The 227,201-nt window shown below is 54.9% G+C and carries 217 protein-coding genes, 7 tRNA genes and 3 pseudogenes (2 of these 227 running past the window's edge); 97 read left to right on the forward strand and 130 right to left on the reverse strand.

Going from position 1 to position 227,201, the window contains the following annotated elements; all coding sequences use genetic code 11:
* On the reverse strand, window positions 1–16 hold the start of the coding sequence (gene emtA / locus ACQG22_RS13825) for a membrane-bound lytic murein transglycosylase EmtA (protein ID WP_023621731.1). Its footprint begins 596 nt before the window's first position; only the first 16 of its 612 coding nucleotides appear in the window; the start codon lies at window positions 14–16; its stop codon lies beyond the left edge, outside the window.
* Window positions 17–112: 96 nt separating this feature from the next.
* On the opposite strand from emtA, the gene ldcA reads away from it, so the two are divergent.
* Window positions 113–1,027, forward strand: coding sequence for a muramoyltetrapeptide carboxypeptidase (ldcA, locus tag ACQG22_RS13830; RefSeq protein WP_013096158.1), 915 nt, complete (start codon window positions 113–115; stop codon window positions 1,025–1,027).
* A 97-nt stretch (window positions 1,028–1,124) separates the two neighbouring features.
* On the forward strand, window positions 1,125–2,858 hold the full coding sequence (locus ACQG22_RS13835) for a potassium/proton antiporter (protein WP_013096157.1): 1,734 nt from the start codon (window positions 1,125–1,127) through the stop codon (window positions 2,856–2,858).
* Window positions 2,859–2,905: 47 nt separating this feature from the next.
* Here the strand turns inward: ACQG22_RS13835 and dadX are convergent, their stop codons facing one another.
* Together dadX and ACQG22_RS13845 are read right to left on the reverse strand one after the other, a co-directional pair.
* Window positions 2,906–3,976 carry a catabolic alanine racemase DadX gene (gene dadX, locus ACQG22_RS13840; RefSeq protein WP_013096156.1) on the reverse strand — a complete coding sequence of 357 codons (1,071 nt, stop codon included), beginning with the start codon at window positions 3,974–3,976 and terminating at the stop codon, window positions 2,906–2,908.
* Window positions 3,977–3,985: 9 nt separating this feature from the next.
* A complete protein-coding gene (locus ACQG22_RS13845) occupies window positions 3,986–5,284 on the reverse strand; it encodes a D-amino acid dehydrogenase (RefSeq protein WP_014832348.1) in 1,299 nt (432 codons plus the stop codon).
* 320 nt (window positions 5,285–5,604) lie between these two features.
* Here ACQG22_RS13845 and ACQG22_RS13850 point away from each other — a divergent pair, with 320 nt between their 5' ends.
* Window positions 5,605–7,137, forward strand: coding sequence for a SpoVR family protein (locus ACQG22_RS13850; protein WP_013096153.1), 1,533 nt, complete (start codon window positions 5,605–5,607; stop codon window positions 7,135–7,137).
* Window positions 7,138–7,218: 81 nt separating this feature from the next.
* Here the strand turns inward: ACQG22_RS13850 and fadR are convergent, their stop codons facing one another.
* Window positions 7,219–7,938, reverse strand: coding sequence for a fatty acid metabolism transcriptional regulator FadR (gene fadR, locus ACQG22_RS13855; protein WP_013096152.1), 720 nt, complete (start codon window positions 7,936–7,938; stop codon window positions 7,219–7,221).
* A 201-nt stretch (window positions 7,939–8,139) separates the two neighbouring features.
* Between fadR and nhaB the strand changes: the two genes are divergently transcribed.
* Together nhaB and dsbB are read left to right on the forward strand one after the other, a co-directional pair.
* Window positions 8,140–9,678: a Na(+)/H(+) antiporter NhaB gene (nhaB, locus tag ACQG22_RS13860; RefSeq protein WP_128310460.1), complete on the forward strand. Its 1,539-nt coding sequence runs from the start codon at window positions 8,140–8,142 to the stop codon at window positions 9,676–9,678.
* Between the two features lie 46 nt (window positions 9,679–9,724).
* On the forward strand, window positions 9,725–10,255 hold the full coding sequence (dsbB, locus tag ACQG22_RS13865; RefSeq protein ID WP_058678600.1) for a disulfide bond formation protein DsbB: 531 nt from the start codon (window positions 9,725–9,727) through the stop codon (window positions 10,253–10,255).
* Between the two features lie 121 nt (window positions 10,256–10,376).
* On the opposite strand, the gene ACQG22_RS13870 is transcribed toward dsbB, so the two are convergent.
* The 3 genes from ACQG22_RS13870 to ACQG22_RS13880 form a co-directional block, all read right to left on the reverse strand.
* Window positions 10,377–10,817, reverse strand: a complete 441-nt coding sequence (locus tag ACQG22_RS13870; protein WP_014832353.1) for a YcgN family cysteine cluster protein — start codon at window positions 10,815–10,817, stop codon at window positions 10,377–10,379.
* Between the two features lie 92 nt (window positions 10,818–10,909).
* Window positions 10,910–11,569 carry a fumarylacetoacetate hydrolase family protein gene (locus tag ACQG22_RS13875; protein WP_346720676.1) on the reverse strand — a complete coding sequence of 220 codons (660 nt, stop codon included), beginning with the start codon at window positions 11,567–11,569 and terminating at the stop codon, window positions 10,910–10,912.
* Between the two features lie 47 nt (window positions 11,570–11,616).
* On the reverse strand, window positions 11,617–11,892 hold the full coding sequence (locus tag ACQG22_RS13880; protein WP_013096146.1) for a YcgL domain-containing protein: 276 nt from the start codon (window positions 11,890–11,892) through the stop codon (window positions 11,617–11,619).
* A 123-nt stretch (window positions 11,893–12,015) separates the two neighbouring features.
* Between ACQG22_RS13880 and minC the strand changes: the two genes are divergently transcribed.
* Genes minC through minE form a run of 3 tightly spaced genes read left to right on the forward strand, consistent with a single transcriptional unit; the run spans window position 12,016 to window position 13,832 of the window.
* Window positions 12,016–12,723: a septum site-determining protein MinC gene (gene minC / locus ACQG22_RS13885; RefSeq protein ID WP_129252455.1), complete on the forward strand. Its 708-nt coding sequence runs from the start codon at window positions 12,016–12,018 to the stop codon at window positions 12,721–12,723.
* A 23-nt stretch (window positions 12,724–12,746) separates the two neighbouring features.
* Complete coding sequence (minD, locus tag ACQG22_RS13890) at window positions 12,747–13,559, forward strand: septum site-determining protein MinD (RefSeq protein ID WP_013096144.1); 813 nt, start codon at window positions 12,747–12,749, stop codon at window positions 13,557–13,559.
* Window positions 13,560–13,562: 3 nt separating this feature from the next.
* Entirely contained in the window at window positions 13,563–13,832 is a 270-nt protein-coding gene (gene minE / locus ACQG22_RS13895) for a cell division topological specificity factor MinE (RefSeq protein ID WP_008500504.1), read from the forward strand.
* A gap of 73 nt (window positions 13,833–13,905) precedes the next feature.
* Here minE and rnd read toward each other — a convergent pair whose 3' ends face one another.
* From rnd to ACQG22_RS13920, 5 genes are all read right to left on the reverse strand, one after another.
* The gene (gene rnd, locus ACQG22_RS13900; RefSeq protein ID WP_369706667.1) at window positions 13,906–15,033 is read right to left on the reverse strand and encodes a ribonuclease D; all 1,128 of its coding nucleotides are present in this window, start codon (window positions 15,031–15,033) and stop codon (window positions 13,906–13,908) included.
* A 71-nt stretch (window positions 15,034–15,104) separates the two neighbouring features.
* Complete coding sequence (fadD, locus tag ACQG22_RS13905) at window positions 15,105–16,790, reverse strand: long-chain-fatty-acid--CoA ligase FadD (protein WP_072193822.1); 1,686 nt, start codon at window positions 16,788–16,790, stop codon at window positions 15,105–15,107.
* Between the two features lie 203 nt (window positions 16,791–16,993).
* Window positions 16,994–17,575, reverse strand: coding sequence for a Slp family lipoprotein (locus ACQG22_RS13910; protein WP_013096141.1), 582 nt, complete (start codon window positions 17,573–17,575; stop codon window positions 16,994–16,996).
* 37 nt (window positions 17,576–17,612) lie between these two features.
* Entirely contained in the window at window positions 17,613–18,308 is a 696-nt protein-coding gene (tsaB, locus tag ACQG22_RS13915) for a tRNA (adenosine(37)-N6)-threonylcarbamoyltransferase complex dimerization subunit type 1 TsaB (RefSeq protein WP_369706662.1), read from the reverse strand.
* Between the two features lie 66 nt (window positions 18,309–18,374).
* On the reverse strand, window positions 18,375–20,285 hold the full coding sequence (locus tag ACQG22_RS13920) for an ATP-dependent DNA helicase (protein WP_218655924.1): 1,911 nt from the start codon (window positions 20,283–20,285) through the stop codon (window positions 18,375–18,377).
* A 132-nt stretch (window positions 20,286–20,417) separates the two neighbouring features.
* Here ACQG22_RS13920 and ACQG22_RS13925 point away from each other — a divergent pair, with 132 nt between their 5' ends.
* A complete protein-coding gene (locus tag ACQG22_RS13925; protein ID WP_045294454.1) occupies window positions 20,418–20,762 on the forward strand; it encodes a RidA family protein in 345 nt (114 codons plus the stop codon).
* Window positions 20,763–20,767: 5 nt separating this feature from the next.
* On the opposite strand, the gene ACQG22_RS13930 is transcribed toward ACQG22_RS13925, so the two are convergent.
* Window positions 20,768–20,950 carry a YoaH family protein gene (locus ACQG22_RS13930; protein WP_008500497.1) on the reverse strand — a complete coding sequence of 61 codons (183 nt, stop codon included), beginning with the start codon at window positions 20,948–20,950 and terminating at the stop codon, window positions 20,768–20,770.
* A 61-nt stretch (window positions 20,951–21,011) separates the two neighbouring features.
* On the opposite strand from ACQG22_RS13930, the gene pabB reads away from it, so the two are divergent.
* The 4 genes from pabB (at window position 21,012) to ACQG22_RS13950 (ending at window position 26,200) form a co-directional block, all read left to right on the forward strand.
* On the forward strand, window positions 21,012–22,340 hold the full coding sequence (gene pabB, locus ACQG22_RS13935; protein ID WP_369706666.1) for an aminodeoxychorismate synthase component 1: 1,329 nt from the start codon (window positions 21,012–21,014) through the stop codon (window positions 22,338–22,340).
* Between the two features lie 3 nt (window positions 22,341–22,343).
* Window positions 22,344–22,922 carry a CoA pyrophosphatase gene (locus ACQG22_RS13940; RefSeq protein ID WP_013096136.1) on the forward strand — a complete coding sequence of 193 codons (579 nt, stop codon included), beginning with the start codon at window positions 22,344–22,346 and terminating at the stop codon, window positions 22,920–22,922.
* Between the two features lie 184 nt (window positions 22,923–23,106).
* A complete protein-coding gene (gene sdaA / locus ACQG22_RS13945) occupies window positions 23,107–24,471 on the forward strand; it encodes an L-serine ammonia-lyase (protein WP_038419892.1) in 1,365 nt (454 codons plus the stop codon).
* Window positions 24,472–24,601: 130 nt separating this feature from the next.
* Window positions 24,602–26,200: an EAL domain-containing protein gene (locus tag ACQG22_RS13950; RefSeq protein WP_038419893.1), complete on the forward strand. Its 1,599-nt coding sequence runs from the start codon at window positions 24,602–24,604 to the stop codon at window positions 26,198–26,200.
* Between the two features lie 6 nt (window positions 26,201–26,206).
* Here ACQG22_RS13950 and yoaE read toward each other — a convergent pair whose 3' ends face one another.
* Together yoaE and ACQG22_RS13960 are read right to left on the reverse strand one after the other, a co-directional pair.
* Window positions 26,207–27,766 (reverse strand): CNNM family cation transport protein YoaE, encoded by a 1,560-nt coding sequence (yoaE, locus tag ACQG22_RS13955; protein WP_013096133.1) that lies wholly within the window; start codon window positions 27,764–27,766, stop codon window positions 26,207–26,209.
* Entirely contained in the window at window positions 27,754–27,963 is a 210-nt protein-coding gene (locus ACQG22_RS13960; protein ID WP_071843273.1) for a protein YoaL, read from the reverse strand. The genes yoaE and ACQG22_RS13960 overlap by 13 nt, the downstream gene beginning before the upstream one ends.
* A gap of 264 nt (window positions 27,964–28,227) precedes the next feature.
* Here ACQG22_RS13960 and manX point away from each other — a divergent pair, with 264 nt between their 5' ends.
* The 5 genes from manX (at window position 28,228) to mntP (ending at window position 32,380) form a co-directional block, all read left to right on the forward strand.
* Window positions 28,228–29,193 carry a PTS mannose transporter subunit IIAB gene (manX, locus tag ACQG22_RS13965; protein WP_369706661.1) on the forward strand — a complete coding sequence of 322 codons (966 nt, stop codon included), beginning with the start codon at window positions 28,228–28,230 and terminating at the stop codon, window positions 29,191–29,193.
* 47 nt (window positions 29,194–29,240) lie between these two features.
* Window positions 29,241–30,041, forward strand: a complete 801-nt coding sequence (manY, locus tag ACQG22_RS13970) for a PTS mannose transporter subunit IIC (protein ID WP_003859914.1) — start codon at window positions 29,241–29,243, stop codon at window positions 30,039–30,041.
* Window positions 30,042–30,053: 12 nt separating this feature from the next.
* Complete coding sequence (locus ACQG22_RS13975; RefSeq protein ID WP_006175979.1) at window positions 30,054–30,905, forward strand: PTS mannose transporter subunit IID; 852 nt, start codon at window positions 30,054–30,056, stop codon at window positions 30,903–30,905.
* Window positions 30,906–30,959: 54 nt separating this feature from the next.
* Window positions 30,960–31,418 (forward strand): DUF986 family protein, encoded by a 459-nt coding sequence (locus ACQG22_RS13980; RefSeq protein WP_013096131.1) that lies wholly within the window; start codon window positions 30,960–30,962, stop codon window positions 31,416–31,418.
* Between the two features lie 395 nt (window positions 31,419–31,813).
* Complete coding sequence (gene mntP, locus ACQG22_RS13985; protein WP_369706660.1) at window positions 31,814–32,380, forward strand: manganese efflux pump MntP; 567 nt, start codon at window positions 31,814–31,816, stop codon at window positions 32,378–32,380.
* Here the strand turns inward: mntP and rlmA are convergent.
* From rlmA to mgrB, 7 genes and pseudogenes are all read right to left on the reverse strand, one after another.
* On the reverse strand, window positions 32,377–33,192 hold the full coding sequence (gene rlmA, locus ACQG22_RS13990; RefSeq protein ID WP_038419898.1) for a 23S rRNA (guanine(745)-N(1))-methyltransferase: 816 nt from the start codon (window positions 33,190–33,192) through the stop codon (window positions 32,377–32,379). The genes mntP and rlmA overlap by 4 nt on opposite strands.
* A 67-nt stretch (window positions 33,193–33,259) precedes the next feature.
* Window positions 33,260–34,978 (reverse strand): peptidoglycan glycosyltransferase FtsI, encoded by a 1,719-nt coding sequence (gene ftsI, locus ACQG22_RS13995; protein ID WP_369706659.1) that lies wholly within the window; start codon window positions 34,976–34,978, stop codon window positions 33,260–33,262.
* A 218-nt stretch (window positions 34,979–35,196) separates the two neighbouring features.
* Window positions 35,197–35,406, reverse strand: a complete 210-nt coding sequence (gene cspE / locus ACQG22_RS14000) for a transcription antiterminator/RNA stability regulator CspE (protein ID WP_001062678.1) — start codon at window positions 35,404–35,406, stop codon at window positions 35,197–35,199.
* A 12-nt stretch (window positions 35,407–35,418) separates the two neighbouring features.
* Window positions 35,419–35,563 (reverse strand): annotated as a pseudogene (locus tag ACQG22_RS14005) (DUF2627 domain-containing protein).
* Window positions 35,564–36,088: 525 nt separating this feature from the next.
* Entirely contained in the window at window positions 36,089–37,078 is a 990-nt protein-coding gene (locus ACQG22_RS14010; RefSeq protein ID WP_013096126.1) for an MBL fold metallo-hydrolase, read from the reverse strand.
* 23 nt (window positions 37,079–37,101) lie between these two features.
* Window positions 37,102–37,392: a YebO family protein gene (locus tag ACQG22_RS14015; RefSeq protein ID WP_336340064.1), complete on the reverse strand. Its 291-nt coding sequence runs from the start codon at window positions 37,390–37,392 to the stop codon at window positions 37,102–37,104.
* 74 nt (window positions 37,393–37,466) lie between these two features.
* Complete coding sequence (mgrB, locus tag ACQG22_RS14020) at window positions 37,467–37,610, reverse strand: PhoP/PhoQ regulator MgrB (RefSeq protein WP_013096124.1); 144 nt, start codon at window positions 37,608–37,610, stop codon at window positions 37,467–37,469.
* Between the two features lie 159 nt (window positions 37,611–37,769).
* On the opposite strand from mgrB, the gene ACQG22_RS14025 reads away from it, so the two are divergent.
* The gene (locus ACQG22_RS14025) at window positions 37,770–38,009 is read left to right on the forward strand and encodes a YobH family protein (protein WP_013096123.1); all 240 of its coding nucleotides are present in this window, start codon (window positions 37,770–37,772) and stop codon (window positions 38,007–38,009) included.
* Window positions 38,010–38,075: 66 nt separating this feature from the next.
* On the opposite strand, the gene kdgR is transcribed toward ACQG22_RS14025, so the two are convergent.
* The gene (kdgR, locus tag ACQG22_RS14030) at window positions 38,076–38,867 is read right to left on the reverse strand and encodes a DNA-binding transcriptional regulator KdgR (RefSeq protein WP_013096122.1); all 792 of its coding nucleotides are present in this window, start codon (window positions 38,865–38,867) and stop codon (window positions 38,076–38,078) included.
* Between the two features lie 178 nt (window positions 38,868–39,045).
* Here kdgR and ACQG22_RS14035 point away from each other — a divergent pair, with 178 nt between their 5' ends.
* Entirely contained in the window at window positions 39,046–40,419 is a 1,374-nt protein-coding gene (locus ACQG22_RS14035) for an MFS transporter (protein ID WP_013096121.1), read from the forward strand.
* Between the two features lie 50 nt (window positions 40,420–40,469).
* Here ACQG22_RS14035 and htpX read toward each other — a convergent pair whose 3' ends face one another.
* From htpX to ACQG22_RS14055, 4 genes are all read right to left on the reverse strand, one after another.
* The gene (gene htpX, locus ACQG22_RS14040) at window positions 40,470–41,351 is read right to left on the reverse strand and encodes a protease HtpX (RefSeq protein ID WP_013096120.1); all 882 of its coding nucleotides are present in this window, start codon (window positions 41,349–41,351) and stop codon (window positions 40,470–40,472) included.
* 192 nt (window positions 41,352–41,543) lie between these two features.
* Window positions 41,544–43,592, reverse strand: coding sequence for a carboxy terminal-processing peptidase (gene prc, locus ACQG22_RS14045; protein WP_013096119.1), 2,049 nt, complete (start codon window positions 43,590–43,592; stop codon window positions 41,544–41,546).
* 19 nt (window positions 43,593–43,611) lie between these two features.
* Window positions 43,612–44,298 carry an RNA chaperone ProQ gene (gene proQ / locus ACQG22_RS14050; RefSeq protein ID WP_020690828.1) on the reverse strand — a complete coding sequence of 229 codons (687 nt, stop codon included), beginning with the start codon at window positions 44,296–44,298 and terminating at the stop codon, window positions 43,612–43,614.
* 96 nt (window positions 44,299–44,394) lie between these two features.
* A complete protein-coding gene (locus ACQG22_RS14055) occupies window positions 44,395–44,892 on the reverse strand; it encodes a GAF domain-containing protein (protein ID WP_040020000.1) in 498 nt (165 codons plus the stop codon).
* 132 nt (window positions 44,893–45,024) lie between these two features.
* Here ACQG22_RS14055 and yebS point away from each other — a divergent pair, with 132 nt between their 5' ends.
* The 4 genes from yebS (at window position 45,025) to ACQG22_RS14075 (ending at window position 50,774) form a co-directional block, all read left to right on the forward strand.
* A complete protein-coding gene (gene yebS, locus ACQG22_RS14060) occupies window positions 45,025–46,308 on the forward strand; it encodes a membrane integrity lipid transport subunit YebS (RefSeq protein ID WP_038984489.1) in 1,284 nt (427 codons plus the stop codon).
* Entirely contained in the window at window positions 46,277–48,910 is a 2,634-nt protein-coding gene (locus ACQG22_RS14065) for a PqiB family protein (protein WP_038419908.1), read from the forward strand. The genes yebS and ACQG22_RS14065 overlap by 32 nt, the downstream gene beginning before the upstream one ends.
* A gap of 76 nt (window positions 48,911–48,986) precedes the next feature.
* Window positions 48,987–50,429 (forward strand): 16S rRNA (cytosine(1407)-C(5))-methyltransferase RsmF, encoded by a 1,443-nt coding sequence (gene rsmF, locus ACQG22_RS14070; protein ID WP_347480011.1) that lies wholly within the window; start codon window positions 48,987–48,989, stop codon window positions 50,427–50,429.
* Between the two features lie 105 nt (window positions 50,430–50,534).
* Complete coding sequence (locus ACQG22_RS14075; protein ID WP_013096113.1) at window positions 50,535–50,774, forward strand: YebV family protein; 240 nt, start codon at window positions 50,535–50,537, stop codon at window positions 50,772–50,774.
* Window positions 50,775–50,807: 33 nt separating this feature from the next.
* On the opposite strand, the gene pphA is transcribed toward ACQG22_RS14075, so the two are convergent.
* Window positions 50,808–51,452, reverse strand: a complete 645-nt coding sequence (gene pphA / locus ACQG22_RS14080) for a protein-serine/threonine phosphatase (protein WP_023620457.1) — start codon at window positions 51,450–51,452, stop codon at window positions 50,808–50,810.
* Between the two features lie 166 nt (window positions 51,453–51,618).
* Here pphA and ACQG22_RS14085 point away from each other — a divergent pair, with 166 nt between their 5' ends.
* Entirely contained in the window at window positions 51,619–52,560 is a 942-nt protein-coding gene (locus ACQG22_RS14085; protein WP_038419912.1) for a VirK/YbjX family protein, read from the forward strand.
* A 406-nt stretch (window positions 52,561–52,966) separates the two neighbouring features.
* Here the strand turns inward: ACQG22_RS14085 and ACQG22_RS14090 are convergent, their stop codons facing one another.
* From ACQG22_RS14090 to yobA, 3 genes are read right to left on the reverse strand one after another with little or no spacing between them, the layout of a single operon-like run.
* Entirely contained in the window at window positions 52,967–53,305 is a 339-nt protein-coding gene (locus ACQG22_RS14090; protein WP_013096105.1) for a YebY family protein, read from the reverse strand.
* 16 nt (window positions 53,306–53,321) lie between these two features.
* Window positions 53,322–54,191: a copper homeostasis membrane protein CopD gene (copD, locus tag ACQG22_RS14095; RefSeq protein WP_347480054.1), complete on the reverse strand. Its 870-nt coding sequence runs from the start codon at window positions 54,189–54,191 to the stop codon at window positions 53,322–53,324.
* Window position 54,192: 1 nt separating this feature from the next.
* Window positions 54,193–54,564 carry a CopC domain-containing protein YobA gene (gene yobA, locus ACQG22_RS14100; RefSeq protein WP_347480055.1) on the reverse strand — a complete coding sequence of 124 codons (372 nt, stop codon included), beginning with the start codon at window positions 54,562–54,564 and terminating at the stop codon, window positions 54,193–54,195.
* 137 nt (window positions 54,565–54,701) lie between these two features.
* Here yobA and ACQG22_RS14105 point away from each other — a divergent pair, with 137 nt between their 5' ends.
* The 3 genes from ACQG22_RS14105 (at window position 54,702) to exoX (ending at window position 56,378) form a co-directional block, all read left to right on the forward strand.
* A complete protein-coding gene (locus tag ACQG22_RS14105) occupies window positions 54,702–54,932 on the forward strand; it encodes a DNA polymerase III subunit theta (protein ID WP_013096102.1) in 231 nt (76 codons plus the stop codon).
* Between the two features lie 109 nt (window positions 54,933–55,041).
* Window positions 55,042–55,692, forward strand: coding sequence for a carbon-nitrogen hydrolase family protein (locus ACQG22_RS14110; RefSeq protein ID WP_347480056.1), 651 nt, complete (start codon window positions 55,042–55,044; stop codon window positions 55,690–55,692).
* A gap of 23 nt (window positions 55,693–55,715) precedes the next feature.
* A complete protein-coding gene (gene exoX, locus ACQG22_RS14115; RefSeq protein ID WP_020690817.1) occupies window positions 55,716–56,378 on the forward strand; it encodes an exodeoxyribonuclease X in 663 nt (220 codons plus the stop codon).
* Here exoX and ptrB read toward each other — a convergent pair.
* Window positions 56,375–58,435, reverse strand: a complete 2,061-nt coding sequence (gene ptrB, locus ACQG22_RS14120) for an oligopeptidase B (RefSeq protein ID WP_369706658.1) — start codon at window positions 58,433–58,435, stop codon at window positions 56,375–56,377. The genes exoX and ptrB overlap by 4 nt on opposite strands.
* Window positions 58,436–58,520: 85 nt before the next feature.
* On the reverse strand, window positions 58,521–59,168 hold the full coding sequence (locus ACQG22_RS14125) for a tellurite resistance TerB family protein (protein ID WP_248725405.1): 648 nt from the start codon (window positions 59,166–59,168) through the stop codon (window positions 58,521–58,523).
* A gap of 170 nt (window positions 59,169–59,338) precedes the next feature.
* Between ACQG22_RS14125 and purT the strand changes: the two genes are divergently transcribed.
* Complete coding sequence (gene purT / locus ACQG22_RS14130) at window positions 59,339–60,517, forward strand: formate-dependent phosphoribosylglycinamide formyltransferase (RefSeq protein ID WP_347480057.1); 1,179 nt, start codon at window positions 59,339–59,341, stop codon at window positions 60,515–60,517.
* 42 nt (window positions 60,518–60,559) lie between these two features.
* Here the strand turns inward: purT and kdgA are convergent, their stop codons facing one another.
* From kdgA to zwf, 3 genes are all read right to left on the reverse strand, one after another.
* The gene (gene kdgA / locus ACQG22_RS14135; protein WP_029882310.1) at window positions 60,560–61,201 is read right to left on the reverse strand and encodes a bifunctional 4-hydroxy-2-oxoglutarate aldolase/2-dehydro-3-deoxy-phosphogluconate aldolase; all 642 of its coding nucleotides are present in this window, start codon (window positions 61,199–61,201) and stop codon (window positions 60,560–60,562) included.
* A 39-nt stretch (window positions 61,202–61,240) separates the two neighbouring features.
* On the reverse strand, window positions 61,241–63,052 hold the full coding sequence (gene edd / locus ACQG22_RS14140) for a phosphogluconate dehydratase (RefSeq protein WP_061772747.1): 1,812 nt from the start codon (window positions 63,050–63,052) through the stop codon (window positions 61,241–61,243).
* 234 nt (window positions 63,053–63,286) lie between these two features.
* Window positions 63,287–64,762, reverse strand: a complete 1,476-nt coding sequence (gene zwf, locus ACQG22_RS14145) for a glucose-6-phosphate dehydrogenase (protein ID WP_014832396.1) — start codon at window positions 64,760–64,762, stop codon at window positions 63,287–63,289.
* A 356-nt stretch (window positions 64,763–65,118) separates the two neighbouring features.
* On the opposite strand from zwf, the gene ACQG22_RS14150 reads away from it, so the two are divergent.
* Together ACQG22_RS14150 and pyk are read left to right on the forward strand one after the other, a co-directional pair.
* Window positions 65,119–65,988 (forward strand): MurR/RpiR family transcriptional regulator, encoded by an 870-nt coding sequence (locus ACQG22_RS14150; protein ID WP_029882312.1) that lies wholly within the window; start codon window positions 65,119–65,121, stop codon window positions 65,986–65,988.
* 140 nt (window positions 65,989–66,128) lie between these two features.
* Complete coding sequence (pyk, locus tag ACQG22_RS14155; protein ID WP_013096092.1) at window positions 66,129–67,571, forward strand: pyruvate kinase; 1,443 nt, start codon at window positions 66,129–66,131, stop codon at window positions 67,569–67,571.
* A 48-nt stretch (window positions 67,572–67,619) separates the two neighbouring features.
* On the opposite strand, the gene lpxM is transcribed toward pyk, so the two are convergent.
* The 3 genes from lpxM to znuA form a co-directional block, all read right to left on the reverse strand.
* A complete protein-coding gene (gene lpxM / locus ACQG22_RS14160) occupies window positions 67,620–68,591 on the reverse strand; it encodes a lauroyl-Kdo(2)-lipid IV(A) myristoyltransferase (RefSeq protein WP_040019981.1) in 972 nt (323 codons plus the stop codon).
* 119 nt (window positions 68,592–68,710) lie between these two features.
* Window positions 68,711–70,030 carry a murein DD-endopeptidase MepM gene (mepM, locus tag ACQG22_RS14165; RefSeq protein ID WP_013096090.1) on the reverse strand — a complete coding sequence of 440 codons (1,320 nt, stop codon included), beginning with the start codon at window positions 70,028–70,030 and terminating at the stop codon, window positions 68,711–68,713.
* A gap of 15 nt (window positions 70,031–70,045) precedes the next feature.
* Window positions 70,046–70,990 carry a zinc ABC transporter substrate-binding protein ZnuA gene (znuA, locus tag ACQG22_RS14170; RefSeq protein ID WP_013096089.1) on the reverse strand — a complete coding sequence of 315 codons (945 nt, stop codon included), beginning with the start codon at window positions 70,988–70,990 and terminating at the stop codon, window positions 70,046–70,048.
* 77 nt (window positions 70,991–71,067) lie between these two features.
* Here znuA and znuC point away from each other — a divergent pair, with 77 nt between their 5' ends.
* Together znuC and znuB are read left to right on the forward strand one after the other, a co-directional pair.
* Entirely contained in the window at window positions 71,068–71,823 is a 756-nt protein-coding gene (gene znuC, locus ACQG22_RS14175; RefSeq protein ID WP_148790593.1) for a zinc ABC transporter ATP-binding protein ZnuC, read from the forward strand.
* Window positions 71,820–72,605, forward strand: a complete 786-nt coding sequence (gene znuB / locus ACQG22_RS14180) for a zinc ABC transporter permease subunit ZnuB (RefSeq protein ID WP_013096087.1) — start codon at window positions 71,820–71,822, stop codon at window positions 72,603–72,605. Before znuC ends, znuB begins: the two co-directional genes overlap by 4 nt.
* Before the next feature lie 489 nt (window positions 72,606–73,094).
* On the opposite strand, the gene ruvB is transcribed toward znuB, so the two are convergent.
* The 6 genes from ruvB to aspS form a co-directional block, all read right to left on the reverse strand.
* Window positions 73,095–74,105: a Holliday junction branch migration DNA helicase RuvB gene (gene ruvB / locus ACQG22_RS14185; RefSeq protein ID WP_013096086.1), complete on the reverse strand. Its 1,011-nt coding sequence runs from the start codon at window positions 74,103–74,105 to the stop codon at window positions 73,095–73,097.
* An 8-nt stretch (window positions 74,106–74,113) separates the two neighbouring features.
* Entirely contained in the window at window positions 74,114–74,728 is a 615-nt protein-coding gene (gene ruvA / locus ACQG22_RS14190) for a Holliday junction branch migration protein RuvA (protein WP_013096085.1), read from the reverse strand.
* Window positions 74,729–74,809: 81 nt separating this feature from the next.
* A complete protein-coding gene (gene ruvC / locus ACQG22_RS14195) occupies window positions 74,810–75,331 on the reverse strand; it encodes a crossover junction endodeoxyribonuclease RuvC (RefSeq protein ID WP_013096083.1) in 522 nt (173 codons plus the stop codon).
* A gap of 34 nt (window positions 75,332–75,365) precedes the next feature.
* A complete protein-coding gene (locus ACQG22_RS14200) occupies window positions 75,366–76,106 on the reverse strand; it encodes a YebC/PmpR family DNA-binding transcriptional regulator (RefSeq protein WP_013096082.1) in 741 nt (246 codons plus the stop codon).
* A 27-nt stretch (window positions 76,107–76,133) separates the two neighbouring features.
* A complete protein-coding gene (gene nudB, locus ACQG22_RS14205; protein ID WP_023620451.1) occupies window positions 76,134–76,577 on the reverse strand; it encodes a dihydroneopterin triphosphate diphosphatase in 444 nt (147 codons plus the stop codon).
* Window position 76,578: 1 nt separating this feature from the next.
* A complete protein-coding gene (gene aspS, locus ACQG22_RS14210; protein WP_013096080.1) occupies window positions 76,579–78,351 on the reverse strand; it encodes an aspartate--tRNA ligase in 1,773 nt (590 codons plus the stop codon).
* 264 nt (window positions 78,352–78,615) lie between these two features.
* On the opposite strand from aspS, the gene ACQG22_RS14215 reads away from it, so the two are divergent.
* Genes ACQG22_RS14215 through cmoB form a run of 5 tightly spaced genes read left to right on the forward strand, consistent with a single transcriptional unit; the run spans window position 78,616 to window position 82,195 of the window.
* Window positions 78,616–79,182, forward strand: coding sequence for a hydrolase (locus ACQG22_RS14215; protein WP_029882314.1), 567 nt, complete (start codon window positions 78,616–78,618; stop codon window positions 79,180–79,182).
* Window positions 79,179–79,997: a DUF72 domain-containing protein gene (locus ACQG22_RS14220; protein ID WP_369706657.1), complete on the forward strand. Its 819-nt coding sequence runs from the start codon at window positions 79,179–79,181 to the stop codon at window positions 79,995–79,997. The genes ACQG22_RS14215 and ACQG22_RS14220 overlap by 4 nt, the downstream gene beginning before the upstream one ends.
* A gap of 50 nt (window positions 79,998–80,047) precedes the next feature.
* Window positions 80,048–80,443, forward strand: a complete 396-nt coding sequence (locus ACQG22_RS14225; RefSeq protein ID WP_013096077.1) for an MAPEG family protein — start codon at window positions 80,048–80,050, stop codon at window positions 80,441–80,443.
* 40 nt (window positions 80,444–80,483) lie between these two features.
* A complete protein-coding gene (cmoA, locus tag ACQG22_RS14230; RefSeq protein ID WP_013096076.1) occupies window positions 80,484–81,227 on the forward strand; it encodes a carboxy-S-adenosyl-L-methionine synthase CmoA in 744 nt (247 codons plus the stop codon).
* Window positions 81,224–82,195 (forward strand): tRNA 5-methoxyuridine(34)/uridine 5-oxyacetic acid(34) synthase CmoB, encoded by a 972-nt coding sequence (gene cmoB / locus ACQG22_RS14235; RefSeq protein WP_013096075.1) that lies wholly within the window; start codon window positions 81,224–81,226, stop codon window positions 82,193–82,195. Before cmoA ends, cmoB begins: the two co-directional genes overlap by 4 nt.
* A 262-nt stretch (window positions 82,196–82,457) precedes the next feature.
* On the opposite strand, the gene cutC is transcribed toward cmoB, so the two are convergent.
* Window positions 82,458–83,201 carry a copper homeostasis protein CutC gene (gene cutC / locus ACQG22_RS14240; protein WP_369706665.1) on the reverse strand — a complete coding sequence of 248 codons (744 nt, stop codon included), beginning with the start codon at window positions 83,199–83,201 and terminating at the stop codon, window positions 82,458–82,460.
* A 78-nt stretch (window positions 83,202–83,279) separates the two neighbouring features.
* Window positions 83,280–83,840, reverse strand: coding sequence for a VOC family protein (locus ACQG22_RS14245; RefSeq protein ID WP_369706656.1), 561 nt, complete (start codon window positions 83,838–83,840; stop codon window positions 83,280–83,282).
* 238 nt (window positions 83,841–84,078) lie between these two features.
* On the opposite strand from ACQG22_RS14245, the gene argS reads away from it, so the two are divergent.
* Window positions 84,079–85,812, forward strand: a complete 1,734-nt coding sequence (argS, locus tag ACQG22_RS14250) for an arginine--tRNA ligase (RefSeq protein ID WP_029882318.1) — start codon at window positions 84,079–84,081, stop codon at window positions 85,810–85,812.
* Between the two features lie 39 nt (window positions 85,813–85,851).
* Here argS and ACQG22_RS14255 read toward each other — a convergent pair whose 3' ends face one another.
* The 16 genes from ACQG22_RS14255 to ACQG22_RS14330 form a co-directional block, all read right to left on the reverse strand.
* On the reverse strand, window positions 85,852–86,991 hold the full coding sequence (locus tag ACQG22_RS14255) for a glycoside hydrolase family 88/105 protein (protein WP_013096071.1): 1,140 nt from the start codon (window positions 86,989–86,991) through the stop codon (window positions 85,852–85,854).
* Window positions 86,992–86,995: 4 nt separating this feature from the next.
* Window positions 86,996–88,579, reverse strand: coding sequence for an MFS transporter (locus ACQG22_RS14260; RefSeq protein ID WP_058660505.1), 1,584 nt, complete (start codon window positions 88,577–88,579; stop codon window positions 86,996–86,998).
* 260 nt (window positions 88,580–88,839) lie between these two features.
* Window positions 88,840–89,232 (reverse strand): flagellar protein FlhE, encoded by a 393-nt coding sequence (gene flhE / locus ACQG22_RS14265; protein ID WP_029882321.1) that lies wholly within the window; start codon window positions 89,230–89,232, stop codon window positions 88,840–88,842.
* Complete coding sequence (flhA, locus tag ACQG22_RS14270; protein WP_020687642.1) at window positions 89,232–91,310, reverse strand: flagellar biosynthesis protein FlhA; 2,079 nt, start codon at window positions 91,308–91,310, stop codon at window positions 89,232–89,234. Before flhA ends, flhE begins: the two co-directional genes overlap by 1 nt.
* Entirely contained in the window at window positions 91,303–92,451 is a 1,149-nt protein-coding gene (gene flhB / locus ACQG22_RS14275; protein ID WP_013096066.1) for a flagellar biosynthesis protein FlhB, read from the reverse strand. Before flhB ends, flhA begins: the two co-directional genes overlap by 8 nt.
* A gap of 145 nt (window positions 92,452–92,596) precedes the next feature.
* Window positions 92,597–93,241: a protein phosphatase CheZ gene (gene cheZ / locus ACQG22_RS14280; RefSeq protein ID WP_013096065.1), complete on the reverse strand. Its 645-nt coding sequence runs from the start codon at window positions 93,239–93,241 to the stop codon at window positions 92,597–92,599.
* A gap of 10 nt (window positions 93,242–93,251) precedes the next feature.
* Window positions 93,252–93,641 (reverse strand): chemotaxis response regulator CheY, encoded by a 390-nt coding sequence (gene cheY / locus ACQG22_RS14285; RefSeq protein ID WP_008500431.1) that lies wholly within the window; start codon window positions 93,639–93,641, stop codon window positions 93,252–93,254.
* Window positions 93,642–93,658: 17 nt separating this feature from the next.
* Window positions 93,659–94,708: a protein-glutamate methylesterase/protein-glutamine glutaminase gene (locus tag ACQG22_RS14290; RefSeq protein ID WP_003859716.1), complete on the reverse strand. Its 1,050-nt coding sequence runs from the start codon at window positions 94,706–94,708 to the stop codon at window positions 93,659–93,661.
* A complete protein-coding gene (cheR, locus tag ACQG22_RS14295) occupies window positions 94,705–95,571 on the reverse strand; it encodes a protein-glutamate O-methyltransferase CheR (protein WP_008500429.1) in 867 nt (288 codons plus the stop codon). Before cheR ends, ACQG22_RS14290 begins: the two co-directional genes overlap by 4 nt.
* 19 nt (window positions 95,572–95,590) lie before the next feature.
* Window positions 95,591–97,192 (reverse strand): methyl-accepting chemotaxis protein IV, encoded by a 1,602-nt coding sequence (gene tap, locus ACQG22_RS14300; RefSeq protein ID WP_102751966.1) that lies wholly within the window; start codon window positions 97,190–97,192, stop codon window positions 95,591–95,593.
* A 44-nt stretch (window positions 97,193–97,236) separates the two neighbouring features.
* Complete coding sequence (gene tar, locus ACQG22_RS14305; protein ID WP_013096061.1) at window positions 97,237–98,904, reverse strand: methyl-accepting chemotaxis protein II; 1,668 nt, start codon at window positions 98,902–98,904, stop codon at window positions 97,237–97,239.
* Window positions 98,905–98,989: 85 nt separating this feature from the next.
* On the reverse strand, window positions 98,990–99,952 hold the full coding sequence (locus tag ACQG22_RS14310; protein ID WP_102751973.1) for a Csu type fimbrial protein: 963 nt from the start codon (window positions 99,950–99,952) through the stop codon (window positions 98,990–98,992).
* Window positions 99,949–102,333, reverse strand: coding sequence for a fimbria/pilus outer membrane usher protein (locus ACQG22_RS14315; RefSeq protein WP_095439694.1), 2,385 nt, complete (start codon window positions 102,331–102,333; stop codon window positions 99,949–99,951). The genes ACQG22_RS14310 and ACQG22_RS14315 overlap by 4 nt, the downstream gene beginning before the upstream one ends.
* Window positions 102,309–103,070, reverse strand: a complete 762-nt coding sequence (locus ACQG22_RS14320; protein WP_028027939.1) for a fimbrial biogenesis chaperone — start codon at window positions 103,068–103,070, stop codon at window positions 102,309–102,311. The genes ACQG22_RS14315 and ACQG22_RS14320 overlap by 25 nt, the downstream gene beginning before the upstream one ends.
* Window positions 103,071–103,086: 16 nt before the next feature.
* Window positions 103,087–103,635 (reverse strand): Csu type fimbrial protein, encoded by a 549-nt coding sequence (locus tag ACQG22_RS14325; RefSeq protein WP_369706655.1) that lies wholly within the window; start codon window positions 103,633–103,635, stop codon window positions 103,087–103,089.
* A 12-nt stretch (window positions 103,636–103,647) separates the two neighbouring features.
* On the reverse strand, window positions 103,648–104,220 hold the full coding sequence (locus tag ACQG22_RS14330; protein ID WP_013096056.1) for a spore coat protein U domain-containing protein: 573 nt from the start codon (window positions 104,218–104,220) through the stop codon (window positions 103,648–103,650).
* A gap of 428 nt (window positions 104,221–104,648) precedes the next feature.
* On the opposite strand from ACQG22_RS14330, the gene ACQG22_RS14335 reads away from it, so the two are divergent.
* Window positions 104,649–105,908, forward strand: a complete 1,260-nt coding sequence (locus ACQG22_RS14335) for a dicarboxylate/amino acid:cation symporter (protein ID WP_023620134.1) — start codon at window positions 104,649–104,651, stop codon at window positions 105,906–105,908.
* Window positions 105,909–106,012: 104 nt separating this feature from the next.
* Here the strand turns inward: ACQG22_RS14335 and cheW are convergent, their stop codons facing one another.
* From cheW to flhD, 6 genes are all read right to left on the reverse strand, one after another.
* Window positions 106,013–106,516 (reverse strand): chemotaxis protein CheW, encoded by a 504-nt coding sequence (gene cheW / locus ACQG22_RS14340; RefSeq protein ID WP_013096054.1) that lies wholly within the window; start codon window positions 106,514–106,516, stop codon window positions 106,013–106,015.
* Window positions 106,517–106,535: 19 nt separating this feature from the next.
* Window positions 106,536–108,581, reverse strand: a complete 2,046-nt coding sequence (gene cheA / locus ACQG22_RS14345; RefSeq protein ID WP_102751970.1) for a chemotaxis protein CheA — start codon at window positions 108,579–108,581, stop codon at window positions 106,536–106,538.
* 4 nt (window positions 108,582–108,585) lie between these two features.
* Window positions 108,586–109,515: a flagellar motor protein MotB gene (gene motB / locus ACQG22_RS14350; RefSeq protein ID WP_013096052.1), complete on the reverse strand. Its 930-nt coding sequence runs from the start codon at window positions 109,513–109,515 to the stop codon at window positions 108,586–108,588.
* Window positions 109,512–110,399, reverse strand: coding sequence for a flagellar motor stator protein MotA (motA, locus tag ACQG22_RS14355; protein WP_008500417.1), 888 nt, complete (start codon window positions 110,397–110,399; stop codon window positions 109,512–109,514). Before motA ends, motB begins: the two co-directional genes overlap by 4 nt.
* 123 nt (window positions 110,400–110,522) lie before the next feature.
* Window positions 110,523–111,101, reverse strand: a complete 579-nt coding sequence (gene flhC / locus ACQG22_RS14360) for a flagellar transcriptional regulator FlhC (RefSeq protein ID WP_013096051.1) — start codon at window positions 111,099–111,101, stop codon at window positions 110,523–110,525.
* Between the two features lie 2 nt (window positions 111,102–111,103).
* On the reverse strand, window positions 111,104–111,454 hold the full coding sequence (gene flhD / locus ACQG22_RS14365; RefSeq protein WP_013096050.1) for a flagellar transcriptional regulator FlhD: 351 nt from the start codon (window positions 111,452–111,454) through the stop codon (window positions 111,104–111,106).
* A gap of 794 nt (window positions 111,455–112,248) precedes the next feature.
* Between flhD and uspC the strand changes: the two genes are divergently transcribed.
* Window positions 112,249–112,677, forward strand: coding sequence for a universal stress protein UspC (uspC, locus tag ACQG22_RS14370; RefSeq protein ID WP_029882593.1), 429 nt, complete (start codon window positions 112,249–112,251; stop codon window positions 112,675–112,677).
* A gap of 15 nt (window positions 112,678–112,692) precedes the next feature.
* Here the strand turns inward: uspC and otsA are convergent, their stop codons facing one another.
* The 5 genes from otsA to araF all read right to left on the reverse strand — a co-directional run bounded on the left by otsA (window position 112,693) and on the right by araF (window position 118,648).
* Complete coding sequence (otsA, locus tag ACQG22_RS14375) at window positions 112,693–114,117, reverse strand: alpha,alpha-trehalose-phosphate synthase (RefSeq protein WP_013096048.1); 1,425 nt, start codon at window positions 114,115–114,117, stop codon at window positions 112,693–112,695.
* Window positions 114,092–114,895 (reverse strand): trehalose-phosphatase, encoded by an 804-nt coding sequence (otsB, locus tag ACQG22_RS14380; protein WP_013096047.1) that lies wholly within the window; start codon window positions 114,893–114,895, stop codon window positions 114,092–114,094. The genes otsA and otsB overlap by 26 nt, the downstream gene beginning before the upstream one ends.
* A 176-nt stretch (window positions 114,896–115,071) precedes the next feature.
* Window positions 115,072–116,058 (reverse strand): L-arabinose ABC transporter permease AraH, encoded by a 987-nt coding sequence (gene araH / locus ACQG22_RS14385; protein ID WP_013096046.1) that lies wholly within the window; start codon window positions 116,056–116,058, stop codon window positions 115,072–115,074.
* Between the two features lie 14 nt (window positions 116,059–116,072).
* Window positions 116,073–117,587 (reverse strand): L-arabinose ABC transporter ATP-binding protein AraG, encoded by a 1,515-nt coding sequence (gene araG, locus ACQG22_RS14390; protein ID WP_058682892.1) that lies wholly within the window; start codon window positions 117,585–117,587, stop codon window positions 116,073–116,075.
* A gap of 71 nt (window positions 117,588–117,658) precedes the next feature.
* On the reverse strand, window positions 117,659–118,648 hold the full coding sequence (gene araF / locus ACQG22_RS14395) for an arabinose ABC transporter substrate-binding protein AraF (protein WP_028027935.1): 990 nt from the start codon (window positions 118,646–118,648) through the stop codon (window positions 117,659–117,661).
* A 799-nt stretch (window positions 118,649–119,447) separates the two neighbouring features.
* Here araF and ACQG22_RS14400 point away from each other — a divergent pair.
* Together ACQG22_RS14400 and ACQG22_RS14405 are read left to right on the forward strand one after the other, a co-directional pair.
* Window positions 119,448–119,951 carry a non-heme ferritin-like protein gene (locus ACQG22_RS14400; protein ID WP_038419948.1) on the forward strand — a complete coding sequence of 168 codons (504 nt, stop codon included), beginning with the start codon at window positions 119,448–119,450 and terminating at the stop codon, window positions 119,949–119,951.
* Window positions 119,952–120,105: 154 nt separating this feature from the next.
* The gene (locus tag ACQG22_RS14405; RefSeq protein WP_013096042.1) at window positions 120,106–121,449 is read left to right on the forward strand and encodes an anaerobic C4-dicarboxylate transporter; all 1,344 of its coding nucleotides are present in this window, start codon (window positions 120,106–120,108) and stop codon (window positions 121,447–121,449) included.
* A gap of 47 nt (window positions 121,450–121,496) precedes the next feature.
* Here the strand turns inward: ACQG22_RS14405 and ACQG22_RS14410 are convergent, their stop codons facing one another.
* The 3 genes from ACQG22_RS14410 to ACQG22_RS14420 all read right to left on the reverse strand — a co-directional run bounded on the left by ACQG22_RS14410 (window position 121,497) and on the right by ACQG22_RS14420 (window position 122,701).
* Entirely contained in the window at window positions 121,497–121,748 is a 252-nt protein-coding gene (locus ACQG22_RS14410) for a DUF2766 family protein (RefSeq protein WP_369706654.1), read from the reverse strand.
* 108 nt (window positions 121,749–121,856) lie between these two features.
* Window positions 121,857–121,940, reverse strand: coding sequence for a stress response protein AzuC (azuC, locus tag ACQG22_RS14415; protein ID WP_014832437.1), 84 nt, complete (start codon window positions 121,938–121,940; stop codon window positions 121,857–121,859).
* A gap of 122 nt (window positions 121,941–122,062) precedes the next feature.
* Entirely contained in the window at window positions 122,063–122,701 is a 639-nt protein-coding gene (locus ACQG22_RS14420; protein WP_013096040.1) for an RpiB/LacA/LacB family sugar-phosphate isomerase, read from the reverse strand.
* Between the two features lie 254 nt (window positions 122,702–122,955).
* Between ACQG22_RS14420 and yecR the strand changes: the two genes are divergently transcribed.
* Together yecR and ftnA are read left to right on the forward strand one after the other, a co-directional pair.
* Window positions 122,956–123,294 carry a YecR family lipoprotein gene (gene yecR / locus ACQG22_RS14425; RefSeq protein ID WP_013096039.1) on the forward strand — a complete coding sequence of 113 codons (339 nt, stop codon included), beginning with the start codon at window positions 122,956–122,958 and terminating at the stop codon, window positions 123,292–123,294.
* Window positions 123,295–123,489: 195 nt separating this feature from the next.
* Window positions 123,490–123,987, forward strand: coding sequence for a non-heme ferritin (gene ftnA / locus ACQG22_RS14430; RefSeq protein WP_013096038.1), 498 nt, complete (start codon window positions 123,490–123,492; stop codon window positions 123,985–123,987).
* A gap of 36 nt (window positions 123,988–124,023) precedes the next feature.
* On the opposite strand, the gene ACQG22_RS14435 is transcribed toward ftnA, so the two are convergent.
* On the reverse strand, window positions 124,024–124,365 hold the full coding sequence (locus tag ACQG22_RS14435) for a hypothetical protein (protein WP_013096037.1): 342 nt from the start codon (window positions 124,363–124,365) through the stop codon (window positions 124,024–124,026).
* A gap of 249 nt (window positions 124,366–124,614) precedes the next feature.
* Here ACQG22_RS14435 and tyrP point away from each other — a divergent pair, with 249 nt between their 5' ends.
* Window positions 124,615–125,826: a tyrosine transporter TyrP gene (gene tyrP, locus ACQG22_RS14440; RefSeq protein WP_029882588.1), complete on the forward strand. Its 1,212-nt coding sequence runs from the start codon at window positions 124,615–124,617 to the stop codon at window positions 125,824–125,826.
* Window positions 125,827–125,857: 31 nt separating this feature from the next.
* On the opposite strand, the gene ACQG22_RS14445 is transcribed toward tyrP, so the two are convergent.
* Complete coding sequence (locus ACQG22_RS14445; protein WP_013096035.1) at window positions 125,858–126,526, reverse strand: YecA family protein; 669 nt, start codon at window positions 126,524–126,526, stop codon at window positions 125,858–125,860.
* A 422-nt stretch (window positions 126,527–126,948) separates the two neighbouring features.
* On the opposite strand from ACQG22_RS14445, the gene ACQG22_RS14450 reads away from it, so the two are divergent.
* The 5 genes from ACQG22_RS14450 to ACQG22_RS14470 all read left to right on the forward strand — a co-directional run bounded on the left by ACQG22_RS14450 (window position 126,949) and on the right by ACQG22_RS14470 (window position 131,955).
* Window positions 126,949–128,070 (forward strand): branched-chain amino acid ABC transporter substrate-binding protein, encoded by a 1,122-nt coding sequence (locus ACQG22_RS14450; RefSeq protein ID WP_029882586.1) that lies wholly within the window; start codon window positions 126,949–126,951, stop codon window positions 128,068–128,070.
* A gap of 99 nt (window positions 128,071–128,169) precedes the next feature.
* Window positions 128,170–129,084, forward strand: a complete 915-nt coding sequence (locus ACQG22_RS14455; RefSeq protein ID WP_020687620.1) for an ABC transporter permease subunit — start codon at window positions 128,170–128,172, stop codon at window positions 129,082–129,084.
* Window positions 129,085–129,095: 11 nt separating this feature from the next.
* A complete protein-coding gene (gene livM, locus ACQG22_RS14460) occupies window positions 129,096–130,370 on the forward strand; it encodes a high-affinity branched-chain amino acid ABC transporter permease LivM (RefSeq protein ID WP_369706653.1) in 1,275 nt (424 codons plus the stop codon).
* Entirely contained in the window at window positions 130,367–131,242 is an 876-nt protein-coding gene (locus tag ACQG22_RS14465) for an ABC transporter ATP-binding protein (protein ID WP_369706652.1), read from the forward strand. The genes livM and ACQG22_RS14465 overlap by 4 nt, the downstream gene beginning before the upstream one ends.
* The gene (locus ACQG22_RS14470) at window positions 131,239–131,955 is read left to right on the forward strand and encodes an ABC transporter ATP-binding protein (protein WP_013096030.1); all 717 of its coding nucleotides are present in this window, start codon (window positions 131,239–131,241) and stop codon (window positions 131,953–131,955) included. The genes ACQG22_RS14465 and ACQG22_RS14470 overlap by 4 nt, the downstream gene beginning before the upstream one ends.
* A gap of 51 nt (window positions 131,956–132,006) precedes the next feature.
* On the opposite strand, the gene ACQG22_RS14475 is transcribed toward ACQG22_RS14470, so the two are convergent.
* The 5 genes from ACQG22_RS14475 to ACQG22_RS14495 form a co-directional block, all read right to left on the reverse strand.
* Complete coding sequence (locus ACQG22_RS14475; RefSeq protein WP_029882582.1) at window positions 132,007–132,471, reverse strand: hypothetical protein; 465 nt, start codon at window positions 132,469–132,471, stop codon at window positions 132,007–132,009.
* Complete coding sequence (locus tag ACQG22_RS14480; protein WP_229284396.1) at window positions 132,449–132,652, reverse strand: hypothetical protein; 204 nt, start codon at window positions 132,650–132,652, stop codon at window positions 132,449–132,451. Before ACQG22_RS14480 ends, ACQG22_RS14475 begins: the two co-directional genes overlap by 23 nt.
* A gap of 404 nt (window positions 132,653–133,056) precedes the next feature.
* On the reverse strand, window positions 133,057–133,479 hold the full coding sequence (locus tag ACQG22_RS14485) for a hypothetical protein (protein ID WP_426711561.1): 423 nt from the start codon (window positions 133,477–133,479) through the stop codon (window positions 133,057–133,059).
* Window positions 133,480–134,157: 678 nt separating this feature from the next.
* Window positions 134,158–136,956: a hypothetical protein gene (locus ACQG22_RS14490; RefSeq protein WP_426711562.1), complete on the reverse strand. Its 2,799-nt coding sequence runs from the start codon at window positions 136,954–136,956 to the stop codon at window positions 134,158–134,160.
* 339 nt (window positions 136,957–137,295) lie between these two features.
* On the reverse strand, window positions 137,296–137,559 hold the full coding sequence (locus ACQG22_RS14495; RefSeq protein ID WP_045903200.1) for a hypothetical protein: 264 nt from the start codon (window positions 137,557–137,559) through the stop codon (window positions 137,296–137,298).
* Window positions 137,560–137,719: 160 nt separating this feature from the next.
* Here ACQG22_RS14495 and ACQG22_RS14500 point away from each other — a divergent pair.
* Window positions 137,720–138,311 (forward strand): annotated as a pseudogene (locus ACQG22_RS14500) (tyrosine-type recombinase/integrase); the annotation flags it as partial.
* 119 nt (window positions 138,312–138,430) lie between these two features.
* On the opposite strand, the gene ACQG22_RS14505 reads toward ACQG22_RS14500, so the two are convergent.
* From ACQG22_RS14505 to uvrY, 6 genes are all read right to left on the reverse strand, one after another.
* Window positions 138,431–138,517: transfer RNA gene (locus ACQG22_RS14505), tRNA-Leu, on the reverse strand.
* Window positions 138,518–138,529: 12 nt separating this feature from the next.
* Window positions 138,530–138,603, reverse strand: a tRNA-Cys gene (locus ACQG22_RS14510).
* Window positions 138,604–138,650: 47 nt separating this feature from the next.
* Window positions 138,651–138,726, reverse strand: a tRNA-Gly gene (locus tag ACQG22_RS14515).
* Window positions 138,727–138,878: 152 nt separating this feature from the next.
* Window positions 138,879–139,427, reverse strand: coding sequence for a CDP-diacylglycerol--glycerol-3-phosphate 3-phosphatidyltransferase (gene pgsA, locus ACQG22_RS14520; protein WP_013096028.1), 549 nt, complete (start codon window positions 139,425–139,427; stop codon window positions 138,879–138,881).
* 56 nt (window positions 139,428–139,483) lie between these two features.
* Window positions 139,484–141,316 (reverse strand): excinuclease ABC subunit UvrC, encoded by a 1,833-nt coding sequence (gene uvrC / locus ACQG22_RS14525; RefSeq protein WP_013096027.1) that lies wholly within the window; start codon window positions 141,314–141,316, stop codon window positions 139,484–139,486.
* The gene (uvrY, locus tag ACQG22_RS14530) at window positions 141,313–141,969 is read right to left on the reverse strand and encodes a UvrY/SirA/GacA family response regulator transcription factor (RefSeq protein ID WP_013096026.1); all 657 of its coding nucleotides are present in this window, start codon (window positions 141,967–141,969) and stop codon (window positions 141,313–141,315) included. Before uvrY ends, uvrC begins: the two co-directional genes overlap by 4 nt.
* Window positions 141,970–142,368: 399 nt before the next feature.
* Between uvrY and ACQG22_RS14535 the strand changes: the two genes are divergently transcribed.
* Both ACQG22_RS14535 and ACQG22_RS14540 read left to right on the forward strand, forming a co-directional pair.
* Entirely contained in the window at window positions 142,369–142,449 is an 81-nt protein-coding gene (locus tag ACQG22_RS14535; RefSeq protein ID WP_418250438.1) for a hypothetical protein, read from the forward strand.
* Window positions 142,436–142,660, forward strand: coding sequence for a DUF2594 family protein (locus ACQG22_RS14540; protein WP_013096025.1), 225 nt, complete (start codon window positions 142,436–142,438; stop codon window positions 142,658–142,660). Before ACQG22_RS14535 ends, ACQG22_RS14540 begins: the two co-directional genes overlap by 14 nt.
* Before the next feature lie 65 nt (window positions 142,661–142,725).
* On the opposite strand, the gene sdiA is transcribed toward ACQG22_RS14540, so the two are convergent.
* The 16 genes from sdiA to ACQG22_RS14620 all read right to left on the reverse strand — a co-directional run bounded on the left by sdiA (window position 142,726) and on the right by ACQG22_RS14620 (window position 159,321).
* On the reverse strand, window positions 142,726–143,448 hold the full coding sequence (gene sdiA, locus ACQG22_RS14545) for a transcriptional regulator SdiA (protein WP_023622078.1): 723 nt from the start codon (window positions 143,446–143,448) through the stop codon (window positions 142,726–142,728).
* Between the two features lie 221 nt (window positions 143,449–143,669).
* Complete coding sequence (gene tcyN / locus ACQG22_RS14550; RefSeq protein ID WP_013096023.1) at window positions 143,670–144,422, reverse strand: L-cystine ABC transporter ATP-binding protein TcyN; 753 nt, start codon at window positions 144,420–144,422, stop codon at window positions 143,670–143,672.
* Window positions 144,419–145,087 carry a cystine ABC transporter permease gene (gene tcyL, locus ACQG22_RS14555; RefSeq protein ID WP_129252409.1) on the reverse strand — a complete coding sequence of 223 codons (669 nt, stop codon included), beginning with the start codon at window positions 145,085–145,087 and terminating at the stop codon, window positions 144,419–144,421. The genes tcyN and tcyL overlap by 4 nt, the downstream gene beginning before the upstream one ends.
* A gap of 21 nt (window positions 145,088–145,108) precedes the next feature.
* Complete coding sequence (gene dcyD, locus ACQG22_RS14560) at window positions 145,109–146,095, reverse strand: D-cysteine desulfhydrase (RefSeq protein WP_128310489.1); 987 nt, start codon at window positions 146,093–146,095, stop codon at window positions 145,109–145,111.
* A gap of 107 nt (window positions 146,096–146,202) precedes the next feature.
* The gene (gene tcyJ, locus ACQG22_RS14565; protein ID WP_013096020.1) at window positions 146,203–147,003 is read right to left on the reverse strand and encodes a cystine ABC transporter substrate-binding protein; all 801 of its coding nucleotides are present in this window, start codon (window positions 147,001–147,003) and stop codon (window positions 146,203–146,205) included.
* A gap of 86 nt (window positions 147,004–147,089) precedes the next feature.
* On the reverse strand, window positions 147,090–147,641 hold the full coding sequence (fliZ, locus tag ACQG22_RS14570) for a flagella biosynthesis regulatory protein FliZ (RefSeq protein ID WP_013096019.1): 552 nt from the start codon (window positions 147,639–147,641) through the stop codon (window positions 147,090–147,092).
* Between the two features lie 54 nt (window positions 147,642–147,695).
* On the reverse strand, window positions 147,696–148,415 hold the full coding sequence (locus ACQG22_RS14575) for an RNA polymerase sigma factor FliA (protein ID WP_013096018.1): 720 nt from the start codon (window positions 148,413–148,415) through the stop codon (window positions 147,696–147,698).
* A 148-nt stretch (window positions 148,416–148,563) separates the two neighbouring features.
* The gene (locus ACQG22_RS14580) at window positions 148,564–149,301 is read right to left on the reverse strand and encodes a class I SAM-dependent methyltransferase (protein ID WP_369706975.1); all 738 of its coding nucleotides are present in this window, start codon (window positions 149,299–149,301) and stop codon (window positions 148,564–148,566) included.
* Window positions 149,298–149,750, reverse strand: coding sequence for a GNAT family N-acetyltransferase (locus ACQG22_RS14585; protein WP_048972054.1), 453 nt, complete (start codon window positions 149,748–149,750; stop codon window positions 149,298–149,300). The genes ACQG22_RS14580 and ACQG22_RS14585 overlap by 4 nt, the downstream gene beginning before the upstream one ends.
* Window positions 149,747–150,712, reverse strand: coding sequence for a hypothetical protein (locus tag ACQG22_RS14590; RefSeq protein ID WP_013096015.1), 966 nt, complete (start codon window positions 150,710–150,712; stop codon window positions 149,747–149,749). Before ACQG22_RS14590 ends, ACQG22_RS14585 begins: the two co-directional genes overlap by 4 nt.
* Window positions 150,706–151,668, reverse strand: a complete 963-nt coding sequence (locus ACQG22_RS14595; RefSeq protein ID WP_028028148.1) for a glycosylase — start codon at window positions 151,666–151,668, stop codon at window positions 150,706–150,708. Before ACQG22_RS14595 ends, ACQG22_RS14590 begins: the two co-directional genes overlap by 7 nt.
* Window position 151,669: 1 nt before the next feature.
* Window positions 151,670–152,368: a WbqC family protein gene (locus tag ACQG22_RS14600; protein ID WP_062728741.1), complete on the reverse strand. Its 699-nt coding sequence runs from the start codon at window positions 152,366–152,368 to the stop codon at window positions 151,670–151,672.
* Window positions 152,369–152,380: 12 nt separating this feature from the next.
* Window positions 152,381–153,535, reverse strand: coding sequence for a DegT/DnrJ/EryC1/StrS family aminotransferase (locus ACQG22_RS14605; protein ID WP_013096012.1), 1,155 nt, complete (start codon window positions 153,533–153,535; stop codon window positions 152,381–152,383).
* Window positions 153,536–153,538: 3 nt separating this feature from the next.
* Window positions 153,539–156,874 (reverse strand): methyltransferase domain-containing protein, encoded by a 3,336-nt coding sequence (locus ACQG22_RS14610; protein WP_369706974.1) that lies wholly within the window; start codon window positions 156,872–156,874, stop codon window positions 153,539–153,541.
* A 27-nt stretch (window positions 156,875–156,901) separates the two neighbouring features.
* Window positions 156,902–158,320, reverse strand: a complete 1,419-nt coding sequence (locus ACQG22_RS14615; RefSeq protein WP_040019934.1) for a hypothetical protein — start codon at window positions 158,318–158,320, stop codon at window positions 156,902–156,904.
* Window positions 158,321–158,484: 164 nt separating this feature from the next.
* On the reverse strand, window positions 158,485–159,321 hold the full coding sequence (locus ACQG22_RS14620; protein WP_013096009.1) for a flagellin FliC: 837 nt from the start codon (window positions 159,319–159,321) through the stop codon (window positions 158,485–158,487).
* Between the two features lie 380 nt (window positions 159,322–159,701).
* On the opposite strand from ACQG22_RS14620, the gene fliD reads away from it, so the two are divergent.
* Genes fliD through amyA form a run of 4 tightly spaced genes read left to right on the forward strand, consistent with a single transcriptional unit; the run spans window position 159,702 to window position 163,493 of the window.
* Window positions 159,702–161,153 (forward strand): flagellar filament capping protein FliD, encoded by a 1,452-nt coding sequence (gene fliD, locus ACQG22_RS14625; RefSeq protein WP_013096008.1) that lies wholly within the window; start codon window positions 159,702–159,704, stop codon window positions 161,151–161,153.
* A gap of 15 nt (window positions 161,154–161,168) precedes the next feature.
* Window positions 161,169–161,579, forward strand: a complete 411-nt coding sequence (gene fliS / locus ACQG22_RS14630) for a flagellar export chaperone FliS (RefSeq protein WP_023622487.1) — start codon at window positions 161,169–161,171, stop codon at window positions 161,577–161,579.
* Window positions 161,579–161,953 (forward strand): flagella biosynthesis regulatory protein FliT, encoded by a 375-nt coding sequence (gene fliT / locus ACQG22_RS14635; protein WP_013096006.1) that lies wholly within the window; start codon window positions 161,579–161,581, stop codon window positions 161,951–161,953. The genes fliS and fliT overlap by 1 nt, the downstream gene beginning before the upstream one ends.
* Before the next feature lie 52 nt (window positions 161,954–162,005).
* Window positions 162,006–163,493, forward strand: a complete 1,488-nt coding sequence (gene amyA / locus ACQG22_RS14640; protein ID WP_020687606.1) for an alpha-amylase — start codon at window positions 162,006–162,008, stop codon at window positions 163,491–163,493.
* 93 nt (window positions 163,494–163,586) lie between these two features.
* On the opposite strand, the gene yedD is transcribed toward amyA, so the two are convergent.
* Both yedD and fliE read right to left on the reverse strand, forming a co-directional pair.
* The gene (yedD, locus tag ACQG22_RS14645; protein WP_013096004.1) at window positions 163,587–164,000 is read right to left on the reverse strand and encodes a lipoprotein YedD; all 414 of its coding nucleotides are present in this window, start codon (window positions 163,998–164,000) and stop codon (window positions 163,587–163,589) included.
* A gap of 75 nt (window positions 164,001–164,075) precedes the next feature.
* Entirely contained in the window at window positions 164,076–164,390 is a 315-nt protein-coding gene (gene fliE / locus ACQG22_RS14650; protein ID WP_013097729.1) for a flagellar hook-basal body complex protein FliE, read from the reverse strand.
* A 228-nt stretch (window positions 164,391–164,618) separates the two neighbouring features.
* Here fliE and fliF point away from each other — a divergent pair, with 228 nt between their 5' ends.
* The 14 genes and pseudogenes from fliF to rcsA all read left to right on the forward strand — a co-directional run bounded on the left by fliF (window position 164,619) and on the right by rcsA (window position 176,161).
* The gene (gene fliF / locus ACQG22_RS14655) at window positions 164,619–166,298 is read left to right on the forward strand and encodes a flagellar basal-body MS-ring/collar protein FliF (RefSeq protein WP_023619799.1); all 1,680 of its coding nucleotides are present in this window, start codon (window positions 164,619–164,621) and stop codon (window positions 166,296–166,298) included.
* Window positions 166,291–167,289 (forward strand): flagellar motor switch protein FliG, encoded by a 999-nt coding sequence (gene fliG / locus ACQG22_RS14660; RefSeq protein ID WP_008500327.1) that lies wholly within the window; start codon window positions 166,291–166,293, stop codon window positions 167,287–167,289. The genes fliF and fliG overlap by 8 nt, the downstream gene beginning before the upstream one ends.
* A complete protein-coding gene (gene fliH, locus ACQG22_RS14665) occupies window positions 167,282–167,992 on the forward strand; it encodes a flagellar assembly protein FliH (RefSeq protein ID WP_013097731.1) in 711 nt (236 codons plus the stop codon). Before fliG ends, fliH begins: the two co-directional genes overlap by 8 nt.
* A complete protein-coding gene (gene fliI / locus ACQG22_RS14670; protein ID WP_013097732.1) occupies window positions 167,992–169,362 on the forward strand; it encodes a flagellar protein export ATPase FliI in 1,371 nt (456 codons plus the stop codon). Before fliH ends, fliI begins: the two co-directional genes overlap by 1 nt.
* Window positions 169,363–169,383: 21 nt before the next feature.
* Window positions 169,384–169,827 carry a flagellar export protein FliJ gene (fliJ, locus tag ACQG22_RS14675; RefSeq protein WP_013097733.1) on the forward strand — a complete coding sequence of 148 codons (444 nt, stop codon included), beginning with the start codon at window positions 169,384–169,386 and terminating at the stop codon, window positions 169,825–169,827.
* Window positions 169,824–171,059, forward strand: coding sequence for a flagellar hook length control protein FliK (fliK, locus tag ACQG22_RS14680; RefSeq protein ID WP_045903213.1), 1,236 nt, complete (start codon window positions 169,824–169,826; stop codon window positions 171,057–171,059). The genes fliJ and fliK overlap by 4 nt, the downstream gene beginning before the upstream one ends.
* A 106-nt stretch (window positions 171,060–171,165) precedes the next feature.
* Window positions 171,166–171,636 (forward strand): flagellar basal body-associated protein FliL, encoded by a 471-nt coding sequence (gene fliL / locus ACQG22_RS14685; RefSeq protein WP_014832480.1) that lies wholly within the window; start codon window positions 171,166–171,168, stop codon window positions 171,634–171,636.
* Between the two features lie 4 nt (window positions 171,637–171,640).
* Window positions 171,641–172,645, forward strand: coding sequence for a flagellar motor switch protein FliM (fliM, locus tag ACQG22_RS14690; RefSeq protein ID WP_013097736.1), 1,005 nt, complete (start codon window positions 171,641–171,643; stop codon window positions 172,643–172,645).
* Window positions 172,642–173,055, forward strand: a complete 414-nt coding sequence (fliN, locus tag ACQG22_RS14695; protein ID WP_008500318.1) for a flagellar motor switch protein FliN — start codon at window positions 172,642–172,644, stop codon at window positions 173,053–173,055. Before fliM ends, fliN begins: the two co-directional genes overlap by 4 nt.
* Window positions 173,056–173,057: 2 nt before the next feature.
* The gene (gene fliO / locus ACQG22_RS14700) at window positions 173,058–173,432 is read left to right on the forward strand and encodes a flagellar biosynthetic protein FliO (protein ID WP_013097737.1); all 375 of its coding nucleotides are present in this window, start codon (window positions 173,058–173,060) and stop codon (window positions 173,430–173,432) included.
* Complete coding sequence (gene fliP, locus ACQG22_RS14705) at window positions 173,432–174,169, forward strand: flagellar type III secretion system pore protein FliP (protein WP_369706973.1); 738 nt, start codon at window positions 173,432–173,434, stop codon at window positions 174,167–174,169. The genes fliO and fliP overlap by 1 nt, the downstream gene beginning before the upstream one ends.
* A 10-nt stretch (window positions 174,170–174,179) precedes the next feature.
* Window positions 174,180–174,449: a flagellar biosynthesis protein FliQ gene (gene fliQ / locus ACQG22_RS14710; protein ID WP_008500315.1), complete on the forward strand. Its 270-nt coding sequence runs from the start codon at window positions 174,180–174,182 to the stop codon at window positions 174,447–174,449.
* Between the two features lie 7 nt (window positions 174,450–174,456).
* A pseudogene (fliR, locus tag ACQG22_RS14715) lies at window positions 174,457–175,258 on the forward strand (flagellar biosynthetic protein FliR).
* A gap of 279 nt (window positions 175,259–175,537) precedes the next feature.
* On the forward strand, window positions 175,538–176,161 hold the full coding sequence (rcsA, locus tag ACQG22_RS14720; RefSeq protein WP_013097740.1) for a transcriptional regulator RcsA: 624 nt from the start codon (window positions 175,538–175,540) through the stop codon (window positions 176,159–176,161).
* Between the two features lie 100 nt (window positions 176,162–176,261).
* Here the strand turns inward: rcsA and dsrB are convergent, their stop codons facing one another.
* Window positions 176,262–176,450, reverse strand: coding sequence for a protein DsrB (dsrB, locus tag ACQG22_RS14725; protein WP_013097741.1), 189 nt, complete (start codon window positions 176,448–176,450; stop codon window positions 176,262–176,264).
* Window positions 176,451–176,578: 128 nt separating this feature from the next.
* Here dsrB and yodD point away from each other — a divergent pair, with 128 nt between their 5' ends.
* On the forward strand, window positions 176,579–176,806 hold the full coding sequence (yodD, locus tag ACQG22_RS14730) for a YodD family peroxide/acid resistance protein (protein WP_013097742.1): 228 nt from the start codon (window positions 176,579–176,581) through the stop codon (window positions 176,804–176,806).
* Window positions 176,807–177,076: 270 nt separating this feature from the next.
* Window positions 177,077–177,907, forward strand: a complete 831-nt coding sequence (locus ACQG22_RS14735; RefSeq protein ID WP_336340025.1) for a mannosyl-3-phosphoglycerate phosphatase-related protein — start codon at window positions 177,077–177,079, stop codon at window positions 177,905–177,907.
* On the opposite strand, the gene dgcQ is transcribed toward ACQG22_RS14735, so the two are convergent.
* The 3 genes from dgcQ to ACQG22_RS14750 form a co-directional block, all read right to left on the reverse strand.
* Entirely contained in the window at window positions 177,892–179,592 is a 1,701-nt protein-coding gene (gene dgcQ / locus ACQG22_RS14740; protein ID WP_336340024.1) for a cellulose biosynthesis regulator diguanylate cyclase DgcQ, read from the reverse strand. The two genes, ACQG22_RS14735 and dgcQ, sit on opposite strands and share 16 nt — an antisense overlap.
* 73 nt (window positions 179,593–179,665) lie before the next feature.
* Window positions 179,666–179,848: a YodC family protein gene (locus tag ACQG22_RS14745; RefSeq protein WP_013097745.1), complete on the reverse strand. Its 183-nt coding sequence runs from the start codon at window positions 179,846–179,848 to the stop codon at window positions 179,666–179,668.
* 78 nt (window positions 179,849–179,926) lie between these two features.
* The gene (locus ACQG22_RS14750; protein ID WP_170955159.1) at window positions 179,927–180,847 is read right to left on the reverse strand and encodes a DUF808 domain-containing protein; all 921 of its coding nucleotides are present in this window, start codon (window positions 180,845–180,847) and stop codon (window positions 179,927–179,929) included.
* Between the two features lie 169 nt (window positions 180,848–181,016).
* On the opposite strand from ACQG22_RS14750, the gene yedA reads away from it, so the two are divergent.
* The gene (yedA, locus tag ACQG22_RS14755; protein WP_013097747.1) at window positions 181,017–181,931 is read left to right on the forward strand and encodes a drug/metabolite exporter YedA; all 915 of its coding nucleotides are present in this window, start codon (window positions 181,017–181,019) and stop codon (window positions 181,929–181,931) included.
* Here yedA and ACQG22_RS14760 read toward each other — a convergent pair.
* The 4 genes from ACQG22_RS14760 to drpB all read right to left on the reverse strand — a co-directional run bounded on the left by ACQG22_RS14760 (window position 181,891) and on the right by drpB (window position 184,874).
* Window positions 181,891–182,394: a very short patch repair endonuclease gene (locus ACQG22_RS14760; protein ID WP_095452742.1), complete on the reverse strand. Its 504-nt coding sequence runs from the start codon at window positions 182,392–182,394 to the stop codon at window positions 181,891–181,893. The genes yedA and ACQG22_RS14760 overlap by 41 nt on opposite strands.
* The gene (locus tag ACQG22_RS14765) at window positions 182,375–183,790 is read right to left on the reverse strand and encodes a DNA cytosine methyltransferase (RefSeq protein WP_062728806.1); all 1,416 of its coding nucleotides are present in this window, start codon (window positions 183,788–183,790) and stop codon (window positions 182,375–182,377) included. Before ACQG22_RS14765 ends, ACQG22_RS14760 begins: the two co-directional genes overlap by 20 nt.
* Window positions 183,791–183,851: 61 nt before the next feature.
* Window positions 183,852–184,553: a phosphohydrolase gene (locus ACQG22_RS14770; RefSeq protein ID WP_013097750.1), complete on the reverse strand. Its 702-nt coding sequence runs from the start codon at window positions 184,551–184,553 to the stop codon at window positions 183,852–183,854.
* 51 nt (window positions 184,554–184,604) lie between these two features.
* Window positions 184,605–184,874 carry a cell division protein DrpB gene (drpB, locus tag ACQG22_RS14775; protein WP_013097751.1) on the reverse strand — a complete coding sequence of 90 codons (270 nt, stop codon included), beginning with the start codon at window positions 184,872–184,874 and terminating at the stop codon, window positions 184,605–184,607.
* 432 nt (window positions 184,875–185,306) lie between these two features.
* Here drpB and ompC point away from each other — a divergent pair, with 432 nt between their 5' ends.
* A complete protein-coding gene (gene ompC / locus ACQG22_RS14780) occupies window positions 185,307–186,464 on the forward strand; it encodes a porin OmpC (protein ID WP_045292544.1) in 1,158 nt (385 codons plus the stop codon).
* A gap of 56 nt (window positions 186,465–186,520) precedes the next feature.
* On the opposite strand, the gene ACQG22_RS14785 is transcribed toward ompC, so the two are convergent.
* Window positions 186,521–187,384, reverse strand: coding sequence for an N-acetylmuramic acid 6-phosphate etherase (locus tag ACQG22_RS14785; RefSeq protein WP_336340023.1), 864 nt, complete (start codon window positions 187,382–187,384; stop codon window positions 186,521–186,523).
* A gap of 164 nt (window positions 187,385–187,548) precedes the next feature.
* Here ACQG22_RS14785 and ACQG22_RS14790 point away from each other — a divergent pair, with 164 nt between their 5' ends.
* Both ACQG22_RS14790 and dcuR read left to right on the forward strand, forming a co-directional pair.
* The gene (locus ACQG22_RS14790) at window positions 187,549–189,165 is read left to right on the forward strand and encodes a sensor histidine kinase (RefSeq protein WP_336340022.1); all 1,617 of its coding nucleotides are present in this window, start codon (window positions 187,549–187,551) and stop codon (window positions 189,163–189,165) included.
* On the forward strand, window positions 189,162–189,881 hold the full coding sequence (gene dcuR, locus ACQG22_RS14795; RefSeq protein ID WP_013097755.1) for a two-component system response regulator DcuR: 720 nt from the start codon (window positions 189,162–189,164) through the stop codon (window positions 189,879–189,881). The genes ACQG22_RS14790 and dcuR overlap by 4 nt, the downstream gene beginning before the upstream one ends.
* Here dcuR and ACQG22_RS14800 read toward each other — a convergent pair.
* Together ACQG22_RS14800 and ACQG22_RS14805 are read right to left on the reverse strand one after the other, a co-directional pair.
* Window positions 189,862–190,824 carry an FAD:protein FMN transferase gene (locus ACQG22_RS14800; protein WP_336340021.1) on the reverse strand — a complete coding sequence of 321 codons (963 nt, stop codon included), beginning with the start codon at window positions 190,822–190,824 and terminating at the stop codon, window positions 189,862–189,864. The genes dcuR and ACQG22_RS14800 overlap by 20 nt on opposite strands.
* Window positions 190,825–190,917: 93 nt before the next feature.
* Window positions 190,918–193,698: a flavocytochrome c gene (locus tag ACQG22_RS14805; protein WP_369706910.1), complete on the reverse strand. Its 2,781-nt coding sequence runs from the start codon at window positions 193,696–193,698 to the stop codon at window positions 190,918–190,920.
* A gap of 608 nt (window positions 193,699–194,306) precedes the next feature.
* On the opposite strand from ACQG22_RS14805, the gene ACQG22_RS14810 reads away from it, so the two are divergent.
* A complete protein-coding gene (locus ACQG22_RS14810) occupies window positions 194,307–195,815 on the forward strand; it encodes an anion permease (RefSeq protein ID WP_013097758.1) in 1,509 nt (502 codons plus the stop codon).
* A gap of 52 nt (window positions 195,816–195,867) precedes the next feature.
* Complete coding sequence (gene fumA / locus ACQG22_RS14815) at window positions 195,868–197,517, forward strand: class I fumarate hydratase FumA (protein WP_369706909.1); 1,650 nt, start codon at window positions 195,868–195,870, stop codon at window positions 197,515–197,517.
* Here fumA and ACQG22_RS14820 read toward each other — a convergent pair.
* The gene (locus ACQG22_RS14820; RefSeq protein WP_369706908.1) at window positions 197,506–198,408 is read right to left on the reverse strand and encodes a LysR family transcriptional regulator; all 903 of its coding nucleotides are present in this window, start codon (window positions 198,406–198,408) and stop codon (window positions 197,506–197,508) included. The two genes, fumA and ACQG22_RS14820, sit on opposite strands and share 12 nt — an antisense overlap.
* Window positions 198,409–198,503: 95 nt before the next feature.
* Between ACQG22_RS14820 and ACQG22_RS14825 the strand changes: the two genes are divergently transcribed.
* From ACQG22_RS14825 to ACQG22_RS14835, 3 genes are all read left to right on the forward strand, one after another.
* On the forward strand, window positions 198,504–199,802 hold the full coding sequence (locus tag ACQG22_RS14825; RefSeq protein WP_013097761.1) for a serine hydrolase domain-containing protein: 1,299 nt from the start codon (window positions 198,504–198,506) through the stop codon (window positions 199,800–199,802).
* Window positions 199,803–200,142: 340 nt separating this feature from the next.
* The gene (locus ACQG22_RS14830; RefSeq protein ID WP_040019901.1) at window positions 200,143–201,441 is read left to right on the forward strand and encodes an MFS transporter; all 1,299 of its coding nucleotides are present in this window, start codon (window positions 200,143–200,145) and stop codon (window positions 201,439–201,441) included.
* 1 nt (window position 201,442) lies between these two features.
* Window positions 201,443–202,234 (forward strand): substrate-binding domain-containing protein, encoded by a 792-nt coding sequence (locus ACQG22_RS14835; RefSeq protein WP_369706907.1) that lies wholly within the window; start codon window positions 201,443–201,445, stop codon window positions 202,232–202,234.
* On the opposite strand, the gene ACQG22_RS14840 is transcribed toward ACQG22_RS14835, so the two are convergent.
* The gene (locus tag ACQG22_RS14840) at window positions 202,206–203,108 is read right to left on the reverse strand and encodes a LysR family transcriptional regulator (protein ID WP_023620167.1); all 903 of its coding nucleotides are present in this window, start codon (window positions 203,106–203,108) and stop codon (window positions 202,206–202,208) included. The two genes, ACQG22_RS14835 and ACQG22_RS14840, sit on opposite strands and share 29 nt — an antisense overlap.
* A 384-nt stretch (window positions 203,109–203,492) precedes the next feature.
* Between ACQG22_RS14840 and mtfA the strand changes: the two genes are divergently transcribed.
* The gene (gene mtfA, locus ACQG22_RS14845; RefSeq protein ID WP_047352113.1) at window positions 203,493–204,290 is read left to right on the forward strand and encodes a DgsA anti-repressor MtfA; all 798 of its coding nucleotides are present in this window, start codon (window positions 203,493–203,495) and stop codon (window positions 204,288–204,290) included.
* On the opposite strand, the gene ACQG22_RS14850 is transcribed toward mtfA, so the two are convergent.
* On the reverse strand, window positions 204,287–205,498 hold the full coding sequence (locus ACQG22_RS14850) for an MFS transporter (protein WP_369706906.1): 1,212 nt from the start codon (window positions 205,496–205,498) through the stop codon (window positions 204,287–204,289). The genes mtfA and ACQG22_RS14850 overlap by 4 nt on opposite strands.
* 138 nt (window positions 205,499–205,636) lie before the next feature.
* Here ACQG22_RS14850 and ACQG22_RS14855 point away from each other — a divergent pair, with 138 nt between their 5' ends.
* The 6 genes from ACQG22_RS14855 to ACQG22_RS14880 all read left to right on the forward strand — a co-directional run bounded on the left by ACQG22_RS14855 (window position 205,637) and on the right by ACQG22_RS14880 (window position 213,847).
* Complete coding sequence (locus ACQG22_RS14855; RefSeq protein WP_369706905.1) at window positions 205,637–207,379, forward strand: IucA/IucC family protein; 1,743 nt, start codon at window positions 205,637–205,639, stop codon at window positions 207,377–207,379.
* Window positions 207,379–208,326 (forward strand): GNAT family N-acetyltransferase, encoded by a 948-nt coding sequence (locus ACQG22_RS14860; protein ID WP_029881841.1) that lies wholly within the window; start codon window positions 207,379–207,381, stop codon window positions 208,324–208,326. The genes ACQG22_RS14855 and ACQG22_RS14860 overlap by 1 nt, the downstream gene beginning before the upstream one ends.
* The gene (iucC, locus tag ACQG22_RS14865; RefSeq protein ID WP_369706904.1) at window positions 208,323–210,065 is read left to right on the forward strand and encodes an aerobactin synthase IucC; all 1,743 of its coding nucleotides are present in this window, start codon (window positions 208,323–208,325) and stop codon (window positions 210,063–210,065) included. The genes ACQG22_RS14860 and iucC overlap by 4 nt, the downstream gene beginning before the upstream one ends.
* Window positions 210,062–211,387 carry a lysine N(6)-hydroxylase/L-ornithine N(5)-oxygenase family protein gene (locus ACQG22_RS14870; protein ID WP_369706903.1) on the forward strand — a complete coding sequence of 442 codons (1,326 nt, stop codon included), beginning with the start codon at window positions 210,062–210,064 and terminating at the stop codon, window positions 211,385–211,387. Before iucC ends, ACQG22_RS14870 begins: the two co-directional genes overlap by 4 nt.
* A 26-nt stretch (window positions 211,388–211,413) precedes the next feature.
* Window positions 211,414–213,603, forward strand: a complete 2,190-nt coding sequence (locus ACQG22_RS14875) for a TonB-dependent siderophore receptor (RefSeq protein WP_013097826.1) — start codon at window positions 211,414–211,416, stop codon at window positions 213,601–213,603.
* A gap of 168 nt (window positions 213,604–213,771) precedes the next feature.
* Window positions 213,772–213,847 (forward strand) — tRNA-Asn (locus ACQG22_RS14880).
* Window positions 213,848–214,038: 191 nt separating this feature from the next.
* Here the strand turns inward: ACQG22_RS14880 and ACQG22_RS14885 are convergent.
* Window positions 214,039–214,428 carry a RidA family protein gene (locus ACQG22_RS14885; protein WP_013097827.1) on the reverse strand — a complete coding sequence of 130 codons (390 nt, stop codon included), beginning with the start codon at window positions 214,426–214,428 and terminating at the stop codon, window positions 214,039–214,041.
* A 141-nt stretch (window positions 214,429–214,569) separates the two neighbouring features.
* Here ACQG22_RS14885 and ACQG22_RS14890 point away from each other — a divergent pair, with 141 nt between their 5' ends.
* A complete protein-coding gene (locus ACQG22_RS14890; protein WP_369706902.1) occupies window positions 214,570–215,502 on the forward strand; it encodes a LysR substrate-binding domain-containing protein in 933 nt (310 codons plus the stop codon).
* A gap of 95 nt (window positions 215,503–215,597) precedes the next feature.
* On the opposite strand, the gene ACQG22_RS14895 is transcribed toward ACQG22_RS14890, so the two are convergent.
* The 4 genes from ACQG22_RS14895 to nac all read right to left on the reverse strand — a co-directional run bounded on the left by ACQG22_RS14895 (window position 215,598) and on the right by nac (window position 218,581).
* Window positions 215,598–215,900, reverse strand: coding sequence for an XRE family transcriptional regulator (locus tag ACQG22_RS14895; protein WP_014832568.1), 303 nt, complete (start codon window positions 215,898–215,900; stop codon window positions 215,598–215,600).
* A complete protein-coding gene (locus tag ACQG22_RS14900; RefSeq protein ID WP_020687566.1) occupies window positions 215,884–216,258 on the reverse strand; it encodes a type II toxin-antitoxin system RelE/ParE family toxin in 375 nt (124 codons plus the stop codon). The genes ACQG22_RS14895 and ACQG22_RS14900 overlap by 17 nt, the downstream gene beginning before the upstream one ends.
* Window positions 216,259–216,616: 358 nt before the next feature.
* The gene (gene cbl, locus ACQG22_RS14905; RefSeq protein ID WP_013097829.1) at window positions 216,617–217,567 is read right to left on the reverse strand and encodes an HTH-type transcriptional regulator Cbl; all 951 of its coding nucleotides are present in this window, start codon (window positions 217,565–217,567) and stop codon (window positions 216,617–216,619) included.
* Window positions 217,568–217,663: 96 nt separating this feature from the next.
* Window positions 217,664–218,581: a nitrogen assimilation transcriptional regulator NAC gene (gene nac / locus ACQG22_RS14910; RefSeq protein WP_010432103.1), complete on the reverse strand. Its 918-nt coding sequence runs from the start codon at window positions 218,579–218,581 to the stop codon at window positions 217,664–217,666.
* 321 nt (window positions 218,582–218,902) lie between these two features.
* On the opposite strand from nac, the gene ACQG22_RS14915 reads away from it, so the two are divergent.
* Window positions 218,903–218,978 (forward strand) — tRNA-Asn (locus ACQG22_RS14915).
* 85 nt (window positions 218,979–219,063) lie between these two features.
* Here the strand turns inward: ACQG22_RS14915 and ldtA are convergent.
* The gene (gene ldtA / locus ACQG22_RS14920) at window positions 219,064–219,999 is read right to left on the reverse strand and encodes a L,D-transpeptidase (protein ID WP_029881837.1); all 936 of its coding nucleotides are present in this window, start codon (window positions 219,997–219,999) and stop codon (window positions 219,064–219,066) included.
* Window positions 220,000–220,191: 192 nt separating this feature from the next.
* On the opposite strand from ldtA, the gene shiA reads away from it, so the two are divergent.
* From shiA to ACQG22_RS14935, 3 genes are all read left to right on the forward strand, one after another.
* Window positions 220,192–221,505 (forward strand): shikimate transporter, encoded by a 1,314-nt coding sequence (shiA, locus tag ACQG22_RS14925; protein WP_094084476.1) that lies wholly within the window; start codon window positions 220,192–220,194, stop codon window positions 221,503–221,505.
* Window positions 221,506–221,578: 73 nt separating this feature from the next.
* Window positions 221,579–223,033, forward strand: a complete 1,455-nt coding sequence (locus ACQG22_RS14930) for an AMP nucleosidase (protein WP_013097832.1) — start codon at window positions 221,579–221,581, stop codon at window positions 223,031–223,033.
* An 18-nt stretch (window positions 223,034–223,051) separates the two neighbouring features.
* Window positions 223,052–224,824 carry an aminopeptidase P family protein gene (locus tag ACQG22_RS14935; RefSeq protein ID WP_369706901.1) on the forward strand — a complete coding sequence of 591 codons (1,773 nt, stop codon included), beginning with the start codon at window positions 223,052–223,054 and terminating at the stop codon, window positions 224,822–224,824.
* Between the two features lie 136 nt (window positions 224,825–224,960).
* On the opposite strand, the gene ACQG22_RS14940 is transcribed toward ACQG22_RS14935, so the two are convergent.
* Together ACQG22_RS14940 and emmdR are read right to left on the reverse strand one after the other, a co-directional pair.
* Window positions 224,961–225,036 (reverse strand) — tRNA-Asn (locus tag ACQG22_RS14940).
* A gap of 103 nt (window positions 225,037–225,139) precedes the next feature.
* On the reverse strand, window positions 225,140–226,594 hold the full coding sequence (emmdR, locus tag ACQG22_RS14945; protein WP_120727113.1) for a multidrug efflux MATE transporter EmmdR: 1,455 nt from the start codon (window positions 226,592–226,594) through the stop codon (window positions 225,140–225,142).
* A 161-nt stretch (window positions 226,595–226,755) separates the two neighbouring features.
* Here emmdR and ACQG22_RS14950 point away from each other — a divergent pair.
* Window positions 226,756–226,831 (forward strand) — tRNA-Asn (locus tag ACQG22_RS14950).
* 54 nt (window positions 226,832–226,885) lie between these two features.
* Window positions 226,886–227,201 carry the 5' portion of a gamma-glutamylcyclotransferase family protein gene (locus ACQG22_RS14955; RefSeq protein ID WP_029881834.1) on the forward strand. The gene runs 17 nt beyond the window's last position, so the window shows 316 of its 333 coding nt (coding positions 1–316); it begins with the start codon at window positions 226,886–226,888; its stop codon lies beyond the right edge, outside the window.

Here is a 227,201-nt window from a genome sequence, read left to right on the forward strand (position 1 = left end):
ACCATCTCAATTTCACGTCATCTATCCTTATAGCCGGTCATCGCCCTTGAAGCAGGCAACGTATAAGCGGCATGATATAGACAATTAGATTCTCATTCAGCAAGGAATTGCCATGTCTCAGTTTCATCTTATCGCGCCGTCCGGGTACTGCATCAACCAGGAGGCGGCACAGCGGGGCGTTGAGCGCTTACTGGAACTCGGTTACCCGGTAGAAAATCAGACAATTATCCCCCGCCGCCAGCAGCGTTTTGCCGGTACGGAAGCGCAAAGGCTGAATGATATCAACAGCCTGGTGAACCTGCAGGGTGAGAACAATATCGTGCTGGCGGTGCGCGGCGGCTATGGTGCGAGCCGGTTGCTGGAGAGTATTGACTGGCAAGGGCTGGCAAAGCGTCAGCAGCAGGATCCGCTGCTTATCTGCGGCCACAGCGACTTTACCGTAATCCAGCTGGGGTTGCTCGCGCTGCATAACGTGGTGACCTTCAGCGGCCCGATGCTGGCCGGAAATTTCGGGGCACCCGAGCTTGATCCATTTACGGTGGAACACTTCTGGCGCGCCCTGAAAAACCCGACCTACAGCGTTGAGTGGCAGGGCAACGGGCCGCACTGGTCGTGTGAAGGACAACTCTGGGGCGGAAATCTGGCAATGCTGGTGTCGCTCATCGGGACGCCATGGCTGCCGCAAATTGACGGCGGCATTCTGGTGCTGGAAGATATCAATGAACATCCGTTCCGCGTCGAGCGCATGTTATTGCAGCTGTATTACGCCGGTATTCTGGAACGTCAATCCGCGGTTATTCTTGGCAGTTTTACCGGTGCCGCGCCGAATGACTATGACGCAGGATACTCGCTGGAAACGATGGTCGATTTCATCCGCTCACGCCTTGATATTCCTGTTATTACCGGGCTGGACTTCGGCCACGAGCAGCAAACCGTCACCCTGGCGTTAGGCGCGCAGGCCATCCTGAAGCATGATGAAACGGGCAGTCGGTTAACGATTGGGGGTCATCCGGTCTTAAAGGCATAAAAAAGCCGTTTATCCCCCTCAATAAACCGCTGTTTCCGTCGTTAATATGTTAGGGTTTTAGTAACAGCATTAACATTGAGGTGGGAGTAAGACAACATTGGATGCCACAGCGATAATCAGTCTTTTCATTCTGGGTTCTGTGCTCGTAACCTGTAGTATTTTATTAAGTTCATTTTCATCGCGTCTCGGCATACCTATTCTTGTTATTTTCCTTGCCATCGGCATGCTGGCGGGTGTCGATGGTATCGGCGGTATTCCTTTCGATAACTACCCTTTCGCTTACATGATCAGTAACCTTGCGCTGGCGGTGATCCTGCTCGACGGCGGGATGCGCACCCAGGCGAGCTCATTTCGCGTGGCGCTGGGGCCCGCCCTGTCGCTGGCGACGGTCGGGGTGTTAATTACCTCCGGTCTGACCGGCATGATGGCGGCGTGGCTGTTCCATCTCGATCTGATGGAAGGTTTACTGATTGGCGCGATTGTCGGCTCAACCGACGCGGCGGCGGTGTTTTCCCTGCTGGGGGGCAAAGGGTTGAACGAACGCGTCGGGTCCACGCTTGAGATTGAATCCGGCAGTAACGATCCGATGGCAGTATTTCTCACCATCACGCTGATAGAGATGATCCAGCAGCATGAAACGGGCTTAAGCTGGATGTTTGTCCTGCATATCCTGCAGCAGTTCGGCCTGGGGATTGCGCTCGGCCTGGCCGGGGGTTACCTGCTTCAGCAGACGATCAACCGGATATCGCTGCCTTCGGGGCTCTACCCGCTGCTTGCCCTGAGCGGCGGCATTCTGATTTTTGCCGTCACCACTGCGCTGAACGGCAGCGGGATCCTCGCGGTTTATCTTTGCGGCTTCCTGCTGGGCAATCGCCCTATTCGCAACCGTCACGCCATTTTGCAGAACTTCGACGGGCTGGCCTGGCTGGCGCAAATCGGGATGTTCCTCGTGCTGGGCCTGCTGGTGACGCCGTCAGACCTGCTGCCGATTGCCGTTCCGGCGCTGATTTTATCGGCGTGGATGATCTTCTTCGCACGCCCTCTGTCGGTGTTTGCCGGTCTGCTGCCGTTTCGCGGCTTCAACCTGCGCGAACGGGTCTTTATCAGCTGGGTGGGGCTGCGCGGCGCGGTGCCCATTATCCTGGCTGTCTTCCCGATGATGGCAGGACTGGATAACGCGCGGCTGTTCTTTAACGTCGCCTTCTTCGTGGTGCTGATCTCGCTGCTGTTCCAGGGAACCTCGCTCGGGTGGGCAGCGAAAAAAGCCAAAGTGGTGGTTCCTCCTGTGGGCTGGCCGGTTTCCCGCGTGGGGCTGGATATTCACCCGGAAAACCCGTGGGAACAGTTTGTTTACCAGCTCAGCGCCGATAAATGGTGCGTGGGGGCATCGCTGCGCGATTTGCACATGCCTGCGGAAACGCGAATTGCCGCCCTGTTCCGCGATAATGTCCTGCTGCACCCAACCGGCAGCACCCGGCTACGCGAAGGCGATATTCTGTGTGTGATTGGCCGCGAGCGGGACCTGCCCGCCCTGGGTAAACTGTTCAGCCAGTCGCCTCCGGTGGCGCTGGATCAGCGTTTCTTCGGCGATTTTATTCTGGAAGCCAGCGCCAGGTTTGCGGATGTGGCCCTGATTTATGGGCTGGATGAAGGTGCTGAAGGCGACGATAACCAGCAAACGCTGGGCGAAATTATCCAGCAGCGCCTTGGTGCGGCCCCGGTTGTGGGTGACCAGGTGGAGTTTGCCGGGATGATCTGGACCGTAGCAGAGAAAGAAGATAACGCAGTGCGGAAAGTCGGTTTGCGGCCGATGGAAGAGGACGTGGAGTAGTGGTTTTTTGCCGGGTGGCGCTGACGCTTACCCGGCACACAGACACGTTACACCGTCACAACCGGCACTCTTGGGGCTAGCGCGCACATCAGTTCATACCCTACCGTCCCCGCCGCGGCAGCCACGTCATCAATTTTGACTTCGTTACCCCACAGCTCGACCGGGGAACCAATGCCCGCCTGCGGACATGGCGTGAGATCAACGGCCAGCATATCCATGGAGACGGTGCCCACCGTTCCCGTACGCACCCCGTCTACCCAGACTGGCGTACCGCTCGGCGCGATACGCGGGTAGCCGTCAGCATAACCGCCCGCCACAATACCAATCCGTTGCTCGCCCGTCGCCCGGTAACGGCTGCCGTAGCCCACCGTATCGCCGGCCTTCAGCGTCTGTACACCGATGATTTCGCTGCGCAGGGTCATCACCGGCTTAAGGCCGCTGTTGGCGATATCCTGCCACTGGCCTGAGGGAGAGGCGCCATAAAGGACAATGCCCGGGCGTACCCAGTTATAATGCGCCTCAGGATGCCACAGTGTGGCCGCTGAGTTGGAGAGCGAACGTGGGCAATCCAGCCCTTCTGCTGCCTGCTCAATGCGCACCATCGCATCGGCAATACCGTCCGGTTTTTCCGCATCGGCAAAATGCGCCATCAGCGTCATTTCGCCCACGTTCTTCAGGGCGCGCAGCTGTTGCCATACCGTATGGACCCGCTCAGGCTGGAAGCCCAGGCGGTTCATACCGCTATTCACCTTGAGATAAATATCCAGCGGTGCATGCAGTTTTGCATCCTGAATCGCTTTAATTTGCCAGTTGCTGTGAACGCTGGTGGTCAGCCGGTACTTATCCAGCAGCGGCAGATCGTCGGCGTGGAAGAACCCCTCAAGCAACAGAATGGGCCCTTTCCAGCCGCGCTCGCGCAGCAGAATGGCCTCTTCCAGATTCAGTAACGCAAAACCATCGGTGGCGCTGAGCGCACTCCAGATACGATCGATACCGTGGCCGTAGGCATTGGCTTTCACCACCGACCAGACGCGTGAACCTGGCGCCGCCCGGCGAACAATTTGCAGGTTATCCTTCAGGGCCTGCAAATCGAGCTGAGCCAGAACAGGACGGGACATGACAACTCCTTAGTTATGCGCGCCGTGCAGGTGCTGTGGACGCGAAGGGGTAAACCCCGATTGATAGCGTGCGGCACTTAAATCGTCAAACGGAATTGCCGGCGTGCGCCCGGATATCAAATCGCTAAGCAGCTGGCCTGAGCCGCAGGCCATTGTCCAGCCAAGCGTACCGTGGCCGGTATTGGTCCACAGGTTTTTGAACGGCGTACGGCCAACAATTGGCGTGCCGTCTGGCGTCATTGGACGCAGCCCGGTCCAGAAGGTTGCCTGCTCGACAAAACCGCCACGCGGGAACAGGTCGCCCACCACCATCTCCAGCGTTTCACGGCGCGGCTTCAGCAGCTCGGTGTTAAAGCCGACAATCTCCGCCATCCCGCCAACGCGGATGCGGTTATCAAAGCGGGTAATGGCGATTTTGTAGGTTTCATCCAGAATGGTGGAAACTGGCGCCCCGCTGTCCTCTTTTACCGGAATGGTCAGGGAGTAGCCCTTCAGCGGGTAAACCGGAATGTCGAGAATGCCCTTCAGCATCGCGGTGGAATAGGAGCCAAACGCCATGACGTAGGCATCCGCTTTAATGACTTCATCGCCACACTTCACGCCGTAGATACTGCCGCCTTCAGACAGCAGTTTGTCGACCGCGGTATTAAAGCGGAATTTCACCCCCGCCTGCTCGCACATCTGCGCGAGACGCTGCGTAAACAGCTGGCAGTCGCCGGTTTCATCATTCGGCAAACGCAGGCCGCCCGTCAGCTTGTGCGACACTTCTGCCAGTGCCGGTTCAACCTGCCCAAGCTGGCTCGCTTCGAGCAGTTGATACGGTACGCCCGCATCTTCCAGCACGGCAATATCACGGGTGGCGTTTTCATACTGTTGCGCCGTGCGGAACAGCTGCAGCGTGCCGCCCTGGCGACCTTCGTACTCAATACCGGTGGAGGCGCGCAGTGCTTTCAGGCAGTCACGGCTGTATTCCGCCAGACGCACCATCCGACCTTTGTTTTCCATGTAGTGCCGGGTGTCGCAGTTGCGCAGCATCTGCCACATCCACTTCAGCTGGAACTGGGTGCCGTCGAGGCTGATGGCCAGCGGCGCATGGCGCTGGAACATCCACTTAATTGCCTTCAGCGGAACGCCGGGTGCCGCCCACGGCGCGGCATAGCCCGGAGAGATCTGTCCGGCGTTCGCCGCACTGGTTTCCAGCGCAGGCCCTGACTCACGATCGATAACGGTCACGTCATGTCCCGCCTGACTTAAATACCAGGCGCTGGTTACGCCAACGACACCACTTCCCAGTATGACAACACGCATAGCCACTCCATATGTGCAAAAGAACAATCTTCTAATTACAGATTGATAACCTAGTTGAAAATATTATTCAACATACGACTTTTTTATGGTGACTTACCTCACACACCCCCCAGCATCAGGGGATGAGGCGAATTTGGGATCTCCTGCTGCGCGTTATTTTTAACCAGTATAAAATTCTGTGAAGACCGCTTTTTTTGCCGCATCAAAAACGGGAAATCGCAAAGAAAAAATTTCTGCTCCAGCACGCTTTTTAACACGGTGATCTATGCTTATCAGGAGGCTCTCCAGACAGAGAGAGCTCCCACAACGAGGGCGCGCTAATGGCTACTATTGATTCCCTGAATAAGGACAGCACACGTCTGAGCGATGGACCCGACTGGACCTTCGAGTTGCTGGATGTCTATCTCGCCGAAATCGACCGGGTGGCAAAACTGTATCGTCTGGATACCTATCCCCATCAGATTGAAGTCATTACGTCCGAGCAGATGATGGACGCCTACTCCAGCGTCGGGATGCCGATCAATTATCCGCACTGGTCGTTTGGTAAAAAATTCATTGAAACGGAGCGCTTATATAAGCACGGCCAGCAGGGGCTGGCGTATGAGATCGTGATCAACTCCAATCCGTGTATCGCCTACCTGATGGAAGAGAACACCATTACCATGCAGGCGCTGGTGATGGCGCATGCCTGCTACGGGCATAACTCGTTCTTCAAGAATAACTACCTGTTCCGCAGCTGGACGGATGCCAGCTCGATTGTCGATTACCTGATCTTCGCGCGTAAGTACATTACCGACTGCGAAGAGCGCTACGGCGTGGACGAAGTGGAGAAACTGCTCGACTCCTGTCACGCGCTGATGAACTACGGCGTTGATCGCTACAAACGTCCACAGAAAATCTCCCTTCAGGAGGAGAAAGCGCGGCAGAAAAGCCGCGAAGAGTATCTGCAAAGCCAGGTGAATATGCTGTGGCGCACCCTGCCGAAACGTGAAGAAGAGAAAGCGGTTGCCGAAGCGCGTCGCTACCCGTCTGAGCCGCAGGAAAACCTGCTCTATTTTATGGAGAAAAACGCGCCGCTGCTGGAGCCGTGGCAGCGTGAGATCCTGCGCATTGTGCGTAAGGTCAGCCAGTATTTCTATCCGCAGAAACAGACCCAGGTGATGAACGAAGGCTGGGCCACCTTCTGGCATTACACCATCCTTAACCATCTGTACGATGAGGGGAAAGTCACCGAGCGGTTCATGATGGAGTTCCTGCACAGCCATACAAACGTGGTGTTCCAGCCGCCTTACAACAGCCCGTGGTATAGCGGCATTAACCCGTACGCGCTCGGCTTTGCGATGTTCCAGGACATTAAACGCATCTGCCAGTCGCCAACGGAAGAAGATAAATACTGGTTCCCGGATATCGCCGGCTCTGACTGGCTGGAAACGCTGCATTTCGCGATGCGTGACTTTAAGGATGAGAGCTTCATCAGCCAGTTTATGTCGCCGAAGATCATGCGTGATTTCCGCTTCTTCACCGTGCTGGATGACGACCGCAATAACTACCTGGAGATTTCGGCGATCCATAACGAGGAAGGTTACCGTGAGATCCGTTCTCGCCTCTCCTCCCAGTACAACCTGAGCAACCTTGAACCCAACATTCAGGTATGGAACGTGGATTTACGCGGCGATCGCTCCCTGACGCTGCGCTATATTCCGCACAACCGGGCCCCGCTGGATAAAGGACGCAAAGAGGTGCTGAAGCATGTGCATCGCCTGTGGGGCTTTGATGTACTGCTGGAGCAGCAGAATGAAGATGGCAGCGTGGAGCTGCTGGAACGTTGCCCGGCGCGGTTGAATACATTGTAATGGTTTTTGCCGGGTTTTGTAGGCCCGGTAAGCGAAGCGCCACCGGGCGAAAAAAACCTCTCACTTGAGAGGTTTTTTATTTCAGCGGCCCTGAATGGCTAAATCACCCGGCAGTGTTTTCTGCATCCGGTGCCAGATTTCACCGGAATCGTGGCCGTAGCGGCGCACCGTTTCATACACCTGATCGTGCAGGCCTTCAGTACAGAGCTTGCTGAGCTTATGGTAGAAGCCCAGCGCCAGGCTGCGCGCCTCGGGGTTAGCAAAGTAGTGGCGACCGATACGGGTATACAGCCCTTTCATGCCGTTCAGGATCAGACCGTACACCGGGTTACCGGAGGCAAACGCCAGTCCGCGGAAAACGTTGTAATCGAGCGTGGCAAAGGCATCCGCGTGATCTTCCACTTCGTTCGCGCTGGCAAGCACCTGCAGCGCGTCTTCCGGATGCTGACGAAAAGCGGTACGAATAAAGATTGTCGCAATGTTGGTACGCACCGAGAGCAGATTGTCGATCAGCTGTGGCACGCTTTCGTGATCGAGGCGCGCCAGCGTTTCAAGAATGTTCAGCCCGGAGGTTTCCCAGAAGTTGTTTACTTTCGTTGGCTTACCGTGCTGGATCGTCAACCAGCCATCGCGCGCCAGTCGCTGGAGCACTTCACGCAGCGTGGTGCGAGTGACGCCAATCAGTTCAGAGAGTTCGCGTTCAGCCGGAAGAATGGATCCCGCAGGGAAGCGATTATTCCAGATGCTTTCAATGATGTACTCTTCCGCGAAACCCGCCGGGCTCTGCGCCTTAATGACCATAGTGAGATTTCCATTACACAGCTTTTGCAAATTGCACTCATCATACCAGAGGCATGCAATGGCAGGTAGCGCGTGAAAGAGAGAAAAGAGGGATCGCTGTTTTATTTTCGTGAAATTTACAATACACGCTTATCCGCCTCTGCCCCGCGTTTTTTGCGTATACTGATGTTTTGTTTTACCTGACGGGGAAGGACGTCTGTTGTGGAAATTTCTTTTGGGCGCGCGCTGTGGCGCAATTTTTTAGGCCAGTCTCCTGACTGGTACAAACTGATACTTCTGGTTTTCCTGGTTGTTAATCCCATTATTTTTAGTATCACTCCGTTCGTCGCCGGGTGGCTGCTGGTGGCGGAGTTTATCTTCACCCTGGCCATGGCGCTGAAATGTTATCCCCTGCTGCCGGGTGGTTTGCTGGCTTTTGAAGCCGTGGTTATCGGTATGACGAGCGCAGAACATGTCAAAGCCGAGCTGGCATCCAACCTTGAAGTGCTTCTGCTGCTGATCTTCATGGTGGCCGGTATCTACTTTATGAAACAGCTGCTGCTGTTTATCTTCACCCGCCTGTTGCTTAGCATTCCGTCTAAAACGATGCTGTCGCTGGCGTTCTGCCTTGCTGCCGCATTCCTTTCGGCCTTCCTGGATGCACTAACCGTCGTGGCGGTGGTCATCAGCGTTGCCGTCGGGTTTTACGGCATTTATCACCGCGTGGCATCGTCCCGTCCGGGCGAGGATTTGCAGGACGACAGCCACGTCGAGGCGCATAACCGTGAGGTGCTGGAACAGTTCCGCGCGTTTCTGCGCAGCCTGATGATGCACGCAGGCGTCGGTACCGCATTAGGTGGCGTGATGACCATGGTAGGTGAGCCGCAAAACCTGATCATCGCCAAAGCGGCTGAGTGGCATTTTGGCGAGTTTTTCCTGCGCATGGCCCCGGTCAGCCTGCCCGTGTTCGTCTGCGGGTTAGCGACCTGTATCCTGGTCGAGAAATTCAACGTTTTCGGCTACGGTGCGCAGTTGCCTGAGCCAGTTCGCAAAGAGCTGCATAAATTCGACGAGCAGAACCGTACGCAGCGCACGCGCCAGGAGACGCTGCGTCTGATTGCGCAGGGGATCATCGGTCTCTGGCTTATCGTCGCGCTGGCTTTCCATCTTGCCGAAGTCGGGCTGATTGGTCTTTCAGTTATTATTCTTGCGACGACCTTTAGCGGGGTAACGGATGAACATGCTATCGGTAAAGCCTTTACCGAAGCCCTGCCGTTTACCGCGCTGCTGGCGGTCTTCTTTGCGGTGGTGGCGGTGATTATCGACCAACACCTGTTCGCCCCGATTATTACTTTTGTACTGCAGGCGGCGCCCGACGCGCAACTGTCGCTCTTCTATCTGTTCAACGGCCTGCTGTCATCCATCTCCGATAACGTTTTTGTCGGCACGGTCTACATCAATGAAGCCAAAGCGGCGATGGAAGAAGGCATTATCAACGCCGGGCAGTTCGAGCTGCTGGCGGTTGCCATTAATACCGGCACCAATCTGCCGTCGGTGGCGACGCCAAACGGACAGGCCGCGTTCCTGTTCCTGCTGACCTCGGCCCTCGCGCCACTCATACGTCTTTCTTATGGAAAGATGGTCTGGATGGCGCTGCCCTATACGCTGGTGCTCACCATTGTGGGATTGCTTTGCGTCAAAATTACCCTCATTCCCTGTACGCAATGGCTGATACAAGCGGGTATACTTGCGGCGCATTAAAATTCGTTTACACTGCGCTTTCTAAGCATGTTCCAGGGAAATGATTATGTTGAGATTTTTAAACCAGTGCTCCCGCGGTCGCGGAGCATGGTTGTTAATGGCCCTGACCGCCTTTGCGCTGGAAATGGTCGCGCTGTGGTTCCAGCATGTGATGGGACTCAAACCCTGCGTGCTCTGTATCTACGAGCGCTGCGCGCTGTTTGGCGTCATGGGCGCGGGTCTGTTGGGTGCGATTGCACCTAAAACACCGCTCCGCTACGTCGCTATCGCGGTCTGGCTGTACAGCGCCTGGAAAGGGATTGAGCTTTCCTGGCAGCACGCCATGATGCAACTGCACCCGTCGCCGTTTATGACCTGTGATTTCGCTGCCCGCTTCCCGAGCTGGTTGCCGCTGGATAAATGGCTGCCGCAGGTGTTTGTCGCTTCCGGTGACTGCTCAGTACGTCAGTGGGAATTCCTGTCGCTGGAGATGCCGCAGTGGCTGGTGGGCATTTTTGTGGCCTACTTCGTCGTGGCGCTGCTGGTGCTAATTGCTCAGCCGTTTAAGCCGAAGAAGCGCGATCTGTTCGGAAGGTAAAAGCAAAACGGCAACGATAGTTGCCGTTTTTAGTTTTTGCGCCCTCTCCCGTGGGAGAGGGTTGGGGTGAGGGCATCAGGCCGCACCCCAATAAAAACCCGCCGAGGCGGGTTTTTATTTATCACCGGGTCGGGTGATTCATAATGTGGTCTTCCCAGTCCCGCACCTCGGACTCTTTCACCGCGATGTGGCGCACCGAAATACGCTCGCCGTGCATGGCCGCTTTAGAGCCGGTCAGCAAGGGGTGCCATGTCGGCAGATCCTTCCCTTCCGCCAGCAGGCGATACGCGCAGGTATGCGGCAGCCATTCAAACGTCGGCAGGTTCTCACGGGTGAGCTTAATGCAGTCCGGCTCGAACTCAAAGCGGCGCTCGTAGTTGCGGCACTGGCAGGTTTTGATGTTTAACTGCTTACAGGCAACGTTGGTGAAATAGATTTCATCAGTGTCTTCATCCATGAGCTTATGCAGGCAGCACTGCCCGCAGCCGTCACATAACGACTCCCACTCCACGTCTGTCATTTCGTCGAGAGTTTTGCGTTGCCAGAAAGGGATGTCGTTCATCAGGATGTCCACACGTCAAAAGAAAGCGCACCTTATAACGAGTCTGGCACGTTGATGCAAGTTTTGCCGCCCTGAGGGGCGGCAAAATGCGTTTACAGCACGCGGGTTTTCAGTGACAGGCCGTTAAAGCTCACGTCCAGTTCGTCTCCACCGCTAAGAGGGCCGACACCTTCTGGCGTACCGGTCAGGATCACATCACCCGGCTTAAGGGTAAAGAAGCGGCTCATATAGGCAATCAGCGGCACGATCTTATGGATCATATCTGCCGTGGTACCCTGCTGGCGGATCTCACCGTTCACTTTCAGGCTGAGGGACGTGTTCTGTGGATCGCCGGTAAATTCGCCGACCGGAACAAAACCCGAGATCGGGCAGGCATTATCAAAGCCTTTGGCTTTTTCCCACGGCTGCCCTGCTTTCTTCAGCTTGCCCTGTACCTCACGCAGCGTCAGATCCAGCGCCACGCCGTAACCGGCGATAGCTTTTTGCACATGCTCTTCGGAGGCCTGGCGTAGCGTCGCGCCAATCAGCACCGCCAGCTCCACTTCATGATGCACTGAACCCAGTCCCTGCGGCAGTGCCAGCGGCTGGCGGATATCGCAAAGCGCGGTTTCCGGCTTAATGAACAGCACCGGCTCTTCTGGCGTCGCGCTGCCCATCTCCTGAATGTGTTTGGCATAATTGCTGCCCACGCAAACCACTTTGCTGACGGGATAATCCAGTAATGCACCTTGCCAGTTATGATGTTGATACATGGTCGACCCCTAAACGGTTGATGTGTTATGCCCGAAAACAGGTGAGGCTATTTTTTACCGGTCGCCTCAAGATGCTGTTTTAATAAATTCTCGGGAGGTGGCGGAAGCTGTAAATAATAGCCTTGCTCCGTTAAGGCCGTTTTAACTTTTTCCAGATCGGCGTTAACCAGTTTCTTACGACCGTCGAGCGGCAGCAGCATCGCCAGCTGAGGTCGGCCAAAGCTCTTCATTAATTCTTCTGGCACGCGGGAAAAATCGTCTTTCTTTTCGACATAAAGATAGGTCTGGTCGCGGCTTGTACTTCTGTAGATCACACAAAACATGTTTTTACTCTGAATTCATAGGTGGTTGCTTGCCTCAATATACTCCTGACTATAACATGCCTGATACTCTTCGGAATATCGCAGCGAGTGGTTGCGGTTAATAGCAAATTGAGTAAGGCCAGGATGTCAAACACGCCCATCGAGCTTAAAGGCAGTAGCTTCACCTTATCAGTGGTACATTTGCATGATGCAAAACCCGAGGTTATTCGTCAGGCGTTAGAAGACAAAATCGCTCAGGCTCCCGCCTTTCTGAAACACGCCCCTGTTGTTATCAATGTCAGTGGTCTGGAATCCCCGGTTAACTGGAAACAACTCCAGCAGGCCGTCTCCTCTACCGGTCTGCGCATTGTGGGCATCAGCGGCTGTAAAGATCCTGAGCTGAAAGCGGAAATCGACCGTGCGGGACTGCCTCTTCTGAACGAAGGCAAAGAAAAAGCCCCACGTGCGGCCCCCGTTGCCGTTGAAACGCCCCCACCTGCGGTACAAAACGTTACCGCCCTCACAAAAACGCGAATGATTGATGTGCCGGTTCGTTCCGGACAGCGCATTTATGCACCAAACTGTGATCTAATTGTTACAAGCCACGTCAGCGCTGGCGCTGAGCTGATTGCAGATGGCAATATTCACGTTTACGGTATGATGCGTGGGCGTGCACTCGCCGGGGCGAGTGGCGATCGGGACGCACAAATATTTTGTACTCACCTGACTGCGGAACTGGTGTCCATCGCAGGTGAATATTGGCTGAGCGACAAGATCCCAGCCGAATTTTATGGCAAAGCGGCTCGTCTGCGACTGGCAGACGACGCGTTGACCGTTCAACCGTTGAATTGATCCCTTTTTAACAAGGAATTTCTATGGCACGCATTATTGTTGTTACTTCGGGTAAAGGAGGCGTTGGCAAGACCACCTCCAGCGCGGCCATCGCTACTGGTTTGGCCCAGAAGGGAAAGAAAACCGTCGTTATCGATTTCGATATCGGTCTGCGTAACCTCGACCTGATTATGGGTTGTGAACGTCGCGTCGTGTATGACTTCGTAAACGTGATTCAGGGCGATGCCACCCTTAACCAGGCGCTGATTAAAGACAAGCGCACCGAGAACCTTTATATCCTCCCGGCCTCTCAGACGCGTGACAAAGACGCCCTGACCCGCGAAGGGGTTGAAAAGGTGCTCGATGAGCTGAAAAAAATGGAGTTCGACTTCATTGTCTGTGACTCCCCTGCCGGTATCGAAACCGGTGCCCTGATGGCGCTCTATTTCGCTGATGAAGCGATCATCACCACGAACCCTGAAGTGTCATCCGTCCGTGACTCTGACCGCATTCTCGGGATCCTCGCATCCAAATCCCGCCGTGCGGAAAATGGCGAAGACCCGATTAAAGAGCACCTGCTGCTGACCCGCTATAACCCGGGCCGCGTAAACAAAGGTGACATGCTGAGCATGGAAGACGTGCTGGAGATCCTGCGCATTAAACTGGTGGGCGTCATCCCGGAAGACCAGTCCGTGCTGCGCGCCTCTAACCAGGGCGAGCCAGTGATCCTTGATACAACAGCAGATGCCGGTAAAGCGTATGCGGATACGGTTGACCGTCTGCTGGGAGAAGAACGTCCTTTCCGCTTCATTGAAGAAGAGAAGAAAGGTTTCCTCAAACGCCTGTTCGGAGGATAAGTTATGGCATTACTGGACTTTTTTCTCTCGCGGAAAAAGAACACCGCCAACATCGCAAAAGAACGACTGCAAATCATCGTTGCGGAGCGTCGTCGTAGCGACGCCGAGCCTCACTACCTGCCGCAGCTGCGCAAGGACATCCTGGAAGTGATCTGCAAATATGTGCAGATTGACCCGGAGATGGTCACCGTGCAGCTGGAGCAAAAAGACGGGGATATTTCGATTCTGGAGCTGAACGTCACGCTCCCGGAAGCGGAAGAGTCGCGTCCGTAGTTTTTGATTTCGTAGCCCCGGTAAGCGCAGCGCCTCCGGGGGAATATGCCGGGTATATCGCCCGGCATATTGATTATCGTGGATACCCTTCCAGCAACGTATTCAGGCGATCGGCCATCAATTCCCCGCGCCAGCCCGCCATCATTTCCGGTAAGCCATTCTGCGGTTTCAGCTTCCAGTGCCAGTTCAGCAACTGGTTTATCTGACGACGTGATGCCAGCAATTCCGCACTCAGTTTGCTTTCTGCCGCCACAGCCTGCACCAGCGCTTTAATATCTTTAAACGCTTTGCGGTAACCCGGCATATCCATCAGATTCAGCAGCGGCTCTGGCAGTGCGTCATCCGGTATCTGCTGCGCTTTGGCCACCAGCGCGAGCAACGTTTTTCCGTGAAAGCGGATTTCGCTGCCTGAAAGCCCAATGCTGTCCAGCTCACCCATGCTGCCTGGCATATAGCGTGCGACCGCCCACAGGTGCTCTTCGCGTACCACAAAGTTAACGGCCAAATCGCGTTCGCGCGCTTTACGCAGGCGCCAGTCGGCTAATAATTGCAGACAGGCCAGCTGACGCGTACGCAGCTGCCACGCGTTGCTGATATCGCGCCAGGCCTCTTTCGGGTCAGCAATTTCCTGGCGACGCTGCTGCGTCATGCGGCACTCATCCAGAGCAGCAGGCAGCCAGCCGGAGGCTTCTGCCTCTTTCATCAGTTGTCCGGCAATCGGCAGCAGGTAAAACACATCTGCTGCAGCGTAATCCAGCTGACGCTCTGTGAGCGGGCGCGCCAGCCAGTCGGTACGGGATTCACTTTTATCCAGGGTCAGGCCGGTGTACTTCTCAACCATGGCGGCAAAGCCCCATGAAAGCGGACGATTGCTGAACGCGGCGAGGATCTGCGTGTCAATCAGCGGCTGCGGCATGATGCCAAACGTATTCAGAAAGACTTCCAGATCTTCACTGCCTGCGTGCAGGTATTTGGTGACCGCAGTATCAAGCAGCAGGTCACGCATCGGCGTCCAGTCGGTAATGCCGAGCGGGTCAATCAGCGACACGTGTTTGCCGTCGTACATCTGAATCAAACCCAACTGCGGATAATACGTCCGGGTACGGACAAACTCGGTATCCAGGGCGATGGCAGGAAAGTCGCGCGTCACTTCGCACAGCGAAGCCAGCTCGTCGTTGGTCGTGATCATCTGGTAATTCAAAACGGTTTCTCTTTTGTTTGCGCCCATAAAAAACGCCGGCTAAACCGGCGTCTGGGCGATTAGCGTGAAGCTCAGGCCTTATTGTCCACTTTGGCACGGGCTTCGTCACGTAATTCTCGTCGTAATATCTTCCCGACGTTCGATTTCGGCAGCTCATCGCGGAACTCCACCAGCTTCGGCACTTTATAGCCGGTGAGCTGACGGCGGCAGAACGTGATGAGCTCCTCCTCGGTAAGAGAGGCGTTTTTCTTCACCACAAAAATCTTCACTGCCTCGCCGCTGCTGCCGGAAGGTACGCCAACCGCGGCAACTTCAAGCACGCCGCTATGCTGCATCACCACATCTTCGATCTCATTCGGATAGACGTTAAATCCCGAGACGAGGATCATGTCTTTCTTACGATCGACAATGCGCAGGAAGCCCTCTTCGTCCATCACCGCGATATCACCGGTGTGCAGCCAGCCGTCTTTGATGATTTCGTCGGTGGCATCAGGACGCTGCCAGTAGCCCAGCATCACCTGTGGCCCTTTAACGCACAGCTCACCCGGCTCGCCCGGTGCAACTTCGTTGTCGTCATCATCCACCAGTTTGGCTTCCGTCGACGGTACGGGCAGGCCGATACTGCCGCTGTGATAGTCGATATCATGCGGATTGACGCTGACCAGCGGGGCGCATTCGGTCAGGCCATAGCCTTCGAGTAAATACTGGCCGGTGAGTTTCACCCAGCGCTCGGCCACCGCCTGCTGAACCGGCATTCCGCCGCCCGCAGAGAGGTGCAGCGTGGAGAAATCAAGCTGCTGGAACTCTTTGTTATTAAGCAGCGCGTTAAACAGGGTATTGACCCCGGTCATGGCGGTGAACGGGTATTTCGCCAGCTCTTTAACCAGCCCCGGAATGTCGCGTGGGTTGGTGATCAGCACGTTCTGACCGCCCAGCTCGATGAACAGCAGGCAGTTCATGGTCAGCGCAAAAATGTGATAAAGCGGAAGCGCGGTGATGACCACCTCTTTGCCCGGATGCAGCAGCGGCCCGTAGGTCGCATTCACCTGCTCAAGGTTCGCCAGCATATTGCGGTGAGTCAGCATGGCGCCTTTGGCCACGCCGGTAGTGCCACCGGTGTACTGCAGGAACGCAAGATCCTCTGACACCACTTCCGGTTTGACGTATTGCATACGATACCCGGCATGCAACGCGCGGCGGAAGGAGATGGCATCCGGCAGATGGTATTTCGGTACCAGACGTTTGATGTATTTGACGACAAAGTTAACCAGCGTGCCCTTGGCGGTGGAGAGCTGATCCCCCATGCGCGTCAGGATGACGTGTTTAACCTGGGTTCTGTCGACCACTTTCTCCAGCGTGTGGGCAAAGTTGGAAACGATCACAATTGCGGTCGCGCCGCTGTCGTTCAACTGATGCTCCAGTTCACGTGGGGTGTAGAGCGGGTTGACGTTGACGACAATCATCCCGGCCCGCAGGATACCAAATAACGCGACCGGGTATTGCAGCAGGTTCGGCATCATCAGCGCGACGCGATCCCCTTTTTGCAGCCCCAGCCCTTCCTGCAAATAGGCCGCGAACGCCCGACTCCGCTCCTCAAGCTTACGGAACGTCATCACCTCACCCATATTGATAAACGCGGGCTGATCGGCGTAACGCCTTACCGAGTGTTCAAATAATTCAACCAGGGATTGATAACGGTCAGGATTGATCTCCGCAGGCACATCTGCGGGATAACGGTTAAGCCAAACCTTGTTCAATGCATCACCTCTGAATTGAGTGTTCGTCGTCATCACAACCCCGATAATAAACAGTTTGTTAACATTATATTAACTCAGCGTACCAGTTTATTAATTGCCCAGATTTAAGGTTGCGAAGCGCGTCACTCTTTTTTTTCGTTTTAGCCGTAAAAAAACAGAGACAGCGGCTGAGCCGCTGTCTCTTTTCTAACAATAACAGTAAGTTACTCAGTAACGATCGTCTGTACCTGCGCCGGGCCTGGGTTATACCAGCCCCAGCCGGGGTAGCCGTAACGATACGGGTGTGGGCCCCACATCCACGGATCAACAGGCTGGGGCGGCATGATCACCTGCTGTGTCAGCCGCCAGCGTTTGTAGCCGTTAACCTGCATGGTCATAAATTTGTAAGGCGTTGTGCCGATTTTGCCCTGTGTCGTGCCGGTAATCGGCCCGACGACGGTCACCAGCTGTCCACGGAAATCAACCGGGTCGAGGAAGCCGCTGACATCGGCAAAAATGCGCCCGCGCGAGGTTTCGCCGAGGATCGGCCGCGCGCCGCTATCCAGTGGCACGGTGGCGATCTCCAGCCGGGTTTTCCCCTGCTGGTTTTGCACCTCAATCACCTTCCCGCCGAAGCGCGCTTCCTGACCGACGTAAAGCTCAGGGGCATTCATCACGCGAACCAGATCCTGCTGTGGCGTAGGGCTACTGCCCTTAATCGCATCAGGAACGGAAACGCATCCGCTCAGTGCTATGGCCACAGCGCCTGCCATAATTAGGCGTACTACTTTAGTCTGAACCGCCATGATGCGACTCCTTTTTCTCAGTTCCTGTTACTGAGATTCACTCGCGGCCTGGAAGTTTCTTCCACGCGACGGTGTTTCGCAAATAAACCGGCTCGGCATGTTCAACAGCCACGGTTTTTCCTGCTGCGAGCAGCTGGCAAGCCAGGGGAAGCATATCCTCTGCGGCAGGCAGAAGCATGTTGCCGTCCACCAGCGTTACGCCGGTACCGTTTGCCATGTCAGGCCATGCCGCCCAACCGGTCCCTACCGTCGCCCACTCACCGGAGAGGTTCTGCAACCGTTCGGTTACCGCTTCCGGCTTGAGCACCGCTTCCGTCTCTTCGCCGTGCCACACGCCCTGCTCGTCGCAGGTGTATTCAGCCCAGTAGACTTCGCCCATGCGGGCATCAATCGCTGCCAGCACACGGGTAGCACCGGTCATACGCCACGCGCCCTGCGCCATCGTCGCCAGGGTGGAAACACCGATCATCGGCAGGTCAGCGCCCAGCGCCAGCCCCTGCGCAATACCGATCCCAATGCGTACACCCGTAAAGCTGCCGGGGCCACGGCCAAAGGCCAGCGCATCGAGGTCGGTTAAGGTGGTGTTGCCCTGGGTCAAAATCGCTTTCACCAGGGGCAGAATACGTTGGGTGTGTTCTCGTGGGCACTCTTCGAAATGAGCAGAAATAGCACCGTCGTTCCACAGAGCAACGGAACACGCCTCTGTAGCGGTATCAATAGCCAGAATTCGCATCAGTCGTCGCGCTCTCGCAATGGTCAGTCACAAAATGGCGCGCATCTTAGCACACTCCCGGGCAAATTACTCCGCCGTTGGGTTGGCCAGGAAGCGAACCGCGCGTTTAATGTCCCGCGTACGCGGCGCGGGCGGCAGGCTGGCAAGGAAGGTCGCACCGTAGGGGCGCATCACCAGCCGGTTATCACAAATTACGAGCACGCCGCGGTCGTCCACGTCGCGGATCAGGCGTCCTACCCCCTGTTTGAGGGTGATCACCGCGTCCGGCAGCTGTACCTCGTCGAAAGGATCGCCTCCGCGCAGACGGCAGTCTTCCATCCGCGCTTTGAGCAGCGGATCGTCCGGCGAGGTAAAAGGCAGTTTATCGATAATCACCAGCGACAGGGTATCGCCCCGCACGTCCACACCTTCCCAGAAGCTGCTGGTTGCCACCAGAAGCGCATTCCCGGCACTGACAAACTGCTGTAACAGTTGCCCTTTGCTGGTTTCCCCCTGCAGCAGCACCGGCAAGGTCATGGTGGCGCGGAACTGTTCTGCCAGGTCGCGCATCATGGCGTGAGAGGTGCAGAGCATAAAGCAGCGGCCATTGTTGGCCTCAATCATCGGCTTCAGCATGGCTGCCAACAGGCGTGCGGCGCCGGGCTGGTTGGGTAACGGCAGATTACGCGGCACGCAGAGCAGCGCCTGTTTTTCATAATCAAACGGGCTCGGCAGCAGCAGTGACTCCGCCTGTTCAATCCCGAGACGCTCGGTGAAGTGGTGCAGATCGTCATTCACCGACAGGGTCGCGGAGGTAAATATCCAGCTCCCCGGTTTTTGCGCCATCACCTCTTTGAATTTGTCTGCCACCGTCAGCGGCGTAAGCGCCAGAGTGAAATGACGAGACGTGCATTCATACCAGTAGCTGTACCCCGGCTGGTTGATCTCCTTCAGCCGTTTCAGCCGCCCGCGATAGAGCGTGGCACGCTCGAAGGCAGCGTCCAGCAGCGCAGAACGGCCAAGCGACAGTTTCGCCACGTCGTAACAGAGTTCCAGCGCGTCATCCAGCAGCAGTAGCGCGCGCTGGATATTATTGTCCGCCAGCAGCTCGCGCAGATTGCCGCGGTAACCCGGCTCGCCAAGCTGCAGGCGAAAATCCTGCGCGCTTTGCGCGAGGCGATCGGCACATTTTTGCAGCTGCTGGGTATCTTTTAATTCAGTGCGATAAGCAATGGTAAAATCTTTCGCCAGATCCAGCAGCTGGCGGCTGGAGAGCGACTGGCCGAAATACTGGCTGGCGATATCCGGAAGCTGATGGGCTTCGTCGAAGATCATCACTTCCGCTTCAGGAATAAGTTCGCCAAAACCGCTGTCTTTCACCACCATATCCGCGAGAAACAGATGGTGGTTGACCACCACCACATCTGCATCCATCGCCGTTTTACGCGCTTTGACCACAAAACAGTCTTTATACAGCGGGCAGTCGCTGCCCAGGCAGTTGTCATTGGTGCTGGTCACCAGCGGCCAGGCGGGAGAGTCTTCCGCCACGCTCGCGCAGGTGCTGATATCCCCCTCTTCCGTCTGGTTAGCCCAGGCGCGAAGGATGATCACATCACTCAGGGTCTGCACCGGCAGGTCGCCGCCCGCCAGCGCCTGCTGTTCAAGACGCTCCAGGCAGAGATAGTTGGAGCGCCCTTTCAGCAACGCCAGCCGCCCTTTATATTTCAGCGCTTTTGCCACCGTCGGCAAATCACGGCTGTAGAGCTGATCCTGCAACGCCTTCGAGCCGGTAGAGATGATCACCTTCTTTTTCGCGCGCAGCGCCGGTGCAAGGTAAGCGTAGGTTTTTCCCGTGCCGGTTCCGGCCTCGACCACCAGCGGCTGTGCCTTATCGATGGCGCGAGCGACGGCATGCGCCATCTGACGCTGCGGTTCACGCGGTTTAAAACCGGGAATAGCCTGTGCTAACTTCCCTTCAGGGGAAAAATCGTCTGCCACGGTGTTCTCTCACTGTATTTTTGCACAGGGATTATGTCAGCCCATCCTCTCCTGTGCCACCCCAAATAGTGACGACGGCGAAACAATATGGCAGTCTTGCCGCCTGATGACGAAAGTAACGAGGAAACGTTTATGACAATTGTGCGCATTGATGCCGAAGCCCGCTGGTCTGATGTAGTCATTCATAACCAGACGCTCTATTACACTGGCGTGCCGTCCAATCTGGATGCGGGTGCCTTTGAACAAACAGCTGACACCCTGGCGCAGATCGATGCGGTGCTGGAAAAGCAAGGCAGCGACAAATCGCGTATTCTGGACGCCACCATTTTCCTGGCGAATAAAGACGATTTTGCGGCCATGAACAAAGCCTGGGATGCGTGGGTGGTGGCGGGTCACGCGCCTGTACGTTGTACCGTACAGGCCACGCTGATGAAGCCGGAATACAAGGTAGAGATTAAGATTATCGCGGCTGTGTAAGCCGGTTACTCTTCATCTTCATCCTCGAAACGCGCCACGATCCGCTCGCCGGTATGGGTGGCGCGAAGTTCTTCCGCCACCTGAGAAATGGCCTGCCCGCTGCTCATCCCCTGGGACATCAGCTCCTGGATCCGCTCAACCGCTTTCTGCTGTTGCTCGTGGCTCAGAGAAGGTAAACCTGCAAACATCGTCAACTCCTGCTAAATTATTCGCGCTAATTATTTCACGCTGCCCGGTAGTATGCCACACATGAACATGCGCTTCCCCACTGTTATTACCCTGCCGTGGCGTACTGACGCCGCTGAATTCTGGTTTGCTCGTCTGAGCCATCTTCCCTGGGCGATGCTGCTGCATTCCGGCAATGCGGACCATCCTTACAGCCGCTTCGACATTGTGGTTGCTGACCCGGTGCGCACGGTGACATCCGAAAACCAGCCCTCCACGCACGATCCGCTGATCCAGCTTCAGGAGGCTATCGACGAGCTGGGTTTGTCTGCCACGCCTGACCCGGATCTTCCCTTCCAGGGTGGTGCGCTGGGCGTGTTTGGCTATGACCTTGGTCGCCGCTTTGAAACGCTGCCTTTCGTTGCGAAGGCAGATATTCCGCTGCCGGATATGGCGGTGGGACTTTACGACTGGGCGCTGATTGTCGATCACCATAAACAGGTGGTCTCCCTGCTCAGCCATTCGGATGTGGAGGCACGCCTGGCCTGGCTGAACGCGCAGCAGCCCGCAGCCGCGCCGGATTTCCGTCTGACCTCTGCGTGGCGTTCAAACATGACCCCGCAGACCTATGCGGAAAAATTCGCACGCGTGCAGGCGTATCTGCAAAGCGGTGATTGTTATCAGGTTAACCTTGCCCAGCGCTTCCAGGCGACGTATCAGGGCGATGAATGGCAGGCCTTTACCCGCCTCAATGCCAGCAACCGGGCACCGTTTAGTGCGTTTATCCGTCTCGATCAGGGCGCGATCCTGAGTCTTTCGCCTGAGCGGTTTATTCATCTGGCGGAAGGCAAGATCCAGACACGCCCGATTAAAGGGACCTTGCCGCGCCTGAGCGATCCGGCTGCTGACCGCCAGCAGGCGGAAAAGCTCGCCGCGTCACCGAAGGACCGCGCCGAAAATTTAATGATTGTCGACCTGATGCGCAACGACATTGGCCGGGTGGCGGTACCGGGCAGCGTTCGCGTGCCGGAGCTGTTCGTCGTCGAGCCTTTCCCGGCGGTGCACCATCTGGTCAGCACCATTACCGCACAGCTGCCGGCTTCGCGTACCCCCTGCGATCTTCTGCGCGCCGCGTTCCCGGGTGGCTCCATCACCGGCGCGCCAAAAGTGCGGGCGATGGAGATTATCGATGAACTGGAACCGCACCGTCGCAACGCCTGGTGCGGCAGCATTGGCTACGTTAGCGTCTGCGGCACGCTGGATACCAGCATCACTATTCGCACCCTGACGGCCTGCGACGGCCAGCTTTACTGTTCCGCAGGCGGCGGGATTGTTGCTGACAGCCAGGTCGAGGCGGAATATCAGGAAACCTTTGATAAAGTTAACCGTATCCTGCAACAACTGGAGAACTGACGGGTGGAGAGAGAGAACCTGACGCTGGATGATTTTCTGTCGCGCTTTCAGCTTTTGCGGCCACAGGTGAGCCGCGAAGCGCTTAATCAACGTCAGGCGGCGGTGCTGATCCCCGTGGTGCGTCGTGAGCAGCCCGGTTTGCTGCTGACCCAGCGCTCCCCTCATTTACGCAAACATGCCGGTCAGGTCGCTTTCCCCGGCGGCGCGGTAGACAGCAGCGATGCCTCGCTGATTGCCGCGGCGCTGCGTGAAGCGCAGGAAGAGGTGGCTATCCCACCGGAGGCCGTCGAGATTGTCGGCGTCCTCCCGCCGGTGGACAGCGTGACCGGTTTCCAGGTGACGCCGGTGGTGGGCATTATCCCGCCCGGCCTTCAGTATCACGCCAGTGTTGATGAGGTGTCTGCGGTGTTTGAAATGCCACTAGAAGAAGCCCTTCGCCTCAGTCGCTATCACCCGCTGGATATTCAGCGCCGTGGGCACGATCATCGGGTCTGGTTGTCCTGGTATCAGCATTATTTTGTCTGGGGCATGACGGCGGGCATCATTCGTGAACTGGCTCTGCAAATCGGCCTGAAGCCTTGACTATACTTTACATTCCACCCTCTTTTGTCAGGTTTGCGATCGGCGTCGCGCTATTAGCAAAACCATCGTTAACCATTAGTTTAATTCATGTGAATAGTTAAGCCGAGGTCGATGTTCCCTCTTACACTATGCGCAGTTATAACATCGTTACTGGAACCCCGGTAACCCTGTCAGGAGTGTGAAAGTGATTAGTATATTCGACATGTTCAAAGTGGGAATTGGCCCTTCGTCTTCCCATACTGTTGGGCCGATGAAGGCCGGTAAACAGTTCGTCGATGATCTGGTCGAAAAAGGATTACTGGAAAGCGTTACCCGTGTCGCCGTGGATGTCTACGGCTCACTGTCATTAACGGGTAAAGGCCACCACACCGATATCGCCATTATTATGGGTCTGGCGGGCAATATGCCGGACACTGTAGATATTGATGCCATCCCGGCATTCATCCGTGACGTGGAAGCGCGCGGTCGTCTGCTGCTGGCTAACGGCCAGCACGAAGTGGATTTCCCGCAGGATGACGGGATGCGTTTTCGTAGCGACAACCTGCCGCTGCATGAAAACGGCATGACCATCCATGCATGGAATGGCGAAAAAGAGATTTACAGCAAAACGTACTACTCCATCGGCGGTGGATTCATCGTGGATGAAGAGCATTTCGGTAAAGAGAGCACCGGCGACGTCAACGTGCCGTATCCGTTCAAATCGGCCACCGAGATGTTGGGTTATTGCAAAGAGACCGGCCTGTCGCTGTCCGGCATGGTGATGCAGAACGAACTGGCACTGCACAGCAAAAAAGAGATCGAAGACTATTTTGCAAACGTATGGCAGACCATGCGCGCCTGTATCGATCGCGGGATGAACACCGAAGGCGTGCTGCCGGGTCCGCTGCGCGTACCGCGTCGTGCCTCTGCCCTGCGCCGCATGCTGGTGACCACCGATAAATTCTCCAACGACCCGATGAACGTGGTCGACTGGGTGAATATGTTCGCTCTGGCGGTTAACGAAGAAAACGCTGCCGGTGGCCGCGTGGTGACGGCGCCCACCAACGGTGCGTGCGGTATTGTTCCGGCGGTGCTGGCTTATTACGATCACTTTATTGAACCTGTTACGCCAGATATCTACATCCGTTACTTCCTGGCGGCAGGTGCCATCGGTGCGCTGTACAAAATGAACGCTTCTATCTCTGGCGCTGAAGTAGGATGCCAGGGTGAAGTGGGTGTGGCCTGTTCCATGGCGGCCGCTGGTCTGGCTGAACTGCTGGGCGCAAGCCCTGAGCAGGTTTGCGTGGCGGCGGAGATCGGTATGGAACATAACCTGGGCCTGACCTGTGACCCGGTTGCCGGGCAGGTGCAGGTACCGTGCATTGAGCGTAACGCCATTGCGTCGGTGAAAGCGATTAACGCCTCCCGTATGGCAATGCGCCGTACCAGCGAGCCTCGCGTGTCGCTGGATAAAGTTATTGAGACCATGTACGAAACCGGTAAAGACATGAACGCGAAGTACCGTGAGACTTCCCGTGGTGGTCTGGCCATTAAGGTACAGTGCGACTAATACCTCCCCTCGCCCATCTGCAACGGATGGGCGAAATTTCCTTCTGATTCTCGTCGCCTTTCACTTTCCCCACTACACTTTCACTGTTGCGTCTGGCTTTTGGGGCTGGAGGTGTATCAGGCGACCGTTCATGCAAACCGCACAAACGATCATTAAAAACTATCGCCGAAAACGCGTTATCGTCTGCGTGACGGTTGCGCTCCTTACGCTCATCCTGACGTTGGGCATTCGATTTATTTCACAGCGCAATGTTAATCAACAACGCATTGTCGATTTCGCCAGCCATACCGTTCGCTCACTTGAAAACGTCCTGCTTTCCCTGGATAACCGCCGACCGGAGTTGTTGGATCTTGTCGGCCAGCCGTGCCCACAGGCGCATCTGACTCTGCGTAAGCAGGCCGCCATTTTACAGACCGTCCGCTCGATTACCCTGATTAAAGAGGGGATCCTCTACTGCTCCAGTATTTTTGGCAGTCGCGCCGTCCCGGTTCATGAATTATTTCCCGAACTGCCGTCAGGTCTGCCAAAACTGATTTTATCGACCGATAAGTGGCTGCTTAAAGGCAGCCCTATTCTTATCCAGTGGCACCCGACGTCACAACGCGGTGAAGAGGGGGTGATGGAGGTGATCAATATCGATCTCATCACCAGAATGATCCTTGAGCCGCCCCGCCCGCTTATCACTGACGTGGCGTTAACCGTGGGAGATCGCTCTTTACGCTACGGTCAAGGTATTACCGACGCGCTGAAGTTTAATGAGGCTGACTCGCGAATAGAGGAAGTCTCTACACGCTTTCCATTTACCATCACGGTCAGTGGGCCGGGTCCTGGCGCGCTGGCACTTAAAAGCCTGCCGGCACAGCTGCCGCTGGGGTTAATGCTGAGCCTGGTTCTGGGGTATCTGGCCTGGCTGGCCACAGCAAACCGGATGAGCTTCACGTGGGAAATCGATATGGGGATTGCGGCGCGGGAATTTGAGCTGTTCTGTCAGCCGCTGGTGAATGCCCGTACGCAGGAGTGTATCGGCGTGGAAATTCTTCTGCGCTGGAACAACCCGCGTCAGGGTTGGATCTCCCCGGAAGTGTTCATCCCCCTGGCAGAAGAACATAACCTGATTGTTCCCCTGACGCGCTACGTGATTGCCGAGACGGTACGCCAGATAGGCTACTTCCCCTCCCACCCGGGCTTTCACATCGGTATTAACGTGGCGGCCAGCCACTTCCGTCACGCCGTGCTACTTCAGGATTTGAACCGTTACTGGTTCAGTGCAAACCCGAGCCAGCGGCTGGTTATCGAACTTACCGAGCGTGACGCGCTGGTCGATGCAGATTATCGCATCGTGCGCGAGCTGCATCGCAAAGGGGTCAAACTGGCTATCGACGATTTTGGTACCGGCAACAGTTCGCTCTCCTGGCTTGAAAAGCTTCATCCTGACGTACTGAAAATTGACCAGTCCTTTACCACCGCCATTGGAACCGATGCCGTGAACTCAACGGTGACAGATATCATTATTGCGCTGGGTCAGCGGCTGAATATTGAGCTGGTTGCGGAAGGGGTCGAAACGGAGGAGCAGGCGCGCTACTTACGCCGACACGGTGTTCATACTCTGCAGGGGTATTTCTATGCGCGGCCGATGCCGCTGCGGGATTTTCCACAATGGCTGGCGGAGAGTTCACCTCCGCCAGCGCATCATAACGGGCACATCGTGCCCTTAATGCCGTTGCGTTAAGAAGCGTTACTCATCTTCGTCGTGCACGGATTGCTCTTTAACAATACGCACCATATCAACGCGATAGTCGTTGGCTTCAACGATGGTAATGCTCAACGGGGGTAGTTCGATCACATCCCCCACGCGCGGGATCTGCCCGTTTACGGCGATGACCAGACCGGCCACAGTGGCAATGTCTTCTTCATCGTTGACCACGTTTTCCAGCCCCAGCGTATGCGAAAGCGCGTGCAGGTCAGTGGTACCTTTCACCAGCCAGCCTTCACCATCGGCCACGATTTCCGGTGTTTCGTCCTCATCCGGGAATTCACCGGCAATGGCTTCAAGCACGTCCAGCGGCGTGACCAGCCCCTGCACCACACCGAACTCGTTGGTGACAATCACGAAGCTGCCGCGGGCACGGCGCAGAACGCCAAGCAGGTTGATGGGGTCCAGCGTTTCCGGTACCACGATAGCCGGTGAGGCGGCGGCGATGGCTTCAACGTCAACGCCCTCTTCCAGCGCGACCAGCATCTCTTTGGCACGCACGACACCGATGATCTCATCCAGCTCACCACGACACACCGGGAACAGGCTGTGCGGTGAAGAGAGCAGCTGCTGACGAATTTCATCAACGCTCAACCGGGAATCTACCCAGCTGATCTCGCCGCGCGGGGTCATGATGCCGCGCAGTGAACGGGAGGCCAGGGAGAGAACGCCGTTAATCATATAACGCTCTTCTTCCACAAATGCCCCTTCCGGCACCGGAACCGGGTTACGGTTCTCGGTGTCACTCTGCACATTCACCTGACGGCGACCGCCCATCAGGCGCAGGATGGCATCCGCGGTGCGGGCACGCAGCGGCTGATTGGACTGCTGCTTAATAAAGTTACGGCGTGCAATCTGGTTAAACAGTTCGATCAGGATCGAGAAGCCAATCGCGGCATACAGATAACCTTTCGGAATATGGAAACCGAAACCTTCCGCTACGAGGCTCAGACCGATCATCAGCAGGAAGCTCAGACACAGCACCACGACCGTCGGATGTTGGTTCACAAAGCGGGTCAGCGGTTTAGACGCCAGCAGCATAACCGCCATGGCGATAACCACCGCCGCCATCATCACCGGGAGATGGTTCACCATACCCACCGCTGTGATCACCGCATCAAGCGAGAAGACAGCATCCAGCACCACGATTTGCAGCACCACAACCCAGAAGCTGGCATAGCCTTTGCCATGACCATCGTCGTGCTGACGGTTCTCCAGCCGCTCGTGCAGCTCCGTCGTTGCTTTAAAGAGCAGGAATATCCCCCCGAGCAGCATGATCAAATCGCGGCCAGAGAAGGTGAAATCCATGACGGTAAAGAGCGGTTTCGTCAGGGTGACCATCCACGAGATCACGGATAGCAGCGCCAGACGCATAACCAGCGCCAGCGAGAGGCCGATCAGACGCGCTTTATCACGCTGTTTTGGCGGCAGTTTGTCCGCGAGGATGGCAATAAACACCAGGTTATCAATGCCGAGAACGATCTCCAGCACCACCAGCGTGAGCAATCCCACCCAGATTGACGGGTCCATTAAGAATTCCATGACAAGCTCCTGCTAAAGGAATGACGAAACGGTGCCCCACTCAATGTGGGCAAAACAGCGGTAAACAGAGTCGATACGTGGCGAGGATCGCCGGTGAAAAAGGCGCGAAGTGGCCTGATAGATGACTGACGTCGGTGACGGTCCATATAGTGGGCTGTAGCCCTATACTCCTGATCAATTAAACGGAGGCTAAACATATCAGAGACATTACGTTTTTAGCAAAGATTTACGTTCCTTTGCAAAAACGTGAAAAGGCAGAATTTGTGTTGAGTAATTTCTGATTTTCGAAACCTAAATTACGGATCTTCATCACATAAATTATTTTTTCACTATCTAAAATAATTCGCGTAAGTCTGAGCTTTTTTAACTCTAACCCTTATCTGAATCGATTCGGTTCGCCAATACGATTCTCAGTACGTCTGCCTGGCAGAGGTATTAATGATAATAAAAGGAGGTAGCAAGTGACCATTGCTATTGTCATAGGCACACATGGTTGGGCTGCAGAGCAGCTACTCAAAACAGCAGAGATGCTGTTGGGCGAGCAGGAAAACGTCGGCTGGATCGATTTCGTTCCCGGTGAAAACGCCGAGACGCTGATTGAGAAATACACGGCTCAACTGTCGAAGCTGGATACCAGCAAAGGCGTGCTGTTTCTCGTTGATACATGGGGCGGCAGCCCGTTCAACGCTGCCAGCCGCATTGTCGTCGATAAAGAGCACTATGAAGTTGTCGCCGGGGTCAATATTCCGATGCTGGTGGAAACCTTCATGGCACGCGACGACAATCCGGCTTTTGATGAGCTGGTTGCCCTGGCGGTCGAAACCGGTCGCGAAGGCGTGAAAGCGCTGAAGGCACAGCCGGTTGAAAAACCCGCACCGGCGGCTGCCGCGGCACCGAAAGCCGCTGCCCCCGCAAAACCGATGGGCCCGAACGATTATATGGTGATTGGCCTTGCGCGCATCGATGACCGTTTAATTCACGGCCAGGTGGCAACGCGCTGGACCAAAGAGACCAACGTTCAACGTATTATCGTGGTCAGCGACGAAGTGGCCGCCGACACGGTGCGTAAAACCCTCCTCACCCAGGTTGCTCCTCCGGGCGTTACCGCGCACGTGGTGGATGTCGCCAAGATGATCCGCGTCTATAACAACCCGAAATATGCCGGTGAACGCGTGATGCTTCTGTTCACTAACCCGACAGACGTCGAGCGCATTGTTGAAGGCGGCGTGAAAATCACCTCCGTGAACATTGGTGGTATGGCTTTCCGTCAGGGCAAAACGCAGGTCAACAACGCGATTTCAGTCGATGCGAAGGATATCGAGGCATTTAACAAGTTGAATGCTCGCGGTATTGAACTGGAAGCCCGTAAGGTTTCCACGGACCCGAAACTGAAAATGATGGATTTGCTCGGCAAAGTTGGGAAATAAGCCCGCGCCGGTTTTTCACATAAAGATTATGCAATAGGAGAAGTACAATGGAGATTACCACTCTTCAGATTGTGCTGGTGTTCATCGTCGCGTGTATTGCGGGTATGGAATCCGTACTTGATGAATTTCAGTTCCACCGCCCTCTGGTGGCCTGTACGTTGATTGGCGCCGTTCTCGGTGATATGAAAACCGGTATCATCATCGGTGGTACCCTGGAAATGATCGCCCTTGGCTGGATGAACATCGGTGCGGCGGTTGCGCCCGATGCCGCGCTGGCGTCCATTATTTCAACCGTGTTGGTTATTGCCGGTCATCAAAGCATCGGTGCCGGTATCGCTCTGGCAATTCCGCTGGCCGCCGCAGGCCAGGTACTGACCATTATCGTTCGTACTATCACCGTGGCTTTCCAGCACGCGGCGGATAAGGCGGCCGAAAACGGCAACCTCACGGCGCTCTCCTGGATCCACGTCTCGTCCCTGTTCCTGCAGGCGATGCGTATCGCTATTCCTGCCGTTATCGTCGCTATCTCCGTAGGGACCAGCGAAGTTCAGGGCATGCTCAACGCCATCCCTGAAGTGGTCACCAGCGGTCTGAACATCGCCGGTGGTATGATCGTGGTGGTTGGTTATGCGATGGTCATCAACATGATGCGCGCAGGCTACCTGATGCCATTCTTCTACCTGGGCTTCGTAACCGCGGCGTTCACCAACTTCAACCTGGTTGCTCTGGGTGTGATTGGTGCGGTAATGGCAATTCTCTACATCCAGCTCAGCCCGAAATATAACCGCGTTGCGGGTGCCCCAGCGCAGGCTGCTGGTAATAACGATCTCGATAACGAACTGGACTAACAGGTGAGCGAAATGGTTGATATGACTAAAACTACCCCTGAGAAGAAACTCACTCCGGGTGATATTCGTGGCGTGTTCATCCGTTCTAACCTGTTTCAGGGTTCATGGAACTTCGAACGTATGCAGGCCCTGGGCTTCTGCTTCTCCATGGTACCGGCGATCAAACGCCTCTACCCGGAGAACAACGAAGCACGTCGCCAGGCGATTAAGCGTCACCTGGAATTCTTTAACACCCATCCTTACGTAGCGGCACCGGTACTGGGCGTTACCCTGGCGATGGAAGAGCAGCGTGCAAACGGCGCAGAGATCGACGATGGTGCCATCAACGGTATTAAAGTCGGTCTGATGGGTCCGCTGGCAGGCGTAGGTGACCCGATCTTCTGGGGTACCGTTCGTCCGGTCTTTGCAGCGCTGGGCGCGGGTATCGCGATGAGCGGCAGCCTGCTCGGTCCACTGCTGTTTTTCATCTTGTTCAATGCGGTGCGTCTGCTGACCCGTTACTACGGCGTGGCGTACGGTTACCGTAAAGGGGTGGATATCGTTAAAGATATGGGCGGCGGCTTCCTGCAAAAACTGACAGAGGGGGCGTCAATCCTCGGCCTGTTTGTGATGGGGGCGCTGGTTAACAAGTGGACGCACGTGAACATCCCGCTGGTGGTTTCAACCATCACCGGACAGGATGGGCAAACCCGTGTGACCACCGTGCAGACCATCCTTGACCAGCTGATGCCTGGCCTGGTGCCGCTGCTGTTGACCTTCGCCTGTATGTGGCTGCTGCGTAAGAAAGTGAACCCGCTGTGGATCATCGTTGGCTTCTTCGTCATCGGTATCGCGGGCTACGCTGTTGGTCTGTTGGGCCTGTAAAGCTTTATGTTATACGCCGGGGGCTTGCCCCCGTTTTTTTTATCTGGAGGATGAATGACTGTCACGGACACCGTACTGGTTTTGTTTATTGTTGCCCTTCTGGCTTACGCGATCTATGACGAGTTCATTATGCCTCGCCGCCACGGCGAGACGCTGCTGACCCTTCCCCTCTTACGCCGTGGACGCATTGATGCGTTTATCTTCGCCGGTCTGGTGGTCATCCTGATTTACAATAACGTGACCAGCCATGGTGCAATATTAACCACATGGTTATTATGTGCGCTGGCATTAATGGCGATTTACCTGTTCTGGATCCGTTCGCCAAAACTCATTTTTAAAAAACACGGATTCTTCTTTGCCAATGTCTGGATAGAATATAACCGCATTAAAGAGATGAATTTATCTGAAGACGGGGTGCTGGTAATGCAATTAGAACAGCGCCGCTTGCTCATTCGGGTCAAAAATATAGATGACCTGGAAAAGATATACAAATTACTCATTAAAACTCAATGAGTTATATTTATAGCATCGGCTATATTCCGTGTTAACGTTGCTCACGAAATATAGCCATAGCTATATTCCATTGTTTTTATCCTTCCTATTTTTTAACGCTATTTTTACGAATAAATCTAAATGAAAATCGTTATCAACAAGATAATAAAATAATACCCCACTGTTGTTGTTTTATATTCTCAAAATATGTTAAGGTTGCGCCCGTCGTTGGGGAGTAGCTAATTTCCTGTACTCAGGAAATGTACGTGTCAACATACTCGTTGAAAAACGTGGCGCGTACGGATCGTTTTCTGCACATCATTGTGCGACGGTCAGGCGAGACCATAGATACATCAACTGCTGTTTACTGGGGGCAGTGATGTGTCATATGGATATCTCCCGGTCTGGACGCTTGTATGAACATCTCCGCCACCATTCTTCTCGCTTTCGGCATGTCCATGGATGCTTTTGCTGCTTCCATCGGAAAAGGTGCCACACTCCATAAACCAAAATTTTCTGAAGCGCTGCGCACAGGTCTGATTTTCGGTGCTATCGAAACCCTGACGCCGCTTATCGGCTGGGGCCTGGGTATGCTGGCCAGCCAGTTTGTACTGGAGTGGAACCACTGGATTGCGTTTGTGCTGCTGGTGTTTCTCGGCGGACGAATGGTGATTGAAGGATTCCGTGGCAACAGCGATGAAGATGAAGAGCCTCAGCACCGCCACGGTTTCTGGCTGCTGGTCACCACCGCAATTGCCACCAGCCTTGACGCGATGGCCGTCGGTGTTAGTCTGGCCTTCCTGCAGGTGAATATCATTGCCACCGCGCTGGCCATTGGTTGCGCCACACTGATTATGTCCACCCTGGGCATGATGGTTGGCCGTTTTATCGGCCCGCTGCTGGGTAAGCGAGCCGAGATCCTGGGCGGGATCGTGTTAATCGGTATTGGTGCCCAGATACTCTGGGCACACTTCGCGGGTTAACCTTCGCGCTGCCAGCAGTGGATGCTGAAATCCGTCTGGCAGCGAAACGTGGCCTGTGCAGCCAGCGTCTCCCGGACAGCCGGTTTTGCCCGCCAGGCAAACGGCGTCATTTGCAGTAACGCCACGGCTTCATCCCCTGTCAGATCCATCTCATACGCTACGGTTTCTTCCTGCCTGAGCACAAAACCAGCCAGTTGTTCTGAATGGGGAGCATGCAGGCGAACCTCGTCATAAATCAGCCCTTTCAGCTCCATCAGATGACGTGGTCCAGGCGTGACGGTTATCAACCACCCGCCGGGTTTCACCACCCGGGCCAGCTCTTCTGCCTTACAGGGAGCATAAATACGCACAACGGCATCCATGCTGGCATCTTCAAACGGCAGCCGGTGGCTTGAGGCCACGCAGAACATCACCCCCGCGTAGCGTTTTGCCGCTGCGCGAATCGCCGCTTTCGACACGTCCAGACCCGTCGTCTGCGCGCCCTTCCCGGCGGCAATCTCGGCAAACCTTGCGGTGTAATACCCTTCACCACAGCCGATATCCAGCAGAGCGGAGGCACTCTGCGTCAGCGTGTGGTCCAGCAGCTGCGCGACACTCTCCCTTAGCGGCTTGTAATGTCCGGCATCCAGAAAGGCACGTCGCGCCTGCATCATCTCTGCGCTGTCGCCCGGATCGCGGGAGCGTTTATGCTGCACCGGCAGAAGATTCACATACCCCTCTTTCGCCATATCAAACTGATGTCCCTGCGGACACGCATAACTTTTCTCAGAACGCGTCAGGCGCGCGTGACAAAGGGGGCAACTGAAGGGCATGACAACTCCGGGACATAAATCAAAGGGCGAAGTGTACCGCTATTCGCCCCGTTATAAAACGCCAGGGTTAACGCATGACGATAAGGTGGCCGGAATCAGCCGGCAAGCCATCCGGTTTCACGTTCTCCAGGCGCAGCACATTCCCCATGATCTCACTGAAAACGGGCGCTGAAACGGCACCACCATAATAGGCACCGTTCTGCGGATCGTTTATGACTACCACCAGCGCAAAACGTGGGTCGCTGGCAGGCGCAACGCCTGCGGTATAGGCGACATACTTATCGACGTACTTGCCACTGTCATCAATCTTTTTCGCCGTACCGGTTTTGACCGCCACCCGGTAATCCCGTACGGCGGCCTTCACTCCTCCACCGCCCGGAAGCGCCACGCTTTCCATCATGTGTTCCACTTCATGGGCAATTTCTTCTGGCATGACTCTGTGGCCTATCACCGGCGGATCGATACGGGTGATCGAGAGCGGGCGCTCAAGCCCATACCCGCCAATGGTGGCGTAGACATGGGCCAGTTGAAGGGGCGTCACCATCAGGCCGTAGCCGAAGGCAAAGGTTGCCCTGTCGAGTTGACTCCAGAATTTACGCTGCGGCAGTAAACCTGAGCTTTCGCCCGTTAAACCCAGCCCGGTATTGGTGCCAAAGCCAAAGTTCCGGTAGGTATCGATAAGATGCTGGATGGGCATCGCCAGAGAGAGACGGGATACACCGGTGTCGCTCGATTTTTGCAGGATCCCGGTCATCGTCAGTTCCGGGTAGTAACCCACATCACGGATACGGTGACCGTCAAGGGTATACGGATGGGTATCAATGACGCTGTCCGGTTGCACCAGCCCCTGCTGCAATGCCGTCATCAGAACCAGCGGCTTAACGGTGGAGCCGGGTTCAAAGGTATCGCTAATGGCACGATTACGAAAATCGTTTAACGTTGCACCTTCACGGTTGTTTGGGTTGAAATCGGGATAGCTCGCCATGGCGAGTATTTCCCCTGTGGGGATATTGATCAGGACCGATGCACCCGACTCGGCTTTATTCCAGGCAACCGCATTATCAAGCGCGTCCTCGGTGATGGTTTGCAGACGCTCGTCAATGCTCAACTGGATATTATGCGCAGGAACGGGCGCCACTTCGGTCAGGTTTTCCACCACGCGTCCATAGCGGTCCTCCCTCACCTGCCGGACCCCGGCCTTCCCCATAAGCTGCGCGTTGAAGCTCTTCTCTACGCCTTCAATCCCCTGACCATCAATATTGGTAAAACCGATAAGGTTTGCAGCCACATGACCTGCCGGATAAAAACGCCGGGACTCATCGCGCAGGTTGATGCCCGGCAAATTGAGTTTATCGATCCACTGCGCCTGAGCAGGATCCACCTGACGGGCAAGGTAAATGAAGCGTCCCTGCGGATTACTGTTAATGCGCGATGCCAGCGTGCTGAGGGAGAGATGCAGCGCACTGGCCAGCGCCTGCCAGCGGTCATCAAACCCAACCCCACCTTTTGCCAGCACCGTTTTGGGGTCGGCCCACACGGCCCTGACGGGCACACTCACCGCCAGCGGACGACCTTCACGGTCCATGATCATGCCACGCGGTGCATCAATCGCCACCTCACGCAGCGATCGCATATCTTCCTGTTTTACCAGATTGTCAGGTTTAATAATCTGCAGCCAGGCAACGCGTCCCAGTAAAAATGCCAGGCTGCAAAAAATAGCAAAACAGAGCAGAGCAAAACGTGCCGGGGTGAAACTGCCGGCACTCGGTATTATTTTCTTCTTCACCTGAACCCCAGGGCTGTTGAACAACGCCCTGATTTAACGGGAAAAGCCGCTGTAGAGGGGGGAAAACAGTGCTAATAATCTCGTAGCTTTGCAACAAGGTACTAACAGAGACAGGGATGGTAATATTTTGAAAGATAAGGCATATAAAAAAGCCCCGCGTTTGCGAGGCTTTATGTCTGAGATTGAAGTGCTACGCGCTTCAGTCAGCAGCGGTTCGATCAGATAGCAGTTACGTTAACTGCAGCTGGGCCTTTCTGGCCGTCCTGAATTTCGAACTCAACGTTCTGGCCTTCAGCCAGAGTTTTGAAGCCGTTACCCTGGATTGCAGAGAAGTGTACGAACACGTCTTTGCTGCCGTCAGCAGGAGTAATGAAACCAAAACCTTTAGACTCGTTGAACCACTTAACTTGACCTTTAATCTTTGCCATTTGCAAAATTCCTTAGAGTGTTTTCTTAGCCCGCAGGCATTGACTGAGATAAAACTGAGACATTACTGCTTGAGGCACTAATATAAGGTTCGGCAGAGAAGCGGTATTCAACGACAACGTGTTTACTCAGGACTTCTTTACTGAAAATGCCACACATAAACAGAACTGTACCTCGTTTGACCCAAAACGTGTTATCACACACTATGTTTAATATGGCAAGCCATTTTTAAACATGTCTCGATCCGCCGCACAAATTCGAACACAGCCTGTAAGGATTTGCACATTCATGCTTACCGCGTACAAACCAGTCCTCGTCCTTATACAGACTCAACGTTGCTTTCACACCCGCTGTAATCAAAGACTTTTTTAACATAGCTCAATCATTACAATGCGTCCAGCAACCCACGAAAGAAAGCCGGAAACAGTGATTGATTTAGAACATTTTGTGAAAAGTTATGCTCAAATCATTGTAACGCAACTGTATTGTTACAAAGAAAATACACAGCTAATAAGCCCGGCCAAACTGTGTTAAAAATCACCAGATAATAAAAATGTTATGCACCAAAATAATGAAATTTTTATGACTCTGCCTCAAAAGAAGGCAAGCAAAACGTTTCGATAAAAATAAAACATTAGATAGTGGCTTTAATAGCAGAATATATGCAACAAATCATCGCTTCGCTTACAAGGATAAATATTCACCAATTTTCAGTATCCTGAAGGAATTATTAACCGGTGCTAAATTAACAAGCGCGTCAGTTAACTCTCTGACAGGTTCATCCAGTGATTCATCCGCCAGTTCAAACACCCCCCAGTGAATGGGAAAGGCTAAGGGACTTCCCAGTTGCTGCCACAACGCGACGGCAGATTGCGGATCCATATGGTGTACCGCCATGAACCATCTTGGTGCATAGGCACCAATTGGCAATGCGGCGGCGTCGATCTTGCCCAATCGTTCCGGGATCAAAAGCAGCTCCGGAGAGTAGCCCGTATCGCCGCTAAACCAGAAACGGCGGTGTCGTCCCTCAAAGACCCAGCCACACCACAGAGAGCGATTGCGGTTCCAGAATGTTCGCATGCTCCAGTGCTGTGCCGGAACGGCGGTCAGGGTTATCCCCTGCCAGGTGATACTCTGCCACCAGTCGAGCTCAACGATGCGCCTTGCTCCCCGGCGGCGAAACCACTGTGCAAGTCCTAACGGCACGAAGAAACTGACGTCGGGAAAGCGCTTCAGGATACGGCGAATGGTCGCGTCATCAAGGTGATCGTAATGATTGTGAGAGATAACCACTGCATCAAGCTGCGTGAGTTGTTCCACAGAGAGAGCGGGAGGCGTTCTGCGCAGGGGCCCCAGGAACGGTACGGGAGAGGCGCGTCGGGAAAACACCGGGTCGGTGAGAAGAGTATTGCCGTCCATTTGCAGCAGCATACTCGCATGCCCCAGCCACCATACCCCATCTTCATGAGGTTGATTAAGCGACACGGGCTGCCACCACTGGCGGATAAAGTCGTCATAACCGAGCGCAGGGGGTTTGGGCAAACCGGCTTCTTTACGCGCTTTACGCCAGCGCTCAAGGTCGCCGGGCTGATGCCCAACGGGACAGGTATTCTGAAAACCGTTCGGCGTGTGATGCTTCAGGGAGGCGTCATACCAGGGATTTTTCCAGACCACAACCACCTCCCAGGCCAGAAAGATTAACGCTCTGCCACCAGACGGATAAATTCGTCTTTGTCGTCGCTCTCTTCCGCAGCCGCCTCTTTCGCCGTCTCTTTCTCTTCCGGTTCGTTAGCCTCACACAGACGGCGTAACAGCGCATTCTGACGCTTTTGCTGATCGAGCAGCGCTTCCAGCAGTTCGATCTGCTCGTTCGTCCGGGAGCTCGCACGGTTCACGAAAAACCAGATCACAAGTCCCACCAGCAAAACAACGACAGAAACCATCAGGGATGCCATATTCAGCAGCCCTGAATTCAGTAACTCACCCATTTCACCACCTCAATAAAAACACGCATTTTACCACTGGCGCGAAGGAAGGAAATCACCTTAAGAAAAAATGCCTGTTACCACGGAATAAACTTATTGATTGCGCAAACGCCGCTAAAAAACTGTACATCCTGATCGCACATCACATTGATCGTCTGCGTCCACAACACCACGCATGCAATCAGCACGATAACCAGAATTACCCAGCGTATTTTTTTCACTCCACACTCCGTCTTAACACCTGTTGCATACAGGTTATCACGGTTATCTTAAACAAGGACTAACTGTAACGCCTGTAAGCCCTTTTCAGAATCATGCACTTGTTTCATAGAGTAAACCGTTTAGTCTTGAGGCATGACAACAAAGATAAAGAGGCAATGATGCATTTAATCATTCGAACAATTATTGCACTGGCCGTAGTATGGATTGGCCTTTTATTAACCGGATATGGCGTGCTTGTGGGGAGCACCGAAAACGCTGCTGGATTAGGTATCCAGTGTAAATACCTGACCGCCCAGGGAATGAGCACCGCCCAGTACCTGCATTCTGATAGCGGGATCATCGGTTTAACCAACTGCCCGGTTCTGCGTAAAACTTCTGTCGTCATTGATAACGGTTAATTACCCTTTTTTACGACCGATAAAAAACGCCGCAATGTCTGCGGCGTTTTTTTATGCTGAGAGGGGTTAAAACGGATACGCGTTATAGCCCATCTGCTCAGAAATCTTACGCGCGGCGGTATGAAGAATAGCAACATACTCATGCAGACGCTCTTCTGAGAAGCGCAGCGTCGGGAAGGAGATACTCAAGCCCGCAATCACCACACCAAAGCGGTCAAATACCGGCACACCAATGCAGCGCAGCCCTTCTTCCTGCTCTTCGTTATCTTCGCCATAGCCCTGCTCACGTACCTTATCAAGCACCGTCAGCAGTTCGTCCGTGCTGGTGATGGTACGCTGGGTGCTGCGTTTGTACTCCACCCCATCCAGAATCTGCTTCACTTCTTCACGGTCGCGCCAGGCCAGCAGAACTTTGCCGATAGCCGTGCTGTATAACGGATTGCGACGCCCGATGCGAGAGTACATGCGCAGGTTATACATAGAGTCAATTTTATGGATGTAAACAATGCTGTCTTCATCCAGAGCACCCAGGTGAATGGTTTCTTTGGTCAGACGAGAGAGCTCACGCATCTGGATATCTGCACTACGCACCAGGTCAACGTTTTGCAGCGCACGGGCACCTAATTCGAACAGTTTCAGCGTCAGAGAATATTTTTCAGACTCGCCTTCCTGCGCGACATACCCCAGTGACTTCATGGTTTGCAAAAAGCGATAAACGGTGCTTTTCGACATCATCACACGCTGCGACAATTCTGTAATACCAATTTCACGCTCTTCTCCGAGCGCCTGCAAGATGCCAAACACCTTCAGCACGGAAGAAACAGAATCGGGTTGTTTATCCAAATCTGCAATTGCCATTCATCACCTCATAGAGAGTGTTTTATAAAAATCAGAACCGGTTTTTATTATAAATTCCCGTCATGCCTGCTGCAATCAATCCGCGTTTACTTCGTTACAAATCTGCGACATAAAGCGGTTGTAACAGTGCTAAAATAGTTACCCTGAGAATAATTTCACACTGAGCTATTCATCCCACATGGAAAAAAAACTGTCCGATGGCCTGCCTTTACCCCAGCGGTATGGCGCTATCGCTACGATTATCATCGGTATTTCAATGGCCGTGCTCGACGGCGCGATTGCCAATGTTGCCCTGCCTACCATTGCCAGCGATCTGCATGCCTCACCCGCCAGCTCAATCTGGATTGTTAACGCTTATCAGATAGCGATCGTGATCTCACTGCTCTCGTTCTCGTTTCTGGGCGATATGTTCGGCTACCGACGGGTGTATCAGTGCGGTCTGGCTGTGTTTACCTTAACCTCACTGTTCTGCGCCCTCTCTGATTCGCTGCATATGCTGACGCTGGCCCGCATTGCGCAGGGTTTTGGCGGCGCGGCGTTGATGAGCGTTAATACCGCGTTGATTCGCTTAATTTATCCTCAGCGCCATTTGGGGCGCGGAATGGGAATAAACTCCTTTATTGTGGCGGTATCCTCGGCCGCCGGGCCCACCATTGCGGCGGCTATACTGTCTGTCGCCTCATGGCAATGGTTGTTCGCCATCAATGTGCCGCTGGGTATGGTGGCCATTTTCTTTGCCCTGCGCTATCTGCCGGGGAACGGCCCCAAAAGCACCATGCCTCGTTTTGATATCGCCAGTGCGGTGATGAATGCGCTGACCTTTGGCCTGCTGATTACGGCTCTGAGCGGCTTTGCGCAGGGTCAATCACTCCTGCTGACCGTTGCAGAGGTTGCTGCTCTGCTGATCATTGGCTACTTCTTTGTTCGCCGCCAGCTCGCTTTGCCTGTGCCGTTACTGCCGGTGGATCTGCTGCGTATTCCGCTTTTTTCGCTCTCAATATGCACCTCCATCTGTTCGTTCTGCGCCCAGATGCTCGCCCTCGTCTCTCTGCCCTTTTTCCTGCAGAGCGTAATAGGACGTTCGGAAGTAGAGACCGGACTGCTGCTGACCCCATGGCCGCTGGCAACGATGGTGATGGCACCGCTGGCAGGTTATCTCATAGAGCGCGTGCATGCCGGATTACTGGGCGCGCTGGGTCTGGCGGTCATGGCGGCGGGTCTGTTTGCGCTGGCGCTGCTTCCCTCGCAACCTACGGATCTGGATATTATCTGGCGCATGATCCTCTGCGGTGCCGGTTTTGGCCTGTTCCAGTCGCCGAACAACCACACCATTATCACCTCCGCACCGCGCCACCGCAGTGGAGGAGCCAGTGGCATGTTGGGTACCGCGCGCCTGCTGGGGCAAAGCACCGGTGCGGCACTGGTCGCCCTGATGTTCAACCTTGCCGGGCAGAATGGTAATCACCTTGCGCTCCTCACCGCAGGCGCACTTGCCACCCTTGCCGCGATCGTCAGCGGCCTGCGCGTCACACAGCCAAGCGTACAGGCATAAAAAAAGCCGGGCGGAGTTACCTCCGCCCGGCTCAGACTGCATCTTCAGCGTTACTTCAGGTATTCCCCACTGCGCAGCGCTTCAATACGTTTATCCAGCGGCGGGTGAGACATAAACAGCTCGCTCAACGATTTTGATTTACCGTTGATGCAGAATGCCATCATGCTGTTAGCTTCCTGCGGCTCGTAGCTGGTTTTCAGACGCTGCAGGGCAGCAATCATCTTCTCACGACCAACCAGTTTCGCAGAGCCGGCATCCGCATGGAATTCACGGTGACGGGAGAACCACATGGTGATGATGCTGGCCAGGATGCCGAACACCAGTTCCAGAACCATTGATACCGCGAAGTAGATCAGCGGGTTACCGTTGCTCTCTTCACCTTCATCGCGGTTTCCACCCATAAAGCCAGCGGCAATCTGCGCCAGAATACGGGAAATAAAGATCACAAAGGTGTTCACCACGCCCTGAATCAGCGTCATGGTTACCATGTCACCGTTCGCAATATGGCTGATTTCGTGCGCGATAACCGCTTCGGCTTCGTCACGGCTCATGTTCTGCAGCAGCCCGGTACTTACGGCAACCAGCGACGCATCGCGACGGGCACCCGTAGCAAAGGCATTGATGTCCGGCGCATGGTAAATGGCAACCTGCGGCATGGCGATCCCCGCCTGCTTAGCTTGCTGCGCCACCGTATTCATCAGCCACTGCTCCATATCGTTGCGCGGCTGTTCAATGACCTCACCACCTACCGATTTCAGCGCCATCCACTTCGACATCAGAAGTGAAATAAAAGAGCCACCAAAACCAAACAGCAGCGCCATAATCAACAGACCCTGAACGCTACTCGACTGAATTCCTGTCAGGCTTAGCACCAGCCCGAATACCACCATTACCGCCAGGTTGGTGAGCAGGAAGAGCGCGATTCGCATCATAATTTTCTTTTAACCTCAGTTTAACAAAACGCACTATGCGATTACCCACATCGTATGGGTATTGTGGCTATTTTCAAGCATACGAAGGGCGTAAGTCACCAGAAAGACACAACTTTACACAATTGGAAATCTGCCTGACGGAAGGATGCAGAACAAAAAGAAACAGGCACAATTTCTTGTGCCTGTTGGGGATTATTTTGCCGGAGCGGGTTGCTCGGCGGGCCTGGCTTTTTCGAGTTTCGCCAGGTCAAGAGCGATATGTACCGTCTCGTCCAGGTACGGATCCGGCTCCTGGTAATCTTTTGGCAGATCGTCCAGTTTCTTGAGCAACGGTTTACCTTCACGTTTGAAGCGATCGTTGATACGCGCCAGACGCGTTGCGTCATCCTCATTGTTCTCTTTCTCACGCTGAGCGTAGTTCAGAGAAACAATATTCCGTTTTTCTTTCAGGGCATTAAAGCGGGCAATGTCCTTCATGATGTACTGGAATTCAGGATCTTTCGCGATGCGTTCGTTGTGGTCTTTCAGTAGCTCCGGACCAAACTGGGTCATATCACCGGCTTTCACGTAAGTCGCGGCATTGATGCTATCCCACGGCAACGCGTTATCTTCAAACTTCTCACCGGTTTCCGTCTCTTCCGTGCCTGTCGGCATCATGATGTCTGGCGTCACGCCCTTACGCTGCGTACTGCCGCCGTTCACACGATAGAATTTCTGAATGGTGTACTGAACAGACCCCAGCGCAGGCCATTCCGGACGCAGCATCTGATCGTAAATACGATTCAGAGAACGATACTGCTGGACGGTACCTTTACCGAACGTCGGCTCACCCACGATCAGCGCGCGACCATAGTCCTGCATTGCAGCGGCAAAGATTTCTGACGCTGACGCACTGAAGCGATCGACCAGCACCACCAGCGGGCCTTTGTAGTAAACCACGCCATCATTGTCGGCATCTTCACGCACTTTACCGTTGTTATCGCGCACCTGCACGACCGGACCAGACGGGATAAACAGGCCAGACAGAGAGACAGCTTCTGTCAGTGCACCACCGCCGTTGCTGCGCAGATCGATGATCACGCTGCTGACGTTCTGCTTCTCAAGCTTCTGCAGCTGCACTTTTACATCATCGGTCAGCCCTACGTAGAAGCCAGGGATATCAAGTACACCCACCTTCTCTTTACCGACGGTTTTCACCGACATTTTCACCGCGCGGTCTTCAAGACGAATACGCTCACGGGTCAGGGTAACGATACGGGTTTTGGTGCCTTTCCCGGCAGGCAGAATTTCAAGACGAACTTTGCTGCCTTTCGGACCTTTGATCAGCGCAACCACATCGTCCAGACGCCAGCCGATGACATCAACCATGTTCTGCCCGGTTTGGCCTACACCGACAATGCGATCGCCTACGCTTATCGCTTTGCTTTTTGATGCCGGGCCACCCGCAACCATGGAGTTGATCACCGTGTAATCGTCGTCCATCTGCAGCACCGCGCCGATACCTTCCAGAGACAGGCTCATTTCGGTATTGAACTGTTCGGTGTTACGCGGGGAGAGATAGTTCGTATGCGGGTCGATTTCGTGGGCAAAGGCAGTCATTGCCAGCGAGAAAACATCTTCGCTGTTGGTTTGTGCCAGACGACGAATGGCAAACTTGTAACGGCGCGTCAGCGTGTCACGGATCTCTTTCTCATCTTTGCCAGTGAGCTTGAGACTCAGTTCGTCGTACTTCACTTTGCTGTCCCACAGTGCGTTCAACTCGGCTTCGTCTTTCGGCCAGGGCGCTTTGCTGCGGTCCAGATTAAAGGTGTCGTTGCCGGTGAAGTCCATCGGACGTTCCAGCACTTTCAGCGCATATTGATAACGTTCAAAGCGGCGCTTTTGTGCCAGGTTATACAGATCGTAGAACAGATCCAGCTTGCCGGAACGCAGCTCATCACCGACGTCGGATTTACGTTTGGCGAACTGCTCGACATCGCTGGCGAGCAGTACGTTATGGCTGTAATCCAGCAAGTTCAGATAGCGGTCGAAGATTTTGGCCGAAAAGGCCTGATCGAGATCGAACTGACGATAGTGCGAACGGGTGAAGCGTGACGTCACACGCTCGCTCACCGTCGCGTGCTGCGTCTCTTCCTTGAGAACCGGAATTTGATCAACACGCGTAATATCGTCCACTGCGAAAGCATGGCCTGTTATGGCAAACAGGCCCGCCAGCGCGGTGAGCTTAAAAAAAGTGTTCATGCCAGGCTTGGCCTCCGTTTCAGAACAACAAGTGTTCTGCGCGTACAATCATTGACATACCAGAAGTCAGCTGTACACGAACGCCATCTTTGGTGATTTCCATAACGGTGGCGTCCATTGCATTGTTACCCGCTTTTACCTTCAGTGCCTGACCGACGCTCAGGGCGTTGATGTCTGAAACCGGAGTGTGGCGCTGCTCTTCACGAGGCGCGCGCGGGGCTTTAGCTGCTGGTTTGTCAGCACGCGGTTTGCGATCGTTATTTTCGGTGCGACGCGGTGCAGGACGCGGTTTACGCTCACGACGAGGCGCTTCTTCCTGGCCGTTTGCCGCAGCGGCTTCACGTTTTTTCGCCTGCTGTTCTGCACGTTGTGCCTGAACGCGTGCTTTGGCTTCTTCAAGCTGCTTACGTGCATGCTCGACGTGCTGCTCGTCCAGCTCACCACATGGGTTGCCGTCAAGATCCACGCGAGTCGCGCCCGGTTTGATACCGTACAGGTAACGCCAGCTCGAAGTATAAAGACGTAAGGCGGAACGCAGCTGAGTTTTGCTGAGGTTCATTTCCCCCTCAACGCGTGCTACCAGATCCTGAAAAATACCGACTTTCAGGGGACGAGCTTCGCCTTCAGCGCTGAAGCACTGTGGGAAACGCTCGGCCAGAAATGCGATAACTTCTTTACTGCTATTCAACTTAGGTTGATTTTCCATGAAATTTCCTGATTACAACGGACGTTGCCAACAAGCGCAGGCATGAACAGGCGTCATTATAATGACGCTATCAGTAAATGCTACGTTATCCGTTGATTATCCTGCGACGCTCGCAAAGAATTTTTGATAATCGGTTGCTGCAAGAACGTTTTCCAGATTCGCCACCAGCTCGCGCAGCCCCTGTTCGTCCTCGATTGTAAAGCGACTGAAGACCGTACTGTCGATGTCCAGAACGCCAATAATCTGATTTTTTACCACCAGCGGCAGCACGATTTCAGAATTACTGGCGGCATCACAGGCAATGTGCCCGTCAAACGCATGCACATCTTCCACACGCTGTATCTGATTCTCGGCGACTGCCGTGCCGCAGACACCCCGGCCTACCGGAATGCGCACGCAGGCCAGTTTGCCCTGGAACGGCCCCAGCACCAGCGTTTCACCTTCCAGAAGATAAAAACCGGCCCAGTTCACGTCAGAGAGACGTTCAAACAGCAATGCGCTAGTATTTGCCAGAGTGGCTAAGAAGCTGGTCTCACCCGCCATCAATGCCTTAAAATCGCGGTTCAGGTCCGCGTAGAATTCTGTTTTGTTCATTCTTCAATCACTTAGTTGTCTTACAAAATTACCGCATAGCCTATTAAAATAAGCATTAAATACGCTCATGCTCAAGATGAATCCATTCATGAGTTATTATAACTTTCAACAATACCTATTTGTGCGCAACTGATGGCCTTAAAAACAACCAAAATCACGCCGACAAAAAAGATAACTGTCCATACGGTAAGCGCAGCTTTGCCTCGTGCACATTATCAGCGTTGCCCCCAGTGCGATACGCTTTTTATGTTGCCGAAGATGAAATCGCACCAAAGCGCCTTTTGTCCCCGCTGCGACGCCAAAATTCGTGACGGCCGCGACTGGTCATTAACCCGTCTCGCCGCCATGGCGGTCACCATGCTGCTGTTGATGCCCTTTGCCTGGAGCGAGCCGCTGCTGAAGCTCTATCTGCTCGGCGTGCGCATCGATGCCAACGTGCTGCAGGGGATCTGGCAGATGACGCGCCAGGGCGATCCGGTGACCGCAGCCATGGTGCTTTTCTGTACCGTTGGTGCACCGCTGGTGCTGGTCGCCGCCATTGCGTATCTCTGGTTCGGTAATATTCTCGGCATGAACCTGCGCCCGGTGTTGCTGATGCTCGATAAACTCAAAGAGTGGGTGATGCTGGATATCTATCTGGTGGGTGTTGGCGTGGCCTCCATAAAAGTGCAAGACTACGCGTTTCTGCAACCGGGTGTCGGCCTCTTTGCTTTTATCTGTCTGGTATTGCTCAGTATCCTGACGCTGATCCATCTCAACGTTGAGCAGCTCTGGGAGCGATTTTACCCGCAGCGCCCCGCCACGCGCCCGGACGAGAATCTCCGGGTCTGTCTGGGCTGCCACTACACCGGGCTGCCCGATGCGCGCGGCCGCTGCCCACGCTGCCATATTCCCTTGCGACTGCGGCGCAACAATAGCCTGCAAAAATGCTGGGCCGCCCTCATCGCCTCGTTGATATTCCTGCTTCCTGCCAACATGTTGCCGATATCCATTATTTACGTGAATGGCGGGCGGCAGGAGGATACCATCCTCTCGGGCATTATCTCCCTTGCGCACAGTAATATTGGCGTGGCGGCAATTGTGTTTATCGCCAGTATTCTGGTGCCGTTTACCAAAGTGGTGGTGATGTTTACCCTGCTCATCAGCATTCACTTTAAATGTGAGCAAGGCTTACGTACCCGTATCCTGCTCCTGCGCTTCGTTACCTGGATTGGCCGCTGGTCGATGTTGGATCTGTTCGTGATTTCGTTGATGATGTCGCTGATTAACCGCGACCAGCTACTTGCTTTTACAATGGGACCCGCAGCTTTTTATTTCGGCTCTGCGGTGATATTGACTATTCTTGCTGTGGAATGGCTGGATAGCCGCTTACTTTGGGATGCACATGAGTCAGGAAACCCCCGCTTCGCCGACTGAAGCGAGAATTAAAACAAAACGCCGCATTTCGCCATTCTGGTTGCTGCCTGTCATCGCCCTGATGATTGCAGGCTGGCTTATCTGGACGAGCTATGAAGATCGCGGAAGTACCATCACCATTGATTTCCAGTCTGCCGACGGCATTGTGGCCGGACGTACCCCGGTGCGTTTCCAGGGGGTGGAAGTCGGTACCGTCCAGGATATCTCCCTTGGAAAAGGGCTGAATAAGATTCAGGTGCGGGCCAGCATCAAATCCGATATGCAGGACGCGCTGCGCAGCGAAACACAGTTCTGGCTGGTCACGCCAAAGGCCTCTCTGGCCGGGGTGTCCGGTCTTGATGCGCTGGTTGGCGGGAACTATATCGGCATGATGCCGGGTAAAGGTGAGCCACAGGATCACTTTGTGGCGCTTGATACGCAGCCCAAATATCGTCTCAATAACGGGGATCTGATGATCCACCTTCAGGCGCCGGACTTAGGGTCACTCAACAGCGGCTCGCTGGTGTACTTCCGTAAAATCCCGGTGGGCCGGGTGTACGATTACGCCATCAACCCCAACAAGCAGGGGGTGACTATCGATGTGTTAATCGAGCGTCGCTTTACCAATCTGGTGAAAAAAGGCAGCCGTTTCTGGAACGTTTCCGGCGTGGATGCTGACCTAAGCCTCAGCGGTGCGAAAGTGAAGCTTGAAAGTCTGGCCGCGCTGGTCAATGGTGCCATTGCCTTTGACTCCCCGGAAAATTCCAGCCCTGCCGCCGCAGATGACACGTTTGGCCTGTATGCCGACCTGGCGCACAGCCAGCGTGGCGTGATCGTCAAACTTGCCCTGCCCGATGCCAAAGGGTTAAAAGCCGGTTCTACGCCGCTGATGTATCAGGGTCTGGAGGTCGGTCAGCTCACCAAAATGACGCTCAATCCGGGCGGTTCCGTAACCGGGGAGATGACGGTTGACCCAAGCGTGGTGGATCTTCTGCGCGAAAAAACGCGTATCGAAATGCGCAGCCCGAAACTGTCCCTGAGTGATGCCAGCATCAGCAGCCTCCTGACAGGCAGTACCTTCGAGTTGATCCCCGGCGAAGGCCAGCCCAGCAACACCTTTGTGGTTGCCCCGGCGGATAAAGCCCTGCTGCAAAAACCCGGCGTGGTGACCATTACGCTGAACGCGCCGGAAAGTTACGGTATCGAAGCCGGTCAGCCGCTGATCTTACACGGCGTGCAGGTAGGCCAGGTGCTGGAGCGGTCGTTGTCGGAAAACGGTGTGAGCTTCTCCGCCGCAATCGATCCGCAATACAGCAATCTGGTGCATGGCGATAGCAAATTTGTGGTTAACAGCCGCGTAGACGTGAAGGTCGGGCTGGACGGCGTTGAATTCCTCGGAGCCAGTGCGAGCGAGTGGGTGAACGGCGGGATCCGCATCCTGCCGGGCAGCAAAGGTCCCGTTCGCGACAGCTATCCGCTGTATGCCAATCTGGATAAAGCGATTGAAAACAGCATGAGCGATCTGCCGACCACCACGCTGACGTTAAGTGCGGAAACGCTGCCGGACGTTCAGGCAGGCTCGGTCGTGCTGTATCGCAAGTTTGAAGTTGGGGAAGTCATCACCGTTCGCCCTCGTGCAGACGCCTTTGATATTGAACTGCACATCAAGCCGGAGTATCGCAAACTGCTTACCCCGAACAGCGTCTTCTGGGCAGAAGGTGGCGCAAAAGTTCAGCTTAACGGTAGCGGGCTGACCGTGCAGGCCTCCCCGCTCTCGCGCGCGCTGCGCGGGGCGATCAGCTTCGATAACCTGCCCGGCGCGGGCGGAAATATGCGCAAGGGTGACAAGCGTATCCTCTTCCCGTCTGAAACCGCTGCACGTGCGGTTGGCGGGCAGATTACCCTGCACGCCTTCGATGCCGGAAAGCTGGCGGAAGGAATGCCTATCCGCTACCTGGGCATTGATATCGGACAGATCCAGAAGCTGACGCTGATCACCGCCCGCAATGAAGTGCAGGCCACCGCGGTGCTTTATCCGGAATATGTGCAGACGTTTGCCCGTTCAGGCACGCGTTTCTCCGTGGTGACGCCGCAGATCTCGGCCGCGGGCGTTGAGCATCTCGACACCATCCTGCAGCCGTATATTAACGTCGAGCCTGGCCGTGGCAACGCGCGTCGTGATTTTGAACTGCAGGAAGCCACCATCACCGACTCGCGCTATCTTGATGGTCTGAGCATTGTGGTGGAGGTACCGGAAGCCGGCTCGCTTAGCATCGGCACGCCAGTCCTGTTCCGCGGTATTGAAGTGGGAACGGTGACCGGCCTGACGCTCGGCACGCTCTCCGACCGCGTGATGGTGGCGTTACGCATCAGCGATCGTTACCAGCATCTGGTACGGAATAACTCGGTGTTCTGGCTGGCCTCTGGCTATTCGCTGGACTTCGGCCTGACGGGCGGCGTGGTGAAAACCGGTACGTTCAACCAGTTTATTCGCGGCGGTATTGCTTTCGCCACGCCGCCGGGTACACCGCTGGCGCCGAAAGCACAGCCGGGCAAACACTTCCTGCTGCTCGAAAGCGAACCTAAAGAGTGGCGTGAGTGGGGAACCGCCCTGCCGCGTTAATCTCAGGGCTCCGGTATCAACGCACCGGAGCCTTTATGTTACACTGCGCACCTGAACTTTTCCCTGTGGTGTGCCCGTGGCTCAAAACTCCGTATATCTTCCTGAACAATTCCTGGCGCAGATGCGCGAGGCGCTTCCTTCTCACCTCTCGTTAGACGATTTTATCGCCGCCTGTCAGCGACCGTTACGCCGGAGTATTCGCGTCAACACGCTGAAAATCAGCGTCGCGGATTTCCTTGCGCTGGTATCACCTTACCACTGGCAGCTCACGCCCGTGCCGTGGTGTGAAGAGGGTTTCTGGATCGAACGGGAGGACGAAGCGTCACTGCCGCTGGGCAGTACCGCCGAGCATTTGAGCGGTCTGTTTTATATTCAGGAAGCCAGCTCAATGCTGCCGGTTGCTGCGCTGTTTGCCGATGGCAACGCGCCTGAACGGGTCATGGATGTGGCTGCCGCCCCCGGTTCAAAAACCACGCAGATTGCCGCCCGCATGGCTAACCGCGGGGCCATTCTCGCCAATGAGTTTTCAGCCAGCCGCGTGAAGGTGCTGCATGCCAACATCAGCCGCTGCGGCATTCAGAATGTTGCCCTGACGCATTTCGACGGACGCGTGTTTGGCGCCGCCCTGCCGGAAGCGTTTGACGCCATCCTGCTGGACGCCCCCTGCTCCGGTGAAGGCGTGGTACGCAAAGATCCCGATGCGCTAAAAAACTGGTCAGTTGAAAGCAACCTCGACATTGCCGCAACGCAGCGCGAACTGATCGACAGCGCGTTTCATGCCCTTCGTCCAGGCGGTACGCTGGTTTATTCCACCTGCACGTTAAACCGTGATGAAAACGAAGACGTCTGCCTGTGGCTGAAAGCGCAATACCCCGATGCGGTTGAGTTTCTGCCACTGAATGACTTATTTGCCTCTGCTGAAGACGCCATCACCCCGGAAGGTTTCCTCCACGTATTCCCGCAGATTTATGACTGCGAAGGTTTTTTTGTCGCCCGTCTGCGTAAAACTGCCGCCATCACACCACTGCCCGCGCCAACATTTAAGGTCGGTAATTTCCCCTTCACACCGCTGAAGAGCCGTGAAGCAGAGCAGGTCACCACCGCAGCCCGCAAAGCCGGACTGAACTGGAATGACGATCTTCACCTCTGGCAGCGCGATAAAGAGATTTGGCTTTTCCCGGCGAACATCGAACCGCTTATCGGCAAAGTTCGTTTTTCCCGAATCGGGATCCGCCTGGCGGAGGTGCATAACAAGGGCTATCGCTGGCAGCACGAGGCGGTCATTGCCCTTGCCGGCACGTCTAACACCTTCGCATTGACGCATCAGGAAGCTGAAGAGTGGTACCGGGGGCGCGATGTGTATCCGGAAACGGCCCCTTCTCAGGATGACGTCGTGGTGACGTACCAGGGATACCCGCTGGGACTGGCAAAGAAAGTGGGTTCGCGTCTGAAAAACAGCTATCCACGCGAACTGGTGCGCGATGGTCGCCTGTTTACCGGTAACGATCGCGCCGACTAAAAAAAGCGCACTTTTTTACTGGCGATTTTGCTCTCCTTGTCTACGATCAAAAATGGATGGCTGTACTGGTCATACCAGATTTTGACAACACACCCGGAGAGCATTATGACGAAAACCAGCGTGCGAATTGGCGCTTTTGAAATCGACGACGCAGAGTTGCGCGGCGAAACACAGGGCGAACGAACGTTAAGTATTCCCTGCAAATCCGACCCGGATTTGTGTATGCAACTGGATGCCTGGGATGCCGACACCAGCGTTCCGGCAATCCTTGATGGCGAACATTCCGTCCTTTACCGCGAGCATTACGATAGTAAAACCGATGCCTGGGTCATGCGTCTTGCCTGACCAGAGAGAACCCGCCCGAAGGCGGGTTATTTATTACTGCAGCTGCGCCAGCGTGAAATAGCCGTCAAACACCGCGCCGGTATCAATGTAGTGCAGGTTGTCAAAATCATATCGCTTATCCAGCGGCGTATGACCAAACCAGAAGTGATCCGCCCCGCGAATTCCCTGCCCTTTTCCTGCCATAAACCCCATTAGCCGATCCCGATCCCACAGCACCCGCTCAGCGCTCACCGGCTGCTGCCAGCGATATTCCGCTGCCGGATAGTCAGCATGAGCAATGACATTCAGGCCGTTTGTGCAGGTTATCTCAATAATCAGCGGCAACTGTCGGCACGCTTCTAACAGGGTCAGCGCCTGCTGCTGTTGCGAATCACCAAGCTGCGAAAACCAGCTTCCACCATTCATCAACCAGAGCGCAAAGTCATTATTTTCCACGCTGTCGATTGCCATTTGCTCATGGTTCCCCCGGACTGCGCGAAACCATTTTTCATTGATCAGTTGCAGGCACTTAACGCTGTCAGGGCCACGATCAATCAAATCCCCAACGGAGATCAGCAAATCCTCATAAGGATTAAAACGGCGGCGTTTCAGTTCGTCCAACAGCCACTGATAGCAACCGTGTATATCGCTCACAACCCAGACGTGACGCCACTTTCCACCATCGATTCGCTGATACATAAGGCCTCCCTGAATAAGTATAGCCGCATCAGAAAATGCAAATATCAGCGCCGGGCATCACAAAGCCAAACAAACGCTAAACCAAACGGAAATAAACCTTCCCGCGCTATTAATCCCTTTTTATCGGGCCTTTAAAATAAGCGCTAAATAAAAGAGAGGTTTCAACGTGTCCAATACTCACCTGCATAACGATGTGCTCTATCCGCATCGTACACATATTATTTCCGACCTGGTCAACGGAAGATGCGTTCCGGGCCCCATCTGGAAAAAGCGTGAGTATCGGCTGAAATTCCTGTTACGCTCGCTTCTGTTCTGGTCTTCTACCCGACGCATGCTTGAGGCACTCTCTGGCCGGGATGACTTTGATCGACTGCTGGCCGCGCAAATCACGTTACCCAGTAAAACCCACCGCCAGTACTTGATGCGCGGCCTGAATGCCGGCGACCGTGCTGACGCGATCGTCAGCCACTACCACTGGATTGATGGTCTGAAAGACCCCCTACTCGCCCATGCGCTGACCAGCTCTCAGGAGCAACCTGTCGTGCAGTTCAGGGCTAAAAATGAAGTGCTCTATACCGTCAACGCCTCCTCCGCTCACAAAGCCGAGCGCGAAGGTGAAAGCACACTGTGGCTGCGCGATGACGAGAATACCTTACTCGCAAGCCTGACCTTCACTGTTGCGCACAGCGCGGGACAACGGGTACTGGTGATCGGCGGTCTTCAGGGGCCTCGCCGTGGCGTCACGCGCGATGTGATAAAACAGGCTACCCGCGCCTGCCACGGTCTGTTCCCAAAACGCGTATTGATGGAAGTGATTTTCCAGCTGGTCGCACAGTCAAACATCCGCGCCATTTATGCCGTCAGTGATGAGGGCCATGTTTTCCGCGCGTTGCGTTATCGCCTGAGCAAAGGCCGTCATTTCCACGCCAGCTACGATGAGTTTTGGGAAACCCTGGACGGTAAGAAACGCTCGACCTTCTGCTGGCAGTTGCCACTTGAGATGGCGCGTAAATCCCTGGACGAGATTGCCAGTAAGAAACGGGCAGAATATCGCCGCCGCTTTGAGCTGCTTGATGAAATTAAAACGGCCATTAACGCCCGCTTTTAACCCTGCGTCTTGCTTTTGCCAACCACATACAAAAATTTAACAAAACCGTCAAAAAGGGCTGGACTTCCGCCTGCCGTAGTGTGGTATGGTTGAAGGCGGTTCACTGGAAGTGTCCCTTCTGAGAAAGTCGATAAGTGGATTTTGTCGCTACTTTCAATCAGATAAAAAGAGACCGAATACGATTCCTGTATTCGGTCCAGGGAAATGGCTCTTGGGAGAGAGCCGTGCGCTAAAAGTTGGCATTAATGCAGGCTAAGTCGCCTTGCCTTTTAAGAATAGATGACGACGCCAGGTTTTCCAGTCCACAGCTAAAGCGGCCGGAAAAAAAGCGTCAAAACATCAATAAATATGAAAAACCGCAGTGCTTTCGCAAGCCACTGCGGTTTTTTTTACTGGAAACCGAAAGCTAGCAGAGCTTGTCAGCGCGCTCGATAAACGGCGCCAGACTCATTTTCTGCCCCGGGCTGGACGGATCGTCTATCTGGATAACGCTGATAGGCTGTCCGCTGCTCTTACCGCTGGCGACCTGCTGTTCGGCCGCGTCGTTTAACGGGTATTGCACCAGCGTGCTTGGGTTGATGGCATACAGCGCATGACCCGGACGGCAGGTCAGCATCACCTCTTCACGATTGAACGCCCACTTATCCTTACCCACTTCAAAACGGCTGACGGTGATAACCTGTGGTGCCGCCAGCGCGCTACCCGTGCAGGCCAACAATAAGAGAGAAAGTACTGTCTTTTTCATATGCTTTTTAACCTTGTCAAAAGGGTTCCCAGGTCGCGAACAGACTGACTGTTGCCAGCACCAACGCCCCCAGCACCACCTCTGCCTGTGTCATCCTGATAAAAATCTGTTGTTCGCGCCCGATGTGGGCACCAAACCGTGGCACCAGAAAATACCGATTCACCAGCGCAATTACCACCATCAATGCCACCAGCGCACATTTGAACAACAAAAGTTGCACGTAGCCCGTGTGCCAGGGCAACGTGATGCCCAGAATAAAGAGCCCATTGATCGCGCCGGTAAGCACTACCCCCGCTACGGCATAATGCCCCACGCGAGAGAAGCGCATCATGGTGTAAATTGCCGCAACCCGCCAGCGCCCTTTCGCCAGATGCATGCAATACAGCAGCGGCAGGAGGCCGCCAACCCAGGTGGCGGCACAGAGCAGATGCAGAGCGTGATTGATACGCTGCAACGCCCCCGCTGCACCGTCGTTCATTGCCGCATGCCCTACGCCTGCCAGCAGGACAAATTGCCCCATGGCGAGCAGCAAGAGTCGCGATCCTTTTTGAGGCGCAAGCCAGGCGACACAGGCCGCAATTGCACCCAGGATAATTTGCCACAGCCACACGCTACCAAACTGCGTTGCCAGCACGCTCTGCCAGACGTTCGGGTTAAACACGTCTCCCCAGCCGTTGCCCATGAGCCCCGCCTGGATCATGAACATCAGGAGCGCCGACAACAGACTGACCAGCGCCGCAATCTGCTGCTGCACCTGAAAACGACAGGACATCAGACGGTACAAAGAAGACGGCGCGAACCAGACGCTATACAGCGCATTACCAAAAATCAGCATCAGCGCGCCGAAATGGATAAAGCGCAACCCCACGTAGATGAAGGCCAGCATATTATTTCACGCTGAAGCGATAGCTGCCTTTGGTTTTGTGACCATCTACCGAGACCACATGCCAGTCAACCTGGTACGTGCCGGTCACCAGCGTCTGCTCCAGCGGAACATTAAACTGGGCCTTATTCTGCTCGTCACGCTGAATATCCCCGGTTTTAACCACGTTCCCCTGTGCATCCTTCACCACGACACCGCTGAATCCGGGTTCAATGCCTTCGGAAAAATTCAGGGTAAGCGCCTGAGGAGCTGCTACCTGGCTATCGGCTGCCGGGATTTGTTGCTGGAGGTGCGCATGCGCCAGCACCGGGGTCGCTGTAACGGAAGAGAAGAGAAAAGCCAGCGCGCATACCGCGCGGGAAACGGATAAACCCATCGCAATCATTCCTTTTTGTTATGCCTGTATGCTAAAGAATAACGCTGTATAATAATCGAGTCGAGGATCATCCCTCCTCCGCTTGTCATCATCGTGCAATCGCGGTAACGTTGCCGCCGCATAAAAAGGAGAAGGTAATGAAGATTAATCTGGCTGCCCTTCCTCAGGACGAGATGGATAAAGTGAATGTCGATCTCGCTGCCGCAGGTGTCGCGTTTAAAGAGCGTTACAACATGCCAATCGTGGCTGAGGTGGTGGAACGTGAGCAACCCGCCCATCTGCGTGACTGGTTCCGCGAACGTTTGATTGCGCACCGACTCGCGTCGGTCAATCTCTCTCGTTTGCCGTACGAACCTAAAGTTAAATAAGCTTAACGACTCGTTACACTTCCTTACGCGGAATATGCCAGGATAAGAAAACCCTGATTAGTTTAGGTGTATTCTTAAATCCTGCGACTCTGTGTATAAGGAAGTCACGATGTCACAATGGAATATTGCCGCCGCCCAGTATGCCGGGCAGCATCACAGTGTAGATGACCACGTAGCGCACCACCTCCGTTTCGTTGCGGAAGCGGCAAAACAGCGCTGCGATCTCCTGGTCTTTCCTGAACTCTCGTTAACAGGACCGGGAAGGACGGACCTACCTCCACCACCCGATGACGCACAGCTGACCCCCTTGCTGGCCGCCGCAAAGCGTTACCGGATCACCATCATTGCCGGTCTGCCCCTTGATCTGAATGGTCAGCGCGTAAAGGGCCTCGCCCTGTTTTCGCCATCCCGGCACAGCATCCTGCGCTACCCCCAGGGAAGTGGAGCCAGCCTGGTGCCGGGTGATAAACAGCTGACGATTGTTGATACGCATGCCGATTCCCCAAATCTGGATCCGCAGGCGACGCTATTCACCAGCTGTCAGTCCGTGGGCGATACCCGCTGGCGCCAGTCCATCAACACGTTGCAGCGCTTCGCGCACAGGTATGCCATTGCCGTGTTAATGGCGAACGCCCGTGGCGGTAGCGCGCTGTGGGATGAAAAAGGCCAGCTGATTGTCCGTGCGGATAAGGGCGAACTATTATTGACCGGATCTCTGGGCCGACAGGGTTGGCAAGGCGATATCATTCCTTTAGGCTAAGCGTTTTAGCTCAGGAGCGTTCAATGCTGCGCGTCATCGATACCGAAACTTGCGATCTTCAGGGCGGAATAGTGGAAGTGGCGTCTGTTGACGTCATTGACGGTAAAATCGTCAATCCCATGAGCCATCTGGTGCGTCCCGACCGCCCGATTAGCCCGCAGGCGATGGCCATTCATCGCATTACAGAATCGATGGTGGCGGATAAACCCTGGATTGAAGAGGTCATTCCGCACTATTACGGTAGCCCGTGGTATGTCGCGCACAACGCCAGCTTTGACCGCCGGGTACTGCCCGAGATGCCCGGCGAATGGATTTGCACCATGAAGCTGGCGCGTCGTCTGTGGCCGGGGATCAAATACAGCAATATGGCGCTGTATAAATCGCGTAAGCTCAGCGTCAGAACGCCCGAGGGGCTGCATCATCACCGCGCCCTGTACGACTGCTATATTACCGCGGCGCTACTCATAGATATTATGAATACCTCTGGCTGGACACCGGATGATATGGCAACGATCACCGGGCGACCGGCGCTTATGACCACCTTCACCTTTGGCAAATACCGCGGCAAAGCGGTGTCCGATATCGCCGATAAAGATCCGGGCTACCTGCGCTGGCTGTATAACAACCTCGACAAAATGAGCCCGGAGCTTCGCTTAACGCTCAAGCACTATCTGGGTGAAGCTTAACTTCCGGCACGGCCTGGCAGCGTTTCCTGCGCCAGGCCAATCAAAAAGGCATACTCCAGCGCGACCCCTTCATACGATTTGAATCGTCCCGATTTCCCGCCGTGTCCGGAGTCCATGTCGGTACAGAGTAGCAGCAGGTTATTATCAGTTTTCAGCTCACGCAGCTTCGCCACCCACTTTGCGGGCTCCCAGTATTGCACCTGTGAATCGTGCAGACCGGTGGTCACCAGCATGTGCGGATAGGCTTTAGCTTCCACGTTATCGTACGGGCTGTACTCTTTCATGTAGCGGTAATAGATCTCGTCCTGAGGATTCCCCCACTCTTCAAACTCACCGGTCGTCAGCGGAATAGACTCATCCAGCATCGTGGTCACCACGTCGACAAACGGAACCTGCGCGATGACCCCTTTGAAGCGGTCAGGACGCTGGTTAATGGCCGCCCCCATCAGCAGCCCTCCCGCACTGCCGCCCATGCCAAAGCAGAGCTGCGGATCGCCATAACCCTGTTCTATTAGCGCATCGCAGACGTCGAGGTAGTCGTTAAAGGTGTTTTTCTTCTTCAGGAATTTCCCGTCTTCGTACCAGTGCTGGCCCAGCTCGCCACCACCGCGCACGTGGGCGATGGCGAAAACAAAGCCACGATCGAGCAGGCTTAATCTGCTGCTGCTGAAATCGGCATCCATGCTTGAGCCGTAGGATCCATACCCGTAGACCAGGATCGGGTTTTTCCCTTTCTGGAAATGCGCCTTGTGATAGACGAGCGAGACGGGCACCTCAACGCCATCCCGGGCGGTGACCCACAGGTGTTCGCTTCGGTAGTTATCGGAATCAAACCCTTTTACCTCAGACTGCTTAAGCACCTGACGTTGGCCGGTCTCCATGTCCAGCTCAAACAGCGTATCCGGCGTGGTCATTGACGAGTAGCCATAGCGCAAGCGGGACGATTCCGGCTCGGGATTAAACCCAATCCACGTAACATAGGCCGGATCGTCAAACGCAATCCCGATGACCTCCCGCGTTTTGCGGTTAATTTGCCGCAGGCTGGTCAGCCCCCGCTGGCGCTCTTCCACCACCAGCCAGTCGGTAAAGAGGGTAAATCCTTCGAGCATCACCTGTTCCCGCGCAGGAATGAGCACTTCCCATTTCCGTTCATCGCGTACTTTGGTTTTATAGAGGCCAAAGTTTTTGCCCTCGCGGTTAGAGCGCAGGTAAAAGCTGTGCTGGAAGTGATCCAGGCTGTACTCATGATCTTTACGACGCGGCAGGAAGCAGAGCGGCTGCGCATCAGGCAGCTCGGCATCCAGGAGCAGAACTTCAGAGGTGGTCGCGCTGGCGAGGAAGATAATCACATAGTGGCGTGACGACGTTTTATGCAGACTGACATAGAACGTTTCATCTTTCTCTTCGTAGACCAGCTCGTCATCATCCGCACTGGTGCCAACGGTATGACGCCATACCTGATAAGGCAGCAGCGTGGAGGCATGTTTCTTCACGTAGTAGACGGTTTCAGAATCATTCGCCCAGACAAAATCCGGCGAAACGTTCGCAATCATCTCCGGGTACCAGTTACCGGTTTCCAGATTGCGAAAACGCAGGCCGTACTGACGCCGGGAGAGGTAATCTTCCGCCAGCGCCATAATGGCGTTATCGGGCGAGACCGACATGCCGCCCAGCGTATAAAACTCGCTGTGGGCAGCACGCTGGTTGGCATCCAGCAAAATATCCCATTCATCCCACTCGGCGCTTAACACCGACTGACGCTGGTAGATGGGATATTCGTTACCGGGCTCGTAGATATGGCGATAACGATAGTCGTTTTTGGTCCAGGGTGCGGAGACATCGCGCTGGGGAATACGCTGCACCATTTCATTCAGCAACTGATCCTGAAGCGCCTGCTGGCTGGCCATGACCTTGCGGCCATAGTCATTTTCCGCGTGCAAATAGTCGAGCACCTCTGGCCGGGAACGCGAATCGTCCCGGAGCCAGTAATAGTTGTCAATGCGCGTATCGCCATGCGTGGTGATCGCATAAGGAGTACGTCGGGCTTTTGGTGGCATGTCATGTTTCTTTTGAGTTTTACACCCTATAAGGTTGGCAAAACACGCGCATGATGCAAGCGAAACATGACCGCGACGGTGACAGTTAACCCGCTAACGCCTGTTTTTGCTCCCTGATATCCTTCTCAATGCTGTCGCGCACGTCCTGAGGGATCTTCAACGCGTCGCCGAGGGCATTGAGGTAGCTGCGCTCCATAAAGTGGTCAATATCAATGGCGGCACAGCTTAAAAAATAAAGTTCAAGCGCCTCCTCCTCATTCTTTACGCTTTGCGCAAGGCGCTGCGGATCCAGCGGCTGTTCGATGGCCTGAGCCACCAGCGTTCTGCCCTGCTCTTCCACACCGGCCTCCCGCAGCTGCTGCTCAATCGCCGACCGTTCTTTATCGTCGATATGCCCGTCACTTTTCGCGGCAAAAACCAGCGCAAGGATCAGCCGTTCAGTGCGCAGATCCAACGGTGATGTGTGCTGACCATAATCGGGTTCATCGCTATGTGCGGTTCGTACTCTGTCCTTGTATTTATTCCACAGAACCGTGCCCGCAATGGCTCCGCCACCGGCCAGTAACGCGCCGGTGCCATATTTTGCCAGCAACTTGCGCGAGGATTTATTCGCCACCAGCAGGCCCGCCAGCCCGCCGAGCGCCCCGGGGACCAGTTTGCTCAGCCCCTGCTCGCCGGATGGCGACGTTTTCTGCCCTAACAGTGATTGCAATTGATTTAACCAGCCAGACATGGTTTCCCTCACTTAACGGTGTACATATTCCACAGCGTAAGCGAGCAGGCGTCAGGAAATGTCTGGCGGGGCTAAAGAAGCGCAAATTTCTTCCCCGCGCACGGGCCCCGATCAAGACACACGCAAACGTTTTCGTTTATACTGCGCGCAACTTTTTCAGGGGGATTGTTATGACTCGTTTAGGAACCGCGCTGCGAACTGCGGCGACGCGTGTAATGCTGTTGGGATCGGGTGAACTGGGCAAAGAGGTCGCCATTGAGTGTCAGCGTTTAGGCGTGGAAGTCATTGCCGTAGACCGGTACGCCGATGCACCCGCCATGCACGTTGCCCACCGTTCTTATGTGATTAACATGCTGGATGGCGATGCCCTGCGCGAGCTAATTACGCGTGAGAAACCGGATTTTGTCGTACCGGAAATCGAAGCCATCGCCACCGATACGCTGCTTGCCCTTGAACAGGAAGGCCAGCGCGTGGTGCCCTGTGCAAAGGCCGCGAAGCTGACCATGAATCGCGAAGGCATTCGTCGCCTGGCGGCGGAAGAGCTGGGATTACCCACCTCTGGCTATCGTTTTGCCGGCGATAAAGCTGCTTTCCTGCAGGCCGTTGAGGAGATTGGCTATCCGTGCATCATTAAGCCGGTGATGAGCTCCTCCGGTAAAGGGCAGAGCTTCATCCGCGACAGCAGCACGCTGGACAAGGCATGGGATTATGCCCAACAGGGCGGTCGCGCCGGAGCCGGTCGCGTGATTGTTGAAGGCGTGGTGAAGTTTGATTTCGAAATTACCCTCCTGACCGTCAGTGCCGTTGATGGTGTCCATTTCTGCGATCCGATTGGACACCGTCAGGAGGATGGCGATTACCGTGAATCCTGGCAGCCGCAGCAGATGAGTGCCCTGGCGCTGGCGCGCGCGCAGGAGATCGCCCGTAAAACGGTGCTGGCGCTGGGCGGTTACGGCCTGTTCGGTGTGGAACTGTTTGTCTGCGGTGATGAGGTGATATTCAGCGAAGTGTCCCCTCGCCCGCACGATACCGGGATGGTGACCCTGATTTCCCAGGATCTCTCCGAGTTCGCCCTGCACGTGCGCGCGTTCCTCGGCCTGCCGGTTGGCGGTATTCGCCAGTATGGTCCGGCCGCCTCGGCGGTGATCCTCCCGCAACTGACCAGCCAGAACATCACCTTTGACAACGTTGAAGGCGCGGTTGGGGCAGGTCTGCAGGTTCGCCTGTTCGGGAAACCGGAGATCGACGGTACGCGTCGACTGGGCGTGGCATTAGCCACTGGCGATAGCGTGGATGATGCCGTGGCAAGGGCGAAAGCTGCCGCTGCCGCGGTTAGCGTTAACGGATAAAAAAAACGGGCCTGATGGCCCGTTTTTCATGATGCGAGGTGCTTACTGCTTCGCGCCTTCAACCGCTTCGCGAGCCAGTCTGGTGATGCGATCCCAGTCGCCTGCTTCCAGGGCATCCGCCGGTACCAGCCAGGAGCCGCCGATGCACAGCACGCTCTTCAGCGCCAGGTAATCACGGTAGTTGGCCGGAGAGATGCCGCCCGTCGGGCAGAAGCGCACCTGAGAGAAGGGACCCGCAATCGCCTGCAGTGCTTTGGTGCCGCCGTTGGCTTCTGCCGGGAAGAATTTGAACTCTTTCAGACCGTAGTCCATACCCAGCATCAGTTCAGAAACGGTGCTGATCCCCGGGATCAGCGGGATGGTGCCCTCGGTTGCCGCTTTTAACAGCGGCTCGGTCAGACCCGGGCTGATGGCAAACTGCGCGCCCGCTTCGGTCACTTCAGCCAGCTGTTTTGCGTTCGTAACGGTACCCGCACCAATGATGGCATCCGGCACTTCTTTAGCGATTGCACGAATCGCATCCATCGCGCAGGCGGTACGCAGGGTCACTTCCAGAACGCGAACGCCACCCGCAACCAGCGCTTTCGCCATCGGTACCGCGTGCTCCAGTTTGTTCACCACGATAACCGGCACAACGGGGCCAGTGGTCAGGATTGCTTCTGCACTTGTTTTCCAGTTTTTCATCAGAGTTTTCTCTCGCCAGATCGATAAAATCAAGTCGTCTTAAAACGTAATACAGGTTGCGCCCTGCTCCGCCCCGGAGAGTTTCTCACGCAGCGCGCCAAACATTTCGCGTCCGGTTCCCACGCGCGATGCGCTCAGGTCTGGAATATGCGGCTGACGGGCCGCCAGCTCGGCTTCGTCCACCAGCAGGGTTAACTCACCTGTCTGGCCATTGACGCGGATGATGTCGCCGTCACGCACCTTAGCCAGCAAACCACCATCATACGCTTCAGGCGTTACGTGGATGGCTGAAGGCACTTTACCTGAGGCACCCGAGAGGCGTCCATCGGTGACCAGTGCAATTTTGAAACGGCGGTCCAATAATACACCAAGTGGTGGCATAAGTTTATGTAATTCTGGCATCCCGTTCGCTTTAGGTCCCTGATGACGCACCACCACCACGCAATCCTTGTCGAGAAGGCCCGCATCAAAGGCAGGTAAAACATCATGCTGGCTCTCAAAGACCACTGCCGGGGCTTCAATCACCTGGTTCTCTTCCGGCACGGCAGAAGTTTTCATCACCGCGCGTCCCAGGTTGCCGCTCAGCACTTTCGTGCCGCCGTGGCGTGAGAAGGGCTGTTCGAAGGTAGCAATGACCTGCGGATCAAGAGAGGCGCTCGCCCCATCACGCCAGTCCAGCTCACCGTTGTTCAGCCATGGCTCAAGGGTATAGCGATGCAGACCAAAACCCGCCACCGTGTTCACGTCTTCGTGCAGCAGACCGCCCTTGAGCAGCTCACGCATCAACACCGGTACGCCACCGGCGGCCTGGAAGTGGTTAATGTCTGCCGGACCGTTCGGATACAGGCGCGCCATCAGCGGCACCACGGAAGAGATGTCGGAGAAATCATCCCAGTTGATCAGGATGCCAGCCGCACGTGCCATTGCCACAAGGTGCATGGTGTGGTTGGTTGAGCCCCCCGTTGCCAGCAGGGCCACGATGCCGTTGACGATCACTTTCTCGTCGACCATTTTACCCAGCGGCATCCACTCGTTGCCGTTCCCGGTCAGACGCGTCACCTGACGGGCGGCGGCTTCGGTCAGAGCCTTGCGCAGCGGCGCATCGGGTTGAATGAAGGAGGAGCCCGGAAGCTGCATCCCCATAAATTCCACCACCATCTGGTTGGTGTTGGCCGTACCGTAGAAGGTACAGGTACCCGGCGCATGGTAAGAGGCGGCTTCCGCTTCCAGCAGCGCCTGGCGGTCTGCTTTACCTTCGGCATACAGCTGGCGGATACGCACTTTTTCTTTGTTTGGCAAACCGCTGGCCATCGGACCTGACGGCACAAAAATGGCCGGAAGATGACCAAACGACAGCGCCGCCATGGCGAGCCCCGGGACAATCTTGTCGCACACACCGAGGTACAGCGCGCCATCAAACATATTGTGAGACAGACCGACCGCTGCAGACATGGCAATGACTTCGCGGCTCAGCAGCGACAGCTCCATCCCGTCCTGCCCCTGGGTCACACCGTCACACATGGCCGGCACGCCCCCCGCCACCTGGCCCACCGCATTCACGCTGTGCAGCGCTTTACGGATGATGTCCGGGTACACTTCGTACGGCTGATGCGCGGAGAGCATGTCGTTATAGGAGGTAATGATGGCGATATTGTTACGCAGCATGCTCTTTAATGAGGCTTTGTCTTCAGGCTGACAGGCGGCGAAACCGTGCGCCAGATTACCGCAGGCCAGCTGCGAGCGATGTACGGTATTGGTCTTAGCCTGTTCAATGCGGGCGAGGTAGGCCGAACGGGTCTCTTTCGAGCGCTCGATAATGCGTTGTGTTACGCGTAACAATGTCGGATTCATAAAAGCTCCTCTAATTTATCTGTCCGGGCTCGGGAGTTTACAAAGTCGCTGGCAGTTGTTAACAACGCTGAAACGCTTGCTGTCCGGAGCTCAGGGGCAAAATCGCTTCCGGCAGTGTAATAAAAAAAGCCCCGCGGGTGAATCCACGCGGAGCTTAAAAGTATAAAAATTGTGGCACTAGCTGTGTTAGATCATGTTACCGGTAAAATAACACCTTCGGGCTAGAGGATTATCTTACTCAAACTCGTTCCAGGAGCGGCCATCACGGGTGATCATCGCCACGGAGGCGACAGGTCCCCAGGTGCCCGCCTGATACGGTTTTGGCGGATCCTGATCGGCAGCCCAGGCTTCGGTGATGGAGTCGACCCATTTCCACGCCTCTTCCACTTCGTCGCGACGCACAAACAGCGCCTGGATACCGCGCATGGTTTCCAGCAGCAGGCGCTCGTAAGCATCCGCCAGGTGCGTTTGATTGAAGGTCTCGGAGTAGCTCAGATCCAGTTTGGTGGTCTGCAGGTTATGTTTGTGATCCAGTCCCGGCACTTTGTTCAGGATCTGGATATCCACACCTTCATCCGGCTGCAGACGGATAGTCAGTTTGTTCTGCGGCAGCTCCTGCCACGACTCTTTGAACAGGTTCAGCTCAGGGTTTTTGAAGTAAACGACAACTTCAGAGCATTTGGCTGGCAGACGTTTACCGGTACGCAGGTAGAACGGCACACCCGCCCAACGCCAGTCATCGATATCCACGCGGATCGCCACGAACGTCTCGGTGTTGCTGGACTTGTTCGCGCCCTCTTCTTCCAGATAGCCAGGGACTTTTTTGCCCTGCGCAAAGCCGGATGTGTACTGACCACGCACCGTCTTCTCGCGCACGTTAGAACGGTCGATACGACGCAGTGACTTCAGCACTTTCACCTTCGCGTCGCGGATGCTGTCAGCGGTCAGGTCTGATGGCGGAGACATGGCAATCATGCAGAGTACCTGCAGCAGGTGGTTCTGGATCATGTCACGCATCTGACCGGCCTGGTCAAAGTAACCCCAGCGGCCTTCGATACCCACCTCTTCGGCCACGGTGATTTCCACGTGGTCGATGGTGCGGTTGTCCCAGTTGTTCACAAACAGGGAGTTGGCAAAACGCAGCGCCAGCAGGTTCAGTACCGTCTCTTTTCCCAGATAGTGGTCGATGCGGTAGACCTGGCACTCTTCGAAGTATTCGCCCACCTGGTCGTTGATTTCGCGGGAGGTAGACAGTGAGGTACCCAGCGGTTTTTCCATTACCACACGCGCAGGTTTGGCGTTCAGATTCGCTTCGCCCAGACCTTTACAGATGGCGCCGAAGGTGCTTGGTGGCATGGCGAAATAGTTAATGGTGACCCGGTTTTTCTGATCCAGCATCTCACCCAGACGGGTAAACGCGCTCACGTCGTTCACATCCAGATTGCAGAAATCGAGACGTCCGCTCAGGGTATCCCACAAACTTTCATCAATTTTCTCTTTCATGAAAGTTTCGAGCGCTTCACGCACGACTTTGGTGTATGCGTCCTTGTCCCAGTCGGCGCGCCCTACACCCAGGATACGGGTATCCGGATGAAGTTGGCCCGCTTTCTCCAGTTGATACAGGGAAGGCAGCAATTTTCGGCGTGCAAGATCGCCTTTCGCGCCGAAAATGACCAGGTCACATGCCTGGGCTGTTTGCGTTACCGCCATGTCATTCTCCTCAGTTGGATCACCTGGTGCTTCTGCCAGGTATCGTTGTAATTTTATTACAATGCACTGTACTGCTTTTACGTCATTCCCGAAACCATTAGCGCTTAACGTCGCGTGCGATACGGCGATTTTTCACCCTTAAGAGGATTACGCTGGCCTGATGACGCAACAAGCGTCGATTCTTTGCGCAACACGGTCACAGTAAAACCCGACACCGATCAAGTAATGAAAAAAAACAACAACATTATCTTGTCGACTGTTACCCTTTATGGAAGCCACGAGGGTAATATCGGCTAAATCGAATCTCAATTTCATCTATGGATGAAATCGTTTACACCCATGAGCGTCCTGTTAACATGAACATGCTGGAAAAAATCCAGTTTCAACTGGAACACCTTAGCAAATCCGAGCGAAAAGTGGCTGAAGTTATTCTCGCCTCGCCTGCTCAGGCGATTCATTCAAGCATCGCCGCTCTGGCACAGGATGCAGGCGTCAGCGAGCCGACGGTGAATCGGTTCTGCCGGAGCCTGGAAACGCGTGGCTTTCCTGATTTTAAACTGCATCTGGCACAAAGTCTGGCAAATGGTACGCCCTATGTTAATCGCAATGTGGATGAAGACGACAGCGTAGATGCATACACGGCGAAAATATTTGAATCGGCCATGGCCACGCTTGACCACGTGCGTCAGTCGCTGGATATGAGTTCCGTTAACCGGGCGGTCGATTTACTGACCCAGGCCAAGCGAATTGCTTTCTTCGGACTCGGTTCGTCGGCTGCCGTGGCGCATGACGCCATGAATAAATTCTTCCGCTTTAACGTCCCGGTCATTTATTCCGATGACATCGTGTTGCAACGCATGAGCTGTATGAATTGTAGCGAGGATGACGTGGTGGTCCTGATTTCCCATACCGGGCGCACCAAAAGTCAGGTTGAGCTGGCGCAGCTGGCGCGTGAAAACGATGCCATGGTTATCGCCCTCACGACGGCAGGCACGCCGCTGGCAAGAGAAGCCACGCTCGCCATCACTCTGGACGTTCCGGAAGATACGGATATCTATATGCCAATGGTCTCCCGTCTGGCGCAGCTGACGGTGATTGACGTCCTGGCAACCGGTTTTACCTTACGCCGCGGCGCTAAATTCAGAGATAACTTGAAGCGTGTCAAGGAAGCGCTCAAGGAATCGCGTTTTGATAAAGAATTGCTTATAAAGAGCGATGTTCCCTGATAGTAGATAACTAAGACGTAACGAATAATTACGATGTAACGATTTACGGCATTCGGTCCCCTCGCGGTTGCTTTGCAGCAGATGAAGGCCGATTCAATCTTCACGCAACACCAAAGTTGTTTCAGTCAACGGAGTATTACATGTCCAGAAGGCTTCGCAGAACCAAGATCGTCACCACCTTAGGCCCGGCCACCGATCGCGATAATAACCTCGAAAAGATTATCGCCGCGGGTGCCAACGTGGTGCGTATGAACTTCTCTCACGGTACGCCAGAAGACCATAAATTACGTGCCGACAAAGTGCGTGAGATCGCGGCTAAACTGGGCCGCCATGTTGCTATCCTCGGTGACCTGCAGGGTCCAAAAATTCGTGTCTCGACCTTCAAAGAAGGCAAAGTTTTCCTCAATATCGGCGATAAATTCCTGCTTGATGCCAACCTGGGTAAAGGTGAAGGCGATAAAGAGAAAGTGGGTATCGACTATAAAGGTCTGCCGGCTGACGTTGTGCCTGGCGATATCCTGCTGCTCGACGACGGTCGTGTTCAGCTGAAAGTGCTGGAAGTTCAGGGGATGAAGGTGTTCACCGAAGTCACCGTCGGCGGCCCACTCTCTAACAACAAAGGCATTAACAAGCTCGGCGGTGGCCTGTCTGCCGAAGCGCTGACCGATAAAGACAAAGCGGATATCGTTACCGCGGCGCTGATCGGCGTGGACTATCTGGCCGTCTCCTTCCCGCGCTGCGGCGAAGACCTGAACTATGCCCGTCGTCTGGCGCGTGATGCAGGCTGCGACGCGAAAATCGTAGCAAAAGTTGAACGTGCGGAAGCCGTTTGCGATCAGGATGCCATGGACGACGTGATTCTGGCGTCTGACGTGGTGATGGTTGCCCGTGGCGATCTGGGTGTGGAAATTGGCGACCCGGAACTGGTCGGCATCCAGAAAGCGCTGATCCGTCGCGCGCGTCAGTTGAACCGCGCGGTGATCACCGCAACCCAGATGATGGAATCCATGATCACCAACCCAATGCCGACCCGTGCAGAGGTGATGGACGTGGCTAACGCCGTGCTGGACGGTACCGATGCGGTCATGCTTTCCGCTGAAACCGCAGCCGGTCAGTACCCGGCAGAAACCGTTGCCGCGATGGCGCGCGTCTGTCTGGGCGCGGAGAAGATCCCAAGCATCAACGTCTCTAAACACCGTCTGGACGTGCAGTTCGACAACGTGGAAGAAGCGATTGCGATGTCCGCCATGTATGCGGCTAACCATCTGAAGGGCGTCACGGCGATCATCACCATGACCGAATCAGGCCGTACCGCGCTAATGACGTCCCGTATCAGCTCCGGTCTGCCGATCTTCGCGATGTCCCGCCACGAGCGCACGCTGAACCTGACGGCGCTGTACCGCGGCGTAACCCCGGTTTACTTCGACAGCACCAATGACGGTGTGGCAGCGGCGCACGATGCCGTTAATCTGCTGCGCGACAAAGGCTACCTGGTATCCGGTGATATTGTCATCGTGACCCAGGGTGATGTCATGAGCACCATCGGCTCAACCAACACCACCCGCGTATTGACCGTCGAATAAACAGATGTTCCCCTCTCCCCCACGGGGAGAGGGTCAGCGTGAGGGGTTTTATTTCTTTGGGTAAAGTTCTTTGCGCTGATACGGCTCTTTCTCGCCAGGCTTACGCGTTTTGAGCAACTTCAGGATCCACGTGTATTGCTCAAGATGCGGCCCCACCAGCACCTCCACCTCTTCATTCATGCGACGCGCGATGGTGTTATCGTCTGCGGTCAGTAAGTCGTCCATCGGCGGGCGAACCTCAATGCTCAGACGGTGCGTATTGCCATCGTAGACCGGGAACAGCGGAATAACCCGGGCGCGGCAGACTTTCATCAGACGGCCAATCGCCGGAAGCGTCGCCTTGTAGGTAGCAAAGAAATCGACAAACTCGCTGTGCTCAGGACCGTGATCCTGATCCGGCAGATAGTAACCCCAGTACCCCTGTCGCACGGACTGAATAAACGGCTTGATACCATCGTTACGGGCGTGAAGGCGTCCACCAAAACGACGACGCACGGTGTTCCAGACGAAATCAAAGACTTTATTACCCTGGTTATGGAACATGGCCGCCATCTTCTGGCCCTGAGATGCCATCAGCATGGCCGGAATATCCACTCCCCAGCCGTGCGGAACGAGAAAAATCACTTTTTCATCGTTGCGGCGCATCTCGTCAATGATCTCCAGCCCTTTCCAGTCAACACGCTTAAGGACCTTTTCTGGCCCTTTTAGCGCCAGCTCTGCCATCATCGCCATGGCCTGTGGCGCGGTGGTATACATGTCATCAATAATCGCTTCGCGCTCGGCATCGCTCTTTTCCGGGAAGCAGTAGTAGAGATTGATTTGCGCGCGACGGCGGGCACTTTTGCCCATTCGTCCTGCAAGACGGCCAATTTTCCCCAGAACGGGATCGCGCACAGAGGCTGGTAACATTGCAATGCCAGCAAACGCGTAAACGCCAAGCCAGGCGCCCCAGTTACGCGGGTGGCGAAAGGATTTTTCAAACTCAGGAATGAACTCAATATTGTTTTTTTTGGTTTCCATGCTGGTTCCAGGGTCTGGTGATGCAAAATATAATGACGATAGTGTAGCGAGGCAGCGCCCCACGCACAAAAGAAAAAGCCGGCGCTTACTGACGCCGGCTTTAGACAAAACGGAAGGGTTTAGTCGAAACGCAGTTGCGGCACAACCTCTTTCACCTGCGCCAGGTAATCTTTACGATCTTTACCCGTCAGCCCTTCGGTGCGCGGCAGTTTCGCCGTAAGCGGGTTTACCGCCTGCTGGTTGATCCACACTTCATAATGCAGGTGCGGCCCCGTAGAACGCCCGGTATTGCCTGAGAGGGCGATACGGTCGCCACGTTTCACTTTCTGGCCTGGTTTCACCAGCAGCTTACGCAGGTGCATATAACGGGTGGTATAAGTGCGACCATGACGGACCGCAACATAGTACCCGGCAGCCCCGCTGCGTTTGGCGACAACCACTTCACCATCTCCCACTGCCAGCACCGGTGTGCCCTGCGGCATGGCGAAGTCCACGCCACGATGCGGCGCCACGCGCCCGGTGACCGGGTTCAGACGACGCGGGTTGAAGTTGGATGAGATGCGGAACTGTTTCGCCGTTGGGAAGCGCAGGAAGCCTTTCGCAAGCCCGGTACCGCTGCGGTCATAGAATTTGCCGTCTTCAGCGCGAATGGCGTAGTAATCTTTGCCATCAGAGCGCAAACGTACACCCACCAGTTGGCTCTGCTCACGCTTGCCGTCCAGCATTTCGCGGGACATCAGTACGGAGAACTCATCACCTTTTTTCAGCTTACGGAAATCCATCTGCCACTGCATGGCTTTGATAACCGAGCTGATTTCAGCGCTGGTCAGGCCCGCATCACGCGCGCTGGAGACAAAGCTTGCGCCTACGGTCCCTTTCATCACGCTGTTAACCCAGTCACCCTTCTGCAACTCGCTGGTCATCTTGAAACCGTTTGCAGTGCGGTCGTAGGTGCGCGTTTCGCGACGGGACATTTCCCAGGTCAGGCGCTGCAGATCACCCTCTGGCGTTAACGTCCAGGAGAGCTGCTGGCCAATTTTCAGATTACGCAGATCTTTATCTGCGGCAGCCAGCTGGCTGATATTCCCCATGTCAATGCCGTACTGGTTCAGCACGCTGCTCAGCGTATCGCCAGTGGAGACCACATATTCATGGATCCCGGCTTCATTCTCGGTTTTATCGTCCAGCTCATCCTGCGGAATGGCTTCATCTTCCTGAGCCGCCTGGTCGATAGGCTCACTGGCCTCCGGCAGCAGAGAACGGATTTCGTTCTTCTCAAGCTCGATGGTTTTGATGATAGGGGCAGAACTCGGGTGGTAAACATAGGGCCGCCAGACGGCGACCGCTAAGGTGAGAACTGTAAGCGACCCCAGCATAACGCGATGGGGTCGGGGCAGATTGTTAAATGCCAGGGCGACAGAGCGGGCTATCTGTTGCACGTATTCACTTCCTCGTTAATCTCCTTTCAGGCAGCTCGCATACTGGTTCGCCAGTTGAGTGAGGAACTGCGAATAGCTCGCTTTACTCAACTGGATGTTCGTTCCTAGCGGGTCAAGGGTTCCCATGCGCACGGATGTTCCCCTGGCCACGGCTTCTACGACCGCTGGCCTGAACTGTGGCTCAGCAAAAACGCAGGACGCTTTTTGCTCAACCAACTGTGTTCTGATCTCATGTAAACGCTGCGCACCAGGCTGAATTTCAGGGTTGACGGTAAAATGCCCACGCGGGGTCAGGCCGTAGTGTTTTTCGTAATAGCCATAGGCGTCATGAAAAACGAAATACCCTTTTCCTTTCAGCGGTGCCAGCTCGTTACCCACCTGCTTATCGGTTGCGGCTAATTGTGCCTCAAAATCTTTCAGGTTGGCGTCTAGTTTGGCTCGACTTTGCGGCATAAGTTCCACTAATTTGTCATGGATTGCAACCGCCGAAAGCCGCGCTATCTCTGGGGAGAGCCAAAGATGCATATTGTACTCACCGTGATGGTGATCCCCGTCACCTTTTTCATCATGAGCATGATGACCTTCGTGTTCGTCACCGTCGTCATCACTCCCCTTCATGAGCAACGGTTTCACGCCAGAAAGTTCGGCAATGGTGACCTTTTTCGTGTCCGCGATCTGGTTCGCAGACTTCTGCATGAAGGCTTCCATCTCCGGCCCAATCCAGACAACTAAGTCCGCGTTTTGTAAGCGTTTTACATCGGATGGACGCAGGGAATAATCATGCTCAGAGGCACCATCGGGCAGCAGAACCTGGGTTTCCGTCACCCCATCTGCAATGGCCGATGCAATGAATCCCAGCGGTTTGAGCGAAGCGACAACGGCAGCGTTAACATCTTGTGCTGTTGTGCCCCAAAGGGCAGCGGATAATGCTGCGAAAAGAAGCGTATTTTTATGTAACATAATGCGACTAATCATCGTAATGAATGCGTGGAATGTGATATTATAACATTCGTTGACTTCTGCAAGCTTAAATTGACATGACAACTTTGGTTTCTCTTGAAAATGTTTCGGTCTCTTTCGGTCAGCGCCGCGTCCTTTCTGACGTGTCGCTGGATCTGAAGCCCGGTAAAATTCTGACGCTGCTCGGTCCGAACGGCGCGGGTAAATCCACCCTTGTGCGCGTGGTGCTGGGGTTGGTAGCCCCTGATGAAGGTGTCATCAAGCGTGAAGAAAAATTGCGTATCGGCTACGTGCCGCAAAAATTACATCTCGATGCCACGCTGCCGCTGACCGTCAGCCGCTTCCTGCGCCTGCGCCCTGGTACGCGTAAAGCCGATATTCTTCCGGCGCTGAAACGTGTCCAGGCGGGCCACCTGGTGGACGCGCCACTGCAAAAACTGTCCGGCGGGGAAACCCAGCGCGTGTTACTTGCCCGGGCGCTGCTCAGCAGCCCCCAGCTGCTGGTACTGGATGAGCCAACGCAGGGTGTGGACGTCAATGGTCAAGTCGCGCTTTACGATTTAATTGACCAGCTGCGCCACGAACTGAACTGCGCAGTGCTGATGGTCTCCCACGACCTGCATCTGGTGATGGCGAAAACCGACGAAGTGCTCTGTCTGAACCATCATATCTGCTGTTCCGGCACGCCTGAAGTGGTGTCAATGCACCCCGAATTTATCTCTATGTTTGGCCCTCGCGGGGCTGAACAACTGGGTATTTATCGCCATCATCATAACCACCGCCATGATTTACAGGGACGAATTGTCCTGCGCCGGGGAAATGGACCCTCATGATTGAACTGTTACTGCCCGGCTGGCTGGCCGGGATTATGCTCGCCTGCGCCGCGGGTCCGCTTGGCTCGTTTGTGGTCTGGCGCAGAATGTCCTATTTCGGCGATACCCTGGCCCATGCTTCACTGCTGGGCGTGGCTTTTGGTTTGCTGCTGGACGTCAACCCGTTCTATGCGGTGATTGTCGTTACGCTGCTCCTCGCCGCCGGTCTGGTCTGGCTGGAAAAACGCCCTCACCTCGCCATTGATACCCTGCTCGGCATTATGGCGCACAGCGCGCTGTCGCTGGGCCTGGTGGTAGTGAGCCTGATGTCCAATATCCGCGTTGACCTGATGGCCTATCTGTTTGGCGACCTGCTCGCCGTGACGCCTGAAGATCTCATTGCTATTGCCATTGGCGTGGTGGTGGTGCTGGGTATTCTGCTGTGGCAGTGGCGTAATTTGCTGGCGATGACCGTCAGCCCGGATCTGGCGTTTGTAGACGGCGTGAAGCTGCAGCGGGTGAAACTGCTGCTGATGCTGGTGACGGCGTTAACCATCGGCGTGGCGATGAAGTTCGTCGGTGCGCTGATTATTACGTCGCTACTGATTATTCCTGCGGCCACCGCGCGTCGTTTTGCCCGTACGCCGGAGCAGATGGCAGGCGTGGCGGTGATTATCGGGATGATTGCGGTAACGGGCGGGTTAACCTTCTCGGCGTTCTATGACACGCCTGCGGGGCCGTCAGTGGTGCTGTGTGCGGCGGTGCTGTTTATTTTCAGTATGATGAAGAAGACCGCTAGTTGATATCGAGGGCGCTGATGCCCTCACCCTAACCCCTCTCCCTTTGGGCTGAGGAATCCCCAGTAATTTTTTACCGAAAGCGATGAATGTTGCTTCAGGAAAATGAATGACTTACAGCGACGCCCTGGTCCGGCTGTAAATCGCTGAGGCGTTTCCTGCAGGCGGGGCGAGGCGCAGGCATGCGCTGATAGGGTGGCTTTACAGGGACGTTACATCCGCCCGTCCCCGATAAGCCGGAAGGAATAAGCCGAAGGCACCGCGAAGCGGCGATTTACCGCCGGGAGCCCGGGTCGCCAGGGCGGTGGCGACTGAGCCGCCCTGGCACGTTCACGGATCATGTTGTTGCAGAGTAGCAAGGAACATAAAGTGAACGGAATGACCTCCACAGCCGTATGTTCCCCCTGCCCAGCCCTCTCCCAAAGGGAGAGGGGGCCGTCTGTGCAGGCATTATTTATGGGGATCCCTCAGCCCTTTGGGAGAGGGAATTAAGCATTACGGCATTGCCGGTGGCGTGATACCAAAATGATTCCACGCCCGCACCGTGGCCATACGCCCACGCGGGGTACGTTGCAGGAAGCCCTGCTGGATCAGATACGGTTCGAGTACATCTTCAATTGTCTCGCGCTCTTCCCCGATTGCCGCCGCCAGGTTATCCAGCCCGACCGGCCCGCCAAAGAATTTGTCCAGCACCGCCAGCAGCAGCTTGCGGTCCATGTAGTCAAAACCCTCAGCATCGACATTCAGCATATCCAGCGCCTGAGCAGCAATTTCGGCAGAAATAGAACCATCGTGCTTCACTTCTGCAAAGTCACGGACGCGGCGCAGCAGGCGGTTAGCGATACGCGGTGTTCCGCGCGAACGCTTCGCCACTTCAAATGCCCCCTCTTCGCTCATATCCAGCCCCATATAGCGGGCACTGCGGCCCACGATATGCTGGAGGTCGGCGACCTGATAGAACTCGAGGCGCTGCACAATACCAAAGCGGTCGCGCAGTGGAGAGGTTAACGACCCGGCGCGGGTGGTGGCGCCAATCAGGGTAAACGGCGGCAGATCGATTTTGATCGAACGCGCGGCAGGGCCTTCGCCGATCATGATATCCAGCTGGTAGTCTTCCATTGCCGGATAGAGAACCTCTTCCACCACCGGCGACAGGCGGTGGATCTCATCGATAAACAGCACGTCGTGCGGTTCAAGATTGGTCAGCATCGCCGCCAGATCGCCTGCTTTTTCCAGCACCGGGCCAGACGTGGTACGCAGGTTCACGCCCATTTCATTGGCAACGATATTCGCCAGGGTGGTTTTCCCCAAACCCGGAGGACCGAAAATCAGCAGGTGATCGAGCGCATCGCCGCGCAGCTTTGCCGCCTGGATGAAGATCTCCATCTGGGAACGCACCTGCGGCTGGCCAATATACTCATCAAGCAACTTCGGACGGATCGCACGATCCACCACGTCGTCTGCCTGAATAGTGCCTGCCGATACCAGGCGATCTGCTTCAATCATCCTTTACCTCACAATGCAGCGCGCAGCGCTTCACGAATCAGAGTTTCACTGCTGGCATCCGGTTTGGCAATTTTGCTCACCATTCGGCTGGCCTCCTGAGGTTTATAGCCCAGCGCCACCAGCGCGGCAACCGCTTCCTGCTCGGCATCATCATCCGACACAGGCGCACCCGGCGAAGTCAGCACCAGATCGGCAGCAGGGGTAAAGAGATCGCCATGCAGGCCTTTAAAGCGGTCTTTCATCTCAACAATCAGGCGCTCTGCCGTTTTCTTACCAATGCCCGGGAGCTTAACCAGCGCGGCAGGATCTTCGCGCTCAACGGCATTCACGAACTGCTGGGCGGACATACCGGAGAGAATGGCCAGCGCCAGCTTCGGCCCGACGCCGTTGGTTTTAATCAGCTCGCGGAACAGGGTGCGTTCCTGTTTGTTGTTGAAGCCATAGAGCAGTTGAGCATCTTCACGCACCACAAACTGGGTAAAGACAATCGCCTCTTTGCCCGCGTCCGGCAGCTCGTAGAAGCAGGTCATTGGCATATGGACTTCATAGCCCACGCCGCCAACTTCCAGCAGCACTAACGGGGGTTGTTTTTCAATGATGATGCCTCTGAGTCTGCCTATCACGTGACGCTCCTGCGTTCTGGAAAATTATTGATTTGCGACATAATAAAAAAAGGCTGGATAAACATCCAGCCTGTTTTCTCATTATCGTAACCTGCCTCGCGCCAGATTGAGCCGCGACTCACTCATTTGCATCGCGTTCTGGCTGACATGACAGTGGGTGATCGCAATTGCCAGCGCATCGGCGGCATCGGCCTGCGGGTTCGCGGGGAGCTTCAACAGGGTACGCACCATATGCTGCACCTGGCTTTTCTCCGCGCTACCAATCCCGACCACCGTCTGCTTGACCTGTCTTGCCGCGTATTCAAATACCGGAAGATCCTGGTTCACGGCAGCAACAATTGCCACGCCCCGCGCCTGACCGAGCTTTAACGCCGAATCGGCGTTTTTCGCCATGAAGACCTGCTCGATGGCGAAATAGTCAGGCTGAAACTGGGTGATAATCTCCGTCACGCCTGCATAAATGAGCTTCAGTCGCGACGGCAGATCTTCGACTTTGGTGCGAATACAGCCACTGCCAAGGTAGGTTAACTGGCGTCCAACCTGACGGATAACGCCGTAACCGGTGACGCGTGAGCCGGGGTCAATCCCAAGGATAATCGACATCACGCGTCTCCCGTAAACGGTTTAAACGCTCTCATCAGAGAGTCGCTGCAACCTCATCAGAGATCTCACCGTTGTGATACACTTCCTGCACGTCGTCGCAGTCTTCAAGCATGTCGATCAGACGCAGCAGTTTTGGTGCCGTTTCAGCATCCATATCCGCTTTGGTGGACGGGATCATGGAGACTTCAGCGTTGTCGGCTTTCAGGCCCGCCGCTTCCAGCGCATCACGTACTGCGCCCATCTCTTCCCACGCGGTGTAGACATCGATAGCGCCATCGTCGAAGGTGACTACGTCTTCCGCACCCGCTTCCAGTGCCGCTTCCATGATGACATCTTCGTCGCCTTTCTCGAAGGAGATGACGCCTTTTTTGCTGAACAGATACGCTACAGAACCGTCAGTCCCCAGGTTACCGCCGGTTTTGGTGAACGCATGGCGCACTTCTGCAACGGTACGGTTACGGTTGTCGGACAGACATTCAACCATTACCGCGGTGCCGCCAGGACCGTAACCTTCATAAATGATGGTTTCCATGTTCGTGTCTTCATCACCGCCCACGCCACGAGCGATAGCACGGTTCAGGGTGTCACGCGTCATGTTGTTGGACAGCGCTTTATCTACTGCCGCACGCAGACGTGGGTTAGACGCCGGATCGCCGCCGCCCAGACGCGCTGCTGTCACCAGCTCGCGAATGATTTTGGTAAAGATCTTACCGCGCTTGGCATCCTGTGCCGCTTTGCGGTGTTTGGTGTTGGCCCACTTACTATGACCTGCCATAAAAAGTTCTCCAAAAATCGCGCCTTTTCAGGCTGCGTTAATTACAAATTCTTCAATCGCCTGCCGGTTGCTCCACGATTTGGTCAGTGCGGCGGCATCCGCCGCATCCACCCAGCGGTAGGTCAGATGTTCAGTGAACACGATCTCCCGTTCGTGAGGGAGCGCGAGACAGAACCACGATTCCGTGTTGCGCTCGATACCCGGTGCATAGCGATGACGTAAATGGCTAAAAATTTCGAACTCCACCGTGCGCTGACAGTCCTTCAGGGTCAGTTGCTCGCAAGCAACGTCAATGGTGACCTCTTCCTTTACTTCACGCGCGGCGGCCTGCGGCGCGGTTTCGCCCTCTTCCAGACTGCCGGTAACCGACTGCCAGAATTCAGGGTCATCGCGCCGCTGCAACATCAGCACCCGCTTCGTGTCCTGAGCGTAAATTACAACTAAGACAGAAACGGGACGCTTATATGCCATATCAGTTTTTCTCTTCCTTTTTCACCACGTCGATACCCAGCTCAGCCAGCGCGGCCGGGTTAGCGAAGCTTGGCGCTTCGGTCATCAGACACGCCGCTGCGGTGGTTTTCGGGAAGGCAATAACGTCACGGATGTTGTCGGTGCCGGTCAGCAGCATAGTCAGACGGTCGAGACCGAATGCCAGGCCTGCGTGAGGCGGCGTACCGTACTTCAGCGCATCCAGCAGGAAGCCGAACTTCTCGCGCTGTTCCTGTTCGTTGATGCCCAAAATGCCGAACACCGTCTGCTGCATCTCACCGCTGTGAATACGCACGGAGCCGCCGCCCACTTCATAGCCGTTGATAACCATATCGTAGGCGTTCGCGACTGCCTCTTCCGGTGCCGCTTTCAGCTCTGCCGCCGTCATGTCTTTTGGCGAGGTGAACGGGTGGTGCATGGCAGTCAGGCCGCCTTCACCGTCGTCTTCAAACATCGGGAAGTCGATAACCCACAACGGCGCCCATTTGCTCTCGTCGGTGAGGTTCAGATCTTTGCCCAGTTTCAGACGCAGCGCGCCCATTGCATCGGCAACAATTTTCTTGTTGTCAGCGCCGAAGAAGATCATGTCGCCATCCTGTGCGCCGGTGCGCTCAAGGATCGCTTCTACAATCTCCGCGTTCAGGAACTTCGCCACCGGGCTGGTGATACCTTCCAGACCTTTCGCACGCTCGGTTACTTTAATATAGGCCAGACCTTTCGCGCCGTAGATCTTGATGAAGTTGCCGTAGTCGTCAATCTGCTTACGGCTAAGCGCTGCACCGCCCGGTACACGCAGGGCTGCTACGCGACCTTTCGGATCGTTAGCCGGGCCGGCAAACACCGCAAACTCAACGGATTTCACCAGGTCAGCAACGTCCACCAGCTCCATAGGGTTACGCAGGTCTGGTTTGTCGGAGCCGTAACGACGCTCGGCTTCGGCGAAGGTCATAATGGGGAAGTCGCCCAGCTCCACGCCCTTCACGTCATTCCACAGGCTGCGCACCAGCGCTTCCATCACTTCACGCACCTGCTCAGCGGTCATGAAGGAGGTTTCCACATCGATCTGGGTAAATTCTGGCTGACGGTCAGCGCGCAGGTCTTCGTCACGGAAGCATTTTACGATCTGATAGTAGCGATCGAAGCCGGACATCATCAGCAGCTGTTTAAACAGCTGTGGAGACTGCGGCAGCGCGTAGAATTTGCCTTTATGAACGCGGGATGGCACCAGGTAATCGCGCGCGCCTTCCGGCGTGGCTTTGGTCAGCATCGGGGTTTCGATATCGAGGAAACCGTGGTCATCCATAAAGCGACGCACCAGGCTGGTGATTTTCGCACGGGTTTTCAGGCGCTGTGCCATCTCCGGGCGACGCAGATCCAGGTAGCGGTATTTCAGACGCGCTTCTTCAGTGTTGACGTGGTTGGAGTCCAGCGGCAGCGCTTCAGCACGGTTGATGATCGTCAGATCGGAGGCCAGCACTTCAATGGCACCGGTCGCCATATCTGCGTTGACGTTTTTCTCGTCACGCGCACGTACGGTGCCGGTGACCTGAATGCAGAACTCATTACGCAGCTCAGAAGCCAGCTTCAACGCGTCCGCGCGATCCGGATCGAAGAACACCTGAACGATACCTTCGCGGTCGCGCATATCAATGAAGATAAGGCTACCAAGATCACGACGACGGTTGACCCAACCACACAGGGTCACCTGCTGTCCGACGTGGGACTGACGCAGCTGCCCGCAATATTCTGTACGCATGAGATATCCCTTAATTAGCCGCAGGCTAAATGTCGCCTGGTATGCAGGCTACTATGTCGCAGCTTTCTGTATGTCACAACTGGATGAAAAAAGGCGGCTATTATACTGGAAATTCCGCCGGACGATAAGAGCGAAGCACGGCCAGACGCACGTTTGCTGCGCTCTTATTGCGCATTCTCACAAAAATTAACAAAATTATCCGACCGATAACAGGCCATAACGTCGTAAGGTGTAACGGAAGCGATTCATTTAACTGGAGTTACCATGCTGACACTTGATGCCCGCAAAACCGCCCTGGTGGTGATTGATCTACAGGAAGGGATCCTTCCCTTTGCCGGTGGCCCGCACACCGCTGATGATGTCGTCAGCCGTGCCGCCCGTCTGGCGGAAAAATGCCGCGCCAGCGGCGCACCGGTTGTCATGGTGCGCGTTGGCTGGTCGGCCGATTTTGCCGAAGCGTTAAAACAGCCGGTTGATGCCCAGGCACCCGCGCACGCTCTGCCGGAAAACTGGTGGACGTATCCGGTCTCGCTCGGCAAACGCGACAGCGATATCGAAGTGACCAAACGCCAGTGGGGCGCCTTCTACGGCACCGACCTGGAGCTACAGTTGCGCCGCCGCGGTATCGACACCATTATCCTGTGCGGGATCTCCACCAACATTGGCGTGGAATCCACCGCCCGTAACGCCTGGGAGTTGGGCTTTAACCTGGTGATTGCCGAAGACGCATGTAGCGCGGCTTCTGCGGAACAACACCAGGGCAGCATGACCCATATTTTCCCGCGCATCGGTCGCGTGCGCAGCACGGATGAGATTTTAAGCGCGTTATGATGTATGTGGGCCTGCCCCAGTGGTCGCACCCGAAATGGGTGCGCCTTGGCATAACCAACCTTGAAGAGTACGCCCGGCACTTTAACTGCGTGGAGGGCAACACCACGCTGTATGCCCTTCCCCGGGCAGAGATTGTCGAGCGCTGGCGGGATCAAACCACGGATGATTTCCGCTTCTGCTTTAAATTTCCGGCAACCATCTCCCATAACGCCGCCCTGCGTAACTGCGGTGATTTAACCGAAGAGTTTTTTGGCCGAATGTCGCCACTGGCAAACCGTATCGGCCAGTACTGGCTGCAGCTTCCCGCCACCTTTGGTCCGCGCGATCTGCCCGCGCTCTGGCCATTCCTTGATGGCCTGCCCCGGGACTTTACCTACGGCGTGGAAGTGAGACATCCTGAATTTTTTGCCAAAGGCGAAGTGGAGAAAGCACTCAACCGGGGATTGCATGAGCGCTCAGTCAACCGCGTCATCCTTGACAGTCGTCCTGTTCACAGCGCAATTGCGCATAACGAAGCCATTATTGATGCCCAGCGCAAGAAGCCCAAAGTCCCGGTCCACGCCATCGTAACCGCGCACAATCCGATGGTCCGGTTTATCGGCAGCGACAATATGCAGCAAAATCAGGAGATGTTCGCCGTCTGGCTGCACACGTTAGCGAAATGGGAACAGACCACCACGCCGTATCTTTTTTTACATACGCCGGATATCGCCCAGGCCCCCGAACTGGTCGATACGCTCTGGCAGGCCCTGCAAACCGCGGTTCCGTCGCTCGGCAGCGCGCCCTCCATCCCACAACAATCTTCTCTTTTCTGAGATCACGCCATATCATAGAGACGCCATCTGCCAAAACACAGGGAGTTTGTATGGTCAGCGCGTTGTATGCGGTGCTAGGTGCATTACTGCTGATTAAATTTTCATTTGATGTTGTGCGACTCAGAATGCAGTACCGCGTCTCATACGGCGACGGGGGGTTTTCCGAACTGCAAAGCGCTATCCGTATCCACGGCAACGCGGTTGAGTACATTCCGGTGGCACTCATTTTGCTGCTGTTTATGGAGATGAATGGCGCCGAAACCTGGATGGTACACATTTGTGGCCTGCTGCTGATTGCGGGTCGGTTAATGCATTATTACGGCTTTCACCACCGCTTATTCCGCTGGCGTCGTTCCGGCATGAGCGCGACATGGTGTTCGCTTTTGCTGATGGTGCTGGCTAACCTTTGGTATATGCCGTGGGAGTTGGTTTTCTCCTTCCGTTAGCGCACAATACGCCACTTTATTTTTCCCGGATTTTTACGTTATGTCAGATCGCGACACGCTTTTTTCCGCGCCTATCGCCAGCCTGGGCGACTGGACCTTCGATGAACGGGTAGCCGAAGTCTTCCCGGATATGATCCAGCGCTCTGTTCCCGGTTATTCCAATATTATCTCCATGATCGGCATGCTGGCTGAGCGCTTCGTTCAACCCGGCACGCAGGTGTATGACCTGGGCTGCTCGCTCGGCGCGGCAACGTTGTCGGTACGTCGTAACGTTCATCACGAAGGCTGTAAAATCATTGCCGTCGATAACTCCCCGGCGATGGTTGAACGCTGCCGCCGTCATATTGATGCCTGGAAAGCGGCAACTCCGGTCGAGGTCGTTGAAGGCGACATTCGTGACATCGAAATCCACAACGCCTCGATGGTCGTGCTGAATTTTACCCTGCAGTTCCTGGTGCCCGATGACCGCCAGCGGCTGCTGGACAAAATTTATCAGGGCCTTAACCCCGGTGGCGCGCTGGTGCTGTCTGAGAAATTCAGCTTTGAAGACGCGACCGTCGGCGAACTGCTGTTCAACATGCACCACGATTTCAAACGTGCAAACGGCTACAGCGAGCTGGAAATTAGCCAGAAACGCAGCATGCTGGAAAACGTGATGCTGACGGACTCCGTGGAAACCCATAAAGCGCGTCTGCGCCAGGCAGGCTTTGAGCACAGCGAACTGTGGTTCCAGTGCTTTAACTTTGGCTCCCTGGTGGCGCTGAAAGCTGAGGACGCGGCATGATTGAGTTCGGTAACTTCTATCAGCTGATTGCAAAAAACCATCTCTCCCACTGGCTGGAGACGCTGCCTGCGCAGATTGCCACCTGGCAGCGCGATCAGCAGCATGGGCTGTTGAAGCAGTGGTCAAATGCGGTGGAGTTTCTGCCGGAGCTGACGCCTCACCGTCTGGATCTGCTGCACAGCGTCACGGCAGAAAGCGCAGAGCCGCTGCCCGCCGGGCAGATTAATCGTATCGAAACGCTGATGCGTAACCTGATGCCGTGGCGCAAAGGACCGTTTTCGCTCTACGGGGTGAATATCAATACTGAATGGCGCTCCGACTGGAAATGGGATCGCGTGCTGCCGCATCTCTCCGACCTGACCGGGCGTACCATTCTGGACGTCGGCTGCGGTAGCGGTTACCACATGTGGCGCATGATTGGCGCGGGCGCGCATTTAGCCGTTGGCATCGACCCGATGCAGTTATTCCTGTGCCAGTTCGAAGCCGTGCGTAAGCTGCTGGGTAACGACCAGCGCGCGCATTTGCTGCCGCTGGGCATTGAGCAACTGCCCGCGCTGAAAGCGTTTGATACCGTCTTCTCCATGGGCGTGCTTTACCACCGCCGTTCCCCGCTGGAGCATTTATGGCAGCTGAAAGATCAGCTGGTCAGCGGCGGCGAACTGGTGCTGGAAACGCTGGTGGTCGAAGGCGATGAAAATACCGTTCTGGTTCCCGGCGATCGTTACGCGCAAATGCGCAACGTCTACTTCATTCCTTCCGCGCTGGCGCTGAAAAACTGGCTGGAGAAGTGCGGATTTGTGGATGTGCGCATCGCCGACGTCTGCGTGACCTCCATCGAGGAGCAACGCCGCACGGAGTGGATGGTGACCGAATCGCTGGAGCAGTTCCTTGATCCAACCGACCACAGCAAAACCGTTGAAGGCTATCCGGCGCCAATGCGTGCGGTGTTGATTGCCACGAAGCCGTAGCCTTTTAGCCGGGTGGCGGCTGCGCCTTACCCGGCCTGGTCATCGCAGGTTTTCTCCAAAATATTTCAAGTTGCAGCAAGGCGGCAACGCAGCGAATCCCCAGGAGCTTACATCAGTAAGTGACTGGGGGGAGCGAGGCAGCCAACGCAGCTGCGGCTTGAAATATGAAGGAGAAAAAAAGGCCCCTGTGTAATTGGCAGGGGCCTGGTACAAGCAAGCATCATATTGGGCGACATGATGCGCGGTAAAAATCGGTACGTTGCTACACGTGATGACGTTCAATCAGCGATTTCATTTCCGCAACCGACTCTCCATCTACACCGTAGCGTGAGTACTCATCCGCTTCAGCATCCGTCGACATAGACAACCCTGTGTTGCGATAACGCATGGGCGACGGTATCCATTTCCCGGCAGAGCTGTGAAGCTCTTCCACCCCGGCGTTTAAAAACAGTTCCAGATTGCTGGCACGGACTCCCGCACCCGCCATTATTATTGGAACACCGGAATGTGCTTTTAGTTCCGTAATTAATTGCAGTCCTTTTTCAGCCGACGACTGCTGGCCCGATGTCAGCACACGCGCCACGCCAAGTTCCGCAAGGGTATCAAAGGCTTGCAATGGTTTTTTACACATATCGAACGCGCGATGAAATGTTACCGCCATCCCATTTGCGGCCGCCATTACCTGGCGCATCCGCGGTACATCGACGTTACCTTCTTCATTGAGCAGTCCCGTCACCAGCCCCGGAAAACCCAGATCGCGAACAAGGGCGATATCGTCAAGCATGGCATTGAACTCACCTGCCGTGTAACAAAAATCACCGCCCCGAGGACGAATGATAGGGTGTACCGGAACGGTGACAGCCTGACGGGCAGACTTCAACACACCGTACGAGGGCGTTAACCCCCCTTCTTTCGGTGCCGCGCACAGTTCAATGCGGTCAGCCCCCCGCTGTTGCGCCGTCACGGCACACTCCACGCTGTAACAGCAAATCTCCAGCAGCGCCATCCACTCCTCCTTAAATTTCGCGTAATGCACCATCATGACACGCCGCTCCCGGTCGGTCTTCGCGTGTCGTCACAACGCTTACTCTTCGCTGGCAACAATCTGTTCTATCGTCCAGGGATGGAACTTCACCGTCACCTGTCCGTTAGTCACGGCCAGCGTCGGGTTTGGTAAACGCTCGCGCTCGCCTTTTGGTGAACTCGTTTTCACAAAGATACCCGGCTTGCTCAACCCCTCATCAGACAGTAGCGCCAGCGCGCGCGCATTCAGCGTTTCGGGCTCGCCTGGCAGCACGATTTCGATGTGCTCCCAGCCTTCATGCGGGTAACGTTTTTCTCCCGGCCACGGCAGTTCAACAACGCTAAACTGCCAGTGCGCTACGCAGACCGGCTCATGCAGTTTAAACAGACAGATAGGACGGCCGTTGATGATGTTCTCAGAGAGCAGTTCCCCGCACTGTTCAAACCCGCGACGCCAGCGCTCGGCGGTGGCGTTCTGATGACAGCGCAAGGAGATGTGATCGGCCTCAAGCGGTGCGATGTCCAGACCAAGACGGGTGGCAAGTTCTGTGAACGCCTGGGTGAAGCGCGGTAAATCTGCGGAAATATCATGCAGTTCGTCAATGGATTGCCAGTTCGCCATAAATCAGTCTCTTATCGTGTCGCAAAGCCGCTAATTTACTCTGTTGCCCCCTTTTGACCAACCGCGGAATGACGCTTTTTATGACTGCATGATTATGCATGCTTTCTTAGCCTGGATTCTGCGCAATCTTCGCCCCCCGCAATGCTGACGCCAGAAGGCATTTGCAGTATACTCCCGCCCTCATTCTTTAACTGGCGCGGGTGGCAGTCAGCCCGCATCAAAAACGTAAGGTATCCAGGTGAATATTCAGGCTCTTCTCTCAGAAAAAGTCAGTCAGGCACTGATTGCCGCAGGTGCGCCTGCGGATTGCGAACCGCAGGTTCGTCAGTCAGCGAAAGTACAGTTTGGCGACTATCAGGCTAATGGCGTGATGGCAGTGGCTAAAAAACTGGGCATGCCGCCGCGACAACTGGCTGAGCAGGTGCTGACTCATCTGGATCTCACCGGCATTGCCAGCAAAACCGAAATCGCGGGCCCGGGCTTTATCAACATTTTCCTTGAGCCGGCCTTCCTGGCAAGCCACGTTGACGCAGCGCTGAAATCTGACCGTCTGGGCGTAACCCAGCCAGAGCCACAGACCGTGGTGATTGACTACTCCGCGCCAAACGTCGCGAAAGAGATGCACGTTGGCCACCTGCGCTCCACCATCATCGGTGACGCGGCAGTACGCACCCTTGAGTTCCTCGGTCACAAGGTGATCCGCGCGAACCACGTTGGCGACTGGGGTACCCAGTTCGGTATGCTGATTGCTTACCTGGAAAAACAGCAGCAGGAAAACGCGGGTGAAATGGCGCTGGCGGACCTGGAAGGGTTCTACCGTGAAGCCAAAAAACACTACGACGAAGATGAAGCCTTCGCCGAGCGCGCGCGTAGCTATGTGGTGAAACTGCAGGGCGGCGACCCGTACTTCCTGGAGATGTGGCGCAAGCTGGTGGACATCACCATGTCCCAGAACCAGCTCACCTATAACCGTCTGAACGTCACCCTGACCCGCGACGACGTGATGGGTGAAAGCCTCTATAACCCAATGCTGCCGGGCATTGTGGCCGACCTGAAGGCCAAACATCTGGCGGTTGAGAGCGAAGGCGCAACGGTCGTATTCCTTGATGAGTACAAAAACAAGGAAGGCGAACCGATGGGCGTGATCATCCAGAAAAAGGATGGCGGCTACCTCTACACCACCACCGATATCGCCTGTGCGAAGTACCGTTACGAAACGCTGCATGCTGACCGCGTGCTGTACTACATCGACTCCCGTCAGCACCAGCACCTGATGCAGGCGTGGACTATCGTGCGTAAAGCCGGTTATGTTCCCGATTGCGTGCCGCTGGAACACCACATGTTCGGCATGATGCTGGGTAAAGACGGCAAGCCGTTCAAAACCCGTGCGGGCGGTACGGTGAAGCTGTCCGACCTGCTGGATGAAGCGCTGGAACGCGCCCGTCGCCTGGTGGCAGAGAAGAACCCGGATATGCCGGCCGAGGAGCTGGAAAAACTGGCGAACGCCGTGGGTATCGGTGCGGTGAAATACGCGGATCTCTCCAAGAACCGTACCACCGACTATATCTTCGACTGGGACAACATGCTGGCGTTTGAAGGTAACACCGCGCCGTACATGCAGTATGCCTACACCCGCGTGCTCTCGGTGTTCCGTAAAGCGAATATCGATGAAAGCGTGCTGGCGAATGCGACCGTCACCATTACCGAAGATCGCGAAGCCCAGCTGGCGGCCCGTCTGCTGCAGTTTGAAGAGACGCTGTCCGTGGTTGCACGCGACGGTACGCCGCATGTGATGTGTGCTTACCTGTACGATCTGGCCGGTCTGTTCTCCGGCTTCTACGAGCACTGCCCTATTCTGTCTGCGGAAAATGAATCGGTCCGCAACAGCCGCCTGAAGCTGGCGCAGCTGACGGCGAAGACCCTGAAGCTGGGTCTGGATACCCTGGGTATCGAAACCGTAGAACGTATGTAATACAAAAAACCCGGCTATCATCGCCGGGTTTTTTTATGATCAGAAGTACTTCCGCAAATACTCCGTCAAACAGAGGATTGCCATTGCCTGACCGTACGGCATCGACGTCAGCGGGATCTGGCGGTAAAACTCCAGATCGCTCCCCATCCCGGTTCCGAACGACGTTTGCAGCAGCTCCCCTTCCGGCGAGATGTTTTTCACAATCCCTCTGATGGCTTTCTCCGCGACCTCAGCGTATTCCGCCGCCACATAGCGTTTACGCACGGCCTTAAGTATACCGTAGGCAAAGCCTGCCGTGGCCGACGCCTCCAGGTATGAGTCTGGATCGTCGAGCAGCGTATGCCACAGGCCACTGTCGTCCTGACATGTCGCCAGCGCGGCAATCTGCGCATTGAGCACCTGCGTCAGATAACGGCGCACGGCGTTGTTTTCCGGCAGATCAACCAGTTCGAGGAAGTCCGGGATCACAATGGTGAGCCAGCTGTTGCCACGCGCCCAGCGGGCATGGGCAAAGTTATGGTTGCCGTCATAGTTCCAGCCGTGGAACCACAACCCGGTCTCCCGGTCCATCAGGTTCTGCACGTGCAGCAGGAACTGGTACACGGCCTCCTCAACGTATTCCGGTTTGTTCAGCAGCTTGCCAATTTTGGCCAGCGGCAGGACCGTCATCATCAGCGTGTCATCCCACATCTGCTGCGCGTTCTCTTCCGCCAGGGTAATGTGCTGCATGCCGCCGTGTTCGGTACGCGGCATCTCATGCATCGCCCACTCCGCCCAGCTCTCCAGCCACGGCAGCCAGGCCGGATTTCGGGTCTCTTCATAGCGGTACGCCAGCGTCAGGAACGGCGACATGGTATTCACGTTTTTGGTGGTTGCCCCTTCCGCAAAACGGTCCGCAAACCAGCTGTCGATAATGTCGCGCATTCCGTCGTCGCCGGTCTGGCAGTAGTACTGCCAGATACCGTACAACCCGACGCCGTGCGTCCACTCCCACCCTGCCCAGCCTTTGGTATCTATGACGCGCCCGTCGTCCAGCCGCAGCAAAAATTCACCCGTTTTGTCGTGGATATTGACCAGGTTATGCGTCACCTTCTGAATCAGCGATTTCAGCTCGTCCCTGGCGATAAAACGCTCTGGCTGACGCAGCAAGGGGCTATGTTTGACAGGCCAAACTTTCATCATCTTAACCTCTGTTGTATGTCGAATTCAGTACCGCACGTCCCTTCAGCGAAGGAGCCGCTGGTTTATTGCGATTGAGATAACCAATGTTGTTATTCCCCCACAAGGATTCGAACGGCATACCGGCCAGCATTTCCACGGTGGCGCGGGCGTGCGGGCTGACCGCTTCAGGCATGGCGCGGCCCGATTCGCGCATTTTCGCGGTCTCTTCGCGCAGCGTGCTGTGGGTTTGTAGATTGAGCCTGAAGCGCAGGGAGACCAGGAAGCCACAGAACAGCACCAGAAGGGTTCCCACGCTCAAAATCAGCAGAATGGTGTGGCTGACTTCAGCAGGCTGGGTTTTCTGACCGCTGACAAAGCCGGACATCTGCATCACGATGCCCACCAGCATTACCGCACCGGCCTGAGACGCTTTTCGGGTCAGTGTCATGATACCGGCGAAGATGCCCTCACGACGCTGGCCGGTGATCACCTCGTCCACGTCAGCAATGTAGGTATAGGTGTTCCACGGCACATAGTTGATACCGCCGCGACCAAGACCGGCAACCGCGGAGATAAGCAGCAGCAAAGCGTAAACGTCGCTCAGCCCGGCATAATACAGCACGGCGTAGGAGAGAGAGGCCAGGCCAAACAGCACCACCACCATGCGGTAAGACGGCGCAGGCCCAAAGCGAATGCACAGCGGGATCATCCCAATCACGGCAAGGAACTGGAAGATGGCCATCGTGCCCAGCAGGTTCGATGCCATTGACGCCTCCTGCATTAGCACAAACACCACGTAATAGGTAAAGACGGCGTTGAAGACGTCCTGCGCAATGTAGCCGCCGAGGTACATGCCCAGGTGCTGACGGAAAATCTTGATGCGCAGCGTCGAGCTTAACTCCACAAACAGGCGATTCAGGCTCTGGCCCAGGGTCAGTTTTTTCTTCTCTTCTTCCGCGCGCAGGGCCGCTTCGGACCACTCCTCGCGCGGGCGCTCCCAGGTGAAGAACCAGACAAAGGTCAGCATCAGCGCGCACAGCACCGAGAAGACCAGGCTTGCGTAGAAGAAAGAGATCGCGTTGTCTTTACCAAAATGGGTCAGCAGGATCCCTGGCAGGAACGAAGCCAGGATAGCGGACATCTGCGCCATCGAAATACGCGCACCGGAGAATTTCGTTTTCTGTTTAAAGTCATCGGTCATCTCCGGGACCAGCGTTTCATACGGCACCAGAATCATGGTGTAGACGATATCGAAGACCAGATAGGTCAGCAGGTAGTACCAGAAATTCATCTCCCCAACCCACATCAGGGAGTAGCTGAAGACGCAGGGAATGCCGAGCAGAATAAAGAATTTGCGACGGCCAAAGCGTTTGCCCAGCCAGGTGGTGCCAAAGTTATCGGTTAAAAAGCCCATCAGCGGGCTGACCACCGCGTCCAGCACCCTTGCAGCAGCAAAAATAAAGGTCGCTTCAATCGGTGTGAGTCCACAGAAGGTCGTATAAAAATACAAAAGCCAGGCCGCCGTCAGCGCGGTCGTTCCCGCGCCGAGGAAATCCCCTGCCCCGTATGCAAGATAGTTTGCGAGTCCAATTTTTCGTGTTTTCATTGCCGTCAACCCTAATCAGTTTTAGGAGACCCCCTGTAAGCAAACCTCGTCCGGGAGTTTTTACACGGCTACAGTAGAATTAACGCACTGTGGAAACCTTTCTGTTTCTGCCATCACACCGCAAAGGCTGGCAAAAATGCAAAGAGTGTCATTACGTGCATCACTGATTTATAAAACAGTGTTTCTATTACTTCAAAAGGCGAGGTCATTTTTGCGAGCCCGCTATCATAATCACTGATAACGGGCGTTGAGGCAGGCAACTAGCGGTAGTTAACGATAACGGAATTACTCTGCACCTTGAGCGCCGGGATCAACCGCCCGCCGCCCGGCACTTCCCAGATAAAGCGTAAAGGTTCTACCGCAGGTACGCCGTTAAACGCCTGGGTAGTACCGCTCTCTCCGTCAATTTCCGTGCAACGGCTCTGGGAGCACAAACGCACCTGCAGCCCGGCAGGCGTCGGGCCAATCAGCGAATAGTTCCACACCACCAGGCTCATCTGACCGGACACCGGTTCAGAAGGCGCCAGCGGACGCGACGACATCGCCACGCCACGGTTGCTGAGGGTCACGCCGATGCTGCTGGCCTGCCAGCTCCCTTCGCCCGCGGCCTGCGCCACCAGCGGGAAGAGTAATAGCCCTAACCACTTACGCATTATTTACCTCCAATCGTCGCCGTCATACGAATATGGCGATTATCAGACAGCTCCAGATTCGACAGCACCACCAGCTGGTTCAGGCTACGGCGCAGGAAGCGTGACAGCAGCGGACGCAGCGCATGGTTCACCAGCAGCACCGGCGGTGCCCCCAGCATCTCCTGACGCGCCAGCGCCTCCTGTGTTTGCGCCAGCAGACGGTCCGCCAGACCCGGCTCCAGCCCGCCACCGCCCTGCAGGGCCTGCAGCAGCAGACGTTCCAGCGGCGTATCCAGGCCAATCACCTGCACTTCACCGGTGCCCGGGAACCACTGCTGGGTGATCGCGCGGCCCAGCGCCACGCGCACCACCGCCGTCAGCTCATGCGGATCGCTTTGCAGCGGCGCGTGCTCGGCGAGGGTTTCCAGAATGGTGCGCATATCGCGGATCGGCACTTTTTCATCAAGCAGGTTTTGCAGCACCTTATGCAGCGTGGTCAACGTCAGCACGCCCGGCACCAGATCCTCCGTCAGCTTCGGCATCTCCTGGCTCACGCGGTCGAGTAACTGCTGTGCTTCCTGACGGCCAAACAGCTCTGCTGAGAACTGTCCAATCAGGTGGTTAAGATGGGTAGCGACCACGGTACTGGCCTCCACCACGGTATACCCCTGAATTTGCGCCTGCTCTTTGAGCGCGCTTTCAATCCAGATAGCGGCCAGACCAAACGCGGGATCGATGGTCTGTTCACCCGGCAGCGTACCGGCGGCTGTGCCCGGGTTAATCGCCAGCCAGCGGCCTGGATACGCATCGCCGCTGCCAATCTCAACCCCTTTCATCAGAATACGGTAGCGGGCAGGCGGAAGATCCATGTTGTCGCGGATGTGCACAACCGGCGGCAGGAAGCCCATATCCTGGGCGAACTTTTTCCGGATACTGCGGATGCGGCCAAGCAGTTCGCCATCCTGCTGGAAATCGACCATCGGGATCAGACGGTAACCCACTTCCATCCCCAGCGAATCTTCCAGCTGAACGTCGTTCCAGGTGGCTTCCACGGCCTGCGTGTTCTCCGGCATTTTTACCGGTACAGGTTCTGCCGCGGGTTTCATTTCACGGCCACGCATCCACCAGGCAAGGCCCAGCAGTGCTGCCGTGAACAGCAGGAACACCAGGTTCGGCATGCCAGGTACCAGGCCGAGCAGCCCCAGCACCGCCGCCGCCAGCAGCATGACGCGCGGGTTGCTGAACAGCTGGCCAACCATCTGCTCGCCAACGTCCTGATCGGTACTGACGCGGGTAACAATAACGCCCGCGGCGGTAGAAATGACCAGTGCCGGGATCTGGGCAACCAGACCGTCACCAATGGTCAGCAGCGTATAGCTTTCAGCCGCCTGGCCCATGCCCATGCCATGCTGCAGCACCCCAACAAGCAGGCCACCCACCACGTTAATCACCATGATGAGAATGCCCGCGATGGCGTCACCGCGCACAAACTTACTTGCACCGTCCATTGAGCCGTAGAAGTCCGCTTCCTGGGTCACTTCCGCACGGCGTTTTTTCGCTTCATCTTCCGCGATAAGCCCGGCGTTAAGGTCGGCGTCGATCGCCATCTGCTTACCCGGCATCCCGTCCAGCACAAAGCGCGCACCCACTTCCGCAATACGCCCTGCACCTTTGGTGATAACCATAAAGTTGATGATAACGAGGATGACAAACACCACGATGCCGATGGCAAAGTTACCGCCCACGAGGAAGTGGCCAAAGGCCTCAACCACTTTACCCGCTGCTGCCGCGCCGGTGTGGCCTTCCATCAGGATGATACGCGTGGACGCCACGTTCAGCGCCAGTCGTAACAGGGTGGTAAACAGCAGGATGGTCGGGAACGCCGCAAACTCAAGGGTACGCTGGGTGAACATCGCCACCAGCAACACCATGATGGACAACGCAATGTTGAAAGTGAAAAGCAGGTCGAGGATGAATGCCGGCAGCGGCAATACCATCATCGACAGGATTAGCAGGATGAGGATCGGCCCGGCAAGGATCTGCCATTGGGTCGATTTCAGGTTGCCGGGCAGGCGCAACATTGCCACCAGATTAGCCATCAGTGTCCTTCTCGTTCATAAAATCCAGCGCAGCAGGCACCGGAAGGTTCTCAGGTTTGACAGGTCGTTGACCGCCAGCCAGACGCCAGCGTTTCAACTGCCATACCCAGGCCAGCACTTCCGCCACGGCGGCGTAGAGTTGTCCTGGGATCTGTTGTCCAATTTCCGCGTGGCGGTACAACGCACGCGCCAGCGGCGGCGCTTCCAGTATTGGCACCCGGTTTTCCGTGCCAATCTCGCGGATGCGCAGGGCGATTAAGCCCGCCCCCTTCGCCACCACTTTCGGCGCGCTCATTTTGTTTTCGTCGTACTGCAGCGCTACGGAATAGTGGGTTGGGTTGGTGACAATAACGTCGGCTTTCGGTACATCTTCCATCATCCGTCGACGGGCGGCGGCGCGCTGCATCTGGCGGATACGCCCTTTAACGTGCGGGTCACCTTCCATCTGCTTATATTCGTCACGGATATCCTGACGGGACATGCGCAGTTTTTTGAAGTGGCTGTACAGCTGGAAGATGACGTCGAACCCCACCATCGGAATAATGCTGAGGACCACCAGCAGCGCGCAGAGTCCGACCAGATTCAATGCATTGCTCATCGCGGTCAGAGGCGACTCGCTGATAAGCCGCATCATTTCCGGCCAGTTGTGCCACAGGTAAAACCCCGCGGCACTGCCCATCAGCGCCGCTTTGAGGATGGCTTTAAGCAGTTCTGCCCCGGTCTGCGCGGAGAACATTTTCGCGATGCCGGACAGCGGGTTCAGTTTGGAAAATTTTGGTTGCAGCGATTTGGTGCTAAAGACCAGACCGCCAAGCATCACCGGCGAGATCAGCGCGACCAGCACCACCCCGGTAATCAGGGGCAGCAGTGCGACCATGGCCCCTTTAATAAGCTGAATAATCTGGCTGAGGATAAGGTTTGGGTCGTTGACCATACTGTGGTCGAAACGCAATCCGGCAGAGAGCATCCCCGCCAGTTTTCGGGCGAGCGACTCCCCACCCCACCAGATGATGCACACACCCACAATAAGGATCAGCAGGGATGTCAGCTCTCGGGATCGGGGGATCTGCCCTTCCTCACGCGCTTTTTCAAGTCGGTGGGGTGTGGGGGCTTCTGTTTTGTCGTCGTTCTCTTCTGCCACAGTGCATGCTCAGCCCATTACGTCACGGGTATCATGCCAGCGCAGAGGAAATCCAATGGCGGGAAAAGCCCGTTTATTCGGGCTCTTTTCGGTGATTCTGCGTTAACCGCCTCAGGCGCATGCACACCTGAGGCGGAAAGGCGTATCAGAAGCCGAGGCTGTCCAGCAGGTCGTCTACCTGATCCTGGCTTGCCACAACGCCCGCTTTGGTGGCGTCGAGCTGTGGGCCATTGAGCAGGCTTTCGTTCTCGCGTTTCGGACGTGCAGCCGGTTCCGGGATGTTTTCCAGCAGCACCATCAGCAGCTGACGTTCAATCTCCTGAATCACATCCATCATGCGCTTGATAACCTGACCGGTCAGGTCCTGGAAATCCTGCGCCATCATGATGTCCAGCAGCTGAGCGTTGGTGAAGCTGGTGTGGCCCGGTACATCGCCCAGGAACTGACGGGTATCCGTCACCAGCTCGCGGGCATCCGCCAGCTCGATAGGATTCTCAAACCACTCATCCCAGCGTTTGGTCAGCGCTTTTGCGCCCTTTTCCATCGCATCCTGGTGCGGTTGTGACGCTTCAACGCTGTTCAGCGCACGTTCAGCCGCTTGCGCGGTCATCTGCACAACGTAGTCCAGACGGTCACGCGCATCAGGAATCGCTTCCGCCGCTTCTGCAATTGCCTGGTCCAGCCCCAGTTCACGCAGGCTGTCACGCAGCATGCGTGTCAGGCTGCCGATGCGGGCAATGATATCGCTGGGCGAATGTTCTTCAACGGGTTTCATAGCAGGTTGCATCATAACCAACACCTCACATGCCGAGTTTCTCGAAGATCTTACCGAGCTTCTCTTCCAGGGTCGCCGCGGTGAATGGCTTCACCACATAGCCGCTTGCGCCCGCCTGTGCAGCGGCAATGATGTTCTCTTTTTTCGCTTCTGCGGTCACCATCAGCACCGGCATAGAGGCCATGCCTGCATCCGCGCGGATGGTTTTCAGCAGTTCCAGACCATCCATGTTCGGCATGTTCCAGTCAGAGATAACAAAACCAAACCCGCCCGCCTGCAGTTTGTTCAGCGCATCCACGCCGTCTTCTGCTTCTTCAACGTTGTTGAAGCCCAGCTCTTTCAGCAGGTTGCGCACAATGCGACGCATGGTGGAAAAGTCATCCACAACCAAAAACTTAAGCTCTTTATCCGCCATAAAATAATACTCCTGAGTCAAATACGTATTGCCTGTCCGGCACTGATTTTCGCCAGCATCTGCTGGCTTACCTGGCTAAGATCGACCACTTCGCTCACGCCACCCATATTGATGGCCTCGCGCGGCATGCCGAACACCACACAACTTGCTTCATTCTGCGCAATCGTCCAGGCGCCAGCCTGGTGCATTGCAAGCATTCCGGCGGCACCATCGTTGCCCATCCCCGTCAGGATCACCCCAACGGCGTTGCGCCCCGCATGTTTCGCCACCGAATGAAACAGCACATCCACCGACGGACGGTGCCGGTTTACCGGCGGCCCGTCATGAATTTTGATTTGATAGTTAGCGCCGCTGCGCGCCAGCTCCATATGCTTATCGCCCGGCGCGATGTAAGCATGACCCGGGAGCACACGTTCGCCATCTTCCGCCTCTTTCACGCTGATCTGGCACAGCTTGTTCAGACGCTCCGCGAACGAGCGGGTAAAGCCTGGCGGCATATGTTGAGTAATCAGAATACCCGGACTGGAAAGCGGCAATGGCTGGAGTACATGGCGAATTGCCTCTGTTCCTCCGGTTGAAGCGCCAATCACCAGCAGTTTTTCCGAGCTGAGTAACGGACCCGCCTTCAGGGTTGCCGGGGCAGCCGTTGGCTTATGGGCCGCGAGCTTCGCGCGCGAGGCGGTGCGGATCTTCTCAGCGATCATTTCGCTGTAGGCCAGCATGCCTTCACGAATGCCAAGCTGGGGTTTGGTGACGAAATCCACCGCCCCCAGCTCCAGCGCGCGCAGCGTAATTTCCGAGCCTTTGCCGGTCAGCGATGAGACCATCACCACCGGCATTGGACGCAGACGCATCAACTTTTCCAGGAAATCAATGCCATCCATGCGCGGCATCTCGACATCCAGCGTCAGCACGTCGGGGTTATATTTTTTAATTAAATCCCGCGCTACCAGCGGATCCGGCGCGGTAGCGACCATCTCCATGTCGCTGTGGCTATTGATAATTTCAGTCATGATCTGGCGCATCAGCGCCGAATCATCGACAGACAATACCCTGATTTTACTCATGCTTTTTCCTTACTCAGCGCATATACCGTTTGCCCACGCAGGCTAAACTCACGCACGAGGTTGCTGAAGTTTTCCGAGTGCCCGGCAAACAGTAAACCGTCAGGCTTGAGCAACGGAACAAACCGACGCAGAATGTCCTGTTGCGTCGTTTTATCAAAATAGATCATGACGTTACGGCAAAAAATGGCGTCGAAAGGCCCCGGCACGTTGTACTGCTTATCCAGCAGGTTAACCGGTGCAAACTCCACGCAGTTCGCCAGCTCCTGGCGCACGCGCACCAGCCCTTCATGCGGGCCGGTACCGCGCATGAAGTAACGCTGAAGCTGCTGAGGCGACAACGTCTTCAGCTCGTCCTGGCGATAGACGCCGTTACGCGCCTTCTCCAGCACTTCGGTGTCGATATCGCTGGCGTACACTTTCCAGCGACCCGGCGCCATTCCCAGGGTATCGGCAAGGGTGATCGCCAGCGAGTAAGGCTCTTCCCCGGTCGAGGCCGCCGCACTCCAGACGCGATACTCCCCGGTGCGACGGCGGGCGTGCTCTGCCAGTACCGGGAAGTGGTGAGCTTCGCGGAAAAAGGCCGTCAGGTTAGTGGTTAAAGAGTTAATAAAAGCCTGCCACTCGGCGCTGTTCTGGTTCGCTTCGAGCATGCTCAGGTAGCGACCAAAGTCATCCAGCCCCAGCGTACGCAGGCGCCGCACCAGACGGTTGTAGACCATGTCTCGCTTATGGTCAGCAAGCACGATCCCCGCACGCTGGTAAATTAACTGACATATCCGACGAAAATGCGCGTCGGACAGCGCGAGGCGCTGTGTCATCTGCAACAATAATGACGTTTGCCCTGGAGGCATTGGTGATGTCATAGCGCCTTCTTAATTACATTCAGGATACAACTGGCACGGCCTGCGACCGCCCGACTTCTGTTACTGCTTCAACGTGCTCTTTGACATTAAATACCGCGACCAGCCCGGTGAGATGATCCGCCTGACTGGCCAGCTGATCGGTTGCCGCTGCCGCTTCCTCCACTAACGAGGCATTCTGCTGCGTGACCTGATCCATCTGGCTTACCGCCTGGGCCACCTGCTCAATCCCGCGACGCTGCTCATCAGACGCCGAGGCAATTTCGCCCATGATGTCGTTCACCCGCGTAACGGAGGTGACAATCTCGTGCATGGTTTTCGCCGCCGTATCCACCAGCGCGGAGCCTTGCTGGACGCGGGAGACAGACTCTTCAATCAGCCCTTTGATCTCTTTCGCCGCGTTGGCGCTGCGGCTCGCCAGGTTACGGACTTCACCCGCCACCACCGCAAACCCGCGCCCCTGCTCACCCGCACGCGCCGCTTCCACAGCCGCGTTCAGCGCCAGAATGTTGGTCTGGAACGCAATGCCATCAATCACGCTGATGATGTCGCCAATTTTCTGCGAACTGGCGGCAATATCCTGCATGGTGCTGGCCACATGAGACGCCTGGTCGCCCCCCTTCTTCGCCGTCATCGCCGCCTGTTTTGACAGGTCTGACGCCTGGCGCGCGTTGTCGGCGTTCTGGCTTACCGTCGCAGTCAGCTGTTCCATGCTGGCCGCCGTTTGCGCCAGCGAGGCCGCCTGTTGCTCGGTGCGGGAAGAGAGATCGTTATTGCCTGCCGCAATCTCTGAGATCCCGGTGTGCATGGCATAGCTGCCCTGGCGCACATCGGAGACCGTTTCCCGTAGCGATCCTTGCATCGCCTTCAGGCTGGCAAAGATCGCCGAAATTTCGTTTTTGCCATACACCGCCACCGGACGCGCCAGATCCCCCTTCGCAATGCTGTCGAAGTGGCTGCTGATAATCGCCAGCGGCTGAACAATCATCTTGCGCGACCAGAGCAGCGCGGCACCGGTCAGCAGTGCCGCCAGAATCACCACCACGGTAAAAATCACGCCGGACATGTGGTAGCTCATGCGGCTGCTCTCCCCTGCGCGCTGCACAAACTGGTTAATGTCCTGCTGCCAGGCGTTAAAGCTGTCATCAAACGCCGCCTGCGACGCCTGTACCGGCGCGGTCATAAAGTCCGAGAGCTGGTTGTTCTCAAGCCAGGTCGCCTGGTGATCCAGATCGCTGTGCCACTGCTCAAAGTTCTTCTTCATGGCAGCTTTCAGCGCTTTCCCTTTTTCGCTGACGTCCTCCTGCGCGGTGAACGTTTTGAACTGCGCGTCGGCCTGCTTAAGGCTGTTGCGCGCCGTCGCCATCAGCGCCTTGATATCATCCGGCGGATAACTCAGCGCGGTTAAGGTTCCCGCCTTGTTCAGCGCAGTGCTTGCCTGCAACAGCACGGCACGCGTTTGTGCCAGTGCGGAGCGCTGCTGATTACTCGCCTCAACTTCCTGCAAATTCTGATAGCCATCGCGAAACGCCCAAAAAGACAACCCGTTACTGCCAACCTGCAACACACCGCAAAGGATCAGAATCAAAAACAGTGTGGTCGAGATACGAATACGATTTAACATCCACGCTCCCATCAAGCGGCAAGCAGCCGCGGTTTAAATGTCAGTCAAAATGTTTCCCAGTTTTCATCATGTCCGGTCGTCGCGGCGCGGGTACGCGTGGCCGCCGGCTCAGCGGCTGGCGCACGATACGTTGCTTGCGGGGTGACCGTATTTCCAGCGAGTGAAGCGAGACGAAACGCCGAGACGGCCATCTTCAGACGGCTCGCCTGGTCTTCCAGCGCAGCGGCCGCCGCGGCGGACTCCTGCACCAGAGCGGCGTTTTGTTGTGTCACGCGATCCATTTCCGATACCGCCAGGGCAACCTGGTCGATACCACGACTCTGCTCATCAGAGGCAGAGGCGATTTCACCCATGATGTCCGTTACGCGGGTAACGGCATTCACGATGTCATTCATGGTCTCCCCTGCGCTTTCCACCAGCACGGAGCCGGTATCGACGCGGGAAACCGAGTCTTCAATCAGGGCTTTAATCTCTTTCGCCGCGTTAGCGCTGCGGCTGGCGAGATTACGCACTTCACCGGCCACCACCGCAAACCCGCGCCCCTGTTCACCCGCACGCGCGGCCTCAACGGCGGCGTTCAGCGCCAGGATATTGGTCTGGAAGGCAATGCCGTCGATCACGCTGATGATGTCAGCGATTTTCTTCGAGCTGTCGGCAATTTCATGCATGGTTTTCACCACCCCATCCACCACCCGACCGCCACGCTGCGCCGTTTCGGACGCGCTTTCTGCCAGCTGAGAAGCCTGACGCGCGTTATCCGCGTTCTGCTTCACGGTGGCGGTGAGCTGTTCCATGCTGGCCGCGGTCTCTTCCAGCGCGGAAGCCTGTTGTTCGGTACGGGAAGAGAGATCGTTATTGCCCATCGCAATTTCGCTGGTGCCGGTATAGATGGCATCCGTGCCGCTACGCACGTTGGCAACGGTATCGATAAGCGAACGCTGCATATGGTCTACGCTGTTGGCCAGTTCGGTGATTTCGTTACGCCCGGAGACGGTCAGCGTTTTGGTCAAATCGCCGCTCGCAATCTCGCGGATATGGGCAATGACGCGACCCAGTGGGTTCAGCAGGCTATGGCGAATGCCGTACCATACCGCGATCAGCACAATGGCCAGCGCCAGCGCCATTACCGCCATCTGCCATTTGGCAAAGCGGTAATCATTCTGGCTTTCCGTAAAGGCCGAGTGGTAGAGATCTGCGCTGGCTTTGGCGTATTCACTCAGCGCCGCGCCGAGCGCGTTTTGCATTCCTTGTGTCGGCTGGGCGAAATAGGCGTCCATGTTGCCGCTCTCCAGGAACTGGATAAGCTCCGTCAGACCGGCATAGTAGGCGTTATATTTTTCATCGATATTCTGGCTCACCTGCTCCATGGCAGGCTGCGGGGCGATCTTCTTAAAGGCGTCGTAATGCTTTGCGGCATCCGCAAGGGTTGCGCGGGCATTTTTCAGCAGATCGGTTTTCGCGCTGCTCTGCTGGTTATTGGGATCCATCATCATGCGGGCGGAGGAGCGGCTCAGGTTGATACGCGTTTGCAGCATCAAATCCCACGTTGACGTGAGTTCACTCTGCTGCAGGCGCAGATCGTTTGAGGCGGCGAAACTGTCCTGATTCTGTTTTAACGACGAGAAAAAAAGCCCACCGGAGATAAGCTGAAGTAGTGCGAAAATGACCAGCACCATCATGAGCATTGTGACAACGCGGATACGGTTCAACATACAACACCTTCTCATAGATTTATTAACGGTGTTATCGGCACAGGCCACAGGAACTTTACATTTGCGAAAGGGAAAAGCGCGGGGGTTAGAACGCCACGTCAACAATCAGCGTGTCGGTATAGGTTCCGGCGGGGGGCGTGGCCTGCCCGGTCAGGACTTTGGCGGTGTAATTGTAGGTACGCAGTAATCCGTCGGTACTGAGCTGGGACGAGGTCGCACTGGTCCAGCGTTCGGTGCCGCTGCTGCCCCAGCGGTTGGTGGTGGCTTCTTTATAGATGTCGTAACTCATGTAGTTACTGCCGCTCACCATGCGACGAACGTTGTTCAGCGCATTGGCACCATTGTTAATCCCTATGGTATAGGTACTGCCTTTGGTGCAGGTGACGGCGATGGCCTGCGAGACGGTGGGAAAACTTTGTACCAGCGGCGCGCTGTTGAAATTCACGTCCGGGGTGGTCATGGTGCTGCAGTCGTTAGTGACGGTCATGTTGAGAAGGATCGTGGTGGTGGCCGTGCCGGTTTGCGGCGTCAGGCAAAGTCCGGCAGCGCCAACGGCACAGACGTTGTAATTGATGCTGAATGTCAGCAGCACCTGATACGGGCCGGCCGAGACGTTCTGCCCCGGCACCGTACGGAAATAGAGCGGAATGTTGTAGCGCTTCGACCCCAGCAGCCCGAGCAGCGTGTTCCCGCTCCAGGTATAGGCATTACCGATCTGCACTTCGCTGCTACCGCCACAGCCGGAGGCAGCGCACAGGCGCGTGGGTATGACATCGGTAATAGCCGCATTGTCCGTGCGCTTCAGGGTGGCGCGACTGTTGGCGAATATCGATGCCGAGGTGTAAGTCAGCGCCACCGAGTCGTTGGTAAGCAGGTTGAGGACCGTATCGCAGGCCACCACCAGCGTGCCGGTGGTTTCCACTTCCCCGGTTCCGCTCAGCGCGAACGAGGTCACGCTGCCAAACGACGCATTCACCGTACTGACGGTGCAGGCCGCGCCGCTGGCACCGGAGAAGAGCAGCAGAATCACCAGCAGATAACGCGTCACCGTGCCTCCCGACATACCAGCGGCCCGTAGGTTTGCAGCCTGTGTTCCGGGTTCGCGCCAACGGTCAGCGTCACCAGGCACCGTTTGCCCGTCGGGGTGATCACCTCCAGCGAATTGACGTCGCTAAGATTTTCCAGCCAGGCGATCCCGTCATAACCCACCACCGCGTTGCTGCGTGAGGCACGTCTGACCTGGCTGCCCACCGGAATGGCCTGTCCCTCGGCATCATGCAGAATGACACTTGCCACCCGCTCCTGCTCCATCGGGAAGTCCACCAGATAACCGCTGTGGCGGCGGATCGCAATCCGGCGTTCGGTCTCTTTCAGACGCGTATCGGCAGGCAGATTGAGGGTGTCAATGCGGTAACTGGCCGGGTAATAGGCCGACACGCCGCTCACCAGCAGATAGCCGTTGCGATTCGTTTTGCCGACCGGCTGATTCTCGTAGCTGACGGGCACATCCGGTTGACCATCGGTGCTGATCACCACAAAGGCGTCGTTGATTTTATTCGCCGCAAACAGCTCGCCGTCCATCAGCACAATGGAGCCCAGCGCCTCGCTCCACCAGGTCATCATGTCCTTTTCACCGTAGGCCCCGCCCTGCACTTCGATATTATTGTTACGCCAGCCCAAGGTTCCCTGCTGATAATTGTTCGCCCGCGACTGATGCGCCCATGCCATGTTCCAGCTTAACCCGCCATCGGAAGGCATGGAGTGGTTGTAGTTGATGCGCTGCGTGCTGCCTGCCTCCGGCGTGTTTTCGAAGGTGACTGCGGCGCTGTCCCGTTCCCCAAGCGGGACCTGTAGCGAGAGTGCAACCGTCCAGTCGCCCCGCTGCTGATCACGGCTTGCGGCGAGGTAAAGACTGCTCGCGCCCCACAGGTTGCGGCTCCATGAGAGGTTAAGCAGTTCTGTTTTCTGGCTGTCAAAACTCTCCACACCGATCCAGGCAGCCCCGATATTGCCGTACTGCCCAAGGTTAAAGGTCAGGGAATATTGATCGGTATTGCGGCTGAAGCTGGCGACAGGCCGGTCGTTTTCGTCATAGATCGTCGGCTGGTCATAGAGGGCCAGGTTGCCAAAACCGCGATCGCGTCGCGTATGTTGAGTGGCAAGGCTAAAATCGCTGGTGCTGTACTGATAGCCCCAGGCGATCTGCCCGCCCTCATCGCCGCGCATCCGGCTTTGGGTATACGCGGTATTCACAACGCCAAAGTGACCGAGTTTAACCACCGTCCCGGCCCCGCCCAGCGCCAGCGACTCCGCCCCTTCCGCGTGAGCTTCAAGGGTCAGCCAGTCCGTTACCCCGTAGCGATACGAACCGCTACCCGCCGCCGGACCATAGTCAAAATTGTCGATCCCGTAGTTACGCCGCAAGCTTCCCAGCGTCACCGCCCCATCGCTCAAGCCGCGTTTAAGCAGTTCGCTGGTGACATAGAACGGCAGCGTGGTGCTCACCTGCCGTCCCAGCGCATCGGTGGTGATCAGCACCGCGTCCCCGGCCCCGTTAATATAGGGCAGATTCGTCAGGGTAAAGGGGCCCGGCTGAAGCTGCGTAGAGCCAGATCGATAGCCATTAATAAAGAGATCGACCGAGGTGGGAACCGCTGCTTCCCCGGAGAATTCCGGTAGCGGCCAGGTCACCAGATCCGGGCGCAGGGAGAAGTCACGCCCGTAGCTTATCCCGCCCATACGCACGCTGGAGCTCCAGCTCAGGGCATCGCTGATCACATCCCCGGCCGTCCATGTGGTGGCGTCCTCTTCGTTGGTGACCAGCAGGGTGGTGTCATAGCGCACATATCCGGCCTGCTGGCCGTCATCGCCAGCGAAATTTTTCCGCACATAACCGGTAGAAGAGAGCGAGCCGCGTTCATTGAAGTAGCGGAACTCATGCCACAGAGAAGCCTGGCCGCCCACGTGTTCCGTGTGGTTAGTATAAAGATCGTAATTCAGCAGCGCCCCGCGCCCAAAGTGAGGTTTGCTTTGCGCGGTTTGCCCGCCAAAGGAGGTCACCCGGGAGGCCACCCATTCGCGGGGCACGGTGAGCAGCAGACGCTGTCCGGCGCTGTCGTACTCCACGCGAACCTGAGCAAGCGATGAGAGATCCACCTCGCCGGTCGGCACATGCTCCGGCGGCAGCCCGGCACGCAGCAAATCGGCGCTCGAGACAAAGTAAGCGCCTTTACGCTGCGTCACGGGCACCACCAGACCGGTATCGTAGTGGTTCACTATGAGGCCAAGCTGAAAAACCGCCTCATCGTTCACCGCCCGGGCCTCGGGAGGCGGCGGTAAACTGTCATCGCCGGGTTCTGCCCAGGCGCTGGTCGTGACGCAAAGCAGGATCATCATCGCCGGTTTCAGTTGACGGGCGTCGACTGCCATTGTTCATCCCTGGCGTTAATCTGCGCGCGCATCTGGTCTGGCTGCCGAATTCCGGCCGGGATGGCCCAGCTGCGGGTACTGCCCGCCAGCACGTAGCCCAGCAATCCCTCAGCAACAGGACGTTTCTGCCCGCCCTGCACCAGCGAAACCTGACTGAGCCTGACGTGTACATCGCCCCGGTTGTTAACCTCCAGGTGAGGCTGTCCGCCCTCATTTTTTACCCGCCAGCTGAGGTTGTGCGTATCCACAAACGCATGGTGCGCCCCCTCTTTGCTTGTCGGGATCCCCTGCCCATAGACAAAAAGGGGAATGGAATAACGCATCTGCAGTTTGAGACCAATAGCCGGTTCGGCTTTGTTGTCCGGCTGAGGAATTTCATCGACAATAATGCGGTAGGCCTGCTCGACCCCCACCGGAACCGTCCCCTGTTTGATAAGACGAATAAGCTGCTTGCTACCCGCTGCGATGGTGACAATTGGCGGGCTGGCCACCACATCCTGCTGGGCACTGTAACGTTCGAACCCGCCCTCCTGCTTCCAGCGCACAATGCGTACCTGCATGGTGGTTGGGCTGTTTCCTTGATTCTGGATCCACAGCTCCGTGGCTTTGGCATCAGCCGCCAGCCACGGATCGATAGGCCATAACAGAATGGTGGCGGCGGCCTGCACCTGGCCTGCCGCCACGGCCATCACCCCCAGCAAACTTCCCAGACATATGTGCCTGAAATATGCCGTCATCGACTCTCTCCCTTTATCACCATGACAAGGTCACGGTAAGTTGATCAGAATAGGTTCCTGCCGGGCTGAACCCGGTCAATAGCGCCACGCCAAACAGCGGCAGCGCGATGTTATTGCTGTTGGTATAGGTCACCGGAATCGCCTGGTTGACCCCTATTTCGCTGTTCGCCGCAAGTGAACTGCTGCTGTAAAGCCGGTATCCCACCACGTCGTTCCCGCCGTTACGCGTCATTCGCCGCACGGAGGCGTAATTCTGCCCGCCGTTAATACTCATACTCAGCGCCACGCCTGGCGTACAGGCGATCGAGAGTGCCCCGTTTGGTACGAAGCTGGTGCTCACCGGAGCACTCTCCACGCCGGTATGGGTACCGAAGTTCAGCGTGCCTAACAGCCCCCCACTGCCGGTGCTCACCGCGCATCCCGGCACAATGGTCGCGCTGACCTTAAAGGACTGCGACGTGACGGCCATAGCGGCCGGCACCAGCGCCAGCCCGAGGATCAGCGTAAAAAAAAAATGCACGATCCCCTCTGCGCAGTGGCGCAGACCTGAAAAAGCGGTCTTCATGGGCTAAGTGGGCTAATAGGTTACGCTGACATTTATGGTGTCGGTGTAGGTCCCCGGTACCACCGTAACGCTGTTTCCGCCGCCGGTAATACGCCCGTAGAGGGTGTAACTGTCCACCCCACCGGCCGTGGACGCGATCGGCAATGCCGCGTTATTCGCCACAACGTTATTAAATCCGCTGTCGCTATACAGGCTGTATGCCACACCCTGCGCCGTGTTGGTGGTGTTGATCAGATAGCGGGCGGGTGTCCCCGTCGTGCCAACGACGGTGCCCGGCGCAGTGGAGTTGGTATTCCCGGTTATCGCCACCGTGTAGCTGGCGGTTGTACATTGAATCGTGAAGGTGTTTCCGCCGCTGGCACCGGTCAACTGCGTCGTCAGGGTGGAAAAGGTTGCAGGATGGGTCCCGAAATCCAGTGTCCCGAAGTTAATGCCGTTTTGGGTGGGCGATCCATTAATCAGACACCCGTTTGTCAATGTCAGCGTCGCGCCGATAGTGCCACTACTGGTGACCGCCAGCGCCTGATGGGCGGTTGTCGCGGTTAACAGAATGCCAGCGCAGGTCAAAAGGCGTTTTCTTTTCATTTACCACCCTCCAGAAGACGTCTCCGTTCACGTACAACAATTTAGTTTTAACGTTCAAGATGTTAGCCCCGCTTAATGTTCCTCCGAGGGGGTTATTGAGAATTTAGTTTATGGTTATCGCTTCGACCACTGGCGGCCATGTCAGTCACCCCCTTGTCCGATTGACAGAGAAATGATTTTAGAAACATTGGGTTATTGATTTATAAACGGAATTTACCGAATGTTGCCTGAGGATATATCCCATTAAAGTGTGATAAGCATCACAATATATCTTCGCAGCATTAGCAACAAAATTAATAAAATTTAAAAAGGAGTTGTATCTCCCCCCGCTTTACTTCAATTTATGTGCCGAATAATTTCCCGCGCAGTAATAAAAAATCCATATATATCTGCGCGGGCGACATCTACAGCGCATAGGGGTCTTTTTCGTGGCAAGTGCAAACAAACTTACGCTCTTCATCGTGATATTCATGCTGGCGGGTATTCTTTCAGGGGCGGCCATTCATGAATACGCATCTGCGGATGCCATCAAAACCTGGTCGGATAACATTACGCTTCTCACCGATATTTTTCTGCGACTGATCAAAATGGTGATTGCACCGTTGGTCTTCAGCACGCTGACGGTCGGCATTATGAAAATGGGCGAAACCTCGACTATTGGCCGCGTAGGCGGTAAAGCGATGGTATGGTTTATCAGCTCATCGGTACTTTCTATTCTGGTGGGGCTGTTTATTGTCACTCTGGAGCATCCAGGCAGCGGTCTGAACCTGACGATCCCCACTGAAGCAGTGGATACCGGGCTGGCCGTCGGCGGCATGACCCTGAAAGCGTTCCTCTCCCACACCATTCCGACCAGCATTGCCGGGGCGATGGCGAACAATGAAATTCTGCAAATTGTAGTGTTCTCCATGTTCTTTGGCATCGGCGGCGCGTCGCTGGGCCAGAAATTCAACGCCCCGCTGGTCGCGGCGCTGGATGTGGTATCCCATATCATGCTGAAGGTCACGGGCTACGTCATGTATGTTGCCCCGCTGGCGATTTTCGCTGCGATCTCGTCGGTGATTGCCACCCAGGGTCTCGGCATTCTACTGAACTATGCCTCCTTTATTGGCGGCTACTATGTGGCGATCCTGCTCACCTGCATGGTGTTGCTGGCAGTGGGTTACATGGTGCTGAAAAAAGAGGTGTTCCGCCTGCTCAGCATGCTGAAAGATCCGGTGCTGGTCGCCTTTACCACCAGCAGCTCCGAGGCAGCGTATCCGAAAACCCTTGAGCAACTGGAGCGATTTGGCTGTTCGCGCAGCATCGCCTCTTTCGTCCTGCCAATTGGGTATTCCTTTAACCTGGTCGGTTCGATGGTCTACTGCTCTTTTGCCTCAATGTTTATCGCTCAGGCGTACAATATTCATCTGAGTTTCTCTGAGGTCACCGTTCTGATGCTGACGCTGATGCTGGCATCAAAAGGCATTGCGGGGGTACCACGCTCTTCGCTGGTGGTACTGGCGGCGACCATCCCAAGCTTTAATATTCCGGTGGCGGGTATTCTGCTGCTGATGGGGATCGACCACTTCCTGGATATGGGGCGTTCCGCCATTAACGTGCTGGGTAACGGGATTGCAACCGCGATGCTGTCGCAGAATGAAGGGGCGCGGGAAGCTGAAGCGGAGCTGGTAGAGCAGGAAGTGTAAGAGTACAAAAGGGGTGTGGCCTGATGCCCTCACCCCACCCCTCTCCCACCGGGAGAGGGAGCAAACACAAAAAACGGCAACCTGGATTGCCGTTTTGCATTTACCTACGCTACATGGTTCGCCGCGATATCCAGCAACGCCATCTCTTCGCTGTTCAACAGCTTCTCGATGTTCACCAGAATCAACATACGCTCACCCAGCGCACCCAGCCCCGTCAGGTACTCGGTAGACAGCGTGACCGCAAACTCCGGCGCCGGACGGATTTGGTCAGACGTCAGTGAGAGCACGTCAGACACGCCATCCACCACGATACCGACCACGCGCTGCCCCAGATTGAGGACAATCACCACGGTGTTATCGTTATACTCCACATCGCCCTGGCTGAACTTCACGCGCAGGTCAACGATAGGCACAATCACGCCGCGCAGGTTGGTGACGCCTTTAATAAACGCTGGCGTGTTCGCGATGCGGGTAACCTGATCGTAACCACGAATTTCCTGCACTTTCAGGATATCGATGCCGTACTCCTCATCGCCTAAAGTGAATACCAGGAACTCCTGTCCTGATGGCTCGCCCGCCAGTTTCGTTACATTACTCATACCGGTCATGTTCTTACCCTTTACTTAATCAGGCGGCTGTGTACGCCACACGTTGTTCACGATTTAATCCCTGAAGCGCCGACACGTCGACGATCAGCGCCACGCTACCATCACCCAGAATGGTGGCGGCAGAAATACCCGGCACTTTGCGGTAGTTGCTTTCGAGGTTCTTCACCACCACCTGGTGCTGACCAATCAACTGGTCAACCAGCAGCGCGTAGCGGCGACCCGCACTTTGCAGGATCACGACGATACCCTGCGTGGCCTCTGTTTTCGCCCCGTCGACTTCGAAGACTTTCCACAGTTCCACCAGCGGCAGGTATTCCCCACGCACTTCGAGCACGCGCTCGCCACCTGCCAGTGGGTGCAGATCTTCTTCACGTGGCTGCAGTGATTCCATTACCGCGTTCAGCGGCAGAATGAAGACTTCGTCCGCCACTTTCACCGACATACCGTCGAGGATCGCCAGCGTCAGCGGCAGCAGAATACGAATGGTGGTACCAGAACCTTGCTTAGACTGGATTTCGACGTGGCCGCCCATTTCCTGAATGTTACGCTTCACCACGTCCATTCCCACGCCGCGTCCGGAGACATCCGTTACCTGCTCGGCGGTTGAGAAACCCGGGGCGAAGATCAGCATGCCCACTTCTTCATCGGTCATGTTTTCGCTGACCGCCATCCCCTGCGAAATCGCCTTCGCCAGGATACGCTCGCGGTTAAGGCCCGCGCCGTCATCGGTTACTTCAATACAGATGTTCCCGCCCTGGTGCTCCGCAGACAGGATCAGGTTACCGACCGGGGATTTTCCGGCGGCAATACGGTTTTCCGGCAGTTCGATACCGTGGTCCAGGCTGTTACGCACCAGGTGCGTTAACGGATCGATAATGCGTTCAATCAGGCTCTTATCCAGCTCGGTGGAGCTGCCCATCAGCGTCAGTTCAATCTGCTTATTGAGTTTACCGGCCAGGTCGCGCACCAGACGCGGGAAGCGGCTAAAGACGTACTCCATCGGCATCATACGGATGGACATCACCGATTCCTGCAGATCGCGGGCGTTACGCTGTAACTGCCCCATGCTGGTAATCAGATCGCCGTGCGTGACCGGGTCCAGTTCGTTAGAACGCTGGGCCAGCATTGACTGGGTGATCACCAGCTCACCGACCAGGTTGATCAGCTGGTCAACCTTCTCTACAGCAACGCGAATACTGGTCGATTCGCTGGAGCGCGCCGCCGGTTTTTCACCACGGCCCGGGGCAGCAGCCTCTTTAGGAACGGCTTTCAACGCCGGAGCAGCAGGGGCGACCGCGGGCGCAGCAGCCTGAGCCACAGCGGCAACCTCCTCCACTGCAGCAGGCGCGTCAACGGCAACCGCTTCCGTTTCAAAGGCGATTTGATCGGCTTCGATAACAAAGCACAGCACTGCCACGATGTCGTCCTGGCTGATACCGTCATCGAGCGTCGCAGCAAGGCTGTCTTTGCCTTTTACCACGTTGCTTAATGTCGCCAGGTTACCCAGCTCCTCTTCCAGCAGGTTGACTTCGTTCTCTTTCAGGCGCGACAGCACAACGCGCAGTTTCCCCGCTTTAGCGGCGGCAGGTGCGGCAGGTGCTGCATCTTCAGCGGCTGGCGCATCAACAACGCTCAGTTTGGCTGCAGGAACAACGGCTGCGGCGACCTCACCTTTTGCTTCCAGCGCAAGCTGGCGCAGCGCATTGCAGATGTATTCAAAGCTGGCGGCATCAGGCTCTGCCGAACTTTTATAGGCGTCGAGCTGTTCCTGCATAATATCTTTGGTTTCCAAAAACAGGTTGATAATGTCGGTATTGAGCTGCATCTCACCGCGTCGTGCTTCATCAAGCAGGTTTTCCATTAAATGGGTGGTTTCCTGCAGGATGGTAAATCCAAATGTTCCGGCTCCGCCTTTAATGGAGTGCGCAGCGCGGAAGATGGCATTGAGCTGCTCGGAGTCCGGCGCTTCTGGCACCAAATCCAGCAAATGTTGCTCCATATCCGCCAACAATTCGTCGGCTTCATCAAAGAATGTCTGGTAAAAATCGCTAATATCCATGCTCACGCTATCACCTCGGATTGGCTGGTGGCGATGTTGGAACGGCAGCCGAAGGAACGGCCCCAGGCTGTTTTAAATCGTCCAGTGACTCATTCTGACTTTCGGCGTTTTCATGCAGGATGGCCTGCTCCGCCTGCTGGTTCAGCACTAAAAGACTGATACGACGGTTGATGGCGTCATCCGGCCCGCGGTCAGAGACACGCATGGTTGCTGCCATGCCGACCACGCGCAGTACCTTGCCATCATCAAGCCCACCCGCCACCAGCTCGCGACGCGAGGCGTTGGCACGATCGGCAGAAAGCTCCCAGTTGCTGTATCCCTTCTCGCCCGTGGCGTACGGGAAGTCATCCGTGTGGCCTGACAGGCTAATGCGGTTTGGAATACCATTCAGCACCGGCGCAATGGCGCGCAAAATATCGCGCATATAGGGTTCAACCTCGGCGCTACCGGTTTTGAACATCGGGCGGTTCTGGCTATCAATAATCTGGATACGCAGCCCTTCCTGCACCAGATCGATCTTCAGATGCGGTCGCAGCGCGCGCAGTTTCGGGTCCGCTTCAATCAGCTGATCGAGATCGCCGCGCAGTTTTTTCAGACGCGCCTGCTCCATCTTTCTCTTCAGCTCGTCGATGTTCGGCTCTTTTTTCACCTCACCCTGCTTCTGGGTGTAATCATCGCCGCCGCCGGGGATCGGGCTGTCACTGTTAGAGATACGCGGCCCACCGGAGACCGCAGTCGCCAGTGGCGTACGGAAGTATTCCGCAATCTGAATCAGCTCTTTCGGGCTGGAGATCGAGATCAACCACATCACCAGAAAGAAGGCCATCATTGCGGTCATAAAATCGGCGTAGGCAATTTTCCAGGAGCCATGCGCACCGTGCCCATGCCCCTTATGCTTGCGCTTTTTTACGATGACGATCGGATGGGACTGGTTTTTCATGCGTCCTCAGTTGTCGTCTGTTGGTTTGGGTTTTTCACCGCACGCACGTGTTCTTCAAGCTCGATAAACGACGGACGCTCGCTGGAGTAAAGCGTTTTACGGCCAAACTCAACCGCGATCGGTGGCGCATAACCGTTGAGGTTAGAGAGCAGCGTAATCTTCACGCACTGCATCATTTTGGTGGTTTCCGCGCTCTTCTGACGCAGAACGCTGGCCAGCGGAGAGATAAAACCATACGCCAGCAAAATACCGAGGAAGGTCCCCACCATGGCGTGGGCAATCAGCGCCCCCAGCTCTGCAGCCGGGCGATCCGCCGAGGCCAGCGCGTGAACAACCCCCATGACCGCCGCCACGATACCGAAGGCCGGCAATGAGTCCCCCACCAGCGCCAGGCTGTTGGCCGGCACTTCGGATTCGCTCTCGTGGGTTTCGATCTCTTCGTCCATCAGCGCTTCAATTTCGAAGGTATTCATATTGCCGCTGATGATCAGGCGCAGGTAATCGACAATGAAATCCAGCATCATGGCATCGGCAAGGATGCGCGGGTAGCTGGCAAAAATCTCGCTCTCTTTCGGGTTTTCGATATCCCGTTCCAGCGAGAACATCCCCTGCTGGCGCGACTTCGCCATCAGGCGATAGAGCAGAGCCAGCAGATCCATATACATGCTTTTGGTGTATTTCGAGCGACGGAACAGCAATGGAATAGCTTTCAGCGTCCCCTTGATCGATTTCCCGTTGTTGCCAACGATAAAAGCCCCTACCCCTGCGCCGCCGATGATAATAAGTTCAGCCGGTTGATAGAGTGCTCCAAGGTGCCCGCCGGTCATCATGTAACCGCCGAAAACTGTACCGAGAACTACCAGGTAACCTAATAAGATAAGCACGACATCATCCTTCCGCTAGTGACTATGGCAAGGACGTTCAGCTCGCAGCGTTTACCGAATCAAGGATAAAAAAAAGCAGCGGTAATGGCTTACCGCTGCTGGAATCTTTCCCACACGTTCGGGTTAAACAGCTTGTTCGATCTGTTCATCCAGCAGTTGTGGAATAATATCGGCAGCATCCCGGGAAAGTTTACGTCTTTTTACTGCACGGGATGGAGGCTGACATAAACTACAGGCGAAGCTGCCTGCAGGCTGATGAGCATGGGTAATGAAATTGCCATCGCAGCAGTTGCAGCGCGACAATTCAAGCATTCCGCTCTCAACAAAACGCACCAGCGTCCATGCGCGGGTCAGCGCCAGCAGGGGACCCTCTTCCTGCTGTGGGCATTGTTCAAGGTAAAGTTTATACGCTTTGATCACGGCATCGACGCCGCTACACAAACCGGTTTTGAGAAGGTACTGCCAGGCATTACAGAACATGGAGGCGTGAATGTTCTGCTCCCAGGTCATAAACCAGTCCGTTGAAAACGGCAACATTCCTTTCGGTGGGGGACTACCACGTAACTCTTTGTACAGTTTGATGAGACGACCACGGCTCAACTGAGTTTCGCTTTCCAGCATTTGTAAACGAGCACCCAGTGTAATCAGCTCCATGGCCAACTGTATGTCACGCGCTTCCTGAACAATGCTTTTCTCGCTCATTTCTACGCTCTTTTTTTACGGGCTGCGTCATCAGGCTGGCTGATTTCGTTGAGCAAGCGGGTGGAGAGAAGAATACCGGTATGGATCTGTTGCAGATCGTCCACACGAGATTCCTGTGTCAGCCGCGTGATAGTCTGAGGATTATCGAAGCGGAACTGGCAAACCAGTTGATTCGTTTCAGCCAGTTTAACCATTTGCGGCAGGGTTAACCCGCCCAGCATGGTTGCCATCTCTTCGTTAATACCTAAACGAAACATCGCGGACGCTTTGTCCTGACTAATTAATCGCTGCGCGAGCAGTAAATATGACAGGTTGATGTCATAGATATGTTTTAGCAACTCGGATGTATGCATTTTTCCCATCCCGAATAACCAACTATTATTTTTATGCGGAAAGACCGCACCCCGTGATGTCGCCGGGAAAACACCCGGTATTTAAAAAAAAGGCTAAATGCATAGTTGAATTTAGGTTTGTATTCTGCAAAACGTGCACCAACGAAGCGCGGATGCGCTTCTTACATGTTTTATCATTTCTTACAAATAACTAAGATTTTTCCTAATTCGACGCAAACTCTACTCGTCAGTTTTGACACATACAATGCAGCCATCCTCAAATTTAAAAAAAATGTGATCAATGTCACATAATTTAAGTGAATATCATCCATAAATCCATCAGTGAGCCTTGTAATTTGTTCATTTTTTAACCGATCAAGACCATTTTATATTCTTTATGGACGAATACTCATGCAGAAGTGCGAACAGAAGGCCCATGGCGATTGCTTTTTTGAGCAATAGCGACTACCGCAACAATTCACACGCTATACATCTCAGGGCCACATTTTCATTACCTATGAAAAACATACAGTTATGCTTGAGGGGTGAAAAATTTGTTTCAAAGCGTGATCATTCACATTGCGTCTATAACGCTTTAAAACGATTTAACATCACGCGCATCAAAATGTGTGATTTACGTTAAGTTGTTAATTTTTTTCATTTGCACGCGGTTTGCCGTTATTCTTCTTATAAGAATAATTAATGAATAATTATGAGAAGCTTCACACTAATGTCGTATTCACCTCTTGCAGAAGTGCTGATTTCGCGGTAATGCTGACACAGACGCGGTTTTTCAGACAGCTAAGGAGTGCGTGATGAGTTACTCCCATCTTCTTGTTTCTGTTGCAGTTTCACCGGAAAGTCACCAACTCGTTGCCCGGGCGGTGTCCATTGCCCGCCCGCATAATGCGCGCATCAGCTTAATTACCCTTGCGGCCGAACCCGAGATGTACAATCAACTGGCAGCCCCCATGCTGGAAGATATTCGTGAGGTATTACAGGAAGAAACGCAGCAATTTCTGCAGGAGCTGGTGGAGAAAGCGCAATATCCCATTTATCAGACCGTCATTGCGACAGGTGAACTGAATGCGCATATTCTCGACGTATGTCGCAAAGAGAAAATTGATTTAGTGATATGCGGTAATCATAACCAAAGCTTTATTTCACGGGCGGCCTGCGCGGCGAAATCGATAGTCGCCTCAAGCCTGGTTGATGTGCTGTTGGTGCCTCTTGGGGGTCGTTAAACCCCCAGAGGAATATCACGCCAGTTTAGGGAAAGTCGCGATCTTTTTTTGCAGAACGCCTTCATGGCTTTGCGGCTCAATATTACGCAAATCGCGAATAAAACGTGCCTGCCAGTGATTAATATCGTTCTCGCGGATCGTATCCATCATTTCCGCATGACGGGAAATACGCTCCGTCAGCGGCATCGTCAGAGCACGGTTGAGCGCGTTCGCCACATCATCCCGGTCGTAAGGGTTAACGATGAGCGCTGAAGTGAGTTCGTTCGCGGCTCCCGCAAACTGAGAAAGCACCAGCACCCCCGGATCGGCTGGATCTTGCGCCGCCACATACTCCTTTGCCACCAGGTTCATCCCGTCGCGCAGCGGTGTTACGAGGCCGACGTCAGCATAGCGGAACACCTTCATCAGGATCTTACGGTCAAAGTGTTGGTTCAGATAAAACAGCGGCGTCCAGCCCAGCTGACCGTAGCGGCCGTTGATGCGCCCTGCTTCCGTCTCCAGTTGATGACGAATATCCTGATAGGCCTGCACTTCCCCACGTGACGTAGGTGCAATCTGCGTATAGCGGATTTTACCGTGGTGCTGCGGATATTTATCCAGCAGCGTTTCATACGCCAGGAAGCGCTCCGGCAGCCCTTTGGAGTAGTCGAGACGCTCCACCGAGAAGATATTCTTCACGTGTTTCAGCTCGTTTTTAAGCTGTGCCAGCTTCGGCGGCAACGGACCAGACGCCTGCTCAGCAATCTCATCCGGCTCTATCCCAATCGGATAGACTTCGGTATGGAACGTTTTACCCCAGGCCGTATGCGTTTTGCCCCCTTTCGTCATCAGGCGTGTTTTGCCCGATACCGAATCCAGGAACGCAATGCGGTCATTCTCAGTCTGGAAGCCCAGCAAATCGTAATCACACAGCGCTTCCAGCAGCTCTTCATGCGGCGGCAGCGCGGTAAAAATTTCCGGTGTCGGGAACGGAATATGGAGGAAGAAGCCGATGCGGTTGTTGACTCCGCGTTTTCGCAGCTCGCGGGCGAAGGGAAGCAGATGATAATCGTGGATCCATAAAATATCGTCTTCCTCGATTAAAGGCAGCAGTTTATCCGCCAGCAGCGCATTGACGCGGCTGTAGCCTTCAAACGATTCTCGCTGAAATTTGACCAGGTCCAGACGGTAGTGGAACGCGGGCCACAGCACGGCATTCGAGAACTGGGAGTAGTACTCGTCATAATCTTTCTCTTTCAGGGCGAATGACGCCCAGGTGATGTTGCCGCGCGTCACCTTTTTAAGTGGTTTTTCTTCCTCACTGATGTCACCACTCCAGCCAAACCACAGCCCGCCAGCAGCTTTTAAGGCACCTAATACCCCCACCGCCAGCCCACCTGCACTGGCTTTTTTATCGTCAGGCGGTGCGATACGGTTAGAGACGACGACTAAGCGACCCATAATGGTTTCCCCCTTTGTTTTGCGCTATTTGTTGTTGTTGCTGGTTAGCGATGTCAGATATCCACTGCCAGACGCTGGTCACATTTGCCAGACGCCATTCGGCTTCAGTGTCACCAGGCCCAACCTTCACGGAGATCCCTCCGGCCTGATTCACTACACGAAACCCGGCCTCATCGGTCAGGTCATCCCCAAGAAAAACGGGCGTCCGGCCCCGGAAAGGCGGCGTTGCCATAAACGCGGCGATCGCAGCCCCTTTATTGATCCCTTTCGGTTTAAGCTCCACGACGCATTTACCCGGCTGCAACGCCAGCTCAGGATGCGCCTGCGCGACCCTGGCGGCGAGCGCAAGCACGGCCTCTTCATGCTGCGGTGCCTGGCGATAGTGCAAGGCAAAGGCCATCCCTTTGGCTTCCAGCTCCGTGCCCGGCAGTTCAGCCAGTGCAGCAGCGAGCTGCGCCTGCAGCTTTTCGATTAATGCATCGGGGAGTGAAACGATGTGCGTGTGATCATGGATGTCGCGGCGCTCCGCTCCGTGTACACCGGCCAGCGGAAAGTGGTAAGGACTGGCGAGCAAATCCAGCTCGGCCATTGAGCGCCCTGATATCAATGCCAGTGCTCCCTCATTCATTTGCGAGAGCTGATGCAAATCCTGTAATACCGCCTCCGGGATAACCACTTGGTCGGGGTGCGGTTTTATCCCGGCGAGCGTGCCGTCGAGATCGAAAAAGAAAGCATAGTGTCCGGGCAGTACAGGCGGTGCGGTTAACAAGTCAGCCACCCTGGTCCTCCTTACGGTTTACGAGAGGTAAACGCCTTTACCTCTTTCATAGCCATGTAAGTATAGACAGTGTGACGTCGCTCGCCATTTGACAACCGCCCCGCCAGCGGAACTGGCGGGGCGGTTCAGGCGTCAACTAAGGTTATAAGTTGAGCAATTAAAAGGCAGGAAGAACGTTACACGGTACGCTTCGCTTTTTGCTTGTAACGGTCGAAAATCACGGCTGCGAGCAGGATCAGGCCACGAACCACATACTGGGAGAACGGCGAAATATTCAGCAGGTTCATGGCGTTCTCTACTGTCCCCAAAATGAGGATACCGGCCACCACATATGAGATTTTTCCGATGCCGCCCTTCAGCGAAACCCCGCCCAACACGCAGGCTGAAATGACGATCAGCTCGTACCCAATGGAGGTCATAGGCTGGCCGCTGGTCATGCGCGATGCCAGAATAATCCCCGCTGCCGCCGAGACCAGACCGGAGAGCACAAAGATAATGATCTTAGTGCGCACCACCGGTACACCCGCCAGCCGCGCCGCTTCCTCATTACCGCCGATCGCCAGGGTATTTCGGCCAAACGTGGTGCGGTTAAGCAGGAAGCCGAACAGGATCAGACAGGCCACCGTCAGCCAGATTGGCGCAGGCAACCCCAGCCAGTTCGCATAGCCAAGGGTGAAGAAGCGCTCGTCTTCAATCCCCACCGCTTTACCGTCGGAGATGATATAGGCCAGACCGCGCACAATCTGCATGGTCGCAAGGGTGGTGATCAGGGCGTTAATCTTCAGGCGGGCAATCACAAACCCGTTAACCAGACCGCTGATAACGCCCAGCAGCAGACCCGCCAGCACGCCAATCCACAGGCTTTCGGTCATATTGATCACCACCGCCGTGGTGACGCCAGCACAGGCAATGACGGAGGCCACTGACAGGTCGAAATCGCCCGAGGCCAGACAGAACAGCATCCCGCAGGCCACCATACCGGACATGGAAATGGCCAGCCCCAGCCCTTTCATATTAATGAAGGTGGCAAAGTTGGGCACAAAGATCGCGCAGGCGACAAAGAGTGCGGCAAAGACCACCAGCATGCCGTACTGATCCCAGATGCGGCCAAAACTGAAGGCCGATTTCGATTTCGGCGCTCCGGATGTAGTAACAGAGGACATCATTAACTCCTTACTCAGGCGACAGCCTGGCTAACTTTCGGCATGGCGAGACTCAACGCCTGTTGTTCATTCGCCTGTTCATGAAGCAATTCACCGGCGATTTCGCCCTCACGCATCACAACAATGCGGTCGGCCACGCCGAGTACCTCAGGCAGATCGCTGGAGGCGAACAACACCGCCACACCGCGTTTTGCCAGCTCATAGATCACGTTATAAATTTCGTGTTTCGCCCCCACATCGATGCCGCGCGTTGGCTCATCCAGCAAAATGACCTTCATATCCTCCGACAACCAGCGGCCTAAAATCGCCTTCTGCTGGTTACCGCCGGAGAGATTCATGATCAGCTGTTCCGGGCCCGGGGTTTTGATGTTCAGCGAACGGATATGGTGATCGGCGTTGCTCTCCTCCCAGCCGTCGTTGATCAGGCAACCGGCGCGAATAAACTTCCGCCGCGCGGAAATATTGATGTTGTCACGTACCGAGTGCACCGGAATAATGCCCTCCGCTTTGCGGTCTTCCGGGCAGAGCATCATTCCGGCCTGGATGGCATGTGCGGGCTTCTGGATATCGACCCGCTGCCCGTCAATGGATACCTGCCCTTCGGTGATGCGCGTACCGCCAAACAGGCCTTTCATTAACTCGCTACGCCCTGCGCCCACCAGACCAAACAGCCCGACAATCTCCCCGCTGCGCACCGAGAGCGAGATCGGCGTTCGCACGCCCGGCGCTTTAACGTTTTCCAGCTTCAGGCGCTCAGGGCCGTATTCGCGTGGCTGCCAGTGATAGATATCTCCCAGCTCGCGGCCAACCATCGCCTGAACGAGCTGGTCATGATTGACCTGCTCCATATCGGTAAAGGTGCGCACGTAGCGGCCATCTTTAAAGACGGTGATGGCATCGCTTAAGGCAAAAATCTCTTCCATACGGTGCGAAACATACAAAATAATGCGGCCTTCTTTACGCAGCTCGCGGATCACCCGGAACAGGTTTTCGATTTCACGCGCGGAAAGCGAGCTTGTCGGTTCGTCGAAGGCAATGATCCTGGCGTTACGCGCCAGCGCCTTGGCAATTTCAACCATCTGCCACTGGCCGATGGAGAGATACTTCAGTGGTGTCTGGGGATCGACATCCAGACCCAGATGTTTCAGCTGCAGCCCCGCTTCGTAATTAAGTAGCGACCGGTTTACCACGCCGCTTTTGTGCGGGAGCTGGCCTAAATAGATGTTTTCCGCCACCGTCATCTCAGGGATCAAATGCAGTTCCTGATAGATGATGGCCACCCCGGCGTTGAGCGCAGCGGTGGTATCAGCAAACGCCACCTCTTCGCCGCGAATGGCCAGCGTGCCGGTGGTTGGCGTGTAGTTGCCGCTGAGGATTTTCAACAGCGTGGATTTTCCGGCGCCATTTTCGCCCATCAGGGCGTGAACCTGACCGGCATAGCAGTCGAAGCTGATATCGGTCAGCGCGTTAACACCGGGAAAGGTTTTCCCGATACCGCGAAAAGAGAGATACGGATCAGACTGTCGCATAACGTCTCCGTGATTCCTGTAGTGTGTACGTCTGGCCCCTCGCGGTTCGCGAGGGGCACAATCACCGCGTATTACTTACCGCCCAGTCCTTTTTTCGCCAGCTCCTCTTTGAAGTTGTCGCGGGTGATCAGCACCACGTCGGTCACTTCAGTAAACTTCGGCGGTTCCACCCCTTTGGTGACCCAGTTGTAGAGCATTTCGCTGGATTTATAGCCGTGTACGTCCGGGCTTGGCAGCAGTGAGCCGTAGAAGCCCGTCGCCTGCGCTTTAGAGAGCTCACTCACCGCGTCAACGCCGTTGATGCCGATACCGATCACATCAGGCGCTTTGAAGCCCTGACCTTCCGTTGCGCGTACGCCGCCCAGGACGGTGTTATCGTTCATGCCGACCACCAGCCAGTGCTTCACCTCTGGATGTTGAACCAGCATGGAGTTGGCGGCGTCGAAGGCCCCCGGAATGTCGTTGGATTTTGTCGGCACTTTATAGATCTGTTTTTCCGGGAAGCCGGCCGCTTTCAGCGCATCCATTGACCCGGTGGTACGACGGCGGGCGGTGTCCAGCTCGTCGGCGGTGATAGCCATCACGGCGGTATCTTTCACATCCCAGCCGCGTTTCTGCATCTCTTTATAGAGTTCCTGGCCCTGACGTTCGCCAATTTTGGTGGCCGCCATCATCACCAGCGGCACGCTGTCCATCGGTTTGCCCTTGGCGTTGACGAACTGATCGTCAACCGCAATAACCTTCATGTCGTAACCGCGCGCTTTGGCTGCAATCGCAGAGCCCAGTTTGGGATCCGGCGTACAGATAACGAACCCTTTCGCCCCACTGGCCGCCAGGCTGTCGATAGCGTTCAGCGTTTTTTCACCGTCAGGCACGGCGATTTTAATGACCTCAAAACCTAAATCTTTCCCGGCCTTATCGGCGAATTTCCATTCGGTCTGGAACCAGGGTTCTTCCGGCTGTTTTACCAAAAAACCGAGTTTTAAATTCTCAGCGATAGCGGATTGTGACATAACGGCAGCCAGACCGATGGCCGCCAGCGCTTTAGTAAATTTGTGCATGGTAAACTCCAGCATTAGCGTTCTTTTCTGTAGGGAATATTTGCGTACTTCTTATTTAATCGGACTTAAAACAAGGCATTAGCGCTTACCTCGTCATAAGCGTTAGTGCTGGTGATAGTTTTAGCGGGAAATTAATCATCCATAAGAGAGCGCCATCACACCGCAGAATTACAGTAATTGCGTACATAAATTCAGCGAAAAATGACATAAAAACGGCAGTATTTGTCGGACAAATGAAACCGAGATAAGCAGAATTATCCATAAGATCAGCTAAGAAATCCCTGATACCCAAACCCCCGCGCTCCGGGCGCGATCGCGGTACGGCGTTACCATCATCGGGAACTGTGTAGGACTGGCGTTGCCGCAAAATATATTTTATGGCGTTATTCTGCGAAAATTGATTTAGCGCAATTTAGTCGGCGCATCATATATTTGAAATAGTTAATCCTGAATTAACTATTTCTCAGAGCATAATTCCGACTCACTATTCCCAGTGGGTAAATAGCGATATCAAAATAGGTAAAAACCATCAATTTCAAGTGGTTAGATAAATCTTATTTTATAACAACATGTTGTTATTTTTGTACTATATTAAATTTTGTAATGTATGGTAAAACGCACCAATTAAGAGTTTTCTTAAACACCGAGCAGGGGTATGCTTATTTATATCGAACATAGGAAGTGATTATTCGGTCGACTTTTGTCATTGCAGAAATGCTTTTCTGCCACTTACTCGTCTTAACCTGCCCGTTCAGGTTTTGTTACGGACATCACACTAACAGTCTATAAGGATATTGGTATGACTACCCAAACGATGATGCAAAAACTCAATGCGCAGATGAACCTGGAGTTCTATGCGTCGAATCTGCACCTCCATTTGAGCGAGTGGTGTTCTGAGAACCGTCTCAACGGTACCGCCACTTTTTTTCGTACCCAGGCACAAAGTAACGTCACCCATATGATGCGCGTCTTTAACTTTATGAAAGGCGCAGGGGCAAATCCTATCGTCAAAGCCCCGGATGCAATTAATGGGCACTACTCCTCGCTGGAGGAGTTATTCAGGAAAACACTTGAAGAGTATGAGCAACGCTGCGCCACGCTAAATAAACTGGCGGATGAAGCCAGAGCACAGCATGACAGCGCAACACTGCAGTTCCTGCGCGATATGGACAAAGAGCAGCAGCAGGACGGCATTTTGCTTAAAGCACTGGCGGATGAGCTCCGCAACGCGCAGCAGTCCGGGTTATGCCCGGAACAGACCGACCGTCACCTGCTCGATCTGGTGACAGTGCAGCACCACTAAGCTTTTCGCCTGCTCCCGTTCGGGAGTGGGCCTCTTTTTCACAGCCAACCTCCTGCTTTTTAAAAGATTTAACAAATCAGATCTCGCTCTCAATGATTATCCCTACAACATGTAATGATTTATTTAATTACATAATTAATGACGAGGGAGCATCATGATCACCATTGAGTTTATTGTCATCCTCCTGTGCCTGCTGACAGGCACGCGTTTTGGCGGGATGGGACTGGGGCTGATAAGCGGTATCGGTCTGTTTATTTTGACGTTTATCTTTGGTCTGCAGCCCGGTAAACCGCCGGTTGATGTGATGCTGACTATCCTCGCTGTGATCGGGTGTGCGGCCACCCTGCAGACGGCAGGCGGGCTGAATGTGATGATGCAATTTGCCGAGCGCCTGCTGCGCAAGCATCCTCAGCACATCACCCTCCTCGCCCCCTTTACCACCTGGATGCTGACCTTTCTCTGCGGTACCGGCCATGTGGTGTACACCATGTTCCCGATTATTGCCGATATCGCCCTGAAAAAAGGGATCCGCCCGGAACGTCCGATGGCCGTGGCGTCGGTGGCATCGCAAATGGCGATCACCGCCTCCCCGGTCTCCGTTGCCGTGGTGTCGCTGATTTCCATTCTGGCCGCCCAGCACGGCATTGGACACGCGTGGGGGATCCTTGAAATTCTCGCCGTGTCGGTTCCCGCCTCGCTGTTCGGTGTGACCATTGCCGCCCTGTGGAGTTTACGCCGCGGGAAAGATTTAGCCGATGACATGGAATTCCAGGAAAAGCTGAAAGATCCAAAACAGCGCGAGTTTATCTACGGCGGAACCGAGACGTTGATGAACCAACGTTTTCCGAAACAGGCCTACTGGTCAACGTGGATTTTCTTCGCCGGGATCGCGGTGGTGGTGCTGCTCGGGGCATTGCCTGAACTGCGTCCGGCGTTTGAGGTGAAAGGCAAAATGACGGCGCTGTCGATGAACCTTGTCATTCAGATGATGATGCTCATTGCGGGTGCGGTGATGCTGGTCACCTGCAAGGTCAATGCGGCGACCATTTCTAACGGCGCGGTCTTTAAAGCCGGAATGGTGGCGATTTTCTCGGTGTTCGGCGTCGCGTGGATGAGCGATACCTTTTTCCAGGCGCATCTCGACGAGCTAAAACTGGCGCTGGAAGGGGTCGTGAAAAGCCATCCGTGGACCTACGCCATCGTGCTTTTCCTGGTCTCTAAACTGGTGAACAGCCAGGCGGCAGCGCTGACGGCCGTGGCGCCGATGGGGTTAATGCTGGGTATCGATCCGAAAATGCTGATCGCTTTCTTCCCGGCGTCGTATGGCTATTTTGTTCTGCCCACCTACCCAAGCGATTTGGCCTGCATCGGGTTTGACCGCTCAGGGACAACCCGTATCGGCAAATTTATTATCAACCACAGCTTTATCCTGCCGGGGATAATTGGCGTGAGCTGTGCGTGCGCGGCGAGTTATCTGCTGGTACAGACCTTCTTTTAAACGCTTTCGGGCGACAGGCACTGTCGCCCTTCTCACGTTGCGCGCTATCAGTGAGATTCACCCTGCGGCGTGAATCTCAGCTCAATCAGCGCGATGGCTTTCTGGATCGCCCGAAGCGTAACCGGGTCAGCCGCAGCGGGATGGCTGGAAAAATCGATGTTTTTCAGCTGGGTAGACATCTTGTCACGCACTTCCACCGGCGCGATAACATCTAAGACATCAAGGATCTGTTTGATGACCAGCTGGCATGCGACAACATCAGATACCAGTTCCTGATCGGCGCTCAGGTTTTGAGACATGGGGGTTTCTCCTTATTCAAAGGCCGCCATAGTAACAAAACACGCCCCCTTTCATCTCCCTTCTGGTGGTTGCAGGCATAAAAAAACCTGCCGAAGCAGGTTTTTTTATCAGAACATCGCGCCAGGCGGCACGTCTTTGAAGGTGTTGCAGTAGTTAGCCCACATGCTTTTGAGGATTTTGCGCAGTTTCATTGTGATGCTCCATTAACTTGTTATACAACTTTATCGTCAATGTGCCTATAATATGACCACCATCACAAAAATCAATATTTTTGTGACTCACATCACAATTTTTTCTGCATTCAGCCACGCGGTTAGCCGACAATCTCGCGCACGAAAGCCTCGATCTCTTTGTCCTGACAGTTTTCAAAGAAGCACTGCTGGAAGCGCTGGCCGGAAACGGCGGTTTTTACCAGCTCAGGATCGATTGCCCGCAGCGTGTCCAGATAGTTCTCTTTGACCACAGCCGCTTTCACCTGATTCAGGATCCCCGCATTACGTACCTGAGGCTCTTTGCGCTCTGGCGGATAACCTTCTCCCTTGCGGCCGGTGAACGCCTTTTCGAAGATAAAGCGAACGTTCAGCTCTGCGCCCCAGCCGAAGCCTTTGGCAAACGGCAGGGCAAGCGCGTTACCGTTGTTAATCTGGGCGAAGAGAAACGCATCTGCAGGGTCGATACAGTAACCGCAGATCACGCCCGGGTGGATATTCAGCGACATCAACGCCCCCTGGCCCGTTCCACACCCAGTCACCACAAAATCAACGGCCTTCGCATTGAGTAAAATGCTCGCCATGATCCCCAGATGGATATAGGTCAGATGATGGTCGTTCTCATCGCTCATGCCAACGTTATACACCGGGAACCCTTTTTCGTCGGCGACCGTTTTTAACTCTTTCAGAATCACTGGATTTTTTGCGGCCTGGCTGTTTTCCATCATCAGTGCGATTTTCATTGTCTCTCTCCTGAATGCGTTGCGGGCGAGCCCATCATGGATACCTTTTCATCTTCACCCTACTATCACACAAACGCACTTTCAAATTAAATGAAAGATTGTTTTAAAAAACTAAAGAGGACTCACACTTTTGTTGATGACAGGTCTGAGCCCGGCCCGTTGCAAAGAGAAAGGGCAGATTGTCCGGCTATTCCGGGCATTGAGGCGGACAGCGAGGGGTACGATAACGTATTTCCCTCCACTCAGAGCGAACCATGAAAAGAGTCTTCGTTGTCGGCACGGTCCTGCTGCTCGCGGGATGTAGCATCAACCGCCAGGCACAGGTGAGCAGTCTGGATGCGCCAAATGGCATAGTCCGCCTTGACTATGGTCAGGCCGCCCTGCAAAACGCCTGGTCTGATGAATATGTGAATAACGGCACCGCAACCAAAGCGTGCCAGGGCATGGGATATGCCACCGCCTCCTCCTATGGGCAGCCCATTAAAACCTGCACCCTGATTAGCGGCTCACTGTGTCTGAACGAGAGCGTGACCATTCAGTACAAATGCATGGGTTATGCTGTTAAACCGGCCACCAGTAATCCGTGGTATTAATCTGCGCTGCCAGTTTTGGCTGGCAGCCCGTTAAAATAAATAATTCTCATTTAAAAATATAAATATCGCCAATGCGTTTTATTCCCATTCGTATTTTTAAATAAACAAATATTTATTTTACGTTTTGCATATAATTAAATAACAAATTATAGTGTCGCTCATTGTGAACCAGAAATAATAAACCGGAGCGTCACCATGCTGAAAACTGAAATGATCGACAAGCTCAATGCACAAATGAATCTTGAGCTTTTTTCCTCCCTGCTCTACCAGCAGATGAGTGCCTGGTGCAGCTATCACAGCTTTGAAGGTGCCGCCGCGTTCCTACGTCGTCACGCTCAGGAAGAGATGACCCATATGCAGCGTCTCTTTGATTATCTGACAGATACCGGCAGCCTGCCGCGCATTGATAACGTGGCATCACCGTTTGCGGAGTATGGCTCACTTGATGAACTCTTCCGCGCTACCTACGAGCACGAGCAGCTGATCACCCAGAAAATTAACGAACTGGTGCATGCGGCAATGACCAGCCAGGATTATCCAACCTTTAATTTCCTGCAGTGGTATGTGGCCGAACAACACGAAGAAGAGAAACTGTTTAAATCGGTTCTGGATAAATTATCGCTGGCCGGTAAAACCGGTGAAGGTCTTTACTTTATTGATAAAGAACTCTCTACGCTTGATACCCAGAATTAATATCGATACGGCGCTGACTTTCAGCGCCGTATTTTTTTACATGCAACCTGCGCAACTGGTGCAGCGCCAGTCATGCGGATTTACGGCCTGGAAAAAGTACCGGTAGTTTGCCGCCTCAAGCGGGATCCCGGCGTCGAAGAATAAATCCGTCAGCCAGTCCACGTTTTCGATTATCCACTCATCCTCTTTTAACCCCTGTGCAAAGGTCTCATCCTCAGGATCGATAATCGAATAAATCGCCCATGTGCCCATATCCTTTTCACGTCGGGATTCCGGCAACGTCAGCGCCGTATTCTGCCAGCTGATGATCCAGTGGCCGTGACATAGCAAATTGCCTCCCCGGCTCCAGGCCGCTGTGAATGGATTTTCCCCCGCCATCAGACCCTCATTTTATTTTATGTTTTGCAATTTTTGTTTAAATTACGCCTGATTTTCACGCGATCCTATTGTCCTTATGAAGTAGCCTTACACCTCCGAAGGATCAGAGAGTTACCTGAAGAGCCTCGCCCGGCTAAAATCGTAAAGTTAAAGTTACACTTCTTGTAACGGTGATTTGACGAAATACGGCTTTTCCCTTACTCTGCGCCGCAGATTTTGTCGCGATCGTGAAGCGTTGTAGAGGAAAGCGTGAAAAACAGAACCCTGGGAAGTATTTTTATCGTCGCCGGAACGACGATTGGCGCAGGAATGCTGGCGATGCCGCTGGCCGCCGCGGGCGTCGGATTTGGCATGACATTACTGCTGCTGGGTACGCTCTGGGCATTAATGTGTTACACCGCGCTGTTGCTGCTTGAGGTTTATCAGCACGTCCCCGCCGATACCGGGCTGGGTTCGCTTGCGGCACGCTATCTGGGCCGTTACGGACAGTGGGTGACAGGCTTTAGCATGATGTTTCTGATGTACGCCCTGACCGCTGCATATATCAGCGGTGCCGGGGAATTGATCGCTTCCAGCGTCAACGACGGGTTCGGTGCTGACATTACGCCAGCGACGGGGGCCATCTTCTTTACGCTCATCGGCGGCGGCGTGGTCTGTGTGGGCACCTCGCTGGTCGATCTGTTTAACCGTTTTTTATTCAGCGCCAAAATTCTTTTTCTGATTGTGATGCTGGTTCTGCTGGCACCGCATGTTCATAAGGTTAACCTGCTGACGCTGCCGCTGGAAAAAGGCCTGGCGCTTTCCGCGATCCCGGTCATTTTTACCTCATTTGGCTTCCACGGCAGTGTGCCAAGCATTGTCAGCTACATGAACGGTGATATTCGCAAGCTTCGCCGCGTGTTTGTTATCGGTAGCGCCATCCCGCTGATTGCCTACATTTTCTGGCAGCTGGTGACGCTGGGCAGTATCGACTCTTCCACCTTTATTGGCTTGATGGCGGAACACGCCGGTCTGAACGGTTTCTTGCTGGCGCTGCGTGAAGTGGTAACTTCTCCACACGTTGAGCTGGCGGTGCATCTGTTTGCCGATCTGGCGCTGGCCACCTCCTTCCTGGGCGTGGCGCTCGGTCTGTTTGATTATCTGGCAGATCTGTTCCAGCGTCGCAATTCCGTCACCGGCCGCTTACAGACAGGGGCGATCACCTTCCTGCCTCCGCTGGCCTTTGCCCTCTTCTACCCGCGCGGGTTTGTCATGGCGCTGGGGTATGCGGGGGTGGCTCTATCCATCCTTGCCCTGCTGCTCCCTTCTCTGCTGGCGTGGAAGAGCCGCCAACAGCATGCCCGGCAAGGGTACCGGGTGGCAGGTGGAAAGCCGCTGCTGTGCATTGTGTTTGCCTGCGGGGTCGTCATTATTCTGGTGCAATTTTTGATTGCGGCGGGAATGCTGCCGGAAGTGGGGTAAAAAAAAGGGGCTATCAACAGCCCCTTTTTTATCAGTGTAAGCAACAGCTCTTAAACTTCTTCCCGCTGCCGCACGGACACGGATCGTTACGCCCGACCTTTGTGCCGTTAACAATCGGTTTCTTCGCTTCCGGTTGCTGTGGGTTAGCAGACCAGTAGTCGTATAAACGCAGCGCCGCTGGCTGGATACGCTCAATGCTGGCGATGTACTCCTCTTCGCTCAGCGCGTCCAGCTTCTCGCTGTTCTCTTCTGAGCCGTGAAGCGCGATAACATCCAGATCCGCTTTCAGCTCTTCTGGCAGTGCAGACCAGTCGGTCAGCGACACGCCGCGCATATAGCCATAACACCACTCTTCCACAACGGTGTAGCTCTGGCCGTCCACGTCGTTATAACCAAACATCGGCTCAAACTGATCCGGGTATTCGCTCAGGCGCTCAGCAATGTCGTTCATATGCTTAAAGCAGAGATCGATAAAACGGTTCATTTCTCGATCGTTTTTCCAGCGCGGGATATATTTCTCGCCGCCCCATACCGCCACCAGCCAGGTGTCTGGCTCGACAACCACGGGGCCGGAAAGCACTGCCGTAAGCATGCCGTCCAGTTCGGACACGTCAATCACGGACGCATCGTCATGACCGTAAGACATTAACGTCTCTTCCAGCCACGCCATTTCGCTTTCATTTAATGGGCCTTCAGTCATTGCTGACACTCCTGATCAAAAAGGAAAGGATCCTAGCACATATCGTACGCCTTTCCCGGCGGAAGTTACGGGAATTATTGCTGCAAAAACGTGCAAATCGTGACCCTTGCACAACTTATGGGCTTTATTGTTAACGAGATGTGATCTCCGCTGTAATTTCAGTGCGTCCCGCAAGGCTGCGTACAACGGCGCTCTATACTCAACATGTCGCAACGCCGTCAACAGGTTAACCATTCTGGCAACGATTTTGCTTAATCTTCAGCACGCGACACTGCGCATGGAAACCTCGCCGTATTAAGCAGGATGCTGACCGTATCTTGTTCGTAACATCATTTTTCTCGCTCGTGTTTTTGATTGGCTGCGCCGCCGGGCGTTCGGGTTTACACCGTGGTGCAAAAACCTCATTGCTAAGGAACACAATAATGTCGCTGAAATTAATCAGAACTCCTCTTTCTCTTGTGTTGGCCGGTTGTCTGGTGACGGCATTTTCCGCCCGGGCAGATATTGTCATTGGCGTGGCCGGGCCATTTACAGGCCCCAATGCCACCTACGGCGATCAGTACTGGCATGGCGCAACACAGGCAGCAGAGGACATTAACGCCGCAGGCGGGATCAACGGTGAAAAAATTAAGCTGGTTCAGGGAGATGATGCCTGCGAGCCCAAGCAGGCCGTTGCCGTCGCCAACCGTTTAGTCGACCAGGATAAGGTCAACGCGGTGGTCGGTCATTTCTGCTCCTCGTCCACCATGCCCGCCTCTGAGGTGTACAGCGACGCGGGGATCATCGCCATCACGCCTGGCTCCACCAACCCGCAGATTACCGAGCGCGGCATGAGCGATATGTTCCGCATGTGCGGCCGCGATGACCAGCAGGGTCAGGTCGCCAGCGATTTCATTATCGACAAGCTGAAAGCCAAACGGGTGGTGATCATTCACGACAAAGACACCTACGGTCAGGGGCTGGCGGACGCCACCAAAGCCGCACTGGCAAAACGCGGCGTGCAGGACGTAATGTACGAAGGGTTATCCCGCGGTGAAAAAGACTTTAACGCCCTGGTCACCAAAATTGGGGCGCAAAAACCGGACGTCGTCTTCTTCGGGGGCTGTCACCCTGAAGCCGGCCCGCTGGTTCGCCAGATGCGTGAACAGGGCGTGCAGGCAAAATTCTTCTCCGGCGACTGTATTGTCAACGAAGAGATGGTGACCGCGGCGGGAGGACCGCAATATACCAACGGCATCTATATGACCTTCGGTAAAGATCCGCGCCTGATCCCGGACGGTAAAGCGGTAATTGAGAAATTCCGCGCCGGTAAATTCGAACCGGAAGGATACACCCTCTACTCCTATGCCTCCGTGCAGGCTATCGCCGCGGCATTCAAGGCGACGGGCGGCAAGGACTCAGCCAAAGCCAGCGAATGGCTGAAGGCTAATTCCGTCGATACGGTGATGGGCAAAAAAGCCTGGGACAGCAAAGGCGATCTGAAAGTCTCTGACTACGTGGTGTATCAGTGGGACGACAAAGGAAAGTATAAGGAAGTGCCGTAACGGGACGGAGTCACGCTCAACGTCGGCAGGGCCGCCTGCCGACGCAAACAACACATCAGGCTGCGCGGTTTATGCGGCCGTTATAAAGAGCGCGCTAAGATGAGTACATTCTTCCTGCAACAGTTAATTAATGGCTTAACGCTGGGCTCCGTCTACGGACTCATCGCCATCGGTTATACGATGGTGTACGGCATCATCGGCATGATTAACTTCGCCCACGGCGAAGTGTATATGATCTCTGCCTATCTCTGCGCGATTGGCCTGGCGCTGCTCTCCTTCTTCGGCCTGCAGTCGTTCCCTCTACTGATCCTCGGCACGCTGGTATTCACCATCGTGGTCACCGGAGTGTATGGCTGGACCATCGAGCGCATTGCCTATAAACCGCTACGCAACTCCACCCGTCTGGCACCGCTGATCTCCGCCATCGGCATGTCGCTTATCCTGCAAAATTACGCGCAACTGAGCCAGGGGCCGCGTCAGCAAGGGGTTCCCACCATGCTGGATGGCGTGATTCGTCTGCATCTGGGAGAGGGGTTCGTGCAGATTACCTATACCAAAGTATTCATTCTGGTCGCCTCCTTCGCCGGGATGTTATTGCTCACCTGGATTATCAGCCATACCCGGCTGGGACGCATGTGTCGTGCGGTACAACAGGATCGAAAAATGGCCTCCATTCTGGGGATAAATACCGACAGGATTATTTCTCTGGTATTTGTCATCGGCGCGGCAATGGCCGGTCTGGCCGGGGTGCTCATTACCATGAATTATGGCACCTTTGATTTCTACGTCGGGTTTGTGATTGGTATCAAAGCCTTTACCGCCGCGGTGCTCGGGGGGATCGGCTCTTTGCCCGGCGCGATGCTCGGCGGGCTGATTCTGGGGGTGGCCGAAGCTCAGTTTTCCGGCATGGTGAACTCGGACTACAAAGATGTGTTCTCGTTTGGGCTGCTGGTCATGATCCTGATTTTCCGCCCTCAGGGGCTGCTCGGCCGCCCTGTCGTGGCCAAAGTGTGAAGGAGAAAACGATGACATCACACGGTTTCTCCCTCAAGCGCTGCCTGCTGGACGCGATGTTTTCCGGGCTGATCGCATTGATTATTTTTGGCCCAATTGCGGGCGTGGTACTGGACGGGTATAGCTTTAACTTTGCCGGACAGCGCCTGGCCTGGATGGTTGGCACAGTGATGATTGGGCGTTTTCTGCTGAGCGCTTTTTTAAGTACCGCTGCCGGGGCCCGTTTTCAGGCGCGGTTCGAAGCCGACAGCGCGGGGGTATATGTTCGCCCGCCGGAATACAAAAGCCGTCTGCGCTGGGTTATTCCTCTGGCGATCGCCCTTGCGATCTGCTTCCCGTTTGTCGCCACCAAATATCTGCTGACGGTTGCTATCCTCGGGCTGATTTACGTCCTGCTCGGCCTCGGCCTGAATATCGTCGTGGGTCTGGCCGGACTGCTGGATCTGGGGTATGTCGCCTTCTACGCCATCGGCGCTTACGGGCTGGCGTTGGGGTATCAATATCTGGGACTCGGATTCTGGAGCATGCTGCCGCTGGCGGCAATTATGGCTGCGGCTGCCGGTGCCCTGCTCGGCTTCCCGGTGCTGCGCATGCACGGCGACTACCTGGCGATTGTGACGCTCGGGTTCGGGGAAATTATCCGTCTGGTACTGAACAACTGGCTAACCTTCACCGGCGGGCCTAATGGCGTGTCAGCGCCGCCGCCTACGTTTTTCGGACTGGAGTTTGGTCGACGCGCCAAAGAAGGTGGCGTGCCATTTCATGAATTTTTCCATCTGACGTACAACCCGAATATGAAGTTTATCTTTATTTACGCGGTGCTGTTTCTGGTGGTGCTGCTGGTGCTTTATATCAAGCATCGCCTGACACGAATGCCAATTGGCCGGGCATGGGAAGCCCTGCGGGAAGATGAAATCGCCTGCCGCTCCATGGGCCTCAACCATGTGCTGGTTAAGCTTTCGGCCTTTACGCTGGGCGCGTCAACGGCCGGGATTGCGGGCGTGTTCTTTGCCACCTATCAGGGTTTTGTGAATCCAACCTCATTCACCTTTTTTGAATCTGCGCTGATCCTCGCCATCGTGGTATTGGGCGGCATGGGCTCTACGCTCGGAGTCGTGCTGGCAGCCTTTGTGCTCACCGTGACACCCGAGCTGTTGCGCAGCTTTGCTGAGTATCGCGTCCTGCTGTTTGGCATGCTGATGGTAGTGATGATGATCTGGCGTCCGCGCGGGTTGATCCGCATTAACCGCAGCGGGTTTGCCGTGCGTAAGGGCGTGGCGCCATGAATGGAACGATTTTAAGCGTAGAGCACCTGATGATGCATTTTGGCGGGATCAAGGCGCTTAATGACGTCAATCTCGACGTGCAGCGCGGTTCAATTACCGCCCTTATCGGCCCAAACGGCGCTGGCAAAACCACCGTCTTTAACTGCCTGACCGGCTTCTATAAAGCGTCCGGCGGGAACATTCTGTTTAATGCACGCAACAGTACGACCAACGTCATTCAGGTTCTCGGGCAAAAATTCCAGCCGGACGACTGGATTCACCCTGCACAGTTGGGGCAGCGCCTTTTCTATAAGATGTTAGGCGGGACGCATCTGGTTAACCGCGCCGGGCTGGCACGCACCTTCCAGAACATTCGTCTGTTCCGCGAGATGTCGGTCGTGGAAAACCTGCTGGTCGCACAGCATATGCGCGTTAATCGTAATTTGCTCGCCGGGATCCTCAATACCCCCGCTTACCGACGGGCAGAGAGCGACGCCCTGGACAGGGCCTTCTACTGGCTTGAGGTGGTGGATCTTGTGGAGTGTGCCAATCGCCTGGCGGGCGAGATGTCCTACGGCCAGCAGCGGCGTCTGGAAATCGCGCGCGCCATGTGCACCGGACCAGAGATGATCTGTCTGGATGAACCCGCCGCCGGGCTCAACCCGGTTGAAACGCACAAGCTGAGCAACATCATCCGTTTTCTGCGCGACCATCACGGCATTACGGTACTGTTGATTGAACACGATATGGGAATGGTGATGGAGATTTCGGACGACATCATTGTGCTCGACCATGGAGACGTCATCGCCAGGGGAAAACCCGAGCAGATCCAGCATGATGAAAAAGTGATCGCCGCGTATCTGGGCACCGATGAAAGCGAGGTCAATCTATGAGCGAACCGATGCTGGCCTTTCGCGAGGTGGACGTGTTTTACGGCGTGATCCAGGCGCTGAAACAGGTAACCCTTGAAGTAAACAAAGGGGAGACCGTGGCGCTGATAGGCGCTAACGGCGCGGGTAAATCGACATTACTGATGTCTATCTTCGGCCAGCCGCGTATTCGCAGCGGGCAGATCGTGTTTTGCGGAGAGGACATTAGCCATAAATCGACCCACTATGTCGCCTCCGAAGGCATTGCCCAGGCGCCGGAAGGACGACGCATTTTTCCCGATATGACCGTGGAGGAGAACCTGCTGATGGGGACCATCCCCATTGGCAGCCAGTTTGCAACGGAAGATATGCACACCATGTTTGACCTCTTCCCTCGCCTCAAAGAGCGGCGTAAACAGCGCGCGATGACCATGTCCGGCGGGGAACAGCAGATGCTGGCTATCGCCCGGGCGCTGATGAGCCGCCCTAAACTCCTGTTACTGGATGAACCCAGCCTCGGCCTGGCGCCGATTGTGGTGAAACAGATCTTTCAGACGCTGCGCGAACTGGCCCGCAACGGGATGACCATTTTTCTGGTGGAGCAGAACGCGCACCACGCGCTGAAGCTTTCTGACCGCGGCTACGTGATGGTTAACGGGCAGATCCGCCTGAGCGGCAGCGGTGAGGAGTTACTGGGGAATCAGGAGGTGAGGAAGGCGTATTTGGGCGGGGTGTGATGTCAAAGGCTGGTCATTAACTTCTTGAACAGCAGAGCGCGCCAACATTATTTATTTGTTGAATTTCCCTTTATCCCAGCCTTCACCGCGAGCAGTTAAATCGACCGATGGCGCAACCGCTATCCCCTCAGCATCATAAAAAAATGCGGAGGTCGTAAAATCGTATACGGTGCCATGAACGGTGAAAGAGATGTTATTTCCGATTCCATCAACTTTTGCTCGTGGCGTGTTCGCTGTAAGCGTGGGGGCAATGTGCTGTTTTTCGAGTCCCTCCAGGGGATCGCCGTCAAACTTGCTCGCCAAGAAATAGCGGTATACGTCCCCTGTTGTCGTGTCCGGTTCTGCGTATTCAGTGATATATAGCCACGTCCGCGGAGTGAGCTGACGAACCTCGTAAAGCTTGTCTCGCACAGTTAAGCGCTGAATATGCTGTAAATAGCAGTACATCGCGATCATAACGACCATAATCACCGTGGCGGTCCAATGCAGCACTCTAAAAGTGGTGCTGTTTAGCATAGTCTATTCCCTGTTTTATCCAGAACTGATCAATCGGGTCATCGCCGAACGGTGGGCCTTGCATGAAATTTCCCCATTCTTTTCTTGATGTGCCCGCTTTCCACTGCGCCGCACCAGCCTTTTTGTTTGTAATCCCACAGCCCTCTGTTTCTGACTCGCTGATAAAACCAAATATAAGCAAGCGGAGTTTCCATGTCCTGCACTTCACACCGCGCCCTCGCGAGCCTAATGTGTTCCCGCAAAATTTCCAGCCCACGGGGCGGGTAAATAGGTATACATATCATCATTATCCCTTTAGTCAGGCAAAACCAGAAACATAAGAACAATTGAGGCACGTTGTACTGCTTAAGATCAATTTATTAATTTTATTATTAATTTCAATAAGTAACGTCATTAAATCATTCCCATCAATGACACAGTATGAATTGCATGAGGTCCTGTTTTAAACGTTAATTGTCGTTTACTCACAAATGGAGTTTTGAAAATGGCTATTCCTGCTTATCTATGGCTTAAGGACTGAATCTTAACCCTTTAACGGAGCTACCCTATTCACGGCATAATTGCTAAAACCCGAGAGGAAGATAATTAAACACCCTCCAGTAATGACAAATGCTTTATATGTTTTCCAAATCTGGAACCCGTAGTTAAGGGGCGATCAGGAATATCAGGTATATCGAATAAGAGAGCGCAAAATGTACCTACGACTATATATGACAGAATCAAGAAAACAAATGCAACTCTCGGGCGAGGTGTCGGATCACTGAAATAAACTATCACTCTATTAGTTCTTTTAAAGGACAGAACTAAAATCACTAGACAAAGTGCACCACATCCCAGGAATACAATAAAGGTATTAAGGTTAAAATTTCTTAGAGTTAGTTTACCCAACAAGCTAGCGTAAAGGATAACTCCTAAAATTGAACAAATGAAACTTATAAAAAAACCACGGATACCTTCATAGTACTGCTCATTCCCTTCAAAAGGTATTTCAAGTTTTTCTTTAGCCACAAGCCGCTCCTTAAAAAGCTAAAACACCAAGAAAACTCAAAAATATAATCGGTCCACTTAGGAAAAACTTTAGTTAATTTTTTAAATTTTCCGCGCCGTGCAGAGCGCATATTATACGGAGAAACTATCCATGACGAACAAGCAGAACGTCATCTAGTTACATCCATACATGACCTGAGAGAAGTTGATTCAGCAGCACATATCGCTGCTAAGTTCCTGCCAGTTGCATCAGCTCAGCTTATGAATGCACTTGCCAACCGTCTCGACATCACCATGTGTAGCACTTTGTGAGGCGATAGCGCAGTGCAAGAAACTGGCCGACCAAAACGATATCCTCCAAGAAGAGGAAGCGAGAAGAGCGCGTAGAAGGCAGGAAAAGCCGAAGCATGGCATTAAAAGGCATCCCCTCCCTTCCCCCTTTCGCGTGGGCTGTTCCCTCGTCACCTACGCGTGACATTTGCTTAGATTTTTGCGCATTTGCCGATTCTGCTCCCAACCGCGCCATCACTGGTCGGAAAGGACATAAACAGCATCAAAAAAATTGTGCAAATTTGTGCACTGTTGTGCAGCAGCTAAGGGATGCAGTTTCTGGTTTGACTTGAAAATATTCCCCTCCAAAAAATCTGTGCATATGCGCGAATTAAATCTAGGATAGCTAATTACTTCTCATATATATTTTTAAGACACATTACTGTTATCAGGATTCTCGGTTCTATTTCCTTTAACCAACTGTTCCATTTCTCTTTCTTGCCTTTCATTGATTAGTTTACATGCATCCTCTGATAAGAAATAAAGGTTACATATATTATTTGGTACCGCAATGATATTAAATGAGGCATTTAAAACTGAGTATAAATAAGGGTTGTCATTTTCAAAATCATATCGTGCCTTAATGACTTCAATATTGTTGTCGGAAACTTTTTCAATATTTACAGATAGTAATTCCTTTGATTTCCTCAAATCAAAATTACTTAATAAATCCAAATAGTACAATCCTGATCCATTTAAATTTAGATGACCTTCCTTATCAGTAATCTTTAAACCTCTTGAATGACTAAACGTATTAACCTTATCTTCAACCATATATTCTATCGTGATTACCTTGTCGGTTAATAAATCTTGAGGGTTATTAATGCAAATAATCTTCGCAACATTTGCATTGATACTATTCAGTACGCTTCGAATCCATTCATATATTAACCATTGACTATGGTTGTGAATATTCATTTCATAAGAAACCCCGTCTGTTGCGGTAATAATTTCCCTTTTATTTATTAAGAGACAAGTATCAATTCCATTCACTTCAGCTTCTAAAGAGATAGCATCTAATGGCATGATTAGCTCAAAGAGTTTCTCCACAGAAAATATTATTTCGTTTCTGTATTTATCAACCAGCGAGGGTTCTAATTCTGATTCAATTACGTTGCGCAATACTAAAGAATTTAATGACGAAATAATTGACTCCAGTTTTGACACAACTTGTTGTTTATTTTTGCTATCGGAGACGTTTGTATTAGTAATGAGTTTAAACAATTTTACAAAAGAGTCTCCATTCATATACGTCACAATAGAATTTAATTCATGCGTTAATATTGAAGTTGCATTTTTGAACTCAGGTACATCTCTGACAAATAAGAGATTGAATTGATTATTATTGAATGAACTTTGAGTAAGGATGAATGCAATCATCTTATATGTATCATTCGAAACCGATCTCCACGTTGCCTCTCCATCAGGAATTTCTCGAATTTTAGTTTCCGCATCAAACACCGAAAACTCCTGAGGAATTGAAAATAATACATCGTAAAGTTCTTTCTTATAATATAGTTCTTGCAAAAACTTAGCATTCACCCAAGATTTCAATAAAGAAATTAAGTCGTTAAGCTCTTCTTTGAACTCCCCTTCCTTTTTTTCAACATGTTCTATCCGCATAATTAACAAAGTTACTACTTCAAATAAGCAGCGTAACATTTTACGTTGCATGTCGTTCAGTGTGTCATGTTCTGTCTTATTAGTAAGATCTAAGTATTGCAATCTATTAGTAACAAAATCAGTATCAACTTTGAATGCTGCATAGTTATTATAAACTAAGTTTCGCAAAACTATTGATATATATAAATCTAAGAACACATAATTTGATTCTTCCGAACGATACCTCACTCTGTGTTCAAAAAATCTAAAAACTCTTTTGTAAAAGTCGGAAAAATTACTCTTGCTATAAATATATCTCGCAAGACCAATCAATGACCGCATTATATTCGCTGCTTTCTCTAGATCGTTTTGGTTAATAGCCTCGTAAATCATTTTTTCAAAAAACTTTGCGAGCATTGATGTCTTCACAAGATCTTTGGTATTCGATGATGTTATTGATAAATCGATGTTTTTTAATGTGTCTATATAGTTTTCATTTGAAGTTAATTCATTAAAAATACGCACTCCAAAATCTAACGACCACTCATCACCATTTAGTAAACGGTTTCTTATGTTTTCTACAAGTGCTTCTTCAAACTTTTTAAAATCGCTATAAACATAAGGGATAGCGCTAAAAGTTAATCCTTTCTTCAAAATAGATTCAATTAGTGAAATGTGTTCTTCAGTTAAATCAGAATCAACAGTAGTTATGATCTTTATTGAAGAAGTTGATATGGGCGATAAAAATGACAAAGAGAGAAATAAGGTAGGGGTGTGTTTAAGATTAAACCCCATAAGTTTATTTGAAAGTTCATTGAACACCTTCGGGTCGTAACCTGAAATAGCAATATCGGCTCCTTCAGGGAAAACATTTAATGTTATAGAATCATCACTCCAGTAGAAAGCACTCTGATCATTACTGTAGTAAGTGCAATTAGAAATCACATTGGAAAATTCTTTAGTAATTTCCTGACGTTGCTTGTTTACCTCGTTATATTTTTTTCCCGTAGAGCGTATAGAGTCCAACAAAACCCCATTAATAATGCCAGATTCTTCTGTTATATTATAAAGTCTATAATACATCATCCCGTATTTAATAATAAAAAACAATGAGAAGAAAGACGAAATAAAATACCCAATTAAACCGCTACCAATAAGAAGTAAAAAAACACCACATAAAAGGCTGCATACTGATTGGACACTAAACCCTAAAAAGTTATATTCTCTTAGTAAAAGCACTTTAGACAAAGACTCGAAACCATGCTCAGACGTTTTAGAAACTTGATCAACAAACATTCCCATGAAAGTTATAGATAAAGCAGCTATAGTACCATGTATTCCTAAAAAACTGCCCCAAACACCAGTAATCCAGCTGAGATAAGAATTATTATAAAAAGATGGGCTAATCAAAAGATATGTATATGGCTCATCGCAATAACGTGAAAAATACATTCCAGTAAGAATTAAAAAGGAAATCACTAAATAGAAAATTATTGTTTTCTTTACATTACCATAAATAACAGTCTGTTTGGGCTTACCATCTACTTCTATTTTTATAACATTCATAACCCATCCCACTTATAACAAGGCACCATTTTGCCTATCATTTAACATCCAAGGCTTTCTACAACCTTTCAAGTATTCTATCTCTATCTAAAATGTTCGCCATCTTTTGTTTAGTTGAAACTCCAAAGCCCGCATCCAATCGATTGTTAATCGTCAGCCCCCCATCTTTAACCGCGAAGATCAGATTACCATAGCCAATATGCACTCCCGTAATTAATCATTTTATCATCCCAACTCCGGCATCAATTCCATGCAGGCCGAGAAGTTCTTTAATAAAAACTCTTTTATGGTTAGTCTGGCTCCCTCATCCCGTTGCGGTAGCTGTTTTTTACGCTTACTCTACATATCATCACTAAGCTGTTGTGCCAGTTCTCTCTTTCCCTGCCGAGAGAGTGCATGCAAATTCACCGTCACGTCCTCAATTGGTAGCGTCACCACCAACTGCTCTGCTAACTCGCTGGCGAGATTTTCAACATTGTCGGCACCTAAAACAGATTCCTGCGTATAGTTATTGACAGAACTCCGGGGTGCGCCGCTGCCGCCTGAAAAACCAACGTCAACGGCCACACTGTTAGCATTCTGACGCTTCGGCACGATTTGCATTGAGTGGTGCGGGTGAAGATCAAAGAGTCATTGTCCGTAATCGGGCAGTAAATACCAGTGATTCGCAGGACGTTATCGCCGTTGGCGTTTCCGTTTTCGATGGTTTCATAGTTCAGCCGGATGTGCAGCTTATCGCGATCAACCAACGGGCCCCTCTGGCTACTCGGAGATGAAACGGCTGGGTGAGTGGGAGGGTGATAACCCGCTTTCAAGTATCAGGCAGTTTAAGGAATGACATCAGGAGCTGGCTTTTCTTTACGAGGAGGAAATTGATCGGCTTCTTGAAACTTGTGACCAGTCAGCAAACAAAGATTTGGTAATTATCGTGCGGATTTGCCTGACCACAGATACATACTGGAGTGAAGCACAGGACTCAAAACAATCTCAAATTCTTCCCGGACGTCTGACCTTTACACAGACCAAAAGTAAGAAGAACCGACAGTACCCATTTCATCGCAGTTACAAGAAATGCTTCCCAAAAAACGCGGTTCACTCTTTTCCTCTACATATGAGGCTTTCAAATCAGCACTTAGACGGACCGGGATAGAGCAGCCTAAAGGTCAGCGCCCCCATGTGCCCAAACATACCTTTGCCAGCCACTTTATGATGCGTGGGGGAAACAATCTTACATTGCAGCAAATTCTCGGCCACAATATGATCATGATGACGATGAGATACGCTCACTTCGCTCCAAATCACCTTGACGTAGCCGGCCACTAAACCGCTTTGATAATCGGGCTCAGAACATTTAAATCATCACTGCCATGCTGCTACCATTTTACTGCCATCGACCCAAGTTACAGACACAAAAAAACCACCTTTCGGTGGTTTCACGACACTGCTTATTGCTTTGATTATTCTTTGTTTCCCATGGTACCCGGAGTGGGACTTGAACCCACACAGCGCGAACGCCGAGGGATTTTAAATCCCTTGTGTCTACCGATTCCACCATCCGGGCTCGGGAAGAAAGTGGAGGCGCGTTCCGGAGTCGAACCGGACTAGACGGATTTGCAATCCGCTACATAACCGCTTTGCTAACGCGCCGTAAAACTTTTTCAAACTGACACCCGCTATCGCGCATGTCTTTAATCTGGAGCGGGAAACGAGACTCGAACTCGCGACCCCGACCTTGGCAAGGTCGTGCTCTACCAACTGAGCTATTCCCGCATGTCATCAAGTTAACTGCTAACCACTTGATTTCATTATCGTCCGGCTAACTGTGCCGCCGTTCGATGCGTTGCATTCTACTGATATGACGTGATGAGTCAACGTTATTTTTTGCATCCCCGGATCGTTTGCTGAAAATTACGGCGAAACGATCACTGTTCAAGCAAATCTCCGCGCGCCGCGTTCAAATATTGCAGCATTGACCACAGGGTCAGCACCGCGGCAACCCACAGCAGGCCGATTCCCGCCCACTCTACCCAGGCGTTCGGACGCCACAGCATCCAGACCAGCGCCGCCATTTGCGCGGTGGTTTTCACTTTACCGATCCAGGATACCGCCACGCTGCTGCGTTTACCCAGTTCAGCCATCCATTCACGCAGTGCAGAGATGATGATCTCGCGTCCAATCATGGTGGCGGCTGGCAGTGTCACCCACCAGGTATGGTAATGTTCAGCCACCAGCACCATGGCAATAGCCACCATCACTTTATCGGCCACCGGATCGAGGAAAGCACCAAAACGGGTGCTTTGGTTCCAGCGGCGCGCCAGATAACCATCAAACCAGTCGGTGACCGCGGCAACCAGGAAAATCAGCGCACAGGCAAAAGGGGCCCAGACAAACGGCAGATAAAACGCGAGTACAAAGAACGGGATAAGCACGACGCGAAAGAGAGTGAGCAACGTAGGGATGTTATATTGCATAATGACGGTAACTATTTGTTGTCAGTAAAATTTAGCTCTATGTTGCTACAGAGCCCTCAATGTTTCAACGAGTAGTAGATCTTTTCTGCCAGCCCTTGCGAAATACCCGGCACTTTTGCAATTTCCTCCATGCTGGCGTTGAGTAATCCTTGCAATCCGCCCATATACTTCAGCAGCATCTGGCGACGTTTTGGCCCAACGCCTTCAATGGTCTCCAGCGTGCTGGTGTTTTTCACCTTCGCCCGTTTTTTACGGTGACCGCTAATGGCGTGATCGTGTGACTCATCGCGAATATGCTGAATAACATGCAGCGCCGGGGAATCCGGCGGCAGGCTAAAGCCTTCACCTTCCGGCTCGAAGAACAACGTCTCCAGCCCGGCTTTACGATCGGCCCCTTTTGCCACCCCCAACAGCAGGGGATGGTTTTTATCCCAGCTGACATCCAGGGATTCAAAGACCGCCTTCGCCTGGCCGAGTTGCCCTTTCCCGCCGTCAATCAGGATCACATCCGGGATCTTGCTCTCTTCAATGGCTTTACCATAGCGACGACGCAGCACCTGATTCATTGCCGCATAGTCATCCCCCGGGGTGATGCCGGTGATGTTGTAGCGACGATACTCAGCACGCAGCGGACCGTTCGCATCGAACACCACGCAGGAAGCAACGGTCTGCTCCCCCATGGTATGGCTGATGTCGAAACACTCCATGCGTTTCACTTCCGGCAATTTCAGCAGCGTCGCCAGAGCCGTTAAACGCTGACTCACCGTCGACTGCTGGGAAAGTTTGGTGCTGAGCGCTGTCGCGGCATTGGTACGCGCCAGCTTCAGATAACGCGCACGGTCGCCGCGCGGTTTGGTCTGGACATTCACCCGACGTCCCGCCAGCTCGGATAAGGAATCGGCCAGCAGGGTTTTATCGGCAAGGTTAAAATCAAGCAGGATCTCCGACGGTAGCGTGCGCATCTGGCTCCCCTGCAGATAAAACTGGCCGACAAACGTTTCAACCACTTCACCCAGCTCCGTACCGCCTGGTACTTTCGGGAAATAGCTGCGGCTGCCGAGCACTTTGCCCTGACGAATAAACAGCACATGCACACAGGCCAGACCGGCATCAAAGGCAACGCCGATCACGTCGAGATCGTCACCGGTGTTCGAAACAAACTGTTTCTCCGTCACCCGGCGCACCGCCTGAATCTGGTCACGTATGCGCGCGGCCTCTTCAAACTCCAGCGCGGCGCTGGCTTTCTCCATACGGGCAATCAGTTGGGTCAGGACCTGATCGTCTTTACCGGCTAAAAACAGGCGCACGTACTCAACCTGCTGCGCGTACTCTTCTTCACTCACCAGCCCGGCGACGCAGGGCCCCAGACAGCGGCCAATCTGGTACTGCAGGCACGGACGCGAGCGGTTACGGTAGACACTGTTTTCGCACTGACGAACAGGAAAGATTTTTTGCAGCAGCGCCAGCGTCTCACGCACGGCATAGCCGTTAGGAAACGGCCCAAAGTATTCACCCTTCGCATGTTTCGCACCACGGTGCATCGCGAGCCGGGGATGGGTATCGCCGCTCAGAAAAATAAACGGGTAGGATTTATCATCCCGGAGCAGAACGTTATAGCGCGGCTGATAGAGCTTAATATAGTTGTGCTCAAGCAGGAGTGCTTCTGTCTCCGTATGGGTGACGGTGACATCAATATTCTGGATGAGCGCGACCAGCGCTTCAGTCTTACGGGAGGCAAGGTTGCTGCGAAAATAGCTGGAGAGGCGTTTCTTGAGATCTTTCGCCTTCCCCACGTAGATAACCGTACCGCCAGCGTCATACATGCGATAAACGCCAGGCTGGCTGGTCACGGTTTTCAGAAATGCTTTTGAATCAAATACATCACTCACTGACTTAATAACGTCTCCGCATTACACAGACCATGACGGATGGCAAGATGAGTCAGTTCAACATCACCGTGGATGTTCAGTTTACTGAACATCCGATAACGATAGCTGTTCACCGTTTTCGGGCTGAGATTCAGTTGCTCCGAGATCTCATTTACCTTCTGGCCTTTGGTGATCATCAGCATAATCTGCAATTCACGCTCAGACAAACTGGCAAACGGAGATTCGGTTTTCTCCGGCTCAATCTGGCTCAGCGCCATTTGTTGCGCAATGTCGGAAGCAATGTAACGCTGGCCGGCAAAGACGGAACGAATCGCGTTCACCACTTCCTGCGGCGCGGCGCCTTTACTGAGGTAACCTGCCGCCCCTGCCTGCATCACCTTCGCAGGAAGCGGGTTTTCGGTATGTACGGTCAGCATGATGACTTTTGTGTCAACAAAGGTACGCGCGATTTTGCGTGTTGCTTCAAGCCCACCGATACCGGGCATGTTCATATCCATCAGCACCACATCGGCTGAATTGGTGCGGCACCATTTAACGGCATCTTCGCCACAGCACGCCTCACCGGCAACTTTAATACCTTTTATATCTTCAAGAATGCGTCGTATCCCTGCGCGCACCAGTTCGTGGTCATCAACAAGAAGGACGTTGATCAAAGGGAATGTCTCCAGAATAGGGATAACGCTACTGAGTGATAATTGGCTTTATATTAACGTTTTTCCTCACAAGATTAAAACGTTAAAAAACCGGCTATTCGATTTCGCTCGCGTTTTTGGAAATTAGCCTGTACAGATGCTGGAAAGAAAGCCCGCGCGGTGAGCGCTTGTACGGCTTTTTTTAAGCATCTGTATTCAAAAGGTTACAAAAATCGCTGCCCCGTCACGGTCAAAAAAACAGTTCTCAAATTTTTGTAACAATAATTAACGGCAAGCGAACCGGCCATAAACAATTAATAATCTTCGACCCTGTACAGTTTACTGGCACGCGGTGTTTATGCAAATAAACACCCTGCGGAAAAGTATGAAAAACAACCGCTGCATTTTTTGGAACAGCTTGTGGTATACTCCGCCGCCTTGACTTGCATCATCGCGCGCGAGCGCTGTTTTATAACGAGGAAAATAAATGAGCACACCTGAATTTGCAACTGCGGAGAATAGCCAGGAACTGGCCCAGGAAGTCAACTGCCTGAAAGCCCTGCTGACGCTGATGTTACAGGCAATGGGTCAGGCTGACGCCGGACGTGTGATCATTAAAATGGAAAAGCAAATCGCGCAGATGGAAAACCAGGCTGAGTCAGCGGTATTTGCCAATACCGTTAAGCAAATTAAACAAGCCTACCGTCAGTAAAAAAAACGGCTGAATGTGTTGCATTCAGCCGTTATCTCGTCTGGCACGCAGAACGTTCTCTCTGCTCAGATTAACCCTGTCGCCGCCGCGTAACACGCAATCTGCGTCTTGTTTGGCGCGTTGAATTTCTTCTGCATATTCTTCTGATGGAAGTTAACGGTATTCTCCGAGATAGAGAGAATGATCGCTATTTCCGCTGATGTCTTCCCTTCCGCAGTCCATTTCAGAATTTCCCGCTCACGTTTGCTGAATTTCATTTCGGGTGGCATCACCATCTCATCTTCAAAACGCAGCAGGCTGGTTAACGCCATTTGCAGCAGCATCTGCAACCGCAGCTCTAATTCTTCGCTGGTGATCGCGCCCGCCTGAACGCTGGTACACGAAACGGACAGGAAACCGAGCGCGTGATTTGGCAGCATCAGGCACTGTGTTATTCCCTTACGCAAGCCATGGTCGCGTGCGCCATTCCATAATGCCTCAGCGTCCGCGAATAATTCATCCGTCCAGGGTAAATGGCCCTGAATGAAATTCTCCGGTTTGAGCACCGGATCAATGGCGAAATAATTCTCTGACTGATATTGCGCCATCCACCGTTGTGGATACGTGGCGTGTACAGATATCCTGGGGCGCGTAAATGGCACAGGATGGCGTACACAGAGTGCGTAATAATCAAATTCGAGCGCCTGAGTTTGTCGCTGTAGTTCCTGATATACCTCACTGGCACTGGTCAGTGCCTGAAACCGGAGGAAGCAATCCCGTCGCCAGGTGAAAAAGTCTGAATCCTTCATACTTACTAAATGAAGCCTCTGAAATGATATTCATTATTAAGGTGAATATAACCTAACACATAAAACTTATTTCTAACCACAAAATATCGGCAATAACACAATTAACTTTAGTTTTGATAAGGTTTATCTGTACTGAGCGGAATAAAAAAACATGGCAGACGAAACCGCGAGAGAATAATTTGCTCCAGAAGAAAAATCTGGAGCAAATGCGTGCAAAAATGCTACTGCATAAGGAATTTTTCAAGGAATTGACGGGTTCGCGGCTGTTGCGGGTTGGCAAATAAACTTTTTGCCGGCCCCTGCTCCACAATCCGTCCTTGATCCATGAAAATAGCCCGGTCGGCGACGTCACGGGCAAAGCTCATTTCGTGAGTCACAATGACCATGGTGCGTTTTTCCTGTGCCAGCTGTCGAATAGTGTTAAGCACCTCGCCCACCAGCTCAGGATCGAGCGCAGAAGTGGGTTCGTCAAAGAGGATCACATCCGGGCGCATTGCCAGCGCGCGGGCTATCGCCACACGCTGCTGTTGCCCGCCCGAAAGACGACGCGGGTAGCTGGTCTCTTTTCCTGCCAGCCCCACTTTGGCAAGCAGTTCACGCGCGCGTGCCGTGGCTTCCTCTTTTGGTTCACCTTTCACAATCACCGGACCTTCAATAATGTTCTCCAGCACCGTCCGGTGCGGGAACAGATTGAAGCTCTGGAAAACAAACCCCACGTGCTGGCGCAGCTGGCGGATCAGGCCTTTTTGCTGGCTGATGGATTTACCGGTATCAATGGTGATCTCCCCAACCCGAATGGTGCCTCCCTCCGGCTGTTCAAGCAGGTTAATGCTGCGCAGCAGCGTGGTTTTTCCTGAGCCGCTCGGGCCGATAATCGCCACCACTTCACCCTGCTCCACCTCCAGATCGATCCCGTGGAGCACCGTTTGCCCGTGGAATTTCTTCACCAGGTTTTTAACGTCGATAGCACTCATTTTGGATCACGCTCCTGGCGGTTAAGCTGGTTTTCAAAATAGTTTTGCAGGGCAGACAGCACCGTCGCCATCACCCAGTAGATCAGCGAGGCAGCAAGATACATGGTAAACACTTCAAGCGTGCGCGAGGTGATAAGCTGCGCCTGACGGAACAGCTCCGGCACCTGAATCGTCGCCGCGAGCGAGGTGTCTTTCACCAGGCTGATAAAGCTGTTGCTGAGCGGCGGCAACGCCACCCGCGCCGCCTGCGGCAGAATGGCCCGGCGCAAGGTTTGCCACGGTGTCATACCGATACTGGCCGCGGCTTCCCACTGCCCTTTATCAATCGACGAAATTGCCGCACGCAGGGTTTCCGAGGTATACGCCGCCGTATTAAGCGACAGGCCAATCATCGCTGCCGGGATCGGGTCCAGTTCAATCCCGAACTGTGGTAAACCGTAGTAGATCATAAAGAGCTGCGCGATAAGCGGCGTGCCGCGAAACACAGAGATATAAAAACGAGCCAGCCAGCGCACCGGCCAGACGGACGACATACGCATTAAGGCCAGCACAAACCCGAGGACCAGGCCGAAGAACATGCCACCAATACTGAGCTGTAAGGTGAACACCGCGCCTTTCAGCAGGAACGGCAGCGAATCGATAACCAGTTGAATACTTTCTTGCATTATTATTTTTCGACCTGATTTTTAGACATTAGGATGATAGGCAAACAGCGCGGGCGCGCCGCCGGTGTGCACAAATAAAATCGGCCCTTCATCCTTAAAGCGTTTCTGCGCAATGCCATCAATAAGCCCGGCCATCGCTTTGCCCGTATAGACCGGATCCAGCAGTATGCCCTCAAGGCGCGCCAGCAGTTTAACCGCTTCCATTCCCTCTTCGTTCGGCGTGCCGTAACCCGGCGCAAAATAGTCGTCCCACAGCAGAATATCGGCCTTTGCCTTCAGCTCCAGCTGCTCTGCCACCGCCTGCTGCAAGCTCAGCACTTTGGGTTTCTGATCCGCAACGCTGCGCGATACCGTCACACCAATCAGCTCAACGTCGGGCAGCAGGTGCTCCAGCCCGACGGCCAGCCCCGCGTGCGTGCCTGCACTGCCAGAGGCAACCACCACTGACGAGAGGCTCACCGCCCCTTCGCACTGCTGAGCAATCTCCAGCGCGCTTTCCACATATCCCAGCGCACCCAGCGCATTCGAGCCGCCCACCGGAATGACATACGGACGAAAGCCCTGTGCTTCAAGGCGTGTGGCCAGCTCATCGAGCTGTGCGGTCGGGTCGGTCAACGCATCGACCATTTCAACCTGCACGTTAAAGAGATCCAACAGCAGACGGTTACCGTTGGTCAGGTAGTTCTCTGCCCGTGTACCGATTGGGTTTTCCAGCAACGCCACGCAGTGCAGCCCAAGTTTTGCCGCCACCGCCGCCGTCTGGCGAACGTGGTTGGACTGAATCGCCCCTGCAGTGACGAGCGTATCCGCCCCTTCACGCAGCGCATCAGCCGCCAGAAACTCCAGTTTGCGCAGCTTATTGCCCCCCATCGCCATTGGCGTCACGTCATCACGCTTAATAAAAATATCGCGTCCTAAATAGTCAGAAAATCGCGGCAGATACTCCAGCGGCGTCGGCGCGCCGATAAACTCCAGGCGGGGAAAGCGCGTTAAATTCTGTAGTGACATGGGTTCTCCGGTAACTCAGACAAAATGTGATATTTTTCATTATGCACGCAGACGCGTAAGAAATAAAAAAGGCGCTTTTAAAAGCGCCTTTTTTTAACGTCAAAGACTTATTTGGTGACGTCTGCCCCAAACCACTTCTCAGAAAGCGCTTTCAGGCTGCCGTCTTTTTGCATATCCGCAATGGCGGAGTCGATCGCCTTGACCAGGTCTTCGTTACCTTTACGGACAGCAACCCCGGATTCCTGACGAGAGAACGCATCACCGGCGACCGCCAGGGTGTTGTTGGTTTTCTTCACCAGATCCAGTGCCGCCAGACGGTCAACCAGGATGGCATCGATACGGCCAACGCGGAGATCCTGGTATTTTGTCGGGTCATCATCATAGGTGCGGATATCCACACCCTGAACGTTCTGGCGCAGCCACTCTTCGTAGTTGGTTCCCAGACCGACACCGACTTTTTTACCTTTCAGATCCGCGGCCGTTTTGATTGAGCCTTCGTTGCCTTTCTTCACCAGCGCCTGGATACCGGACACGGTGTACGGCGTGGAGAAGTCATACTTCTTCTTACGCTCGTCAGAAATGGTCACCTGGTTAATCACCACATCAATACGTTTGGAATCCAGCGACGCCAGCATACCGTCCCATTTGGTCGGTTTCAGGGACGCTTTCACGCCAAGGTGTTTCGCCAGTTCTTCTGCAAATTCCACTTCGAAACCGGTCAGTTTACCGTCATCACCCTGGAAGCTGAACGGAGGATAGGTTCCTTCCAGCCCGACCAACAGCGTACCGCGCTCTTTCACTTTGTTAAGCAGGTTCTCTGCGGCGAAGGTTTTCACGCTCATTCCCGCGACCAGCGCAACGGCCATAACGCCCATCAGCGCCTGACGACCCAGAAGTGCTAATTTCATAAGTACCCCGATATAGTGGAATTTTTGTGTAGTGTAGAGAAATCGCCTGCAAGGTCAAAGGCGACTGCGCTACATCTTATTCTTTTTTAATATATATCAGAAGTTGTCCCGGCGTGGGCTTTCTGCTTTACCGCCGCCGGCATTTGGACCTTATATTGTGCGTACTTGCGCAGCGCAATACGGTAGTTATTGGTACTGGTCGCAGGCAGCCACGGCTCCAGGTTTTCATCCAGGTAGCCGGTCTTGAGCAGATCGCGGGAAATATTATTCACGGTCAGATGCTGTCCCAGGCGACGCAGGCGAACCACGTATTCGCGAACGGTCCCGTGGCTCATCTCGGTCTGTTCAAACAGGAACTGTTTGAAACCGATAATATCGAAGAAGTCGCTTTGCTCTTTGCAGTGGAGATCGCCACAGAAACGGCAAAGCGCCACCCACTCTTTCTGCTCTTCGAGCCACGCGGCTTCGTCCATCAACGTGTCGAGACGAGAAATCGCAATTTTGTTGACGATTTCGCCACGACGAACCAGCGTGATACGATCGAGTAACTTGTTACAGTGGGCGCAATGCGTCTGGCTGTGTTTAAAGTCTTTCAGGTAGCGGCTTAAAGGCCGTCTTTTAGATTGCTGCACCGTCATGATAACTCCTGGTTGTCAATACGTTGTGCGGCATTTTTCAGGTGAATCAATCACCTATAACTTACCCAGCTTGGTTCGTAAGCGTTTAATGGCCTGGCTGTGCAACTGGCTTACCCGCGACTCTCCCACTTCCAGAACAGCGCCAATCTCTTTGAGATTAAGCTCTTCCTGATAATAGAGGGTTAACACCAGCTGTTCGCGCTCTGGCAAAGCTTCAATGGCTTCCATCACGCGCTGGCGTAAATTACCTTCCATTAAATGGTGTAACGGGTTTTCTTGCTGATGCTCATCCGTCACCAGCTCGATGCTATCGCCATGCTCTTCGCGCCACTCGTCATAAGAGAAGAGTTGGCTATTATTGGTATCGAGCAACATCTGACGATACTCTTCAACAGGAATACCAAGCCGTTCCGCCACTTCCGTTTCCGTCGCGTTGCGTCCCAGTTCCTGTTCCAGCTGCCCCATCGCATGCGCCACTTCGCGCGCGTTGCGGCGAACACTGCGCGGCACCCAGTCCCGGCTGCGCAGCTCGTCCAGCATCGCACCACGAATACGCTGAACTGCGTAAGTGGTAAATGCCGTTCCTTGCAGAGCGTCGTATCGGTCAACTGCATTCAATAACCCGATACCGCCCGCCTGTAGCAGATCGTCCAGTTCCACGCTCGCCGGCAAACGCACCTGGAGGCGCAATGCTTCGTGACGCACCAGCGGGACATAACGCTGCCACAGCGAGTGTTTATCCATTACACCTTCAGCGGTATAGAGTGAATTCACGATAAACAGCCCTGCGTTAGTTGAGTTATCGGCATGATTATCCGATTCTGCAGGGCGTTCAATTGGATGAATAGTGGGTAAAATAAGGGGTTATTTGGGGGTTACCGATGCATGTCGGGATAACATGCATCCTGCAGCAGGAATAACGTCAGCCTTTTTTACACAGCAAGAATATGCTTGAACATAAATCAGGGTATTGATGGCCTAACTCGTAGCAGCCCTCAAGATATTGCGTCGAGATGATATCCGTCTGTAAAAGTTTATCCCACTGGAAATTAGCCAGCGCTTTGAAAAAAATACCTGTGCGATAAACCACATTCAGTCCGGCAAGACGGGCATCTCTCTCAAGCGTATCCAGAGAATAAGTGCAACGATGGCCATGGAGAAACTCGGCCTCTGTCACCGCACTATTATGCGAGATTAATCCCATTTTAACCGCAATCTGTCGGGAAGCGGCATGCGCATTGGGACACACCAGAAAAAGGTGTCCGTCATCCGTTAGCCATTCATCATTAATGCGTTTTAAGAGGTTAACGGGATCGTCAATATGCTCCAGCACATGGGTGAGAACAATATTGTCATAACGCTCAGGAAGTTGAACATCCTCAAAGCGGGAATGGACAAACGAGACATTTTTTCCCAGGCGCTCACGGGCGATGGTCATCGCCTCTTCGGAAGCTTCCACGCAGGTGATGGCGTTAAATTTTTCAGCCAGGCGTGCGGTGAAATCACCTTTAAAACTACCCAGTTCAAGTAAATTACCCTGCTTAAAGAACGGTGTGAACGCACGAATCATAAAAGGGTGCATCACATCAAAATCAAAGTTATAGGCGTACTGATGATCGGCAGTATCCTTGATTTCCAGATTGTAATCACGAAGGGTCATGTTGTTTTCTCTCTCTGTAAAGTCATGGTTATCTTTGAACCGTTTGCTATTCCAAAGGTAAAACCATGCTTTAGATATAAACGTTGTGCCGACACGTTATTCTTATCGACTTCAAGATTAATTTCAGTCACACCCTGGGAGTGTAAATGTGCAATGCTTTGAATTAACAGCTGACTACCCATGCCGCAATGCTGAGCGTCCGGCAAAACGGAAACATTCGTAATAAATCCCTGCTGACGCTGCGCGTTATAATAGGCAGCCACCAGTCCGGTGAGCGTGTTGTTTTGCCAGGCTTCGCTTCGCCATGCCCGCGCCACTATTTTTTGGGCATAGTCCTGTAACGCTATTCTTTCGCTGATTGACGCAATAAATAGCGGGTCACACCGGTTAAAATGTTCGACTATCTCCTCACGAGAGGCGCGGTTTTGACAAAACACCCAGCGATTCATAACACCAGTTCCGCAAGGCCGAAGCCCGCTTTGCCAAACGCATTACCGTTATAAAGCAAGTAGACTTTTTCATCGCAGCGGAAAAGATGGGGATAGCACTGCATTTCGCTGTCCCAGTCATCCACGGACGCGAGCGACGCCATCTGGCTATCATCACGATGCCAGTGGTGTAAATCATCAGACCAGGCATAGCCCAGACGATAACCGCGCCCCTGCCCAGTACGGAAGTCGAAACACTCCCGGAAGCAAAAGACCATATGATACCGCCCATTGATTTCAATCACCGTCGGCAGCGCCTGGCATTCGTCTTCCCCCAGCACCGAAGGAATGATTTGCTGGCTGTCACGCTGCCAGTTGATGCCATCGTCTGATTCCGCATGGGCAATTTTATAAATGCGATCCGGCACCGATTCCGGCGTGCGCTTTTTCCAGCCCGTGCCAAAGATGTACCACATGTGGAAACGTTCACGGGTATGGATGACAAAGGCATCACCCACTAAGTGTGGCTCGTGCAATGAGGGGCCCATCACCGGCCCGGTACCGACACGGGTGAAGTGTTCGCCATTGTCTGTGCTTACTGCCAGACCAATGGCCGTATCAACCGAGACCGAAACGCGACGGTTCCACCCGGTTGTCCAGGCCATGATTTTGCCGTCGTGACGCAGAACGTTGCAGGGGAAAATACCGTGCTCGTCGAATGTGCCCAGTTCAGCAGGAGCAAGCACCGGCTCGGGACTGATGCGAAGCACCTCCCGCAGAGATTTATCCATATCCACATAGCAGACGCGGCTGATGAACTTTGCTGAGTGCTTTTCTTGCTCACGCGTGGAGAAGTAGATACGGACAAAGTCATCAAACACCAGCGCTTGCGGAGACTGAGCAAACCCCACCCCATTTGCCAGAGGAGGAAACTGTGACGGCGAATAGATAAGTCCGTGCTTACGCCAGTTCAGGGTTAGCATAATTTGCCCTCAAGTTGTGCCAGGCCAAAGCCATAGCGGCCCACCTGATCCCCCAGATAAGCCATGTAAATAGTGCCATCCAGTTCAAATACGTGGGGGTAGCTGATCATCTCGGCATCCCACCCGGAGGCAGACACATCAATGCCAGCTTTACTGTCATCCCGATGCCACGTGATCATATCCAGACTCCACGCGTAGCCGATGCGGTAACCGTTCTGCTTTCCGCGATAATGGGCGCTGTAGCGGTAGCAAAAGAACATATGGTATTTGCCGTTGGCGTAAAAGACATCCGGGCTGGCCTGCGCCTCGTCCTCTTCGATACGGCTGGGGATCAGATCTTTATTCAGCTTCGTCCAGTTGATGCCATCGTCTGAGGTCGCCATGCGGATCTTGTAGACCGGCTCTGCGCGGCCATCCACCCACTTCCATTTGCGCCCGGCGATATAAAAAAGCTGCCACTGGTTATTGAATCTGCGAATTTTTGGCCCACTCATCACAAACGGCTCATCCGGTGAGTAGCCAATTGCCGGTCCCGGGCCCGCTTTAACAAAGGTTTCCCCCTGGTCATGGCTCACCGCCATGCCAATCGCCACGTTAAACGGCACCGATTCGCAGCGGGTCCAGCCTGCATACCAGGCTTTTACCACATCGTTATCGCGCATTACGGAGACGGGATAGGTTCCAAATTCGTCGAACTCTCCGTATCCGCCCAACGGGAGAATCGGTTCGCGGGCGACGCGCAACACGTGGAAGAGATCGTCACGTGCCAAATCGACCCAGGCGGAGTAGCTGACATATTTTCCCTGTTCATCGGCGGGTGGACGGCAGGAGAAATAGACGCGTACGAAATCATCAAAGATCAGCGTCGCAGGGGCCTGCGCAAACTCTTTAAGCCAGGGGAGATGGGTCACTTCCTGCGGGGTAAAGACCTTACCCAATTTTTTCCATGTAAACATATTAAATTAACTCATAACCATGCTGGAGGCGACGAACCACCTCATTGCGAGGGTTAAACATCATGACGTCAATAATCGACAGCCACGGAATAAACGCCGCGTCAGAATGCGGGTAGTGCCACGGCTGCGGCTGGATAAATTTCAGCTCAAGCCCGCGGTCGACAAAATCCTCCCGGGAATAGAGCGCCATGCCCCCCGGAGGATTAATATACGTACGGGCGTTCATCACCTGACAAATATCGATGACGCGATCCTGAGACTTTAACGCGTGATTCGCCGGTAATGAGGACGAGACAATCAGCTCGCAGGAGAAGCCAAAAAAGTCCCGCAGCCGGTTCAGCCCCTGCCACAGATAATTAAACAGGTTATCGTCCGGGTTCTGAATAATCTCCTCAACAACCGGCATTACCGCAGAAAATGAGGGGGCGTGGCGATACGCCCCGATTATCTGATTGCACAGCTTGTTGCGGTCAAATGCGGCTGAGAGCTGCCGCTCCCTGATATCCAGAAAGTCCGAGTCTTTTTTTAGCGGCAGCGAGATTAACGACTCCGCACCGCGAACCTGAATACGGTTACGGTTAATCCACCCTTTTTTCGTGTATTTGATGTTGTCATACACCACGAAAGCATCAACGGCCGCCATGAGCTGAAAATAGCCGCAATACGGGAAAAAATAGGGTTGCATGATCGCCAGCTTCATCGGGTTCCTTTCCTATCCATTGACTACCAGCGCTGGCTCTGCCGCATGAGCAGCATCGATAAACAAGCCCTGAATAATCTCAATAATACGACGCTGATCGGCCACCGGCAGTCCGGGATAGATAGGCAGGCAAAGCACCGCATGAGAAATTTCATCGGCAACCGGGAGATGTTGTACATTCGCCGTCGGGAAGTGACGATACATCGGGAAGGCGCTGATAAGCGGATAGAAATAACGGCGGGCATAGATATTATGCTTACGTAATTCCGCATAAATCGCATCCCGGCTGACCGCCGAATCTGCGCGAATAAGTACCGGGAAGTAAGAGTAATTCCATTCAATATTACTGGCCGGTTTAATGTATTCCAGCGCCGGAAGCGCGGCATCGAGCAGTTCAACGTAACGCTGATAAATCACCGCACGTTCCTGCAGCGCACCGTCAATATACTTTAATTGCAGCAGTCCCATGGCCGCCTGCACTTCATTCATCTTGGCGTTAATACCCGGCGCCATCACGATGGTTTCATCGGCAAAGCCAAAGTTTTTAAGATAATCGATGCGCTGTTTGGTTTTGGCGTCGTGGCAAATAATGGCGCCCCCTTCGAAGGTATTAAATACCTTCGTGGCGTGGAAGCTCAGCACGGAGAGATCGCCATAATTGAGAATGCTGGCGTTATCCTGTTTGACGCCGAAACAGTGGGCCGCATCGTAAATCACCTTCAGCCCATAGGTATCGGCAATCTTCTGGATGCGTTCCATATCGCACGGAATACCGTAGCAGTGAACCGGCATGATGGCCGTTGTTTTAGGCGTAATCAGTTCTTCAATGCGATCCGGATCGATATTAAACGTGACAGGGTCAATATCGGCAAACACCGGCGTTAAATCATTCCACAGCAGGCTGTGAGAGGTGGCGACAAAGGAGTATGGCGTGGTGATCACTTCGCCCGTAATACGCAATGTCTGCAGCGCCGTCAGCAGCGCGAGCGTGCCGTTAGAGAACAGGCAGACATGCTTTACGCCCAGATAGGCCGCCAGCGCCTCTTCCAGTTGCTGATGGAATTGCCCGCTGTTGGTCAAAATTTTACTTTCCCACAAGGTCTCCAGGTAAGGGATAAACTCCTCAAGTGGCGGAAGAAGTGGACTGGTAACGTAGACATTTTTCATAAGTTAATCCTCAGTACCTGTTACCCGGAAACTGTGAGGTGCTTCGTCAGCACACCATTTACGCCAGGCCTGACGTAGGGCCTGCTGGAAAGGAATCGCCACATTGCTCTGCCCCTGCGTCGGGATCGTGCTCCGCATGTTCTGGCGCAAGGCGTTAAGGGTTTCCAGTTGGGTTTGCCAGCGCACGGCTTTATCGAAATAGTCCTGCTGACTTTCCGCAACAAATTCATCCAGCCCGTAGATATGCATAATCTCCAGCCCCTGACGGGCAGGATAGGTCGCCCCTGCCAGGGTGAGCGTCGGGACGCCCATCCAGATGCCATGGCTGGTGGTGGTGCCTCCGTTGTATGGGAAGGAGTCAAGGAGCATGTCCACCTCGTGATGCATCTGCAGGTAGGCCTCCATTCCCGTGGTTTTACGGAAGATGAGCTGTTCATCCGCCACGCCCAGCGCATTGAGCTTCTTGCGGTAGCGGGCGATCATCGCGTCATCATCCATAAAACCAATCAGCAGCCGTGACGTGGCGTTATGCTGGAGAATGCGCGCCCACAGCGCGAAGACCCGATCGTTCAATTTTTTAGGACGGTTAAAGCTACCGTAGGTAAACCAGCCGTTCGTCAGGGCTGGCAGCGTATTGACGTCAGGACTGGACGCATCCGGCTCGAAGAAGTTATCAAGCGGGATTGCAATCAGCTTCTCCGTGAACTGCGCGTCTATCGCCGCATTTCTGACAAACCCGGTACTGATAATGCGGTAATCCATCTGCGTCATCCCGGTTGTGCCCGGGTAGCCCAGCCAGGTGATTTGCACTGGCGCAGGCTTAAAGGCAAACGCAGGTAACCGCGTTCCGGTGGTATGGCCCGAGAGGTCAAAAAGAATATCGATCCCGTCACTGTGGATCTGTTTTGCCAGCTCAACGTTATTGAGATCGGTAACGGATAACCACTTCGTCGAGGTGATACGGAAGTGCTCCGTGACGGCATCATCTTTATCGAGCGTGCTATAGCCGTAGAGGGAGAACTGTTCCCGGTCCATACCATCCCAGAACGGCCGCAGGAAACGGCTTACCGGGTGGTTGCGGAAATCGCCGGAGACAAAGCCGACGCGCAGCGGCCGCTCTGGATCCTTGCTACCCTGCCACGGCAGCGCCAGGTCGAATTTTTTCGCCCATGCGCTCACCAGCTCGCCATAAGCAAGATGGCGCTCGAAGAGCACCTCCGGCGAGACGGAAAAATCGTGGGTCAGAACAAACAGCAAGCTGGTGAAACAGTCAAAATCACCCGGCGCAAACTCGAGCGATTTCTCAAGGAAATAGCGTGCTTCCGTCAGTTTCTGGTTATCACTCAGAATGATGCCCATCATCGCGAGATGCAGCGGGTTCGTGGCGTTATAGCGCAAAGACTCTCTGGCACAGCGTTCAGCCATGGCCATGTTGCGGCGCGAGTGATACACCACCGCCAGCGTATTCCAGAATGACGCGTTGTTTTTATTCAACCGCAGCAGCGCCTGGAGGATGCGGGCTGAATAATGCAACTCACCCTTTTTCTGCAGCACGGTGGCCAGGTCGAACCAGATATCCTGCCCGGCAGAGTAGCGACTCATCAGTTGACCGAGTGCCGATAGGGCCTCGTCCCAGTCCCCCATCAGCAGGCTGGCGCGGGAATAGCAGCGAAGCATATGCAGGTTATGGGGATCGTTTTCAATCTGTCCGCGGATATAATCGCGCGCGTCTTTAGCCAGCCCCGCAGCAATCAGGGCGTTGACGTTTTTGTAGATGAGATCGATAGCAGGATCCTGTTCATCCTTCTCCCCTGCCATTATTTGTCCGTCAGCCAGTAAACCACCCTGCTGCGACCCGACGTTAAGCAGCAACAGCGTATCGATGCTACGTTTGAGATAGTCGACATCCCCCGGGCGTAAATAATGCTGCTGTGCTCTGCGCCACGCTTCAGGGGAGCCTTTCAACAGACCTTTCGCTTTCAGTGCCGAAAAAAGTTCGCTGCTTTTGGCCTGATTGACATCCATGCCTGCAAGTGCAAATTCACGCTCTTCCTGACTAAGCGTGACGCGCGCGCCCCACAGATTAAACGTGACGTCGGCGTCATCGCCTGCCTGAAGAGGTGAAATGAAGGCAAGTTCACGTTCCGGTTGAACATTGTATGGCCCTGGTGAACCGGCCCAGTAGAGTCCCGGAATTTGATTGAGAAACAGATCTTTCAGTGACTCAAGTACCTGCTGGGCGACATCCTCCTCCTTTTCAGGAAGACGGGTGTTGAACACCAGCTGTTCAAACGACAGGCTCAGCGGCCATGCGCCGCCAAGCAGATCGAGAATGTGCAGGGTCGTGGTATTAAGCGTTGAGAAAAACTTCCCTTCCGCGTTGGTGTGAGCATTAACAATCTCACCCCGTTCGTTGCGGTAACGCCTGAAATCACCGGCCCAGTGCAGCGTGTTCAGGCGGGTAAAATCCAGCGCCGCCGCGTTGACGGCATCATCACGGGAAAGCAGGCTGACGCGCTCGCGACGGTTGACGGCAAAATCGAGATATTGCTGCGCGGCAATCGACGTCTGTCCGGATGAGACCAGAGCGTGCAGCTGATGAATTTGCTCGCTAACGCTTTCACCCGTTTCGTACTGCGGCAGCGCATCTCCCACGTAGCGTAACCCGCAGGCGGAAAGGCTATCGTTGAAATGAATAAACTGCCCGGAGGTATGGGTGGCGCTTGCCAGCATCTCACTAAGAGTGGCGTCGTCAACGTGTTCCATCGCGAGCACATGGTGTTTGATCTCGCCTTCCGGCTGAGTCATGGCCAGATAGCTGAGCATGCCGCGAGCAAACGCCACCTGCTCTTCTGGCCGGCCCGCCAGACGTGCATGGAAAGCCAGCGCATCCTGGACATATTGCGCCGCGGATTCAGGCGGGGTAAAGGTTTGATGAATGGCAATCATGCCGCGCGCCGCCAAATGACGACGACACCACTGCAACAGCGCGTTACGCTCTGGCATGCCAGCAGGAATAAAGTTCCCACGGATCAGAATGTAATCGAATTCACCCGGCGACACGCTCAACACATCGTTAAGACCCGCCGCAACCAGTTCGATATTGGCGATATCCAGACGCTGCGCCTGCCTCTGCCCCGCTGAAACAGCCTCTTCGTTACTATCAATCCCTATCCCGACACAATCCGGCCAGGCCAGCGCAGCGGATAACAACACATCTCCCTGTCCGCAACCTAAATCCAGGACGCGCGCATTCTCAGGCGCCCCGGCAGGAAACTGATACAGGGCAGCGGCAGCCTGCAGACTGGATAGCGTGAATCGATTATCTGGATACAACATACAGAGAAAGTTCCATGAGTTCAGTGGTTAGCCAAAATAGGTTTGTTGCATCGCAGCTTTATAGTTCTGGTACGCTTCGCCGCCTGATTTTTGCGTGGTCACGGTCCAGCTGAACGTGTCGTCGGTGTAGCGAATGTCGATCAGTTTCTCCAGCGGCTCGCGATGAATGGCCATCTGTTCTATCGCCGGAAGGGCATCCAGAGAGACCGACAGCGCGACCTGATCAAGGAACCACTCCGCATTACCGCGACGTAAGTTCCAGTCAATAAAGGTGGCGACAAGCGAAAGGTATTTACGCGAAAGCGTGCCAGGGACCGTATAGACAAAGCCCGCAGGCACCTGCTCCCACGGCGGCGCGCCGTTGCTGTAAGAGAGGACAATCTCACTCTTGGGGAGATGTGGCTCAATATCCGACCAGTTCTGACGCACCAGACAATCCGCATCAAGCACCATGATCGGTGACGTGAATACGCTCAGCGCATAGCTAAGGAAGACAAAGCGTCTTGAGGCATACCAGACGTTGATACCAAAAACAGGCGTAATGGTTTCGGCCGTCGCGGATATCACCATGCCCGGAAAACGCTGGTGCAGGGCATTAACGTGCGCCTTTGTCTCATCATCCGGGTTATAAAGATGCAGGTGAACGTTAAGTCCATCGCCGTTGGTGTGGTAGACAGACCCTAACAGCGTCAGGGCATGATCGAAGTAATAACGTTTGTCGCACGCCACCAGAACCGTGGTTTTTCCGTTTTCTTCCGCCGGAAGAAGCCACTCGTAGTGCGAAAAATCAGGCTCATAATCAGGCATTTTCAGGGCGGAAAAATCGATGAACGATTCGGGACAGCCACCCAGCTTATGAATGCCTGTGACGATCATCAGCATCGTTAACGCGTCTTCACCAATATGTTCAGGATTGGCGGTCAGCTGCTGGATAAGCGTCTGCATCTGATTAAAATCATCTTCCATCAGACAAACCAACAACAATATTTTCATCACGGTTGGGGATGGACTCACCACCGCGTAGTAGTTAGAAATCAGGAATAAGGCGGCGTCAATTTCGTTAATGCGGAAGAAGACCTGAATACCCGCCACCAGTAGATTAATGCTGTTGTCGTGTTGAAGCGCCTCGACCACCCAGCCGGTAATGGTGTCGCTCATCTCTTTTGAAAATGGCGTGGGCTTCCCTTCATTTTTAAAATCAAACGCGGCGTTTGCAGCAGCAATCGCGCACAGCATGCGCTTCACGGCGAGTTCTTTGTCTGCATCCAGATCGGTCATGGCTTCCATGATCTGGGGTTCGAGCGTGGCAATATCGGAATTTTTATAATGCAGGATTTCGGTAACGATATGCGCAGGCAATGCATCCGTTTCCGGCAGGAAAATTAACCGTGAAAATTCGTCACGGTAAAACTGATGCAGCGATCGTGTACGCTCGAACTTGTTCATCCCGATTCTCTTAGTAAGATTGCGATTCTTACCCATCGTACAAGGGAATATCCGGGATAATGGAAGGAACACCCCCGGGAATAATGGCTTATTTCGGAGATTGTCTGACGGGCAAAAAAAAAGGTTGCTGTTTCCAGCAACCTTTTGTGAAACAGGCGCGGCGATTAACGCAGCAGAGACAGCATTGCCTGTGGAACCTGGTTTGCCTGAGACAGTACAGAAGTACCAGCCTGCTGCAGGATCTGCGCGCGAGACATGTTGGAAACTTCGGTAGCGTAGTCAGCGTCCTGGATACGGGACTGAGCAGCAGACAGGTTGTTGATAGAGTTGTTCAGGTTGTTGATGGTAGATTCGAAACGGTTCTGAATCGCACCCATGTTAGAACGCGCGGTATCGATTTTCGCGATTGCAGCGTCAGCAGCAGAGATAACAGCCTGTGCAGAGGCGTTATCGGAGATTGCAGTGCTCAGGCCAGCGCTCAGGGTACCAGAGGTGGCGTTGATCAGCGCGTTGCTGTCGATGGAGATGGTGTCGTTAGAAGAAGTACCTGCACCAACCTGAATTTTCAGCGCGGTAGATACGGAACCGTCCAGCAGTTTCTTACCGTTGAAGTTAGCTGCGCCCGCGATACGGTCGATTTCAGCCAGACGCTGTTTGATTTCAGTGTTGATAGAAGTCAGGTCAGAAGAACCGTTAGTGTCGGTAGCAGCCTGAACAGACAGCTCACGAATACGCTGTAAGTTGGTGTTGATTTCGTTCAGGTTACCTTCAGCAGTCTGAACCAGGGAGATACCGTCGTTGGCGTTACGCGCCGCCTGGGTCATACCTTTAACCTGGGAGGTCATGCGGTTAGCAATCGCCTGGCCAGCAGCGTCATCTTTCGCGCTGTTGATACGCAGACCAGAGGACAGACGCTCGATAGCAGTGCCCAGAGAAGACTGAGATTTGTTCAGGTTGTTCTGAGTGGTCAGGGACAACAGGTTAGTATTGATAACTGCCATAATTTAATTCCTTCAAAAATGGTTTCTAGGGTCGGTGCCTTAACACTCACGGCGTCTCTCACCGTCATGAAAGTTATCGACGGGTCTGAATAAGACTTTAGAAATTTCGTCAAAAAATTATTAACACATTGATTTTAATGAATTTATAGTTATTAAAGTCTATTCAGAACGCCATCAGAAACGCTATTTTTCAGGAAACGTTTTCACATTTTATTCTTCCCACGTTTTTCTTTTATATATGTCTCTCACGCGCCAATAGTGCTATATGGCCGTAAGGTTGAGCGCTATTCAGCCGATAATTTTTTTACCTGAAACGTAAACTATCTGCATAAGTCGCCGATAACTACCTGAAACTACCATTGGCTAAAGGAAATAAAAAAATGGCGAGTAGCTCAATCACTCTCTCTTCAGGCGCGACTATTACGAGTCTGGGCGTAGGTTCAGGTCTGGATCTGGCAACACTGTATAACAACCTCGAAACGGCTGAAAAAACCAAGCTGAACACCATCACCAATCAGCAGACGTCCTATAATGCCCAACTGAGTGCGTTCAGTAAGCTGCAAAGTGCAATGACGTCGCTGAATACCGCCACTGCAGCCCTGGGAAAAACGGACACCTGGAACGCGGCGTCTATTGGCTCGACCAACACCGCCTTCAGCGCCACCACCACGGCCGGTGCAGCGGTTGGTTCCTATAGCGTACAGGTTAAATCGCTGGCGAAAGCTCAGGTATTAACCTCTGCCGTCCAGACCAGTGCCACCGCGCAGTTGGGAGCGACTACCGGTACCACGCGCACCATCACCATCAGCCAGCCAGGCACCACTAAACCGCTGACCGTCGATCTTGCTGACGGTGACACCAGCCTGAACGGTATTGCCAGCGCGATTAACAAGGCCAACGGCAACGTCACGGCAACGGTAGTGAAGTCGAAGGACAACGAGTACACCCTGATGCTGTCCTCGAAAACCACCGGCACGGCCAATGACATGACGGTGACGGTGACCGGTGACGACACCTTAAAAGGCATTATCAGCTACGACTCATCCACGAATACCGGCGCGATGAATCAGCAAACCGCGTCACAAAATGCGTTGGTTACCATCAACGACATCGACATTGAGCGTTCGACCAACACAATTAATGACGCGCTGCCGGGCGTAACCCTCACCCTGAAGGCAGAAAGCACCAAGAGCGAAAATTTAGATGTTACCCGCTCTACCGATGCCACCAAAAAAGCCGTTACGGATTGGGTTACCGCCTACAACTCCCTGCAATCGACCATCGCCAGCATCACCAAGTATGTGAAGGTGGAAGCCGGTGCCGATCAGTCCGCCAGCAACGGTGCGCTGCTGGGTGACAACACCGTGCGTTCTGTACAGTCACAGCTGCGCGATATGTTGACCGTGGTCCAGTCTGGCTCCTACGCGATTATGGCCCAGCTCGGTATCACCCAGGATCCTACCGTGGGCGCTGACGGCTCAATGGGTAACCTGAAAATCGACGATGCCAAACTGACAAAAGCACTCACCGACAGCCCGGAAGCGGTGCAGGCCTACTTTATTGGCGATGGCAAAACAACCGGTCTGGCCACGCAGATGGGCAATACCCTGACCGCCATGCTGAGCACGACCACCGGTAAAGAAGGGATCATCAAAAGCGCGACTGACGGTATCAACAGCACGTTGAAAACCCTGGATAAGCGCTACGACGCAATGGAAGCGAGCATCGAAGCCACGATGGCCCGTTATAAAGCACAGTTCAACAGTCTTGATACCATGATGAGTAAACTGAATAACACGGCCACCTACCTGAAACAGCAGTTCAGTTCTTAGTCGTAAGGAACGTATATGTATGCACAAAATGGCGCCCGAGCTTATCAGCAGGTCGGGCTGGAAAGCGCGGTGCTGAGTGCCAGTCCGCATCAACTTGTCGTAATGCTGTTTGACGGGGCACTGAGTGCCCTTGTCCGCGCCCGTCTTTTCCTGGACGAAGGTAAAATCACCGAAAAAGGCGAAGCCTTATCGAAGGCGATCAATATTATCGATAACGGGTTAAAAGCCGGTCTGAATATGGAGATCGACAGTGAGCTGCCGGGCAACCTTGCCGCGCTGTACGAGTACATGGTCAGACGTTTGTTGCATGCAAATCTGCGTAACGACGTGGAGGCGATTGTAGAGGTCGAAGCGCTGCTCAATAACATTGCGGATGCGTGGAAACAAATTGGTCCCAATGGTCCTTCTTCTCAGGATATCTATTGATGAATAATCCAGCGTCCGCTCTTGATAACTGGCAGGCCCTCTATAACCTCAGCCTTACCATGTTAAAACATGCTCGTTCCGGTCTCTGGGACGAGCTCATTACCCTTGAGATTTCTTATGTTCAGCTGGTAGAGAATATCTCCAAAAACCCTATTTCGGAGGCACATCCGTCCCAGATTGAGCAGGCACGTTTTCTACTCGAGAAGGTTCTGCAAAACGAGACCGAGCTCAAAATGCTGCTTGCCACACGCATGGACGAACTGCGCAGCCTCATTGATCAAACCGGTAAACAGCAATCCATCACATCAACCTATGGAAAGCTGTCAGGGAATATTCTTTATCCAGAAAGTTTGACCCGCGACACACAATTATGATTTCTTCATCCATACTCCAGAAGTCAGCCAAACGGCTTCTGGAGCACGGACGATGAAAAACCCCACCCTGTTACAATGCTTTCACTGGTATTACCCTGCAGGCGGTGAATTGTGGCGAGAGGTCACGGCATTAGCCCCCAATCTTAACGAAATCGGCATCAATATGATCTGGCTGCCGCCAGCCTATAAAGGCGCATCGGGCGGTTACTCGGTCGGGTATGATTCTTACGATCTGTTTGATCTCGGCGAGTTTGACCAGAAAGGCAGTGTTGCCACCAAATACGGTGATAAAGCCCAGCTTCTGGAAGCCATTGATGCGCTCAAAAGTAATAACATCGCGGTGCTGCTGGATGTGGTGGTTAACCACAAAATGGGCGCCGATGAGAAAGAGCACGTTCGCGTTCAGCGCGTGAACGAACAGGACCGAACGCAAATCGATGATGAGATCATCGAGTGTGAAGCCTGGACCCGTTACACCTTCCCTGCCCGCGCCGGACAGTATTCGCAGTTCGTCTGGGATTACAAATGCTTTAGCGGCATCGACCACATCGAAAACCCCGATGAGGATGGCATCTTCAAAATCGTCAATGACTACACCGGCGAAGGCTGGAACGATCAGGTCGATGACGAAATGGGTAATTTCGACTATCTGATGGGCGAAAATATCGATTTCCGTAACCATGCCGTGACGGAGGAGATCAAGTACTGGGCGCGCTGGGTCATGGAACAAACCGGCTGCGACGGATTCCGCCTGGATGCGGTCAAACACATCCCCGCCTGGTTCTATAAGGAGTGGATTGAACACGTTCAGGAAGTGGCGACGCAGCCGCTGTTTATCGTCGCGGAATACTGGTCGCACGAGGTGGATAAACTGCAGGCCTATATTAATCAGGTCGAGGGTAAAACAATGCTGTTTGATGCCCCCCTGCAGATGAAATTCCACGAGGCCTCGCGCCAGGGGCGGGACTACGACATGAGCCAGATTTTCACCGGCACGCTGGTGGAGGCCGATCCGTTCCATGCGGTGACGCTGGTTGCCAACCATGACACCCAGCCGTTGCAGGCGCTTGAAGCCCCGGTGGAAGCCTGGTTTAAACCGCTGGCTTACGCTCTGATCCTGCTGCGGGAAAATGGCGTGCCGAGCGTGTTTTATCCCGATCTCTTTGGCGCCAGCTATGACGATACCGGGGGAGACGGTGAAACTTACCACATTGATATGCCGGTGATTGAGCAACTGCACGAGCTGATCCTCGCCCGTCAGCGCTTTGCCCACGGCGTGCAGACACTGTTTTTTGACCACCCTAACTGCATCGCATTCAGCCGCAGTGGCACGGAAGAGGATCCCGGCTGCGTGGTGGTGATGTCCAACGGTGATGATGGCGAGAAGGTAATCTGCCTTGGGGAAAACTACGGGAACAAAACCTGGCGTGATTTTCTCGGCAATCGTGAAGAAACGGTCACCACCGCAGCGGATGGCGAAGGGACATTTACCTGCAAAGGCGGAAGCGTGAGCGTGTGGGTAATTGAGGATGCATTGTAGAAACAATGCCGGGTGGCGGCTTCGCCTTACCCGGCCTACAAAAGCACCGTCCCGTAGGCCGGGTAAGCGTCAGCGCCACCCGGCAACAAACAGCTACGGTAGCTTACTTTCCAGCGGATTTTTGCTCAGGTAATCGGCACACTCAACCGTTGGGCGATCGACCTTCTGCAGCTCCATGCCATCATACTCCAGCACCGAGCCATCGCGCTCCAGCGGGTAGATATCCAGCTTGCTGGTTACGTTGTAATAGCTGTCTGAACGCAGCATGATTTTACCCGGCACGGCAATTACGCGCTGCCATTGACGGCAGTCCAGCGTATCGCCCTCCTCCGTCACCACCAGCGTGGCAATCGCCTCCGGGCTGACCATTTTGCTCTGCGGCCCTTTTGACTGCCAGTATCCCGCCAGATGTGCCGGAACAGGATGTTTAATCACATCCTTGTAGCTATCTACCTGTACGCACCCGGTGAGTGCCAGCAGCGCGCCAGCAATTGCTATTTTTTTCATCATCTTTCCTGCATTCGAAGAAAAAAATATTGTGGCATTAAAGCGCTAAGGCTGCCAGCGAAGATCGTCCAGGTCTTAGACCTGCATCCCCATCACTTCCTGATACGCAGACACCAGCTTATTACGCACCTGGATCCCCATCTGCAGAGAGACCGAGGCTTTTTGCAAATCGGTCATCACATCGTTCAGCGCCACGCCAGGTTCACCGAGGGTGAACTTCTCGGCCTGGGTACGCGCGGCGGTCTGGGTATCGCTGATACGGTCGAGCGCAGCATGCAGTTGCCCGGCAAAGCTGATGGTCGGCTGCTGTTCTGCCACATTCTGATTACGGGCCGTCATCGCGGTTGCCTGCAGCTGACTGATAACCCCTTCAATACCCTGTATAGCCATGACTCTCCCCTGGATGGTTTTTTACGCGGTCAAGACTAACAGCTTGTCAATAAGATAATGGCGGTAAATAGCGATAAAAAACCAGGTTATTTGGCCCATAGAAAATCACGAATCATCAAATAATGGCTGGGCCATCAATATGGAACTTTTGTCGTGTTTGCCGACCCGGGAGTCAGTTTTGTTTCTCTACACGAATAACGTAAACCACCAGGATTTAAGAGGTGCGCAATGAGTGCAGCAGCATCGACAGCGCCGCAGAATAAATCACTCGAGTGGATGAACCGCCTTCGCGCGAATCCTAAAATCCCGTTGATCGTGGCAGGCGCTGCCGCAATTGCGATCCTTGTAGCGATGGTGTTGTGGGCGAAAAGTCCTGATTACCGCACGCTTTACAGCAACCTTTCCGATCAGGATGGCGGCGCCATCGTCACCCAACTGACTCAAATGAACATCCCTTATCGCTTCGCCGATAACGGGGGTGCGCTTGAGGTACCGGCAGATAAAGTCCATGAACTCCGTCTGCGTCTGGCGCAGCAGGGCCTGCCGAAGGGCGGCGCGGTGGGTTTTGAACTGCTGGATCAGGAAAAGTTCGGTATCAGCCAGTTCAGCGAACAGGTGAACTACCAGCGTGCGCTGGAAGGTGAATTGGCCCGCACGATTGAAACATTAGGCCCGGTGAAGAGCGCCCGCGTGCACCTTGCCATGCCTAAACCGTCCCTGTTTGTCCGCGAACAGAAATCCCCGTCGGCTTCCGTTACTGTCAACCTTGAACCCGGCCGGGCGCTGGATGAAGGGCAAATCAGCGCGGTTACACATTTAGTTTCCAGCGCCGTCGCCGGTTTACCGCCGGGTAACGTCACGCTGGTTGACCAGAGTGGTCACCTGCTGACCCAAAGCAATACCGCCGGACGCGATCTGAATGACGCGCAGCTGAAATATGCCGCCGATGTGGAAGCGCGCCTCCAGCGCCGCATCGAAGCGATCCTCGGCCCGGTTGTGGGTAACAGCAACGTCCATGCCCAGGTTACCGCGCAGATCGACTTCTCTAATAAAGAACAGACCGAAGAGCAGTACCGCCCGAACGGCGATCCGGCTCAGGCAGTGATGCGCTCTCGCCAGGTTAACGAAAACGAACAGGTTGGCGGTGCATACCCAGGCGGCGTGCCGGGCGCACTCTCTAACCAGCCTGCCCCGGCTAACGCGGCCCCTATTTCCACGCCGCCGGCTAATCAGCAGAACGGTCAGCAAAATCAGCAGACCACAACCTCGACGGCCAGCAATGCCGGTCCACGTACCAGCAGCCGTAACGAAACCACCAACTATGAAGTGGATCGGACTATCCGCCACACGAAACTGAACGTGGGTGATATTCAGCGTCTGTCGGTGGCCGTCGTGGTGAACTACAAAACGCTGCCGAATGGCAAACCGCTGCCGCTGACGGCAGAGCAGATGAAGCAGATCGAAGACCTGACCCGTGAAGCGATGGGTTACTCCGAGAAGCGTGGCGATAGCCTCAACGTGGTGAATTCACCGTTTAACCCGGTAGATGAGACCGGCGGTGAGCTGCCGTTCTGGCAACAGCAGGCGTTTATCGATCAGCTGATGTCTGCAGGACGCTGGCTGCTGGTGCTGATTGTCGCCTGGCTGCTGTGGCGTAAGGGCGTTCGTCCTCAGTTGCAACGTCGTGCAGAAGCCGAGAAAGCGGCTCGCGAACAGATGAACGCGCGTCAGGAAGTGGAAGAAGCGGTTGAAGTCCGCCTCAGCAAAGACGAACAGATGCAGCAGCGTCGTGCTAACCAGCGCATGGGTGCTGAGGTCATGAGCCAGCGCATTCGCGAAATGTCAGATAACGATCCGCGCGTCGTGGCGCTGGTCATCCGCCAGTGGATGGGTAACGAACATGAGTAATACGCTTACGGGCACCGATAAAAGCGTCATCCTGCTGATGACCATTGGCGAAGATCGTGCGGCAGAGGTGTTTAAACACCTCTCCCAGCGAGAAGTACAAATTCTGAGTGCGGCCATGGCCAACGTGCGTCAGATCTCCAACAAACAGCTGACCGAAGTGTTGTCGGAGTTTGAGCAAGAAGCCGAACAGTTTGCAGCGCTCAACGTCAACGCCAACGACTATCTGCGCTCCGTGCTGGTCAAGGCGCTGGGCGAAGAGCGTGCCGCCAGCCTGCTGGAGGACATTCTCGAAACGCGCGATACCGCCAGCGGGATCGAAACGCTCAACTTTATGGAGCCGCAGAGTGCCGCCGACCTTATTCGCGACGAGCACCCGCAGATTATCGCCACCATCCTGGTTCACCTCAAACGTGGTCAGGCAGCCGATATTCTGGCGCTGTTCGAAGAGCGCCTGCGTCACGATGTGATGCTGCGTATCGCCACCTTCGGCGGTGTCCAGCCAGCGGCGCTGGCGGAGCTGACCGAAGTGCTGAACAACCTGCTCGACGGCCAGAACCTCAAGCGCAGCAAAATGGGCGGCGTGAGAACGGCGGCGGAAATCATCAACCTGATGAAAACACAGCAGGAAGAAGCCGTTATTACGGCGGTTCGCGAATTCGACGGCGAGCTGGCGCAGAAAATTATCGACGAGATGTTCCTGTTCGAAAACCTGGTCGAAGTGGACGACCGCAGCATCCAGCGCCTGCTCCAGGAAGTGGACTCCGAGTCGCTGCTTATCGCCCTCAAAGGTGCCGAACAGCCGCTGCGCGAGAAGTTCCTGCGCAACATGTCCCAGCGTGCGGCAGATATCCTGCGCGACGACCTTGCCAACCGTGGCCCGGTGCGTCTGTCTCAGGTGGAAAACGAACAGAAAGCGATCCTGCTCATCGTTCGTCGTCTGGCAGAAACCGGCGAGATGGTAATTGGCAGCGGAGACGACACCTATGTCTAATGAGCTACCGTGGAAGCGCTGGACGCCTGACGATCTGGCCCCTGCCCTCTCTGAATTCACCCCGGCTGTCGTAGCGTCGCCCGAGGAGGGCGACACCGACGTCGAGGCGCCTGAACTGAGCGAAGAAGAACAGCGCACGCAGATGCTGGCGCAGTTACAAATGCAGGCGCATGAGCAGGGTTTTAATGCAGGTCTGAATGAAGGCCGACAGAAAGGCCATGACCAGGGTTATCAGGAAGGTCTGGCGAAAGGGTTAGAACAGGGTATTGAGCAGGCGCGCCAGCAGCAGGCGCCTCTCCATGCCCGTATGCAGCAGCTGGTCAGCGAGTTCCAGCACACCCTGGATGCGCTGGACAGCGTGATTGCTTCCCGGTTGATGCAGATGGCGCTGGAAGCGGCCCGTCAGGTGATTGGCCAGACCCCGGCGGTCGATAATTCAGCGCTGATCAAACAAATTCAGGGCCTGCTGCAGCAAGAGCCGTTGTTCAGCGGGAAACCGCAGCTGCGCGTTCATCCGGACGATCTCCAGCGCGTGGAAGAGAGTCTCGGTGCCACGCTGAGCCTGCACGGCTGGCGTCTGCGCGGTGACCCGTCGTTACATCACGGCGGATGCAAAGTCTCCGCCGATGAAGGCGATCTGGATGCCAGCGTCGCCACCCGCTGGCAGGAACTGTGCCGCCTGGCGGCTCCGGGAGTCGTCTGATGACCGCACGCCTCACTCGCTGGCTCAACACGCTCGATAACTTTGAAACGAAGATGGCGCAACTGCCATCTGTTCGTCGTTATGGGCGCCTGACCCGCGCCACCGGTCTGGTGCTGGAAGCCACCGGCCTGCAGTTGCCTTTGGGGGCCACCTGCGTGATCGAGCGCCAGGATGGGCAGGAAACGCGAGAAGTGGAAAGCGAAGTGGTGGGCTTTAACGGCCAGCGTCTTTTCCTGATGCCGCTTGAAGAGGTGGAAGGCATTCTGCCCGGCGCGCGCGTCTATGCGAAAAACATCATCGGCGATGGTCTGCAAAGCGGCAAGCAGCTCCCGCTCGGCCCTGCCCTGCTGGGCCGCGTGCTGGACGGCAGCGGTAAACCGCTCGACGGCCTGCCCGCCCCGGACACCACCGAAACCGGCGCGCTGATCACCCAACCGTTTAACCCCCTGCAGCGTACCCCGATCGAACATGTTCTTGATACCGGTGTGCGCCCGATCAACGCCCTGCTGACCGTCGGTCGCGGCCAGCGTATGGGTCTGTTCGCCGGTTCAGGGGTGGGTAAATCGGTCCTGCTCGGCATGATGGCCCGTTACACCCAGGCCGATGTGATCGTCGTGGGGCTAATCGGTGAACGTGGCCGCGAAGTTAAAGACTTCATTGAAAACATTCTGGGTGCGGAAGGCCGCGCCCGTTCGGTGGTCATCGCCGCCCCGGCGGATGTCTCCCCGCTGCTGCGTATGCAGGGTGCCGCGTATGCCACCCGCATCGCCGAAGATTTCCGTGACCGCGGCCAGCACGTGCTGCTGATCATGGACTCTCTGACCCGTTACGCGATGGCGCAGCGTGAAATCGCGCTGGCCATCGGTGAGCCACCGGCCACCAAAGGCTATCCGCCGTCGGTCTTTGCCAAACTCCCGGCGCTGGTTGAACGCGCAGGGAACGGCATTAGCGGCGGTGGCTCCATTACCGCGTTTTATACGGTGCTGACCGAAGGCGACGACCAGCAGGACCCGATTGCCGACTCCGCGCGGGCGATCCTCGACGGTCATATTGTGTTATCGCGTCGCCTGGCCGAAGCCGGACACTATCCGGCCATTGATATTGAAGCATCCATCAGCCGCGCAATGACGGCACTGATTACCGAGAAGCACTACGCCCGCGTGCGTAACTTCAAACAACTGCTCTCCAGCTTCCAGCGCAACCGCGACCTGGTGAGCGTGGGGGCGTATGCCAAAGGTAGCGATCCCATGCTCGACAAAGCGATTAGCCTGTGGCCGCAGCTGGAGGCATTTTTGCAACAAGGCATATTTGAACGTGCCGACTGGGAAGATTCGATTCAGGCTCTGGAGCTGATTTTCCCGCAGGTGTAACACAGGTGGAGGGCGACGATCATGGCGCAAAACAGCGCGTTATCAACGCTGAAAGATCTGGCTGAAAAAGAAGTTGATGATGCCGCATTGCAGCTTGGCGCAATGCGACGCGGGTGCCAGCAGGCTGAAGAGCAGTTGAAGATGTTAATCGACTATCAGCATGAGTATCGCACCAACCTCAATACCGATATGACACAGGGCATTGGAAGCCAGCGCTGGATTAACTATCAGCAGTTTATTCAGACGCTGGAGAAGGCGATAGAACAGCATCGCCAGCAGCTTCAGCAATGGACCCAAAAAGTCGACACCGCGCTGAATTTCTGGCGCGAGAAGAAGCAGCGACTGCAGGCCTGGCAGACCTTACAGGACCGGCAGATTGCCGCGGCGACGCTGGCGGAAAACCGCCAGGATCAGAAAAAAATGGATGAGTTTGCCCAGCGCGCATCAATGAGGAAACCGGAATGATCACACTGCAACAACTGCTGATGACCGACAGCGACCTGTCAGGCGGCATGCAAACGGGGAAAGGCACCGACGGTGCGCAAGACTTTCTTTCTCTGCTGGCGGGCGCGTTAACGGACGCCAGCGGTCAGGGCAAAGATGCGCCGCTGACGCTGGCCGACCTGAAGGCGGCTGGCAGCAAGCTGTCAAAGGTCGCGAAGGACGCCGGGGGAGAGTCCACCCTGCAGGCGAAAATTGCCGATCTGCTCGCGCGTCAATCCACGCAGGCTGGCGATGAAACGGCGCAGACGACGCCGCTGCAAACGCTGGTCTCCGGGCTGATGCCTGCCGCTAAGGGCGATGCCCTGAAGACGTTGACCACGGCGAATAGCGCCGATAACAGCAAAACCGAACTGAGCGAAGAAGAGCTGGCGGGCTTAAGCGCGCTGATGGCCATGCTGCCGCACCAGCAGACCTCCACGCCGGTCACGGCGAAAGGCGCGGGCAGTGAGGGACTCAAAGCAACGTCAGCCCTGACCGCCACGACGCTTACGCAAAACGGCACGTCTGCACACGCACTGGGCAGCGCCCTGACAGGCAAGGATAACGCGCAGCCGTCTTTCGCCGGGCAGGCGCAAAACGTTGATCCGTCCCTGCCGGCCAACGCACCGGCGACGCCAGCGCTCGCCGTCGCGGCCGAGAAACAGGATCTTGCCAGCGCGTCTTCGTCTTCAACACCAACCGCCACCCTGGCGCCGATTGTCTCCAGCCACGCCACCGCGCAGCCTGCCGCAACCGTTGCCACCGCACCGGTGTTGAGTCAGCCGCTCGGCACCCACGAATGGCAACAGAACCTGAGCCAGCACATCACGCTGTTTGCGAAGCAAGGACAGCAAACCGCAGAGTTGCGCCTGAACCCGGAAGATCTGGGCCAGGTGCACATTTCGCTGAAGCTGGATAATGACCAGGCGCAGCTGCAGATGGTGTCTGCACACGGCCACGTGCGTGCCGCACTGGAAGCCGCCCTGCCGGTACTGCGTACGTCACTGGCGGAAAACGGCATTCAGCTTACGCAAAGTAGCGTCAGCAGCGAGAGCTTTGCCGGGCAGCAGCAGTCTTCGTCCCAGCAGCAACAGCAGGCGTCGCGTTCCGGCCAACATGGCGGATTTACTGAAGAGAGCGATGAGTTACTGCCGACCCCGGCAGCCCTGCAATCCGCTGCGAGCGGTAACCGCGCCGTAGACATCTTCGCCTAAACGCCAGAGGTAGCGTGATTATCCCCGTCTTTTCCACGCTTTGACGTCAGCCGGACACGGGATAATCACCATATTAAGCTGTACCGAAACAGGAAGCTCGTATCAGATGACTGACTCCGCGATCACCAAAAAAAGTAAGCGTTCCATCTGGATCCCGCTGCTGGTGTTAATCACGCTCGCCGCCTGCGCTACCGCGGGCTATAGTTACTGGCGCATGCAGCAGAAACCTTCTACTGCTGCGGCCAAAGCCGAACTGCCACCTCCGCCGGCACCGGTGTTCTTCCCGCTGGATACCTTCACCGTCAACCTCGGTGATGCGGATCGTGTGCTGTATGTCGGCATCACGCTGCGCCTGAAAGATGAAGCCACCCGTTCCCGACTGAACGATTACCTTCCGGAAGTGCGCAGCCGTCTGCTGCTGCTGTTCTCTCGTCAGGACGCTTCAACGCTTGCCACCGATGAAGGTAAGCAAAAGCTGGTCGACGCTATTAAGCAAACGCTGGCGACCCCGCTGGTGAACGGCCAACCTAAGCAGGAAGTCACTGACGTTCTGTATACAGCCTTTATTCTGCGGTAACGACATGGGCGACAGTATTCTTTCTCAGGCAGAAATCGATGCGCTGCTCAACGGCGACAGCGATAAGAGTGATGATCCGCAACCGGGCATTGGCGGCGATAGCGATATTCGTCCCTATGACCCGAATACCCAGCGTCGCGTGGTACGTGAACGTCTGCAGGCGCTGGAGATCATTAACGAACGTTTTGCACGTCAGTTCCGTATGGGGCTGTTTAACCTGCTGCGTCGTAGCCCGGATATTACGGTCGGTGCGATCCGCATTCAGCCGTATCATGAGTTTGCCCGCAACCTGCCGGTGCCAACCAACCTTAACCTGATCCATCTGAAACCGCTGCGCGGCACAGGTCTGGTGGTGTTTTCCCCAAGCCTGGTGTTTATTGCGGTGGATAACCTGTTCGGCGGCGACGGGCGCTTCCCGACCAAAGTAGAAGGTCGTGAATTCACCCACACCGAACAGCGCGTCATTAACCGCATGCTGAAGCTGGCGCTGGAGTCATACAGCGACGCGTGGAAGGCCATTAATCCGCTGGAAGTGGAGTATGTGCGTTCTGAGATGCAGGTGAAATTTACCAATATCACCACCTCTCCGAACGACATCGTCGTCAACACGCCATTCCACGTGGAGATCGGTAACCTGACCGGCGAGTTCAACATCTGCCTGCCGTTCAGCATGATCGAACCGCTGCGCGAGCTGCTGGTCAACCCGCCGCTGGAGAACTCACGTCATGAAGATCAGAACTGGCGTGAAAACCTGGTGCGCCAGGTCCAGCATTCACAGCTTGAGCTGGTGGCGAGCTTTGCCGATATTCCGCTGCGGTTATCCCAGATCCTGAAATTACAACCCGGTGACGTTTTGCCGATAGAAAAACCCGACCGCATTATTGCCCATGTGGATGGTGTCCCCGTGCTGACAAGTCAGTACGGCACAATTAACGGCCAGTATGCGTTACGCGTTGAGCACTTGATCAACCCGATTTTGAATTCGCTGAATGAGGAACAGCCCAAATGAGTGACATGAACAATCCGTCCGATGAAAACAGCGGAGCACTGGACGATCTGTGGGCTGACGCGTTAAACGAGCAAAAAGCGACCCCGGCCAAAAGTGCAGCGGATGCCGTCTTCCAGCAGTTAGGCGGCGGTGATGTCAGCGGTACGCTGCAGGACATCGACCTGATTATGGATATCCCGGTTAAGCTGACCGTTGAGCTGGGTCGCACCCGCATGACCATTAAAGAGCTGCTGCGTCTGACGCAGGGTTCCGTCGTGGCCCTCGACGGTCTGGCCGGTGAGCCGCTGGATATCCTGATCAACGGGTATCTGATTGCTCAGGGTGAAGTGGTGGTCGTGGCCGATAAATATGGCGTGCGTATCACCGACATCATTACCCCGTCTGAGCGCATGCGTCGTCTGAGCCGTTAAGAATGAAAACCCAGGCAACAGTATCACAACCTTCTGCCGTTCCCGGCTCACCGCTGCTCCAGGTGAGCGGTGCGTTGCTCGGTATTATTGCCTTTATTCTTATCGCCGCCTGGCTGGCGAAGCGTTTTGGCCTGGCGGGTAAAACCGCCGGGACTCGCGGTCTGAAGGTCAGCGCCAGTACAACACTGGGGCCACGCGAGCGCGTGGTCATCGTAGACGTTGAGGACGCACGGCTGGTGCTGGGCGTCACCGCGTCAAACGTCAACGTTTTACATAAACTGCCGCCAGCCCCTGCTATCAGTGATGAGCGTGCAGAAGCCCCTGCGGATTTCCAGTCCGTCATGAAGAGTTTGCTTAAGCGTTCCGGGAGATCCTGATGCGCCGTTTGTTATCCCTGACGCTCGCGAGCGTTGGCCTGTTTGCTCCTGCGGTTTATGCGCAACTGCCCGGTCTGGTTTCAACCCCTCTGGCGGGCGGCGGACAAAGCTGGTCGCTCCCGGTTCAGACGCTGGTGTTCATCACCTCGCTGACCTTTATTCCGGCGATCCTGCTGATGATGACCAGCTTTACCCGCATCATCATTGTCTTTGGCCTGCTGCGAAACGCGCTGGGTACCCCGTCCGCGCCGCCAAACCAGGTGCTGCTGGGCCTGGCCCTGTTTTTGACCTTTTTTATTATGTCGCCGGTGATCGATAAGATTTATACCGACGCCTACCAGCCGTTCAGTGAAGATAAAATCTCCATGCAGGAGGCGCTGGAGAAAGGCGCTCAGCCGCTGCGTGAATTCATGCTGCGCCAGACGCGCGAAGCGGATCTGGCCCTCTTTGCCCGCCTTTCCAACACCGGGGAGCTGCAGGGCCCGGAAGCCGTGCCGATGCGCATACTGCTGCCTGCGTACGTCACCAGCGAGCTGAAAACCGCCTTCCAGATTGGCTTTACCATCTTTATTCCGTTCCTGATTATCGACCTGGTGATCGCCAGCGTACTGATGGCGCTCGGTATGATGATGGTACCGCCAGCCACCATTGCCCTGCCCTTTAAGATCATGCTCTTTGTGCTGGTCGACGGCTGGCAGCTGCTGGTCAGTTCGCTGGCGCAGAGTTTCTACAGTTGAGGAGCGCGCAATGACGCCAGAATCGGTCATGATGATGGGCACGGAAGCGATGAAAATCGCGATTGCCGTTGCCGCGCCGCTGCTGCTTGTCGCCCTGGTGACCGGTCTGATCATCAGTATTCTGCAGGCCGCCACGCAGATTAACGAAATGACGCTCTCGTTCATTCCGAAAATCATCGCCGTGTTCGTGGCAATCATTGTTGCCGGGCCGTGGATGCTCAATCTGCTGCTGGACTACATGCGTAACCTGTTTACCAATCTGCCGTACATCATCGGCTGACGCGACGATGCTCCATTTTACCAGCGACCAGTGGATTCAGTGGCTTGGGGTCTATTTCTGGCCCATGCTGCGCATCCTGGCGCTGATCACCACCGCCCCGATTCTGAGCGAGAAAGCGATCCCGAAGCGGGTCAAAGTGGGGCTGGGCATCATCATCACCATCATCGTTGCCCCTTCCCTGCCTCCGGTGAATATTCCGATCTTCTCGGCCAATGCGGTATGGGTGGCGTTGCAGCAAATTCTGATTGGCGTCGCGGTTGGTTTTACCATGCAGCTGGCCTTTGCGGCCGTGCGCACCGCCGGGGAACTGATCGGCCTGCAGATGGGGCTATCGTTCGCCACGTTTGTCGACCCCGGCAGCCACCTCAACATGCCGGTGCTGGCGCGCATTATCGATATGCTGGCGATGCTGCTTTTCCTGTCGTTTAACGGCCATCTGTGGCTCATCTCCATGCTGGTGGACACCTTCCACACGTTGCCGATTGGGGAAAACCCGGTTAACAGCAATGCGTTCCTGGCACTCACCCGCGCCGCCGGGCTGGTGTTCCTCAACGGATTGATGCTGGCGCTGCCGATCATCACCCTGCTCCTGACCGTGAACCTGGCGTTGGGTTTACTCAACCGCATGGCCCCGCAGCTGTCGGTGTTCGTCATTGGTTTTCCGCTGACGCTGACGGTGGGAATTTTATTAATGTCATTGCTAATGCCACTTATCGCCCCCTTCTGTGAGCATTTATTCGGCGAGATATTCAACCTCTTAGCGGATATTGTCAGCGAGCTGCCACGTAAATAATAGTCCTCACAGTTGATATTGTCTTTCTGAGGATATTCCTAAAATAAAACACGAAAAACATCTTCCAGGATATATCTGACGCGGTTTAATTGTTTCTAACCACCTCACAATACTTAATATTTACTTTACTTTAAGATGATTCCTGGCAAATTATACGTAACTTTACGGGATAGTGAGTCCGCCTGAAAGTCTTTGTCATGCTCACAGGTTTATTAATTTTTTCCATCCCGTATGGCTGTTTATGAGCTCTCAGGCAGATGGTGAATTATCGTTACGCATTGAGTGAGGGTATGCCATGTCAACGATCATTATGGATTTATGCAGCTACACCCGGCTAGGGTTAACCGGGTATCTGGCAAGCAGAGGGGTAAGAAAGAGAGACATCAACGACGCACACACCGTTGAGGAGCTCGCAGCCGCTTGTGATGAACTCAAACCAGGCGTGGTGTTTATTAATGAGGACTGTTTCATTCACGATCCAGCCAACAGTCAGCACATTAAGCAAATCATTAATCAGCATCCTAAAACCCTGTTTATTGTTTTTATGGCGATCGCAAATATCCATTTCGATGAGTATTTGTTGGTCCGTAAAAATTTATTGATCAGTTCTAAATCGATAAAACCAGAGTCGCTGGATGACATTCTGGGGGATTATTTGAATAAGGAAGTTAAGAATGTAGGAGCGGTTAACTTACCCACCCTATCATTAAGCAGAACTGAATCAAGCATGCTGCGAATGTGGATGGCCGGGCAAGGAACGATTCAAATTTCAGACCAGATGAATATTAAAGCGAAAACCGTTTCGTCACATAAAGGAAATATTAAAAGGAAGATTAAAACCCATAATAAGCAAGTGATCTACCACGTTGTCCGCCTGACCGATAATGTGACGAACGGGATTTTCGTCAACATGCGTTAGTTGCATAAGACCTTGAGTACCCTACACGATCTCTGGCCTGGCCAGAGATTTTTGCTTTTACGGGCGCTGTCGGGCACGCACCCGGGCACCCGACGCTGTATTACTCCGCTTTCTCCACAAAGATGCCATCCGGATGCCCCAGTTCGTTAAAGAACCAGATGCCGAGCGGGTAGTCTTCCAGTGATACCAGATACATTGTACCTTCACTAAACTCTTCAATTGCCAGTACCACCCCCGGGCGGCGCGGTCCACCGTCCGTTTTGACAGTAACCCGATCGTTAACCTTCATACGTTCCTCCTGTGGTTTTGAGCCAGTGTAGAACAAAACGCAAAATCACACATCGCCACGGCGCGCGAATGGCGTTTTTGTGTTCAGTCTATAATCAATGTTGGACACGGTTGAATGAGGACCCCGAAATGAAGACCGATAAAGAGTACAGCGACACCATCAAACGCGAGGTCGAAGTGGATGTCGATGCCCTGTTGGCCGCCATCAATGAGATCAGTGAGTCAGAAGTTCGTCGTACGGATGACAACTCTGACCGGGTCATTGTTAACGGCAGGGATTATCACACCTACCGTGAACTGGCCGAGGCCTTCGAGCTTGATATCCATGACTTTAGCGTGTCTGAAGCGAATCGTTAGGGCGAAAAAAATCCCGGTCATGGGGATGGCCGGGATCAAACTTGCTTATGCAAGAAGCACTTGAAAATTCGTTACACCAGGAAATCTGATGTAGTCGAAACACTATCCTCAACGATTTTGCCTGACAAGCATATATTCTCGTGGCGAATATTATATTTTTTAAACGTGAATTTTTGTTATGAGCAGCAAGGTACGTCGAATGCGGGTTTGGCGGGATCGGTTCCGCACGTTTCCCTTCCGACAGTCCTATTTTTTTAGGAATATTCTTAGATGAAGCGCTATTCGCAATCGGAAGCTGCACGGCCTTCCCTGCAGGACACCCTGCTGGTTTTTTCCGACCTGGATGGTTCGTTGCTGGATATTCATACCTACGCCTGGCAGCCGGCAATGCCCTGGCTGGATAAGCTGCAGGATTTTCAGGTACCGCTCATTCTGTGCAGCAGCAAAACCGCAGCGGAGATGCAGGATATTCAGCAGGATCTGGGCCTCGAGGGGTTACCCTTTATTGCCGAAAACGGCGCGGTCATCCAGCCCGATGTCCGTTGGGAAAAGGCGCAGCGCCATACTATGGGAATGCTTCACCGTGACATTCGCCCGTTCATCGAGCAAATCCGCCTGCAGGCAGGGTATAAATTCACCACCTTTGACGATGTCGATGACCGGGTGATCGGCGAATGGACGGGGCTGAGCCGCTATCGTTCCACGCTTGCGCGTAAACATGAAGCCTCTGTCACGCTCATCTGGCGCGACACCGATGAGAAAATGGTGCAGTTTGAAGAGGAGCTGGCGCAGCGCGGTCTGAAATGCCTGCAGGGTGCCCGCTTCTGGCACATTCTGGACGCCTGCTGCGGTAAGGACGTGGCGGTGAACTGGCTCATTGCGCAGTATCGCGAACAGGAAGGCATCATGCCCACGACGCTCGGGCTGGGCGATGGTCCGAATGATGCGCCCCTGCTCGACAGCGTCGACTTCGCGGTGGTGATCAAGGGCATTAACCGCCAGGGCATCACGCTGCGCGACGATAACCCTGCCCGGGTGTATCACACGCAGCAAGCAGGACCGGCGGGCTGGCATGAAGGGCTGGATCACTTTCTGTCGTGATCGTCCCAGACCACCTGGTTGCGGCCGCGCTGTTTTGCCAGATACAGCCGGGCATCCGCAATGGACTGCAGTTGTTCGAAGTCGTAATTCCCCTTCTCCTGCGCGCAGCTGACCCCCATCGACGCGCTGATACGCAACGTCGTACTCTTTTTCACCAGGAGCTCTTTGCTGTCGATGCGTGAGCGTATGCGTTCCGCCACCGCTCTCGCCTCCTCCAGCCCGATACCCGGCAGGACCACGCAAAACTCTTCCCCGCCCACGCGCCCGGCAACGTCGTTCTTACGCAGGGCGCTGGCAATCAGCCCCGCCGCATGGGACAGCACCTTATCTCCGGCCTGATGGCCGAAGCGGTCGTTGATGCTTTTAAAATGATCGAGATCGATCTGCACCACCGAGAACGGCAGCGACTGCGCCTGACATTGCCCGGCCAGCGCTTTTGCCCGCTCAAACAGCGCCCCACGGTTATGGAGCCGGGTGAGCGGATCATGCCAGGCCTGCCACTGCAACGAGTGCTGGAGCGTGTACATGTTGCTGACCATCCGGCGGATCACCAGCCAGGAGATCAGCAGCATGGCGGTGAAGAGCGCCCACAGGAGCGCCAGCACGATACTGATGCTGCCGAAGTCGCCTTTTACCCCTTCATGCAGGGTATGCACCCGCAGGATAACCCCGTCAAAATGGTCGAGCCGCTCCCAGCTGACAAAACGGCTGCCGAGCCGGATCCCGCCGCCGGTATTGTTCTCAATAGCATGCGCAATCTGTGCCGTTTCACGCTCATCAAAATGGTTGGCCTCGCTTGTGGACGCTTCAGAAGAGGCAATCATATTGAGCCGGGTATCATACAGCTGATATTCACCCTCGGCGTGGTCATCCGTCGCGTCAGCCAGCATCCGTTTCATGGTATTGAGAGAAAAATCCATCGCCACCACGCCGTACCAGTAATGGTCAAAATAGATGGGTACGCTTGCGGTAATCATACGCTCGTTGCCCGTCCAGGTTGACGGCGAGGTGATAAACCACAGCACCGCGCGCGCACGGTTGTTACGTTCCGTTTGCTGCGTAAACCAAGGCTGGGTCACCAGGTGGTAATAGCGAGGGATAATATCGGCAGTCTTTGTCGCTGTCTCCGTGGAGAGGTAAAACCCGGCGCGGGAGACATAGACCACCCGTTCTTCGCTGCGCATGACCGGTGAGGCCAGCCTGAGCAAATACCCCACTTCAAGCGCAGCAGACACTTCATTATCGAGAAGTTCATCGTCGCGATTAAGCAGCGTGGTCTTTTCAACAAAGGCATCCGATACGCCGTTGATGGGCAGCGTACGTTTTGTATCCACAGCCAGCTGCCAGAAAGGACGAGACCGGTCTGCATTGAAGCGTGTCACCGCTGCACGCAGGACATCAAACGCCAGCGGCGTCTGGAGCGCATCGCCCATGCTCTGGCGAAAAAAAAGCAGTTTGTCCACGCTGAACTGAAGCTGTCTGTCCAGCGACGTGGCCACCGTTTCCAGATGGTTGCGCTGGCTTGAGATATAGGCATCTTCCAGCACCACCACTTCACGCCAGGTGAGGAGGGTCGAAAAAACCAGTACCACCAGAAAACAGAGATTAACAATCGCACCTGGATTGCTACGCTTATGCAGCCATTGCAGAAAAGTTCGTCTTACAACAAAAGTATCACGCTGCACACATACTCCCTGATCGCTTCCTTACACCCGATACTTGATATAAAAACGCCCGGCAAGGCCGGGCGTTAAGTGATTAAGCCTTGTCACGCTTTTGCCGCCCGTCACCCGGCTGAAGCTCATCTTCACGAAACGCTTCCCGCTTGATGCTGTAACCGTCATGCCACCGACACTCCACCATTCCGCTGGAATAGCCGGTGACAATCATACGTGGGCCGCCCTTCTTAGGCTTAACTTCATCACTGACCAAAAAGACCATACCTGCCTCCTGTATCAGGGTGAAACTGTTTCAATTTAGACGAGGAATGGCCTTTTTGCATCCTGGCGCGGGTAACAATTAGTGCGCCGTACCGCGCAGCTTTTCAACCAGCTTCACTGCGGCGACCACGATACTGCCCACAATAAAGCCCAGCACCAGATTAAGCAGCGTAGGCAAAATGGCCGCCACCACGGCGCCCTGCTGTGCAGCAAAATGTTCTATCGCATGGTGCAGCGGCGCAATACCGTGTACCACAATCCCACCGCCGACAAGGAACATCGCCAGCGTCCCCACCACGGAAAGACTCTTCATCAGCCACGGGGCGAGCACCAGCAGGCTTTTACCGATCCCTTTCGCTACCGCGCTCGATTTCGCTTCCAGCCAGAGGCCAATGTCATCGAGTTTAACGATAAGCCCTACCAGGCCGTAAACCCCCACCGTCACCAGAATGGCGATCCCGGAGAGGATCAGCACCTGATTCAGCAGCGGCGATTCAGACACAATACCCAGGGTAATGGCCACAATCTCCGCCGACAGAATAAAGTCGGTACGAACGGCGCCCTTGATTTTATCGCGTTCGAAGGTTTTTGGATCCTGCGCTGCCAGCGCTTCCAGACGCTGCTGGCGCATTTCTGGCGTGTCGTGCTTCTTCCTCGCGGCGAAGGAGTGCAGCACCTTCTCTACCCCTTCAAAGCATAAAAAAGCGCCGCCAATCATCAGCAGCGGCGTAATCGCCCAGGGGATAAAGGCGCTGATCAGCAGCGCCAGCGGCACCAGGATCACCTTGTTGAGGAATGAGCCTTTCGCCACGCCCCATACTACCGGCAACTCACGGTTAGCCCGCACCCCGCTTACCTGTTGCGCATTTAGCGATAAATCATCCCCCAGAACCCCTGCTGTTTTCTTCGCCGCCAGTTTTCCCATAACGGAAATATCGTCCAGCAAGGTGGCAATATCGTCCAGCAATGTTAATAAGCTACTTCCCGCCAAAATGACTATCCTTCTTTTTTTGCTAATTAAGTGAATAGTATGGAACAAAACCGCACACCCGGAAACAGGCACATTGCGTCAACAAAAATTTCACAGCAACTACACAATTAAAGGGCTCGCCAGCCCGGTAGTTTTGGCGTTTACTATGAGCGAACTTTTTATTTCGTCGTGAGGGACTATGCGTTTTCGGCACTTACTACCGCTCATCGGGGCGCTCTTTTCGCTGTATATCATCTGGGGGTCAACCTACTTCGTCATTCGCATTGGGGTGGAAAGCTGGCCTCCGCTGATGATGGCGGGTATCCGTTTTCTCTCGGCTGGCGTCCTGCTGATGGCCTTCCTGCTGCTGCGCGGACATAAACTCCCCCCGCTGCGCCCGATGCTGAATGCGGCGCTGATTGGCCTGCTGCTGCTGGCCGTGGGCAACGGCTTTGTCACCGTCGCTGAACATCAGAACGTGCCCTCCGGTATCGCGGCGGTGGTGGTCGCCACCGTCCCGCTGTTCACGCTCTGCTTTAGCCGTCTTTTCGGCATTCGCACCCGCAAGCTGGAATGGCTGGGGATTGGAATTGGGCTCGCCGGGATCATTCTGCTCAACAGCGGCGGCAACCTGAGCGGTAACCCGTGGGGGGCCGTGATTATCCTTATCGGATCCATGAGCTGGGCGTTTGGCTCCGTCTATGGTTCGCGTATTGAGCTGCCGTCCGGCATGATGGCGGGTGCCATTGAGATGCTTGCCGCAGGCATTGTGCTGCTGATTGCCTCCATGCTGACGGGCGAAACGCTGACAACCATGCCGGATCTGTCTGGCTTCCTTGCCGTGGGTTATCTGGCGCTGTTTGGCTCCATCATTGCCATTAATGCGTACATGTTCCTCATCCGCAACGTCTCTCCGGCGGTCGCCACCAGCTACGCCTACGTTAACCCGGTCGTGGCCGTGCTGCTGGGAACGGGACTCGGCGGTGAAACGCTGTCGCCGGTTGAATGGCTGGCGCTGGGCGTAATTGTTTTTGCCGTGGTGCTGGTCACGCTGGGGAAATACCTGCTGCCCGCTAAGCCTGAGGTGGTGCCGTGTCAGGTGGAGAAACCGTAAACGGATGAATGCCCTGAGTGTCGATCTGCGCGGTCTGACCGCCGCCGCAGATCCACTCTTCCAGCCGTTCGGTCAGATCCCGATCGTTCAGCTTCAGTCTGCCGCGTAGCGCACACTCCCACACCACCAGCACCCGCCATCCCTGTTCGATAAGCGTGGCGATATCCCGCCGATCGCGCTGGACGTTTTTGCCAATCTTCTCCAGCCAGAAATCGGTGCGCGTCGCCGGGACTTTAAACAGGTAGCAGTCGTGACGGTGCCAGAAGCAGCCGTGGGTAAAGATAATGCACTTATAGGCATCAATGACGAAATCAGGACGCCCGGCAAGTGCGGCATCCTGCACCCGAAAGTCAAAGCCTGCCTCAGTCAGTAGCCCGGCGAGGCGTTTCTCAATCGCCGTATCACGCGTGCCGATGGCACGCATGTTTTTACTGCGCGTCGCCTTATTGTGCACATCCGTCATTGACGGCCTCACTCTGGCGCAGGGCAACCGCCTGTTTAATGCGTGAGGACAGCAGTTTCGCCACCGCCGCAAAGGCGGGCACCACCACCGAGTTGCCAAACTGTCGGTAGGCCTGCGTATCAGAGACCGGAATGCGGAAGCTGTACCCCTGCGGCGTCTCAAACCCCATCAGCCGCGCGCACTCGCGTGGGGTTAAGCGACGTGGACGATGACGCTGGTTCTCAGGGTTATCAAAGTCTTTCTCGCCCAGCGCTTTGTCCCAGCCACGATCGATCAGGATCTCCGCACCGTCTTTGTAATAGCGCGCGGACAGGGTGCGGGTGACACAGTGCGGATCGTTCGGGTTGACCAGGCCAAAACCAAAACCGTTGCCTTTTGCCTGATGCTTTTTGGCATAGCGATAGAGGTACTTCCACAGCACCGGGGTGAGGATAAATTTCGCGTCGACGGCGGGCTCCAGAAGATCGGCGACGGACGGACGGCGCGCCGGATAGAGCGACGGGATATCCCGCAGGGTAAAATCACCTTTCAGGTTGAGATCGCGGCGGAACCCGACCAGCACAATACGTTCCCGGTGCTGGGGCAGGAAGTGTTTCCCGTCAATGATTTTCGGATCATCGGCACCCATATCCTGGGAGTCCGCCACGTCGTAGCCCAGCTCATCCAGCGTCTGCATAATAATGCGGAAGGTTTTACCGCCGTCATGACTCTTTAAATTCTTGACGTTTTCCAGCACAAAAATGGCCGGACGGCGGGCATCGATAATACGGGCGACATCAAAAAACAGGGTTCCCTGCGTATCGCAGGCAAAACCGTGGGCACGTCCGAGGGCATTTTTCTTCGATACCCCGGCGAGCGAGAATGGCTGGCACGGGAAGCCCGCCAGCAGTACGTCATGCGCCGGGATGTTCTGGCGAATATGCTCTGCCGCCTCTTCATCGCTCACGCCGCTTTTATGGCTCAGCGTGACATCGCGGATATCCGCGTTGAACTGATGCGCATCCGGGTCACAATACCAGTTGGCTTTATAGGTGCGGACCGCGTGTTTGTTCCACTCGCTGGTGAAGACGCACTGTCCGCCGATGGCTTCAAATCCGTGTCGAATGCCCCCGATACCGGCAAACAGATCGATAAAGCGGAAGGCATAATGGGGATGGGCGGCGGAAGGACGCGGAAGCAATGTTTGCAGATAACGAAACTCGCCGTCGCTCAGGCGATGCCCTGCCCGCTCGCTGGTGATAAGTCTCTTAATGATTGCCGGGCTCCAGTGACCCTCACCCTGTGCCATGAGCTGGCTGGCGAGGGTTTTGGCATCATAGATATCCAGCAGCTGGCGCAGCAGCGCCTGCACCGTTGCCGTTGATTTCTCAGCCTGCTCAGGTGCGGGCTCACTCACTGATCGATTTTCCTGCATTCTTTTAACCGGACAATAAAGACTGGAAACAGATTACCACAGTTCAACGGTGCAAACTGCGGCGGAAGCGGCTCAGTACCTGGCTATCCAGCCCCAGGCAGTCACCCTGTAATTCGGCACTCAGTTTTGCCATAAACTGGATGAGAAAATCGGCGTTGTGGCGTGCCAGCTCGCGCCCCATTTCTGTTTGCATTGTATCAGGCAGGCGCAGCAGCTTGGTCTGAAAATGGTCGAGGGCAAACGCCCGGTCATCAAGGGTTCGCGCATCAGCAAAGGGATCGCGTGCGTCAAAAAGCGGCACGCCCAGCGCCCCCGAAACGGCAAACACGCGCGCCAGGCCAATCGCCCCTAACGCTTCCAGCCGGTCAGCATCCTGCACAATTTTCGCTTCCAGACTCTGCGGCGCGATCCCGGCGCTGAAGCTGTGTGCCTCAATAGCATGCGCCACGGCGTCATAATGCGCGGGGGGAAAGTCCGGGAAGTCGCGATGCAGGATCTCACGCGTTTTACGCGCTGCCAGCTGGGATGACTGGCCGCGTTCAGGATGGTTTTTCGGCAGGCTGACAATATCGTGGAAATAGCAGGCGGTCAGGATCACCAGCGGCTCGACCGCCTGGTTAGCCAGGATTTTTTGCGCCGTCATCCAGACGCGACGAAAATGGGAAATATCATGCGCGGTGTCGTCGGTGGTGTGGTTTTCCCCGAGCCAGCGCTCAAAACGTTGCTGCCACTGCGTAAGTTCCATCATCACGTCCTGTTGTTAAAATGGTTACAATAGCAACTTTCCCGGACGCTATCACGAGTTGTCCTGACGGGGACGGGTGTACCACGCAATCCCGCCCAGGATCAGGCCGACCGTGCCCAGCACCAGAAACCCCAGCAATGCCCCAAGCCATTTGCCGCTGGTCGAACCCAAATCCCCTTCCACTGCTGCATTCGGCAGCGACGGTATTTTACTGATGACCCAAACATACCGGGCCATCGCCCAGACAAAGTAACCGCAAAAAGCGTAAAACACCCACAGGGCCAGTTTGCCTCCCAGGCTGCGTTCGATTTTTCGTTCCATCTTTCACTCCACGGTCACTGCCGTACCGTTTGCACATGCTTACTTTAGTTTTGTGACAACTGTCACAGTTTGGCATTAAACCCTGTGCTGTGTGAAGGTTTCTGACGCTCAGTTTGCCTTAAGTTGATCCTGGGCAAGGTTACAGAAGAGGACGACTGGTGAGTGTTTAATTCGGAGAAATATAATTAAGGCTAATAATAGAATTTATAAAATAACCACGAAAAATACTTAACAATAATTAACCAATATATATTTCAAATTATAATTCACGAGAAAAATAAAGCGACACTTAGAAATATTTAGTAATATTTTTACCCATTTAATTACATTTATTATTGAACTTAAACCCCCTCTCCTGGAATAGTATCGACGCTGTAGTTGCGGAGCGTGATTACATATATTCATATAAATTATCTCTAAAGGGAATATATAATGAAAAGAAAAGTATTGGCCATTCTTGTACCCGCATTATTAATGGCTGGCGCAGCAAATGCCGCTGAGATGTACAATAAAGACGGTAATAAAGTTGACCTGTACGGTAAAGTCGATGCACGTCATACCTTCTCTGACAACCCTGGCGACGATGGCGATGAAACCTATGTGCAGGTTGGCTTCAAAGGTGAAACTCAGATCACCAACGATCTGATCGGTTACGGCCAGTGGGAATATAAAACCTACGCAAATAATACTGAGTCCTCCGGTGATAAATCCTTTAACCGTCTGGCCTATGCGGGTCTGAAATATGGCGAATACGGTTCATTTGATTATGGCCGTAATTATGGTGTCGTCTATGACGTAGAAGCCTGGACCGATATGCTGCCGGTATTTGGTGGTGATTCCTACACCTGGACTGATAACTTTATGAATGGCCGTGCTAACGGTCTGGCGACCTACCGTAATACGGATTTCTTTGGTCTGGTTGAAGGTCTGAATTTTGCGCTGCAATATCAGGGCGCGAATGAAGGTCAGGACGCGACAGAAGATCAGGAAGGAACCAAAAATGGTCATGACGACGTGCGTTTCCAGAATGGCGACGGCTTCGGTATGTCTACCACCTATGATTTCGATTTCGGCCTGAGCCTGGGTGCGGCATATTCTTCCTCTGATCGTAGCAACAAACAAGAAGGTTACGGTGAGAAATACAGCGCTCGTTACGCGGGCGGTAAAACAGCAGAAGCATGGACTCTGGGTGCGAAATATGATGCTAACAACATCTATCTGGCGATGATGTATGCTGAAACTCGCAATATGACGCCATATGGTGATTATGGTATCGCGGATCAAACTCAGAACTTCGAAGCAGTAGCACAATATCAGTTCGACTTCGGTCTGCGTCCATCCCTGGCATGGGTTTACTCTAAGGGTAAAGACATGACTTACCCAGGTAACCGCAGTAATCCTCAGGGCCAGCACGGTGATGTTGATCTCGTGAACTATATCGATGTTGGCATGACCTACACTTTCAATAAAAACTTCTCCACCTATGTTGATTACAAAATCAACCTGCTGGATAACGATGATCGCTTCTACGAAGCCAATGGCATCTCCACCGATGACATCGTTGGCGTAGGCATGACCTACCAGTTCTAATCCACCAAAACACCAAAGGCCGCAATCGCGGCCTTTTTTTATTCCTGCGCGCTCTATTACGGCGCTTCCTGCAACGCCACCCGAATAAACCCGTTGTTCTGCGCAAGCAACTCATGCGCTTTCCATACATCCAGCCCGGTCAGCACCATCAGCACCGCCGTTTTGCAGTTATGGTTACAGCTCTCCAGCGCGGCTTTCGCCACCGCGCGGGTGCATCCCCCCGCTTCCATCACTATCGCGATTTGCCGTTCAGCCCACTGGATGCTGCTCGCCTCCAGATCCACGCGCAGGTTGCTGTAAACCCGCCCGGTGCGGACGGCCAGCCCGGTGGTCACCATAGAGAGGATCATTTTCTGCGCGATGGCCGCTTTGGTGTTGAGATACCCGGCAACCACATCCGGGCCCAGCTCTGGCGCAATCACCATACTTGCCAGCTGCGCCGCTTCGCTTTGTGCATTATCGGTAATCACCGCCACCGGTGAACCGAGCGACCACGCATGCCGCATGGCGCCCCAGACCCACCGCGTTTTTCCGCTTACGGTGACCGCCAGCATCATATCGTGCTCGCCAAAGTTAATCGCCTGCAGGTCGGCAACGCCGCGCTCGTAGCTTGTCGCATCGTCTCCAGCCGTGATGGCAATCACCGGGGTTTTACCCGGGGCATACTCATCCGCCGCCTGTTTTGCCACACAGCCGGACGGCCCCGCGCCAACCATGACCAGACGCCCCCCGTGGCTCAGGGTCGCGGCGGCGTTATCCACCACACGGGCAATAATGGGTAAAAAAGGGGTGATTGCAGCGGAGATAAGTGCATCATCCTGGTGAATGACTTTCAGCATGTCCAGCGTGGACAATCTATCGATATTCATCGTGCTGGCGTGCCGTCTTTCCTTGACCGAACCGGTAAGCATAATGCTCATAAACAGCCTCCTTATTATGAGTACCCACACACTATAAAGTGTTTTATATGGATGACATGCGAGGAGGGTCACGAAAAGCGGAGCAAATGCATGCTTTTACACAGCTTTAAGAAAAGCGCGTCATCGGCGATAATTACCCCTTTCTTCTTCATCGCGGAGTGTTGATGAGCGATTTGCAGCCCTTTCCCCAGACGCGCAAGCGCCCCATGAAACTGAACACGCTGGTCACGTTGATGGTGTGCGCGATCATCGCCTCTGTGCTGCTGCTGGTCTTTGCGCTCTATTCAGTGCAGATCACCCGGGCAACCCGTGATGACGTCAAAGATACGGCGCTGGGTATTGCCCGAACGCTGGCGAACAGCCCGGAGATCCAGCGCGGCCTGATGCAACCGCCGCAGGCCGATATCATCCAGCCCATCGCCCAGGGCGTTACAAAACGCAACGACCTGCTGCTGACCGTGGTCACCGACATGCGCGGTATTCGCTATTCGCACCCGAACGAAGCGCTGATTGGCCTGCATTTTATCGGCGACGATCTGAACCCGGCGCTGGAAGGGAAAGAGAACGTCTCCGTTAACCGGGGCGCGCTCGCGGAAGCCCTTCGCGTATTTACGCCCGTGTATGACAGCCAGCACGAGCAGATCGGCGTGGTGGTGGTCGGCATCTCGCTTAAAAAAGTAGAAGACCAGATCGCCCGCGGGCGACTCAACGCCGTCTGGACCATTTTGTTCAGTATCTTTATGAGCTCCATGGCGATCTGGGGACTGGTTCGCGTTCTGAAACGCATCCTGTTCGGGCTGGAGCCGTATGAAATCTCCGCGCTGTTTGAACAACGTCAGGCGATGCTGCAGTCGCTCCGCGAAGGAGTGTTAGCGGTCGATATTCATGGCCGCGTGACGATGATAAACCACACCGCCAGAGAGATATTGCTCCTGCCCTCCGGCAAGCAGACCGAAAACGCCAGCGCGCCCCTGCTGGCCAGCCTGCGTGAGGTGTCAAAGACGGGCATCGCGCGTCAGGATCAGGAGATCAGCTGCAACGGACGGCTGCTGCTGTGCAACATGGTGCCGGTGAAAAGCCAGGAGCGGGTGATAGGCGCCATCACCACCTTCCGCGACAAAACCGAAATCAGCCAGCTGATGCAGCGCATCGACGGCATGGTGAATTACGTCGATGCCCTGCGCGCCCACACGCACGAGTTTATGAACAAACTGCACGTGATCCTGGGCCTGCTGCATATCAAGCGCTACGACAAACTGGAAGAGTACATCCTGCAGACAGCGCACAATTATCAGACGGACATTGGCACCATCCAGAGCAAGGTGAAATCCCCGGTGATTGCCGGGTTCCTGCTGGGTAAAATCAACCGGGCGAAAGAAGCGGGGATCACCCTCACCCTGGCGGATGAGTGCCAGATACCGGATACCGCCAACGAAGAGCAGGTCGCGGTGCTGGTTACCGTGCTCGGTAACTTGATTGAGAACGCGCTGGACGCGATGGAGGGCCAGCAGGAAGGCGAAATCACCCTGCTGCTGCACTATCAGAATGGCTGGCTCAGCTGTGAAGTCAGCGATGACGGCCCGGGAATTGATCCCGCCCAGCTGGAGACTATTTTTACTAAAGGCTTCTCAACAAAAGGTGAAAACCGGGGCGTTGGGCTGTTCCTTGCCCGCCAGCAAATTCAGAACCTGGGCGGTGATATCACTGTCGAATCTGAACCTGGCGTATTTACCCAATTTTTTGTTCACATCCCCTGGGATAGCGAGAGGAATATCGCGTGATAAATGTATTAATTGTCGATGATGACGCCATGGTAGCCGACCTCAACCGTCTGTATGTTAACCGTGTTGAAGGCTTTAGCTGCTGCGGCGTCGCCTCCACGCTGAACCAGGCCGAGGCCATTATTAACAACCCTGCCCAGCCGGTTGATCTGGTGCTGCTGGATGTCTATATGCAGCAGGATAACGGGCTGGATCTGCTGCCAGTGATCCGCGCTTCCGGTCGCCCGATCGATGTCATTATGATCTCTTCGGCTGCGGACGCCGCGACAATCCAGACCTCTATCCATTACGGCGTGGTGGATTATCTGATTAAACCGTTCCAGTTCCCGCGCTTTGAAGAGGCGCTGAACGGCTGGAAGGCAAAGCACAGCCTGATGGGCTCGCACCAGTATTATGAGCAGGCGGACGTCGACAGGCTGATCCACGGCGGCGCGCCGGAGCTGGCAGACAGCAAAAAGCTGCCAAAAGGGTTAACGCCGCAAACACTGCGCACCATCTGCCAGTGGATTGACGCTCACCCGGAGACCGAGTTTTCCACCGATGACCTGGCCAGCGCGGTGAATATCTCGCGCGTCTCCTGCCGCAAATATCTGATCTGGCTGGCGCAAATCAATATTCTGTTCACCAGCATTCACTACGGCGCGACAGGGCGCCCGGTATATCGTTACCGTCTCCAGCCCGAGCAGACAGGCCTGCTCAAACAGTACTGTCAGTAATGCGGTAACTATTATCCAGTAAAGTAAAGCGGAAGTGGTGCGCTGAAGAGAGCACCACTTCTTTTGTTTTGGTCACAAAGATCGCTTCAATATCAGGTCGCGCGCGCAGCACCGCACAGCCCTTCTCCACACCCATGCCGTACATCAGCGTGGTCCAGATATCCCCGTCGATGGAATCGTTTGAAATGATGGTCACGCTGTCCAGTTCGTTATCAAGCGGATACCCGGTACGCGGGTCAAGGATATGGTGGTAGCGCCTGCCGTTTTGTTCAAAGTAGCGTTCATAGGTTCCCGACGTCACCACGGAGCGGTTCTCTACCGTCATCGCGCCGATCAGCTCATCACCCGCAAACGGTTTTTTAAGCCCCACGCTCCAGCCCCCCTCCGGCGAGCCCAGCGTCTGGATATTGCCCCCAAGGTTGATCAGCCCGAGTTCAGCGCCCTCTTTGCGCAGATAATCCCGCACCCTGTCGGCGATATAGCCTTTGGCGATGGCGCCCAGGTCGATCTCCATCCCTTTTTGGGTCAAAAAGACGCTACTGCTGGCCTCGTCCAGCACCACATCCTCAGGACGGGTAATCGCCAGCAAGGCGGCGATGTCTTCGGCGGGCGGCACGCTGTCGCCGCGAAAGCCGATTTTCCACCGTTTCACCAGCGGGCCAATCGCCAGGTTAAACGCGCTGTCCTTGAGCAGACTCGCCGCTTTTGCGCAGCGGATCAGCTCGAACACCGGACGGCTGATGCTGACGGGCCGCTGCCCCGCCGCATGGTTGATTTCCATAACTTCAGAGTGCGCGCGGTTAACGGTAAGCAGATCTTCGTACTGTTTGATCAGGCGAAACACGCGGGACGCGAGGGCTTCGTCATGGGAGAAGAGTTTCAGGAGGATGGGAGAGCCCATCAGGACGGCGGAGTAGCTGTAGACGCGGTTGTCATCAGACATGGCAGTTTCCTCAGAGGTAGCCCCGGCAGGCGCCGCGCCGCCGGGGAGAATGCCGGACAGCGCAACGCTTATCCGGCCAGGAAAACAGGAGCCTTACGTTCTTTTTGAGCGCATCGCCGCCTGATGTCCGGCTAGCGTACCAAAAATAATGATATCTGCCACCGCGTTACCGCCGATACGGTTACCGCCGTGGATCCCGCCGACCACTTCACCGGCCGCAAACGCCCCTGGCAGCACGTTGTGGTTGCTGTCCAGCACGCAGGTTTCGGTGTTGATGGTCACGCCGCCCATGGTGTGGTGCACGCCCGGCGCAATCTGAATGGCATAGAACGGCCCTTCGTTGATGGGCGCACGCAGCGCGGTGGTACGGCCAAAATCATCGTCATGCTGTTTTTCAACAAAGCCGTTGTAGCGCTCAAGGGTCGCCAGGAAAGCGTGGTAATCCATTCCCAGCGCCTCGGCCAGGGCTTTTGGCGAGCTGGCGCTGGTCACAAAGCCTTTAGCGATGTATTCATCCGCCGCTTTGTTTTTGGCACGCACGTGCTCGTCAAAGACGATATACGCGTATTTCTCCGGCAGTGCGATGATTGACGCCGAGACTTTATCGCGAGTTTCCATTTCATTGAAGAAACGGTTCCCCTGCTGGTTCACCAGAATCGCTCCGCCGCCGCGAATGGATTCGGAAATCAGGTACGAGGTTTTCTGCTCAACGGTTGGGTGGATCTGAATTTCACCCATATCTACCGTACCGGCACCGATGCGTTCCAGCAGCGCGATACCGCCGCCGGTTGCCCCTTTGTGGTTGGTGGTAACAAAACCTTCCAGGTCAGGGCGGTATTTCACCACCATCTGGCTGTTGGCGCTGAAGCCACCGGTGGCGACAATGACGCTTTTAGTGGTCACGGTGAGGGTTTCGTTCTCTTCTGTGATCAGACGCACGCCGGTGACTCCGCCGTTTTCGAACAGGATGTCGCTGACGGACGTATCAAGCATTACGTCGATGTTGCGTTTGTTGACGTTACGCACCAGGCCGCTGATCAGATAGCCGCCTACCGCAGAGCCGTCTTTTGGACGGTGCGTACGGTCAATGCTCATCCCGCCGGTGGTGGTGATGTCATTCAGCATAATGCCGCGGGTTGCCAGCCATTCAATCGCCTGCGGCGCATTCTCCACGAAGCGGCGCAGCAGTTCCGGGTTGTTCTTGTTACCGCCCCCTTTCAGGCTCTCCTGGTAGAACAGCTCTTTGCTGTCCTGGATCCCTTTCACCCGCTGGAAGCGCGTCTCGGCGGCATTCATCCCGGCAGAAGCTTTGATGGTGTTCCCGCCGATGGTTGGCATCTTCTCAACAATCAGCACGCTCGCGCCTTCATCGTGGGCCTGAATGGCAGCGGCCAGACCGGCACCGCCGCTACCCACTACCACCACATCCACGCTGCGGGTCGCGTTCGGGTCAGCGCCCTCTTCTGCCGCCAGCGCTTTGCTGGATTTCAGCATCGCTTTAGAGACCGCTTTTTTCACCGCTTCACTCTGGCTGGTTGCACCCGTGATGGCATCCACGTGCGGGGTGTTGGCGTCCAGAATGCGGGTGCGGATCTCTTCAAAGCTGGTGACAAACTCAACGTCTTCGCTCGGGCCAGACGCCAGCGCAATATCGGCGATGCGATCGGTTTCCAGACTGACGTTGATTACCAGTTCGTTAACATCGTCCTGCACCTTCTCAGTGAACATGCCTGGCTTGAATTTTGATTCGCCCATGCTCATATCGCGGATCATCGCTTCCACCAGCGAGAAGCGCCACAGTGGTTCAGGAATGCTCAGCTCTTCGCGTTTGGTGCTGTCCATAAACAGCTCCAGACTTTCACCGGCCGCGATCCGGTCAGTCCAGTCCGGGTAAGCGATGGTAGCGCGGCCCACGGCAATCAGGTCGTAACCGCTATCCAGCGCCTCGTTAACGTCAGCGGCATTTACCACGCCGCCGACACCCATCACCGGAACCTGAGCCAGGGTTTCAGAGCGCATGGCGCAATATTTTTTGATGAGCGGGGTTGGGTCCTGCGTGTCGACAATGGAAGGACGCAGGGTCGCCCCTACGGAGAAGTGCAGATAATCCACACCGCGTGCCGCCAGTTTTTCCAGCAGGTACATGGTGTCTTCAAAGCGGATGCCCGGGACTTCCAGCTCTTCAGGGGAGAAACGGTAGCCAATAATGAACGCGTCGTCCGCGTACTGGCGCACCATTTTGTGCGTGATATCCAGCACCGCCAGCGGGAATTTAGCGCGGTTATCGCGGCTGCCGCCCCACTCGTCGTCGCGCTGGTTAGAGTTCGGGGAGTAGAACTGCTGAATCAGGTAGGTATTTGCGCCGTGAATTTCAACCCCGTCGAAACCGGCCTGGATAGCGCGGCGAACGGCTTCACCAAACTTGCCGATCATGCCTTCCACTTCTTCACCGGTCAGGGCAACCGGCGTGGCGGCCCCATCACGCGGCGCGGCAACGGCGCTTGGGCCAACCGGCGTGCGGCCACCGATCAGTTTTGGATCGACCATACGGCCGCCGTGGTAGATCTGCAGCAGGGCTTTCGAGCCTTTGGATTTAATGGCGTCCGCGATTTTCGCCAGCCCGGCGATTTTCTCGTCGTTATCGATACCAATCGCGCCGGGGAACGCAAGGCCGAGATCATCGATAAAGCAGCATTCAACAATAATGGTACCAATGCTGCCGGAACGGGCCCGATAGTACTCCACCAGCTCGCTGGTGACCGTGCCGTCGTAATAGCCGGTACAGGTGGTCATGGGTGCCATTAACAAACGGTTTTTCAGTTCGGTGCCATTCGGTAATGTGAAGGGGCTCAGAATACGTTCGTTAGTGCTCATAATTGAAACTCCAAACTTTAAAAATTAAGAATTCGTTATCGGATTGATTTTTTATTTCGTCGTTATTTGCCGATGTCATGATATTAATATAATGATTTTTTTAGTTTCTAAAGTTATTACGTTAGTTAAAAAACTATTTAATCCCTGCGATAACACAAATAACACATTGGTGTTAGCGATTGTAATTTAGCCATTCACAATAATTTAAAATTCGTTAAATAACCAATGGTAAAACCATTTCTCCAAAAACCAATAAAACCAATACAAATCAATCATATAAAAATTATCAAAATTCGACATTGTTACAGAAATGATAAATTGAGCTCATAATATACGTAATACCCACATACGCCAGAGTGGTTATTAATAAAAGCATAAAAATACCGCTGCAATTCTCTTTTCTTGATCGCGATCAATAGTCATGGCATCCAAAAGCGCAATATAAAAACATCATCAATTTTTAATTTAGCGCAAACCAAAATGCGTTAAATCGCTATTACTGAAAATACAAATCAGCACCTTTAATAACTAAAAAAAGCAAAGAAACTTAAGAAAGCAATTTTGTTTTTCAGTGCGACCGAATTTTTGACAACTTAAGACGTGAAACTATGAATACAAAAACTGCTGTAACGCCCCCTGTGGCGAACCAGGCATCAAATGGGAAAGCAAAACGACTGCTGATGATGGCATTGCCCGTTATCGTCGCCGTCCTGCTGCTGTTTGTTCCGGTACCGGAAGGACTGCCGCCTTATGCGTGGCACTACTTCGCGATCTTTGTCGGCGTGATCGTCGGCTTAATCTTCGAACCACTGCCGGGCGCGGTGATCGGTCTGACTGGCGTGGTGGCAATTGCGCTGTGCAGCCAGTGGGTGCTGTTCAGCCCTGAACAGCTGGCCGACCCGAAATTCAAGCTGGCGGGTGCCTCCTTTAAGTGGGCGGTCAGCGGGTTTGGTAACTCGACTGTGTGGCTGATCTTCGGTGCCTTCATGTTCGCCGCGGGCTATGATAAAACCCGCTTCGGCCGCCGTCTGGCGCTGATTCTGGTGAAATATCTCGGCCGTCGCAGCCTGACGCTCGGTTATGCCATCACCTTCGCGGACCTGCTGCTGGCACCGTTTACGCCGTCCAACACCGCACGTAGCGGCGGGACCATCTACCCGATCATCGCTAACCTGCCGCCGCTGTATGGCTCAAAACCAAACGACCCAAGCGCGCGTAAAATTGGTTCGTACCTGATGTGGGTGGCGATCACCGCGGCCTGTATCACCAGCTCGATGTTCCTCTCCGCCCTTGCGCCGAACCTGCTGGCACTGGCGCTGGTGAAAAGCACGGTAGGGATTGATATCTCCTGGGGTACCTGGTTCCTCGCCTTCCTGCCGCTGGGCATTCTGCTGATTCTGACCATGCCGCTGCTGGCCTACTGGTTCTACCCACCAGAAGTCAAAGTGAATAATGAAGTACCGCTGTGGGCAACCCGTGAACTGGAAAAACTGGGCAAACTGTCCCGCAATGAAATTCTGCTGCTGGTGTTCGTATGCTGTGCGCTGCTGATGTGGATCTTCGCCGCCGCGTGGATTGAACCAGCCATGGCTGCCCTGCTGATTGTGGGTCTGATGCTGTGGACCGGCGTGCTGGAGTGGAACGATATCACCGGCAATAAAGCCGCGTGGAATACCTTCGTCTGGTTCGCCACCCTGGTCGCGCTGGCAGATGGCCTCTCCTCTACCGGCTTTATCAGCTGGCTGGGTAAAGAGGGCGGTCTGTTAATGAGCGGTATCTCGCCGGGCGTTGCCACCATCGTACTGCTGCTGGCGTTCTACCTGCTGCACTACCTGTTTGCCAGCACCACCGCGCACACCACCGCGCTGCTGCCGGCGATGCTGACCATCGCCTCCACCATTCCGGGCATGAATATGGAAGTCTTCGTCCTGCTGATGGTGACCTCGCTGGGTGTGATGGGGATCATCACCCCGTACGGTACCGGCCCAAGCCCGATTTACTACGGTAGTGGCTACCTGCCAACCAAAGACTACTGGCGCCTGGGCACTATCTTCGGTGCCATCTTCCTGGCGGCCCTGCTGCTGATTGGTTATCCGTGGATGTCCATGATGTTCTGATTCCTGACCGCCGGACTTCTCCTCCGGCGGTTTTATTTTTCTGGAGCAAGCTATGTCAAACAAACCGTTTTTTTATCAAAACCCCTTCCCACTCGTGCACGACGACACCGAATACTATCTGCTGACCAAAGAGCACGTCTCCGTTGCCGAGTTCGACGGTCAGGAAGTCCTGAAAGTCGAGCCAGAGGCGCTGACGCTGCTGGCACAGCAGGCGTTCCACGATGCTGCGTTTATGCTGCGTCCTTCCCATCAGAAGCAGGTCGCCGCCATTCTTAACGACCCGGAAGCGAGCCAGAACGATAAGTACGTTGCCCTGCAGTTCCTGCGTAACTCTGAAATCGCCGCTAAAGGCGTGCTGCCAACCTGCCAGGATACCGGCACAGCGATCATCATGGGTAAAAAAGGCCAGCGCGTCTGGACCGGCGGTGGCGATGAAGCCGCGCTGAGTCAGGGGGTGTACAACACCTACATCGAAGACAACCTGCGCTACTCCCAGAACGCGGCGCTGGATATGTATAAAGAGGTGAACACCGGCACCAACCTGCCTGCGCAGATCGATCTCTACAGCGTCGACGGCGACGAGTACAAATTCCTCTGCATGGCGAAAGGCGGCGGTTCAGCCAACAAAACCTACCTCTATCAGGAAACCAAAGCGCTGATCACACCGGCGAAACTGAAAAACTATCTGGTGGAGAAAATGCGCACCCTGGGTACCGCGGCCTGTCCGCCTTACCATATTGCCTTCGTGATTGGCGGAACCTCCGCGGAAGCGACGCTGAAAACGGTGAAGCTGGCCTCCACCCGCTACTACGACGCCCTGCCTACCGAGGGGAACGAGCACGGCCAGGCGTTTCGCGATGTTCAGCTCGAACAGGAACTGCTCCAGGAAGCGCAGAACCTGGGTTTGGGTGCGCAGTTTGGTGGTAAATACTTCGCTCACGATATCCGCGTGATCCGCCTGCCGCGCCACGGTGCCTCCTGCCCAATCGGCATGGGTGTCTCCTGCTCCGCAGACCGTAACATCAAAGCGAAAATCAACCGCGACGGGATCTGGATTGAAAAACTGGAACACAACCCGGGTCAGTACATTCCTGAATCGCTGCGCCAGCAGGGTGAAGGTGACGTGGTCAGCATCAACCTCAACACGCCGATGAACGAGATCCTGGCGCAGCTTTCCGCGCACCCGGTCTCTACCCGCCTGTCGCTGAACGGCACCATCATCGTGGCGCGTGATATCGCCCACGCGAAGTTGAAAGAACTGCTCGACAACGGCGAGGAACTGCCGCAGTACGTTAAAGACCATCCGATTTACTACGCGGGCCCGGCCAAAACGCCGGAAGGTTATGCCTCCGGCTCACTCGGCCCAACCACTGCGGGCCGCATGGACTCGTATGTGGATTTACTGCAGTCCCACGGCGCGAGCATGATCATGCTGGCCAAAGGCAACCGCAGCCAGCAGGTGACGGATGCCTGCCACAAACACGGCGGCTTCTATCTGGGCAGCATCGGCGGCCCGGCGGCGGTACTGGCGCAAAACAGCATCAAGAGCCTGGAGTGCGTGGCGTACCCGGAACTGGGAATGGAAGCCATCTGGAAAATCGAAGTGGAGAACTTCCCGGCGTTTATCCTGGTGGATGACAAAGGTAACGACTTCTTCCAGCAGATCCAGAACAAACAGTGCCAGGGATGTTCACAGCGCTGAGCATTTCCATAGTGCCGGCAGCCGCGACAACGTTTGATTGATCCGCTCACGCTTGTCGCTGCCCGGCTTCCAGATAGTGACCATCGTCTGACTTATCCCCTGGCTGCCCACTTCGGTGGGCAGCCTTTTTACGTTTTTCCACTGCGTCGCATGAAGATGGGTCGGCAAGAAGCCCCAGCCACAGCCCTGCTCCAGCAGGCCGCGCAGCATCTCAATTTCATTAGTGAAAAGGGTATGCCCGGCAATTTGCAGACGACGGGCAACCGGTTCATCTGACGCGGCATGCATAACCACCTGCGGAACCAGAGAGAGATCGAGCAGCGAAACCGGCGTGGCAACCTTCGCAAAAAGCGCGTCTGCGGCGTAAAAATCCATGTCGATGGCTCCCAGAGCCCGCCACTCCATCTCATTACCCACGCTGCGGTTGCGCGCCTGGCAGATACCTAAATCCGCCTCTCCGCTCGCCAGCAGAGCTTCCGCCTCGTCACGCGACGCGCTGGTCAGGCTCAGGCGTATTTTTTGTGCCGCCATCTCTGCAATCAGCGCCTGCAGAAAAGCCCGGGGAGTGAACGGATCGTAAACAAGGGCAATGTCTTGCGTCGCGCTGTCCGGCACCGCTCTGGCAAAGGCCTCAAAGGCTTTCACCTGACGCATCAGCAGGTGCGCCTGTCGCTGAAGCTGTTCCCCTTCAGGCGTTAGCCGCACGCTGCGTCCCTCGCGCAGGAACAGGGCATAACCCAGCCCGTCCTCAAGAAAATCGATCAGATCGCGCAGGGTCGTACGGTCTTTACCGAGCTTAATGGCCGCCTTCATCAGGCTGCCGTGCTCTGCCACCGCGGTAAACGCCTCCAGCTGGGCAAATGAATAGACCATCGCCTGCTCTCCCTTCATTCCGTTTTTCGGGGGGAATTTCCCCCATAACCCGTTTTTTATTATAGGGCGCGGCTTCTTAAACTGAAGTCCTTCCTGAACCAAACGAGATAAACATGAAAAACAAAACGTTAAACCGCAGCCTGCTCGCCGCACTGGTGGTCAGCAGCCTCTTATCCCCTGCCGTTATGGCTGCCTGTCATGGCACCGACCTCAACCAGTGTCCTGCACCGTTTGACGCAACCCTTCCCGACACGCACAGCATGCTCACCTGGAGTCAGGCGGATCGCGTGGTGGGCTTTCGTAACGACTATCGCAACTACGCGGGCGATGTTTTCCGCCACGGAAAGGCCACGCCGCTGCTGGCAGCGGAGAAACCGCTTACCGACGCCCGGTATCAGGTTAATGGCAAGACTTATACCCTCCAGGATTACGTGAAGCGCCAGAACGTCAGCGGCATGCTGGTGCTGAAGGACGGCAAAATAGCGTGGAAATATCTGGGTGAAGGCAATACCGATTCCACGCTCTGGACATCACGTTCGGTGGGGAAATCCGTGGTCTCTGCGCTGGTCGGGGTCGCCCTTAAAGAGGGCAAAATCCACTCCCTTGACGATCTTATCACCCGCTACGAACCCGATTTAAAAGGCACGGCGTGGGATGGCGTGACGCTGAGACAGCTGATCACTCACACCTCTGGCGTGGCGTGGAACGAAGACTACACCAACCCACAGTCTGATTTCGCGCAGCTCACCGAATGCGAAGCTAAGCCGGGCACCTACGACTGCGTGCGTAAGCTGGTGAAGGGATTACATCGGGAACACCCCGCCGGAGAGAACTGGTCCTATTCATCGGGTGGCGCGTGGCTGCTGGGTGACGTGCTGGAGCGCGCCACCGGTATGACGCTGGCGGCGTACCTGGAGAAAAGCATCTGGCAGCCGTACGGGATGGCGAACGACGGCGTATGGCATGCCTACCGTAAAGGCCAGCACGATGTCGGCGCGCACGGCTTTAACGCCACGCTGGAAGACTGGGGCCGCTTCGGCGAATTTATCCTGCATAACGGTACGCTCCCTTCGGGCAAACAGATCCTGCCTGACGGCTGGGTAAAAGAGTCGTCAGACTGGACGCAGGCGAAAGGTTCCGTCTCAGACGCGCATCCGAAAGGGTTGTACGGCTATCAGTGGTGGAATAACGAGGTGCCCGCCACGGCAACAGACGTTAAGCCCGCGCCAGAGGATTCCCTGAAAGATTCACTCTGGGCGCTGGGGATTTTTGGCCAGATGATTATGGTGAATCAAAAAGAAAACCTGGTGATCGTCCAGTGGTCCACCTGGCCGCAGGCGGAGCCGTCTTTCAGCGCCCAGCCGCTGGAAGCGTCGCTGATGTTTAGCGCGATTGCGCAGGCGCTGCGCTGAATAGAGCGCTCTGCCAGTTTTGCCCGGCGGCGCTACGCTTGCACGGGCCTACAAAATTCACAGGTCGGGTAAGCGAAGCGCCACCCGACAAGAGCAGCGGCTACTCTGCCCTTCTGCGCGATATCACAAAATAGCGATATCAGCCACTTAGCTAATTATGGTGAATGAAAAATCAATGAATTGTTAAGTTATTGTTAGGCATGTAAATCCCGGTCAACGTCCCGTCATTGATGTGCAGCACGCATCAGTTCATGCGTGATTTGCGCTTATTAATTTCCGTTTAATGCGCCAGTTTTCAGAAACAGACGGACAACACGTCAATAAAAAACTGGAGACGACCATGATTTCCTCAACCCCACCTGCAACCGTTCGCGCAAGAGCGGGCGCGATACTTCGCGTCACCTCGGGCAATTTCCTTGAGCAATTCGACTTCTTCCTGTTCGGGTTCTATGCCACCTACATCGCGCATACCTTCTTCCCGGCGAGCAGTGAGTTTGCCTCGCTGATGATGACCTTCGCCGTCTTTGGCGCAGGCTTCTTAATGCGCCCCATTGGCGCGATTGTCCTCGGGGCTTACATCGACAAGGTGGGTCGCCGTAAAGGGTTAATTACCACCCTGTCGATTATGGCGGCCGGCACCTTCCTGATTGTGCTGATCCCCTCTTATGAGAGCATCGGCCTGTGGGCGCCACTGCTGGTGCTGGCTGGACGCTTGCTGCAGGGCTTTTCCGCCGGGGCGGAGCTTGGCGGCGTGTCGGTCTACCTGGCTGAAATTGCCACGCCGGGTCGCAAAGGCTTCTTTACCAGCTGGCAATCCGGCAGTCAGCAGGTGGCGATTATGGTGGCCGCCGCAATGGGCTTTGCGCTGAACGCGATGCTGGAAGAGAGCGCCATTCGTGAATGGGGCTGGCGGATCCCGTTCCTGTTCGGCTGCCTGATTGTGCCGTTTATCTTCTTCCTGCGCCGCAAGCTGGAAGAGACCGAAGAGTTTCGCACCCGCCGTCACACGCTGGCGATGCGTCAGGTCTTTACCACCCTGCTGGCGAACTGGCCGGTTGTGGTCGCGGGCATGCTGATGGTCGCCATGACCACCACCGCGTTCTACCTGATCACCGTCTATGCGCCTACCTTCGGCAAAAAAGTGTTAATGCTCAGCGCCTCCGACAGCCTGCTGGTGACGCTGCTGGTGGCCATCTCCAACTTTATCTGGCTGCCGGTGGGCGGAGCCCTGTCGGACCGCTTCGGCCGTAAACCGGTGCTGGTTGCCATGACGCTGCTGGCGCTGATCACCAGCTATCCGGCCCTGACGCTGCTGGCGCAGGCACCGAGCTTCTCCATGATGCTGAGCGTATTGCTGTGGCTCTCCTTCCTCTATGGCCTCTATAACGGCGCGATGATCCCGGCGCTGACGGAGATCATGCCGGTTGAAGTGCGTGTTGCCGGTTTCTCACTGGCGTATAGCCTTGCTACCGCGATCTTCGGCGGGTTTACACCGGTCATTTCAACGGCCCTGATTGAGTACACCGGCGATAAAGCCTCCCCGGGCTACTGGATGAGCTTCGCGGCGATCTGCGCGTTGCTGGCAACGCTTTATCTCTACCGTCGCAGCGCGATGAGTCTGCAAGTACAGAGAGGATAATATGCGCACATTTGTACGTTCAGGCCTGACCGGGCTGGTAATACTGGCGACCAGCGCAGGTGCGCTGGCCCAGGAGGTGACGGTCATGATTTCAGGCGGTTTTAAGGCCGCGCTGGAAAAACTCGCCCCCCAGTATGAAGCCCGGACGGGCGACCATATCGTGCTGATCCCGGGGCCGTCGATGGGACAGACGCCGCAGGCGATCCCCAACCGACTGGCGCGCGGTGAAAAAGCAGACGTGGTGATTATGGTGGGTGATGCACTGGCGCACCTGGCGAATGACCGGATGGTCAAAGAAGGCTCGCGCGTTGAACTGGCGGATTCGCCCATCGGCGTGGTGGTGAAAGCCGGCTCGCCGGTACCGGATATCGCAACGGATAGCGCGCTAAAACAGACCCTGCTTAAGGCCAGCGCCATCGCCTATTCCGACAGCGCCAGCGGCCGGTATGTGCAAACAGAGCTCTTTAAAAAGCTGGGGATTGAAGCACAGGTAGAGGGCAAAGCGCATAAGGTGGAGCGCATCCCGGTCGCCTCTGAGGTGGCAAAAGGGAAATACGCCGTGGGTTTCCAGCAGGTCAGCGAGTTGTTACCCGTGCCCGGCGTGACGTTTGTCAGCAAACTGCCGGATAACCTGCAGTACATCACCCGTTTTGCCGGCGCGGTCACCGCTCACGCGGAGCATCCTTCTGAGGGTAAAGCGCTGCTGGATTACCTCGCATCAGCAAACGCGCAGGAGACCATCACCGCCACCGGGATGATCCCCGTCACTCCGCCGCGCGATAACGCGCAGTAATGAGTGTTTCCAGCTCAGCGGCAATCCACGACTGAATACGCCCGCTGCGCCGGATCAGCCCGACCGTGCGTTTGACCTCGGGCTCGGTCAGCGGAATATGCGTCAGGAAGGAGTGCTCAGAGTGTGGCATTGACATGGCGGGGACGGCAGCAATACCAATCCCCGCCTCTACCATTCCCAGCATCGTGGTGACGTGGCGCGTCTCGCAGATCCCCGGGCGCTCCGGCTTAATATGGCCGAGCATCTGATCGAGCAGATTCCGGTTCCCCGATGTAATGTCCAGGCTGATGTAATCCTGCTGATAAAACGCCTGCCAGGTCAGACTCTTGCGTCCCGCCAGCGGATGATCGCGACGACACGCGGCGACATACACATCCTCCACCAGCGGAATAAAGGTGAGATCTGGCTGCAGGCTCCTCGCAAAACAGATGCCAAAATCCGCCTGCCCGCTGGCCACCGCGTCAATGACGTTGCCCGCGCTGCTGTCGATAAGCTTGATGCGCACACGCGGATAGCGGCGATGAAACTGGCGGATCACCTCCGGCATAAAATGGCAGGCCGCCGAAGGCACGGTGGCGACGGTAATAAGCCCGGTGCGCTCCTCGCTCACCTTGTCGATATCTGCCAGCATCGACTCCACGTTTTCCAGAAGCTGCCCGCAGCGGTCGGCAAAGGTCTGCCCGAAGAGCGTCAGCGTCACGCGCCGGGTGGTTCTGTCGAACAGTTTCGCGCCGACGGCGGTCTCCAGCTTTTCAATGCGGCGGCTTAAGGCGGACTGGGAGAGGCAGATAGATTCCGCGGCAATACGGAAGTTACCGTACTCCACCAGCGCTCGGAAGGCATAAAGATCGTTGAGGTCGAAATTGACGGGCATAGATTCTGGCAATCCTTAGCGCTTTCTGGAAACTCGAATATTCATAATAGCGACTTATGAATCAGAGAGGTACTAGCACCGCTTCAGGACAATAAGCCAATATCCGTGGAGAAGGCGCAACTGATCGACGCGCTCGGGGAAATCAAACGTCGATAAACGCCCTGTGCCACCCGTTGTGCCATGTTTTCCGCTGGGGATCGTCTCAATGGGATTTTTGTCACTGAAAGGAAACGGGATAAGTGTTTGAATAATGGCAGAGGGCTGGCCTCTCCTGCCATTCCCACATCTCTACGTTTTATAGTTGCCTTCATGCCGGGTTCTTTGGCATGTTAACGGAACCTGACCTTTCAATTTTGTACACGTGACGAGTTTGCGAGCACAGCGATGATTAAGTGGCCCTGGAAATCAAATGACGCTGGTCAACATGTGGCGCTGCCGTGGGATGACGCGCTGGCGATCCCCGTGCTGGCCAACCTCCAGCCGGATGAACAGTCAAAGCTCATCCAACTGGCGGATCGCTTTTTGCAGCAAAAGCGACTGGTTCCGCTGCAGGGGTTTGAGCTGGATGCACTTAAAAGCGCGCGTATCGCCCTGCTTTTCTGCCTGCCGGTGCTCGAACTGGGTATCGAGTGGCTGGATGGCTTCCACGAAGTGCTGATCTACCCCGCGCCGTTTATCGTTGATGACGAGTGGGAAGATGATATTGGCCTGGTGCATAACCAGCGCGTGGTGCAGTCCGGGCAAAGCTGGCAGCAAGGCCCCATCATCCTCAACTGGCTGGATATCCAGGACTCGTTCGACGCGTCCGGGTTTAACCTGATTGTTCACGAAGTGGCGCATAAGCTTGATACCCGCAACGGCGATCGCGCCAGCGGTGTTCCGCTGATCCCGCTGCGTGAAGTCGCCGGTTGGGAGCACGACCTGCATGCGGCGATGGAAAATATCCAGGATGAGATTGACCTTGTCGGGGAAAGCGCGGCCAGCATTGATGCCTATGCGGCAACCGATCCGGCCGAGTGTTTTGCGGTGCTGTCAGAGTATTTCTTTAGCGCCCCGGAGCTGTTCGCCCCGCGTTTCCCGGCCCTGTGGCAACGTTTTTGTCATTTTTATCAGCAGGATCCCCTGCAGCGTCTGCGCCATAGTGAGGGTTCCGGCAGCACCGCCTTCCGACACGTCCACTAGGCCCCTGTTTCTGGGGTACGTTCAACCGACCGTACCCCTAAGCTCAAGGCTAAAAACAGCAGCGCCATTGCCCAGGCGGCCACGATTAAACACGTTTCACCGAATGCGCGCGTCACCAGCGGCACCAGCAACGCGCTGACGCCGTAGCCCAGCGTATGGCTGGTGGCGATCACCCCCGCCCCTTTGCCTGTCGTTAACCTGTCGTTCAGCAGCAGCTGATAGCCGGGCGTTGCCATCGCCGCTCCCAGCGAGGTAATGACGATCCCCACATAGAACAGCGCCACATCCGCGAGACACATCACCCCAAGCCCGACCACCATCAACACCGCTGCCAGGCAAAGTAACGTCATCGGGCGAAAGTGCTGCGGACGCACCACCAGAAACTGGGCAGCGAGCGTTGCCAGCGCGGCCAGGCTCAGCAGCAGCGCAACGTGATGACTGATTTGCGCCGCATTGCCGTCCAGCAACGGACTGAGATGGGGTGACAGACCAAGCTGCATCAGGCTCACCAGTGCGGCAAGCAACAGCGCCAGCATAAGATAAGGCAGCATTGATGCCTGCAGCCGCGTCGCCTGTTGCGCCACTGGCGGTAAAGGCGGATCGGCCACTTCACGCAGCACCATCAGCAGGGCGATAAACGGAGCCATAGCCATCAGCCACAGCGGTGCCACCGGGTTAACGCTGAGCATCAGCGCTGCCAGCGGCGGCCCCAGCAGACGCCCGCAGCTGAGGCCCGAGCTTATCGTCGCCAGCGCGGCCATTCTTTTCTCCAGACCCGCACGTTGAATGGCCCATGTCTGGGCCGCCGGCACCAGACCAGAGACCGTCAGGCCGTACAGGGTGCGCGAGAGGATAAGCCCTGCCAGCCCCCAGGCGGCATTGAGTATTCCGTTCGCCATTGCCCAGACCACCAGCGCCATGACGAAGAAACTTGCCAGATAGCCGCTCAGCGAGGCCAGCATCACGCTTTTGCAGCCGTGCCGCTCGCTCTGGCGTCCCCACCAGGGCGAAGCCGGTAAAAAGAGCATCGAACCGAACATCAACAGACCCGCCCAAACGGAGAGCGATAGCCCGGTCATCGTGACCAGCTGCGGCAGCATGACCAGCAAACCGTTTTGCCCGATCCCCAGTAAACCGGCACACAACGCCAGGGGCCAGTTCGCTTTCGGGGTGAGATTGTCGGTCAGAGTGTCGGAAAGTGAGCGCATAGAATTGTGAACATAGTGTCAATAAATGTGTGGAAATCATGAAGTTTATGAAAACAAATATTGCAAAAATAGTTGCGACTGTAAACAGAATGAATATCATAACGAGAATTATTATCAGTCATGGAATGAGGTACATCTATGCGTACTCTGCCCCGCTCTGCCGGTACAGACGTTGCGGCCCAGTGTTTTTTAAACGCCCTGTTGCGCGAAACGAAGGACTGGCGCTATCTCCCCGCTACCGCTGCGGATGAGCTATCGCAGATCCATATCCCGCTCTCGCAAACCCAGGCCATCCGGGTTTCAGTACACTATTTCTCCCCAACCCAGCATCATCAGTATCGCTTCCCGGCAACGCTCATCCAGACCGACAGCGACCGTAGTGACGCCGTCACCTTTCCTCAACTGGTTGATTTAATTCTTGAAAAACCCGCTGTAAAAGGCTCACTGGATGCCGATACGCTGGCGCGTTTTAAGCAGCGCGCCCTTGAAAGCCATGCCCATACCTGGCAGGCGATCGACTTGCGTCACCGCTGGGCAAACCTGCGCGACACGCCGCTGAAGTTCGCCGAGGCGGAACAGGCGCTGCTGGTCGGCCACGCATTCCATCCGGCCCCGAAGTCACACGAGCCGTTTAACGAAACCGAAGCCCGCCGCTATTTGCCCGATTTCGCCTCCCGCTTTCCGCTGCGCTGGTTTGCCGTTGAGAGTGAACTGATCGCTGGCGAGAGCCTGAACGTCTCCCTGCGCGAACGTCTGCTGCGCTTCGCAGCCCAGAGCGCCCCTGAACTGCTCGGTCATTTTACCGACACCCGCTGGCTGCTGCCGATGCACCCGTGGCAGGCGGAGTATCTGCTCGGTCAGGACTGGTGCCAGCGACTGGTGGCGAAGGGAGCCTTGCAGGATCTGGGTGAAGCGGGCGCGCAGTGGCTGCCCACCAGCTCCTCCCGCTCGCTGTACTGCGAAACCAACAGCGACATGATTAAGTTTTCCCTGAGCGTGCGCCTGACCAACTCCGTGCGCACGCTGTCGGTGAAAGAGGTTAAGCGCGGGATGCGTCTGGCACGTCTGGCGAAAACGGCGCGCTGGCAGGAGCTCCAGGCGCGCTACCCCACCATGCGCGTGATGCAGGAAGACGGCTGGGCGGGTCTGCGTGACGAAAGCGGCGTCATTCAGGAAGAGAGCCTGATGGCGCTGCGCGTGAACCTGCTGTTTGATACGCCGGATACGCAAACCAACGTGCTGGTGAGCCTGACGCAGGCCGCGCCGGACGGCGGTGACAGCCTGCTGGCGGCTGCGGTCCGCCGTCTGAGCCAGCGTCTGGATCTCCCCCTTGCCCAGGCCGCGCGTTGCTGGCTGGACGCCTATTGCGACCGCGTTCTCCTTCCGCTGTTCAGCGCCGAAGCCGATTACGGTCTGGTCCTGCTGGCACATCAGCAGAACATTCTTGTGGAGATGCAGCAGGACTTCCCGGTCGGGCTTATCTACCGTGACTGCCAGGGCAGCGCCTGGACCGAAGGGGCCGACGCGTGGCTGAAAGAGGCAGGTGAAAGCGAGGTGGAAAACCGCTTCGGCGAGAGCCAGCTGCTGCGCTACTTCCCGTATTACCTGCTGCTGAACTCCACACTCGCCGTCACCGCCGCCCTCGCTGCCGCTGGTTTCGACAGCGAAGAGAGCCTGATGTCACGGGTGCGTGACGCGCTGGCCAGCCTGCGCCAGACCGCGAAGCAGACCCGCTGCCTCGACTACGTGCTGGACAGCCCGACCTGGAACTGTAAAGGCAACTTTTTCTGCTACCTGCACGATCGCAACGAAAACACGATTGCCGATCCGGCAGTGATCTATTTCGACTTTAGCAACCCGTTTTACAAGGAGAAGGCGTGATGGCTAACGCGAATATCGTCCATTCCGGCTACGGCTTTCGTTGCACCGCAACGGACACGTCCCTGCCGCTGACCTTAGGCCTCGACGGCAGCGCGGTGCTGGAGCGCCTGCGCGATATCCCGGACGGCTGGCTGGTCGAGGCACTGGATCAGCTGTTTGTCGCCGCACCGGCACTGACCGGCATCACGCTGCCGTGGGCAGCCTGGCAGGATGAACCGCAGGCGCAGGCGTTATTCGCGCTTGCCAGCGGCGATTATCTGGCCCGTGAGACCTTCTGGCAGCTGCCGCTGTGGCTGCAGGGGGAGCGTCCGCAGGCCAGCGGTGGCATGCAGTTCGATGAGAGCCGTCAGCTTTACTTCCCGCTGCGCCCTCACCGTCCGCAAGGGGAAGTCTATCGCCGTTACGATGCGCAAATTAAACGCACCCTGAGCTTCCGCGTGGCCGACGTGGCGCTGGACGGTGAGCGTTTTACCCAGTGGATGAACAACCCGCGCGTCAACGCGTTCTGGGAGATGGCCGGTCCTCAGGAAGAGCAGGAAAACTACCTGCGCCGTCAGCTCGACTCGACGTACTGCTACCCGGTTATCGGCTGCTTTGACGATCAGCCGTTCGGCTATTTTGAACTCTACTGGGCCGCAGAAGACCGTATCGGACGCCACTATCGCTGGCAGCCGTTTGACCGTGGGCTGCATATGCTGGTCGGCGAAGAGAACTGGCGCGGCGCGCAGTATATCCGTAGCTGGCTGCGCGGTCTGAGCCACTATCTGTGGCTGGATGAACCGCGCACGACGCGCATTGTCGCTGAGCCACGTTTCGACAATCAGCGCCTGTTCCGCCATCTGGCGTCTGCCGGTTTCGACACCGTTAAAGAGTTCGACTTCCCGCATAAACGTTCGCGCCTCATCATGAGCGAGCGTCACCGCTTCTTCAGCGAGGTGGGACTGTGAACGCACTCTGGCAAAAAGTGAACCGCGAGATGGTGGCGAAGATCCTCGCCGAGCTGGAATACGAACGTACCCTGAGCGCCGAACTGCTGGCCGCTGACCGCTGGCAAATCACCATGGGCAGCGAAACATGGCAGTTTCGCGCCACGCGCGGCATCTGGGGCTGGTTACATATCGATCCCGCCAGTCTGACCACCGCCAGCGGAGCCGCCGTGGAAGCGGAAAGCGCGTTTCTGCAGCTGGCGACGGTGCTGGAGATGAGCGACGCACAAACGGCAGAGCATCTGGAAGATCTTTACGCCACGCTGCGGGGCGACATGCAGCTGCTGCAGGCGCGAGAGACGCTGGATGCCTACGCGCTTATTCATCTCGACCCGGACGAACTCCAGTGTCTGATGAGCGGCCATCCCAAGTTCATTTTTAACAAAGGACGCCGCGGCTGGGGGCTGGAGGCGCTGCGCCAGTACGCGCCGGAATACCGTGGCCGTTTTCGCCTGCACTGGGTTGCCGTACAGTGCGAGCATCTGGTCTGGAGCAGCGATGTCGATTGCGATATCAACACCCTGCTGGCCAGCACCATGGACAGTGCCGAGCGCGCGCGCTTTGACGCCCATTGGCAGGCGCTGAAGCTTGACGACAGCTGGCTGCCGGTGCCGCTGCACCCGTGGCAGTGGCAGCAAAAAATTGCCGTCCATTTCCTGGCCCAGCTCGCGCGCGGTGAGATGGTAGAGCTGGGGGAATTTGGCGATGAGTATCTGGCCCAACAGTCCCTGCGCACGCTGACCAACGCCAGCCGCCGCGCGCCGTATGACATCAAGCTGCCGCTGACCATCTACAACACCTCCTGCTATCGCGGTATTCCGGGCAAGTACATTGCCGCCGGTCCGCTGGCTTCGCGTTGGTTACAGCAGCAGTTTGCCAGCGACGCCACCCTCACCCGCTCTGGCGCGCAGGTGCTGGGCGAACCCGCCGCCGGATATCTGGCGCATACCGGTTACGCCGCATTACCGAAAGCGCCCTATCGCTATCAGGAGATGCTGGGTGTGATCTGGCGCGAAAACCCGTCCTGCTATCTGCAGGACGGCGAGCAGGCGGTACTGATGGCGGCGCTGATGGAGACCGACAACGCCGGACGCCCGCTGATTGACGCGTGGATTGCCCATTCCGGATTAACTGCCGAAGCCTGGCTGGAAAAACTGTTCGATGCCACGGTGATCCCGTTCTATCACCTGCTCTGCCGCTACGGCGTGGCGCTCATCGCCCATGGCCAGAACGTGACGCTGGTGATGAAAGACTACGTGCCGCAGCGCATCCTGCTGAAGGATTTCCAGGGTGATATGCGGCTGGTTGATGAAGATTTCCCGCAGGCGGAAAGCCTGCCGCAACAGGTGAAAGCCGTCACGGCGCGCCTGAGCGCGGAGTACATCATCCATGATCTGCAAACCGGCAACTTCGTGACGGTGCTGCGTTTTATCTCGCGTCTCACGCAGCAAAGCGGCGTCAGCGAAACCCGCTTCTACCAGATCCTGGCGCAGGTTTTGCAACGTTATATGGCCGCGCATCCGGAACTTGCAGAACGTTTCGCGAAATTCGACCTGTTTAAGCCGCAGATCATTCGCGTGATCCTCAACCCGGTCAAACTCACCTTCTCCGAACACGACGGTGGCAGCCGCATGCTGCCGAACTACGTCTGCGATCTCGATAACCCCCTTTTTCTGGTCTCCCAGGAGTCAGCGCAATGAAAACGTATGATTTCATCGGCATTGGTATTGGCCCGTTTAACCTCAGCATCGCTGCCCTTGCAGAGGGGCTGGACGGATTCAGTTCACTGTTTCTTGAACGTAAGCCGCATTTCTCCTGGCACCCGGGGATGATGGTGCCGGACTGCCACATGCAAACCAGCTTCCTGAAGGATCTGGTCAGCGCCGTGGAGCCGACCAACCGCCATAGCTTTCTGAACTACCTGGTACAGCGTAAAAAGTTCTACCGTTTTCTGACCACCGAGCAGCGTACCGTCTCCCGCGAGGAGTTTGCTGATTACCTGAGCTGGGCGGCGGAAAACCTCACCAACCTCGCCTTCAGCCAGCAGGTACAGCAGGTGAGTTTTGATGAGAAAAAGGGCCTGTTTGAGGTAGTAACCCAGCGCGATCGCTTCCTGGCGCGCCACGTCTGCGTGGGGATTGGTAAACAGATCAACCTCCCCGACTGTGTGACCGCGCAGGATGACAGCTGCTTCCACGCCAGCGAGATGATGCTGCGCACGCCAGATTTGGCGGGCAAACGGGTGACCGTCGTTGGCGGCGGCCAGAGCGGTGCCGATCTGTTTTTGAATATCTTCCGCGGGGAGTGGGGTCAGCCGCTGAGCCTGAACTGGGTGTCGCGCCGCAACAACTACAACGCCCTGGATGAGGCCGCATTTGCCAACGAGTATTTCACGCCGGAGTACGTGGACAGCTTCTCCACATTTGGTGAAGAGGCCCGTCGTCAGATGCTGCACGAGCAGAAGATGACCTCTGATGGTATCACCACCGAGTCCCTGCTGGCGATTTACCGCGCCATGTATCACCGCTTTGAAGTGCTGCGTGAAAAACCCTGGGCGCACCTGATGCCGTCCCGCTCGGTAACCGCACTCACGCGGCTGCAAAACGGGCAACGCCTGACGCTACAGCATCACCTCGACGGTGGCCGTGAACAGCTGGAGAGCGACGTGGTGATCTTTGCCACGGGCTACCGCGCCGCGCAGCCTGCGTTTCTGGCGCCACTCTCCCATCGTCTGCACCTGGATGCCGACGAAGCTTTTCACATCAACAACGATTTCACCCTTGAATGGGACGGCCCGCAGAGCAACCGCCTGTTTGCCGTGAATGCCGGGATGCACCGTCTCGGTATTGCCGAACCCCAGCTCAGCCTGATGGCCTGGCGCGCCGCGCGAATTCTCAATCGCGCGCACGACGACGAGCCGTTTGAGCTGGCTACTACCCCCGGCGTGATCCACTGGCGTAGCACCACCAGCACGGATAACAGCCAGGTTTTTAAATCATTAGCACAGACCACCGAGTACTGACACACACAATCAGGATCAACATAACAATGAAACGTTCTCATCTTTGGGTTTTAAATCCGTGCTTGCTTGCCATGCTTTCGACCTCTGCGTGGGCAGAAGAACAAAAGGAAGAAAATATCGTTGTCTCCGCCAGCCGCGCACACCGCAGCGTGGCGGAGATGGCGCAGACCACCTGGGTTATCGAGCGTGCGGAAATTGAGCAGCAGGTTCAGGGCGGGAAAGAGATTAAAGACGTGCTGGCGCAGCTGATCCCGGGCATGGACGTCAGCAGCCAGGGGCGCACCAACTACGGTATGAACCTGCGCGGCCGTTCAATGATGGTGATGGTGGACGGCGTGCGTCTGAACTCCTCCCGCAGCGACAGCCGTCAGCTTGACTCTATCGATCCGTTCAATATCGACCGTATCGAAGTGATTTCTGGCGCTACCTCACTGTACGGCGGCGGCAGTACCGGCGGCCTGGTGAACATCGTCACCAAAAAAGGTCAGCCGGAGACGGAAGTCGAATTCCAGACCGGGGCAAAAAGCGGATTTAACAGTCACAACGACCACGATGAGAACGTGTCGGCGGCGGTCAGCGGCGGCAATGATAATGCGTCTGGGCGCCTGTCCGTGTCTTATCAGCGTTACGGCGGCTGGTATGACGGCAACGGCGACGAGGTGATTATCGATAACACCCAGACCGGCTTACAGTATTCTGACCGCATTGATGTGATGGGCACTGGCACCATCAATATTGACGATCATCAGCAGTTGCAGTTAACCACCCAGTACTACAAGAGCGAATCCGATGGCAAACACGGCCTGTACCTTGGGAAGAACTTCTCGGCGGTTACGGGTGATGCCACCGCGTATAACAAAAACAACCTGGATTCTGACCGTATTCCCGGTACCGAGCGCCATCTGATTAACCTGCAGTACTCTAATACCGATTTCTGGGGTCAGGACCTGGTCGCGCAGATCTACTATCGTGACGAGAGCCTGACCTACTACCCGTTCCCGACCCTGAGCAAAGGGACGGTGACCAGCATCGGCGCCTCCCAGCAGAAAACCGATTTTTACGGCGGTAAGCTGACCCTGAACAGCAAGCCGGTGGATGATTTGACGCTCACCTGGGGTGTGGATGCCGACCATGAAACCTTCGACGCCAACCAGCAGTTCTTCGACCTGAGTAAAGCGGCAGCGAGCGGCGGCATGAAACTGGACAATGCGTACAACGTGGGGCGTTATCCGGGTTACAGCATTACCAACCTCGCCCCGTTCCTGCAGGCGAGCTACGACATTGACGCCATCACCCTGAGCGGCGGCGTGCGTTACCAGTACACCGAAAACAAGGTGGATGATTTTGTTGGCTACGCCCAGCAGCAGGCCATCGCCACCGGGAAAGCCACCTCTGCAGACGCGGTGCCGGGCGGGAAAACCGATTACAACAACTTCCTGTTTAACGCCGGGATCCTTGGCCGCCTGACCGAACAGCAGCAGCTGTGGTTTAACTTCTCTCAGGGCTTTGAAATTCCGGACCTGGCGAAGTACTACGGCTCCGGCACCTATCAGCTTGTCGACGGGCACTATCGCCTGCTGAACAGCGTGAACGTTAACGACTCGACGCTGGACGGCATTAAAGTTAACGCTTACGAGCTGGGCTGGCGCTACACCGGCGATAACCTGCGCACACAGGTTGCGGCGTACTACTCGCTCTCGGATAAAACCATCACCATCAACAAAACCGATATGACCATCAACCTGGAAGACGATAAGCGTCGTATCTACGGGGTGGAAGGTCAGGTGGACTATTTCTTCACCGACAGCGACTGGAGCACCGGCGCAAACTTTAACGCCATTAAGTCTGAAACCCGTGAAAACGGTAAATGGGAAAAGCTGACGGTAGACAGCGCCAGCCCGTCGAAAGCCAGCGCCTGGGTCAACTGGGCGCCGGGCGACTGGACTCTGCGCGTGCAGAGTACCCAGACCTTTGACGTCTCTGATGCCGACGGTAAGAAGATCGATGGCTATAACACGGTAGATTTCCTGGGCAGCTACGCCCTGCCGGTGGGTAAAGTGAGCTTCAGCGTGGAAAACGTGCTGGACAAAGACTACACCACCGCCTGGGGACAGCGCGCACCGGGGCTGTATAGCCCAACGTATGGCGCTCCGGGTCTGTATACCTATAAAGGCCGTGGCCGCACATTTGGTCTGAACTACTCCGTTCTGTTCTAAACAACTGCGCCGCCTGCCCGCGGGCGGCGCATCCTGCTGTGTAATTTCACCGCAAATTTGCTATAAAATCAGCGATTTGCTGAAATTGTCGGCAAACGATCAAAAAGGGTGTTTTCACCCTTTGACAAGGCGAACCGAGGTCGCTACTATGCGCCTCGTTCACACGATTCCTCTGTAGTTCAGTCGGTAGAACGGCGGACTGTTAATCCGTATGTCACTGGTTCGAGTCCAGTCAGAGGAGCCAAATTTGAAAAGCCTGCTTTTGAAGCAGGCTTTTTGCTTTTGTGCGTTCGGAAAATTTGCCGGGTGGCGGCTTCGCCTTACCCAGCCTACGGGACTGTAGGCCCGGTAAGCGCAGCGCTACCGGGCAATAATCCCCTGCTTTCATCATTTTTCCTCTGTCTTGACTTTCGACTGGCGGAAAGTCCCTAACGCTCAGGGCAGCCTGGCAATCACCTTAATCTCAAACTGGAATCCGTACAGCCATGTCACGCCGATCCCGGTCAACGTTGGGTAAGGCGCTTCTCCCCAATATTCTGGCAGGATACTCCAGATAGCGTCGAGGTTTGACTCGGGATCGACGACAAAAAGGGTAACGTCAACCACGTCATCGAACGTGCAGCCCGCAGCCGCGAGGACAGCATTAAGATTATTGAATGCCAGCCTGACCTGCGCTTTCAGATCGGGCTCAGGCGAACCATCCTCACGGCTACCAACCTGCCCCGAAACAAACAGGAAACCGTTAGATTTGATGGCCGGTGAATAGCGATTGCGCTCATAGAGCGCCTGGCGTCCTGAGGGAAAAACTGCTTCGCGTGCTGTCATATTTACACCTTTGCAATGGGGCGAAATCTGCCCAATGAACTTAAAGACACTTTACAGGTGCAGGAGCGGGCGGATAAACAAGCGACTTAGTCCATCATTGTTTGTAATATCCAAACAATCGGTGAAAAGAGAGGATAAGGAATGGATCGTTTCGATGCGATGCGCGCCTTTGCTCGCGTGGTAGAGGCAGGTAGCTTCACAAAGGCTGCCCAAACGCTTCATATGAGCAAAACCACGGTGACGCAGCTTATTCAGCAGCTGGAAGCGCGCCTGCGCGTCAGATTGCTCCATCGCACCACCCGCAAGCTCAGCGTCACTCCCGATGGCGCGGTCTACTACGAACGCGTCATCCGCCTGCTGGCGGACATGGAAGATGCTGAAAACAGCCTGTCCAGTGCGGCAATTACGCCCAGGGGACGGCTACGGGTGGATGTGCCCAGTCCGCTGGCCCGCCTCATCCTGGTGCCGGCGCTACCGGCTTTCCACGCACGCTACCCTGACATTCAGTTCGACATGGGCGTGAGCGACCGGGTGGTGGACCTGATTGGCGACAACGTGGATTGCGTGCTGCGCGGCGGCGAGATCACCGATCAGTCCCTGATTGCACGCCATGTCGGAGATTTGCAAATCGGCGTCTACGCCGCCCCCAATTATCTGGAACGCCTTGGCCCCCCTTCGCACCCGCGAGAGCTGGAAAACACCGACCATCGCATCGTAGGGTTCTTGTCCTCACGCACCGGTAAGATTGATCCTCTGGTACTGCGCAGTGAGAGTGAACGTATTGAAATCACGGGCAGCTATGTACTGGCCGTGGATGATGGCAATGCTTACCTCGAAGCCGGGTTAGCGGGATTAGGCGTGATCGCACTGCCAGTCTATATGGCGGCAGCGCATCAGGCTCGTGGTGCCTTGATTCCACTATTTGAACACTGGCGTCTTGCTCCAATGCCCTTGTATCTGGCGTTTCCGCCGAACCGCCATGTCAACGCCAGACTACGCGTTTTTATAGACTGGATCGTTGAATTGATGCAGCAGCATGTCATCAACGCCAACCGAAAGGGAATTCTGATTTAGCTTGTTTATTCGCTAGTTACTGGCTAAGGCGATCCCGGTCAGAGGAGCTAAATTTGAAAAGCCTGCTTTTGAAGCAGGCTTTTTGCTTTTGTGCCCTACAGCACAAACTCATAATGCGAACCATCCGGTAACTCAACGTCAAGCGTAAGCTTTCCACCCGCAGCCTCAACGTAGCGCTTGAGTGAAGAGAGTTTCAGATCGCGCCCGGGCTTTTCCATGACCGCGACGGTGGGCTGTCGGATGCCCAGCGCCTGCGCCATTTCAACCTGCGTTTTTTGCACCTTTTCACGTAGCTCTGCCAGATGGATATTAAGCAAAATGTCGGCAGCCATTGCCTGAGCGCTGGCAACAACATCCGATTTTTCATCCGCTATAAGCTGCTCAAGGTTTCTGCCCATCGCGTAACGTCCTCTCTTTTAATGTATTCAACCAGTGAGTGAATTCCCGGTCGGCCACCAGAAGCATTTCATCGTAAAAGCGTCTTTCGTTGCCGACCTTATTGCCGGCACAGAGCACAATGCCGGTACGGTTTGGGTCAAACGCGAAAAATGCCCGCAACGGATCGCCCTTACTCTGAATGCGCAGCTCTTTCATGTTGCTGTGACGAGAGCCTTTAAGCGTATCGGCATAGGGCCTCGACAAAGCAGGCCCCTTTTCTCGCAAAACAAGCAGTGCTGCCAGCACGCTGGCCCGATCAGTATCATCAAGTGAACGAAACCAGCAATCGAACCTGTCCGTCGTATTAATTGTCCACACACTCCCTCCATAAAATATAGATCACAAACTATATAGCTGTAAAGCTATAGCAGCGATTATCCTGAGAGAATGAGCGTTATTCTTGTGTTGTTACGCGAAAGCTGAAGACGTGCAGGAGTATTTCGGTGAATCCCCCATCAGGTGCTCACCGCATTGCGAGCAGTATCGTAAAAAAGAGTTCAGGACTACGTTAACGGCCGCCAGGCCGCCACTTTCTCATCCAGCCATTCGACGAAATGGGCCACCTCTGGCTTGCCTCTGTTAACGTCGATGTCACTAGCCAGTACGGTAGTCTGGACGTTTAGTCAATCGATGATCCCACACGTTGTCAGCGCAGCGCTACCGGGCAAGCCAGCAGCTATATCTGATAATCAATCGCCACTTCTTCCGGCTCCATCACCTGGCGTTTGATTTCGTCAACGGACAGCCCGGCGTTGCAGAGTTCGATAAAGCGCCACACATAGTTGCGCTGGAGCTGTCCGCGCTTCAGGCCGAGCCATACGGTATTAGCGTCAAACAGATGACGCGTATCCAGACGCACCAGGTTCCCGGTATCACCCTCGCCACCAGACTGTTCCGCAACCAGGCCAATGCCCAGCCCCAGCTCAACGTAGGTTTTGATCACATCGGAATCCTGCGCGCTCAGCACCACATCCGGCGTTAACCCTTTGCGGTTGAATGCTTCATCGATGCGCGAACGCCCGGTAATACCCTGGCGATACGTAATCAGCGGCCATTTCGCGATCGCTTCCAGCGTTAGGGGTGAAACCTGATTCAACGGATGATCGAGCGGGAGCAACAGGCTGTGGTACCAACGGAACCAGGGAAAGGCCACCAGCAGCGGGTCGTTGCTCAGACGTTCGCTGGCGATACCGATATCCGCCCCACCGTTTTGCAGCAGCATTTCAATTTCCTGCGGCGTGCCCTGAATAAGCTCCAGGCGAACGTCAGGGAAAATTTCACGAAACGCTTTTATCACCGGCGGCAGGCTGTACCGAGCCTGAGTATGGGTAGTGGCGATGGTGAGCACGCCGGAGGCGTCATTGGTAAAGAGATCCGCCAGGCGACGGACATTGCTGGCCTCGTTGAGGATCCGCTCAGCGATGGTCAGCAACGCTTTACCTGGCTCCGTCATGCCAAGCAGGCGCTTGCCGCGACGGATAAAAATCTCAATGCCAAGCTCCTCTTCCAGCTCGCGAATATGGCGGCTGACACCCGACTGGGAGGTGTAGAGCATATTGGCGACTTCGGTCAGGTTATAGTCCCGCCTGGCCGCCTCACGGATAATTTTAAGTTGCTGGAAATTCACGATTCACTCCGGCGCATCTGACATAGCTCTATTGTTAGAGTCAGCTGAGCTGCAGAACAAATAATAAAAACCAGCATCTTATGCTTTTCTGGAATATTAACTCACGAGCTGCAGTTCACGATTCTCCAGCGATGGCTTACTGACCAGCGACATTAAAATTTCTTTCACCGCCTGCGCCTGTGGCGACAGCGAGCCACGGGCGGACATGTTCAGCGACAGCGGTAAACTCATTGATGGCGTGGTGATGCGCGCCATCCAGCCATTTGCTGCGCTGCACAGCGAGCGGGCGGCGGATTCTGGCAGCACCGTGACGCCCATCCCACTGGCGATCGCCGCAGTCAGCGTGGAGATGGAGTCAATTTCACCGATGATTTTCGCCGTCAGGCGGCGCAGGGAGAACGCTTCGTCCACGCGTACGCGCACGGCGCTGTAATCACGCGGCAGGAAAAGATTCATCTCTGCAACCGCAGTGAGATCAACGCTCTGCCCCGGACAATCGCGGGTGCCCACGAGATATAGATCTTCTTTCAGCAGCGGCTGGCTGGTGATCCCCGCAACCGGGGAGCGATCGTAAAGCACCGCCATATCCAGCTGGCCATTGAGCAGCTTGTCATTCAGGACAGAGCCGCTGTTCTCGTGCAGATAGACCAGCACTTCCGGCAGCTCAGCGCGCACCGCCTGCAGCAGTGGCATGGTGATGGAGGACGCAGCGGTCCCCGGTGCCAGCCCGATGGAGACATGTCCGCTCAGCGTCTGGCCAACATTATTAACCGCCAGCTGCGCCTGTTCGCACTGACGAAGAATGGTGCGCGCGTGGGTATACAGGATCTTGCCTGCTTCCGTTGGGGTCACGCCGCGTTTGGTGCGGATCAACAGCTGCTGATCCATTTCGCCTTCCAGAGTAGCCACCTGCTGGCTCAGCGCAGGCTGCGCGATATGCAGCACTTCCGCCGCTTGAGTCAGGCTGCCGATATCGACGATTTTTACGAAGTATTTCAGTCGTCTTAAGTTCATTTTGCCCCCTGTTCGAAATGCTTTGCCGGTACTGGCTGTTGTTGTTGAACAGGTTTTTGCAATATGAATGCCAGTTTTACCAGCAGGTCTGATTTGTTCGCTAAGCGCCTGAAAATAAGGAAACCTAATCATAGACGCCGGATTTATTACTGAAACAGCGGTTTATGATCTGCCCCATAAGAGGTATATCCGCACCACAACGGTGCATTACGTTGGCAAAATCGCCACTTTGCTGAAATTGTCAGCAAACAGACGCAAAGCGTGGTTTCACCCTTTGACAAGGCGTACGCAGGTCGTTACTATGCGCCCCGTTCACACGATTCCTCTGTAGTTCAGTCGGTAGAACGGCGGACTGTTAATCCGTATGTCACTGGTTCGAGTCCAGTCAGAGGAGCCAAATTTGAAAAGCCTGCTTTTAAAGCAGGCTTTTTGCTTTTCTGCGTTCTGGAAAACTGCCGGGTGGCGGCTTCGCCTTACCCGGCCTACGGGACTGTAGGCCCGGTAAGCGCAGCGCCACCGGGCAAAGCAAGCTTAACCGGCATCCCTGATCGACGTTCCAGCTCAGCGCCCGCCCCCTCGTTTATTAGCTGTGCCCGCAACGCGGGGGTAATCGGCAGCGGCACTTTATTGGTTGATTCAAATTCTGCGCGGTTGCGCGACAGCGGTTCGTGCACTTCCACCCAGCGGCTGCCGTCCGGCTCCGTCGTCACTTTTACAGGCTGATCGATAAGCTGTACGCGCGTGCCTGGCGACACATTGTCGAAAAGGTATTTGATATCGTTATTACGCAGGCGAATGCAGCCCTGACTGACGCGCAGGCCGATGCCGAAATTCGAGTTGGTACCGTGAATGGCATAAAGCCTGCCAATATAGAGTGCATACAACCCCATCGGGTTATCCGGCCCGGCGGGCACGAATGCGGGCAACGTTTTCCCCTCTTTTGCATATTCACGCCGGGTGTTTGGCGTGGGCGACCAGGTTGGCCCTTCCTGCTTGCGCTCGACGGCTGTCACCCAGTTGCGGGGCGTTTCGCGCCCGGCCTGGCCAATACCGATGGGAAACACCTCAACGGTATTGCTGCCTGGCGGGTAATAATAAAGGCGCATTTCCGCCACGTTCACCACGATGCCTTTGCGAACCGTATCGGGAAGAATGAGCTGCTGAGGTACCACCAGTCGGGTACCGGATTGCGGTAAAAACGGATCAACACCGGGGTTTGCCTCCAGCATGTTGCTCAGCCCCTGCCCGTGCTGCGCGGCAAACGCTTCAAGCGGCAAGGTGTTGTGGTCCGGTACGGTAATAACCTGCGTGCTGCCCACCAGCCGACTCCCGGCAGGCGGCAAAGGATAACTCACCGCCTGGACACTCTGGCTTATGAGCAAGGCAGCCAGACAGCCCAGCACATTTCTACGACGCATATTCCCTTCCTTAGTCGCTTCACTATTTGCTAAGCATAGCGTAGCCGCTTTGCATTACCCATCAGGAAATAAAATCAGTTTCCTCGTGCCGCCCGTCGCGGTAGTCTCATAGATCGCGTCGCTATGACGATGGCTTTGTGAGTAACCTTTTCTTATACCAATAAATAAAAAATCAGTGCAGACAGGACAACTATGGACTCCACCCTCATCTCCACACGTCCCGGCGAGGGGACCCCTTGCCTTAACCGTGCCCGCCGCGCCGCCTTTGGCAGCTTCGCGGGGGCCGTCGTGGACTGGTATGATTTTTTGCTCTACGGCATCACCGCCGCTCTGGTCTTTAACCGCGAATTCTTTCCGCAAATTAGCCCCGCCATGGGCACGCTCGCCGCGTTTGCCACCTTTGGCGTCGGCTTCCTGTTCCGTCCGCTGGGCGGGGTGATCTTCGGCCACTTCGGCGACCGCCTTGGCCGCAAACGCATGCTGATGCTCACCGTCTGGATGATGGGGATCGCCACTGCGCTCATCGGTATTTTGCCGTCGTTTGCCACGATTGGCTGGTGGGCTCCGGTACTGCTGGTCACCCTGCGCGCCATTCAGGGCTTTGCCGTGGGCGGCGAATGGGGCGGCGCGGCGCTTTTATCGGTCGAAAGCGCACCGAAAAATAAGAAAGCGTTCTACAGCAGCGGCGTGCAGGTTGGGTACGGTGTGGGCCTGTTGCTCTCCACCGGGCTGGTGTCGCTTATCAGCCACTTCACGACCGATGAGCAGTTTCTGAGCTGGGGCTGGCGCATTCCCTTCATCTTCAGCATTGTACTGGTTATCGCCGCGCTGTGGATCCGTAACGGAATGGAAGAGTCCGCCGAGTTTGAACAGCAGCGGGAAAACCCCGTTGCCAGAAAACGGCTGCCGGTGATGGAGGCGCTTATTCGTCATCCTGGCGCTTTTCTGAAAATTATCGCCCTGCGCCTGTGCGAGCTGCTGACGATGTATATCGTCACCGCGTTTGCCCTGAACTATTCCACACAGAACCTCGGCCTCCCCCGTGAGCTGTTCCTGAATATCGGTCTGCTGGTGGGCGGGATCAGCTGTCTGACAATCCCCTGCTTCGCCTGGCTTGCGGATCGGTTTGGCCGCCGCCGCGTCTATATTACCGGTGCGCTGATTGGCTCCCTGAGCGCCTGGCCGTTCTTTATGGCGCTGGAGGCACAGTCGGTCTTCTGGATAGTCTTCTTTGCCATTATGCTCGCCAACATTGCCCATGACATGGTGGTCTGCGTGCAGCAACCGATGTTTACCGAACTGTTCGGCGCAAGCTACCGCTACAGCGGGGCGGGCGTAGGATACCAGGTGGCGAGCGTCGTGGGCGGCGGATTTACGCCGTTTATTGCCGCCGCGCTGGTGACGTTCTCCGGCGGAAACTGGCACAGCGTGGCAGGCTACCTGCTGGCAGGCTGCCTGCTGTCGGCCGCCACGGCGCTGGTGATGAAAGAGACACACCATTCCTGATCTCCCTTTTGTTTCACAGGCGTGTGACATACTATCGGGTATAGCAGCACACCTGTGGAACAAGGAGACAGACATGAATAATAAGGGCTCCAGCCTGACCCCGGCTCAGGCACTGGAAAAACTCGACGCGCTGTACGAACAGTCCGTCAATGCGCTGCGCAGCGCCATCAGTGAGTACATCGAAACAGGGAAACTTCCCGATGAAAAGGCCAGAACCCAGGGCCTTTTTGTTTATCCATCGCTCTCTGTCACCTGGGACGGCAGCGCCAGTACCACGCCAAAGACCCGTGCCTACGCGCGTTTTACCCACTCCGGCTGCTACAGCACCACCGTGACCCGCCCTGCATTGTTCCGTCCTTATCTTGAGGAGCAACTCACTCTGCTCTATCAGGATTACGGCGCGCACATTGCCGTTGAGCCATCACAGCATGAAATCCCCTATCCGTACGTGATTGACGGTTCGGCGTTAACGCTCGATCGCTCCATGAGCGCAGGGCTGACGCGCCATTTCCCGACGACCGAGCTGTCGCAGATTGGCGATGAGACCGCCGACGGCATTTATCACCCGGCAGAGTTTTCCCCCTTGTCGCATTTTGACGCCCGCCGGGTGGATTTCTCCCTGGCGCGCCTGCGTCACTACACCGGGACGCCAGCCGAGCATTTCCAGCCGTTCGTACTGTTTACCAACTACACCCGCTATGTTGACGAATTTGTCCGCTGGGGCTGTAGCCAGATCCTTGACCCAGAGAGCCCTTATATCGCCCTCTCCTGCGCCGGTGGGATCTGGATCACCGCCGAAACCGAAGCGCCTGAGCAGGCTATCTCCGATCTGGCATGGAAGAAGCACCAGATGCCAGCCTGGCACCTGATCACCGCCGACGGCCAGGGCATCACGCTTATCAACATCGGTGTGGGTCCGTCAAACGCCAAGACCATCTGCGACCATCTGGCGGTGCTGCGCCCGGACGTCTGGCTGATGATTGGTCATTGCGGTGGGTTGCGTGAAAGCCAGCTGATTGGCGACTACGTGCTGGCCCACGCCTACCTGCGTGATGACCACGTGCTTGACGCCGTTCTCCCGCCGGACATCCCGATCCCAAGCATTGCCGAAGTGCAGCGCGCGCTGTATGACGCCACCAAAGAGGTGAGCGGTATGCCGGGTGAAGAGGTCAAACAGCGTCTGCGTACCGGCACGGTCGTCACGACAGATGACCGTAACTGGGAGCTGCGTTATTCCGCCTCTGCCCTGCGCTTCAACCTGAGCCGCGCGGTGGCGATTGACATGGAAAGCGCCACCATTGCCGCTCAGGGTTATCGCTTCCGTGTGCCTTACGGTACGCTGCTGTGCGTTTCCGATAAACCGCTGCACGGTGAAATCAAGCTTCCGGGACAGGCAAACCGGTTCTACGAAGGGGCTATCTCCGAACACCTGCAAATTGGCATTCGCGCCATTGATTTGCTGCGGGCAGAAGGTGACCGGCTGCACTCACGCAAGCTGCGTACCTTTAACGAACCGCCATTCCGCTGATAACAATAAGGAAAAATAATGCACACCCCATCACCGTTATCGGCCCTGCGTCAGTGGCTACAGGAAAATAAGCTCGACGGGATGATCGTCCCGCGCGCAGATGCCTGGCAGAGCGAATACTGCGCGCCGTATGATGAAAAACTGGCCTGGCTGACCGGCTTCGATGGCTCGGCGGGGCTGGCACTGGTGCTAAAAGACAAGGCTCTGCTCTTTGTCGATGGCCGCTATCAGGTTCAGGCCCGCGTGCAGGTCAATATGGATGAAGTAGAGATCCATCATCTGCACAACGAGCCGCTGGCACAATGGCTGACGGCCAACGTTGAGGCTGGCACGCGTATTGGTTTCGAAGCGCTGCTGATGACCAATGCCGATTATGAGACGCTATCTGCGACACCGTGTGAGATGGTGCCGCTTAATCAGTCACCGTTTGATACGTTATGGACCGATCGCCCTGCCGCTCCGGCGGGGCTGATCCGCGAGATGCCCGTTGAAATCAGCGGTGAAAACAGCGCCGATAAACGTCAGCGCGTTGCCGCCGTACTGGCCGAGAACAATGCCGATTATCTGGCCGTGACCCTGCCGGATAATATCGCCTGGCTGCTTAACGTGCGCGGTTCAGATATTCCCACCAGCCCGGTTCCGCTCTCTTTTGCCCTGCTCAGTCGGGACGGTAGCGTTGAGTGGTTCGTTAACGACAATAAGCTAAGCAACCTGCCTGATAGCGTGCGAAACGCGTTCACCATTGCGCCGCAGGATGCCTTTATTGAACGCTGCCAGCGCCTTTCTCACGGTAAACGGGTGATGGTAGATGCCGATTCAGCGCCGGTGGCTCTGCGTTTTGCCATTGAGCCACACGGTGACATTCTCTGGCGCACCGACCCCATCACGCTGATGAAGGCCAATAAAAATCCGGTAGAACTGGCGGGTTACCGGGAGTGCCATCATCAGGACGGTGCCGCGTGGGTCAATTTCCTGGCCTGGCTGAGCCGTGAAGTGCCCGCACGTGCGGCAGCAGGTCAGCCGCTGACCGAGCTGGAGGCCCAGGCACAGCAACTCGCGTTTCGCGAGCAGCAGCCTGGCTTTATTGAGCAGAGTTTTGCGACCATTTCGGCCTCGTCCAGCAATGCGGCGATGTGCCACTACCACTCAAGCGAAGCCAGCAACAAACCCATCGGCCATGACCACTTTTATCTGAATGATTCTGGTGGTCAGTACCATAATGGTACCACTGACGCCACACGTACCCTGGCGTGGGGCAAGGTCAGTCCGCAGCAGCGATTACATTACACCGCCGTGCTGAAAGGTTTTCTGTCGCTGATTACCCTGCAGTTTCCGTCCGGCACCCAGGGGCATCAGCTGGATGCCTTCGCGCGTCGGCCGCTGTGGGAGATGGGGCTGGATTTCGATCACGGAACGGGCCATGGCGTGGGTCATCAGTTGCTTATCCATGAGAACCCGCATCGCATCGCTAAAAAGGTCAACCCATGGCCGCTGGTGGCGGGCAATATTATGACTATCGAGCCGGGATACTATCTGGCGGATAGCCATGGGATCCGCATTGAAAATCAGGTGGAGATTGTGGAAAGCTCTCCAGGATTCTGCAAATTTGCTTCGCTGACGCTGATCCCAATCGACCTCAGCCAGGTCGAACTCAATTTGTTAAACGAGCAGGAAAAGCAGTGGCTGGATGAGTATCATCAACAGGTGCGCGAAGCGCTGTCCCCGATGGTGGAGAGCGACGCGCGTCCGTGGCTGGTGGAGGCGACGGCACCGATTCGTGTTAACCGGTAGTGCGGTTTATTGCCCGGTGGCGGCTTCGCCTTACCCGGCCTACTCGTCCGTAGGCCCGGTAAGCGCAGCGCCACCGGGCAAATTTTCCGAACGCACAAAAGCAAAAAGCCTGCTTTAAAAGCAGGCTTTTCAAATTTGGCTCCTCTGACTGGACTCGAACCAGTGACATACGGATTAACAGTCCGCCGTTCTACCGACTGAACTACAGAGGAATCGTGTGAACGGGGCGCATATTATCGATGCTACCCGGTGTTGTCAAAGGCAGAATGCAGATTTCCGATCGTTTGCCGATTTATTCAACATTTCGCACATTTGTCAGGCATTGTGTCGCGGATATTTCCAGAGCCAGCGCCCACTTACCATACGCCAGTAGAACAATGCCCCACGCACGGCCCAGTCAAGGAACATCCCCAGCCAGACCCCGACGACCCCCATACCGAGCATGACCCCCAGCGTATAACCCGCTACCACGCGGCAACCCCACATGCCGAGCATAGAGACCCACATCGCAAAGCGGGCATCGCGTGCCCCTTTTAACCCGGCAGGCAGTACCCAGGACGCCGCCCAGATCGGCATAAAGGCCGCGTTGAGCCAAATCAGGATCTTAACGACCTCTTTAACATCATCTTCGTGGGTATAGAACGAGGCCATCAGCCCGGCAAAGGGCGCGCTCCCCCACGCAATTATCGTCAGACCAATGGTCGACAGCCAGAAGACATGGCGCAGCTGCCGCTCCGCCTGACCTATCTGCCCTTTGCCGAGCCGTTTACCGGTGATGATGGTGGAGGCCGACCCTAAGGCGTTACCCGGCAGGTTAATCAGCGAGGCGATGGAGAAGGCAATAAAGTTACCGGCAATCACATCTGTCCCCATACCGGCAACAAACATCTGGGTAAGCAGTTTACCGCCGTTGAACAGTACCGACTCGATACTGGCAGGAATACCAATCCCCATCACTTCCCAGATAATGGCGAAGTTAAAGGGTCGGAAGTAGCTTTTTAACGTGAGGCGCAGTGATGGCGTGATCCCCGCCATCAACACCCCGAGGATGGCTGCCGCACCAATGTAGCGGGAGATAGTCAGCCCCAGGCCTGCGCCAACAAACCCCATCCCCTCCCAGGAGAAAACACCGTAGATCAGGACGCTACTGATCATGATATTCAGGATGTTCATTCCGCCGTTGATCAGCAGCGGAATTTTTGTGTTGCCCGCCCCGCGCAGCGCGCCGCTACCGATCAGCGCGATAGCCGCAGCAGGATAGCTTAAGACCGTCATTTCCAGATAGGTCAGCGCCAGATCCTTAACTTCATTCGTCGCTTCACCCGCGACAAAGTCGATAATCTCTTTGCCGAAATAGTGGATCACCGCCGCCAGGATGATCGAAAAGAGGGTCATGATCATCAGCGACTGCCGGGCGGCTTCGCGGGCACGCTTCGGATCCAGCTTGCCCAGGCTAAAGGCCACCACCACCGTGGTCCCAAGATCGATAGCGGCAAAGAAAGACATCACCACCATGTTAAAACTGTCCGCCAGCCCGACCCCGGCCATCGCCTCTTTACCCAGCCAGCTCACCAGGAAGGTGCTCAACACCCCCATCAGCAGAACGCAGGTATTCTCCAGAAAAATAGGTACAGCAAGCGGGGTGATTTCACGCCAGAACAGAACACGATAGCTTTTACGTTTTGCATACCATGGCGTGCGCATAATCGCCTGGCGGAGAGTGGCAGTAACGTTCAAAATGGACCTTAGCGAGAAAAGTTGAAACTCCATTTCAAATGATGGGGGAGAAAAGCTCATCCTGCAAAGTATTTTCCATAAAAAGATGTCTGGATTTGCAACAAACTGATGACAGAATCGGCAATCGATCGCTAATCACTAAGATCAGGTTTGACAAAAGTTTTTTCGCCGCTAAGATAAGCCTCCACAACGATTCCTCTGTAGTTCAGTCGGTAGAACGGCGGACTGTTAATCCGTATGTCACTGGTTCGAGTCCAGTCAGAGGAGCCACATTCTGAAAAGCCCGCTTTTAAAGCGGGCTTTTTGCTTTTCTGGTGAGGAAAAATGGACTCTTTGTTTGTCTACGGTACGTTACGCCCGGGCCATTCAAATGCACATATTCTCGAAAGCATCGGCGGTGAATGGCAGGCCGGTTTTGTCACCGGGACATTTTATGCGCGTGGCTGGGGCGCTGCGGCAGATTTTCCGGGTATCGTGCTGCACGCCGATGGCCCGCGCGTTGAGGGTTATCTGTTTATCTCCAGTAACCTTGAGGCACACTGGCCGATGCTGGACGAATTTGAAGACGGCTACGATCGGGTCGAGGTCATGGTGACCACCGCCGAAGGTGACCAGGTTAAGGCCTGGATCTACCAGCTTC

Source organism: Enterobacter cloacae complex sp. 309I3, from assembly GCF_050031595.1.
Lineage (GTDB): Bacteria > Pseudomonadota > Gammaproteobacteria > Enterobacterales > Enterobacteriaceae > Enterobacter > Enterobacter cloacae.

What these genes read in the sequence shown, in the direction of transcription:
- ACQG22_RS14770 (WP_013097750.1), bottom strand. Translation starts at nt 184,553, where the DNA reads ATGGAACTTACGCAGTGGCAGCAACGTTTTGAGCGCTGGCTCGGGGAA.
- ACQG22_RS14315 (WP_095439694.1), bottom strand. Translation starts at nt 102,333, where the DNA reads ATGGCAGTCGACGCCCGTCAACTGAAACCGGCGATGATGATCCTGCTT.
- ACQG22_RS14855 (WP_369706905.1), top strand. Translation starts at nt 205,637, where the DNA reads ATGCGTACTCTGCCCCGCTCTGCCGGTACAGACGTTGCGGCCCAGTGT.
- ACQG22_RS14885 (WP_013097827.1), bottom strand. Translation starts at nt 214,428, where the DNA reads ATGACAGCACGCGAAGCAGTTTTTCCCTCAGGACGCCAGGCGCTCTAT.
- ACQG22_RS13925 (WP_045294454.1), top strand. Translation starts at nt 20,418, where the DNA reads ATGACAATTGTGCGCATTGATGCCGAAGCCCGCTGGTCTGATGTAGTC.
- minE (WP_008500504.1), top strand. Translation starts at nt 13,563, where the DNA reads ATGGCATTACTGGACTTTTTTCTCTCGCGGAAAAAGAACACCGCCAAC.
- amyA (WP_020687606.1), top strand. Translation starts at nt 162,006, where the DNA reads ATGAAAAACCCCACCCTGTTACAATGCTTTCACTGGTATTACCCTGCA.
- kdgR (WP_013096122.1), bottom strand. Translation starts at nt 38,867, where the DNA reads ATGGCAATTGCAGATTTGGATAAACAACCCGATTCTGTTTCTTCCGTG.
- pgsA (WP_013096028.1), bottom strand. Translation starts at nt 139,427, where the DNA reads ATGCAATATAACATCCCTACGTTGCTCACTCTCTTTCGCGTCGTGCTT.
- ACQG22_RS13875 (WP_346720676.1), bottom strand. Translation starts at nt 11,569, where the DNA reads ATGTATCAACATCATAACTGGCAAGGTGCATTACTGGATTATCCCGTC.
- ACQG22_RS14410 (WP_369706654.1), bottom strand. Translation starts at nt 121,748, where the DNA reads ATGTCTCAAAACCTGAGCGCCGATCAGGAACTGGTATCTGATGTTGTC.
- znuB (WP_013096087.1), top strand. Translation starts at nt 71,820, where the DNA reads ATGATTGAACTGTTACTGCCCGGCTGGCTGGCCGGGATTATGCTCGCC.
- yodD (WP_013097742.1), top strand. Translation starts at nt 176,579, where the DNA reads ATGAAGACCGATAAAGAGTACAGCGACACCATCAAACGCGAGGTCGAA.
- ACQG22_RS14820 (WP_369706908.1), bottom strand. Translation starts at nt 198,408, where the DNA reads ATGAAGGGAGAGCAGGCGATGGTCTATTCATTTGCCCAGCTGGAGGCG.
- fliK (WP_045903213.1), top strand. Translation starts at nt 169,824, where the DNA reads ATGATCACACTGCAACAACTGCTGATGACCGACAGCGACCTGTCAGGC.
- ACQG22_RS14475 (WP_029882582.1), bottom strand. Translation starts at nt 132,471, where the DNA reads ATGCTAAACAGCACCACTTTTAGAGTGCTGCATTGGACCGCCACGGTG.
- ACQG22_RS14790 (WP_336340022.1), top strand. Translation starts at nt 187,549, where the DNA reads ATGAGCGATTTGCAGCCCTTTCCCCAGACGCGCAAGCGCCCCATGAAA.
- ftnA (WP_013096038.1), top strand. Translation starts at nt 123,490, where the DNA reads ATGCTGAAAACTGAAATGATCGACAAGCTCAATGCACAAATGAATCTT.
- fadR (WP_013096152.1), bottom strand. Translation starts at nt 7,938, where the DNA reads ATGGTCATTAAGGCGCAGAGCCCGGCGGGTTTCGCGGAAGAGTACATC.
- manY (WP_003859914.1), top strand. Translation starts at nt 29,241, where the DNA reads ATGGAGATTACCACTCTTCAGATTGTGCTGGTGTTCATCGTCGCGTGT.
- yoaE (WP_013096133.1), bottom strand. Translation starts at nt 27,766, where the DNA reads ATGGAATTCTTAATGGACCCGTCAATCTGGGTGGGATTGCTCACGCTG.
- ACQG22_RS14035 (WP_013096121.1), top strand. Translation starts at nt 39,046, where the DNA reads ATGGAAAAAAAACTGTCCGATGGCCTGCCTTTACCCCAGCGGTATGGC.
- flhD (WP_013096050.1), bottom strand. Translation starts at nt 111,454, where the DNA reads ATGCATACATCCGAGTTGCTAAAACATATCTATGACATCAACCTGTCA.
- ACQG22_RS14800 (WP_336340021.1), bottom strand. Translation starts at nt 190,824, where the DNA reads ATGTCTGATGACAACCGCGTCTACAGCTACTCCGCCGTCCTGATGGGC.
- yobA (WP_347480055.1), bottom strand. Translation starts at nt 54,564, where the DNA reads ATGGGTTTATCCGTTTCCCGCGCGGTATGCGCGCTGGCTTTTCTCTTC.
- ACQG22_RS14590 (WP_013096015.1), bottom strand. Translation starts at nt 150,712, where the DNA reads ATGCTAACCCTGAACTGGCGTAAGCACGGACTTATCTATTCGCCGTCA.
- nac (WP_010432103.1), bottom strand. Translation starts at nt 218,581, where the DNA reads ATGAACTTAAGACGACTGAAATACTTCGTAAAAATCGTCGATATCGGC.
- otsA (WP_013096048.1), bottom strand. Translation starts at nt 114,117, where the DNA reads ATGGGTCGCTTAGTCGTCGTCTCTAACCGTATCGCACCGCCTGACGAT.
- ACQG22_RS14330 (WP_013096056.1), bottom strand. Translation starts at nt 104,220, where the DNA reads ATGAAAAGAAAACGCCTTTTGACCTGCGCTGGCATTCTGTTAACCGCG.
- ACQG22_RS13960 (WP_071843273.1), bottom strand. Translation starts at nt 27,963, where the DNA reads ATGTTTAGCCTCCGTTTAATTGATCAGGAGTATAGGGCTACAGCCCAC.
- tcyJ (WP_013096020.1), bottom strand. Translation starts at nt 147,003, where the DNA reads ATGAAATTAGCACTTCTGGGTCGTCAGGCGCTGATGGGCGTTATGGCC.
- ACQG22_RS14860 (WP_029881841.1), top strand. Translation starts at nt 207,379, where the DNA reads ATGGCTAACGCGAATATCGTCCATTCCGGCTACGGCTTTCGTTGCACC.
- edd (WP_061772747.1), bottom strand. Translation starts at nt 63,052, where the DNA reads ATGAATCCGACATTGTTACGCGTAACACAACGCATTATCGAGCGCTCG.
- ACQG22_RS14870 (WP_369706903.1), top strand. Translation starts at nt 210,062, where the DNA reads ATGAAAACGTATGATTTCATCGGCATTGGTATTGGCCCGTTTAACCTC.
- fliI (WP_013097732.1), top strand. Translation starts at nt 167,992, where the DNA reads ATGACCGCACGCCTCACTCGCTGGCTCAACACGCTCGATAACTTTGAA.
- ACQG22_RS14450 (WP_029882586.1), top strand. Translation starts at nt 126,949, where the DNA reads ATGTCGCTGAAATTAATCAGAACTCCTCTTTCTCTTGTGTTGGCCGGT.
- ACQG22_RS14320 (WP_028027939.1), bottom strand. Translation starts at nt 103,070, where the DNA reads ATGACGGCATATTTCAGGCACATATGTCTGGGAAGTTTGCTGGGGGTG.
- ACQG22_RS13950 (WP_038419893.1), top strand. Translation starts at nt 24,602, where the DNA reads ATGCAAACCGCACAAACGATCATTAAAAACTATCGCCGAAAACGCGTT.
- fliT (WP_013096006.1), top strand. Translation starts at nt 161,579, where the DNA reads ATGAATAATCCAGCGTCCGCTCTTGATAACTGGCAGGCCCTCTATAAC.
- minC (WP_129252455.1), top strand. Translation starts at nt 12,016, where the DNA reads ATGTCAAACACGCCCATCGAGCTTAAAGGCAGTAGCTTCACCTTATCA.
- ACQG22_RS14540 (WP_013096025.1), top strand. Translation starts at nt 142,436, where the DNA reads ATGAGCACACCTGAATTTGCAACTGCGGAGAATAGCCAGGAACTGGCC.
- tsaB (WP_369706662.1), bottom strand. Translation starts at nt 18,308, where the DNA reads ATGCGAATTCTGGCTATTGATACCGCTACAGAGGCGTGTTCCGTTGCT.
- drpB (WP_013097751.1), bottom strand. Translation starts at nt 184,874, where the DNA reads ATGGAACGAAAAATCGAACGCAGCCTGGGAGGCAAACTGGCCCTGTGG.
- ACQG22_RS13980 (WP_013096131.1), top strand. Translation starts at nt 30,960, where the DNA reads ATGACTGTCACGGACACCGTACTGGTTTTGTTTATTGTTGCCCTTCTG.
- ACQG22_RS14435 (WP_013096037.1), bottom strand. Translation starts at nt 124,365, where the DNA reads ATGGCGGGGGAAAATCCATTCACAGCGGCCTGGAGCCGGGGAGGCAAT.
- araH (WP_013096046.1), bottom strand. Translation starts at nt 116,058, where the DNA reads ATGTCCTCTGTTACTACATCCGGAGCGCCGAAATCGAAATCGGCCTTC.
- ACQG22_RS14600 (WP_062728741.1), bottom strand. Translation starts at nt 152,368, where the DNA reads ATGAAGCTGGCGATCATGCAACCCTATTTTTTCCCGTATTGCGGCTAT.
- cutC (WP_369706665.1), bottom strand. Translation starts at nt 83,201, where the DNA reads ATGGCGCTGCTGGAGATTTGCTGTTACAGCGTGGAGTGTGCCGTGACG.
- fliH (WP_013097731.1), top strand. Translation starts at nt 167,282, where the DNA reads ATGTCTAATGAGCTACCGTGGAAGCGCTGGACGCCTGACGATCTGGCC.
- ACQG22_RS14255 (WP_013096071.1), bottom strand. Translation starts at nt 86,991, where the DNA reads ATGAAAGTTTGGCCTGTCAAACATAGCCCCTTGCTGCGTCAGCCAGAG.
- ACQG22_RS14220 (WP_369706657.1), top strand. Translation starts at nt 79,179, where the DNA reads ATGATGTATGTGGGCCTGCCCCAGTGGTCGCACCCGAAATGGGTGCGC.
- flhC (WP_013096051.1), bottom strand. Translation starts at nt 111,101, where the DNA reads ATGAGCGAGAAAAGCATTGTTCAGGAAGCGCGTGACATACAGTTGGCC.
- mntP (WP_369706660.1), top strand. Translation starts at nt 31,814, where the DNA reads ATGAACATCTCCGCCACCATTCTTCTCGCTTTCGGCATGTCCATGGAT.
- rlmA (WP_038419898.1), bottom strand. Translation starts at nt 33,192, where the DNA reads ATGCCCTTCAGTTGCCCCCTTTGTCACGCGCGCCTGACGCGTTCTGAG.
- cspE (WP_001062678.1), bottom strand. Translation starts at nt 35,406, where the DNA reads ATGGCAAAGATTAAAGGTCAAGTTAAGTGGTTCAACGAGTCTAAAGGT.
- azuC (WP_014832437.1), bottom strand. Translation starts at nt 121,940, where the DNA reads ATGAAACTGCGCAAAATCCTCAAAAGCATGTGGGCTAACTACTGCAAC.
- cheR (WP_008500429.1), bottom strand. Translation starts at nt 95,571, where the DNA reads ATGACATCACCAATGCCTCCAGGGCAAACGTCATTATTGTTGCAGATG.
- cmoA (WP_013096076.1), top strand. Translation starts at nt 80,484, where the DNA reads ATGTCAGATCGCGACACGCTTTTTTCCGCGCCTATCGCCAGCCTGGGC.
- yebS (WP_038984489.1), top strand. Translation starts at nt 45,025, where the DNA reads ATGGCCTTAAAAACAACCAAAATCACGCCGACAAAAAAGATAACTGTC.
- cmoB (WP_013096075.1), top strand. Translation starts at nt 81,224, where the DNA reads ATGATTGAGTTCGGTAACTTCTATCAGCTGATTGCAAAAAACCATCTC.
- cheY (WP_008500431.1), bottom strand. Translation starts at nt 93,641, where the DNA reads ATGGCGGATAAAGAGCTTAAGTTTTTGGTTGTGGATGACTTTTCCACC.
- lpxM (WP_040019981.1), bottom strand. Translation starts at nt 68,591, where the DNA reads ATGGAAACCAAAAAAAACAATATTGAGTTCATTCCTGAGTTTGAAAAA.
- ACQG22_RS14890 (WP_369706902.1), top strand. Translation starts at nt 214,570, where the DNA reads ATGGATCGTTTCGATGCGATGCGCGCCTTTGCTCGCGTGGTAGAGGCA.
- araF (WP_028027935.1), bottom strand. Translation starts at nt 118,648, where the DNA reads ATGCACAAATTTACTAAAGCGCTGGCGGCCATCGGTCTGGCTGCCGTT.
- nudB (WP_023620451.1), bottom strand. Translation starts at nt 76,577, where the DNA reads ATGGCATATAAGCGTCCCGTTTCTGTCTTAGTTGTAATTTACGCTCAG.
- zwf (WP_014832396.1), bottom strand. Translation starts at nt 64,762, where the DNA reads ATGGCGGTAACGCAAACAGCCCAGGCATGTGACCTGGTCATTTTCGGC.
- ACQG22_RS14735 (WP_336340025.1), top strand. Translation starts at nt 177,077, where the DNA reads ATGAAGCGCTATTCGCAATCGGAAGCTGCACGGCCTTCCCTGCAGGAC.
- dsbB (WP_058678600.1), top strand. Translation starts at nt 9,725, where the DNA reads ATGTTGAGATTTTTAAACCAGTGCTCCCGCGGTCGCGGAGCATGGTTG.
- fliP (WP_369706973.1), top strand. Translation starts at nt 173,432, where the DNA reads ATGCGCCGTTTGTTATCCCTGACGCTCGCGAGCGTTGGCCTGTTTGCT.
- fliO (WP_013097737.1), top strand. Translation starts at nt 173,058, where the DNA reads ATGAAAACCCAGGCAACAGTATCACAACCTTCTGCCGTTCCCGGCTCA.
- ACQG22_RS14835 (WP_369706907.1), top strand. Translation starts at nt 201,443, where the DNA reads ATGCGCACATTTGTACGTTCAGGCCTGACCGGGCTGGTAATACTGGCG.
- ACQG22_RS14405 (WP_013096042.1), top strand. Translation starts at nt 120,106, where the DNA reads ATGATCACCATTGAGTTTATTGTCATCCTCCTGTGCCTGCTGACAGGC.
- pabB (WP_369706666.1), top strand. Translation starts at nt 21,012, where the DNA reads ATGAACATGCGCTTCCCCACTGTTATTACCCTGCCGTGGCGTACTGAC.
- flhE (WP_029882321.1), bottom strand. Translation starts at nt 89,232, where the DNA reads ATGCGTAAGTGGTTAGGGCTATTACTCTTCCCGCTGGTGGCGCAGGCC.
- rcsA (WP_013097740.1), top strand. Translation starts at nt 175,538, where the DNA reads ATGTCAACGATCATTATGGATTTATGCAGCTACACCCGGCTAGGGTTA.
- znuA (WP_013096089.1), bottom strand. Translation starts at nt 70,990, where the DNA reads ATGTTACATAAAAATACGCTTCTTTTCGCAGCATTATCCGCTGCCCTT.
- ACQG22_RS14075 (WP_013096113.1), top strand. Translation starts at nt 50,535, where the DNA reads ATGACGAAAACCAGCGTGCGAATTGGCGCTTTTGAAATCGACGACGCA.
- tcyL (WP_129252409.1), bottom strand. Translation starts at nt 145,087, where the DNA reads ATGCAAGAAAGTATTCAACTGGTTATCGATTCGCTGCCGTTCCTGCTG.
- htpX (WP_013096120.1), bottom strand. Translation starts at nt 41,351, where the DNA reads ATGATGCGAATCGCGCTCTTCCTGCTCACCAACCTGGCGGTAATGGTG.
- ACQG22_RS14065 (WP_038419908.1), top strand. Translation starts at nt 46,277, where the DNA reads ATGAGTCAGGAAACCCCCGCTTCGCCGACTGAAGCGAGAATTAAAACA.
- ACQG22_RS14490 (WP_426711562.1), bottom strand. Translation starts at nt 136,956, where the DNA reads ATGAATGTTATAAAAATAGAAGTAGATGGTAAGCCCAAACAGACTGTT.
- ACQG22_RS14110 (WP_347480056.1), top strand. Translation starts at nt 55,042, where the DNA reads ATGTCACAATGGAATATTGCCGCCGCCCAGTATGCCGGGCAGCATCAC.
- dcyD (WP_128310489.1), bottom strand. Translation starts at nt 146,095, where the DNA reads ATGTCACTACAGAATTTAACGCGCTTTCCCCGCCTGGAGTTTATCGGC.
- fliF (WP_023619799.1), top strand. Translation starts at nt 164,619, where the DNA reads ATGAGTGCAGCAGCATCGACAGCGCCGCAGAATAAATCACTCGAGTGG.
- ACQG22_RS14850 (WP_369706906.1), bottom strand. Translation starts at nt 205,498, where the DNA reads ATGCGCTCACTTTCCGACACTCTGACCGACAATCTCACCCCGAAAGCG.
- fliD (WP_013096008.1), top strand. Translation starts at nt 159,702, where the DNA reads ATGGCGAGTAGCTCAATCACTCTCTCTTCAGGCGCGACTATTACGAGT.
- ACQG22_RS14585 (WP_048972054.1), bottom strand. Translation starts at nt 149,750, where the DNA reads ATGAATCGCTGGGTGTTTTGTCAAAACCGCGCCTCTCGTGAGGAGATA.
- ACQG22_RS14245 (WP_369706656.1), bottom strand. Translation starts at nt 83,840, where the DNA reads ATGGCGAACTGGCAATCCATTGACGAACTGCATGATATTTCCGCAGAT.
- araG (WP_058682892.1), bottom strand. Translation starts at nt 117,587, where the DNA reads ATGCGACAGTCTGATCCGTATCTCTCTTTTCGCGGTATCGGGAAAACC.
- ACQG22_RS14840 (WP_023620167.1), bottom strand. Translation starts at nt 203,108, where the DNA reads ATGCCCGTCAATTTCGACCTCAACGATCTTTATGCCTTCCGAGCGCTG.
- ACQG22_RS14225 (WP_013096077.1), top strand. Translation starts at nt 80,048, where the DNA reads ATGGTCAGCGCGTTGTATGCGGTGCTAGGTGCATTACTGCTGATTAAA.
- ACQG22_RS14260 (WP_058660505.1), bottom strand. Translation starts at nt 88,579, where the DNA reads ATGAAAACACGAAAAATTGGACTCGCAAACTATCTTGCATACGGGGCA.
- ACQG22_RS14400 (WP_038419948.1), top strand. Translation starts at nt 119,448, where the DNA reads ATGACTACCCAAACGATGATGCAAAAACTCAATGCGCAGATGAACCTG.
- ACQG22_RS14200 (WP_013096082.1), bottom strand. Translation starts at nt 76,106, where the DNA reads ATGGCAGGTCATAGTAAGTGGGCCAACACCAAACACCGCAAAGCGGCA.
- sdiA (WP_023622078.1), bottom strand. Translation starts at nt 143,448, where the DNA reads ATGAAGGATTCAGACTTTTTCACCTGGCGACGGGATTGCTTCCTCCGG.
- fumA (WP_369706909.1), top strand. Translation starts at nt 195,868, where the DNA reads ATGTCAAACAAACCGTTTTTTTATCAAAACCCCTTCCCACTCGTGCAC.
- copD (WP_347480054.1), bottom strand. Translation starts at nt 54,191, where the DNA reads ATGCTGGCCTTCATCTACGTGGGGTTGCGCTTTATCCATTTCGGCGCG.
- ptrB (WP_369706658.1), bottom strand. Translation starts at nt 58,435, where the DNA reads ATGCCACCAAAAGCCCGACGTACTCCTTATGCGATCACCACGCATGGC.
- ACQG22_RS13870 (WP_014832353.1), bottom strand. Translation starts at nt 10,817, where the DNA reads ATGAACGACATCCCTTTCTGGCAACGCAAAACTCTCGACGAAATGACA.
- ACQG22_RS14930 (WP_013097832.1), top strand. Translation starts at nt 221,579, where the DNA reads ATGAATAATAAGGGCTCCAGCCTGACCCCGGCTCAGGCACTGGAAAAA.
- ACQG22_RS14810 (WP_013097758.1), top strand. Translation starts at nt 194,307, where the DNA reads ATGAATACAAAAACTGCTGTAACGCCCCCTGTGGCGAACCAGGCATCA.
- ACQG22_RS14015 (WP_336340064.1), bottom strand. Translation starts at nt 37,392, where the DNA reads ATGGGTGAGTTACTGAATTCAGGGCTGCTGAATATGGCATCCCTGATG.
- ACQG22_RS14805 (WP_369706910.1), bottom strand. Translation starts at nt 193,698, where the DNA reads ATGAGCACTAACGAACGTATTCTGAGCCCCTTCACATTACCGAATGGC.
- mtfA (WP_047352113.1), top strand. Translation starts at nt 203,493, where the DNA reads ATGATTAAGTGGCCCTGGAAATCAAATGACGCTGGTCAACATGTGGCG.
- ACQG22_RS14420 (WP_013096040.1), bottom strand. Translation starts at nt 122,701, where the DNA reads ATGAAAATCGCACTGATGATGGAAAACAGCCAGGCCGCAAAAAATCCA.
- fliL (WP_014832480.1), top strand. Translation starts at nt 171,166, where the DNA reads ATGACTGACTCCGCGATCACCAAAAAAAGTAAGCGTTCCATCTGGATC.
- ACQG22_RS13930 (WP_008500497.1), bottom strand. Translation starts at nt 20,950, where the DNA reads ATGTTTGCAGGTTTACCTTCTCTGAGCCACGAGCAACAGCAGAAAGCG.
- ACQG22_RS14935 (WP_369706901.1), top strand. Translation starts at nt 223,052, where the DNA reads ATGCACACCCCATCACCGTTATCGGCCCTGCGTCAGTGGCTACAGGAA.
- ACQG22_RS14620 (WP_013096009.1), bottom strand. Translation starts at nt 159,321, where the DNA reads ATGGCAGTTATCAATACTAACCTGTTGTCCCTGACCACTCAGAACAAC.
- tap (WP_102751966.1), bottom strand. Translation starts at nt 97,192, where the DNA reads ATGTTAAATCGTATTCGTATCTCGACCACACTGTTTTTGATTCTGATC.
- ACQG22_RS14605 (WP_013096012.1), bottom strand. Translation starts at nt 153,535, where the DNA reads ATGAAAAATGTCTACGTTACCAGTCCACTTCTTCCGCCACTTGAGGAG.
- ACQG22_RS14875 (WP_013097826.1), top strand. Translation starts at nt 211,414, where the DNA reads ATGAAACGTTCTCATCTTTGGGTTTTAAATCCGTGCTTGCTTGCCATG.
- ACQG22_RS14125 (WP_248725405.1), bottom strand. Translation starts at nt 59,168, where the DNA reads ATGTCTGGCTGGTTAAATCAATTGCAATCACTGTTAGGGCAGAAAACG.
- ACQG22_RS14455 (WP_020687620.1), top strand. Translation starts at nt 128,170, where the DNA reads ATGAGTACATTCTTCCTGCAACAGTTAATTAATGGCTTAACGCTGGGC.
- ACQG22_RS14470 (WP_013096030.1), top strand. Translation starts at nt 131,239, where the DNA reads ATGAGCGAACCGATGCTGGCCTTTCGCGAGGTGGACGTGTTTTACGGC.
- ACQG22_RS14610 (WP_369706974.1), bottom strand. Translation starts at nt 156,874, where the DNA reads ATGTTGTATCCAGATAATCGATTCACGCTATCCAGTCTGCAGGCTGCC.
- aspS (WP_013096080.1), bottom strand. Translation starts at nt 78,351, where the DNA reads ATGCGTACAGAATATTGCGGGCAGCTGCGTCAGTCCCACGTCGGACAG.
- ACQG22_RS14025 (WP_013096123.1), top strand. Translation starts at nt 37,770, where the DNA reads ATGCATTTAATCATTCGAACAATTATTGCACTGGCCGTAGTATGGATT.
- purT (WP_347480057.1), top strand. Translation starts at nt 59,339, where the DNA reads ATGACTCGTTTAGGAACCGCGCTGCGAACTGCGGCGACGCGTGTAATG.
- ACQG22_RS14055 (WP_040020000.1), bottom strand. Translation starts at nt 44,892, where the DNA reads ATGAACAAAACAGAATTCTACGCGGACCTGAACCGCGATTTTAAGGCA.
- minD (WP_013096144.1), top strand. Translation starts at nt 12,747, where the DNA reads ATGGCACGCATTATTGTTGTTACTTCGGGTAAAGGAGGCGTTGGCAAG.
- yedD (WP_013096004.1), bottom strand. Translation starts at nt 164,000, where the DNA reads ATGAAAAAAATAGCAATTGCTGGCGCGCTGCTGGCACTCACCGGGTGC.
- dsrB (WP_013097741.1), bottom strand. Translation starts at nt 176,450, where the DNA reads ATGAAGGTTAACGATCGGGTTACTGTCAAAACGGACGGTGGACCGCGC.
- dadX (WP_013096156.1), bottom strand. Translation starts at nt 3,976, where the DNA reads ATGTCCCGTCCTGTTCTGGCTCAGCTCGATTTGCAGGCCCTGAAGGAT.
- fliM (WP_013097736.1), top strand. Translation starts at nt 171,641, where the DNA reads ATGGGCGACAGTATTCTTTCTCAGGCAGAAATCGATGCGCTGCTCAAC.
- ACQG22_RS14895 (WP_014832568.1), bottom strand. Translation starts at nt 215,900, where the DNA reads ATGGGCAGAAACCTTGAGCAGCTTATAGCGGATGAAAAATCGGATGTT.
- ACQG22_RS14215 (WP_029882314.1), top strand. Translation starts at nt 78,616, where the DNA reads ATGCTGACACTTGATGCCCGCAAAACCGCCCTGGTGGTGATTGATCTA.
- ldtA (WP_029881837.1), bottom strand. Translation starts at nt 219,999, where the DNA reads ATGCGTCGTAGAAATGTGCTGGGCTGTCTGGCTGCCTTGCTCATAAGC.
- ACQG22_RS13845 (WP_014832348.1), bottom strand. Translation starts at nt 5,284, where the DNA reads ATGCGTGTTGTCATACTGGGAAGTGGTGTCGTTGGCGTAACCAGCGCC.
- pyk (WP_013096092.1), top strand. Translation starts at nt 66,129, where the DNA reads ATGTCCAGAAGGCTTCGCAGAACCAAGATCGTCACCACCTTAGGCCCG.
- kdgA (WP_029882310.1), bottom strand. Translation starts at nt 61,201, where the DNA reads ATGAAAAACTGGAAAACAAGTGCAGAAGCAATCCTGACCACTGGCCCC.
- prc (WP_013096119.1), bottom strand. Translation starts at nt 43,592, where the DNA reads ATGAACACTTTTTTTAAGCTCACCGCGCTGGCGGGCCTGTTTGCCATA.
- shiA (WP_094084476.1), top strand. Translation starts at nt 220,192, where the DNA reads ATGGACTCCACCCTCATCTCCACACGTCCCGGCGAGGGGACCCCTTGC.
- ACQG22_RS14090 (WP_013096105.1), bottom strand. Translation starts at nt 53,305, where the DNA reads ATGAAAAAGACAGTACTTTCTCTCTTATTGTTGGCCTGCACGGGTAGC.
- ACQG22_RS13850 (WP_013096153.1), top strand. Translation starts at nt 5,605, where the DNA reads ATGGCTACTATTGATTCCCTGAATAAGGACAGCACACGTCTGAGCGAT.
- emmdR (WP_120727113.1), bottom strand. Translation starts at nt 226,594, where the DNA reads ATGGAGTTTCAACTTTTCTCGCTAAGGTCCATTTTGAACGTTACTGCC.
- cheZ (WP_013096065.1), bottom strand. Translation starts at nt 93,241, where the DNA reads ATGATGCAACCTGCTATGAAACCCGTTGAAGAACATTCGCCCAGCGAT.
- fliG (WP_008500327.1), top strand. Translation starts at nt 166,291, where the DNA reads ATGAGTAATACGCTTACGGGCACCGATAAAAGCGTCATCCTGCTGATG.
- ldcA (WP_013096158.1), top strand. Translation starts at nt 113, where the DNA reads ATGTCTCAGTTTCATCTTATCGCGCCGTCCGGGTACTGCATCAACCAG.
- ACQG22_RS14580 (WP_369706975.1), bottom strand. Translation starts at nt 149,301, where the DNA reads ATGACCCTTCGTGATTACAATCTGGAAATCAAGGATACTGCCGATCAT.
- ACQG22_RS14465 (WP_369706652.1), top strand. Translation starts at nt 130,367, where the DNA reads ATGAATGGAACGATTTTAAGCGTAGAGCACCTGATGATGCATTTTGGC.
- ruvC (WP_013096083.1), bottom strand. Translation starts at nt 75,331, where the DNA reads ATGTCGATTATCCTTGGGATTGACCCCGGCTCACGCGTCACCGGTTAC.
- tar (WP_013096061.1), bottom strand. Translation starts at nt 98,904, where the DNA reads ATGTTGAACCGTATCCGCGTTGTCACAATGCTCATGATGGTGCTGGTC.
- ACQG22_RS14745 (WP_013097745.1), bottom strand. Translation starts at nt 179,848, where the DNA reads ATGGTCTTTTTGGTCAGTGATGAAGTTAAGCCTAAGAAGGGCGGCCCA.
- flhA (WP_020687642.1), bottom strand. Translation starts at nt 91,310, where the DNA reads ATGGCTAATCTGGTGGCAATGTTGCGCCTGCCCGGCAACCTGAAATCG.
- yecR (WP_013096039.1), top strand. Translation starts at nt 122,956, where the DNA reads ATGAAAAGAGTCTTCGTTGTCGGCACGGTCCTGCTGCTCGCGGGATGT.
- ACQG22_RS13910 (WP_013096141.1), bottom strand. Translation starts at nt 17,575, where the DNA reads ATGGCGGTTCAGACTAAAGTAGTACGCCTAATTATGGCAGGCGCTGTG.
- fliS (WP_023622487.1), top strand. Translation starts at nt 161,169, where the DNA reads ATGTATGCACAAAATGGCGCCCGAGCTTATCAGCAGGTCGGGCTGGAA.
- fliZ (WP_013096019.1), bottom strand. Translation starts at nt 147,641, where the DNA reads ATGACGGTGCAGCAATCTAAAAGACGGCCTTTAAGCCGCTACCTGAAA.
- ACQG22_RS14105 (WP_013096102.1), top strand. Translation starts at nt 54,702, where the DNA reads ATGAAGATTAATCTGGCTGCCCTTCCTCAGGACGAGATGGATAAAGTG.
- ruvB (WP_013096086.1), bottom strand. Translation starts at nt 74,105, where the DNA reads ATGATTGAAGCAGATCGCCTGGTATCGGCAGGCACTATTCAGGCAGAC.
- fliQ (WP_008500315.1), top strand. Translation starts at nt 174,180, where the DNA reads ATGACGCCAGAATCGGTCATGATGATGGGCACGGAAGCGATGAAAATC.
- ACQG22_RS14325 (WP_369706655.1), bottom strand. Translation starts at nt 103,635, where the DNA reads ATGAAGACCGCTTTTTCAGGTCTGCGCCACTGCGCAGAGGGGATCGTG.
- uspC (WP_029882593.1), top strand. Translation starts at nt 112,249, where the DNA reads ATGAGTTACTCCCATCTTCTTGTTTCTGTTGCAGTTTCACCGGAAAGT.
- ACQG22_RS14785 (WP_336340023.1), bottom strand. Translation starts at nt 187,384, where the DNA reads ATGAGCATTATGCTTACCGGTTCGGTCAAGGAAAGACGGCACGCCAGC.
- fliN (WP_008500318.1), top strand. Translation starts at nt 172,642, where the DNA reads ATGAGTGACATGAACAATCCGTCCGATGAAAACAGCGGAGCACTGGAC.
- ACQG22_RS14150 (WP_029882312.1), top strand. Translation starts at nt 65,119, where the DNA reads ATGAACATGCTGGAAAAAATCCAGTTTCAACTGGAACACCTTAGCAAA.
- fliJ (WP_013097733.1), top strand. Translation starts at nt 169,384, where the DNA reads ATGGCGCAAAACAGCGCGTTATCAACGCTGAAAGATCTGGCTGAAAAA.
- ACQG22_RS14830 (WP_040019901.1), top strand. Translation starts at nt 200,143, where the DNA reads ATGATTTCCTCAACCCCACCTGCAACCGTTCGCGCAAGAGCGGGCGCG.
- proQ (WP_020690828.1), bottom strand. Translation starts at nt 44,298, where the DNA reads ATGGAAAATCAACCTAAGTTGAATAGCAGTAAAGAAGTTATCGCATTT.
- ACQG22_RS14595 (WP_028028148.1), bottom strand. Translation starts at nt 151,668, where the DNA reads ATGTTTACATGGAAAAAATTGGGTAAGGTCTTTACCCCGCAGGAAGTG.
- motB (WP_013096052.1), bottom strand. Translation starts at nt 109,515, where the DNA reads ATGAAAAACCAGTCCCATCCGATCGTCATCGTAAAAAAGCGCAAGCAT.
- ACQG22_RS13975 (WP_006175979.1), top strand. Translation starts at nt 30,054, where the DNA reads ATGGTTGATATGACTAAAACTACCCCTGAGAAGAAACTCACTCCGGGT.
- znuC (WP_148790593.1), top strand. Translation starts at nt 71,068, where the DNA reads ATGACAACTTTGGTTTCTCTTGAAAATGTTTCGGTCTCTTTCGGTCAG.
- fliE (WP_013097729.1), bottom strand. Translation starts at nt 164,390, where the DNA reads ATGGCTATACAGGGTATTGAAGGGGTTATCAGTCAGCTGCAGGCAACC.
- ACQG22_RS14445 (WP_013096035.1), bottom strand. Translation starts at nt 126,526, where the DNA reads ATGACTGAAGGCCCATTAAATGAAAGCGAAATGGCGTGGCTGGAAGAG.
- ACQG22_RS14615 (WP_040019934.1), bottom strand. Translation starts at nt 158,320, where the DNA reads ATGAACAAGTTCGAGCGTACACGATCGCTGCATCAGTTTTACCGTGAC.
- livM (WP_369706653.1), top strand. Translation starts at nt 129,096, where the DNA reads ATGACATCACACGGTTTCTCCCTCAAGCGCTGCCTGCTGGACGCGATG.
- ACQG22_RS14825 (WP_013097761.1), top strand. Translation starts at nt 198,504, where the DNA reads ATGAAAAACAAAACGTTAAACCGCAGCCTGCTCGCCGCACTGGTGGTC.
- pphA (WP_023620457.1), bottom strand. Translation starts at nt 51,452, where the DNA reads ATGTATCAGCGAATCGATGGTGGAAAGTGGCGTCACGTCTGGGTTGTG.
- exoX (WP_020690817.1), top strand. Translation starts at nt 55,716, where the DNA reads ATGCTGCGCGTCATCGATACCGAAACTTGCGATCTTCAGGGCGGAATA.
- ACQG22_RS13880 (WP_013096146.1), bottom strand. Translation starts at nt 11,892, where the DNA reads ATGTTTTGTGTGATCTACAGAAGTACAAGCCGCGACCAGACCTATCTT.
- tcyN (WP_013096023.1), bottom strand. Translation starts at nt 144,422, where the DNA reads ATGAGTGCTATCGACGTTAAAAACCTGGTGAAGAAATTCCACGGGCAA.
- ACQG22_RS14290 (WP_003859716.1), bottom strand. Translation starts at nt 94,708, where the DNA reads ATGAGTAAAATCAGGGTATTGTCTGTCGATGATTCGGCGCTGATGCGC.
- ACQG22_RS14495 (WP_045903200.1), bottom strand. Translation starts at nt 137,559, where the DNA reads ATGCAAATCGTGCCGAAGCGTCAGAATGCTAACAGTGTGGCCGTTGAC.
- yedA (WP_013097747.1), top strand. Translation starts at nt 181,017, where the DNA reads ATGCGTTTTCGGCACTTACTACCGCTCATCGGGGCGCTCTTTTCGCTG.
- ompC (WP_045292544.1), top strand. Translation starts at nt 185,307, where the DNA reads ATGAAAAGAAAAGTATTGGCCATTCTTGTACCCGCATTATTAATGGCT.
- ACQG22_RS14760 (WP_095452742.1), bottom strand. Translation starts at nt 182,394, where the DNA reads ATGACGGATGTGCACAATAAGGCGACGCGCAGTAAAAACATGCGTGCC.
- cheW (WP_013096054.1), bottom strand. Translation starts at nt 106,516, where the DNA reads ATGACCGGTATGAGTAATGTAACGAAACTGGCGGGCGAGCCATCAGGA.